The organism is Kribbella swartbergensis (assembly GCF_054784135.1).
On the sequence record NZ_BAAGPM010000027.1, the window covers coordinates 110,841 to 337,306 of the forward strand.

Sequence of the window (226,466 nt, forward strand, 5' to 3'; positions counted from 1 at the left end):
GAGCGCGATCTGCACGACGGTGTACAGCAGCGCCTCGTCGCCCTGGGTCTGCTGCTCAGCCGCGCCCGCCGGACCCGTGACCCGGCCCAGGCTGCCGAACTGGTCCGCCAGGCCCACGAAGAATCCGAACTGGCTCTGGCCGATCTCCGCGACGTCGCATGGCGCGTTTACCCCACCGCACTGGACAAACTCGGCCTCCGGGACGTCATCGCCGTCTTGGCCGAGCGGTCCAGCATCCCGGTCCGGCTGCACTACGACCTGACCGACCGCCCACCACCGCGTGTCGAGACAGCGGCGTACTTCGTGATCTCCGAAGCCCTCACCAACGCGACCAAACACTCCAACGCGACGCGCATCGACGTCACCGTGACAAGTACGACCGCGGAAGATTCCACGCCAGGCAGGGAATCCGAGCCCGCCCCGAGGGGCGCCGGCATGCTGATCACCGTCACCGACGACGGCCGGGGTGGCGCCGACCCGCACGGCCGTGGTCTCACCGGTCTGGCCGGCCGAGTCGCGGCCAACGACGGCCACCTGACCATCACCAGCCCACCAGGCGGTCCCACCACCATCCACGCGGAGTTCCCATGCGCCTGACACGACCTTCCCCCAGCGGACTACCCGCTCCGGCGGTGGCGCCATGCGGGTGATCCTGGCGGAGGACTCGACGCTCCTGCGTGAAGGGCTGGTGCGGCTGCTGGTCGAAGAAGGGCATGAGGTTCCAGCGGCCGTCGGTGACGGGGACACCCTCGTCGAAACCGTGCGCGCGGCCGCGGACCAAGGCGCATTGCCGGACGTGGTGTGCGTCGACGTACGCATGCCGCCGACGCATACCGACGAAGGACTGCGAGCCGCACTGACGATCCGCGAGAACTGGCCGTCGGTCGGCGTCCTGGTGTTGTCGCAGTACGTCGAGAAGTCGTACGCGAGTGAGCTGATCACCTCCGGGCAGGCCCGGATCGGGTACCTGCTGAAGGACCGCGTCATGCGCGTCGAGGAGTTCCTGGAGGCGCTCGACCGCGTCGGATCCGGCGGAGTCGCGCTCGATCCGGAGGTGGTACGACAACTGCTGTCCCGCACCACCCACACCGATCCACTGCAAACCCTCAGCGCCCGCGAGCGCGAAGTGCTCGCAGCGATGGCCGAGGGCCACAACAACAGTGCGATCGCGGAACGACTGTTCATCTCGTCCAGCGCCGTCGAGAAACACGCCAACGCCATCTTCGACAAACTAGGCCTGACCCACGCCCCCGGCTACAACCGGCGGATCCGAGCCGTCGTCACCTACCTCACCAACTGAGCGGACCGCCACCTATCTCACCAACTGACCCGGGGACAGTCACCTATCTCGCCAACTGACCCGCGGACAGCCGCTTCAGGCGACGCGAGGGCCGAGGAAGAGACCGCCGCTTGCGTCCAGGATCTGACCGGTGATCCAACGGGCGTTGCCCGAGGCAAGGAACGAGACGACGTCGGCTACGTCCTCGGCACGTCCGAGGCGGCCTTGGGCCGTGAGGGCGGTGATCGCCTCGGTGAGACCAGGGGTCTCGAAGACTGCGGCGTTCGCCTCCGTTCGGGTCGCACCGGGGGCGACGGCGTTGACGGTGATGCCGCGGGCGCCGAGCGACTGGGCGAGGGTGAGCGTCATCGTCTCGAGGGCGCCCTTGGTCATGGCGAAGGAGGTTTGCGTCGGGTTCGCCATCCGGGTGGCGACGGAGGAGACCGAGATGATCCGGCCACCGTCGCGCATGATCGGCAGGACCCGCTGGATCAGGAAGTACGGCGCGCGCACGTTCACCGCCACCAGACGATCGAACTGCTCCGGGGAGTCGGTCTCGATCGGTCCGGCCGGAGGCGCCGCCGCATTGTTCACCAGGATGTCCAGTGGTCGCCCGGCGAGCCCAGCCTCGAGCTGCCTGAACACTTCGTCGACGTCCCCCGGCACGCCAAGCTCGGCACCGATCAAGAACCCCCGGCCGGCTCCTCCGGGCTCCCGCGACCCGCGATCCCGACGGCCGATTCGGGCCAAAGTCTCCGTGGCGCCCTCTTTGTCCCGGTTGTAGTGGATCGCCACCTCGGCCCCGGCAGCGCCGAGCCGTTCTGCGATCGCCCGGCCGATTCCACGCGAAGCGCCCGTCACCAACGCCACGGCCCCGCTCAGATCTGTCCTCATCCCAACCCCTTGAAGTGTTAGAAACTAACAGGTTGTTAGAATCTAACACATGATTCTGCGGGAGCGGCGTCGAGCGGAGACACGCCATGCGATCCAGCGGCACGCGATCCGGTTGTTCGCCGAGCGCGGCTACGACGCGACGACGGTGAACGACGTCGCGGTCGCAGCCGGGGTGTCGGCGATGACGGTGTACCGGCACTTCGCCACGAAGGAAGATCTGGTTCTGTACGACGAGTTCGACCAGGTGGCCGCCGAGATCGTCGCCGCACAGCCGGCCGATCAGCGGCTCGTCGTACGCATCGCCCGGACGCTCGCCGCGACGTACGATCAGGCGATCGCCGACCGGGAGTTCCACCTCGCCCGTTTGCGGCTGATGATCTCGACCCCGGCACTGCGGGCCCGGCACCTCGACAGTCAGTACGCCACGCAAGAGTCGCTCGTCACGGCACTGACCGGTCGATCCGGCGACCCGGCGCTGGAGTTCCAGGCGCGGGCGGCGGCGAGCGCCTGCCTCGCGGTGGTCCACATCGCGCTACTTCGCTGGGCGGCCGAGGACGGCGAGCCCGAACTGCGCCGGCTGTTCGAGGAGGCCTTCACCGCGACGTTCGGCCACGGTTTCTGACGCGGACGTATATTCCTCATATGGCAAGTACGTTTGAGGTGCTGGCGGAGGGGCGTCGGCGGGACATCCTGGACCTGCTGCGGGGCGGCGAGCGCCCGGTCGGCGACCTGGTCGAGGAACTGTCGATGAGCCAGCCGGCCGTCTCGAAGCATCTGAAGGTACTGCGAGATGCCGGGCTGGTCGAAGTACGCCAGGACGCGCAGCGCCGCTGGTACCGCCTCCGCCCCGCCCCACTCGCCGAGATCGACGCCTGGCTCGAGCCCTACCGCGACCTCTGGCGCAACCGCCTCGACGCCCTCGAAGCCCACCTCGACACCATGGACTGACCCCCACCCACCCACTTGGGTCAGGGTGGGCCGGGGGCTGTCCTTTGGGCGGGCGATCAGGTGAGTTCGGGGACTCGGAGGTGGGCGATGACCAGTTCGAACTCGCCGACGTCGAGGACTTCGGCGCCGGCTTCCTTGGTCGTGGAGGCGCGCATCGAGGCGGCGGCCTCGCGGTTGCTGTCCATCGCCTCCCGGCTGTCGTAGGTGATGGAGGAGACCGCACGGCCGGAGGAGCGGTCGACGAGGAGGCTGGCGGAGCAGAAACCGGCCAGGTCCTCCAGCCTCGGCAGGGACGCCAGCTTGTAGACGTCGATCGCCCGGTCCATGGTCTCCGGGTCGATCTTCACCCAGGTGGCGCGGACACAGGCACCCTCACCCGAGCGGTGGTCACGGTGCAGTACTGCGATCTCCCACTCCTCGACCGTGGGGCTGCCGCCGCCCATCGACCCGGCGATCCGGTCGCGGATCGGCCGGAGCGCTTCGTCGGTGGCCCGCATCGCCTCCTCCGACTGCCAGGCGCTGGTCGCGATGCAGCGGCCCGATTCCCGGTCGGCCAGCATGGACAGGCCGATACAGCCGTCCATCTCCATGATCCTGGGCATCACCTCGTCGCGCACCTGTGCGATGCCGGCGTCGATCGACTCCGGCTTGGCGTTGATCGTGGTGGAACGCGCGTACACGATCCACCCCCTTACCCTCAGGGCAGCGCCCCGGTGGCGCCACCGGTCGCAACCCACATTGCTCCGTGCGCACCCCGCTGGCAATGCCCCGTCACCGGCACGCTCGACCCCAGCCGAGTCGGCGCCGCCCTGATCACACCCGCTCACGTTCGGTGCGGCGACTGAACCGCCACCCGACCAACGTCCAGGACACTCCCCAGAGCAGGAAGAACGGCGACCACAACAGCAGGTCCCACCACGCCAGTTCGCGAGCCAGTACGGCGTGATCGGCCGGCGGCGGGCGAAATCCGGTCAGCAGCATCGCGTCCCCGGCGAAGCCGAATCCCACCACGCCGAACGACCGGGCGATCATCAGGATCCCCAGCGTCCACCCCAACGCCATCAGCAGCCGGCGCGGAACCGCCGTACCCCAAGGTCGGACGCTGGCCAGCGCGACGATGAGGCCGATGGTCGCCGCGCAGGCCAGTGCCCAGTGGCTCGTCACGAACAGCGGGTCGCGTGCCAGCAACCGATCGCGAAGCTCGGGAGGCAGGGGATCCTTGTCGGCCAGCACGTTGGCGCCCAAGGCCTGGGCGAGCTTCATGGATCCGTAGAGCGCGGAACACGCCGCCGCCCCGTAGCCACCCGCTCGCGCCAGCTCAATCCGCGCCATGACTCGTCGTCATCACGTAGGACCGGGCCATCTCGACAGACAGGGCGATGGCGACTGCGCCGACGACCCCGTGGTACCACCGCCAGCCGATGCCGACGCCGATGAACCCGTCGATGAGCATGATTCCGCCACCGCCGAGCACGGCCAGGGTCATCACCACCAGCACAGCAACCATCAGCCTTCTCGGGAGCACCTGCCCCCATCCCGTCACGGTGGCCAGAGCGATGCACGCACCCAGCACTCCGGACGCGCTCGCGAGCCACTGGGCCGGAGCCGGGTCGAGGAAGTAGTGCTCGGTCTCCGCGGCCGAGACCGGCGGGCCGCCCGGGAACCCGAGCCGGGCCTGCAGCGCGAAGGCCGCCTTACCTGCCGCGTAGCCGAGGAACATCAACGCCAGCGCGTACGCCGGCCAGCGTCGTGTGCGGTCGGGATGAGCCACGGGCTCGACCCTAGGACCGGACTCAGGCCGCAGCCCTCCCGACAGCGAGGGAATCACCTCCCCCGCGCGAGGGAATCGCGGACCCGAGAGCCTGACCCCGGTCACGTGGCTGAGGTGCTAGGGACCCCGGCGCCCGGCGCGGGGTGCCGAGTGCTGTGAGCCGGGAGCCGGGAGCCAGGAGCCGGGGGCGGAGGGCTGGGGGCTGGGGGCTAGCGGAGTTCGGCGAGGTCGAAGAGGTTGCCTTCGGGGTCGGCGAGGGTGATCCAGTGGGTGCCGTACTCGTCGTACTCGTCCAACCGCTTTGCGCCGAGGGAGACCAGCCGGTCGACCTCGGCGGCCCAGTCGGAAGCGGCGAGGTCGAGGTGCACGCGGTTCTTGCCGTTGCGGGGCTCCGGCACCTGCAGGAACATCAGCACCGGCGCGGCGCCCTCGGTCTTGCCGACGGAGGCGAAGAACTGGTTGCCGCCAGCATCCACCTGGCGGTCGAGGACCGCCGCCCAGAAGGTGGCGAGCGCGGCAGCATCGGTGCAGTCGAAGGTGACTGCTTCAACGGAGACGGACATGGATCAACCTTTCGGTGCGGGGATGCGCTGGATCGGCCAGCAGATTTCGGTTCGCCAGGCGGCCGGGTCGTCCACGTCGCCGGGACTGACGACGTACAGCTCCCGGATCGGTCCGGGAGCGACCTCGCAGTGTTCCGCGACGTGGCTGCCGAGGGCGCCGTAGCTACGGTCGAAGTCGGTGAGCGGTCCGGTGTGGACGGCGATCGCGAAGAACCCGCCGGGGAGGTCGACCAGTTCGACCCCGTCGGCCGGCTCCTGGTCCGGCGCGACCGGCAGGAACGCGACCACCTCACCGGTGTCCTCGGTGAAGAACTCGTCGCTGTACGTCGCTCCGGAGGTGGCCGCGATGCCGCGTTGCTGGGCTATCGCACCCAGCCGGCGGAAGACGCGTTCGCACCAGGGTCCGATCTGTTCACGGTCGACCTGGTCGCGGACGCCGTACGCCCGGAACGCGGGGATGAAGCGGTAGTCGACGTCCAGCGCCGGTTGTCCGGGAGTCAGTAGCTCGCGCAACGACGTGACCACCTCGCGGGTGTGCGCGAGTTCCTGCTCCATCCGCTCGAGGTGCGCCCGCAGGGTTTCCTCCCGCCGCGCGGTGTCGGTGGTCTCGACGAGTTCGCGGACCTCGGGCAGTGGCATCCGGAGCTCCCGGAGTCGCCTGATCAGCAAGGCTGTCTCGACCTGGCCGGTCCCGTACCGCCGGTAGCCCGACGCCGGGTCGACCGAGGCCGGCGCCAGCAGGCCGATCTCGTGGTAGTGATGCAGTGTCTTCACGCTGAGATGTGTCAGGCGGGAGAACTCTCCCACCGTCACCAAAGCCGCCATGCCCCCAACCTTCCACCCTCCGGTAACCGGAGAGTCAAACAACCCGCCCCGCGACGCTCGGCGCGTCGCGGGGCGGAATGGATGGTGCCGGATCCGGTGGGTGGGACGTGGTCAGCCGCGGTAGCGGGATATGACTTTGGTGTAGTCCCAGGGTTGTTGGGGTACGCCGCTGCAGCTGTCGGCCGGGCCGCCGGTGCAGGGGCGGTCGCGGTTGACCGACCAGAAGGTGAACCGGGCCAGGTGGTGCTCGGACGCGTAGGCCAGCATCGACTCGAAGTCGGACAGGTTGACCCGCTCACCGGCGACATCGGTGAGCCCGTTCATCGACGAGATGCCGATCTTGCGGTACGCCGCGTCGTCACTCAGCCCGTACGCGTCCCGGACCCGGTTCTTCAGCCCGTCGGCCGCCTGCCGGGTCAGCGCGCCCATGTTGGTCGACCCGCCGCCGAAGTTGAACGGCATGATCACCCAGCCGTCCAGGTCCAGCCCCGACGCTGCACCGCGCCGGATCAGGTCCTGACCGTTGGCATCCGGTCCGGTCGTCGCCGTACCGAAGGTCAGGTACGTCGCGATCCCCGGGTTGTTCTGCTCGACGATCTTCAGCGCGTCGACGACCCGCTGGCGGACCGTCGCGTTGCTGAACTCGGTCGCCTCGATGTCCACGTCGAACGCCTTCAGCGACAGCGCGTTGATGACCTTCTGGTACGCCGCCGCCAGCTCACCCGCGCTGCCGCAGCTCTCACCGAGTTTGTTGCCGGACCAGCCGCCGACCGACACGACGACGTCGCCGCCGTTCGCACGGATCGTGTTGATCGCCTGCTGGTCGACGCCGCCGGTCAGCGGACGCTGACCGTCCCACATCGGATTGCAGTACCCGTTGGACAGGATGAACGCCATCGTGAACCACTTGACCCCGGTCGCGTTCATCACGGTCGCCGGGTTCGGCGGACTGCCCCACCCCTGGTAGAGGTACGGCGCCGCCGCCATCGGCGCACCGCCGGTCGGTGGCGGACCGTCGAGCGCCGGCAGGTTCCACTTCTGGTTCGCGCCACCGGTGCACGACCACAGCTGCAACGGCGTGGCGTTCGCCGAGTTGTTGCCAGTGACATCGAGGCACTTGTTCGCCTGCGGGTTCACCAGGTCGCGCGCGGACGTGTACGTCCATTGCTGAGCACCACTCCCGTTGCACGTCCACAGCTGGACCCGAGCGCCATTCGCAGTGGAACCGCCGCTGACATCCAGGCACTTGCCCAGGGCACGCAACGTTCCGTCCGAGGACCGGGTCCACTGCTGAGCCGCCGTACCGTTGCAGTCGTAGAGCTGTACGACGGTCCCGTCCGCAGTGTTGGCCCCGGCAACGTCCACGCACTTTCCGGCGAGCCCGGTGATCGTGCCGGTCGCCGCGTGAGCCGGTGTCGCGGTGACGAGCAGGCCGGCACCCAGCATCACGGCCGCGGCGACCGCCGCTGCCCAGCGCATCAGACGGTCCACTTCTGGTTGGCCGCGCCCGTGCAGGTCCAGATCTGCAGCGGGGTCGCGTTCGCGGAATTGTTGCCAGTCACATCAAGGCATTTGTTCGCCTGAGGATTCACGAGATCTCTCCCGCTCGTATAGGTCCATTGCTGAGCCCCACTGCCGTTGCACGTCCACAACTGCACGCGAGCACCGTCCGAGACAGACCCGCCGCTCACGTCCAGGCACTTGCCGAGCGCCCGGATCGTCCCGTCACCGGGCCGGGTCCACTGCTGCGCCGTCGTACCGTTGCAGTCGTAGAGCTGTACGGCGGTCCCGTCAGCACTGTTGGCACCGGCAACGTCGATGCACTTGCCGGCCAGCCCGGTGATCGCCGTACCCGCACCGCCTCCGCTCTGCGTACCGGTCCAGGTGAACGTCGCCGAGGTCTTGGTCGGCAGCGTGTAGACGAACGATTGCGAACCCCAGTTCACCCGCACCGACTGCGAGCTGCCAGTGGTGTTGAACGCGATCAGCGCCTTCGACCCGTCCGGGTTCTTCCAAGCCACGTTCTTCACCGAGTTGTTCGCCGTCGAGTCGATCCGGACGGCACCCGGCTTCACGAACTTGGTCAGGTGGCCCATCGTGTAGTACTCGATCGTCTTGTCCACCTGGCCGGCGCGGCTGCCGCCACGTTGCACCGTCACCAAGCCGGTGCAGACGTTGCAGCCGGCACCGACGTACGGCAGGTGGTTCTGGTCGAGGGCGAGACTCCACTTTACCCAGGACTTGCTCCAGTTCCGGGTGTAGTCGACGAGGTTGTTCATGTCCTCGACCTGCTGGTTCGGGATCCAGGTGCCGCCCGAGTGCTCGGTCATGTAGTGGTTCACGGCCGGGTACTGGTTGTGCACCTGGGTCTGCAGGTTCACGTCGCCGCCGTACCCGTGCCAGGCGATGCCGCCGAACAGCGGGTCGTTCCGCAGCGCGGCGTCGGCCAGCGGCACCGAGCCGAGGTCGTTGTAGTTGCCCCAGTTGTAGTCCAGGATCATCACCTTCGTGGTGATGCCGGCCGCCCGGAACGCCGGGATCAGGTGGTTCTTGGTGAACTCGAGCAGGCCGGAGCCGTTCCAGTTCATCGACGCGTAGCCGGTGTCGTCGGTCCCGCAGCAGGTCGGCTCGTTCTGCACCGACACGTAGTCGATGTGGTTGCCCTGGGCCTCGTTCTGCTGGACGTACTTGACGAAGTACTGGGCGTACATCGGGTAGTACTCCCACTTCAGCCAGCCGCGGTTGGTGAACTTGTTGTTGTCCTTCATCCAGGCCGGCGAACTCCACGGCGCACCCTTCACCTTCAGTGCCGGGTTCAGTTGCCGCGCCTGCTTGGTCAGGGGTACGACGTCGGTCAGGTCGTGGCCGATGCCGAAGTCGTTGAGGTCGCAGCACGTGTCGTCGTACGAGTAGTTGAACCGGGCCAGGTCGGAGGCACCCATCGGGTTGCGGACGAACGCCAGCCCGATCCCGTTGACCGGGTCGAACAGGTCCCGCATCACCTGGTTCCGGGTGGTGGCAGAGATCGTGTTGCTGCTGTTGAGCAGCCACGCCGCGCTGTCGGTGAACGACGCGCCACCGCCTTCGAAGGACTGGTACGTCGTGTTCTCGTTGACGGTGATCGTCTGGTTCGCCGTCCCTCCGGCCGGGCCGAAGTTGACCGGCGTCTGCTGCTGCAGGCCGCGGGTGACGTTGCGGCCGGCGGCGTCGTTCGTGGTGGTCAGCCAGATGTTGACCTGCTCACCGGCGGCCTGAGCCGGCGGGGCGGTGCCGAATCCGAGTCCGGTGGCGGCCATACAGGCAGCGGCCACCGCGACCGGCAGGAGGCGTCGTCGCCAGGGGCGGGCGCGACGAAGTTTCCCGTTCGCGGGCATGGGCGGATCTCCCTTGGGTGGAAGGGTTTCAGGAGGGGTTCCCGGTCCGGCGTCTGCCCGCGCCGCAACAGGTGGTCATCATGAGGTAACCATCGGTGAACGGCTCTGTCAACGCTGCGCCCGGACTTTTTTCACGTCTTTTATTTAGTCGCGACCTTGACGTGAAAGCGTTCTCACAGCAAGCTGCCGCACCAGACGCCTGTCTCCGACCGCCCCCGCGAGAAATGAGGCATCCATGAAGCGTTCCCGCATCACGGCGCTCGTCGCCCTCGGTGCCGCCCTGGTCGGCTCCGCACTCCTGCAGGCTCCGGCCACAGCCCGGCCAGAGGCAGCCGCCGCTCCGACGGCGGTGATCTGGGAGGACAACTTCGACGGCCCGGCCGGCCAAGCCCCCGACCCCGCCAAGTGGCGGTACGACATCGGCGGCTCCGGCTGGGGCAACAACGAGCGCCAGTACTACACCAACAGCACCCGCAACTCCGCCCTCGACGGCAACGGCAACCTGGTGATCACCGCACGGCGAGAGAGCGGCGGGCACCAGTGCCACTACGGCACCTGCGAGTACACGTCGGCCCGGTTGCTCACCGCGCAGACCTTCACCCAGACGTACGGCCGGTTCAAGGCACGCATCAAGATCCCCAGGACACAAGGGATCTGGCCCGCGTTCTGGATGCTCGGCGGCGGCAACTGGCCGAACGACGGCGAGATCGACATCATGGAGAACATCGGCCGCGAGCCGTCGACCGTGCACGGCACGATCCACGGTCCGGGCTACTCCGGTGCCGGCGGGATCGGCGCGTCGTACACGCTGCCCGGCGGTCAGCAGTTCGCCGACGCGTTCCACACCTTCCGGGTCGACTGGGAGCCGAACTCGATCAAGTGGTTCGTCGACGGCATCCAGTACCAGCAGCGCACACCGGCGGACCTCGGCGGGCGGACCTGGGTGTTCAACCACCCGTTCTTCATGATCATGAACGTCGCGGTCGGCGGCAACTGGCCGGGTTACCCCGACAGTACGACGGTCCTGCCGCAGACGATGACGGTCGACTACGTCCGGGTGTCGACCCTGGGCAGCAGTTCGGGCGGTACGCCGATCACCGGGCTGGCCGGCAAGTGTGTCGACGTCGCCGCCGCCAACACCGCGGACGGTACGCAGGTCCAGCTGTACGACTGCAACGGCACGAACGCCCAGCAGTGGACCCGTCCGGGCGACGGCACGATTCGGGCCCTGGGCAAGTGTCTCGACGTGAACGCCGGCTCGGTTGCCGACGGCGCCAAGGTGCAGCTCTGGACGTGCAACGGAACCGCCGCCCAGCAATGGGTCTACACGTCCGGCCGCGACCTGGTGAACCCGCAGGCCAACAAGTGCCTCGATGTCACCGGCAACAATTCCGCCAACGGAACACCCCTGCAGCTCTGGACCTGCACCGGCGCGGCCAACCAGAAGTGGACCGTCTAGGTCGACTGAGGATTACTGCCGCCTGACGGCAGTAATCCTCCGCTAAGGAGCTACCGCGACGGTACGACGCCGCCGTCACGGAGCAACCGCAGCACCGGCAGGGTCGCGGCGCCCAGCGCGACCGCGTCCCTGCCGAGCTCGCACAACTCGATCGACACCTGAGCGTACGGCCGGCGCAAGGCGTGTTCACCGACAAGGGCACGCAGCCGTGGCAGGTAGCGCTCCCCCAGCAACAGTCCGGCCCATCCGCCGAGCACGATCCGCTCCGGGTTGACCAGGTTGACCAGATTCGCGACCCCCGCCGCCAGATATCCCACCGTGTCGTCCAGGATCCTTGCCGCGACTTCCGACGTACCGGCAGCGTCGAGTAACTCGAGGAAGGCCGTCTCCTCGTCGGCGGCCGACACGGTCCCTCCGGCTTCGCGATACCGGTCGAGCACCGCCTCGGCACCGACGTACGCCTCGAGGCAGCCGTCGTCTCCGCACCGGCACCGGCGACCGCCGTACGCGATCGTCATATGGCCCCACTCGCCCGCACTGCTTCGGGTTCCGCGATAGCTGGAGCCACCGGCAACCAGGGCCGCTCCGACGCCGGAGCCGATCAACGCGACAACCGCGTCCGTCGCACCCCGGCCGGCGCCGAACCACATCTCCGCCTGACCCAGCATGTTCGCACCGTTGTCCACCTGGACCGGAATATCGGTGCCCTCAGCAAGCATCTGACGCAGCGGTACGGCGTCCCACCCGAGTGTCTGCGCATCGACGACGGCGTTGTCCTCGACAACACCGGCGACCGCCACACCCATCCCGAGAATCAGCTCGGACCGTACGCCGGACGAGGCGATCACGGCCGCAAGACCCTCCAGCACGTGCTTCACGACCATCGACGGCTGGGGTGTGTCGATGGGGTGGTCGACGCTCGCGAGCACAGTCATCGAGAGGTCGAACAGTTCGACCCGCACTCGCGTCTCCCCGACCTCCGCGCCGACGACGTACCGGAAGGTCGGTGAGACCCGCACCAGGATGCGCGGCCGGCCGCCCTCGGAGTCGACCGAACCGGCCTCCTCGACGACGCCTTCGGCGATCAGTTCGCCGACCAGGTTGCTGACGCTCGCGGCGCTCAGCGAGGTCCGCAGACCGAGTTCGTGCCGGCTGAGCGGTCCCTCGCGGTAGATCGTGGTCAGCAACGCCGACCGGTTGGACCGCCGCATGTCGCGCACAGTGGTCCGCCGAACGTCCATCCCGTCTACCCCTACCTGGTCCGGCCCCCAGGCAGGCCGCTCCCCCAGAGTTCATCACGGCGCACCGGCGGCCCGGAAGACGGACCTTCTTCCAGGTCATGAACTAAGCAGTGATTCGTTACCGTTCCGTGATTGACCGGCGCAGCTCGCTCGGTTTCACTCTACGAAACCGCTTCCGAAACCGGTTCCGGCCGCAGCCGGAGCCTCACCCGCCCGAGGGGAGCAGTGCAGTGTCGATCACGATCGCCGATGTCGCGGCGCGCGCCGGTGTCAGCAAGACGACCGTCTCGCGCGTCCTCAACGGCAAGGGCGAGCTCGACCTGCGCACCGCCGAGCGGGTCCGCCAGGTGATCGCCGAGCTCGGCTACGTGCCGAGCGCCCGCGCGGTCGGCCTGGCCCGGGGCCGGACGCGGATCGTCGGCATGCTGGTGCCCTCGCTGACCTGGCCCTGGATGGGCGAGGTGCTGCAGGGCGCCGTCGACGTGGTCGAGAGCGAGGGCTACGGGCTGCTGCTCTTCACGTTCAACCGGGGTGAGGAGTCGATGCACCAGTTCGCCTCCCAGGTCTCGGCCCAGTCGTTCGACGGTCTGCTGGTGATCGAGCCCGAGGGCACGCTCACCTACATCGAGCAACTGCACGCGCGCGGCCTGCCGGTGGTCCTGATCGACGACCGCGCCAAGCGCCCGCAGTTCCCGTCCGTCGCCACCACCAACCGGGCCGGCGGCGAGTCGGCCGCCCGGCATCTGCTGGAGCTCGGCCGCCACCGGCCCCTGTTGATCACCGGGGTCGAGCGATTCGGCTGCACCCACGAACGGCTGGACGGCTTCCGCGACACCTACGCCGAAGCCGGGATCGAGCTCGACCCGCAGCTCGTGTTCGAAGGCGATTTCACCCACGAGAGCGGCCGGCGCGGCGTCCAGTACGCGCTCGACCACAGGCTCGAGTTCGACGCGGTCTTCGCCCACAACGACCTGTCCGCCGGCGGCGCCATCCAGGCCGTCCGGGAGACCGGGCGGAACGTCCCGAACGACGTCTCGGTGGTCGGGTTCGACGACATCCCGTACGCCGAGCACACCGAGCCCCCGCTGACCACGGTGCACCAGCCGATGCGCCAGATGGGTCAGGCGGCGGCCCGGATGCTGATGGGGTACTTCGGCGGCACACCGTTGCCCGAGGACCCCCAGGTGCTGCCCACGACCCTGATCGTCCGCAGCTCAACCGCCCCGAAGGCCACCCCGAGGCCGGTGCCGAAACCCGCCCCCAGGCACCGGCGTCACTAAGCTCCGGCGGCGGGGCAGCTGCCCCTGTCCCGCCGCCGGTGAACCCCTCGATATCGATCCGTTAGGGCGTCCGCTCTTCCCATGAGAGCGTTCTCACGCCACGATGCAGTCGCCCGCGTGGCTCAGGCGCGGGCCCATCAGACGACACAGTCGCCACCACAGATCCACAGGAGGAACCGATGCGAGCACGACGCACGGTCGCGCTGGCCCTGACGGGCCTGCTCGCGGCAGCCACCCTGGCTGCCTGTAGTAGCGGGGACGGGAACACCACGGCGAACAGCGGGTCCGGCACCGCCGCGACGGTGCTGAACGTCGGGATGCCGAACGGCCCGCAGACCGAGAACCACAACCCGTTCCTCGGCTCCTCCTCGGGTGCCTCGCTCGGGTACCGGTGGATGATCTTCGAGCCGCTGGTGATGATCAACGGCATCAAGCCGACCGAACCCGGCAAGCCGTGGCTGGCCACCGAGTGGAAGTGGGCGGACAACTTCACCAAGCTGTCGCTGACGATCCGCGACGGCGTCAAGTTCTCCGACGGCAAGCCGATGACGGCCGAGGACGTCGCCTACTCGTTCCAGCTCCGCAAGGACCACGAAGGCCTGAACCAGGATGCGATCCCCTACGGCACGATCGCGGTGTCCGGCAACAAGGTGGACCTGACTTTCACCCGGTCCCAGTTCGTCAACCAGAACAAGATCCTGACCGTGTTCGTCGTACCGAAGCACCAGTGGTCGACGCTCAAGGACCCGACCCAGGACACGCTGAAGAACCCGATCGGCACCGGGCCGTACACGGTGAAGTCGTTCACCCCGCAGACGACCACGCTGGTGGTGCGGGACTCGTACTGGCAGGACCTGCCGAAGGTGAAGGAACTGCGCTACACGTCGTACAACGACAACAACGCGCAGACCACCGCGCTGGCCAACGGCTCGTCGGAGTGGAGCTTCGTCTTCGTCCCGAACGTGAAGGCCGTCTACCAGGACAAGGACCCCGAGCACCACAAGCTGTGGTTCCCGGCGAACCTCGGCATCCACGGGCTGTGGATCAACACCACGCGCAAGCCGTTCGACAACCCGGCGCTGCGCCGGGCGATGGACAAGGTGATCAACCGCGACGACATCTTCATGCAGGGTGAGGCCGGCTACTTCTACCCGAAGGTCGAGTCGATCACCGGTATCCCGACCCCGGCCGGTGAGTCGTTCATCGCGCCGGAGTTCAAGGACAAGAAGCACGTCGTGGACGTGGAGGGCGCCAAGAAGGAACTCGCCGACGCCGGCTTCAAGCTCGAGGGTGACGTCCTGAAGGACCCGACCGGCAAGCCGGTCACGATCACGCTGACCGACCCGGCCGGCTGGTCGGACTACATCACCGACCTGGAGATCATCAAGGACAACCTGTCCACGATCGGGATCAAGGCGACCGTCGACAAGGCCAACCAGGACGCCTGGTTCAAGGCCTTCGACGAGGGCAACTTCGACGCCGGCATGCACTGGACCAACGGCGGCGCGACGCCGTACGACATCTACCAGAACATCATGGACGGCAAGATCCTCAAGCCGATCGGCAAGGGCGGGGTGAGCGGCAACTACGGCCGGTTCAACAGCCCGGAGGCGACCAAGGCGCTGGACCAGTACGCCAACGCGACCGACGACGCGACCAGGACCGCGGCGCTGAACACGCTGCAGAGGATCATGGTCGAGCAGATGCCCGTGGTCCCCACCTCGGCCTCGAACGTCGGCGGTCTCTACAGCACCAAGAACTGGGAGGGCTGGCCGGACGAGCAGAACCAGTACGCGCCTGCTCAGCCGACCCAGCAGAACGCGCTGCAGATCGTCCTCAACCTGAAGCCCGCCGGCGCCCAGTGACCGCCGCGCCGCGGCGCCGGACTGTCCCGGTCCGGCGCCGCGGTGCCACCAACCACACCCCGGCGAGCCCAGCGAGCCAGCACCCACACCCGGCGAGCGCAGCGAGCCAGCAACCCACCCGGCGAGCCCAGCGAGCCGCACCCACACCCGGCGAGCCCAGCGAGCCAGCAACCACACCCGGCGAGCGCAGCGAGCCAGCAACCACACCCGGCGAGCGCAGCGAGCCAGCAACCACAGCCGGCGAGCGCAGCGAGCCGTGATTGGAGTCCCGTGACGGTGACCGACACCGAGGTGGTTCTCGAGGCCGAGGGCCTCACCAAGCATTTCCCGGTACGACGGGGAATCCGCGACCTGCTCACCAAGGACCGCAAGGTCGTGCACGCGGTGGACGACATCCGGCTGACGCTGCGCCGGGGCCGGGTCACCGCGCTCGTCGGTGAGTCCGGCTCGGGCAAGTCGACCGTCGCCCGGCTGCTGGCCCAGTTGTACAGCCGGACGTCGGGCGACATCCGCCTGCACGGCGAGTCCGTCACCGTGAAGGGCGGCCGCAGGTTCCGTGCCTACTGCCGCCGGGTGCAGATGATCTTCCAGGACCCGTTCGCGTCGCTGAACCCGACGCACACCGTGCGGTACCACCTGACCCGCGCGTTGAAGATCCACGGCCGAGCCGGCAACACCCCGGCCGAACTCGAGCAGAACCTCCGCGACCTGCTGCTCCGGGTGCAACTCACTCCCCCGGAGCGCTACCTGGACAAGTTCCCGCACGAACTGTCCGGCGGTCAGCGCCAGCGGGTGTCGATCGCCCGTGCGCTCGGCGCCGACCCCGAGGCGCTACTGGCGGACGAGCCGGTGTCGATGCTGGACGTCTCGATCCGGCTCGGCGTACTGAACCTGCTGCGGGACCTGAAGGAACGCCTCAACCTGGCCATCCTCTACATCACCCACGACATCGCGTCGGCTCGCTACTTCGCCGACGAGACCCTGGTGATGTACGCCGGCCGGATGGTCGAGGGCGGCGACTCCGAGACGGTCACCCAGAACCCGGCCCACCCGTACACCCGGCTGCTGATCGAGAGCGCGCCGGATCCGGACCGGCTGGACCGCGTCGGCGATCCGCGCGACACGCCGGCGGACGAAGGCCACGGCGAGCCGCCGAGCCTGATCGCCCCGCCGACCGGCTGCCGGTTCCATCCGCGCTGCGTGCACGCCATGCCCAAGTGCTCGACCGAACTACCGCCCCGCTTCGAGCTGCCCACCAACCACGGTCACTGGGCGGCCTGCTGGCTGTACGAGGAAGGAGCGGCGAAGTGAAGTTCCTGCTGCAGCGGATCGCGTTCTACCTGTTCACCGCGTGGGCCGCGCTCACCATCAACTTCTTCATCCCGCGGCTGATCCCCGGCGACCCGGTCACCTCGCTGATCAACAAGTTCCAGGGCCAGCTCAGCACCGAGGCGATCAACTCGCTCTACGTGCTGTTCGGCCTGGACAAGAACGCGGGCCTGTGGAGCCAGTACGTCGACTACTGGGGTCAGGTGTTCCGCGGCGACCTCGGCCTGTCGTTCACCTTCTTCCCCACGCCGGTCTCGGAGATCCTCGGCCAGAGCCTGCCGTGGACGATCGCGCTGGTCGGCATCACCACGTTCGCCAGCTTCATGATCGGTACGTCGCTCGGCGTGCTGGCCGGCTGGCGACGCGGCTCGTGGCTCGACGGACTGTTGCCGGTGACAACATTCCTGTCGTCCATCCCGTACTTCTGGCTCGGCCTGCTGGCGATCACCCTGCTGGCCGGCCCGGACAGCATCTTCCCGTCGTCCGGCGGGTACGAGCCGGGCCTGGTGCCGTCGTGGAACGGCGAGTTCATCGGCAGCGCGATCCAGCACAGCCTGCTGCCCGCCGTCACGATCCTGATCTCGTCGGTCAGCGGCTGGATCCTGAGCATGCGGAACATGATGGTCACGGTGGCGTCGGAGGACTACATCACCGTGGCCCACGCCAAGGGTCTGCCCGAGCGCCGGGTGATGGTCAGCTACGCCGCCCGCAACGCCCTGCTGCCGAACGTCTCCGGGTTCGCGCTGTCCCTCGGCTTCATCGTCGGCGGCACCCTGCTGGTCGAGATCGTCTTCTCCTACCCCGGGATCGGCTACAACCTGTTCCAGGCGGTCGGCGCGAAGGACTACCCGCTGATGCAGGGCGTCTTCCTGGTCATCACGCTGTCGGTCCTGGTCGCCAACCTGATGGCCGACATCGCCTACCTGCTGCTCGACCCGCGTACCCGGAAGGAGGGCTGATGTCCGCACCAGCCACCACCATCACGGCGGTCACTCCGGAGGGTCCCGAGGTCGCGGCCGCGCCGGCGAAACGCCGCCGGTTGCGGTTCGTCGCCAACCCGAAGGCGGCGACCGGCCTGATCATCCTCGGCTTCTTCTGCCTGATCGCGATCATCGGCCCGTGGATCGCGCCGTACGACCCGTCCGCCCGCAGCAGCGACCTGATCCAGCCGCCGTCCGGCAAGCACTGGTTCGGTACGACACACCTCGGCCAGGACATCTTCAGCCAGGTCCTCGTCGGCACCCGGGGCGTGATGTTCGTCGGCCTGCTGGCCGGGATCGTCGCGACCGCCCTGTCGGTGCTGATCGGTGTCAGCGCCGGCTTCCTCGGCGGCGCGGCGGACGAGAGCCTGTCGGCGCTGTCCAACGTGTTCCTGGTCATCCCGGCGCTGCCGCTGATCATCATCGTCGCCTCCACCATCCCGGGTGCGGGTGACCTGATGGTTGCCCTCGTCATCGGTTTGACGTCCTGGGCCTGGGGTGCTCGGGTGCTGCGCGCACAGACGTTGTCGTTGCGCCGCCGCGACTACGTGGAGGCCGCCCGGGCGACCGGTGAGAGCACCTGGCGGATCATCACCGCCGAGATCATGCCGAACCTGACCGCGATCATCGCCTCCGGTTTCGTCGGCACGGTGATCTTCGCGGTGATGTCCGAGATCACCCTCGCCTTCATCGGCATCTCCACGATCTCCGAGTGGAACTGGGGCACGATCCTGTTCTGGGCGCAGAGCCAGCAGGCACTGGCCCAGGGCGCCTGGTGGTGGTTCGTCCCGGCCGGCCTGGCGATCGCTCTGCTCGGTACGGCGCTGTCGCTGATCAACTTCGGGATCGACGAGTTCGTCAGCCCGCGCTTGCGCAGCAGCGGTCACACCAGGGTCAAGACCAAGGACGGTCACACGGTCCGGATGCGGGTCGGGTTCACGCCGGTTCTCGGCACCAAGGAGCTGCCCGCGACTCCCGTCGTACGCCGGAAGAAGGAGAACGCGGCATGAAGGACCCGGTGCTGGAGATCAAGAACTTCCACGTCGACTACGGGCTCGGCGACCAGGCCGTGCAGGCGGTCCGCGACGTCACGCTGACCCTGCATCGCGGCGAGGTGCTCGGATTGGCGGGCGAGAGCGGCAGCGGCAAGTCCACCCTCGCGTACGGCGTGACGCGACTGCTCCCGCCGCCCGGCGTGATCAGCGGCGGCTCGGTGATCTACCACCCGCCGAGCGGCGACCCGTACGACGTGATGGCGCTGACGGACGCCGAGTTGCGCGCGTTCCGGTGGGCCGAGACGTCGATCGTGTTCCAGGGCGCGATGAACTCACTGAACCCGGTGCACAAGGTCTCGACCCAGATGCTCGACGTGATCAAGGCGCATGAGCCGCACCTCAGTCCTCAGGCGCGCACGGCGCGGGCGCAGCAGATGCTCAAGCTGGTCGGCATCTCGGCCGACCGGATGGACGCGTACCCGCACCAGCTGTCCGGCGGTATGCGGCAGCGGGTGATGATCGGGATGGCGCTCGTCCTCGAACCGCAGATCGTCATCATGGACGAGCCGACCACCGCCCTCGACGTGGTGATGCAGCGGCAGATCCTGGCCCAGTTGGTCGAACTGCGGGAGCGGCTCGGGTTCTCGGTGCTGTTCATCACCCACGACCTGTCGCTGCTGGTCGAGTTCTCCGACCGGATCGCGATCATGTACGGCGGCCGGATCGTGGAGGAGGCGCGCTCGGCGGACCTCTACAAGGATTCGCTGCATCCGTACAGCGAGGGGCTGCTGAAGTCGTTCCCGGCGTTGCGCGGGCCGCGGCGGGAGCTGGCCGGGATTCCCGGCTCGCCGCCGGACCTGCGCGGGATGCCTTCAGGCTGTTCGTTCCATCCCCGTTGTCCGCACGCGTTCGACCGCTGCTCGACGGAGATCCCGATCCTCGGCGTGCCGGCGGCGCGTAACGATCCCAGCCGGTCCGTCGCCTGCTGGCTTCCCGGCCGCGTCCCGGTCGGCTGACCCCACTACTTCTCCCAAGGAGCTTCTCAACCGATGAGCACAACTTCTGTCTCGGGGGACGCCGAACTGATCGCGGGGCTTCCGGCCGGATTCCGGTGGGGTGTCGCAACGTCGGCGTACCAGATCGAGGGCGCGGTCGACGTGGACGGCCGGACGCCGTCGATCTGGGACACCTACTGCCGGGTGCCTGGTGCGATCGCCCACGGCGACACCGGTGACGTTGCCTGCGACCACTACCGCCGGATGCCGGCCGACGTTGCCCTGATCAAGGACCTGGGCCTGGACACGTACCGGTTCTCGGTCGCCTGGCCGCGGGTGCAGCCGGGTGGCAAGGGTCCGGTGAACCCGGCCGGGATCGCGTTCTACGACCGGCTCGTCGACGAGCTGCTTGCCCAGGGCATCGATCCTTGGGTGACGTTGTACCACTGGGACCTGCCGCAGGAGCTGGAGGACGCGGGCGGCTGGCCGGTGCGCGACACGGCGTACCGGTTCGCGGACTACTCGATGCTGGTCTTCGAGGCGCTGAGCGACCGCGTCGACACCTGGACCACGCTGAACGAGCCGTGGTGCTCGGCCATGCTCGGGTACGCGTACGGCGCGCAGGCTCCGGGCCGGCGTGAGTACCCGGCGGCGATCGCGGCGGTCCACCACCTGCTGCTCGGGCACGGTCTCGCCACGGTCCGGATGCGCGAAGCGGCACCCCGCACACTCGACATCGGGATCACCTTGAACGTGGCAACGGCGTACCCGGCTTCGGACGCCCAGCCTGACCTGGACGCGGCCCGGCGCGCCGACGGGATGGGCCGGCGCATCTACCTCGACCCGCTCGTCCATGGCCGCTACCCCGCCGACGTGGTCGCCGACCTCGAGTCCGAGGGGATCGAACTCCCGGTCCAGGAAGGCGATCTCGCCGTGATCTCGGCACCGATCGACGTCCTCGGCGTGAACTACTACTTCAGCCAGAAGTTCACCGGGTATGCCGAGGACGGCCGCACCGTCGACGACGACGGCCGGCCGATCAGCCGCACCATCCCACTGGACAAGCCCCGTACCGCGATGGACTGGGAGATCGTTCCCGAGGGCTTCACCGACCTACTGCTCAGCATCGCCCGGGACTACCCGGGCCTGCCGATGGTCATCACCGAGAACGGCTCCGCCTTCGACGACCACCCGGACCCGACCGGGTTCGTCGACGACACCGATCGGGTCGCGTACTTCACGTCCCACCTGGCCGCCGTCGCCGACGCCATCCGCCGGGGCGCCGACATCCGCGGGTACCTCGCCTGGTCCCTGATGGACAACTTCGAATGGGCCTACGGCTACGCCAAACGCTTCGGCATCGTCCGAGTCGACTACGAAACCCAGACCCGCACTCCGAAAGCCAGCGCCCTCTACCTCAAAGACCTCGCCGAACAACACCGCGCCAGGTGAGACCCCACGCGTGGTCCCGGTGATCTGAACCGGGACCACGCCAGGCGCTCAGCTCGGGGCGTCCGCGCTACTTCTGCGTTACTCGGGTTAGTGGTGCCGGGGTCAGGGTCTTGTGGGTCCGGAGGTAGCTGGCGAAGGTTTCGTGGTCGGTGTTGTTCCGGACCGGGTCGGTGTAGCTCTTGAAGGCCGGGTATCCGTCCGCACCGATCACGGTGTAAGCCAGCGCCGCGACCCGGTAGGTCTTCGCCGGGTCGAGCGCGACGCCGTCGATCTTCACGTCGGCCGGGTCGACCCGGTCACCGACGGGCCGGGCGGCGTCGTACGCATACCTGACGTTCCCGGACACCGCCAGCGGCGCGAACTTCACCGACCCGTCGGCCTGCGTCTTCCACTGCTGCTCGAGTACGGCGTCCAGCTGTGCACCCGTGAGGCTCACGGTCAGGACCGGGTTGCCGTATCCGTACGCATCCCACGACTCCCCCAGCGTCACCCGGCCGTCCGCATCGCCCGGCTTGTTGCTATTGGCAACGAGAAGATCGCCGCGCAGGGCGGTCGACCCGGTGGCCGGCTTGGCGGCGACCAGGCCGAGGTCCGCAGGTCCGTTCTGCCGGGCCGTCCACAGATGTACGTCGGCCGCCAGGTCGGCCATCGTGCTCTCGCCGGCGGCGTTCGCCGTACGGGTGAAGTCGCCCGTGATCGTCGCCACCGGCTCGGCGTACTTGCGGTTGCCGGCCGCGGTCCAGTAGTCGACGATGCGCTGGATCTCGGGGTCGGGCGCGACGTCGCGAGTGACCGCGTGGTTGGTGGACGTCGTCTTGTCGCGCAGTACCTCACCGGTTCGCCGGTCGAGCTGGAGGTTGATCTCGTTGATCAGGCGGCCGTGGTTCGCCGCCTCGACGACCGGGCGCGGGTTGCCGGCCGGGTCCGGGATGCTGCAGTTGAACGCCGCGTGCCAGTGACCGGTCACGATCGCGTCGATCTGCGGCGTCACCTTGCGAGCCAGGTCGATCGCGGGTCCGCTCGGGTTGACACAGTTGTCGTACGTCGCCGACGCGTCGGTCCCACCGTCGTGCAGGTTGAGCACGATCGCCTTCACGCCGCGCCTGGTCAACTCGGCCGCGGCCTTGTTCGCCGACTCGACCGGGTCGAGTGCCTTCAGCTCGGGCTGGAACGACGTGGACCCGAGCGGGGTGTCCGGGACGGTCAGGCCGATGAAACCGACCGGGTAGGCGCGACCGTGGTCCTGGACCCAGCGGATCGTGTACGGCGCCACGATCGTCCGGCCTTTGTCGTCGACGATGTTGGCCGACTGGAAGTCGAAGTCGGCGCCGCGGAAGCGGCGTCCGGTGGAGTCGGTGAAGCAGCTGTCGACGCCGACCGTGCCGAAGCACCTGCCGTGCGCCATGTGGTCGACCAGGAAGCTTCGCGACACGTCCAGTTCGTGGTTGCCGACGCTGGAGAACTCGACGCCGAGCGCGTTCATGACCTCGATGGTCGGTTCGTCCGCATGGACGTCCACCTCGAACGGCCAGCCGGCGAAGCTGTCGCCGTCGGCGAAGAAGATCGAGTTCTGCTTCCCGGCCCGGATGGCCTTCAGGTGCGTGGCCAGGTACGCCGCTCCGCCGACGACCTGGGGTTTGCCGTCCGGGCCGGCGATGGTGCCGCCGTCCGCGGGTGACGGCGGGCGCAGGTAGCCGTGAAAATCGGTGATCGAGACCAGTTGCACCGGTACCGCTGAGGTAACGGCCTCGGCGGCCGGGGCCAGGGCCGCGGGGGTGAGGCCGGCGGTCAGGGCCGCGGCGAGGGCGGTGGCGACAGCGCGTGGGCGGCGAGCTCTGCGCACAATTGTCTCCTTAGTTGTCCAAGTAAGCACTTTCCGACAGAATGAGAGTGCCTCACGATGAACGCGAAGTCACTAGCACACGGCGAGTCGCCGAATCCGGAAAGAATCTGACCTGCCGGTGCCGGCCCTCCACCCGCCCGACTGGAGCCTGATGAACCTTCCGGTGATCCCCGCACCCGCGACCGCGACCGCTCACGACGGGACTCTGCTCGTCGGGGATGCTCTCGGAATCGTCGTACGGTCGGCGGAGCTCGCCGATCTCGCCGCCCGCTTCGCCGCCGATGTCCAGCTCGACGCGGGCATCGCGCTCTCGGCCGGATCGGCCGGTATCACGGTCCTCATCGACGGAGACGGCCTCGACGACGTCGCACCCGCCGCAGGGCTTCGAGCCGACGGTCAGGTGACCGCCGACGAACGATACGGGCTCGAGATCAGCGGCGACGGCGTACGCGTCTGGGGCCGGACCGCGGAGGCGGTGCACCGCGGGCTCACCTCGCTCCGGCAGCTCATCTCGGCCCACGCCCAGGACGGCACCGCCGTGTTGCCGGCCGGCCGCATCATCGACGGCCCGCGGTTCGCGTGGCGCGGCCTGTCGCTCGACGTCGTCCGCACCTTCCATGGTCCGGACGTCGTACGACGGGTCATCGACATGTGCTCGCTGTACAAGCTCAACGTGCTGCACCTCCACCTCACCGACGACCAGGGGTGGCGACTCGAGGTGCCGTCGCGGCCGGCGCTCACCGAGGTCGGCGCGAGCGGCGCGATCGGCGACCGTCCGGGCGGCTACTACACCCAGGCCGAGCTGGCAGAACTCGTCGCGTACGCGGCCGAGCGGTTCGTCACGGTGGTGCCCGAGATCGACATGCCCGGCCATACCTCGGCGGTCTTCCGCGCCTACCCCGACCTGGCGCCGGCGGAGATCCGCTCGATCGATCTCGGCAACGGGGCGAGTATCCAGCTCAGCACGCTCGATCCCGATCGCGCCGAGACGTGGGCGTTCGTCGAGGACGTCCTCGACGCCGTTGTCACCCAGTTCCCGCAGAGCGCGTACGTGCACATCGGCGGCGACGAGGCGTTCGGCATGTCCGACGAAGCCCACGCCGCGTTCGTCGAACGGGCCGCCTCGCTGGTTCGGGAGCGGGGGAAGCGGGTGGTCGGCTGGCAGGAGATCGCCCGCGCCGACATCACCCCCGACGACGTCGTGCAGTACTGGATGGATGTCGCCGACACCCCGCCGGACGGGGACACGATGAGCTCGATGCTTCCGGCCGAACTGGTGCCGATCCTGGCCGAGGGCATGAAGAAGGCGAAGTACGACGTCCCGAGTGCCCTCGCCCGGGGTTCGCGGCTGCTCGTCTCGCCGACCACCTGGCTGTACTTCGATCGGCCCCACGCCGATGCGTCGTCGGATCCCGATCAGGAGGAACTGCGGCAACGCGTCGGACTGCCGTTCTACCCGCCGGCGTCGATCCGGTCCGGCGTCGAGTGCGACCCGGTCGGGAGCATCCCCGGCGTGGCGTCGGAGCAGCAACTCGCCGGTGTCGAAGCAGCGGTCTGGTGCGAGACGATCGCGAACTCCGACGAACTCGAGTTCATGCTCCTCCCCCGCCTGCCTGGAGCCGCCGAGAAGGCCTGGACCCGCGGGACCTCCACCGACTGGCCCGAATACGCCACCCGCCTGGGCCGCCAGTCCCCTGTCTGGCGCCACCGCGGTTGGACCTGGTTCCGGTCGAGAGAGATCACCTGGATGTAGCAGGGACCGTCAGCCGAGTGGCAGATCGAGTACGACGTTCGGCACGGTGGTGCTGTTCGTCGTACGGATGCTGTTGATCTCTGTCGCGGTCAGCGCCCGCTTGTAGATCCGGACCTCGTCCATCGAACCGTCGAAGTGGTGCGCACCGTCGAGCCGCTGGCCGACATACAGCTTGAACGGCCGCGCCGGACTGATCGACCCGGCCGGCGCGGCGACGCTGGCCGCCTGTGTGCCGTCGACCCAGATCGACAGCGTTCCGGCCTTGCGCTGCAGAGCGACGTGATGCCACGCGTTGTCGTTGTACGCCCTGGTGGTGGCGACCGAGGCGGTGTTGCCGTTGGTCGTGATGAGGCCGCGGATGCGGCTGCTCGCGGGTTCGGCTCGTAGCCAGAACTGCGAGAACTCGTTGATGCCGTACCCCCAGAAGATCGCCTGGCCGGCCGTACTCGCGCCGTACCTGATCCACGCCATCGCGGTGAAGTCCCCGCTGCCGAGGGCGAGCGACTCCGCGAACGGCAACTGGATCGCGTCGTCGACGCCGTCGAGGTCGCGCGCCTGCCCGAACCTGCCGGTGACCACGGTTGTGCCGCCGCGCAGGTAGCTGTCGTTGCCGAGCCCGGAGACGTCCGGCGTGGTCGGACCGAGCGGAGCATCCGGATGACCGATGTCGGTCTCGGTGAACCGCACGAAGCGGATCTGGTCCCGGGCGTCGACGGTGCCGCCTTCGTACAGCAGGCCGATCTCGCCGGTGTCCAGGATCGCCATGTCCGAGTACCCGGACCAGTCGCTGGTGATCCGGGTGCCTTCGGCAACGGATTGCCAGGTCCTGCCTTCGTCGAAGCTGGACCGGATCGTCATGTACCGGCGGCGTTCCGGATCGGCCGGCGCGGCGAACAGGATGCGGTTGTACCTGTCGCCGCGATCCACCGCCCGAAGGCGCTGCAGCGAACTCTGCACCACCGGCGTGGTCAGCCCGGCGATCGTCGCGTACGGCGCCGCGTACGTCTCACCACCGTCGTTGCTGACCGCAAACATCCGGCTGTCCCCGGCGCTGCCGGCGTTGTTGCGGGCAATGGCATAGATGCCGCCGTCAACCTTCTCGACGACGCTGATCTCCTGCGGTACGGCGCCGTCGGACCGCAGGTCGGTCGCACCCTTGTGCCACGTCACGCCGTGGTCGTCGCTGTACACCAACTGCCCGGCGGCGCGGCCGCTGCCGTTGTCGTAGTTGGTCCCGGCCACCAACCGGCCGGCGTGCGCGCCACGGGTCAACTGGATGCCGTGCACCGGGCCGGTCGCGTACCAGCCCCAGGCCGGGTCGTCGATCTGGTCACCGATGTTCCTCGCCGTACTCCAGGTCCTCCCGTCATCGTCACTGACCTGCACGTACGGCGTCCGCGGCCGGCTCGTCGTCCCGGGATCCATCGTGCTGAGCAACACGATCCGCCCGGTCTCGTAGTCGACGATCGGCGCCGGGTTCCCCCGCGTCGCGACCGCATTCGGATCACTGTCGGTTCCCGAGAGCACGATCTGGGTCGGCGACCAGGTCCGCCCGTCGTCCTCGGACCGCCGCATCACCAGATCGATCTCCTGCGAGTCCGCACACCAGGCCCGCCGAGCCTCCGCGAAGGCAAGCAAGGTCCCGGCCTTGGTCCGCACGATGGCCGGAATCCGGTAGCACCCGTATCCGGCATCTCCCTTGTTGAAGAGCACGGTCTGGGTGACCGCCGCCGTCTGGAGCTCGCCATCGGTTTCGGCGGCCGGCTGATTGGCGGCCACCGTGGGTATCAGCAGCGCGAACGAGAGCAGGAGCGGAAGACGACTGGGCATGGGCGGATGCCTCCCAACGGAAAGTGAACAACCGGGCGGAGTGTCCATCTCGTAACTTATCCACTCGCGCGCTGTCCGAAACCCAACACATGGGACGTCCTATGTCTGCATCGATCCACTAGCGTGGCCCCAAGGAGGAACCCATGGATCTGCTTGCCGAACTCCGCCGCTGCAAAGTGCTCGCCATCATCCGCACCGACGGCCCGGACCGCGCCCTGGAGTGCGTCCGCACCCTCGTCGACGCGGGTATCACCGCCCTCGAGGTCTCGCTCACCACGCCCGGCGGTGTCGACGCGATCGCCAACGCCCGCTCGGAGTACGACCCGTCCATCCTGATCGGCGCGGGCACGGTCGTCACCGCTGCGCAGGCCGACGAAGTCGCCGCCGCCGGCGCAGGATTCGCCGTCACTCCCGCGATCACCCGCGGCGCCCACCGCAGTGTCGAACTCGGCCTCCCACTCCTCTGCGGGGCACTCACCCCGACCGAAGTGGTCGCGGCCCTCGACCTCGGCGCCACCGCGGTCAAGATCTTCCCGGCCAAGGTCTACGGCCCCGGCTACCTACGCGAACTCCGCGCCCCGCTGCCCCACGCCCCACTCATCGCCGTTGGCGGCGTCGACGCCGAGACGGCCCCGGAGTACCTGGCGGCCGGCGCCCTGGCAGTCGGGGTAGCGTCTCCTCTGCTGGGCGACGCCGCCACCGGCGGCTCCCTTTCCGCCCTCACCACCCGAGCCAAAACCTTCCTGGCCGCCGTCAACAGCCCCCACCCATGACCACCGCCGCCGGCCTACCCATCCAGCGGTTCTCACGGAGTAGAGCGATGACCGATCTCCTCACCATCGGCGAGACGATGGTTTCGTTGCGGACCGCCCGCGCGATGCGGCTGGGCGGTGACGCCCACCTGTCCATCGCCGGCTCGGAGAGCAACGTCGCCATCGGCGTGTCCCGCCTCGGCCACCAGGCGGCCTGGCTAGGTGCCGTCGGCAACGACGAGCCGGGCCGGCTGATCCAGCGCACGCTGCGAGCCGAGGGTGTCGACACCACCTGGCTGAGGTTCTCGGACGAGTCGTTCACCGGGTTCATCGCGTTCGACCAGCCGTCCCACGACATCACCCGCGTCAGCTACCACCGGCGTGGATCGGCCGGCTCGACCCTGACCAGCGCGGAATGCATCACAGCCCTGACGGAGTCAGCACCACGCCTCCTCCACGTCACTGGCATCACCCCGGCCCTCTCCGACACCACCCGCGCCGCGATCCTGGACGTCGTACGTGCAGCCGCGGAGTCCGACGTACGCGTATCCCTCGACGTCAACTACCGAGCCCGCCTCTGGTCACGCTCGGAGGCGACTGCCCTGCGCGAGCTACTCCCCCACGTCCACACGGTCTTCGCCTCCGACGACGAACTCGACATCCTCACCGACGCGCCCGAACCGGTCCGCGACCTGCTCGAGAAGGGCATCACCGAAGTCGTCGTCACCGCGGGTGGCAAGGGCGCCTGGTCACACACCGCGGACGGCACCATCCACCGCCCCGCCCTCCCCGTCACTGTCGTCGACAGCATCGGCGCCGGCGACGCCTTCGTCTCCGGCTACCTCTCCGCCACCCTCGACAACCTCACGCCCGAACACCGCCTCGACCGCGCCACCACCTCCGGCGCCTTCTGTGTCACCGCCACCGGCGACTGGGAATCCCTCCCCACCCGCGACGACCTGACCCTCCAGACCCACACCCAAGGCACCGCGCTCCGCTGACCGATGGACCGCACCTAGGCGAGCAGGTCGGCGCCGGACTCCAGTTCTTCGTCGGCCTCCAGGGGAAGGACGATCTTGAAGCGGGTGTCGCCGGGCTGCGATTCGACCCGGAGGTCGCCGTGGTGTTTCTTGACCACGATGCGCCAGGAGATGTCGAGGCCCAGGCCGGTGCCTTCGCCGATCGGCTTGGTGGTGAAGAACGGCTCGAAGATGCGGCGGCGGACCTCCGGTGGGATTCCCGGTCCGGTGTCGCCGATCTCGACGACGGCGTAGGCGCCGTCCTTCTTGGTCCGGATCGTCAGCGTGCCGGATCCACCCATCGCGCTGACCGCGTTGTCGATGATGTTGGTCCACACCTGGTTGAGCTCGGCGGCGTACGCCGGGATCGGCGGCAGGTCCGGATCGAAGTCCTTCACCACCTCGAGCCCTTGCAGCTTGCCCGACATCATCACCAGCGTCGACTTCAGCAGTTCGCGCAGATCGACGATCTGGTACGGCGCCCTGTCGATCTGGGAGTACTGTTTCGCGGCGCCGACGAGGGTCGAGATCCGGGTGACGGAGTCGTCGATCTCGTTCATCAGCGACTCGGTGTCGATCGTGTACATCAGCCAGCGGACCGCGCCCTCGAGGTACTTCGGGCCGACGGCGGTCAGCACCTCCTCCATCCACGGCACGTCCAGACCGGCCGCGGCCAGCACCGGCGCGACGTCCCAGCTCGCCTGCACGTCGTGGTCGTCGAGCCAGTCGGTCAGCGAGTCCTCGGCGTCGGAGAGCTCCATCGGCGTCAGCTCTTTCGCCTTGGACTTCTCCAGCCGCTCGACTGCCGCCTCCTGCAGTTCAACGATCTGGTGCAGCTTGGTCGCGTCCAAGGTGCCGTCGGCGAGCATCGCGAGTTTGGCCCGCATTCCGGCGACGCGCTGCCGCAGCGTCGCCGCGGCCCGCACCGCCGCGGCGGCCGGGTTGTTGAGCTCATGGGTCAGCCCGGCCGACAGCGACCCGAGGGCGAGAAGTCGCTCCCGCTCCCCCATCGTCTCGTTGGTCCGGCGCATGCCCATGATGAAGCCTTCGATCAGGTGCACCGCCATCGGGAACCAGGTGTTCATCATCTGCGCCATGGTGGCGGCGCTGATCACGAAGAACTCCGACGGCTTGGTCACCCGCAGCGTCGCGGTGTAGGCCTTCCGGTCGTCGGCGCCGAAGAAGGCGTTGAAGGCGCCGGCGTACACGCCGCGCTGGCTGGTCCGGTTGATCTCCACCTCTTCGCCGTGCGACAGCTTGCAGAGCCGGAGCTCACCGGACAGCAGGATGTAGCAGCAGGTGGCCGGATCGCCCTCGCTGAAGACGACCCCGTCCTGCACCGTCTCGACGTACCCGGCCTCGGACAGCCACTGCAGTTGCTCGTCATTCAGGCTCTCGAACAGGAAGAGCGTGCGCAGCTCGTCCGGAGTCAGCCGTCGCGCCTGCTCGGTCTGGTCAGTCATCAGAGCATCTCCAGGTATCGGTGCACCAGTGTCACGGCCATCGCTCCGTCGCCGACCGCGGAGGCGACCCGCTTCACCGACTCGGCCCGTACGTCGCCGGCGGCGAACACGCCCGGCATGCTCGTCTCCAGGTGGTACGGCTCCCGATCGAGCGTCCAGCCCGGCGGCTTGCCGCGCAGGTCAGGCCCGGTGAGCACGAACCCGCGCTCGTCGCGGAGCAGATCAGCCGGTAGCCAGTCCGTCCGCGGCGCCGCGCCGATGAACACGAACATCCACTCCGTGCTCACCTCGCGGGTCTCGCCGGTCGCGTTGTTCCGCAGGGTCGCCCGTTCGAGATGGTCCGACCCCTTGCAGTCGACCACTTCGGTACAGGTGTGGACCTCGATGTTGTCGATGGCCTCGATCTGGTCGATCAGGTACGTCGACATCGTCGCTGTCAACGATGGTCCTCTGACCAGCATATGCACGCGTTTCGCGTGGTTCGAGAAATACACCGCGGCCTGGCCGGCGGAGTTGGCCCCGCCGATGATGTAGACCTCCTGGCCGGCGCAGCTCGGCCCCTCGGTCGTCGCCGACCCGTAGTAGATCCCGCGACCGCACAGGTCGACCACTCCAGGCGCATCCAGCGTCCGGTAGGAGACACCGGTTGCCAGGATCACCGAGTGTGACGAGATCTCGCTGCCGTCGGAGAACCGCAGCCGACGGGCCGAACCGAGCGTCTCCAGACCGACGACCTGACGCGCGGTCAGCAATTCGGCACCGAACCGGACCGCCTGCCGCCGGGCCCGATCGGTCAGCTGAGCGCCGGACACCCCGTCCGGGAAGCCGAGGTAGTTCTCGATCCGGCTCGACTGGCCGGCCTGGCCGCCGGTCGCCAACTGCTCGACCAGGACGGTCCGCAGTCCCTCGCTGGCGCCGTACACGGCGGCACCGAGACCCGCCGGACCTCCGCCTACCACGACCAGGTCGTAGAACTCCTGGGCCGGCGACGTGGTCAGACCGACCTTGTCGGCAAGCTCGGCCTCACTGGGCGCCACCATCACCGTGCCATCGGGGGTGATCACCACGGGGAGGCGGGTGCCGTCGACACCGGCCGCTTCGAGTAGCCGCTTGGCCTCGTCCTCGTCGACGCCGAGCCAGCGGTACGGGACCGCGTTGCGGGCGAGGAAGTCACGGGCCGCGAACGACGGCGCCGACCAGCGGTGACCGATCACCCGGGTCTCGTCGGTCGACGGCTCCGGGGTCGACTTCCACAGCTCGAGCATCGCGTCGACCACCGGGTAGAGCTTCTCCTCCGGCGGGTTCCACGGTTTCAGCAGGTAGTGGTCGAGATCGACCACGTTGATGGCCTGGATCGCCGCGTCGGTGTCGGCGTACGCCGTCAGCAGTACACGACGGGCCAGCGGGAACAGGTCCATCGCGGCCTCGAGGAACTCGATACCGGACATCTGGGGCATCCGATAGTCGGCCAGCAGCAGGGCGACCGGCTCGCCGCGCAGCTTCAGCTCGCGCAGGGCGTCCAGCGCCTGCCCCGGGATCTCGGCCCGGACGATGCGGTGCTCCTCGCCGTACCGGCGGCGCAGGTCGCGGGCGATCGACCGGGAAACGCCCGGGTCGTCGTCCACGGTGAGGATCACCGGTCGGGTCGTCGACGCTGTCATGCCTCCTTCATACCAGCGCCGGGGCGGAACCCGGGAAGGGTAATTCCCGCGGCCGGCTCTCCACGTCCGGGTCCCCAGCCCGACGTGCCGCGGTTGCGGAGGTCTCGACGCCGCATACGGTTGGGCCATGAGTGAGATCGACTGGGGCCAGGGCCGTTACGAATCGACCGCCGCGGATCTACTGCCGGCGGCCCGCGAACTCGTCGAGGCGGCGCGCATCCAGCCGGGAGAACACGTCGTCGACATCGGCGCGGGCACCGGCAACGTCGCCCTCCTCGCGGCCGACCTAGGCGCCCGCGTCACCGCGGTCGAGCCCGCCGCCCGGCTCCGCGAGGTAATCCAGGAAGTCGCCGGCGCCCGCGACCTCACCGTCATCGACGGCACCGCCGCCTCCATCCCGCTGCAGGACGGTTCGGCCGACGTAGTGCTCTCCAACTTCGCCGTCATCTTCGCCCCAGACCCGCAGGCCGCGATCGCCGAACTGGCCCGCGTGACCGCCCCGAACGGACGGATCCTGTTCACGGCCTGGCTGCCCGGCGTACTCGACGAACTGATCGGCATCCTCTTCAAAGCGGTCCGGGAGGTGACCGGCCGCGGCATCGCCGACGGCCGCGTCGACTGGCACGACCCCAACGTCCTCACCAGCCTGCTGGAGCCCCACGGCTTCCACCTGACAACCGACACCAAGGAACTGACCATCTCCACCCCCTCCCCCGAGGACTACTGGTCCACCCGAATCGCCACCCACCCCCTAGGCGTCGCCACCCTCCCCCTCCTGGACCAGTCCGGCCGCCTCCCCGCCGTACGCACCCAAATGCTCACCCAAATCACCCAAAACTGGACCACCCCCACCGGCGAAGTAGCCCTCCCAGCCCAATACCTCCTAGCCAAAGCCACCCGCTGACCACTGTGATCAGCAGGTTTTCGCAGGCAGGTCGGGGTCAGCCGACGGTAAATGTCCGGGTGGCTATGGTTCCGTAGCTGTCCTCCGAAGGGAACGCTGGCCAGACTGCTTCCACTCGCAGGCTATGGGTGCCGCTGGAAAGTCCGGACGCGGTGAACGGTGACGTGCATTGGCCGTAGTACTCACCATCGAGATAGCACTGCACGATTCCGCCTGATGGAAGCGATGACGTGTCGAACGGGATGGAAACAGAGGTCCCGAAGCTGCTCGGGGTGGGCGCGATGACAACGCTTCGGCCTTGCCAGATGAGCGCGCTGAAATGCTGACTTGTCGGCAGGTACGCGTAGTTCCACTCCACCGAGTTTCCATCTCCGAGTGCGGCGCGGGCGTCAAGCACCATAATTTGCTCACCGCCTTCGCCCTCGATCACCACAGCTACCCGGTTGCCCGAGGTGTTCCACGAGACGGCCGAGACAACTCCGGACGGAGAGGGGATGTCAGTGAGCGTTTGCGTGCCGCCATCGATCGGCAGGAAGCCGACTTGTTGCCTGTTCGACTCGGGGATGAATGCAATGAAGTCGCCGTAGGGAGACACCACTGGTCGAGTGACACCATGGGACCCTGCAAGTGTGCCGATCCGTGCTCCGTTCTCGCTCGCTTCGATCCGGATCAGAGGAGCACCCTCCAGGTTCTTGTCCTGAACGATCAGCGTGTTGCTGTCTGTATGCCAGATGGGGGTGTCGATTCCGCAGCCGACCCGCACCACTGACCCGCCGGCGATCGTCACCACGTCGACGCATCTGGTCGAATCAGGCCCGTTGGTGCTGTAGGCGATCCGCGTACCGTCCGGAGACCACGCCGGATGAGCGAGACCGGGAGCCGTCACAAGCGCGGTATCTGTCGCCGTGCCGTCGGTTCCCCGGCGGATCCAGAGGCGGTTCTGGTCACCGTCTGCCCGAACATAGGCCAGGTCCACGCCGTTCGGTGAACTCGCCAGGTCCGAGTGCGTGCTGATCAACGGTTTCTCCGACGGCACGATCTGCCGCCCGAGGGGAAGCGCTGTCGAGCCCAGAGAGGCGGGTTCACCGGGGGCGTCACCGATCAGGGCCGTGAGCTGCTCTCGACCACGGATCGGCGACACGGCGGTGCTCGCCGAACCCTCCAGGAACTCGTTGACAGCCGAAACCCGATAGGTCGCGTTCTGCAGGCCGGCCGGATATGGCTCGGTCCAGTGGGTCTGGTCGGGCGGCAGCGTGAATCGGGTGGCGATCCCGTCGATCGAACGCTGGACGACGTACCCGACTGGTTCGGCGTTGCCCCAGGAACCCGGACGCCAGCTCAGGTCGACGCCGAAGTACGTTGCATCGGCCTTGACGTCGTGGACTTGCGGCGCCGTGTAGACACTCGCGCTGAAGCGGATGTGGCGCTCTCCTCTCGAGGTCCCGTCGAGAACATCAACCACTGCTGCATACTCGGTCGCGTTGCTGGGAGTCAGATCCATGCTGATGGTGCAGGTCTGTCCAGGAGCGACAATGCCGCACCGATTGCTACCCAACTGCCAGCCGAACCCGCCGCTCAGGGGTTGCACGGAGAGTACGAGATCCTTGGTGCCTACGTTCCGAAGCGTGGCGTGGGCGGAGGGGACCTGAGTGCCCAGCATGACCTTGCCCAGATCCACGTGTGGCTTGTCCACGGTCACAGCGGCGAACGCTTGGGTGCTGTTGATCCTGATCTCACCGTAGACAGATGCTGCGCCGGTGCACGATCCGGAGTACGCCGCACTGAAGGTCGCCACCTGCAGATCCGCGGTGTACGCGACTTCCTCGATGTCCAGGGTTCCGTCAAGGCTGCATTCAGCGTCTTTCTGACGAAGAACAAAGGTGCCTGCGGTGCCGCCGATGACTACCGCACCAGGACCGGAGAAGAACTTCGGCAGCGTGATGTGAACTGTTCCTGCGGACAACGTCCGGGAACTGACAGTGGACGACTGTGCCACCGGAGCGGCGATCTCGTCTGCCAACCAGGTAGATGCACCGCCAGGGTCTGCGTCGACCGTCAGTACATCGGTGTTGCCGACGGCGGGATCGGTTCCGGGTCTGGTACCCACCGCGGTCGTGCTTGGGAGACTCTCTCCTGTCGAGTTGACTGCGATGACGCGGTATGTCGCGCTCGCACCCGGCTTCACACGCGAGTCGACCCAACTCGTCGTACTGGCGGGCAACGCCTTGGAGGCGTTGGCCCAGACACCGTTGGACCTTTGCGCCTGGACCACGTAACTCTCAACCGTCCCGCCAGCCTCGGTAGGTGCGGCCCATGCGACTCCCACGCCTCCGATAACCGGGAAGGTCTGCACGGCACTCGGCGCGGCCGGCACTCCGTCGGTCTCCTGGACCTGAGAGTTGGCAAGCGGCGCAGCCTGACTCGGCGGGGTCAGAGCAGCGGCGGGAACTGCTGCGAACACCGGCAAGGACAGGACGAGGGCAGACGTCAGCAGCATGCGGGCGCGGCGCATCGACACTCCAAAGCTGGGCGGAATCCGGCGCGCCCCGAGTGCACCGGCGAAGTCAGGGAAGTTTCTATCGTTTGAACACGCTCCGCCGCAACCCGGTTGCAGCTTGTTGCAACGACACACAAGACACCACGCGCGGCCGCTCCTGACGTGCTAAGGGATGCAGTCGAAGCACGACCAGGGTCGGCCGCGGCGTGGTTCTGACGTGCTAGGGGACGCAGGTGAAGCATGGCCAGGATCGGCCGCAGCGTGAGCAGAGGCCGTCGGGTCCAGGCGCCGGCAGCCACAGCGGGTTCACCTGCATTTCTCGTGCTGGCATCGTGGCGCTGGGCGCCGGGCTGGTGCTCACAGACGTGCTGCGAAACCAGTGGAGTTGCGTGCGGCCGTCTGCGCCGTACCTGGCCTGTAGTGCGTGGACGTCGTCCCAGGTGGAGGTGTGGGGCCAGGGGCCTCGCCAGCGGAGGGTGACGGTGCCGTCGGACCACTCGACGCCTTCGGCGAGTGTGCCTGTGCCACGTACACCGGACACGTGGGTGTGACGCACCAGCCGGAAGAGGCGGGGCTGCCGCTGCGTCGTGTTCACATCTGCAGGCTCGCCCAGTACCAGTGTTCACAACAGGTGTGGGCTGTGGGCTGTGTGAACAGCCCACAGCCCACATGCCTTTACCTACAGGGCTTCTGGGGCGGTTTTGTCGGCGAGGGCTTGTACTGTCACTTGCACGCACCACGGAGCGGGCCGGAGGGCTCGTAGCGCGAACGGGGGTGATCCTGTGGCTGAGACAGCGTTAGCGTTCGGCGCGCAGTTGAGGGAGTGCAGGCAGGCGGTCGGCTTGAGTCTGCGGCAGCTGGCTACGCGGGTCGGCTACGACCACAGTTACTTGTCGCAGGTCGAGCGGGGTCAGCGACCGGGGTCTGCCGAGCTGGCGCGACTCTGCGACCGTGAGCTCGGGACCGGCAACGAGTTGGTCAGCAGCTTCCAGAGACGCCGGTCCACGCCGGTTGGTCCGTCTGAGGGCGTGCCACCACTTGGTCCAGGGGCAGGTGAGCTGTTGGAGGATGTCTTGCCGGCGGAGGCGTTGGAGGTGGCGTGGCGCGGGGTTGTGGGGGCGTTCGGGCGGACGGATGCGAGTGCTGTGCTCGGAGACTTCCGGAGCGTTCCGCCGGGTCGGCTGCTTCCGGAGCTGATCACGGACCTGCGGGTGCTGCAGTCGCGGGCCTCGATCGACTCTGCAGTTGAGGTCGCGCAGCTGAGTGCCCTCACCGCGCAGACATTGACTGCCCTTGGGCAAGCGAGTGCAGCGCGGCGTTGGTGGCAGGCGGCTCGGGCTGCCGCGGACAGCTCGGCTGAATCGTCGGTGCGGAGTTCGGTGCGTGCACAGGAGGTGATCAGCGCCCTGGCCGAGAGGCGGCCTCCAACGCAGCTGCTGGAGACGGCCCGGGATGCAGTGGAGCTCGCGAGCGGTGGTGGGTGCGCGGCGCAGGCACACACGGCCCTGGCGATGGCGCTGGCCGAGCTCGGGCGGCACGAGGAGGCTCATCGGTCACTGCAGCAGTTGATCGGCGTCACCGACCGGTTGCCGACGGCAAGTACGTCGTACGGTCCGCCGATCGATTGGGCGCCGTACGAGAGACACAGCGCCGAGGGACGTGTGTGCGCGAGGCTTGGGTACGGCGCGGCCGGGTGCGTCCTGTTAGCTCGGGCGCTCGAGCTCTGTCCGGAGGACTGGCTCGGTGAGCGGGCCAGACTGCAGATGGCACTCGCGGAGTGTCTGGCGGTAGACGGAGAGGTCGCTGCAGCTGTTGCCCTGGCTCTGCGCGTGCTGGTCGAGCTGCCGGACGAGTGGCACACCTATTACCTGTACGACGATGCCGCTCGAGTGCTGAGCGCCGTACGCGCCAGAGAGCCTGGGATGGCGGTGACACTGCAGGAGCTGCTGAGGCGTACGCCGTACCAGGACAACCGCAGTGTGGGCAGTGGGTCGTGGTCAGGGAAGGGGCGGGGGTAACGTGCCGGGGGTGAGTAGTGAGATGACAGTGACAGACGCGTGGGACTTTGCCGTTGAGCTGCGTAGTGATCCGGCCACTGCACAGGCGCGGGAGGCTGTGCTCGCCAATCCGGCGTTCGGGCAGGCGTTCACTGACCACATGGTCGTGGCCAACTGGACGGCCGACCGCGGCTGGCACGACCAGAAGGTGACTGCATACGCACCGCTCAAGGTGAGCCCGGCCGCCGCCGTCCTGCACTACTCGCAGGAGATCTTCGAAGGGCTCAAGGCGTACCGGCACGCCGACGGCTCGGTGTGGGCGTTCCGGCCCGATCGCAACGCCGCACGGTTCACAGCGAGCGCTGCACGGCTTGCACTGCCGCAGGTGCCTGAGGACGCGTTCGTAGCGGCGCTGCGGGCGCTGGTGACGGTCGACGAGCCGTGGGTCCCTGCTGCGGACAGCGGCGAGACCAGCCTCTACTTGCGGCCGTACATGATCGCGACCGAGGCGGCGTTGAGCGTGCGGCCGGCCCGTGAGGTGCTGTTCGGCGTCATCGCCTCACCTGCCGGCCCGTACTTCGACACCGGCCCCAAGCCTGTGTCGATCTGGCTGACGACCTCGACCATCCGAGCGACGCCTGGCGGCACCGGTGCGGCCAAGTGCGGCGGCAACTACGCGGCCAGCCTCGCCGGTCTGGCCGAAGCGGTCGCCAACAACTGTGAGCAGGTGGCCTTCGTCGATGCGGTCGAGCACAAGTGGCTCGAGGAGATCGGCAGCATGAACATGTTCTTCGTGTACGCCGACGGACGCATCGTCACGCCCGAACTGTCCGGATCGATCCTCGAAGGCGTCACCCGAGCGTCGGTCATCGAGCTCGCTGCCGACCTCGGCCACAAGGTCGAGGAGCGCCGGGTCTCTGCCGACGAGTGGAAGGACGGAGTCCGCAACGGCGAGATCACCGAGGTGTTCGCGTCCGGAACGGCCGCCGTCATCACTCCGATCGGCCGGCTCGCGTGGCCCGACGGCGACCTGACGATCGGAGACCACTCGGTCGACTACGGCGTCGGGCCAGTCACCAAGTCCATCCGGTCGACCCTCCTGGATCTTCAATACGGTCGCAGCCCCGACCAGCGCGGCTGGCTGACCCGTCTGGCCTAGTTGCTGCCGGTTGTCCCCGTCGGCGGTTAGGTTGAGGGCATGGCTGAGTCCAAGGCGGGGAAGGCGAAGACTCCGGCGATCGAGCTGGACGTGGGCGGGCGCACCGTGCGGATCTCCAATCCGGACCGGGTGTACTTCCCTGCGCGCGGCGAGACCAAGCTGGATCTGGTCAAGTACTACCTGTCCGTCGGCGACGGTATCGTGCGGGCGCTGCGCGAGCGGCCGTGCATGCTGCACCGGTTCCCCGACGGCGTGTCCGGCGAGAAGGTGCACCAGAAGCGGTTGCCGCACGGGGCGCCGCCGTGGATGGAGACGGTGCGGGTGAAGTTCCCGCGCTACAACCGTACGGCGGACGAGCTGTGCGTCACCGAGGTCGCGCATGTGGCGTGGGCCGTGCAGATGTCGACGGTCGAGTTCCATCCGTGGAACTCCCGTCGGGCCGACACCGAGAAGCCGGACGAGTGGCGGATCGACCTGGATCCGATGCCGGAGTGCCCGTTCGATCGGGTACGCCGCGTGGCGCACGTCGTACACGAGGTCCTCGACGAGCTCGGGGCTGTGGGGTATCCGAAGACGTCAGGCGGTAAAGGGATCCACATCTACGTGCGGGTCAAACCGGAGTACGGGTTCTCCGACGTACGGCGGGCCGCCCTGGCGTTCGCGCGTGAGGTCGAGCGGCGGGCCCCGGACGACGTGACGACCACGTGGTGGCGGAAGGATCGCGACCCGAAGAAGCTGTTCGTCGACTACAACCAGAACGCGCGCGACCACACGATCGCCAGCGCCTACTCGGTGCGCGGGAATCCCGAAGGAACGGTGTCGACACCGATCCGGTGGGACGAGATCGACGACGTGGATCCGAAGGAGTTCACCATTCAGACGGTGCCGGCCCGTTTCGCCGAGCTCGGCGACCTGCACGAGACCATCGACGACAACGTCTACACCCTCGACACCCTCCTCGAGTGGGCCGAGCGAGACGAGCGCGAGGGCGCTGAGGAGCCACCTCCACCGGAAGAGTGAGTGCCGGGCGACCTAGGATCGACGGGTGCTGACACTGGACCCCGACACCGCGTACGACCGTGCCGTCGAGCTCGCGACTCGGGGCCGCCGGGCGCTCCTGGGCATCACCGGGGCGCCAGCGGCCGGCAAATCGACGTACGCCGAGCAACTGACCGCCAAGCTGGTCGCTGACGGGCACCGGGTCGCACTGGTGCCGATGGACGGCTACCACCTGGCGCAGTCCGTACTGGACGAGCTCGGGCTGGCCGACGTCAAGGGAGCACCGCACACGTTCGACGGGTACGGGTTCGTTGCCTTGCTCAGAAGGTTGAAGGAGACACCGGACGAGCAGATCTGGGCGCCGCGATTCGACCGCTCACTGGAGGATTCGATCGCCGCAAGCATCGGAGTCGCGCCGGACGTCACGCTGGTCGTGACCGAGGGCAACTATCTGCTCCTCGACCAGATGCCGTGGGCAATCATCCGAACGTTGCTCGACCAGTGCTGGTACGTCGAGGTGCCCGAGCAACTCCGGCACGCCCGACTCGAAGCCCGCCACCGTCACTACGGCCGCTCCCCCGAGGAAGCCCGCGAACGCACGTACGGCACCGACGAGCGCAACGCCCAACTCATCGCCGCAACCGCGCCGAAAGCCGATGCGGTCGTTCAGCTCGCCTGAGAGACGCGGTCGATGAAGGCGGCCACGCCGTCGAGATAGAGCTGGAGACCGAAGTCGAAGTCCTCGTCGCTCGTCTGGTCGAAGTCGCTGACGGTGTCGAAGACACCGGCGTCGAGGACCCGGGCCAGCGCCGGCAACTGGCCGCGGTCGACTACGCGAGCGAGGATCGCGCCGTACTGGTTGAAGACGCCCGGGTTGTCGGCGAACCCCGCGGCCAGGTCGAGTGACATCCGGATCTCACCCTGGACGTAGGTGATCAGTCCCATCACGACACCGACCTTGGCCTCCTCGGGCAGGCCGGTGTCCTTGAGCGCGCCGAGGGCCGCGTCGAACCAGGCGAGATTGTTCGGACCGGCGGGCGGGCCGGAGATCGGCAACTTCGAGTACCAGGGGTGGTTGCGGATCGCCGACAGCACCCCCTCCGCCCAGAACGTGAGCCCGGTCCGCCAGTCGACGCCATCAGGCAGCGGTTCCGGGCGTTCGAGCGCGGCGTCGGACATCAGGACGAGCAGCTCGTCCTTGCTCTTCACATGCCGGTAGAGCGCCATCGTCGAGTTGCCCAGCCGCTCGGCCACCCGCGCCATCGAGACCGCGCCCAGCCCTTCGGCGTCGGCGAGCTCGATCGCCGCCCGGGTGATGTCCTCGAGGGTCAATGACGGCTTCGGCCCGCGTCGGCTGCTGTCCCGCAACCGCCACATCACCGCCACGTCGGCCGGCAGCTCGCTCATCTCCACGCCGTCAGTCTAGGGGTTGCGCCGGGATATAGCGTACCTGCTACGCTATTTAGCGTATCCAATACGCAATAAGGAGGGGACGATGATCGTCGAGGCGACCGGCCTGCGGAAATCGTTCGGGGCGACCGAGGTGCTCGCCGGAGTCGACCTGCGGGTCGGCGAGGGATCCGTGCTCGCCTTGCTCGGCCCGAACGGCGCCGGCAAGACCACGACCGTGCGGATCCTGACCACGCTGACCCGGCCGGACGCCGGGCAGGCGACCATCGCGGGGTACGACGTACTGCGTGAGCCGGCCATGGTTCGCGGGGTGATCAGCCTGACCGGGCAGTACGCCGCGGTCGACGAGAACCAGACCGGCCGGGAGAACCTGGTCATGGTCGGACGGCTGATGCATCTCGGCCGGCCGGCCGCGCGCCGCCGTACCGGCGAACTGCTCGAGCGGTTCGGGCTGACCGACGCGATGGATCGCCGGGTGAAGACGTACTCGGGTGGCATGCGGCGGCGGCTCGACCTGGCGATGAGCCTGATCGCGCAGCCTCGGGTGATCTTCCTGGACGAGCCGACCACCGGGCTCGACCCGGCCAGCCGCTCGACGATGTGGGAGGCGATCGGTGAACTCGTCCGCGACGGCACCACGATCGTGTTGACCACGCAGTACCTCGAGGAGGCGGATCGGCTCGCCGGCCGGATCGTCCTGCTCGACAACGGACGGATCGTCGCCAGTGGCACGGCGGACGCGCTGAAGGCCCAAGTCGGCGGTGAGCGCATCGAACTCCACTTCACCGACGAGGTGGACTTGCTGAAGGCCACCGGCGTACTGCGTGGTGAGCCCGAAGGCGGTGTGGTCGCGGACCAGTTGGTACTGAGCCTGCCGTCGGACGGTACGGCGGCCCACCTGCACTACGTGCTCGACCTGCTCCGGGACAACGGGGTGCAACCCGAGCGGGTGTCGTCACACCGGCCGACGCTCGACGACGTGTTCCTGACACTGACCGCCTGAGGGAGAGTTGACCAGATGTCACATCAAGGGGTTGGCGCCGCGCTGTCCGACGCGGTGACGATGATCGACCGGTCCGTCCGGCTGATGCGGCGGAACGTGGACACGCTGTTCGTGTCGATCCTGCTGCCGATGCTGATGATGGCGCTGTTCGTCTACGTCTTCGGCGGCGCGATCGACACCGGGACGCAGTACATCAACTACGTCGTTCCGGGGATCCTGCTGCTCACCACCGGGTACGGCGCCTCGAACACGGCGATGGCGGTCGCGGACGACATGACCAGCGGGATGATCGATCGGCTGCGCTCGCTGCCGATCCGCAGCTTCGCCGTGCTGACCGGGCATGTCACCGCGAGTGTCGCGCGTAACGCGGTGTCAACGGCGATCGTGGTCCTCGCCTCGCTGGCGATGGGATTCCGGCCGTCCGCCGGCCCGGCGGACTGGCTGGCCGCGATCGGGCTGCTGTCGCTCTACGTCCTCGCACTCTCCTGGCTCGCCGCGGGTCTCGGCGTGATCGCGAAATCGGTGGAGTCGGCCAGCACGCTGAGCTTCTTCATGCTGTTCCTGCCGTACCTGAGCAGTGCGTTCGTGCCGCCCGAGACGATGCCGTCGTGGTTGCGGCCGATCAGCGAGCACCAACCGATCACGCCGGTGATCGAGACCGTGCGCGGCTTCCTGATCGGGACCCCGCTGGGGAACAACGGCTGGATCGCTCTCGCCTGGTGTTCCGGTCTGCTCCTGTTCTCGGTGACGCTGGCGACCACGTTGTACAGACGCCGGACGAGCCGCTGAGCGCAGTTTTCGCACCGTTCGGCGGAGACTGGCCGGGCGAAGGTTCGAACATGACCCCTCCCGCGAGGTACGGTTCAAGTCCCCCCCAACGTGTGGTGGTCCCACTCCCCCCGGGACCCACACGGACAAGCGCCCCGATCTCCGATCGGGGCGCTCTGTTTTGCCCTGCAGGACAGGCATTCCGGACTGTACCTCTCTCCAGGCGAGCCGGCCGAAAAATTCTTGTCGAGGTGTGTCGAATTCGCCCGCGTTGCTCCGACGTATCAGTGAGAGCGACCAAAGGAGAGGTTCAGAATGAACACCACCACCACCACCGCCACCGTCGACACCGCCACCACCACGATGATCGTCACCATGCTGGCCGAGGGGAACCCGGTCTGGTTCGTCGCCGGCATGGTCAACATGCGCAGCCACGACGTCTACATGATCGGCCGCGCCGCCGGCTATCCGGACAAGGCGAAACTGCGCCGGGCCGTCTGGGCGCAGAAGAACCGCACTCGGGTCCCGCAAGCAGCCTGACCTCCTTCAGGCCGCTCCGCGAACACACCTCAGCCGCTGTCGCCCACGTGGGCGGCAGCGGCTGACGTCTGTCTGAAGCTAGGGTTCTGAGCCGTGGACCCTGTGAGCGTGGTCGACTACCACACGGCCGGCGAGCCGTTCCGGATCGTGACGTCGGTCGAGGTTCCTGGTGGTTCGGTGCCGGAACGACGGGTGTTCGCCCAGTCTTCGGCGAGGGTCGATGCGGTCCGGCAGCTGCTGGTGAACGAGCCACGCGGACATGCGGACATGTACGGCGGTTTCGTCGTACCGGGCGATGACGACGGTGCCCACTTCGGCGTGCTGTTCTGGCACAAGGACGGGTACTCGACCGCGTGCGGGCACGGGACGATCGCGTTGGGCGCTTGGGCGGTGGAGAGCGGTTTGGTGGCCGCTTCCCCGGACGGGGTCACGGACGTGGTGATCGACGTACCCTCCGGTCGTGTCGTCGCCCGCGTGACCTGCTCGGCCGGCGAAGTGTCGAGTGTGGCGTTTCGCAACGTTCCGTCGTACGTCGTCTCGCGCTCGGTGCCCGTTGGCACTTCGCGGGGACAGGTCAGCGCCGACATCAGTTTCGGCGGCGCGTTCTACGCCTCCGTCGCGGCCGCGGCGGTCGGATTGTCGGTGACACCTGCCTGCTACGCCGACCTGATCGCGGTGGGGCGTGAGATCAAGTGGGCGCTGGACCCGCAGGCCGTGCATCCTGTCGATCCACGGCTCAACGGCTTGTACGGGACGATCTTCTACGACGACCTCGGCTCCTGGGAGCGTGGACCGCACCAGCGGAACGTCGCGATCTTCGCCGACGGTGAAGTCGACCGGTCGCCGTGCGGCTCAGGTACGTCGGCGCGCCTCGCACTGCTGTACAACGAGGGCCGGCTGGCCGACGGGCAGATCCTGCGGCACGAGTCCATCGTCGGCACCACGTTCCTCGGCCGGGTGGTCGACGTCGTCGACGAGGGCGTGATCACCGAGGTCGAGGGGTCGGCGTACCGGACCGGCACCGCCACCTTCACCCTCGACCCCCGCGACCCGCTCGGCACCGGCTTCACCCTGCGGTGACCATTAGCATCGGGCTCATGATCTTCATCACCGCGAAGTTCCGCGTCCGCGCCGAACACGCCTCGAACTGGCCGTCGATCACCGCCGAGTTCACCAAGGCCACGCGGGCCGAGCCGGGCTGTCTGTGGTTCGACTGGTCCCGTTCGGTCGACGACACCGACGAGTACGTGCTGGTCGAGGCCTTCGCCGACGACGACGCGGCGACAGCGCACGTCACCTCGGCCCACTTCAGGGCCGCTCAGCAGCAGCTTCCGCCGTACCTGGTGGAGACCCCACGGATCGTCAACTTCAAGGTCCCCCAGAACGACTGGTCCGAACTCGGCGAACTCGCGGTGAAGTAGCCAGTCACTCCGTCACGACGGGGGTGTTCTGCGCCGCCGCGATCTGCCAGGTGTCGTCGTCCTTGGCGAGGAAGTACACCGGGCTGCCGTGCTCCACCGGCAGCTCGGCCGTCGAGCCCTCGCGCCGTACGTAGGTCTGGTTGACGTTGACCACGGCGATGTCGGGCCGTACGAACAGCAGGTGGTCCGGCACGTAGGTCGCGTACGAGTCCTTCGTCGCCCCGGGCAGCACCCGGCTGGTGAACTCGGCGATGGTGTCCCGTCCGTACAGCCGCTTGCCGTGCCCGGTCACCCACAGCGCGTCCTTGCGGAACAGTGAGATGAACGCGTCCACGTCTTCCTTGCTCTGGGCATCCTGTACGGCGTCGACCAGCGCCACGATCGCGTCGACATCGGCCTGACTGGGAATCTCTCCTTCGATCTTCATGGCGAGATCCTGCGAGTTGAACCCCACTTGAGGTCAAGCGCCGTGCTCGATCCGGTACTGCGCTTCCAACTCCTCGAACCGCCCCGGGGCGGCAGGCGACATCACGACCTCTTGCCCGCCGACAACGCGCCCCACGCGCTCCACCACCTCAGCCGCCTTTTCGGCCGACGCGTAGATCCCCAACACCAAATCGTCGTCGTCACTCACAGAGAACCCCCACGGCACCTCACAGGGTCCGTCGTGCTCCGGTTCCGGACACAACACCCGAGCCACTGGCTGCTGCATCGCCAGCGCCTCGTCGGTTCCCGCAAACCCCCGGACAGTCACCTCGAACGTCATCACCCGCCCGAAGCTAGTCCGCCTCGTTGCCCGATGCATCGGGGATATCGCCGAGATCCACCCTGATCTGAGGTCAGACCGCAGGACTATGAGCCCTGCCACATGCCGTCCGGCGGACGCTCACGCGGGAACCCGCCCCTCGACAATGACGAAGGCCCGGACCACCTGGTCCGGGCCTTCCTTTGGTAGTCCTTGCTGGTTCCAGATCAACCCCGCCCATACGGTCACGCCGTCTTCCGATCGCGGTGTCGCAACGCCCCGTCCTGAGCGTCGCCGACGCATCACCCAACCACTCCGTGACGAGGTTGTTCGGCGCTACAGGTCCGGCAACCAAACCGCTGTGGAGATCTCGGAGGAGTGTGCACTCGGCAAGTCGACGGTTCTCAGGATCCTGAAAGCTTCGGGTGTGCCGATGCGCCGACAGGGCGAGAAACGCCTGTGACCTGTGTTCGGCCAACTCGCAGCTGGTCGAACGGACATACCATGTGAAATTCAAGTCAAAAAGCAACCCTTTACTCATTATACGCTAACAACATTGAAGCTAGGAGCTTTTGAAGATTTCAACAGCCGCCTCGAAATCATCCGCAAACCGGCCTTTTCGTTGGGTGAAATCAAGTTCACCCTTGGAGTCCCGGTCCGTCCAATACCGACCACGGAGTCGGCGCGCCGGCTTGCCGGTGACATCGAGCGCCGTCGATCCGTGATGCATACGACTTCGGTGCTCCACTCGTGCATCTGGACGGTTGATATACATGTAGATGAGTTCCGAGCTGTGATCGATCGTCGTCACCGAGCCGAGCGACGAACTGGATCGGGACTCGTTGGTCAGCAGCTTGGCCGACACCAACGACGCCGTCTGCCGGATCACTAGGTACACCGTCTTGGGATCTGGGCTCTTGCCTGTAGCGGGATCAACCCAGAACGAGGTGAGAAGTCCTTCCCAAGTACCTCGAAGGTTGGGTGGCACGCCGGGCAAACGCTGAACGAGCGGCCATCGCCAGATCCACGTATCCCAGAGTCCCAGGAGTGCCGTGGCGATGAACACCGCTCCCGAGAAGTACTTTAGCCAACCAAGATCGACCACCCCGGCCGACAGCCAGGCACCACCCATGGCAACCAGCACCACGATGCCGGCGACGACACGAACCAGGATGGATCGCTTCACGACGCGAAGCCGAGGTAGTTCCAGGCCGCCTTCACGAAGTCGCGACCATCGGCACGCGTCCATGGCTGCGAGGCGTGGAACAGGAACTTGATGTCATTCGGCTCCATCCACCGGTCTCCTTCCGCCGTCGGCTCGTCGCCCTGCAGTTCCTGCCAGATATGCACGAGCGAGTCGCGAACCGTCGCGGTCCAGGTTCCCTGCTTCAAGATGTGATCAGGGACGTTGTAGCCGAGGCACTCCATGAAGTACGAGGGGACCTCGCGATGGTCTCCAGAGTCGACCATCGCATTCTCGACGCGCTTCAGGATGCGGACCGTCTTCTTGTACCGCGCACCGGTGCGGTTGTTCTTAGCTCGGCCGTTCTCCAGTTGCTGCTTCGGGTAGTTGGTCAGGAACGAGCCGTCCTTCCTTGCCACCCGCGACCCCGAGCGGTAGGTTCCGTCCGAGAAGTAGTAGCGGTAGTCGAAGCAGGGGACCACGTCGGCCTCAACGCGGGCCGTACTGGAATCGATGCGGAACGCGGTGGAACCAGACGAGTCGACTTGTCCCGGGAACTTCTTGCTGAGCGCGGATTCGAGTTCGCCTCGCAGATAGTCCGGCGTCCAGACTCCTGAATATCCACCCCGCGAAGAAACTGTGCCGGGGACGGCCTGATCGTAGTAGTACAGCTCGCGGCACTGGACTGCGATATCTACATCGCTGTCGGACTTCACATTCGTGTTATTGGCGTACGAGCCCTTCGCATACACCTCGAAGTCGTACCCATTGAACGCCTCGTGGGCCTCGATGGCCTCGCGAATCATCCGCTCGGTACGGTCCTGCTTGTCTTGCTCAGTGCTACTGGACGGGCCCGTCCAGCCAGCGAGCTGATCCTCTAAACGCACTACTTCCACCCTCCGTGATCGCAGCCGCGCTACCCTTTGCGACGGCGCCCTATCGATCCTGTTTCGCGTAACTACAATGAACAAGAGGTATCTCTTACGCCCGCAGATGGGTCGGCCAGTAAACTCGGACGGTCACCAGTAGATCGCTATCACTTCGGTATTCAAGTTATATCCTCCGGCCGCCTTTGACGTCGACGTTGCAGCTAAGGCAGGCGTCGAAATCGACGTGCCACCAGCATGCAATCCGTTGCGCTCTTGAGCCACGTAGCGCATCTCTGCCGCTTGTACTGGTTCAAGCTTCTTCCCAATTTCATCGGCTAGGTAGCGGCCAACCTCCAAGAATGCCTTACGAGACTCCGGAACCGAGGTCAACTGATCAGCGTGAGCACTAGCCAACTCTCCCAGGTGCCGCCTCTGAGCGTCTGTCAACGCGTAACCGTGGTATTCGGCTACAAGATCGGCATAGTCAAGCAACGCGGCGACTCGCGGCCCAATAGAACCCTTTTGATGCTTGGAGTAGTGCTTCATGAAGTCGATGGCATTGTCACCGAATGCCTCGACGATTCCGCCGAAGTCAGGCGCCACCTCGCTCAACACTTCGGTGAGCTTCACGGGATTCCACGCGCGATCAAGCCCTTCACGACTCAGCCGGCAGAGAACGCGAAATTGACTACCGGCAAACAGAACGCGGCGGAGATCCTTCCAGAACAACCCCTTTTCGAGCACAGCGACCACTCGGAGCGGCGTGACTTCGGGACGATCTGGCTCCGGGATCGCTTCGACCACTTGACGGTTCACGACTAGGGGCACGTCGCCGTCGGCGTCAACTAGCACATAGTCGACGACAGTGCATCTGATAGGAACTAGCCCGACCAGCAACTTATCCAGAATGTCGTTGATCTCACGCATTTGGTCGTAGTTCGTCTTGTTGACCTGCGACAGCAGTTGATCCGACTCGCCTGCAAGTTCGGCCAAGATCGAGACGACGGTGCTGACGTGGAACACCGAGTCAGCTTGCAGCTCGACCTCCATTTCCATCAGGTCCCCGCGATGAAGATCCTCTATGGGCACCTGCCAAGTCAGATCTTTCGAGGAGTGCCTGACGCCTGACTTGATCATGGCGATCGCCTCGTCTGCGCTGATGGCGGTCTTCTGCTTATGGATCGGGCCGAGTGCGAGGGAGCGATCCGTAACGGCCTCGGCGTACAGCTTTCGGAAGCCCGTCTGGATAGTGGCCCGGCTGACGACTTTCGCGTCCTGCGCTTGCGTTGACTCGAAACGCGAGCCGACCTTCGACTTGACGACGGCCGCATCTGCATCCAGGTTGGAGCTGATCTCCACCTTTGACGTGTTGCTCACCGACTGCGTGAACTCGCTCGGGACCTGGCCCAGACGCGCCGAGAGAAGGCTGACTACGCTCACCTCGTCGAGGTACACAAACTCGCGGAAAGCTGCCTCGAGAGCCTGCGGCGTGGGCTCGTTCTGGCGACGCCGATTCCGCCACCAAGTCTTCAGCTTACCGAGCTTGGTCTTCACCCACGTCATGATCCGTTCCTCCCAATCGGGCGATTCGATCCTCGGTGCTGGCTCGCTTCTATGGAGGTCTTGTGTTTCAACACTCGCTCGTAACCGCCGTAGCAGTCTTCCGGCAAGATGACATCGCGTTCGTCTACCACCGCCAACAGCGCCGCCTCAGTCCAGATCGCCGCCAGGTCGGCGGCTGACCATCCATCGGTGTTTGCCGCTATCTCGGCTAGCGGCAGCTCTGCACTCACCGCCAGACTCTTCGACGAGGCACGCAGAATCTCTTGCCGATCGGATTCCGGCGGCAGCGTGAAGTCGATCTGCCAGTCGAACCGGCCCGGCCGGCGAAGCGCCACGTCCAGATCCTGCGGTCGGTTTGTCGTGGCAATTACGACGATGTTCTGCTGCTTGTCGAAGCCATCCATTTCGGTCAGCAGCTGGCCAACCAGTCGGCGAGTCGCCTCGTGTGAGTCATCTGAGCGCTGCGGTGCGAGGCTGTCGAGCTCGTCGAAGAAGATGATCGCCCGTTCTTGCTTCCGGGCATCCTCAAAGACTTTGCGGATGAGCTCCTCGCTCGCTCCAAGCCACTTGCTCACGATCTCGGGACCCTTGATTTGGTAAAACTGCGCCTGCGCCTTGTTGGCGATGATTCGCGCCAACATGGTTTTGCCCGTGCCAGATGGCCCGGTGAAGAGAACCCCTTTGACTGGCCGTGCATTGATCTTTATCAGCGCCTCGTGATACTTCAGCGGAACTTCAATCAACTCTGCGGCGCGGCCGAGTATGTCGTCCGAACCGCCGAAGTCCTCGAATGAAGGTGACTCGCTCGGCTCTGTCTTGAAGAGACTGATATCGATCTCGTCTGCAAGCGACACCTCGATCTGACGTATCGGCGTCTCGCTGAGGACCCGAACGACTCCGCGGGAGTCGGTGCCTTCGACTGTGTTGCCCGCCTTTAGTTTCAGCCCGGGCGGCAAGGGAAAGGTCCGCGGCCTGTCCCCGATGGCTATGACAGCCTCGTCCTTGAGCACGAGGCGAACGATTCCAATCCAGGGCTCTTCTGGCCAGATCTCCTCCGGCGCTTTCTCCACAGTCATCGACTGAACGCCGACTAGAACGATCTCCCCGAGCGCGAACTCATCAGTGTCGTCTACACCACAGGGAAGTACCGTGCCGTTGCGCAGCTCGACGTACACAACGTCTTCGTGTGCCGCAATGTGTTTGATTCGACCGACGAAGCCGGACTCATTATTTTCCATAGCCGTCATTCATTTTCTAGTATGCATGAGTGCGCCCGGAAGCGCCACGTGGTAGCGTCCAGCTCGCCGGTCTTGGTTGCCAAGCACGGCGGCTATCTGGAGTGCCCGCTTCTAATCAACACTTCAAGTCGAGCGGTTTGCCGTTAGTGTTGTCGACGCCGGGGAGGCAGGGGTTTTGCCGAGGTAGACCGGCGATCAACCTCGGCATAACCCGAACTACTCCTCGTTCCGGACGCCCTTGTGCTGGTGCTGACTGCCGTTGAGGATGCGTCCCGTGGCGGTGTCACGCTTGAACCAGGTCTTGCCCACCTTGAACTCGCTCCGCCCCTTGACTGCACCGATTCGGCGCCCCTTGCCAGGGTTCTTGGCCGCTGCCTTCACCTCCTGCCCGGAGGTCGCCTCGACATTTCGACGAGGCGTTCCCTCACTAGGTAGTCGAGGCAGCCCGCCAAGGTGTTAGGGCCGGCATTCCTCGCACAGACCATCGACCAGCAAGTGCGACGGGAACTGCATGAAACACGTGCCGCGACACGGCACCTCGCGAGCGGCTTGATGCTCACACTTACACCGCCCACACGTAGGGCAATACGGCTGGTTGCAGGTAGAGCACGGATAACCCCGAGTCGATACAGACACACCACAGCAGTGCACAATCAAGTCAGGGCGTGAGTCGAACTCTCGCGGCCGATCGATGTGCAGCCGCTCTGCTCCCCACACATCGGTGTCTGAGAAGACCGCGATGATCCGGGGCCCCTCCACAATCGTGTCGATGTAGTAGTCGGCCGAGCTGCCCCACGGCATTCGCCAGAAGCTCTTGCGTGTCATTGCACTCGGCCGAGTGACGCCGAATGGATGACCTGGGGGAACGTCTTGCCCCGGCCAGGGGTATACGGCTGGCCACCCGTGCTCGGGATCTGGACTGACACTCGCGACAGTCACTTTCCCTGATACTCGGTCGATCATGACCACCGCGCCAAGTCCGGGCAGGCGCTTGGCGAGGGCGATAGCACACACCGGGCGACTGGCCTGCGACGCCTCAGACAAGTCGAGCACGTGGCGCGCGCGCACCGGGCCGCCAGAAACAAGTCGGCTCACCGCAATATCACTGAGGAGCAGTTGCTGCGCAATCGCGTCGCAGACGGCTTCACGGGTGATGTCCGAGTCAGGTTGATCGCCGATCCAATCTACCGCTTCTTCAGACTCTGCTACCAACGAATGTCCAAGCTCATGAGCAAGCGTGAAATTTTCCCGCTTACTATTACCCGTCGGCGCGTAGAGAATTACGTGATCCTCGAGAAAGGATGCGCCGTCACACGACGCCCCCTTGAGTCGCGTCGTCAGGTGGAAAGCCTCGCGAACCGTAAAGCCGAGCTCGTCTTCGAGTACCTGCCGCGGAGCGCTCGCGAATCTCTCCCTAATCCCGGCGTCGAGCTTGTCGAGCGCCACGACGGCGCATTCACCTAGGTTCACGTCGATCCTCTCCCTCGATGGCGCTTACCAGCGTTTCGAGGTTAGCGAGGAGTTGTTCCTCGCTGGGATGATCGCCTCTATGTACGGCTACATTCATTCGGCTGATTAGCATCGACTCAGCCATCTCGCCAGGGACCCCTCGGAGTCGAGCCCACCGTGCCTTGAGATCTGCGAAGCGATCGGATCGCACGACAGCTGCAATGGTCTGGCTCTGAGATGTCGCTTCGTGCGTCGTAGTCAATCGTTCAATACTGGTCTTTGTCTCCTCGGCAATTGCCTTGATGAGCGCCGGAGGAACTTCACCCGAAGATCGCCCCTCCCAGTTGGCGACCTTAGCCTGGCTCACGTCCCACCCGCGGCCGGCAAGCCGCCGTGCCAACTGACTGAGACTGAGCCCCGCCTTCATTCGAGCGCTCTTCAGCGCCTTCGGGTTCAGCGCCTGGTTTGGATCCGGCACCAGGCCGAGCATCGCTGCAATTGGGTCGTCTTGAAGTGGAGGCGCGCCCTGGCCGGCCTCCCACAGAAGATCGGCCACCTCGACGAGATCTTTGATCTCGTCATCATTTGGAATCGGAGCCAGTGGCTTCCCACTCACACGCTCGTCCAGTACGCGACGCAGCATCTCGTCACGTTCATCACTCATCTTCGCCCACCTCCTCAGTGAGCTTGGCACGCAACTTCTGCAACGCCGTCGTCACAATCTGGCTCACCCGAGAGCGACTGATCCCGAACTCGGCGGCAATCTCGGACTGTGACCTACCGCGTTCGATGTGTTCCTCCAGGATCCGTCGCTCACGTGCGTCCAGGACGGCCTTGGCATCCCACACTCGCGCACCGAGCCGCTGACGATCAATTTCTTCGGCGACTTCATCGGTGAAGTCGCCGTCGCTCGGCACGTCGGACAGCTCCGACAGGTCCGGTCCCGCGTGCTGAGCTGACGCACTCTTCAGTCGATCGAGAGCCTTCCGCTTCGCGGCGGTCACCAGGAGCGCTTCCCAGTTCTTCACCTCGGCGTGAGGCGGCGACTGGATCAGCGAGGTCATGGCATCAGCGACCGCGTCTTCAGCTTGGCCCGCCAGCCCGGCTTCCCGCAGAACTCGAGCCGCGACCTTGAACATGGCATCCTTGTGCTTCTGGTAGAGGGCAGCCCAGTCCGGAGGCTGCGGACCGCCGCTCACCACGCTCGCCCCGTACTGGGGCGGAAGAGAACATCTACCAGCATCTCCACCCTGTCTCCCTCGCAACTGCTTGGCCTCGGCAGCGTTCCCCTCCACCTAGTAGTCGACGCAGCGGGGAAGGTGGTTAGCGAACGGCGCCACGGGGCTCGCAGAAGCTCGCCGGAGTAGGTCTGGTGGCCACCTGTGGCCTCGGCGCTACGAAGAGTGGCGTCTGGCAGGGGGATCCGCTCGGTAGCCCAAACGTCGAAACTGATTGCAGGCGGCTCCGCTCCTCGGCTGGTCGAGGGCAAGACGTCGACCACGACCCGAATCATGGGACGGTTGGTGAGCCGGTGCTCGTGCTGGTGGACGATGCGCTTCGTCTCATTTAGCTGCTGTACCGCCGCCTCGGTCATCGGACACCATCCTGACGACGAGGGGGAGGTCTGATGGGTGCTGATCATCGTTCCTCTCAGTGGTTTGCGCGTTGCGCAGAACCACCGACCGAGGCAGCCCAATCAGGCCAGTTCAGTTACGGCTGAGTAACTATCCCCGTACATATGTAACAGCGTGCCCGACAGCCTTTGCCTTACACGCGTGCAACTAGTAGCGTCACCAGCGTCACGACCAAATGACAGGTGAGGCCCTGATCGGATTCTGCTTCCGGCCGGGGCCTCTCCGCATTCTCCGCGGACGACTGTACCGCAGCCCGCTAGACCAAAAACGCCGAAATCACAGCCGTGTAGGCGATCAAACGCATGTTCGGATGCACTGTCGAGCTTATGATCCGAATCACGTGACGGGTGGCATCGTTGTCCTGAGCGTGAGAGCGCGCACACGCCAGTACCGACTCGGCGCTTTGCGACTGGGCCGCGAGGAGATTTGAGTGCTCGCCGATACCAAACTGTTACAAAGGGCAAGCTCCCGCCGACCCTCATGTCGTATTAACGAGAATCGACCTGCTCGGTTACGAACGGTGACTCTAGGACGGGGCCTCCCTTGCTACATCGCTCAGGGCCGCCGCGCGTTACCGATGTCACGAAGGGCATCACCAACCAACGGCTCAGTAACCAAAGCCCCCCGAAGCGAACAAGGCTTCCATCAAGTCCCGGTTCGTGGCAGCTGCAATCTTCTCTCCGATCCCGTCGACTGTGAGATCCAGCGCTCGGAGTTCGCCGGCCGTCGTCCTAATGACGGCGAGCACTCGGCGGACGCGATCGGAGTGATCCTGCGCGTAGTGTGCGAGTGAGGACCACTTCGGGGCCGCATCGGCAAGATCATGGCGATCTGACGGCCCCGCAGGATCTGCCCCGCCGTGACCGGCGTCACACCACGATCGCGCGCCCCTGAGCCGATACCTACGCGCGGAGAGACCGCGCGGCCGCCTGGGCTGGGAACGAAAAAACCCCGGTCCCTCTAAGGACCGGGGTTCTAACAATTACTTCTTGGTAGCGGGGGCAGGATTTGAACCTGCGACCTCTGGGTTATGAGCCCAGCGAGCTACCGAGCTGCTCCACCCCGCGTCGTTGTGGTTTTAGTTTAGTGGATCGGCGCTGAGCAACCAAATCGGCTCCCGGTGCGGTCCTGGGAAGGCGAAAAACGGTGTCAGCGGCGGGTGGGACGGCGTACCTTCCGGGTATGTCCCGAGATGTCATCCGCCCGTTCGAGGAGGCGGATCTGCCCGCGGCGGCCAGGCTGCTCGCCGAGCGGCACGAGAAGCACCGGAAGCGGCACCCTCTGCTGCCGGCCGAGTACGAGGACGAGCAACTCGCCCTGGTCGAGGTCACGGCGCTGTGGGAGAGCGAGAGCGCGTCCGGCGCAGTACTGGTGGAGGGCGACGAGCTGACCGGCTACGTCCTGGGTACGCCGAAGCAGTCACCGGTCTGGGGTCCCAACGTCTGGGTGGAATCCGCAGGCCAGGCCGTGCGTGAGCCGGAACACATCCGCGACCTCTATGCGGCTGCCGCTGCCAAGTGGATGGACGACGGCCGCGTCGCGCAGTACGTCATCGTGCCGGATGACGCGGAACTGGTCGATGCTTGGTTCCGGCTGGGGTTTGGCGCGCAGCACGCGCACGGACTGCGCCCGGCGCCGACCACACGACTGCCCGCGCCGTCTGGTCTGAAGGTACGGCGTGCTGCTCGCGGAGACGTCGCCGTACTGGCTGAGCTCGACCTGGTACTCCCCCGGCACCAGGGTCAGTCCCCCGTCTTCTCCGCCGGCGAGGTGCCGACGTTGGAGGAGGCGCTGGCTGACTGGGAGGAATCGATCGACGATCGGGACTTTGCGACATTCGTTGCCGAGTACGACGGTCGCGTGATCGGCTCGGCCGTCGGCTGCTCCTTGGAGAAGTCCAGCACGCACCTCGGGTTGGCTCGCCCGGATAACGCGGGTTTCCTCGGCTTTGCCGCCGTACTGCCGGCGGAACGTGGTCGGGGCGCCGGGCGTGCGCTGGGCGAGGCCGTGTTGCAGTGGTCGGCCGACACCGGCTACACGTCCGTGGTCACCGACTGGCGGGTGACCAACCTGCTGTCGTCGCGGACGTGGCCGCGGCTCGGCTTCGAGCTGACGTTCCACCGGCTGCATCGGTTGATCGGCCACTGAGCGGCTTTTCCACAGGCTCGAAATCACCGGCGGAAAAGCGCGACGATCGGTGCACCTTCTAGGACAAGAGGGCGCCGTGCAGCAGGCAGGGCGTCGAGGCCTCAGGAGGCAGCCATGTCGCGTTCTTCCCTTGGTTCCCGAGTCGTGCCGCCGGCCCGTCGTATCGTGATCGGCAGCGCGGTCGTCCTCGCGTCGATCGGCGCCTGGACGGCCGGCCCGGCCGGGGCGAGCAGTGTCGAGCCGCGTTCCGGGTACGCCGTGGCTCCCCCATCGACCGAGCAAAGGGCATGCACCTTGGACGGCTTCGTGATCGAGCACCTTCCCGGCGGCATCGGTAGGCCGACCGACTTCGAATACGAGTGGGAGGACGTCAGCTTCCACAGCCGGGTCTGGGAGACCGGCCCGGATCCCGAGGGGGCGTACAAGGTGGATCTGACAGTGAAGACCCTGCGCGGCCAGAATCTGACCGATCTCGAGGCGCTCAAGGCCTTCCTGGTCGAGTACGAGGAGAAGGATCCGGAGACCTGGCAGCTGCGGCCGGTGAAGGTCGGGCAGTACGACGGTCTGGCAGCGGAGGACGAGGTGTTCTACTTCGTCGCACCCGGACTCGCGGCGGAGGTATCGCTCGATCGCGAGCGCTTCTCCGAGCAGGACCTGCTCGACACGGCGAACGGCTTCCATCCGGAGACCACCGGCTGAGCTACTCGACCGGCGCGAGTCCTGTGCCCTGGCAACGGAGTGCCGCGGGCTGACGTGTGCCGTGGTGGGCTGTCGGTTCCGTGGTGGGCTGTCGGTTCCGTGGTGGGGCGACCGGCGCTGTGCTCGGCGACCGGTGCTGTGCTGGGCGATGGGTGCTGTGAGCAACGAAGCGGGGCGGTGACGCCGACTTTCGTCGGTGTCACCGCCCCGGGTGAGCAGCTGTCGATCAGCCTGTCGGTGAATTCGGTGGAGTGGATGGCGCCGGAGTGGATGGAGTCGTCGGCGTACCGGTGGGCGTTGGTGTCGGTGCAGGCGTCGCCCCCGCTGCAAGAGCGCGGTCGATCGCCGACTTCACCAGTCTGATCTGCTTCTGGTACTCAGCGAGGTCGCCCTTCCTCAGAGCCGCCTCAGCCGCCGCGTAGGCCGTCTGTGCCTCGGCCAGCGCCTGCCTCACCGTTTGGCTGGTGCCCGGCTGGTTCGTCGGCGGCGGCTGGTTGGGCGGCGGCTCACCGGTGTTCACCTGAGTGTCGAACACCCTGGTGAGCGCCTCCGAAAGCGTGCTGCCGTGGGCGACTCGCTCACCGAAGGAGACCAGCACGTACCGCAGCACCGGGTAACTACCAGGTCCACTGGTCCGGACCGAGTACACGGGCTGGACATAGAGCAGACCACCGCCGAGCGGGAGCGTCAGCAAGTTGCCGAACTGCGCTCTCGCCCCGCTGGTCGGCTGGTTGATCGGGAGCAGTGCCGTTCTGATCCCGTCGTCGGTCTGGAACTTGTTGAACACCTGTCCAGGACCGGGGATCTGCACGTTGCCCGGCAATCGGAGGATCCGGAACTTGCCGTAGTCCGGTGATGTCGCTTCGGCGTTGACGGCCATGAAGGCAGTCAGGTTCTCCCGCTCCGCGTTCGGCACGTACACCGAGGTGAGCGAGAACGCCGGCGCTGACTGACCGGGCATCCGCAACGAGAGGTAGAAGGGAGGCTGTTTGATTTGAGCCGACGAGTCGGCGCCGGCGGAGACCGCGGTCGGGTCGGCCGGGACACGCCACAGGTCGCTGTTCTGGTACCAGGTGGTCGAGTCGGTCACGTGGTACTTGGCCAGCAGGTCACGCTGGACCTTGAACATGTCCTCCGGGTAGCGCAGGTGGGCCATCAGCGCGGGCGAGATGTCCGAGCGCGGCTTGACCGTGTCCGGGAACGCCTTCATCCAGGTCTTCAGCACCGGGTCGCTCTCGTCCCAGGCGTACAACTCGACCGAACCGTCGTACGCGTTGACGACGGCCTTGACCGAGTTGCGGATGTAGTTGATCTCCTCGCTCGGCTGTTGCGCGATGGTCCCGCGGCCGGTGGTGGTGTCCCGGGTGCTGTCGTCCAGGGCGACCTTCTCGGCGTACGGGTAGTTCGCCGAGGTGGTGTAGCCGTCGACGATCCAGACGACCTGGTTGTCGACGATCGCCGGGTACGGGTCGCCGTCCGGGGTCAGCCACGGCGCGGCCTTCTCGACCCGCTCGCGCGGGCTGCGGTCGTAGAGGATCTTCGACTCGGGGTTCACCCGGCTGGACAGCAGGATGTTCGCGTCCCGGAACTTGGTTGCATACAGCAAGCGGTTGAAGAACGAGCCGACCGGGACGCCGCCGTTGCCCTGGTAGGTGTTCAGCGTCGGGTCGCCGCCGTTCGTTCCCTCGGGGGTGTCGAGCTCGACGGGCTGGCCGCCCTTCGGTCCGCCGACGATCGAGTAGTCCGGGGACTGCTCACCGAAGTAGATCCGCGGCTCGTAGTCACCGAGCTGACCGGTCGGCGGCAAGTCCTTCTCCGACCAGACCGGCGTACCGTCCACGCCTCGCTGGTTGCCGTTCGCGGCGACGACGCCGTAGCCATGGGTGTAGACGGTGTGGTCGTTGTTCCAGTTGCGCTGGCCGGCAGGCAACCGTTCCACCTGCACCTCGCGAACCGCGATGACGGTGTCCTTGACCTCATTGCCGATCCTGTACCGGTCGACGTCGAGGTCGGTGGGGAAGGAGTAGAAGCCGCGGACCTGCTGCAACTGCTCGAATGTCGGCCCGACCACACTCGGGTCGATCAAGCGGATGCCCGGCAGGACCTCGGCATCGGCCGCCAGATCGGTCGCGGTCGCGGTCGCCTTCGCCGGGTAGTTGATGACCTGGGTGCCTTCCAGACCGTACGCCTGGCGGGTCGCCTCGATGTTCTTGGTGATGTACGGCGCCTCACGCACCGGCTCGCTCGGCCGGACGCGCAACTGCTGCAGCGCCGCAGGCCACAAGGCACCGAGCAGGATCGCGGACAGGATCAGAACGACGGTGCCCACGCCCGGCAGCAGCCAGGTCCGGCGCACCACGTTGGCGAAGAACAGCCCGGCACACAGCACAGCAATGACCGCGAGGATCTCCTTGCTGGGCAGGACCGCGTTGTCACCTGTGTAGGAGATGCCGGTGAACAGCCGGCTGTCGGACGTCGTCAGCCCGTAGCGGTCGAGCCAGTAGCTGAACGCCTTCAGCAGGACCAGCAGGCCCAGCAGCACGGAGAACTGCACCTGCGCCGCACCGGAAGCCTTCTGCCCCTTCGCGGACGGGCGGAAGCCGCCGTAGAGATAGTGGGTGACGATCGCCGCGACCAGCGACAGCAGCACGATCGAGTAGCCGAAGCCGAGCAGGACGCGCAGCCACGGGTAGTCGAAGACGAAGAACGCGATGTCCTTGTTGAAGTGCTTGTCGGTGACTCCGAACGGGGTCCGGTTCCGCCAGGCGAGGAAGACCTTCCATTCCCCCGACGCGGCCGAGCCGCCGAACACCAGCATCAGGGTCGCGATCACCGCGATGGCGGCCTTACCGCGCTGCTGCAGCAGGTCGCCGTACCGCTCGAAGCCGGGGCTGGGCGAGGGCGCGAGGGCGACCCGGGGCCGGGTGCGGAAGGCGATGATGATGTTCGCGACCACAGCACCGGCCATCAGGAGGCCGACCACGACGAACAGCAGCACCCGGGTCCCGAGCACCGTGCTGAACACCGAGCTGAGATCGATCGAGCGGTACCACAGCCGCTGGGTCCAGACGTCGGTGAAGACGCTGAACAGGATGAGCAGGACGATCAGGGTGGCGATCGTCGGCAGCAGTGCCCGAGGCCGTCCCCCGGACGTTCGCCGGGCCCTCCGCGGGTCCTCCGGCATGTCGTAGACGCCGTCACTCATGGTCGGTTCTCCTCGTCGTCACTCATGCCGTCGACCCCAGGACCTGCGCCCGGCCGGTGGCCGACCGAAGGTTCGAATGTCAAAGACAGTACTTCGCACAGCGTGGGGACCAAGTCGGTGCCGGTGAGTACGGCGCTGTCCTCGTCATGTGAGCGCAGCCGGACGGCGCCGAACCGGTCGCCCTTCCGCAGCACCGCGGCGACCATCCGGACCTCGTGGCGGCGTGGATCGCTGCCGGCCATCCGGGCGAGTTCGGCGTCGGACTCGGCGCCTGATTCCGCCGAGGCAGGCAGTACGACGCGCTCGATCGCGAGTGCGCAGCCGGTGACGCCGTCCGGCCACTCGATCCGGCCGAGAGCGTCGGCCAGGTGCTCGTCCTCGAGTGCGCCTGGCAGCTCGCCCTGGGCCACCGGGGTCAGCGGCTGGGACGCGTCGTCGGCCCCTAGCTCGGCGGCCAGTTGCGGCTCGGCGCGGAGCAGCTCGTCGGTCGGGACCAGCGCGAACAGTTGCGCGGGCTGGTCCCAGCCCGCGCTGCTCACGTGCTTCTCGATCTCGATCACCGCGCGGCTGAGCGCGTCGGGAGGCAGGGTGCCTACGGAGTTCATACCGTCGTCTCCCTTCGGCCGGCCGGTACGTGCAAGTTGCTCATGGCGTACATGTCGGGACAGCTCCGGTTCCCTTGCCGATGGCCTCCAGGGCACTGATCGCCTCGCTCAGAGTGCTGATCTTCACCAGCTGGATGCCCTCCACGTCCGCGTGCAACGCCGCCTCGCAGTTCGGCGCGGGGACCAGGAAGATGGTGGCGCCGTCGTCCTTGGCGCCGGCGATCTTCTGCTGGATTCCGCCGATCGCGCCGACCTGACCGAGTGCGTCGATGGTTCCGGTGCCGGCAACGTGCCTTCCGGCCAGCAACGGACCCGGTGTCAGCTTGTCGTAGATGGCGAGCGCGAACGCCGTACCGGCGCTCGGGCCGCCGATGTCCTGGCCGAGGTTGACCGTCACCTTCACCGGCGAGTCGATCCCGATGGTGATGCCGACCATCGGACGGGTGGCCTCGCCCGGTGTGGCCGCGGTCTTCAGCTGCACGGTCTGCTCGGCGGTACCGCGGCGGATCAGGAAGACGACGTTCTCGCCCACCTTGTGCCTGCGGACGAGTTCGCCCACCTGCGGGACCTGCGACACCGTGACACCGTCGACAGCCAGCACGACGTCGCCCGGCTTCAGCTTGCCGTCCGCCGGGGAGCCCTTCGCCACCGTCGAGACCTTCGGGTGGTACGGCACCTTCGCCGCCTGCAGCGCGGCCGCGATCGCGCTGTCCTGCGAGCCGGTCATCTCGGCGGTGTTCTGCTCCTCGACCTCGTCCGGGGTCTGGTCCGGCGGGTAGATGATGTCGCGCGGGAACAGGTCGTGGTGCGGGTCGAGCCAGTTGCGCATCGCCTGCGGCAGGGTGAGTTCACGTTCCGGCGAGGTGACCGACACTGTGGTCAGGTCGAGCTGGCCGGAGGTCTGGAACGTCTCGTGCCCGGTGATCTCGATGACCGGCTTGCCCTTCGTCTCGCCCAGGGTGTCCTTCACCGGCCCCGGACTGAACGAGACGAACGGCACCGGGAAGGCGGTGACCAGCCCGAGCGAGACGACGAGCACGATGATCGAAGCGACCAGCGTGGCGGTACGACGTGTCACGAACCCTGCCCTGCGATCTTGGTGGAACCGAACACCCCGGCCGAACCCTGCTTTCCGGTGACGCCGAGCGTCCCTACTGCTTCCAACGCACGAGCATCCCCAACCGTCCCTGCTGCAGCGAAACCGGTCGCCCGTCCGCGGCTCGGCGAACCGGCCCTCGCGGTGGCACTCGTGTCGCCGGAGCCGGGCTGCCGGGCGGAGTTCGCCGTACCGTCGGCGCTCGCGGGACCCGAGGAGCCGCCGGACCCACCGGCCGAGCTGGGCTCGGCGCCAGACGCGGGAGCGTCCGCTGCGCCGCCGGACCTGGCAGCACTCTTCGGGGTGCGGCGGAGACCACGACGTCGTTTCGGGGTCGCCTGCGGCCCCGGCGCGGCCAGTGCCTCGTTGAAACGGCGGAAGTCCTCGACCGAGGCGAAGGCACCACCGGATCGGCGCGGACCACGGCTCCGCCCACGCCACGCGGCCCAGCACATCGCCAGGAGCGTGGCGACCAGCGGGAACGCCAGCCACGCCAAAACCTTCATCCGGCCACCTTCATGCGCCCAGCGTACGTGTCAGTGAGCGCCAACCCACTCGCTGGCACCGTCGCTGAAGTGCTGGTGTTTCCAAATCGGGACCTCGGCCTTGAGGTCGTCGATCAGCCGCCGGCAGGCGGCGAACGCGACGTCCCGATGCGAGGCGGCCACGGCGACGATCACGGCGGCGTCACCGATCTTCAGGTCCCCGGTGCGATGTACGGCGGCCAGCGCGGTCACGGCCGGGTCGTCGCAGATACGCAGCGCGACGTTCCGCAGGTGATTCAGCGCGTCCGGGTGGGCCTCGTAGCTCAGCCGGTCCACCGGCTTCGCCTGATCGTGATTGCGCACCGTACCGATGAACAGAGCAGTTCCACCGGCGGACGGGTCGGCGACAGCGGCCAGCACCTCGTCGCTGGACAGCTCAGCCTCACGAATGTCCAGCAGCCTGATCGCGTCGCTCATCGTCCCTCACTCCCGGGCAGAACCACCCCACACACCTACCAGAACCAGCCCCTCCCTGCTCAATTCTCTCTCGACCTCGTTCCCAACCCCACCTCGCCCTCCCAAAGGCCCGATTCAGGGCCATGGGCTGCGGTCAGGGGGAAGTCAGGGATCTGCCAGGGGCGAACTGGAGGGGGAATGCGTTCGCCGGGGGAGGAACCGGCGGGCGGAACCAGTACGTTGGAGTTGTACGCCCCACCCGCACAGGAAGGCCCACTCCGATGAGCGACGAACCGGACAACCCGTTCAAGGGAACTCCGTTCGAGGCCATGTTCCAGCAGTTCTCCGGAGCGGCCGGCGCGGGCGGCGTCCCGGACCTGAACGCGATTTTCGCCCAGGTCCAGCAGCTGCTGAGCGGATCCACCGACGGCAAGCCGGTGAACTGGGACCTGGCCAAGGACATCGCCCGCAAGACCGTCTCCGCGGCCGGCGACCGGTCCGTCACCCCGACGGACTCCGACCGAGTGGCCGACGCAGTCCGGCTGGCCGACCACTGGCTGGACGAGGCGACCACGCTGCCCGAGGCCTCCACGACGTCCGCGGCCTGGAGCCGCGCGGAGTGGGTCGAGAACACGCTGCCGGTCTGGCAGACGATCGTCGACCCGGTCGCCGAGCACGTCGCCGGTGCCATGGGCAACGCGCTCCCGGCCGAGGCTCAGCAGCTGGCGGGCCCGATGGCGGGCATGCTGCGGCAGCTGGGCGGCTCCATCTTCGGCGCACAGGTCGGCCAGGCCTTGGGTGAGCTGGCCGGTGAGGTCGTGGGCTCGTCCGACATCGGGCTGCCGCTCGGGCCGACCGGGCAGGCGGTGCTGCTGCCGGACAACGTCGCGAAGTTCGCCGAAGGGCTGGGGCTGACCGACGAGGATGTCCGGCTGTACCTGGCGCTGCGCGAGGTCGCTCACCAGCGGCTGTACGCCGGGGTGCCGTGGCTGCGGGCGCACGTCCTGGCCGCGGTGGGCGACTACGCCGCCGGCATCGAGGTCGACACCAGCAAGATCGAGCGGGCGATGGCCGACATCGACCCCACGAACCCGGAGGCCATGCAGGAGGCGCTCGCCGGCGGGCTGTTCGAGCCGGAGGACTCCCCGCAGCAGAAGGCGGCGCTGGTCCGGCTCGAGACCGCACTCGCCCTGGTCGAGGGCTGGGTGGACGAGGTCGTACGGCAGGCAACCAAGGACCGGATGCCGGCCGCGGTGCAGTTGGCCGAGACGGTACGGCGACGTCGGGCCGCGGGTGGTCCCGCGGAGCAGACGTTCGCAACGCTGGTCGGTCTGCAGCTCCGCCCGCGGCGTCTGCGCGACGCTGCGAACCTGTGGGCCGCCGTACGCGACGCCCGCGGAATCGAAGGCCGCGACCGCCTCTGGTCACACCCCGACCTCCTCCCCAGCGCCTCCGACCTCGACGACCCCATCGGCTTCGCCCAACACGCCGGCGAACTGTCCGACATAGACATCACCGACTTCCTCCCCAAGGAAGACGGCGACGACCCCAACCCCGACACCCCCAAGTAACGCCCCGCCGTACGGCGCCAGCACTTCAAGGTGACCGCCGTACGGCCAATCCCGGTGTCGGCAAGAGCAGCCCTACCGAGCCACGCAGGCACCCCGGACCCCTGCCCGTACGAGGTGGGACAGGTGCAGTACGGCGTCGTCGTGACCCGGGACCGGGCGCCGTTGTGACGGTGGGTCAGGTGTGGTGTCGGCGTACGGCGAACTGCACGGCAGCCCAGCCACGAGGCACGCCACGGGATGGGAGAAACTGGCGGGGTGCTTCGTCGGGATGCGGTTGGGACGTTGGAAGGGTGGGGTGCGCCGGATGAGGTGCAGGGGGAGCTGCGGTCGCATTACCTGCGACATCTGGCTGAGCGGCCGGATGGGATGTGGCGGAGTTGTCGGCCCGAGCATGTGACGTCCAGTGCGCTGGTCGTGGACGAGTCAGGCACGCAGGTGCTGTTGACGTTGCACAAGGTCGTCGGGCAATGGCTCCAACTCGGCGGACACTGCGAACCCGGTGATACGACTCTCGCGGGTGCGGCACTACGCGAGGCAACAGAGGAGTCCGGGCTGGCGGGCCTGTCGATCGACCCCAGCCCACTCCAGTTGTCACGGCACGAGCTGCTCGCCGGCGGCTGCGCGGGCGCATTCCACCTGGACGTGCAATTCCTCGTGACTGCCACAACCACAGACTTCGTAGTCAGCGAGGAGTCACACGACCTCGCCTGGTTCCCGATCGACGCCCTCCCGACCGGCGTAGACCACACAGTCCAAGCCCTAACCACAAGAGCCCGCCAACGCCTCACACCCCCACTACGCCCAGACAGCCACAGTTAGCCGGTGAACCCTGCGGTCAGCCGGTGCACCCAGCCGCTAGTCGGTCAACACTCTGCGCTTAGTCGGTGAACACTGCGGTCTGCCCGTCGTACGCCCCGCTCAGGACGTCGCGCGATGATGCAGGAAAGTGAGGACGGCGAGAACGCGTCGGTTGTCGCGGACGTCGTCGGGGATCCCAAGCTTGTGCAGGATGCTGGTCACGTGCGTCTCCACGGTCCGGTCCGAGAGGTACATCTGGCGAGCGATGCCCAGATTGGTGCGTCCTTCGGCCATCAGACCGAGGACGAGGCGCTCCCGGGAGGTGAGCTGCTTGAGCGGGTCGTCGCGATCGCCCGGGCCGAGTAGGCGGGTGACAACCAGGGGGTCGAGTGCTGATCCGCCGCGGTGGATCAGCTCCAAGAGGTCGAGGAAGTCGTCGACCTCGAGCACCCGGTCCTTCAGTTGGTAGCCGAAGTAGCCCTGACGGGCCAGCTCGACCGAGTTCGTCGTCTCGATGTGCTGCGACAGCAACATGATCGGCAGCGTCGGGAACTCCTCCCGCAGTCGACGCGCGGCGCGGGCGCCGTCGTCGGTGAGGTCAGGGGGCATGCGTACGTCGACCACGACGAGGTCCGGCTGCTGCCGGCGTACGGCATCGACCAGGGCCACCGCGTCCGCGACTCGCTCCACCACCTCGTGCCCGGACTCCTCCAGCAGCCGCACCATGCCCTCACGGAAGAGTGCGGAGTCCTCGCCGATCACGATGCGCACGGGAGCACCGCCTCCAGGCTCGTCCCCTGCCCCGGTCGGCTGTCCACGTAGAGCACGCCACCGGAGGCGGAGACCCGGTCGCGGACGGCGGAGAGGCCACCGACCTGCCCGACGACCGCTCCACCGCAGCCGTCGTCGCGCACCCGGACCAGCAAGCGGTCGCCCTCGTCGCGGACCTGGACCCACAGGCCGCTGGGGTGCCCGTGCTTCAGGGCGTTGGTGAGGGCCTCCGCGACCACGTAGTAGGCGGTGGTGCTCACCTGGTCCGGCAGCTGACGATGTACGACGATGTCCGCGTCCAGCGGCAGCGGCACGTCGCGGGCGAGCATGCTCAGCGCTGACGGCAGGCCGTCGTCGAGGCAACTCGGCCGGATCCCGTGGGCGAGGTCGCGCAGCTCTGCGCTTGACCTACTCACCTCGTCGACCCACTGGGCGATCATGGTCGCCAACTCGGCGTCACCGGTCTTCTTGAGCCGGCGCTGGGCCAGCCGCATCGACAGCCCCAGGGCGACCAGCCGCTGCTGGGCAACGTCGTGCAGGTCGCGCTCCAGTCGGCGTCGCTCCTCGTAGCCGACTTGTTGCAGCCGGGCTCGGCTCTCCCGCGCGTCCTCGAGGGCCCGGGTCGCCTCCTGCCGGAGCCGGATCATCTCGACCAGAATGGTCGCCCGGACCGCCACGTCCGCAAGCAGCGCGCGGGAGATCCCCTCCGCGACGAGGACTCCGATGGGCTCGCCGTCGACGGTGACAACTACGCCCTCCCCGACGTCGACCGGCTGTCCGTCCACATCGACGTACCCGGTCTCGCCGGGAGCGACCACCCCGACGCGCAACCCAGGCGCGTGCAGCGCGGCGCGCAACGTCGGCTCGAGCTCCTCCGGCGCTCCGGTTCCGCCGTTCACCCGGTTTTCCAGCACGGCCACGGCATCACACGCGCTACGTCTCGCCGGATAGAGCACCCGGTCGACCGTGCGCTGGACGCGGCGCCGGGCCGGCGCCAGCACCAAGGCGAGACCCGCCGTCACCGCGGCGGCCGCCCAGGAGGACTGGTTGCCGAGCAGCGCCCCGCTGAGCGCCGCCGCACCCGCATAGGCCCCCACCACACCCACCGTGAGCACCGAGTAGAGGGCGGCGCCTGCCACGGCCCGGTCCACGTCGAAGAGATCGTGCCGCAGGATCGCGATCGTGGTGGCGATCGGGACGGCGAGGTAGAGCAGCGCCAAGCCGATGCCCGCCAGGAAGTAGGTGCCCAGCAGCAGGTAGCCACCCCAGCCGAGTACGAACGTCACCGGGACCAGCGGCAGCGCGAGGACAAGCCACTTCGCCTGCTTGCGCAGTCGCTCGTCGCCGCGCCGGTAACGCGCGACGAGCGAGATGGCCGCGGCGAGCAGGAGCAGCATCAAGGCCGGGAACAAAACCACTTTCAGGCCCGTCGCGACCGGCAGCGGCAGGGTGCCGAACGGGTGCTGGAGGTCGGCGTACGGCGCGTCGTACGCCGCGGGCGTGGTCACCATGACCGCGTGGATCGCCACGGCGACCACGGGGATCGCGATCGCGACCCAACCCCAGGCCCGGGACAGTGGCCGGCCGGTGGGAAAGAGCAGGAGCAGCAGGGTCAGTGCCGTAAAGACCCAGACCCACATCACCGACAACAGCGCACCCGCGGCCGTCGGCAGGTCGGGCAACTGCTGCGGGTCGCGCAGGTGGGCGGGCCGGTAGGTGTCACTGAACCCGACCGTGGCCGCCAGCAGCGCCATCAGCGCGAGGACCCCGGCCAAGCCGTTGGCCGGCTCCCGCCAGACCACAACCAGGGCCAGCCCGGTAGTGGTGAGTGCGATCAGGCTGGTCAGGGCCACCTCGGCACTGTCGGGAGCGGCGCCCGCCACGAGCTGCACGGTGATGGCGGCGCACACCATCGCCACGGTGAGCGGAGCAAGCGCGATGGCGATGGCGCGCGGCCAGGGCATGACACAAGGGTAGGACGATCGGGCGGGGGCGTACTCCGTACTGGCACGGAAAACGTCGCGGGGTAGCCACGATCCCTGACGAGCGGTGGTCGGCGCACGCTCGGAGCATGACAAGCGTAGACCTGCCCCTGACCAACTCCGCACAGACGACCGTCCGGTTCCGTTCGGTGTTGCTGGCTGCGGCCTGTGTATTCGCGGCCGTCTCGCAGACGGCCTTCTTCGTGATGCACCGTGCCTATGAGCGCGACGAGGTGCTGCCGTACGACGTGATCCGCGGGGTGCGGACGCAGTGGTGGGTGACCCACTACTTCGTCGGTACTGCGCTGGCGTTCGGACTCGGGATGGCCGGCCTTGCGATGGCGTATCTCGTCCGGCGCGGTCGCGGCAGCGGCTGGACCACGATCGGCGCCGCCCTGTGCCTGCTCGGCGCGCCTGCCCTGGCAGCTGGCGTGGCCGCGGAAGGTGTCGTGTACTACTACGTGACCGACCAGCAGGGGCTCGCACCTGGCGCGGCCGCTAAGTTGCTGGCGTATGCTGACCCGGCGTCGGCCGACTCGGTCATCGGACTGCTGATCATCGGTCTGATCCTGAACGTGCTCGGTACCTCCGCCGCCTGCGTCGGGCTGTTGATCAGCCGGTCGGTACCGCTGTGGGTCCCTGTGGCTGTGCTCGCCGGCACCGTGGCCATGGCCGCGACCCCGTTCTCGATCACCTGGCTCGCTGCGCTGCCGCGGGCGGTCGGGATCGTGGCCGTCGGCTGGTACCTGCTACGGCCGAGCGGCGGCGAGTCAGATGTCGGTTGACGGCATTCCGATCCACGTCCTCGTCGTCCACATGGCGGTCGTGCTGACCCCACTGGCGGCTCTGGGTGCACTGGTCTGGGTCGGACGGCCCCGCTGGCGGGCGCCTATGCGCATTCCCCTGCTCGCCCTTGCGCTGGGCGCGGTCGTGGCCGTATGGCTCGCGTTCTACTCGGGGCCGGACTACCTCCGCGACACCCGTTTCGCCGACGCCTCGCCCGAACAGCTCGACCTGTTCCGGTCACACGCTCGCTACGCCCGCCTGCTCCTGTGGTCGGCGACCGGTTGCGCATTCGCGCTGTTCGTCGCCATCGAGCGCCCCAATGGCCTAGCGGGTCGGGTGCTCCGGGCTGCGGTGGCCGTGCTTGCCGTCGCTGAACTGGTGACGGTGGTGCTCACCGGCCATGCGGGTGCGAAGGCCTCCTGGGGGCCACATAGTGGGCGGTAGAGACGCCGGCCACCCAGTGGGCCCGGCGAGCCCCTCCGAAGCGCCCGCACACCGGCTGTTCGGGCGTCCCGTAAGTGGAACGCCCACCGGACATCTAGCAGCGAAGCCCCCCAGGCGTCGCTCTTCGATAACGATCCGCCTACTGGCACCACGGACATGAGACTCCGAATGCCCCGTCGCTGTTCGACGGGGACGTAGACCGTCTCAGTGACGACAAGAGGCTCGGGCTCGCTCCCGTCGTCTGGAATGAACCGAGCGTTGCCCTTGAGGTTGCCCTCTCTGTCGTAGAGGTTCCGGTGGAGGCCGCCCAGCTCGCCGGCTGGCTGCCGAAGGCGAACGCCCGCCGGATGCGGGTGCTGGGCTGCTCATCAGGCGAACGGGTCGAGGCGGACCGGGCCGCGATGCTCACCCTGCCCCCGGTCGTGCCGGTGACCGGGTGACGCAGGTCGCAGCGGCTGCCGCGGGACTACTACGTCCGGGTGGACTCCAACGACTACTCGGTGCACCCCGGCGCGGTCGGCCGGCGGATCGAGATCGTCGCCGACCTGGACCGGGTGCGGGTCTGGTGCGAGGGCGCCGTCGTGGCCGACCATCCCCGCTGCTGGGCCTACCACCAGTCGATCACCGACACCGTCCGCGCCCAGGCCGCGGCCGCGTTGCGACACGACCGATTCACCGTCATCACCCCGGCCGCCGCGACCGAGGTGGAACAGCGGCCGCTGACCGACTACGACAACGCCTTCGGGCTGAATCAGCAGGTGATGTGATGCCGACCCGAACCAAAGCCACACCGGTCAAGGACCTGACCGCCGAGATCGCCTACCTGACCCGGGCGTTGAAGGCACCTACCCTGCGCGATTCGGTCGACCGGCTGGCCGAACGAGCGCGCGCGAAGTCCTGGACGCATGAGGAGTATCTGGTCGCCTGCCTGCAACGCGAGGTCGCCGCCCGCGACGCCCACGGCGGCGAAGGCCGGATCAGATCAGCCAGGTTCCCCCGCCCGCAAAAGCCTGGAGGAGTTCGACTTCGACTACGCCCGCGGCCTGGCCCGTGACCTGATCGCGCTTCTCGGCACCCTCGACTTCGTCACCGCGAAGGAGAACATAGTGTTCCTCGGCCCGCCCGGCACCGGCAAGACCCACCTGGCCATCGGACTCGGCATCCGCGCCTGTCCGCGTGTTGCATGTCCCCGTGGCGGTTGCGATCCCCCGTCGTACTGCGGTCCGGCTAGTACTGCGGTCCCCCGTCGTACTGCGGTTCGGCTCGTACTGCAATCCCCCGTGCCAGTGCAGGTCCCCGTGGACAGCTCTGGTACTGCGTCCCCGTAGCCCAACTGCACCGCAAACCCCGTCGGTCCCCCCGTTCGCATCCTCGTGGCGGTTGGGATCGCCCGTCATACTGCAGTTTCCCGTCGACAGCTCTGGTACTGCGTTCCCGTAGCCCCACTGCACCGCGCCGCCCCGTCGATCCCCCCCGCTCGCATCCCCGTGGCGGCGCGGTCCCGTCATGCTGCAGTTCCCCGTGGACAGCTTTGGTCCTGCGTCCCCGTATTCCAGCTGCACCGCGAACCCCGTCGGTCCCTGTGTCTGCAGGCACCGTGGCGGTGCGATTCCCCGTGATCCCCGTTCGCCTGTACTTCCCGTCGCCCCGTGACTATTTGGCCTGCCGCGCCCAAGCGGGTGATCGCTGTAGCACGCGGCACGTTGGGCAAGCCTCAGTTCGACGGCGGGGCCGTGGTGTCGGGTGCCGCCCCTGAACGGCATCGACACCTTGCTGGTTGGTTAACGAGGGAGGTTGGGGGAAGGTGACGGGTCAGGGGTGGCGGAGGATGGATCTGGTGGCGTCCCAGCCTTCGAGGCCGGGGTCCAGTCGCGATAGGTCAGCGGGTGATTGCAGACGGTGCCAGCCGGGGCCGATGGCGACGGCGTGGCGGCGAGGTTTGGAGGACTCGAGTTCAGCCAGTGGGGTGTCGAACGTCGGTGCGACGGAGGTGACCCAGTCGGCGGTGGGGACGTTGACGCCGATCGCGGCCAGCGTGCCGTCCTCGGCCGGGGTGACCGCAATGTCGGCAGTGCTCAGCGCGCGGAAGAGCTTGCCGATGAGCAGACCGGGCAGGTCGGGTACGTCGTGACTGACTGCCACCACCGCGGCAGCCGGCCCGGCAAGGGCTACGGCGTCGAGGACCGGCTTCGCGGTGTCAACGGCGTACACAGGTGTGCCCGGCCAAGTGAGAGCACCCACCTCCGCCACAGCCGCGTCATCGCCACCCGCAACAGCTACGGCGACGTCGACGCGGTCCAGCCCGGCCAGCACTTCGTAGGTGTCCTCGGCCAGCGCCAGACGCCACGCCTCAGGGTCCCGGCCGGGCGGGGCCCAACTGCCGACGGCCGGCACGACCAGTACCACTACTCGTCGATCGGTCACGCTGACGCGCTCACTTCGTCGTACTGGGAGCGGGCCGCGGCGACCTCCGGCATGTGGGTCTCCGCCCAGCCCTTGATGGAGGCGATGAGCGGCAGCAGGGTCTGGCCGAGCGGAGTCAGTTCGTAGTCGACGCGGACAGGGACGGACGGAGTCACCGACCGGACCAGAAGGCCGTCGCGTTCGAGGGAACGGAGGGTCTGGGTGAGCATCTTCTGGCTGACACCTGCAATGCGGCGAGACAGATCGGAGTACCGCTGCGGGCCGTCGGCGAGCGCGCTGATGATCAGTGTCACCCACTTGTCGCTGATCCGGTCGAGCAGTTGCCGGGCCGGGCAGGACGCCAGGAAGGCGTCATACTCGCGGGCGGCTTCCTCCCGGCGTTGAGCGACGGTACGCGTCGGCATGGCTCTCCTCTCCGTGCGATACGTACTTCGAAGTGCGTACTTCCCAGCAGAGAGTAACTCTCCGACAGTGGTGTCACCAACCACACTGTGAAGGAGAGAAAACGATATGCGCGCACTTGTGGCTCGGCGGCTCGACGGGCCGGACGCTCTCGAGGTGATCGAGACCCCGATCCCCGAACCGGCGGCAGGGCAGGTTCGCATCAAGGTCGCCGCGGCCGCAGTCAACCCCGTCGACGTCGCGGTCAGCAACGGCACGGTGGTGCAGTACGGCGTGACGTCGGCACGCAACCCGTTCCGCCTGGGCTGGGACGTCGCCGGCACCATCGACGCCATCGGCCCGGACGTCGACCTGGCGCCGGGTACGCCGGTGATCGGCCTGGCGGATCTGCTCGGGCGACCCCTCAAGACGCATGCGGAGTACGTCGTACTCAATGAAGACGCGGTCACACCGGCGCCACGGAACCTCGACCTGATCCAGGCATCCACCATCGCCCTCAACGCACTGACAGCACTACAAGCGCTCAAGGCACTGCGACTCAGCCCCGGACAGAGTGTCTTGGTGACAGGCGCAGCCGGCGGCGTGGGGGGCTATACGGTCGAGCTCGCCAAGCACGCGGGCTTGACGGTGATCGCCAGCGCCGCCCCGGAGGACGCGGATCTGGTACGGCGACTTGGCGCCGACTACTTCGTGTCGCGGTCGGACGACCTGACGGCGGCCGCGCACAGGATCGCCCCAGCGGGCGCGGACGGTTTGGTGGATGCGGCAGTGCTCGGGGTCGGGGCTCAGGAGGCCGTGAGGAATCGCGGGCGGCACGCGCATGTGCAGGCAGGCCCAACGCCGCCACACCTGCGTGGAATCACCGTCGAGCAGATCTTCGTCCACGCCAACCGTGCGGAACTAGCAGAGCTCGTCCAGTTGACGGATACAGGAGCGATTTCCGCCCGGGTCGCCGATACCTATCCATTGCAGGACGCGGCGGCAGCGTACAAGCGACTGGCGAAGGGCGGAGTACGCGGAAGGCTTGTGCTGCTGCCGTGAGCGGAAACAGACAGTGGTCAGGCTTGATCAGGCCCAGGCGGAGGGCAAAGGTCACGAGTTCAGCCCAGGGCGGACCGCAGGCGCAGGGCGACCTGGATGTCCAGAGCGCGGTCTGGTGACTGCCAGCCGTCGCCGAGTAGTGCGGTGATGCGGTCCAGCCGTTGCTGGACGGTGTTGGGGTGGATGTGGAGGGCGGTGGCTGCTCTCGTCGGGCTCTGGCCGGCGGCGAAGTAGGCGCGGAGTGTGCCGATCAGGTCGGTGCCGCGTTGGGCGTCGTAGTCGAGTACGGCGCCCAGGACGTGGTGGACGTGGGCTCGTACGTCGACCTCTGCCGCGCCGATCAGTCCGGCGACACCGAGGTCGTCCGGTGTGGCGGACTCGCCGGTCCGACCTAAGCGCTGCATGGTGGTGACCAGGTGGGCCGCCTGGCGGTGAGCCTCGACTACCGCGTCACCCCACGGCGCTGGGCCGGTGACCCCGATGGTGACGCCGGTGCGCTTGGCTACCTCCGCCAACTCGCGTGCAGCAGTCCGGGCGTCGGTCATGCTCATCAAGAGCACGAGGTCACCGCCGTACGGACCAGACAGGACCAGCTTGTCCTCCAGCGGTGCTGAGAGCCGGGCGCGTACGGCGGAGTGGTCGCCACGGCAGACGGCTACGACGAAGCGGTCGTGGCGACGGTTCGGCGCGAGTAGACGCAGTCGCTCGGTCAGTGTCCTCGGGTCGGCGCTGCCACTCAGTACGTCGGACAGGAGATCCGCCTGCGCACGTTGGGACTGCTCAGCAGCTTGACGACGGAAGAGCAGCACCAGAGCGGTGACAACGGCCGCACGCTCTACGATGCGCTGGTCAGCTCCGGAGAGGTCGTCGACACCGCCGATCACCAGTGCGCCGAGCCGCTCGCCCTTTGCGGTGGCTGCAACGACCCAGCAATCCCCCACGCGCGTCAGCCGGCCCGACTCGGACTCCTGCCACGGTACGGCGGCACGGTCAGGTGAACCGGCCACGGCCAGTTCGTTGCCTAGGGCATCGACCAGGACGACCCAGACGTCCAGGAGTTCCGCCAGCGCCGCCGCGACCGCGTCCACATCACCACCGGACAGGACGATGTCGGCGAAGCGGTCGTGAGCGGCGGCCGCGTGTTCGGTCCCGGCGTGGGCCTTGGAGAGCTCGTCGAGCGCGGCCGCGGTCTCGGCGGCCGCTCGTACCTGCACGATCGTCACCGCCGCTAGAGCAGCGAGCGAGCCGAGCAGCGAGACCTCCTCGCGGCTGAAGGGCCGGCGCGTCCGGTTGGAGGCGAACAGTACGCCGACGAACGCTCCGTCGACGATGAGCGGCGTACCGAGGATCGCGACCAGGCCCTCCTCGCCGACCGCGTTGTCGATCGGAGAGGTGTGCCGAAAGCGGCGGTCGGACGGGTAGTCGGCCGTCCAGTACGGCTTGTGCGTCTCGGCGACCAGACCGCCGAGGCCGGCACCGAGCGGGAGCCTCAGCTGCTGGAAGGCAGCGGACACCGAGCCGTCGGTCGCCCGCATGTAGGTGTCGCCGCGGGCGGGGTCGTACAGGGTCAGGTAGGAGACGTCGGTGCCGATCAGAGTCCGGGCCCGGTGGACGATGGTGTCGAGTACGCCGCCGGGGTCGCGGGCCGACGCGAGTTCGCGCGCCACGTCGACGAGGGCGGACAGCTCCGCCTCACGCTTCTTGCTGGCGTCGATCCCGGCCCGGATCCGCAGGGCGAGGTCCCGGGCGACGGCGTCCTCCCCCGCCGCCCGGGCCAGCTCGCTGCCTGGCGCATCCTCGGCCAGCAGCCGCAGAAGCTCCTTCATCCTCGTGATGATGCCAGCTACACCGCGGTCAGGTCCCGCTGACGGGTCTCGGAGTACGACGTCACCGCGATGACGGAGATGGCTGCGCAGGCTGCGACGTAGATGGCGATCGCGTAGCCGGAGTCGTACGCCTTGAGCAGGGCGACCGCGATGAACGGCGCCAGACCGCCCGCGATGATCGAGGCCAGCTGGTAACCCACGGACACACCGGAGTAGCGCACCCGGGTGCCGAACAGCTCGGTGAAGAACGATGCCTGCGGTCCGTACATCGCACCGTGCAGCACCAGTCCGACCGTCACAGCCAGTGTGGCGAGGACGAAGTTCTTCGTGTCCACCAGTGCGACGAAGACGAAGGCCCACACGCCGACACCGAATGCACCGATCAGGTACACCGGCTTCCGACCGATCCGGTCGGACAGCGCACCCCACAGCGGGATGGCGCAGAAGTGCACGGCCGCACCGATCAGTACGGCGTTCAACGCGAAGGACTTGCCCAGGCCCAGCTGCTCCTTGGCGTACGTCGCGATGACGATGGTGAAGATGTAGTAGCTGACGTTCTCCGCCATCCGCGCGCCCATCGCGGTCAGCACCTCCCGCGGGTAGCGGGTGATCACCTCGAGCAGCGGGAGCTTGTCCGTCGGTTCCTGCTTGGCCCGGGCCTCCTTGAACACCGGCGACTCCTCGATCCGCAGCCGCACCCACAGGCCGACCAGCACCAGTACGGCGGACAGCAGGAACGGAATGCGCCAGCCCCATGAGTTGAAGGCGGAGTCCGACTGGAAGGCGGCCAGTCCGGCCAATACGCCGTTGGCGAGCAGCTGACCCGCGGGAGCACCAGCCTGCGGCCAGGACGCCCAGAAGCCGCGCCGTGCCGGATCACCATGCTCCGACACGATCAGGACGGCGCCACCCCACTCACCACCGAGTGCGAAGCCCTGCACGAGCCGCAGTACAGTCAGCAGGATCGGAGCCAGCGCACCGACCTGCGCGTACGTCGGCAACAGGCCGATGGCGAAGGTGGCGATGCCCATCATCAGCAGGGACAGCACCAGCAGGTTCTTGCGGCCGAGCCGGTCACCGAAGTGACCGAACACCACACCGCCGATCGGACGGGCGAAGAACCCGACCGCGAAGGTGGCGAAGCTCAGCAGGGTGCCGGTGAGCTCCTGCCCCTTGGGGAAGAACAGGTCGCCGAACACCACCGACGCGGCCACGCCGTACAGGAAGAAGTCGTACCACTCGACGGTCGTGCCGACGAGACTCGCGCCGACCACCCGGACGATCGGCGTACGGGTGTGGACCGGTTGTGTTGCTGTCATGACGGGCTCTCCTGAGCTAGTGGGCGGTCCAGCCGCCGTCGAGTACGAACGAGCTCCCCGTGATGGAGGCGGAGGCGGGGCCGCACAGCATCGCGACCAACTCCGCCACTTCGTCAGGCTCGATCAGCCGCTTCACCGCGACCGGCTCGAGCATGACCTTCTCCAGCACCTCTGACTCGGTCAGGCCGTGCGTGGCCGCCTGATCCGCGAGTTGGGCAGTGACGAGCGGCGTACGGACGTACGCCGGGTTCACACAGTTGCTGGTCACCCCGTGGGCCGCACCCTCCAGTGCGACCACCTTGCTGAGCCCCTCCAGCCCGTGCTTGGCAGCGACGTACGCCGCCTTGAAGGGGCTGGCCCGCAGTCCGTGGACCGAGCTGATGTTGATGACCCGGCCCCAGCCGGCGCCGTACATGTGCGGAAGGGTCTGACGGATCAGCCGGAACGGCGACTCGAGCATGAGCCGCAGGATGTAGCTGAACCGCTCCGGCGGGAACTGCTCGACCGGAGCAACCTGCTGGACCCCAGCGTTGTTCACCAGGATGTCCACATCTGCCGGCAGGTCCGCGAGGCGGTCAAGATCGGCCAGGTCGGCCACGACCGTCTCCACGCCCTCGAGTGACTCGAGTCCCGCGGCGTCGTAGTCGACCGCGACGACCTGTACGCCGTCGGCCGCCAGCCGCCGGGCACACGCGGCTCCGATACCGGACGCAGCTCCGGTGACAAGGGCACGACGTGGGGTAGCCATGCCGGGAACTCTAGGAATCCAGCCGTACCCCAGCTATGGGATGGCACCACACAAGTGCCGGGTCTCCAGTGTGTGGCAGGACTACCGGGCGACGATCACCGCGTAGGCGAGGAACAGGGCGACGAACAACAGCGAGACCACACCGATCACGATCAGCCAGACGTAGGACGAGATCTCCCGCCGCGGCGGGTCCTCGTCACGGTGCGGCGCGTTGACCGACTCGTCCTGCCCCTGCACGCGCGGGTCGGGCCCAGGATCCGGGGTGCTGTTCACCACCTGGCGGTACCCACCGGGCACCGCCGTAGTCACCCCCGGCGGCCCGGGAGTGGAATCTTCGACCAGTCCGTGTCCGAGGCGAGGTAGAAGCCGGGGTACGACGGCTGGTTGTACGACGTGTTCTGCCTGGCGACCTCCACCCGGTACTGCGGGTCGTGCATGAGCGTGTACATCTTGCGGTCGGTCACCTCCGTGCTGACGTAGATGCGGATGGCCGTGCTGTCGGCCGTACGCAGCAACAACTCCTCGCGCCAGTCGCCGAGCACATCCGCGACCAGGGACGGATTGCCCTTGGTCCCGTTGTTGGTCAGGGTCCCGGTGGCTGTGAGAAGCGTGCCGCGCCGCCAGTCCTTGACCGTCGGCGTGACGGCCCCGGCTCCGTCGACGATCTGCGTGGTCATGTCGGCCGCCCACCGGATGCTCTGGTTCGTCCCCGGTTGCGCCGTACCGAGCGCGTCACCGTCCGCCGAACGCAGTCGCGTCGCCCACGTCTCCAGGCCGGGCTCGCTCGGCAGGATGTCCCCGACCATGCCACGCCCGGTGTCGCGGCCGGAGTACTCGCCATAGATGACCTGACCGGTCTTCGCGTCCCTCAACGCATAGCCGTACGGCGCGAACGCGGCACCCTCGTGCACAGTGAAGATCTCGAGGCCGGGCCGCTGCGGGTCGATGTCGGTCACATGCATGGCGTCGCCGTGCCCGAGCCGAGCTATCGCACCTGGGCTGGCACTGCCCGGCGGCAGGACGTCAGTGGAGCTGTAGAGCACGCTGCCGTCGTCGTCGATGGTCGCCGAGCCGTAGACGATCTCCTGCTTGCCGTCGCCGTCCACGTCGGAGGCACTGAGCGAGTGGAAGCCCTGGGTCGTGATGGACCCGTACTCAGGGTCGGTGCCGTCACGGCCGTGCGGACTGTCGTTGAACGGGTTCGTCATCGGCGTCCATCCGCTGTCCACGAACCACCGCGTGGTGATGCGCCGGCCGTCCCAGTCGTACGCCGCCAGCGTCGTACGGGTGTAGTAGCCGCGGGCGAAGACCGCGGACGGGCGGGAACCGTCGAGGTAGGCAACACCGGCCAGGAAGCGATCGACCCGGTTACCGGGCTCGATCCGAGCCATGGCGTAGTCACCCCACCGGAGCCCGTCATCGGTCCGGCCCGGCTGGTAACGAACAGTCTGGAGTTCCCGACCGCTGTGACCCTCGAACACCGTGAGGTACTCCGGTCCGCTCAGGATGAAGCCCTCGAAGGCGCGCAACTGGTTCCGGGCGCTACGGCTCGGTGCGTAGACGTCCATGAAGTAGTCCACGAGTGCGGACGCGTCCGCACGGGACAGCGGGTACTCGTACCGCTGCTCGATGCCGAAGGCCGCCTCGAGGGTCGCCGGCCACTGGCCCGCGACCACCTCGGGTTGCCGGTCCCATCGCTGGAACAGGTCGACCAGGTGGTCGTAGTAGTCGGCCGAGCTGACCCGGTAGTCGTCCTGGTGCGAGTAACCGGCGCGCCGGTCCGCCGCGGGCATGGTGATGTAGCGCTCGGACTTCACCTGCCCGGCACGGTCGTAGGTGATCACCTTGGTGCCAGGCGCCGTCTTCAGCATCGTCTCGGAGCGGCCGTCGCCGTCGAAGTCGTACACGAGGAACTGGGTGTAGTGCGCGCCGGCCCGGATGTTCACACCGAGGTCGAGACGGTAGAGCAGCGTGCCGTCGGTCTCGTAGGTGTCGACGTACACGTTGCCGGTGTAGCCGACCTGGGACACGTCCTTGGCGTTCGACGGATTCCACAGGACGACGTACTCGTACTGCCCGTCGCCGTCCACGTCGCCGACGCTCATGTCGTTGGCCGAGTACGTGTAGGCCTCACCCTTCGGCGTCACGCCGTCGGCAGGCTTGCGAAGAGGCAGTTCCGTGTACCCGGCGGCCCAGGGCGAGACCGACGCGCTGCGGTGGACCTCACGGCCGTTGACCACCGAGACGACGCGGTAGTGCGAGTTCTGGGAGCCCGACCTGTCCAGGTAGTTGGTGCTGTCAGTGACGGTCGCGATGCGCCGGCCGTCGCGATAGACGTTGAAGTCCGCACCGATCAGCCCTTGGTCGCCCGCACCGGTGGCCTCACGACCGAGCAGCCGCCAACTGAGCAACACCCCCTCGGTCGTGGTCGTCGCGATCAGGCCGCGGTCGAGACGTTCGAGTCGTGGTCCGGCGTGGACGCTCCCCGCGGGTTCCGCGGACGCGGACGTCGTACCGGTCAGAGCTGTCACGGTGGCGAGAACAACGGCGGCGAGGCGTCGCCTGCGGGAGATGGACATGGCGGATCCCTGGCTCGGCGAAACGAAGATGGCAAGCGCTTTCCGAACAACCGTAGAACGGCGTGCGGACGCTGTCGAGGAATCTGTCCGCAACCGGCCGCGCGGGAGGACGGCGGTCCTGTCGGCTATCGAAACCGCCGCGGCTGATAGCCGGACCTTATGGTGGAAACATGGTCGACATCGAACAGCCGAAGAAGAAGGCCGCCGGTGTGCCCGCGGTGCTCTCGTCGTTCAAGTTCGGTCTCCGCGAGATGGGGCCGGTCCGGACCGGCAAGGTGTTCCTGAAGATGAACCAGGACGGCGGTTTCGACTGCCCGTCGTGCGCCTGGCCGGATCCCGACCACAAACGCAAACACGCCGCCGAGTTCTGCGAGAACGGCGCCAAGGCGGTCGCCTGGGAGGCGACCCGCAAGCGGGTGCCGCGCGACTTCTTCGCGACGCATTCGATCGACCAGCTGAACCAGATCTCGGAGTACGAGCTCGGCAAACTCGGCCGGCTCACCGAGCCGCTGCTGCTCCGGCCCGGCGCGACGCACTACGAGCCGGTCGGCTGGGACGAGGCGTTCCAGGTCGTCGCCCGGCACCTGAAGGCGCTCGACGACCCGAACGATGCCGTCTTCTACACCTCCGGCCGGACCAGCAACGAGGCCGCGTTCCTCTACCAGCTCTTCGTCCGCGCCTACGGCACGAACAACCTGCCCGACTGCTCGAACATGTGCCACGAGTCCTCCGGTACGGCGCTGTCCCGGGTGATCGGCAGCGGCAAGGGCGCGGTCACCCTGGAAATGCTGGAACAGGCCGAGTTGATCGTGGTCGTCGGCCAGAACCCGGGCACCAACGCGCCCCGGATGCTCAGCCACCTGGAGATCGCCAAGCGCAACGGCGCCGGCATCGTCTCGGTCAACCCGCTGCCCGAGCCGGGTTTGATGAACTTCAAGAACCCGCAACGCCCCAGCGGCTGGGTCGGCAAGGGTACGCCGCTGGCCGACCAGCACCTGCAGATCCGGATCGGCGGCGACCAGGCCCTGTTCCTTGCCGTCGGCCACCTTCTGCTCGAGGCCGAGGCGGCGAACCCGGGCACCGTGCTGGACAAGTCGTTCATCGAGTCGCACACCAGCGGTTTCGAGCTCTACGCGAAGCACAACGCCGAGCTCGACTGGGCCGCCGTCGAGTTGGCTACCGGGCTGCGCCGTCCGGAGATCGAGGAGTTCGCGCAGCGGTTCGTCGACTCCAAGGCGACGGTGATCTGCTGGGCGATGGGCCTGACCCAGCACCGCGAGGCGGTCGCGACGATCAGTGAGATCGCCAATGTCCTGCTGCTGCAGGGCAACATCGGCAAGCCCGGCGCCGGCCCGTGCCCGGTGCGCGGTCACTCGAACGTCCAGGGCGACCGCAGCATGGGGATCTGGGAGAAGATGCCGGACGCGTTCCTGGATCGGCTCGACCGCGAATTCGCGTTCACGTCACCGCGCGAGCACGGCGTCGACGCGGCCGCGACAGTGCGGCGGCTGCGGGACGGGACGGTCCGGGTGTTCTTCGCGATGGGCGGGAACTTCGCGTCCGCGACCCCCGACACCGCGGTCGTCCATCGCGGGCTGCGGCAGTGCGACCTGACCGTGCAGGTGTCGACCAAGCTGAATCGCTCGCACACCGTCACCGGTCGCGAGGCGCTGATCCTGCCGACCCTGGGGCGGACCGACCACGACCACACTGCGGCGGGTCCGCAGTCGGTGACGGTCGAGGACTCCCAGGGCGCGGTCCATCTGTCCACGGGGAACCTGATCCCGCCCGGGCCGGGGATGAAGTCCGAGATCGGGATCATCTGCGGGCTGGCGCAGGCCGTCGTACCCGATGTCGGCGAGATTCCGTGGGCGGACTTCGCCGAGGACTACAGCCTGATCCGGCAACGGATCGGCCGGGTGTGCGACGGGTACGAGGACTTCGAGGACCGGCTGCGGGCCAACGAGGGCGGCTTCCTGCTGGCGCACGCGGCCCGGGATCGGCGGGAGTTCAAGACCTCCGACGCGAAGGCTCAGTTCACCGCGAACGACCTGAGTTGGCTGCCGACCGAGCCGGGCCGGCTGTTGCTGCAGACCATGCGCAGCCACGACCAGTTCAACACCACGATCTACGGACTGGAGGACCGGTACCGCGGCGTGCACGGGACGCGCGAAGTGGTCTTCGTGAATCCGGACGACCTGGCCGAGCTGGGGTTGAAGGACGGCGAGTACGTCGACATCGTGAGCGAGTTCGCGGGTGTCGAGCGACGGGCCTCCGGGTTCCGGTTGGTTTCGTTCCCGACCGCACGCGGCTGTGTGGCGGCGTACTACCCGGAGACCAACGTGCTCATGTCCGCCGACGACGTGGCCAAGGGGAGCAACACGCCGGTCGCCAAGGGCCTCACGGTCAGGCTAGAGCCAGTCTCGACCTGAGCCACGGTTGCAGTGCGGCCAGTACGACGGCCACTACGGCACTGGTGAGCCACAGACCCGCGGGGCCGAACGATTCGAGCAGCCAGGTCACCGTCAGCGGCGCGATTGCCGTCGCGATGCCCCAGCTGAGGCCGAAGACCGCCAGGTAGCGGCCGCGTGCGTGATCGGGCGCGAGCCCCGAGGCCCGAGTGAGGTAGCGGGTCAGGAGGAAGAGTTCGCCGAGGCTCCACAGCACTGTGGCGATCAGGAAGACAGGCAGGCTGTGCGCGAACGCGCTGATGACGAGGCCGACGCTGAGCAGCAGATAGCCGATCGAGATGGCGCGGAAGTCGTCCAGACGCTGAAGTCTGAGCAGGCGCTGAGCGAGGATCATGGTCAGCGCGGACACGGCGAGGATGAAACCGGTGCCTGACTTCGGCAGCCCTTGCTCGAGCAGGGTGAGCGGTAGTCCGATCAGCAGTTGCATGTAGAGCGTCGCGAAGACCGTGCCGCTGGCGAGCAGGAGCAGGAGGCGGCGGTCCCGCCATACCGCGACCTTCGCCTCGCGTCGCGTTGTCTTGGTGAGCGCATCGGCCGGCAGCGCGCGGGCGACGAGGACGGCGCACGCCAGGCAGGTGACGGCGTCGGCAACGAACAGCCAGCGCAGATCCCAGTGGCTGAGGGCGGCCGCGAGGAGGCCGGCCAGTACGCCGGCGGCCGCCATCGCCGCGCTGAGCAGCCCGTACGCCGCTGGGCGGTCGGCCGGCTCGGTGACGTCGGCGATCGTTGCCTGGCTCGGCGGTTCGTAGATCTCGAAGACGAAGCCGAGGAGCAAGGTCGCGAGCACGGCCGACCACAGCTGGCTCGACGCGGCGATCCAGGTCTGCGCAACTGCGCAGCCGGACAGGCCGAGCACGATCGTGCGACGCCGGCCGAATCGGTCGGCCAGATGGCCGCCGAGCAGCCGAGACGGGATCGTGGCGACGCCGAACAGGGCCAGGATCAGCCCGGTCTGGCTCAACGACGCCCCGAACTCCACGGTCAGCACGACGCCGAGGAAGGGCAACGTGAACGCCCCGATCCGATTCACGGCGCGGGCCACCACCAGCACCCACACCACCGCCGAGACTCCACTCCACGGACGACCTGAGTTCGTCCGGACCGGCACTGCGGCGCTCATGGCGACCTCCTCTAGCGTGACTGTCTAAAGAGGTATGGTTAGTCACGCGAGGTCGACTGTACGGAGAGAGCCCGTGACTGGTCAAGTGTCTTTTGATAGTCACACGCGCAGCGTGCTGGCTGCTGCCGTGGAATATGTGAACCGGCTGACGCCCGGGTACGCCGGTGGCGCGCCCTTCGCTGCGCCGGCCGACGAGTCCCAGGCGGTCGCGGAGGCGCTGGCCGCGATCGGGCACCCGCAACCCGCCGTACGCCGGGACGACGCGAGACGGCTCGCGGAGCTGGCCGGCCGGATGCGGATCGTCTTCGAGGCGACTCAGGAGGGCGACCTCGACCGGGCCGCGACGGAGGTCAACGCACTGCTGCTCGACACCAACGCGCGTCCTCAGCTCGATCGCGGCAAGGACCGCCCGTGGAGTCTGCACTTCCACGGACCGAACGACGAACTCGTCAACGGCTGGGCCGCCGGCTGCGCGGCCGGTCTCGCCGTCGCACTCGGCAGCGACCTCGCCGGCCGGCTAGGCGTCTGCGCCGCACCGCAGTGCGACCGCGTCTTCGTCGACGTCTCCCGCAACGCCCAACGCCGCTTCTGCTCCCCCCAATGCCAAAGCCGCGTCAAAGCCGCCACCCACCGAGCCCGCCGACACGGCTGACCCAGAGACCACTGCGAGCGCCCCACTTCGATGTGGGGCGCTCGCTGTGGGTTTGAGTTGTCAGCCGACTGGGGTGAGTTCGCGGTCCTGCTCGGCCGGGGCGACGGGGGCCGCGTGCTTGGCGGGGCGGCCGCGGAGCCACTTCGGTGCCCACCAGTTCGCGTTGCCCAGCAGGGTCATGATGCTCGGCAGGACGACCGCCCGGATGATCGTCGCGTCGATCAGGATCGCGACCGCCAGGCCGACCCCCAACTGCTTCATGTCCAGCGTGCTGAGCGTCGCGAAGACCGCGAAGACACCGATCATCACGGCGGCCGCGCTGGTCACCACACCCGCGGAGCCGGTGATGCCTTCGGCAACGGCCTGCTTGGTCGGCACGCCGCGGAGCACCGCCTCGCGGATCCGGCTGACGACGAACACGTGGTAGTCCATCGACAGTCCGAACAGCACCACGAAGAGGAACAGCGGCAGCCACGAGACCACCGAGCCGTTCGAGCGGAAGTCGAGGATGCCTTCTGCCCAGGTGTTCTGGAACACCGCGGTCACCACGCCGTACGCCGCTCCCGCACTCAGCAGGTTCAGGAAGATCGCGGTGAGCGCGACCACCACGGACCGGAACGTCACCATCATCACGATCATCGTCAGCAGCAGCACGAACCCGATCACCAGCGGCAGCTTCGACTTCGTGTGGGCGGCGTAGTCGACGTCCGCGGCCACGAAGCCACCGACGGCGTACTCGACCCCCGGCACCGTGCCGACGGTCTGCGGCATCAGTTCCTTGCGCAGCTTGGTCAGCGAGTCGCGCGCCTCCTGGCTGCCACCTTCGTACGGCGTCGCCACCTCCATCACGGTGACGGTGCCGTCCTTGGAGACCCGCGGCTCCTCGAGCCCGTCCTGCGCGTACAGCTTGTCACTCTGGGTGAGCCTGTTCAGTTCGGCCAGAGCGGCCTTCACGGTCGGCTGCTGGTCGGCCGGAGCCCGTACGGCGACCTCGTGGCTGGTGCCGGTGCTCGGGAAGGCCGCGGTCAGCCGGTCGTACGCCTTCATCACCGCGGTGTCACGCGGCAGGTCCTCAGTGCCGGGGAACTTGAGGGTCATCCCCAACGCCGGCGAAGCCACGGCCAGCAGCGCGGTGACGGAAACTAGGAGCGTCGCGACCGGGTGCTTGAGCGCCGGCTTCAGCAGGGCGGGCCAGAACCGCGGGTTCTCCTTGCTCGCGGTCAGCCGCCAGATCAGCGGGATCCGCGGGCGGTCGACCCAGCGGCCGAGCTTCGCCAGTACGGCGGGCAACACGGTCAGCGAGCCGACGACGGCGACCGCGACGACCAGGATCGAGCCGACGGCGAAGGACGAGAACACCGCGTCGCGGGCCAGGAACAACCCGGCCATCGAGGTGATCACCGCCGTACCGGACACGACGACGGCGTGGCCGGAGGTGGCCGCGGCGATCTCGACCGCGTCGACGTGGCCGCGGCCCTTGGCGCGTTCCTCCCGTTCGCGGCGCAGGTAGAACAGCGAGTAGTCGACGCCGACCGCCATACCGATCAGCAGGATGACGCTGTTCACCGCGTCGACGGCGGGAACCAGCTGCGAGGCCGCGGCGGACAGGCCGATCGCGGCGGCGACCGCGGACAGCGCGAGCAGCAGCGGGACGGACGCCGCGATGAGTGCGCCGAACGCGATCAGCAGGATCGCCAGCGTCACCGGCAGGCTGAACATCTCCGCACGTTTGAAGTCCTTGCCGAGGGTCTCGTCCAGAGCCTTGCCGATGGACAGGCCGCCGACCTCCTCGATCCGGAGGTTCGGATACTGCTGCTGGACCTGGGCCGTGGTGTCGAGCAGCGGCTGTACGCGGTTGTCATCGGTGCCGTCATCGGTGCCGTCCTTCAGGGTGACCCTGACGATCAGGGCGTCCTTGTTCGGCGACGGCATCGGCTGAGCGACCTCCGCGACCCCACCGAGGGCGCGCATCCGCTCGATCACCACGCCGGCCGCCTTGGCCGCTTCGGCCTGGTCGAGCGTCCCGGACGGCGACGTGATCAGCACGCTCTCCACGTCCGGGTCGTCGAAGTTGCCGGACTTGACGATGGTGTCCGCCCGGGTCACCTCACCGATGTCCCCGTCGCCGTCGGACTCCTTGGTGCTGGTCATCGAGCCGACCGCGAAGCAGGCGATCACGACGACCACCCACATCGCGATCGCCCGCCACGGATGGGTGGCACTCCAGCGCGCCGCCCGGACCGTGATCTGTCCCCTGGACATATTCCCTACCCCTCTGCGCCCCCTCCGGCGCCCCACCCAGCGCTGCCTGGCGCGGCGCTGGCTACGGCTCAAAGCCTGGTTGCAGCGGGGTGGTCGCCACCATGCAGGAAGCCACCGAGTTCACCCTGAAGCAAACCCCACCCCTCCCCTGCGGCTTTCCTCACCCGGCCCGGGTGGATGTCGGAGGGTGAGCAGGTGGGTGTGGGGAGCGGGTGGGGTTAGAAGTCTTCGAGGTTGAGGGAGGAGGCGGCGGAGATGCCTTCCAGGTAGCCTTCGGCGCGTTCGGCCTTGGGGTAGCGGTGGACCAGGGCCCAGAAGGCGGCGTTGTGGGCCGGCTCGATCAGGTGGGCCAGTTCGTGGACGAGCACGTAGTCCACAACCCACCCCGGCATTGCCTGCAGCCGGGTGGACAGCCGGATCGACCGGTCCGCCGGAGTGCAGGACCCCCACCGTCTGTTTTGGTTCGAAACCCACCTGACCGACGCAGGTTCGGGCACTTCTGGGAGATGACGACACGCGAGTTCGTGTGCTCTGGCCAACAATTTTTCGTCCGACACGCGAGATCGGCTGCGCTGCTTCTCGAGCCGCGCCAGCATGGTCTCGACCCAGCGCGCCTCCTCGGTGGCGGACAGCCGGTCGGGCATCAGCACGACCACCCGCTCACCGTCCCGGTAGGCGCTGACGGTCCGCTTGCGCCGCTTGCTGCGACGGATGTCCACGTACGGCGGGATCGGGCGCGGTGGGGAGTCGGCCATGGCTCAAAAATGTACCCCCCGAATCCGACAACTTTCTTCCGTCCACATCCTGTGCATCGGCGTTTCCGCAGGTCAGACGCCAGATCTTGGGCCCGAGGATTCCGGTTGTTCACACCCTGTTCCCCCGCCCGTCCACAGTGGCCGGCGGCGCGTCCCACAGGTTGCCCACAGGGTTATCCACAGGCGTGGACAACCTGCTCTTGCCTGTGGCGCCGCCGCCTCCTAGCGTCATGGGCAACAGGCTCCCGGACCGCTTCCGGGGCCGCTCGGAGGGGAAGCCGAGCGGTTCCGGAGGCGGATCACCGGGAGCCTGTTCCGTCCGGCCGAACCGTTCGGCAAGGGCTTTCCTCGGGTGATCCCAGCGGCGCGCGGGCCGGGAGGTGCGCTTGAGCGTGCGCCTGGCTGCCGTAGGGTGAATCCCGACTGGGCCGAACGGCCTACGGCAGGACGGTCTGCCGTTAGCATCCACGACTGCCTGGGGTGGGAACCCCGGGCTGGTATTCAGAGCAAGGAGAGGGCCCTCATGGCAGAGACCTGGAGCGGCGAGTTCTACTGCGTCAAGTGCAAGGCCAAGCGCACCGCCGACGGCGAGGTCAAGGTCAACGACAAGGGCACGCGCATGGCCAAGGCCAAGTGCCCCGAGTGCGGTACGAACCTGAACCGGATCCTCGGCAAGGCCTGACGCACCAAGTCGTAGGGGCGGTGCCGGACCCACCACGGTCCGGCACCGCCCCTCCGTCGTTCCCACCCCGCACGACGTGCCGGTGACCCGGCCGGGGGGCGGGCTTGGGCGACCCGACAGAATGGGAGGGTGTCGGACCTCCCTCGCAAGGCGCTGAGCCGGACCGCGAAACTTGCCAGCCTGCCGCTCGGTGCCGCCGGCCGGGCGACCGTCGGGCTCGGCAAGCGGATCGGCGGTGCGCCGGCCGAGACCGTGATCGCGGAGTTCCAGCGCCGGACCGCCGACCAGTTGTTCGCCGTACTCGGTGAGCTCAAGGGCGGCGCGATGAAGTTCGGGCAGATGCTGAGCCTGATGGAGTCCGCGATGCCCGAGGAGCTCGCGGCGCCGTACCGGGCAACCCTGACCAAGCTGCAGGACTCCGCCCCGCCGATGCCGGCCTCGACCGTGCACACGATCCTGTCGCGGGAGCTGGGCAAGCGCTGGCGGGACCGGTTCGACGAGTTCGACGACCTGCCCGCGGCCGCCGCGTCGATCGGCCAGGTGCACCGCGGCACGCTGAAGGACGGCCGTGAGGTCGCGGTCAAACTGCAGTACCCGGGCGCCGCCGAGGCGCTGCGTGCGGATCTGCGCCAGCTCGGCCGGTTCGCCCGCACCTTCGGCAGCCTGGTCCCCGGGCTGGACATGAAGCCGCTGGTCGCCGAGTTGCAGGAGCGGATCGGCGAGGAGCTCGACTACGACCGTGAGGCGCAGGCACAGCAGCAGTACGCCGACGCCTTCAAGGACCATCCGGAGTTCGTCGTCCCCCGGGTCATCAAGCACTCCCCGGCCGTCATCGTCTCGGAATGGATCGAGGGCCGGCCGCTGTCGTCGATCATCACCGGCGGCACCAAGCAGGAGCGGGACGAGATCGGCCTGAAGTACGTCCGGTTCATGTTCAGCGGGCCGAAGTACGCCGGGCTGCTGCACTCCGACCCGCATCCCGGGAACTTCCGGGTGATGGCCGACGGCCGCCTCGGCGTGGTCGACTTCGGGCTGTGCGCCCGGCTGCCGGACGGCCTGCCGCCTGCGATCGGACGGCTGCTCACCATCTCGCTCAAGGGTGACGGCGTCGCGGTCCGCGACGGGCTGCGGGCCGAGGGGTTCATCAAGCCGCGGATGGACATCGACCCGGATCAGCTGATGGACTACCTGGCGCCGTTCGCGGAGCCGGCCCGGGTCGAGACGTTCCAGTTCAGCCGCGCCTGGATGCGCGCGCAGGCGAACCGGACCAGCGACTTCCGCAGCCCGAACGCCTCGCTGGCGCTGAAGCTGAACCTGCCCCCGTCGTACCTGCTCATCCACCGGGTCTGGATCGGCGGCGTCGCCGTACTCTCCCAGCTCGAGGCCGAGGCTCCGTTCAGCTCCGTCCTGGACGAGTTCCTACCGGGTTTCAGCCGCGCCTAAGGCCGGCTCAGCGCGCAGCGTGCGGACCAGCAGCACGCTGATGACGGTCAGCGCCACCGCTGTGATCGCCGCGGCCAGGTGGAAGCCGTCGGTGAACGCGTTGCGGGCTGCGTCCAGTACGTCGGCCGGCACGGCACCGCTGACGGCCTCACCGAGCGAGCTGCCGCCCTGGCCGTCCATCTGGCTCCGGTACGTCGCGGTGACCACGCTGCCCAGGATCGCGATACCGAGCGAGTACCCGAACTCGTTGCCCGTCTGAGTCAGCGCACCAGCCGCGCCGGCCTTCTCCGGCGGCACCGAGCCGATCACCAGGTTGGTGCCGAGCGTCACCAGCGGCGCCGCACCGACACACTCCACGGCGAACGCGACGACCAGTACGGCGGTAGACGTCGCCTGAGTCATCACCGCCATCCCGACGATCGTGAAGGCGATACCGCCGGGGATCAGCACGCCCGGACGGATCCGGCGGGCCAACCGCGGCGCCAACTGGAAGGCGACGGTCGACGTGACCATGCCGGGCACCAGCGCGACACCCGCGGCCAGCGGGGTCATCCCCTGCACGAGCTGGAAGTACTGCGCGACGAAGACCATGACGCCACCCGACAGCATCGAGTACGTCATCATGCTGCCCAGCGTCACCGTGAACGTCCGGCGGGTGAACAGGCGTACGTCGACCAACGGGTCGGCCAACCGCCGCTGCCGCCGTACGAAGGCCCAGCCGAGCACGCCGCCGACGATCAGCCCGCCGACGGACGTCGTACTCACACCGTGCGAGGCCAGCTGCTTGAGCCCGTGGATGGCCGGCAGGATCGCGGCCAGCGACAGCAGCACACTCGGTACGTCGATCCGGCCTGCCTTCTCGTCGCGGTACTCCGGCAGCAGGAACGGCCCGACCGCCAGCAGCACAGCCATCGCCGGTACGCCGATCAGGAACGCCGAGCCCCACCAGAAGTGGTCCAGCAGCACCCCACCGACGATCGGACCCACGACCGCACCGACGGTGAAGCAGCCCGCCCACACGCCCAGCGCGATCGCCCGCTGCCGTGCGTCCGGGAACAGCGTGGAGATCAACGACAGCGTGCACGGCGCGATCGCCGCACCCGCGATCCCGAGCACCGCCCGGGCGCCGATCAGCATGCCGGGGCTCGTGGAGTACGCCGCCACGACGGAGGCCACACCGAAGACGGCTGCCGCGACCAGCAGCAGCCGGCGTCGGCCGATCCGGTCGCCCAAGGTCCCCATGGTGATCATCAGCCCGGCCACCATGAACCCGTACACGTCCAAGATCCACAGCTGCTCGCTGCCGGTCGCGCCGAGGGCCTCGGTCACGGCCGGTACGGCCAGTAGCATCACGAACAGGTCCAGTGAGACGAGCAGCGTGGCGAGCGACAACACGGCCAGCCCGATCCACTGCCGGCGGCTGATGGTCACGGCCGCGGTCTCGGTGGGTGTCATTGATCCGGTCCTTCCGCTGGAGTACTGCCTTCACTCCTGCGTCGGACGGATCACCGCCGGATGGACATCCGGCTCAGAACTTTTTCACCAGTAGACCGAGTCCAGCTTCCCCTCGATGTTGCGGACGTTCTCCCGGGTGCAGCGGTCGCAGTACAGCAACTTCCGGCCGTTCTCCACCGAGATCAGCCAGGTCAGCGGCGGCTCCTCGGTCTCCGCCTGCCGACCGCACAACGAACAGGTAGCTCTGATCACGCCCATCAGTGTGCACCTCCCCCACACCGGTACCCCTCCGGCCCTCCGCGCTCCCAGCCTGGTCGGCCTTCGGCAGACGTCACTGGGGACATGGCCGAGGGGCGGCATCGGGTGATGCCGCCCCTCGGTGATTCAGCTGGTCAGGCTGTTCGGCCTGCCGGGCCGGTCCACCCTTCGGACCGGCCGACGGCCTGAGTTGTCTCCTGGTGGATCAGACCAGGCGGGCGAGTGCGAGGCGCGCGCGTGCGCTGGCCCTCTCCGCTCGCCGGCCGGCCCGCTCGGCCTGCTTCTGTGCCCGCTCGATCTGCTGAGCGAGACGGAAGCGCCGGTTCTGCTCCGCGTCGTTCAAGGTGGAACGACAATGAGCACGAGCGAGATCTTCGTTCAGTAAATGCATCTCAGTTCTCCTGGGTGAAATCTGGTTCGTCATGGTCTGGAGTCTCGATTCGGATCTGGATTCGTCAGGCAGCGGTCACGGTGTCGCTCTTGCGGGGACGCCCACGGGGCCGCTTGCGCGGAACCACCACACCCTGGACGAACAGCTCGCCGCCCCACACTCCCCACGGCTCGGAACGCTCGAGCGCTCCGGCCAGGCACTCGGCCTTCAGCGGGCAGGTGGTGCAGAGAGACTTGGCGTACTCGACGTCCGCCGGCGATTCGGCGAAGAAGAGTTCTGGCGCGTAGGACCGACAGGGCAGGTCCTGCGACGAGGCCACCTCGGTGAAGACATCGAGGAAGCTCACGCTCATTCCGGTCACCTCCCAGTGACTTTGGTGCTGATCTCTTGTCGTCGGTGACAGCCGCCGGTTGACGGCCGCCAAAATCAGGGACAAACAAAAGGGCCGCGGGACCCTTTTCGGGTTCCGCGGCCTTGGAGGTGCCGGGCTGACGTCGAGTCAGACCGGTGGACTCCATGCTCGAGAACCCGAACCGCCGTGCTTCACATCGCCGACAGCTCCGCCCTGGAACGGGGCAGCGCTGGAGGCCATGACCACAACGGTCGCGACACGAAGACGCGGCGAGGCACCCTGGATCTGGGCGCACGGCAGCGCGGCAGCGTCGGCGTACGGCTTCTTGACGGTGTTCGTGATCATTTCCAAGGCACCTCCTCTCGTTGTGGCGAAACGGGCGGTCAGCTCGATCGCTATGGTGGTTTGAAGTTTTCGGCCAGGCTTCGACCGCAGAAAGAACAGTACGCCGTCCCCCGCGGAGCCCGCAAACTATTTATCGCCAGTTCGCGAAGTTGGCCGGAAGTTGCCGCCGCGGCGACCGGAACTGGCTGCCACCACAGGCTTCCGGCACGCTCCGGGACGTCATCCGCACGCTCCGGGATCGTTGCCTCTGTCACCTATATGCCACGTCTGCCGTCGGCAGAATGCGGCACGTCCTCCACCATGCGCCGTGCCGGACCGTTCTGGCAACACCTTTCCAGCGGTCGCTGCCCGATCGGGCAGGTTTCCGACCGCGGTCCGGGGATACCTGCAGGGTCGGCCTGGGGAGAGGGGGGTCAGATCGTGGACGGACGACGAGCAGCCGAGGTGCCGGGTGGCGAGGCGGAGACGCCGAGACAGATTCCGGCGGCCGGCTGGTGGCAGGTGCTCAAGCGGGCCTGGCAGGAAGCGAAGGCCGATCAGGTGCCGTTGCTGGCGGCGGGTGTGGCGTTCTTCGGGTTCCTGTCGCTGTTCCCGGGGATCGTCGCCGCGGTGCTGGCGTACGGGCTGATCGCCGACCCGGCTCAGATCCGCACCCAGGCGGAGGACCTGGCCCAGGCGATGCCGGCCTCCGGGCGCGACCTGCTTCTCCAGCAGATCGACGCGCTCACCTCTGCCCCCGGCCGGAGTCTGGGCATCGGCGTCGCCATCGCGGTGGCGACCGCGCTCTGGAGCGCGTCCGGTGGGGTCGGCTATCTGATCACCGCCGTGAACCTCGCGTACGACGAGGAGGAGAGCCGCGGGTTCGTCCGCCGCAAGCTCCTGGCACTCGGGATGACGCTCGGTGCCATCGTCTTCGTGCTGGTCGCGGTCGCGCTGTTCGCCGCCGGTGCCGCAATCGGCGACGACCTCCCGGGCCCTGTCCGGGTCGCCCTGGAGGCCGCCCGGCTGGTGCTGGCCGTCGTACTGATCACCGTCGTGCTCGCCGTCGTCTACCGGGTGGCGCCGTCGAGGGACGCGCCGCGCATCCGCTGGGTGTCCATCGGCGCCGCGGTGGCGATGGTCATCTGGCTCGTCGCGTCGGTCGGGTTCTCCATCTACGTCGAGACGTTCGGCAACTATGCGAAGACCTACGGCAGCCTGGCCGCCGTGGTGATCCTGATGCTGTGGCTGTGGCTCACCGCGTACGCCGTCCTGCTCGGCGCCGAGATCAACGCCGAGTCCGAGCAGCAGACGGCCCGCGACACCACCAAGGGCGAACCACGCCCACTCGGTCAGCGCGACGCGGTCAAGGCGGACTCGGTCCCCGAGTAGGTCAGCGGGCGCAGAGCTTCAGGATGCTCGCCGCGTACTTGGTGAGCTTGGTGTGGCCGATGCCCGGGATCCGGCGGAGCGCCTGCTCGTCGGTGGGGCGGGTCTCGGCGATCGCGGTCAGGGTCGCGTCGGTGAGGATGACGAAGGCGGGCATGCGTTCGGTCTCCGCCTGCTCGGTGCGCCAGGCGACCAGAGCGTCGTACAGCTCCTGGTCGATGGACGACGGGCAGTCCTCGCAGCGGCCGAGCTTGCGGGCGCCGGCCTCGAGCAGTCCGCGGCCGCAGACCCGGCACTTCGGGATCGGGCGCCCGCCCCGCGACGAGCGCTCGGCCCGGTCCACGGGCTCCCAGGCGGTCGGTCGCGACGACGTACGGACACCCAGCGAGTCCAGGAAGCGGGTCGGCCCGCGCTGACCGCGGCCGCCCGGGGAGCGTGAGGTGGACCAGCTGATGAAGAGCTGACGCTTCGCGCGCGTCACCCCGACGTAGAACAGCCGCCGCTCCTCCTCCACCTGCGCCGGCGTCTGGGCGTAGCTGATCGGCAGCGTCCCCTCGTGCGCGCCCGCGATGAAGACACAGTCCCACTCGAGCCCCTTGGCCGCGTGCAGCGTCGCCAACGTGACGCCCTCGGCCAACGGAGCGTGCTGGATCGACGCCCGCCGGTCCAGCTCCGCCATCAGGTCGGCCAGCCGGGCCGACGGGTTCTCGGCGGCGAAGTCCGCTGTCATCGTCACGAGCGCGCTCAGCGACTCCCAGCGGTCCCGCACCGCGCCGGTCCCGGTGGGCGGCTCGGGTGTCCACCCGGCCCCGCCCAGTACACCGGTGACCACCTCGACCAGATCGCCCGACACGTCCCCGGCCTTGGCCTGACCGCGCAGCAGTACGGCGGCCTGCCGGATCTCGGCCCGCTCGAAGAACCGCTCCGCGCCCTTCAGCACGGTCGGGATCTTCCGCTCGGCCAGCGCCTGCTCGAAGTTCTCCGACTGGGCGTTGGTCCGGAACAGTACGGCGATCTCGCGCAGCGGAGTCCCCTCGTCCCGCAGGCGAGCGACCGCCCGCGCTATCGCGTCCGCCTCCGCGACCTCGTCGGAGTACTCGCGGTACACCGGAGCCGGACCCGCCTCACGCTGCGATCGCAGGGTCACCCGACCGGGCAGCCCGGCCGGGCCGGTCGCGTCGAGGATCTTGTTGGCGACCTCGACGATCTGCGGCGTCGACCGGTAGTCGCGGACCAGTTTGATCACGGTCGCGGACGGGTGCCGGGACGCGAAGCGCACCAGGTTCTCCGGCTCGGCGCCGGCCCAGGAGTAGATGGTCTGCGCCGGGTCGCCGACCACGCAGACGTCCTCACGGCCGCCGAGCCACAGGTCGAGCAGGCTCTGCTGCAGCGGGCTGACGTCCTGGTACTCGTCGACGACGAACGTGCGGTACTGCCGCCGGATCTCGGCCGCCACCCGCTCGTCCTCGGCGAGCAGCGCGACCGCGCAGAGCAGCACGTCCTCCAGGTCGATCCGGCCGCGCTCCAGCTTCACGTCCTCGTACGCCGCGAAGACCCGGGCGATCGTGGCCGGGTCGAAGGCGGCCAGCGTCCGGCCCGAGCGCGGCGCGAGCTTCGCGTAGTCGTCCGGCCGGACGTTGCTCACCTTGGCCCACTCGACCTCACCGGCCAGGTCGCGCAGCGCGGGCGTGTCCACCCGGACCCGGCAGCGTGACGCCGCCTCGGTCAGCAGCGGGAACTTGCGGTCCACGATCGGCGGCAGCTCCCCGCCGTACACCTTGGGCCAGAACCACTTCGCCTGCCGTAGTGCGGCCGAGTGGAACGTGCGCGCCTGGACGCCCTCGACGCCGAGCTGGGCGAGCCGGCCGCGCATCTCCCCCGCGGCCCGCTGGGTGAACGTCACCGCGAGCACCCGGAGCGGGTCGAACGTCCCGGTGCGGACGCCGTACGCGATCCGGTGGGTGATCGCCCGGGTCTTGCCCGTGCCCGCGCCGGCCATCACCACGACCGGCCCGCTGAGCGCCGTCGCGACCGCCCGCTGCTCAGGATCGAGCGCCTCCAGGAGGTCATCCGCTGACGCGGAACGTGTGAGATCGCTCACGGACGGGGACATACGGGAACAGCACCACCAGCGAGAAGGTTCGGATACGACGAGAGCAACCCTAGACGGGCGGCCGGACAAAACCGCGGCCCACGGAGAAGGAGAGTCTGCCGATGGCGGCGTTCACGATGTACTCGACACCTTGGTGCGGCTACTGCCACCGCCTGAAGGGGCAGCTGAAGCGGGCCGGGATCGAGTTCACCGAGGTCGACATCGAGCAGGTGCCCGAGGCCGCGAAGGTCGTCGAGAAGATCAACAACGGCAACCAGACGGTTCCGACGGTGGTCTTCCCCGACGGCACCGCGATGACGAACCCGTCGCTCGCCCAGGTCGCGGAGAAGCTCGCCGCCTGACCTCCCGGCCCGCCGCGATGCCGGCCGCCTGAGATTCCCGACAGACGGCGCCCGTCCACGGACCGGCGCCGTTTCGTGCTGCTCATAGCGCGCGAGTTATGGACTTTACGGTCATGACCGTTATACCTTCCTCGGAACAACGCCGCAGGGAGCCCGCCCATGATTCCGCGCCGTCATGTCAGCCATGTCTTCGTCCGTGCCGCCCTGGTCCTGGCCCTGCTGCTGGGCCTCCTGACCACCGGCGGCCTCACCGCCACCGCGGACCCGCCGGATCCGAAGCGACCGGTCCCCTTCCCCGCCGAGACCGGTCCGATCCGTCCCGACGCCCAGCGGATCGGCCCCGCCGCCGAGGATGTGATCCGCGATCTCGGCGCACCGATCAGTTCCCTCACCGTGATGGAGGGTGCGGTCGGCCATACGCCGGACGGTCGCGACGTCGTGTACGCCGTACCCGCCGGTGAGAACGCCCGGCTCAACATCGTCGACCTGCACACCCGCCAGTTGCTGAACGCCATCCCGCTCCAGGGCGCCGCCGGCGCGTGGGCGATCACGGTCGCGAGCGACGGCACTCTGTACGTCGGCACGTACCCCAACGCCCACCTGTACCGGTACGACCCGGGCACGGGCGCCGTGACCGACCTGGGCCAGCCGATCCCGGGTGAGTCGGTCATCTACGGCCTCACCGCGGACCAGAACGGCAACGTGTACGCGGGCACCTACCCGACCGCGCACGCCTTCAAGTACGACCCGTCGAGCGGCCAGGTGACCGACTACGGCTCGCTCGACCCGGTGCAGCAGTACGCGCGGTCCACCGTCTACGACCCGGACCACAACAAGCTGTTCGTCGGCATCTCCACACCCAACGCGCGGCTGCTCCGCATCGACGTGGCCACTGGCCAGGTCGAGGACATCACGCCGCCTGGCACGACCGCCAAGGACTTCATCGACCTCGACTACGCGGGCGGTCGGGTCTTCGCCAACGCCAGTAGCAGGCTGGTCGTGGTCGACGCGGTCACAGGTGAGCAGATCAAGTTCACCGACGCGGCCACAGGGACTCAGGTGATGGACTACCCGATCGCCGCACGTGGTGTGTCCGCAGCAGGTCCGGGCGGCGTCTACTTCACCACCAACACGCTGGCCCTCACCCGCTACGACCTGGACACCAACACGGTCGCCGCGACTCCGTACCGGCTCACACGTGGTGCGTCGATCGGATACGGCTGGGTCACCGAGAACGGGCGGCAGGTGCTGTACGGCTTGGCCGGCAACTACTCGGGTGGCACGTTCCGGTACGACCCGCAGGCGAACACGCTCGCGCAGTGGAGCTCACCGTTCCAGTACGTCCCGGTGGCACTCATGCACACGATCGCGGACCCCTCGAACGGAAAGGTCTTCGTCAACGCCTTCCTCAGCGGCTCCACCTCGGTCTACGACCCTGCGACCGGCAAGGCCACCGTCACCACCCGCCAGGGCCAGGTCGAAGACTGGGCCTGGGACAACACCGGCAAGTTGTACGTCGGCATCTACCCGTACGGCCGCCTGTCGTTGTGGGACCCGAACGCTCCGGCGTCCACGACGAATCCGAGGGAGCTCTTCAGCCTCGTCGACAGCCACCACCAGAACAGGCCGGTGTCCATCGTACCCGCGGGCAACAAAGTCTATGTAGGCACCACACCCGCGTACGGCGAGTACGGCGGAGCTCTCACGGTGTACGACGTACCGACCGGAGCCTTCACCGTCCACCGCAACCTGGTGCCCGACCAGACCATCTCCTCGCTACTACCGGTCGGCACCGGACTCTGGGCCGGTTCCAGCATCGAGGGCGGTCAAGGTACGGAGCCGATCGCGACAGAGGCGCACCTGATCAAGGTCGACCCGTCGAACGGCGCTGTGCTCGCTGACGTCGTTCCCGTGCCCGGTGCCGCCAGTATCAACGAGCTGATCATCGGACCGGACGGCAACCTGTGGGGCCTCGCGGACGGCATCGTGTTCGTGGTCAACCCGACCACAGGTGCCCTGCTGCGCCAGATCCCGGTCTTCAGCGGCCGGACCGGCGCCAACGACGGAGCACTGTCATGGCGGGACGGCTACCTGTACGGCGTCGCAGGAGGACGACTGTTCGTCGTGGACAGCCTCGGCGGGTCGACGATGCTGCGCGACCACGGTCTCAATAGGCTCACCCAGACCCCGGACGGCACGTACTACACGCTGCTGCGACCGGACGGCTGGACCAACCCGACCAACCTGGCCTCCTACACCCCACCGACCGACCCATGTCCGAAGTCCGACCTCCGGGCGACGGTGTGGACCGGAAACATCAACAGCCACGTGGTGAACCGGCACGTGGAGTACGGCTGCACACTGACCGACGTACTGCCGGACGCAGAGGCGGACTGGCCGAGTCACGCGGCCTACGTCCGCGCGGTCGACAAGAAGGTCAGTGAACTCGAGGCGGCAGGCACGATCGAACGCTGGGAGGGCCTGCTCATCCGGATCGCCGCCGCCCGCTCGGACGTCGGCCGGTGATCACCAACTGCCGGTGAGCTCGTCGCCGTACCAGCCTTCGATCAGGCGGCGGGAGATCGAGATGTTGCCGGGGAGGGCCATCGTGCCGGCTTCGACCAGCGCGCGAAGGTCCTCCCTGGTGAACCACCGGGCCTCGGCGATCTCGTCCGCGTCCACCTCGATGTCGGTACTCGCCGCCTTGGCGTAGAACCCGAGCATCAGGCTGGACGGCAACGGCCACGGCTGGCTGCCGGCGTACTCGACTTCCGGCCCCACGACCACTCCGGTCTCCTCGAGGACCTCGCGTCGTACGGCGGCCTCCAGCGACTCCCCCGGCTCGACGAAGCCGGCCAGCGTCGAGTAGCGGCCCTCGGGCCACGCCTCGTTGCGGCCGAGCAGCGCACGGTCCTGGTCGTCGGTGACGAGCACGATGATCGCCGGGTCGCTGCGCGGGAAGTGCGACAGCCCGCACGTGGGGCACTGCCGCACGTGCCCTGCCTCGATCACCTCGGTGTGGTCACCGCAGTTCGCACAGTGCGTGTGTACGCCGTGCCAGTTCGACAGGCCGATCACGTGGACCGCCATACCGGCTTCACGGTCGTTCAGTACGGGGCCGATCTCGCGGAGCCCGGCGTACGACTCGTCCGCCTCGGTGTCGACGAGTACGGCGAACACAGCCCGGCCGTCTGCCGTCTGACCGGCTCCTGACTCGCGGTCGATGCCCAGGAACACCCGTACGCCGTCCGGCGCTTCGGACGGAGCCACGAGCTGGAGTGCGGTGCGGTCGGCGGTCACCTTCAGCTTGTCGCCGGTCACGATCGCCACCTGGGTGTCCGGCTTGGCCCACGCCTTGTCCAGCCACTCCTCGTCCCTCCGGCGGTCGGCGGCGCGGTCGAGAACGGACCGGGACAGAGCTAACGAACCAGGAGCGATGGAGTAGGCCACGTGACTCAACATATCCCGGCACCGTGAGAGCATCCCCGCATGAGTATTCACATCGCCGCCGAGAAGGGGCAGATCGCACCGCGGGTGCTGTTCCCCGGCGACCCGCTGCGAGCCAAGTGGATCGCGGAGACGTACCTGTCCGACGTGTTCTGCTACACCGAGATCCGGAACATGTTCGGGTTCACCGGCACCTACAAGGGTGAGCGCGTCTCCGTCCAGGGCTCCGGCATGGGCCAGCCGTCCGCCTCCATCTACGCGCACGAGCTGTTCGCGGAGTACGACGTACAGACCCTGATCCGGGTCGGGACGTGCGGGGCGCTGACCGAGGCGGTACGGGTCCGGGACGTGATCGTGGCGATGTCCGCGAGCACCGACTCGCAGATGAACCGGCTGCGCTTCCAAGGCATCGACTACGCGCCGACCGCCGACTACCAGCTGCTCCGGGCCGCCGTGGACGCCGCCGAGGCGGCCGGGCTGAACGTGCACGTCGGCCAGGTGTTCTCGGGCGACCTCTTCTACAACGACCGCCCCGACCTGGTGTCGCAGACGGCCGCGTACGGCGTGCTCGGCATCGAGATGGAGGCCGCCGCGCTCTACACGCTGGCGGCGAAGTTCGGCCGCCGGGCGCTCGGCATCATGACGGTGTCGGACCACCTGATCACCAAGGAGGAGACGACCGCCGCGGAACGGCAGACGACGTTCTCCGAGATGATCACCATCGCCCTCGACGCGGCGATCGAGGTGCCGGTCTGAACCGCCGTTCGGGCACAGCCACCGCCCTGGCCCTGATTGCCCTCCTGACGGCCTGCTCCGGCGCCGACGAGCCGACGGCAACCGGATCGACGTCCGCCGAGACGACGTCGTCCAGCCCCTTGCCGCCGATCAATGCGACGCAGGTGGTCGCGGCACTCTCCGGGGCCGGCTACAAGTGCACGACGGACGCGGCCTACGCCATCTGTACGTCGGGAGCCGCATCGGTCTGGGTGCTCGCCGGATCGCATCCCCGCCCGCCGGTGGTGTCGCTGCACGCAGCCGGACCGGTCGAGACGGCGTCGGCCGAGATCGCCAAGATCCTGCCGCGCGCTCTGGAGCTCGCCCACATCAGCCAGGGGACGGAGATCGCCGCTTGGTTCGCCGAGCAGAAGGGCACGGCAGCTGCCCAGAAGACCTTCGGTGACTGGCAGGCCGGCTACTCAGCCGAAGTGGACACCGAGGAGCCGGGCACCCACCTGACCCTCACGGACACCCTCTGCAAGAGCAACTGCCAGGCGGAGTGAGCAGGCTGGGCCAGCCCGTCCCGCGTGCGGACGTGGCGCCGGGTGGAACCGTCGTCGAGCACCACTCGACGGCGGCCCCCGGATCTGCCACATAACCCGTCCGGGGCGGTCTCGTCAGCTTCCGGCTGAGGCGGCTGCGGCCGATACGACGATGGCTGTGGTCACCGCGGACTGCATCTCGGTGACGGCCTTCTTCACCGCGTCCGCCGCCCAGTCCGACTCGGCGATCTCCTTGGCCCGCTGCTTGAGCGCCTTCTTGTCGACCGCATCGGTGACGACCTTCGGTACGACGTTCAGCGCGCTCAGCAACGCGATCAGCGCACCAGTCCGCTCGTCCGGCGACGTACCGACCTTCAACACACTCTCCAACGTGGACCGCAGCTCCACCTCGTGCCGCGCGTCCTTGGCCGGCCAACGCGTCACCGGGAAGATGCCGAGCACCTTGCCCTCGTCAGCCTCCAGCACACCCCGCTCGGCAAGCCGGGCGAGCAACTGCTCCCGCAGCTTCTTCGAGAGCCTGCCGATCTGGTCCTTCGGTCGCTTCCCGGGCTTGCTCGCCACATACCGGAGCCGCTCGTCCAGGACGGCGTCACCGGTCGGGCTGGCGTCCAGAACCTTCAGACGACCCCGCCTGACCTCTTCACCCTCGCCGGCGACGTCCAGCTTCCCGAGCAGGGTCAGCTCGATCAGTACCGCCCCGGCAAGCGCGTAGTCCAGGCCGGGCGCTCCGGTGATCGGCTTCCCGCTCTCGTCGTCGTACAACAGCAGCAGGAGATCCTCGACAATCAGCATGCGTCCAACGTAGGCAAACGCGTGGTGACCGCACATCAACCGCGCGGACTACCCGCCGTCTCCGACTTCAGTCGTGGTGTCCATGCCGCTTCAGCAATCGAGTAAGGTAAGGCTAAGCTAACAGGCCCGCCCACCTCGAAAGCAGACCGCCATGACCAGAGCACTGCCCGAGCCGACGTACCGGCGCTTCTTCGCCGGGATCGGCACCCTCAGCCTGCGGCCGTTCGACCTGACCGATGATGTGCCCGTCTTGCACAGCTGGGTCACCCAGCCGTACGCCCGGTACTGGGGCCTGCTCAACGCCTCCGTCGAGGACGTGCGCGCGGAATACCTCCGGCTCGATGAGACCGGTCACCACCGCGCCTTCCTCGGCGAGCACGACGGCCGCCCGTCGTTCCTGATGGAGCGCTACGAACCGGCGTACGACGCCGTCGGCGCGGTGTACGACGTGGCGCCGGGCGACATCGGCATGCACGTCCTGGTCGCACCGCCGCGGGTCCGCATCGCCGGCTTCACCGGCGCGGTCTTCGCGACGATCATGGACAGCCTGTTCAGCGACCCGCTGGTCGACCGGGTGGTGGTCGAACCGGACGTCCGCAACACCAAGATCCAGGCGCTGAACGAGCGGATGGGGTTCCGCAAGCACAGCATCGTGGATCTGCCGAACAAGCGGGCCTGGCTGAGTTTCTGCACCCGTGACCAGTACGCCGAGGCGACCCGGATGAACGAGGCGGGCTGATCGATGACGACCGAACACCTCACGCCGGAGACCTGGACCGTCGTCAACCGGGCCCTGGTCCGCAAGGCGCTGTCCGAGTTCATCCACGAGCGGATCCTCGAACCCGTTGCCACCGACAACGGGTACGCGGTCGGACGCTACACCTTCACTGCCCGGCGGTATCCCCTGAACCACTGGGAGATTGATGCCTCGAGCATCTGTCGTGCCGACGACGGGCCGATCGACGCGTTGGAGTTCATCACCGAGTTCCACCAGCAGCTCGGTATCGGCGCGGCGATGCTGCCGGTGTACCTGGAGGAGATCAGCAGCACGCTCGCGAGCGCGGCGTACAAACTCTCCAAGCCCGATCTGACCGCCGCCGAGCTCGTCACCGCCGACTTCCAGACGATCGAGTCCGCGATGACCGAGGGCCACCCGTGTTTCGTCGCGAACAACGGGCGGCTCGGGTTCGGCGTCTCCGACTACCGCGCGTACGCACCGGAGACCGGCGGACCGGTCCGGCTGACCTGGATCGCCGTCCGCAAGGACCGGGCGACGATCTCGCACAGTACGACGACCACGTACGCCGACCTGCTGCAGGCGGAGCTGGGGTCGGAGGTACTCCGGCGCTTCGCCGCGCAGATCGTTGCCGTGGGCGCCAATCCCGAGGACTACGTGTACCTGCCGGTGCATCCGTGGCAGTGGGAGAACAAGACGTCGGTCACGTTCGCGGCCGACATCGCGCAGCGGCACATCATCCACGTCGGGTCGAGTGACGACGAATACCAGCCGCAGCAGTCGATCCGGACGTTCTTCAACCGGTCGAACCCGTCACGCCACTACGTGAAGACGGCCTTGTCGGTGCTGAACATGGGCTTCATGCGCGGGCTGTCCCCGACGTACATGGCGGCGACGCCGGCGATCAACGACTGGGTCCACGACCTGGTCGAGAACGACGTCGTCCTGAAGCGCTACGGCTTCACGGTCCTGCGGGAGATCGCGGCCGTCGGCTACCACAACCGGTACTACGAAGCCGCGACGGACAAGACGTCGCCGTACCGGAAGATGCTGTCGGCGTTGTGGCGGGAGAGCCCGGTGCCGACGTTGGAGCCCGGTGAGCGGCTCGCGACGATGGCGAGTCTGCTGCACGTCGACCGGCACGGCACGTCACTGGCCGCGGAGTTGATCCGGGCGTCCGGGCTGTCCCCGGCGGACTGGTTGCGGTCGTACGTCGACGCGTACCTCATCCCGTTGCTGCACTGCTTCTACGCGTACGAGCTCGCGTACATGCCGCACGGCGAGAACCTGATCCTGGTACTGCGGGACGCCGTACCGATCCGGGTGATCATGAAGGACATCGCCGAGGAGATCGCGGTGATGAGCCCCTCGACGCCGCTGCCGGAGGCGGCCGAGCGGGTGCGGGCCGCCGTACCGGACGACGAGAAGCTGCTGTGCATCTTCACCGACGTCTTCGACTGCATCTTCCGGTTCCTGTCGCCGTTGCTGGATCGGGCGGGGCTGCTCACGCCGGCGGAGTTCTGGTCCGTGGTGGGCGGCGCGGTGCGGGACTACCAGGCGTCGGCGCCGGAGTTGGCGGAGGCGTTCGCGAAGTACGACCTGTTCGCGCCGTCGTTCGCCCTGTCCTGCCTGAACCGGCTGCAGTTGAAGAACAACCAGCAGATGGTCGACCTGACAGACATCGCCGGCTCCCTCCAATACGCCGGCTCCCTGAACAACCCCCTAGCCCCGCCCACCAACCAGCACACCCCGTGACCCTGTGCCCCGGCACCCCGGCACCGGACTCGGCCTGGCCGATGGGCGGGCTTGGCTGTGGACAACTTCTGCGGGGGTTCGGCGGATTCGGTCAAGCTGGTGGGGTGATCAGCGAACAGACGGTCGACGTACCCCGGGACGGCAGGCGCTACGAGATCGTGGACGGGCGCCTCCTGGTGACGGGCGCCCCAACCACCCGCCCATCACGCAGCCGTCGTCGCCCTGATGATCCACCTCAAACAAGCCTGCCCATCGGACCTGCTCGTCTCCGTTGGCTCCCTGGACTTCCGCCCCACCCGTTCCGTCGCCCTCCGCCCCGACCTCCTCGTCTGCCCCCGCGCCGCCGCCGGCCCACACCTCCTCCAAACCCCACCCCTGCTGGCCGTCGAGGTCCTCTCCCCCTCCACCCGGACCACCGACGTCGTTCTCAAACGCCACCTCTACGAGACCCACCAAGTCCCCAACTACTGGCTCCTCGACCCCACCCACCACGAACTGACCATCCTCCACCTCACCCGCACCGGCTACACCTGCGAAGCCGTAGTCCAAGCCGAAGAAACCTTCCAAGCCACCAGCCCCTTCCCGGTCGCCCTCACGCCAGGAGCACTCACCGCATGACCGGGTATTACGGACCATCCCCGGGCAGCCCGGGGCAGATACCGGGGCAACCCGGGGCAGATCGCCGAAACGGCACAAACCACCCGCCGGACTCCACCATGCTGGTCGCGTGACCAAGAAGGAGGCACCATGGGGTACGTGGAAACCATTGAGCCGGGCACATTCACACTGGCCGACCTCGACGCGCTTCCCGATGACGGGATGCGGTACGAGCTGGTCGATGGGGTGTTGCTGGTGACCCCGGCACCGCTGCCGATCCATCAGAATGCGGTAGTCGAACTGACGGTGACGCTCAGAAACCACTGTCCGGCGGAGTTCAAGGTCTTTGTCGCGCCGCTGGACTTTCAGCCGACTCCTCGGCGTTCGCTGCAGCCGGACGTGCTCGTCTGCCGCCGAGTCGACGTCGGTCCGAAGGCGATCCACCGCCCGTTGCTGCTGGCTGTCGAAGTCCTGTCGGCGGCCACTCGTTCGAAGGACCTGATCCTCAAGCGAGGCCTCTACGAGGAAGCCGGTGTGCAGTCGTACTGGATCGTGGACCCGGAACGGGAGGAGCTGACGGTTCTGGAGTTGGTCGAGGGACGCTATGTGCAGCGTGCAGTCGTTACCGGCAAGGAGGCCTTCGACGCCGAGATCCCCTTCCCGGTACGAATCGTTCCGGCGGAGCTCGTGGATTAGCCGTTGAGCAGGGCGGTCAGTTGTTGTTTGTCGGGGAGGTTTTCGGGGTGGATGACTTCGCCGGTGCGGACGTAGTAGAAGGCGGCGGTGACGTGGTCGAGGGGGACGCCCTGGAGTTCGGACCAGGCTAGGCGGTAGATGGCCAGCTGGAGGGGGTCGGCGGATTCGGACCGGTTGGTTTTCCAGTCGATGACTTCGTAGCCGCGGGCGCCGTCGGGCCGGACGACCTGGTAGACGGCGTCGATGCGGCCGCGCACCACCCGGCCGGCGATGGCGAGGGCGAACGGCGCCTCGATCTCGTACGGCGTGGTCTCGCCGTACGGACCGTTGCGGAACGCGTCCATCAGTTCGGTCAGGTCGGTGTCGTCGACGATGTCCTCGTCCGCGGCGCCCGGCAGGTCGTCGGGGTCGAGCAGGAGTTGCTGGCCGAAGTAGCTCTCCACCCAGGCGTGGAAGCGGGTGCCGAAACGCGCCGCCCGGTTGGGTTTGCGCGGCATCGGCCGGGCCAGCTCGGACGCCAGGCCGTCCGGGTCCTTCGCCAGCCGCATCACCTGGGTCGCCGACAGCGCGGCCGGCAGCTCCACGTCGTACGCCTTCCGGCTCCGGCTTTCCCTTGCCTCGGACAACAATCGCTCGATCTCGGAGTCCCACCGGGCGACCGTCGCCTGCTCGTCCAGCAGCAGTGACTCCTCTGCCTCCTGCGACGGCCCCTCGGCCCGCGCCTGCTGCACCAGCGCGACAGCGTCCAGCCGACGCCGGTACGCCTCCATGTCGTACGGCGCCGGCCACGGCGCCTGTGTCTGCTCGGCGAGCTCCGGGTTCTCATCGGTCAGGTCCGACTGTTCGGCCCAGGCCACGACCCGATCACCCGCGTGCTTCTTCAGCATCTCCAGGTACGACGACGGGCCGCGCGGCCGCTTCTGCGTGGGACCCCACCAGTGCCCGGTCGCGACCAGGATCTCCTTCGCCCGGGTGAAGGCGACGTACCCGAGCCGCCGTTCCTCCAGCGCGTTCATGTCCTTGCACTCGTCCGCGAACGCCTTCAACCCGGCGTTGGACAGGTCGTGGAAGTCGGGCAGCGTGTCGGCGTCGCCCCGCAACGGCCACGGCAGCACTTTCGCGTTCGTCGTCCACTTGTCCCGCCCGCGATCCGACGGGAACACCTTGTTCACCAGCGTCGGCACGAACACGATCGGCCACTCCAGGCCTTTCGACCGGTGCGTGGTCAGCAGCTTCACCGAGTCGGCCTCACTCGGTACGGCGAGGTCGAGACCGGCGGCGTACTCCTCCTCGGCGGCCAGGTACGCCAGCAGGCCGTCGAGCGAACCGTCCGACTCGGTGGACACGAAGTTGCCCACGGCATCCAGGAACGCGGCCAGGTGGTCGCGGCGGCCGGAGTCGATGTGGTCCGGGGTCGCGGTCAGCTCGACGTCCAGGCCGATCGTGCTGATCACCCGGCGGACCAGATCCAGCAGCGGCTCGCCCGCGTGAGCGCGCAACTCGTGCAGCTCGGCCGACAACTCCTTGAAGCGAATCAGAGCCTCGGGCGAGTAGCCCCACGCTTCGGTACCAGGATCGTCGACCGCCTCGGCGAGTGAGATCACCTCGGTCGAGTCCATCCCGGCGACCGCGGCATCCAGCGCGGCGACCAGGTCGTCGGCGGCCGGGCGCTCCCCGGTGTCGGCCAGCGCCCGGGCACGGTTGGCCAGCAGCGCGAGGTCACGGTGGCCGATCCGGTAGCGGGGGCCGGTGAGGATCCGCAGCATCGCGGCGTTGGCGGTCAGGTCGTTGACGGCCTGCAGGGTGGCGACGACGTCGACCACCTCGGGCAGCGCAAGGAGCCCGCCGAGGCCGACGACCTCGACCGGGACCTTGCGGGCGATCAGGGCTTCGTGGACCGCGCTCAGGTCGACGTTCGTCCGCATCAGGACGCCGATGTCCTTCCACCGGCGGTTCGGCGTGCGGTGGGCGGCGACGATCGCGTCGGCGACCCACTCGATCTCCTGCGACCTCGTCTCGAACAGGCCGACGGTGATCGCGCCTTCAGGTGCGTTCTCCGGGGCTTCGAGCGGGATCACGCCGGGATGCTGCTCGTAGAGCTCGGCCGCGTGCTGGTTGGCGGCGGCGAGGATGCGGCTGCCGCAGCGACGGTTGACGCTCAGCACGTAGCGGCGGGCCGGCGTGCCGTCGGCGTTCGGGAAGTGCTCCGGGAACTCGTCCAGGTTCGCGACCGACGCGCCGCGCCAGCCGTAGATCGCCTGGCACGGGTCGCCGACCGCGGTCACCGGGTGCCCGCGGCCGTCAGGACCGGCGAACAACGCGGTCAGCATCCGGCGCTGTGAGACCGAGGTGTCCTGGTACTCGTCGAGGAGGACGACCTTGTACCGCGATCGCTCGACGACCGCGACCTCCGGGCACTCCTCGGCCAGCCGCGCGCCCAATGCCATCTGGTCCGCGAAGTCGACGACGCCGCGCTCCGCCTTGTACGCCTGGTACTCCTCGACCAGTTGCAGGATCTCACCACGCTTCAGCGCGGTCTCCGCGAGCTTGCGCACCTCGACCGTCTGCTTCCGGGCCGCCGCGACTTCCCGCCGTACCGCTTCGTCGTGTTCGCGTACGTCGTCCGGGCGCAGCAGGTGGTCGGCGAGCTCCCCGTCCAACGCGAGCAGGCTGTTCACCAGGGTCGGGACGTGGTGCGAGGCGAACCGGATCGGCCCGGCGGATCGCCGGACGACGCGACCCGCGAGCTGGAACCTGGTCGCATCGGCCAGGACCCGGGCGTCCGGCTCGAGACCGAGGCGGAGACCGTGCTCGGCGATCAGCGTGCCGGCGAACGCGTGGTACGTCGACACGACCGGCTCACCCGGCTCCTCCTGCTGCCAGTTCGGGATGTTGCTGCGCAGGTGGGCGGCGAGGATCGGATGCTGCTCCTTCGGCAGGGTCGAGCCGAGTACGCCGGCCTTCGTCAGGTCGTCGCGGATCCGTACGTCGAGCTCGTTGGCGGCCTTCTTGGTGAACGTCAGCCCGAGCACTTCCTCCGGCTTCACCTGCCCGGTGCAGATCAGCCACACCACCCGGGCCGCCATCGCCGTCGTCTTGCCCGACCCGGCCCCCGCCACGATCACTCCTGGCGCCAACGGAGCCGTGATGGCCGCCAACTGTTGATCACTGAACGGAATCCCCAGCAGATCACACAGATCGGACGTGGTCTCCAGTTTGGCAGCGGGCATCAGACGATCTCTCGGCCTTCGGGTTGGATCGGGCAGAGCGGGCGGGCGTCGCAACGGGAGCAGCCGTCGTTGCGTCTGGCGACGAACTCCTCGGAGCGGACCATCGCCTCGGCGTCCTCAACGGCCTCGTCGAGCCAGGTGCGGCCGTCGTCGTCGGTCTCCAGCGGGCCCTGGTGCTGGACCTTGGGGAAACCACCGTCGTCGTGCCGGAGCTGGACCAGCTCGGCACCGCCGGCGACCGCGTCCTCGCCGAGCTTCTTCAGCTGGCGGGAGGCGATCGCGCGCTGGTAGATCGCGAGCTGGACGTGCCGTTCGAGCGCCGGCTTGGTCGGAACCGAGCGACCCGTCTTCAGGTCGACCACCCGGATCGTGCCCTCGGAGTCCTCCTCGATCCGGTCCATCCGGCCCTTCACCCGGACGGCGGGTTTGTCGGTGTCCGGCAGCAGGACGTCGAAGTCGACCTCGGTCCCGATCAGCCGCCGGTCCGGCCGGCCTTGGTGCCATGCGACGAACCGCCGCAACGCCTGCTCGGCCTCGACCCGCTCCCGGTCCGAGATCCAGGCCGACTCGAAGTCCAGTTGCGTCCACACCTTGTCGAGCCACCCGTTCAGCTCGTCCACGTCCGGCGGCAACGTCCCGGTCGCGACCGCGTCGGCCAGGGTGTGCAACACCATGCCGAACCCGATCGCCGACGTACTGGGCGTCTCACCACCGGCCCGCCGCTGCAGGAACCACCGCAGCGGACAGTCCACGATCGTCGTCAGCGCACTCCCCGACAACGGCACCGGCAGGTCGGGATCGGCGATCGGCTTCGTGGATCGGGTCCGCTCCCGCACGCCCCACCACCGCGACGGATCCGCCGTCGGCACCAATGGCTGACCGCGATCGTCGACGGCATCGGCGAGCTGCGCCAGTCGATCGGCCGCGACCCGCTTCAACGCGGGCGACGACGCCGGATCCGCCAGCACGCAGCGAAGATCCGCGACCAGGCCGGACAGCGACAACGGTCGTCGCGGCCGCCCCGCGACCAGCTTCAAAGGAATGTCCAGCTCGGCCAGGAATCGTGACGGCTGGTCCCCGTCGGCCTCCGGCGCCTGCACCGCGGTCACGATCAACCGCTCCCGGGCCCGGGTGATCGCGACGTAGAACAGCCGCCGCTCCTCCGCGAGCAACGCGCCGGCCGACAAGGGCTCCACCAGGCCGTCCGGCCCGAGCCGGTCCGGCTCCAGCAACGAACCGCGCCGCCGCAGATCCGGCCATTGCCCTTCCTGCACACTCGCCACCACGACGAGCCGCCACTGCAGACCCTTCGACCGGTGTGCGGTCATCAGCTGCACGCCGGCCTCCCGGTACGTCCCGTCGAACCGGTTGTCCGCCGCGATGTCCAGCGACTCCAGCTCGCTCAGGAACGCCGACACACCCTTGAAGCCGACCTGCTCCTCGGCCCGGCTCGCCGCGTCGAACAAGGCACACAGCGAGTCCAGGTCACGGTTGGCGGCCCGGGCCGTCTCCCCTCCGGAGTTCGCCTGGCCGCGGAGCCGCCGCATCCACGGCGAGTCCGACCACAGCAACCACATCACCTCGTCCGGCGCCGCGCCCGCGTTCACGATGTTCCTTGCCTTCAGCAACCGTTCGCCGAGGGCCGCGAACCGCGCCTCCGCCGGTGAGGCCTGCTCGTCGAGCAGCAGCGGATTCATCAGCGCTTCCCGCAACAGCTCGTCCGACGACCGCGGCAACCGCTGACCGGCCGCGGCCTCGCGATCGCGCTGCCGCAGCACCCGGGCCAACCGGCGCAACTGTCCGGCATCCATCGCCCCCAACGGCGACAACGCCAGCGCCCGTACGACGTCCACCGTCAACGTGGACGGATCCGCGACGGCACGCAGCGCGAGCAGCATCGGACGGACGGCGGGCTCGCGGGACAACGGCAGCTCGTCACCGGCCACGTCGACCGGGATCCCCGCCGCCGCGAGCGCGCGACGCAACGGCGGGATCGAACGACTCCCGGACCGCACCAGCACTGCCATCTCCTGCCAGCCGACACCGTCCTGCACGTGTGCTCGCCGGAGCAGGTCCGCGATGTGCTCGAGCTCAGCCCCGCTGGTCGAGTACAGATTCGCCTCGACCTTGCCGGCGCCGTACACACAGCCGCTCGCGTCCGGGTTGCGGAACCGTTCGAACGTGTCGCGATCCAGCGTCCCCGGGACACCGAGCCGGCTGACGACGTTGCGGGACACGCGTTGCAGCGTCGTACCGAAGCGGCGGGTCGTGCCGAGCGCGATCTGGGCCGCTTCGGCGCCGTCCGCCGTACGGAACTCGTCGGGGAAGCGCAGCAGACCGCGGACGTCGGCGCCGCGGAAGGTGTAGATCGACTGGTCCGGGTCACCGACCACGACGAGGTCCCCGCCGTCACCGGCGATCGCCTGCAGCAACTGCGTCTGACCGGGGTCGGTGTCTTGGTACTCGTCGACGAAGACGGCTTTGAACTCGTTGCGCAGCTTGGCCTTGACCTGCGGCTGCTGGGCCAGGATCACCGCCCGGTGGATGAGCTCGGAGTAGTCCAGCACCTGCTCGTGGTCGAGGATCTGCAGGTACTCCTCGAAGAAGTCGCCGACCGCGACCCACTCGGCCCGCTCCGCGGATCGGCCGATCGCGGACAGGTCCTCCGGGTCGAGCCCGAGTTGGCGCGCCTTGCCGATCACCGCTTGCACCTCGTCGGTGAAACCGCGCGTCTTCAGCGCCGGATGCAAGCTCCTCGGCCAGTGCACCGCACCGACCTCACGGCTGCCGGCCAGCGCCTCGCTCAACCGCAAAGACTGCTCAGGACCGGACGGAAGACGCAGTGGTACGTCGAACGCGTCGGCCGGGGTGAACCGTCGCAGCAACGCATAACAGAAGGAGTGGAATGTCATGGACGGCATCACCCGCGTCGTCCGCCCGAGCCGGCCGGTGATCCGGTCGCGCAACTCGGTCGCCGCCTTGCGCCCGAACGTCAGCACCAGCACCTGGTCGGGACTCAGCCCGCGATTGCGCACCCGGTCGACAACAGCCTCGACGAGCGTCGTCGTCTTCCCGGTCCCGGGCCCGGCCAGCACCAGCAAAGGTCCGCCGGGATGATCCACCACCGCCTGCTGATCCGCATCCAGGACAGGGGCATCCGCCGTACGCCGCTCTGCCCGAACCAACCGGTACCGGGACCCCTGTCTGCTGACCACCGCCACATCCCATCAGACCCCACCGACAATCCCGATCGGCACACACCGCGCCACCGGAACTCACCGGACTGCGGACAACTTCGGGCCCGATTCGTGCATCAAACGATTCGCAGGCCGGCATCCTCAACCGCCGGCCGGCGTCGGCGGTGCGGGGGTCCGGGGCGGGGCCGTCGCACCGCCGGCGTGTTTCAGCGCGTCTCGGGATGCCAGCGAAACTTACGGAGGTCGACGCGGCCGTTGGTGACGCGTACGCCGTCCGAGCGGAGACGATGCAGTTGCTCGTCACCCACCTCGTCGGCCGGTACGCCGCTGGCCCGGATCACCCGCCACCACGGCACGCTCCCGCCGTACTCGCGCATGATCGCGCCGACCTGGCGTGGTCCGCCCTGGCCGACGAACTCGGCGATGTCGCCGTACGTCGCGACGCTGCCCGGCGGGATCGACTCCACGGCCCGCAGCACCGCTTCGACGTACTCCTCCCTGTCCACGGAGCCCAACCTAGCGGGGACCGAGGACAGTTCAGGCCAGTGGCGCCAGGGCCTTCGCGAGCGGTTCGACGATCGACGGCGGCGCGTCGAGCGGGAGGTTCATGACGACCAGGTCGACGCCGGCCTCGCCGTACGCCGCCGCCTGGGCGACCGCCGCGTCGAGAGGCTGGTCCGGCTCGATCCGGACGTTGACCGAACACGTGATCTCGTTGACGTCGCGGCCGACGTCCTCACAGTGGTTGACCAGCACCTCCTTGAGCGGCTTCCACTCCTCCGGGCTCGGCACGATGACGTTCCAGTGCTGAGCCCAGCGGGCGACCGCGCGCAGCGTGCGCTTCGGGCCCTTGCCGCCGATCGTGATCGGCGGATGCGGGGTCTGCACCGCCTTCGGCTCGCAGTACGCGTCGGTGAGCTTGACGTACTTGCCGTCGAAGTTCGCGACCTTCTCGGTGAGCAGCGCGATCATCGCCTGCACGCCCTCGTCGAACCGGTCGAACCGCTCCTTCAACGGGTACAGCTCGATGCCGTAGGCGGCGGTCTCCATCTCGTTCCAGCCCGCGCCGACACCGAGTTCGAGCCGGCCGCCGGAAATGATGTCGGTGGTCGCGGCCATGTTCGCCAGCACGGCCGGATGCCGGTAGATCATCCCGGTCACCTGGCAGCCGACCCGGATCCGCTTGGTCGCCTGGGCGAGTGCGGCCAGGGTCGTCCAGGCCTCGAGGTTGGGGCCGGCCATGTCACCGCTCAACGGGTAGAAGTGGTCCCAGTGCCAGGCGGACTCGAAGATCTCGAAGTCGTCTGCGGCGATCCACACGTCCCGCATCCGCTGCCAGGAGGTGTGCTCCGGCCTCGTCTTGATCGCGAACCGCATCCCGGCCTCCTTGTAGGTAACCGTTTCCCGAGAAGGACCCTACCCGCTCGGACCGACCCTGCACGAGGTGGTCGGTCAGCCACCGCACAGCGGAGGGGCCGGGCGGCCTTCCTGGAAGGCGGTGACGAGGGCGAAGACCTCGAAGACGACGGCCGCGGTCGCGGTGGCGAAGAGGATGAGCGCGATCGGCTGGCGGCTGTGACCGAACCAGCGGATCAGGAGGAAGAGTGCGACGGCGCCGACGGCGAGACCGGCGAAGCCCAGCACGTACGCCGCCGTCGGGAGCGGAAGCGTGCCGTCGCAACTGTCCTGCCGCCGGCGGATCAGCTCGGCCTGGGCGTTGGTGTTGATCATCGCCAGCAGCACGCCGACGATCGTCAGCCCGAACACCAGGAGCTGCCGGCGGCGACCGGCGAGCACCTCTCCCCCCACGGTCGGTCCTAGTCGAGGCCGAGCCGCGCCCGCACCTCGGGGCGCCGCAGCGGCGGCACGGTCTGCGGCGGGTTCCGGCGCTCCGGCATCTCTGCCAGCAACTGCTCGGTGATCCGGGCGACCTCGGTCGCGGCCCGCTCGATCGGCTCGCGCGTCGTCGAGCTCAGCGAGCCGACGCCGGTCACCTTGCGCACGTACTGCAACGCGGCCGCGTAGATCTCCTCAGAGGTGGCGGCCGGCTCGAGTCCCCGGAGAACGGTGATGTTTCTGCACATGTCACGACACTACGTCCCGGCGCGGACAAATCCGGCGAAACCTACGAGGTATTGACTTCCCTAATACCTTTAGGTTTTCCTCAGTGTATGAGCACCGCTGGGCTGGACCGCAGGACGCGCCGCCGGCAGGCGACGATCGAGGAGATCCTGGAGGTCGCCATCGAGCTGATGGAGACCGAGGGCGTCGCGGCGCTCAGCTTGTCCGCGGTGGCGCGGCGGCTCGGCATGCAGCCGCCGTCGCTGTACCAGTACTTCCCGTCCAAGATGGCGATCTACGACGCCCTCTTCCAGCGCGGCAACGAACTGGTGCGCGACGCCTACCGGAGCGCGTACGACGAGGCGGACACCGACGACCCGCTCGAGCTCGGCTTGATCACGGCAACCGCGTTCTGCCGGTGGTGCCTCGAGCACCAGGTCTACTCGCAACTGCTGTTCTGGCGCACGATCCCCGGATTCGAGCCAAGCCCGGAAGCGTTCGCCCCGGCGAAGGAGTCGATACAGGACCTTCGCGACCATCTGCAGCGGATGGTGGACGCCGGCCACCTCCGCCCGGACGTGGCCAGTGACGAGGGCGTCGCCCTCTACACCTCGTTGATCGCCGGGCTGCTCTCGCAACAGATCGCGAACCAGCCCGACGCGTCGTTCGAGGAAGGACGGTTCAGCAGGCTGCTGCCCGTCGTACTCGAGATGTTCTACCAGCGCTACGCACCACAGTAGGGGGAACCATGACCGCAGTACTCGCGGGGGAAATCGGCCGGTCCGGCCGGGAGCGGAGCCGGGTCCACCGGGACGCGGAGATCCGGGCGTGGCACGACCTGCTGGCGTCACTCGAGGGGGACGAGTGGCACCGGCGTACGGTCTGCGACGAGTGGGACGTCGCCGACATCGCCGGGCACCTGATCGGGCAGGCGGAGGACGTGATCAAGCCGTGGTCGTTCCCGCGCCGGTTCCGGAAGGCGAAGCGGGTCTACCCGGGTCTGCCGCGGTTCGACGCGCACATGATGGTGCAGGCCGACGAGCATCGCGGTACGCCGCCGGACGAGCTGCGGGCGCTGTTCGACAAGGTGTGGGCGAAGGCGACGCGGAAGATCTCGCGCCAGCCGGAGCTGATGCGGCGGATCACGATGCAGGTGGAGGACACGCCTCGGATGTCGCTGGGATATGTGCAGGACATCCTGCTGGCGCGGGACCTGTGGATGCACCGCGACGACGTGTGCCAGGCGCTCGGGCGCTCCTTCGACCCGGGTCCGTACGCGCAGGAGATCATCGCGCAGGTCGTGTACGACCTGGAGGCTTCGGGTCCGTTCTGGGGCGACCGACCGGGCGTCGTACTGGAGCTGACCGGACAGGGCGGCGGGACCTACCGGCTGGGGAGGGACGAGCCGGTCGGTCGCGCCGCCGTCGACGCCGTGAGCTACATGCGAACGCTGTCGGGCCGCGACGACAACCCGTCAGTCTCGGGCGACCCGCTCGCCGTCGAAGCCGTGGCCGGCTGCCGGATGCCGTTCTAGACATGCCAGAGGGCTGGAGCATCACGCTCCAGCCCTCTGTCTGCCTGGTGGATTCTCAGTACGACGGCTGGCTCGGGTCGATCTGGTCGACCCAGGCGACCACGCCGCCGCCCACGTGGACGGCGTGGGAGAAGCCCGCGCCCTTGGCGATCGCGAGGACCTCGGCGGAGCGGACACCGGACTTGCAGTGGAAGACCAACTGCTTGTCCTGCGGCAGCTTCTCCAGCGCGACACCGGTCTGGAACTCCGCCTTCGGGATCAGCACCGAGCCCGGGATCCGGTTGATCTCGTACTCGTTCGGCTCCCGGACGTCGATCAGCACGAAGTCCTTCTCGCCGTTGTCCTTCAGCTTGATCCACTCGCTCAGCTGCTTCACCGAGATGGTCGAGCCGACGGCCGCGTCGGCCGCCTCCTCGGTCAGGGCGCCGCAGAAGCTCTCGTAGTCGATCAGCTCGGTGACGGTCGGGTTCTCACCGCAGATGGCGCAGTTCGGGTCCTTGCGGACCTTCAGGGTGCGCCAGTTCAGGTCGAGCGCCTCGTAGATGTTCAGCCGGCCCAGCGACGGGTCGCCGATGCCGGTGAGCAGCTTGATCGCCTCGGTCACCTGCGCGGCGCCGACGGACGCGCACAGCACGCCGAGCACGCCACCCTCGGCGCAGGACGGGACCATGCCCGGTGGCGGCGGCTCGGGGTAGAGGCAGCGGTAGCACGGCCCGTGCTCGGCCCAGAAGACGCTGACCTGGCCGTCGAAGCGGTAGATGGAGCCCCAGACGTACGGCTTGCCGAGCAGCACGGCGGCGTCGTTCACCAGGTAGCGGGTGGCGAAGTTGTCGGTGCCGTCGACGATCAGGTCGTACTGCTCGAAGATCTGGAACACGTTGTCGTTGTCGAGGCGCTCCTCGTGCAGGACGACGTTCGTGTATGGGTTGGTCTCGAGAATCGACTCCTTGGCCGACTGCGCCTTGGACTTCCCGACGTCGGACTGGCCGTGGATGATCTGGCGCTGCAGGTTCGACTCGTCGACGGTGTCGAACTCGACGATGCCGAGGGTGCCGACACCGGCCGCGGCCAGGTAGAGCAGCGCCGGGCTGCCCAGGCCGCCGGCGCCGATCACCAGCACCTTGGCGTTCTTCAGCCGCTTCTGCCCGGCCATCCCGACTTCGGGGATGATCAGGTGCCGCGAGTACCGGCGAACCTCGTCGATGGTCAGCTCGTCGGCCGGTTCGACCAGCGGTGGCAGTGACACGTGTCGGCTCCTCGTGAACGATGACGGTCAGGCTCTCCGGTTTTCAACCATCCGGCCCTCCCCCATGTTCCCGCACTCCCCCAACCACCCCCCACTACGTCCACATCCCGGGACCCCCATCTCACTCCCAGCGCATCCACACGCCGGGCGCCGGCAGGCGCCCGGCGTGGTTGGTCAGTCGTCGTCGGTGATGGTGGCGGTGAATTTGCGGGGGAGGGTGATGGTGGCTCCGTCTGCCTTCGTGAGGGTGACGGTGAAGGTCTCGGTCGGCTCCTTCACCTTGTCGTTCACCAGGCGGACGGTGAGCTCGCCGGTGGTTTTGCCGGGTTCGACGTAGCCGTCGACCGTGCGGTCGGGCGGGTTGGATCCGTCGTCGTACGCGCCGGCGAAGTCCTTCCGGATCACCGCCGTCCCGTCGTTCAGGACGCCGAAGACACTGACGAACTTGTCGCTCGGCGCCGACAGCGTCACCGGGAACCGCAGCGTCCCCGCCTTCTCGTTCGCGGACGTGTTCCCGACCGTCAGCGTCGGCGTGGCGTCGTCGTCGATCACCAGCCCGTGCCCGAACGACCGGTCCAGCAACGCCTCCCGCGGCGCCGACAGCACCAGACTGAACGGCAGGTCGTAGCTGTCCCGGGTGTTCCCCACCACAGGCACGCTCACCTTCTGCCGCACCTGCCCCGGCTTGAACACCAACCGCCGAGTGACATCCCCGACAGCCGTCCCGAGGTCGCCGTTCGTCTCGACGTACACACTGACCGGACGGATGGTCGGCCGCGACAGCGTCACCCAGAAGTCCATCGACTTCGTCCCCGCGTCGCCCTCCTTCACCGTCACACTCGACGCGGACAGCCGCGGCAGCAACCGGGCAGGAGCCGACAGCCCCACTCCAGGCGACGAGAACGCGACATCACTCACATACGCCGACCCACGCGCCACCCGGTCCGTCCGCAACTCGACAGCCCGCACGTCACGTAGGTCGACGCCCTTCAGCAACCCCACCGGGATCCGCACGGTCCGCAACAGGTTCTTCGGCAGCCCACTGTCCTCACGCCCCGGCATCCGCACCAGCGCGTCACTGACGGCAGACACGGGTACGACGGCCGCACGGCCGCGCCCGTCCACCACGCGCACACTCAGATCAGTCTTCGGCGCACCAACCGGGTCAGGCGCCGCACGAAACGACAACGCGGCAAACCGTCGTACGTCGCGCTGCCAAGCCGGCAGGTCCAGCCGCAGTACGCCGTCAGTCCCAGTCCAGCTCAACCTGGTCACCGCAGTGGTTGGTGTACGAGCGGCGTACCAGGCAGCACCCCAGTGCGGAGCGTTGGCCCAGTCGTCCGTCGTCATGCACGTCGGTGTCTCGGCAGTCCGGCCAGACGGCTGGCTCACACCCGCACAGACCGTCGCCGACGCCCTGCCACTCACCGCACCGGCCGGCAGAGCCTTGTCGAGCGCGTTCACGTCCCGCCGCGACGGTAGAGGAGCCTGCGACACCACGCGTACGACGGCCCGCCCGGCCGAGGCGGCCCGTGCGTCTGACCCGTCGAACTGCGGCAGGAACTGCGTCTCCCGGCCGAGCTGCAACCGGAAAAAGCCCGCGATGTACGCCGTACCGACGGCCTGCTGCTCCTTCGCCGTCAACCGGCCCGCGTACTTGGCACCGCAGGGCGACTCGTTGACGTCACCGAACCAGTCGTCGTTGGACGGCGCCTCCGACTGCCCCGGCGTCCACTCGGTGTTGAAGAAGTTGTGGTTGGTGCCGAGCACCGTCACAGTCGAGCGCGGCGCGGTGTCACCGGTCACGGAGTAGCGGGTGTCGTCGTAGAACTTCTGCCCCTGCAGGTCGGAGACGTCACCGTCGCAGTACGGCAGCAGCACGCTCATTGCGACCCCAGGAACGGTCGCGCGAGCGAAGTCGGTCGGCGCGAGCGGCAGGACGGCGCGGATGCCGTACTGGCCACCCCGGTCGGCATTGAGTACAGCAGCCCGGGCGACACCTTCACCACCGCGGGAGTGACCCATCAGACCGATGTTCTGCAGGTTCACCTTGCCGACGAACGTGCGGCCGAACGGCCCACCGCCGATCGTCGCCCATTTCTTCCACAACGCCAGGTGATCCAGGATCAGCTCCGCCCGCGCCTGCGCACCCGAGTCGTAGACGTCACCGTCGTACGCGTTGACCGCGTTGGCGCTGATCGACACGACCTGATAGCCCTGACTCGCCAGCGCCTTGGCGGGGCCGTCGTACCCGCGGAAGCTCGGCACCGGCTTCGCGCCGGCCGGACACGGCCATGGCTTGTCCGACGGGGTGACGTCGTCGCCGTAGCAGTACTGGTGCCGGCCGTGCAGGAAGATCACCAACGGCCGCGGACCGATCGCACCGCGCGGCGAGTACACCTTCCCGCGCAGCTCGGACCGTTGCTTGAGGCCAGGAAGGTAGACGGCCTCGTCACCCAGGTCGTACTCCGAGGTGGTGACCTGATACCTGCCGAGCGCACCCGGATCGTCCTTCAGCAACGGTCCCTGCCGCGCCTTCAACCAGTCCGCGTCGGTCGGTCCGACCGCCTGGATCCGGCTCCGGCCGCTGCTCTTGCCGAGGTCACCCGACCAGACCAGCCGTACGTCGCGCGCCGTCAACACGGCCTGATCGGTTGTGACCAAGGTCAGCGTCCGCTGGTCCGGCGACTGCCTGGCCACCCCGATCGGTACGCCGTTCACCGCCAGCAGCGGCAGCGACGCGCGCATCGGCGCCGGCGCTTCCAGGCGCAGGGTGAGCTGATAACCCCCGGCCACCGGCCGGACGTCCCAATTATTGCCCTTAGCAACTGATGATGGCGGAAGTACCTGGGCGGCGTTCGCCTGCAACGTCCCCACACCCAGTAGTGCGACCATCCCCAGCGACAGGCTTCTGATGAGTCTGCCCGTTACCCGCACAGTGGTCCTCTCGTTCGACGAACACGGTGTTCGTCCGACTCCATGAGCGAGAGGAAAGTTGATCCGACCAGCCGCTCAACCGTGTCTCAGTCCGGCCACAGCTGCGACTCGATCAACTGATCAGTTGGCGGAAGGCACGCTCGACCAGTTCGGGGTGTTCCATCTGGGCGACGTGCCCCGACTGCGGCAGGTAGAGCAGCCGCGCGTCCCGGAACGTCCGCTGCGCCTTGGTCCGGATCCGGGCGTCGACCAACCGGTCCCTGCCGCCGTACACCAGCAGCACCGGGCACTCGACCCGCGCCGCGTCGGCCCACAGCGACCGGCGCCGCGGCGCCAGCGACGACCGCAGGATGCTCCGGGCCCCTTGCACCGTCGCCAGCATCCCCCACGGGTCCGTGTCGCGGCGGCGCAACTCCGCCTCGTACGCCGCCTTCACCTCGGGCGGAAGCGAGCGCGGATCGCCGAACAGCAGTGTCAACGACGCCTGGAACCGCCGGTCGAACGGCAGCCGCCGGGTCTGCTCCAGCACCACCTGCCCCAGCCTGGGCGTGGCGACCGCCGCGAACCACACGGCGCTCGCGGAGGCGCGCGGATGGGGCAGTGCGGGCGAGATCAGCGTGAGGGACGCGACCAGATCCGGCCGGCGTGCGGCCAGGGCGACCGACGTGGCTCCACCCATCGAGTTCCCGAACAGATGCAACGGCCGGTCGAACTCCTGCTCCATCAGCTGGATCAGTACGTCGGCCTGCTCGTTGATCCCGGTGACGCCGGACAGCGGCGTACGCCCGAACCCGGGCAGGTCGGGCGCGATCCCGCGGATCGTGTCGTTGAGCAGGAGGCCCAACGCCGTCCAGTTCAGCGACGAGCCACCGAGCCCGTGCACGAACAATGCCGGCGGCAGCTCGGTCGCCGCGCCCGGAGCCTCCCTGACCAGCAGATCGACCCCCGCGACCCGCACCCGCCGGGCGGGCCATTCCTGCGCCCCGAGCCGGACCGCGCCACCGGTTACTGCCGCGTAACTCTCCACGCAACCCATGGTAGAACGCGGTCCCGGGCGACAGGCAGTCCGAAGGTTGGCCCGTTAGAACGCCCTGCTGGTGGAGACTGGGAGGCATGGCAGCCGCGCCGAAGCAACTGACCACCGAGGTCGATGGGCAGACGTTGAAGCTCACCAACCTCGGGAAGGTGCTGTACCCGCAGACCGGCTTCACCAAGGCCGAGGTGATCGACTACTACCACCAGGTCGCCACACTGCTGCTGCCACACCTGTCCGACCGTCCGCTGACCCGCAAGCGGTGGCCCGACGGCACCGAGGCGGCGTACTTCTTCGAGAAGAACGCCCCGAGAGGTACGCCGTCCTGGGTGCGGACGGTGACGCTGCCGACCCCCGGTAGCTCGACCGGCCGGGACGAGGCCGACTTCGTGGTGGCCGACGACGTACAGACCGTGGTGTGGCTGGCCAACCTGGCCGCACTCGAGTTGCACGTGCCGCAGTGGCGGATCGGCCTGTCGAACCACGGCAAGGATCCACAGGCCGACCTGATCGTGTTCGACCTCGACCCGGGTCCGGGAGCCACCATCGTCGAGTGCTGCGACGTGGCACTCGCACTGCGCGAGCTGCTGAGCCACTTCGGGCTCGAGGGCTGGCCGAAGACGTCGGGCAACAAGGGCATGCACTTGTACGTGCCGATCGAGCCGGCGTCGTCCAAGAAGACCAGTGCGTTCGCCAAGCAGCTTGCGGAGCAGCTGGCCGAGGCCCTGCCGGAGAACGTGACCGCCAACATGACAAAAGCGCTCCGTCCCGGCAAGGTGTTCATCGACTGGAGCCAGAACAACAGCGCCAAGACCACGCTCGCGCCGTACTCGCTGCGCGGCGCCGACGAGCCGCGGGTGTCGACACCGATCGACTGGGACGAGGTAGCGTCGGCCACCTCGCCGGAGGAGCTCAGGTTCCTGCCGCACGAGGTGCTGGCCCGGATCGAGGAGTACGGCGACGTGCTGGAAGGCCTGTACGACGACCCGAAGCCGCTACCGTCGTATCCGCTGTAACCGCTGCACACTGTTCGTGACCGTCGTACCCGAGAGGAGAGTCCGTCGCATGACCAGCGAGCCCGACTACGAGGGTCCAGGCTTCGACAGCGTCCCCGACGACGCCCCCGAGGCCGACGTACTGGAGCAACGCCTGAGCCCGGCCGCGGTGGACGGCCGCCCCGACGACTCCGGTGTACCGATCGAGGCCGACCCGGCCGACGTGGACGACCAGCGCCGCGACATCGGCGACGACGGCGAGGACGACTACCGCTGACCCGAGCGGACCAGTACGCCGGAACGGCGCCCGGTACCACGATGGAACGCCGACCGGCGGGGAAGCTACTGGCCGGGATGACCGCTGGGTAGGATTCGGGGAACGACCCGGCGGTCCAACCCGACCGCCGTGCCGCACCATCGAAGGAGCCGACGTGTCGACGACACCCGAGACCGCGCCCAAGCGCGGCAGCCGCCTGCCGCGGCTGGCCCGCCGCGCGCAACTGCTCGAGGCGGCCCAGGAGGTCTTCGTCGCGAACGGCTACCACGCCGCCGCGATGGACGACATCGCCGACCGCGCCGGCGTCTCCAAGCCGGTCCTGTACCAGCACTTCCCGGGCAAGCTCGAGCTGTACCTCGCACTGCTGGACACCTCCTGCGATGCGATCATCGCCTCGGTCCGGGACGCGCTGAAGTCGACCGACGACAACAAGCAGCGGGTCACGGCCACGATGCACGCGTTCTACGACTACGTGGCGAACGCGCAGGGCGCCTTCCGGCTGGTGTTCGAGTCGGACCTGACCAACGAGCCGGCCGTGCGGGAGCGGGTCGACCGGGTCACCCACGCCTGCGCCGAAGCGGTGTCCGAGGTGATCAGCGCGGACGCCGGCCTGAACCGCGAGCAGTCGATGGTCCTGGCCGTCAGTCTGGTCGGCATGGCCCAGGTCAGCGCCCGGTACTGGCTGGCCGCCGACAATCCGACCCTGCCGCAGGAGCACGCCGCCGACTTGGTCGCCTCGCTCGCCTGGCGCGGCATCGGCGGTTTCCCGCGCACCGAGAGCTGAGTCAGCCGGGTTCTGCTCTCGGCGGACGGGTGAGAGCCGACGGCGCCCAGCGGATAGGCTCGAACCGTCACCGGCGAGAGCCGCCGGTCGGAACGTGCCCGGAGGGTTTCGTGGAGGTCAAGATCGGCGTGCAGCACGCCAATCGTGAGTTGGTGCTGGAGAGCGAGCAGAGCCCGGACGAGGTCCAGGAGGCGGTCGCGCAGGCGCTGAGCAGCGGGACGGGGCTGTTGCAGCTGACCGACGAGAAGGGCCGCCGGGTGATCGTGCCCGCCGACCGGCTCGCGTACGTCGAGATCGGTGAGGTGTCGATTCGCAAGGTCGGATTCGGCGCGATCTGACCGACGTCCTCCTGACGCCGGGTTGCAATCCGGCGAAGCCTGATCGCAATGACGTTTGCGCGTGTCCGTCACCGGTAACCGTTCCGGTGCGGCGAGACAATCGTCACGCCGCGTGGACGCGGTCGTCACAAGGAGGAGCCAGCGTCATGGAAATCATCGGTGTGATCGTGGCCGGCATCATTATCGGCCTGCTCGGCAAGTTCGTCGCCCCAGGCGACAGGGACAACATCCCGCTGTGGCTCACCGTGCTGTGTGGCATCGGTGGTGTCCTGATCGGTTACTACGTGGCCGCGGCGCTCGGCGTCGAAGCCACCAGCGGGATCGACTGGATCCGCTGGATCGTCAGCATCATCGTCGCCGCGGTGCTCGTCGTCATTGCCGCTATGGTCACCGGACGAGGCAAGGCCCGCTCGGTCTGACCTCGCCTTTCGCCCGGCCGTCACCGCTGGTGGCGGCCGGTCGGCATGTCCGGAGCGGGGCCTCTTATGGCTGCAGGCCGAGGGCGGCGGTCATGTCACGGCTGCAGGCCGAGGGCGGTCATGCGGGCGGTGTGGGCCTCGGTGAGGCGGGTGAACATGCGGCCGATCGCGGCCAGGTCCAGGCCGGGGCGGTCGACGCTGCCGGCCAGCAAAGCGGCCAGCGAGTCGCGGTCGGCGGCGATCCGCTGCGCCTGGCTCAGGGCCTCACCCACCAGGCGGCGTCCCCACAGCGCCAGCCGGCCACCGACCTTCGGGTCCTCCTCGATCGCGGCCCGGACCCGGTCGACCACGAACTCGGCCTGCCCGGAGTCGGCGAACACCTCGAGCACCAGGGCCCTGGTCTCGGCGTCCACGAACGACGCGATCTCGCGGTAGAAGTCGTTCGCCAGGCCGTCCCCGACGTACGCCTTGACCAGGCCCTCCAGCCAGTCCGAGGGCGCGGTGTGGTCGTGGAACGCGTCCAGCGGGGTGACGAACGGCTGCATCGCCTCCATCGGGTCCACCCCGAGCGCGACCAGCCGGTCCCGCAACTGCACGAAGTGCCCGAACTCGGTCGTCGCCAGCGCGGCGAGCTCCGCCTTGTCGTTCAGCGTCGGCGCCAGCTTGGCGTCCTCGGCGATCCGCTCGAACGCGGTCAGCTCGCCGTACGCGAGCACTCCCAGCAGATCCACCGCCGCGGCCCGGTAGGCGGGATCATCAAAGGCCGTCTGCTCCATGCCCGGCACCCTATCTGGACCCGGCCCCGAGTGGCGTAAAGCACACTTCTTCCGCAGCTCTTCCCGACAGGATCGGAGGAGGGCGGGAAAGCGGGATGCCCGGCACCCGGTCCGACCGGCAGCAGAGAGTGGTGCAAACCACACGAGGCGGCGTTGACAGGTCTAGCGGTTACACTGGTGAGCGATTCGCCGGTGACGCGCCCAGACGGGCAAGCTGGTGCGAGGTGCTTGCACAGTGTCCCCGCGCCTCACGACGGGGTTGAAACACCCCTGGCGCCCGGCCCACTGAGCAACTGTCCGTACAAGCATGTGAGAGGCGATCAGCCTGACCACCTTCCGAGAGCTCGGGGTACTGCCCGAGATCTGTGACGCGCTCGACCGCGTCGGCATCGTGGAGCCGTTTCCGATCCAGGAGATGACGCTCCCAGTGGCCCTGATGGGCACCGACCTGATCGGCCAGGCCCGGACCGGGACCGGCAAGACGCTCGGCTTCGGCATCCCGCTGCTGCAGCGCACCATCTCCCCCGGCGAGCCCGACTACACCGAGCTCGCCGCCCCCGGCAAGCCGCAGGCGCTGGTCGTCACCCCGACCCGCGAGCTGACCATCCAGGTCGCCAAGGACCTGGAGACCGCCTCCACCGTCCGCACCGTCCGGATCCTGACCGTGTACGGCGGGGTCGCGTACGAACCGCAGCTGGACGCGCTGAAGAAGGGCGTCGACGTCGTCGTCGGTACGCCGGGACGCCTGCTGGACCTGGCGAACCGCGGTGTCCTGGACCTCAGCCACATCAAGGTGCTGGTGCTGGACGAGGCCGACGAGATGCTCGACCTCGGCTTCCTGCCGGACGTGGAACGCATCCTGCGCAAGACCCCCGAGCTGCGCCAGACCATGTTGTTCTCGGCAACGATGCCGTCGGCGGTGATCGGGCTGGCCCGCACCCACATGCGGCACCCGCTGAACATCCGGGCGGAGTCGCACGAGGACACCGAGATGGTGCCCACGACGGCGCAGTTCGTCTACCGGGCGCACGAGCTGGACAAGCCCGAGGTGCTGGCCCGGATCCTGCAGGCCGAGGACCGCGGCCGGGTGATGATCTTCTGCAAGACCAAGCGCGAGGCGTCGCGGCTGACCGACGACCTGCAGGACCGTGGGTTCAAGGCGGCCGCGATCCACGGCGACCTGAACCAGCAGGCCCGCGAGCGGGCGCTGATGCGGTTCCGCGGCGACAAGATCGACGTACTGATCTGCACCGACGTGGCTGCCCGCGGCATCGACGTCGAAGGCGTGACGCACGTCATCAACAACACCTGCCCCGAGGACGAGAAGGCCTACATCCACCGGATCGGCCGGACCGGCCGCGCGGGTGCGAGCGGCATCGCGATCACCTTCGTCGACTGGGCGGACCTGACCCGGTGGAAGACGATCAACAAGGCGCTCGACCTGCCGTACGACGAGCCGCAGGAGATCTACTCGACGTCGCCGGAGCTGTACCACGACCTGGGCATCCCGTCCGAGGCGAAGGGCCGGATCGCCCCGGCCCGCGAACCCCGGGAGGAGCGGCCCCAGCGCCGTACCGAGGAGAGCGGTGACCGGGCGACGCGGAAGCGGAGCCGGACCCGCAAGCGGTTGCGGGCGGGCCGGCCGGTCGAGGGCGAGGAGAAGTCGGAGGCCGACGTCACCACCAAGACGCAGGTGCCGCCGACTGAGGAGTCGTCCACCGAGGCCGCCGAGGCGCCCCGCGACCGCAAACCCCGCAAGCGCACCCGCACCCGCAAGTCCGCGGGCACCACTGACGCAACCGCCGACGCGGTAGTCGACGCGGTAGTCGACGCGGTCGACGCACCTGCTGATGACGCCGGCGCCGAGGCGGCGGAGTCGGCCGAGAAGCCGGCCAAGCGCACCCGGACCCGCAAGTCCGCGGCAGCTTCTGACGCCACGGCGACCGCTGACGTGGCAGTCGACGCGCCCGCTGGTGAAGCCCTCGCCGAGGCGGACGCTGAGCAGCAAGCCGAGAAGCCGGCCAAGCGCACCCGGACCCGGAAATCCACGACAGCTTCTGAGGCAACCGCCGACGCGGTAGTCGACGCGTCTGCTGGTGACGCCGTCGCCGAGGCGGCGGAGTCGGCCGAGAAGCCGGTCAAGCGGACCCGGGCGCGGACGCGCAAGACCGCGGAGTTCAAGGCCCCGGAATCCACGTCGTCCGAGCCCGAGGCCGCCGAGCCGAAGCGCGCGGAGCCGAAGGGCGCGAAGGCGAGTGTGCCGGAGCCACGGACGAGCCCGACTCTGCCGACGTTCACAGCGCCCGAGTGACCCGGCTGTCGCCTGACTGTGGCTGAAAGGTGATCTGAGCCTGCAACAGCCTGCCCCTCGGTTGCCGTCCAAGCGGTAACCACGAGAGAGGGGCATGGGTGATGAGGCGGATCAAGGGTTCCTCAGTCTGCGCAGTCGGGGTGGCGGTAGCGACGCTGGTGCTGCTGACCGGCTGCAGCGCCGGTGACGACAACAGCACCAGCGAGGCGGGGTCGGCGGCCGCGCCGGCCGACCGGCAGGGCACGGGAGCCGGTGAGGCGTCCGACGGCAAGGGCACCGGCAGCGCACCGCAGGCGCCGGACAAGCCCGGAGCCCAGCCGACCATCACGCGGGCGATCATCAAGACGGGGTCACTGACCGTCGAGACCGGCGACGTCAACAACGCACGGCAGAAGGCGATCACGGCGGTCACCAGCCTCCGGGGACAGGTCGCCTCGGAGGACACCGGCAGCGACGACAAGGGCAAGATCACCCGGGCGAACCTGGTCCTGAAGGTCCCGACCGCGTCGTACGAGACCGCGATCCAGCGGCTGTCCGAACTCGGCACGCGTTTGCAGATCCACCAGGAGTCCAGCGACGTCACCGAGCAGGTGGTCGACGTGGAGAGCCGGATCGCCTCCCAGCGCGCCAGCCTGGAACGGATGCGCACCCTGCTCGCCAGGGCGAACACAATCGGCGAGATCGTCTCCGTGGAGAACGAACTGACCCGGCGCGAGGCCGACCTGGAGTCGTTGCTGGCCAAGCAGAAGAACCTCGCCCTGCAGACCGAACTCGCCACCCTCACGCTCACCCTGACCGCGAAGGGCGAGCCGGCGGTGCGCACCGACCCGGACCGTGGGTTCGTGGCCGGCTTGAAGGGCGGCTGGGACGCGTTCACCACCACGTTCGCCGTGCTGGCAACCGCGCTCGGCGCGGTCCTGCCGTTCCTGGTGCTGCTCGCGCTGATCGTCGTACCGCTGTGGAGGTTCCGGCACCGCCTGCGTCGTCAGCCGGCGCTTGCCCCCTCGCAGGCTCCCGACAGCGGGCGGTAGGTCAGAGCAACGCGCCGGCCAGCGCCCGGTAGGCCTTCGCACCGGGCGAGGCCGGCGCCGTGTTCAGCACGGTCTCGCCGATCGCCGGCGCCTCCGCGAACCGGATCGACTTCGGGATCGCCGGCTCGAGCACGTCCAGCGAATACGTGTCGGCGATCGTCTCCAGTACGGCGCGCGCATGCGTCGTCCGCCCGTCGTACAGGGTCGGCAGGACCCCGAGCACGGTGAGTTCCGGGTTCGTCAGTCGCTGGACGTCGTGAATCGTGTCAAGTAGTTGCCCTACGCCACGATGTGCCAACGTCTCGCACTGCAACGGAATCAGTACGTCGGACGCCGCGGACAGCCCGTTCACCGTCAGGAGTCCGAGGGTCGGCGGGCAGTCCACGATGATCCAGTCATACGACGCTCGCAGTGGACGCAACGCGGTTCGCAGCACCTGCTCCGGACCGCTTTCCCGGGCGAGTTGCACCTCCGCGGTGGCCAACTCGATCGTCGCCGGCAGCAGGTCCGGCGCGTCGTCGAACTCCACCAGGACATCACGTGCCTTCACGCCGCCGAGCAGGACGTGGTGGATCGACTTGTCCAGGTCCTCCGGGTCGATTCCGACCGAGAAGGTCAGACAAGCCTGCGGGTCCAGGTCCACCAGCAGCACGCGTTGACCGCGCTCGGCCAGGGCAGCGCCGAGCGTCGCGACCGTGGTCGTCTTGGCCACGCCGCCTTTCTGGTTGGCAACCGCCATCGTGCGAGGCACCCGGCCATTGTGCCGCATTCCGGAACGCCGGAGCGCACCGCCGTCCGCGCGCCCGGCCTTGACCTCAACACTACTTTAACTTTCAGCATGGTCGGCATGACCGGAACGACAGTGTGCCCCGATCCCCCGACCCCAGACTGCGACGACGCCACCCTCGCCGGCCTGCCCTCGGTCGACCCGGTCCCGCTGCGCGCCGGCCAGCGGGAATGGCTCGGGCTGGCCGTGCTCGCCCTGCCGACCATGCTGATCGGCCTGGACGGCACCGTGCTGCATCTCGCGGCGCCGATCCTGAGCACCGACCTGGCGCCGAGCTCCTCCCAGTTGCTGTGGATCATCGACGTGTACGGCTTCGTGGTCGCCGGCCTGCTCGTCACCATGGGCACGGTCGGCGACCGGATCGGCCGTCGGCGGTTGCTGATGATCGGCGCCGCCGGCTTCCTGGCCGCATCCGTCCTGGCCGCGTTCGCCACCAGTGCCGAGATGCTGATCGCGGCGCGTGCGCTGCTCGGCCTGGCCGGTGCGACGCTGATGCCGTCGACGTTGTCGCTGCTCAGCAACATGTTCCGCGATCCCGGTCAGCGCCAGCTGGCGATCGCGATCTGGATGACCAACTTCATGATCGGCGGGATGGCCGGTCCGCTCATCGGCGGCATCCTGCTCGACCATTTCTGGTGGGGCTCGGTGTTCCTGATCGGCGTACCGCCGTTGATCGTGCTGCTGATCGCCGGTCCGCTCCTGCTGCCCGAGTTCCGGAACGCGCACGCCGGCCGGATCGACCTGGCCAGCGTCGTGCTCTCCACCGGCGCGATCGTCACGGTCGTGTACGCGATCAAGGAGACCGCGAAGGACGGTTTCCACCTGAGCAGCCTCGGAATCGCGGTGGCCGGTGTGCTGCTGGGCTGGGTTTTCGCGCGGCGGCAGTTGAGCCTCGCGGAGCCGCTGATCGATCTGCGGCTGTTCCGCCGGCCCGCGTTCAGCGCGTCGCTCGGGGCGCAGATGTTCGGCCTGTACGTGCTCGCGGCGATGCAGTTCCTGACCGTGCAGTACTTCCAGTTGGTGCTCGGCATGGCGCCGCTCGAGGCGGGACTGTGGATGCTCCCGATGATGGTGACCGGCATCATCGGCACGCTCGCTGCTCCGTGGGTCGTCCGCCACCTGCGGGCCGGTACGGCGATGACCCTCGGCTTCGCGGTCGCCGTACCAGGACTGGCTCTGATGGCTATGGCGGGACGTCTGCCGGTGGTGATCGGGCTGGCGATCGCCAGCTTCGGCATCCAGGTGGTGTTGGCCCTCACGTACGACGTCGTGGTGAGCAGTGCACCGCCAGAGCGGGCTGGTGTGGCGTCTGGGATGGGTGAGACCGGTACCGAGCTCGGTATGGCACTCGGGATCGCCATCGCCGGCAGCCTGGTCACAGCCGTCTACCGCGCCGGTGTCCCGGTCGACGCGCCAGAGTCTGCTCGAGACACGCTGGGTGGTGCAGTGGCGGCGGCTGAGAGTTTGCCCGGTCCTGTCGCGCGGCAACTGCTGGAGCTGGCTCGTGACGCCTACACGAACGGCGTCCAGCTGGCTGTGGTTGTGAGCGCAGCCATCGTGGTTGTGCTCGGCGTGGCCACGGCCACACTGGTCCGGACCGACTGAGCAGATACCCTCTTTACTTGTGAGTACGCCGCGTTCGCTGACGTTGCCCGACGGGGTTCGCCCTGCGACCCTTGAGACCGACCGAGGGTCCTTCGCCACCCTGATGGCCGTCCCGGACATCGGTACGCCGCTGGGCACGGTGCTGCTCGTCCCGGGGTGGACCGGCAGCAAGGAGGACTTCACGCCGCTGGTCGACCACCTGTGCCGCTACGGCTGGCGCACGGTCGCGGTCGACCAGCGCGGGCAGTACGAGACGCCTGGTCCTGCCGACCCGTCGGCGTACACGCTGGCGGAGCTTGGCGCGGACGTGGTCGCCATGAGCAAGGCCCTCGGCGGCTACAGCCAGCTGGTCGGGCACTCGTTCGGCGGTCTGGTCGCGCGGGAGGCAGTGCTCATCGACCCGTCGGTGTTCTCGACGATCAGCCTGATGTGTTCGGGCCCGTCGGCGTTCACCGACGAGGTGAAGCTGCAAGGCCTGCAGATGCTGGCCTACGGGCTGGACAATCTGCCGATCGAGCAGGTGTACGACCTGAAGCTGCAGCACGACAGCAGCGCGCCGGGGTACGTCGCACCGCCCGAGGAGATCGCCGCCTTCCTCCGGAAGCGCTTCACCGGCAACGTTCCGGTCAGCCTGGCCGAGATCACCCGGCGGTTGATCGACACCCACGACAAGACCGACCAGCTGGCGAAGACCGGCGTACGGGCGCAGGTCCTGTACGGCGAGGGCGACGACGGCTGGCCGATCGAGGTCCAGCGCGCCATGGCCGAGGCCCTGGGCGTGGAACCTCAGGTGATCCCGGAAGCCTTCCACTCCCCCGCCATCGAGCAGCCGGCCGCCACCGCCCGCCTCCTGGTCGAGTTCTTCCACGCCCGCTGAGTCACCTGACTGGCTTGACGGCAGCCTCGAGCTCGAAGTTCTCCAGGCCGGATGGCGTCAGCGCAGCCTTCAGCGCGTCGTCGTACACCAGGGCGGAGATGTTCACCTTGTCGACGACGCTGCCGACGCCGTAGCCGTAGACGCCGAGATTCTTCGGCATCTTGCTGCTGACCGTCGTCACGATTCGCTCCAGGTCGGCCTTGCTCAGCCTGACCGGGTGCACGCAGAGGTTGCCGTCGTACACCTTGGCGAACGCGCTCTTGAATGCTGCCGGATCGACATGCGCCACCCCAATCGTCAGCACCACCGGTTCGCCGGGGACGCGGCCTTTCGGGTAGAGGAGGCGCGGATTCCCGGCCTGGCTCGCGCGGGCAGCGAGGAAGTCGGCGGCGGGCTGGTCGATGTCGGCCACGCCGGATCTCCAGCCGCCCGCCGGTGCCGGGCAGGGCACCTCGTCCGGCACGATCGTCTGCTCCAACGTGGTCGTCCTCGTCTGCGGCACCGCTTGTTCCTGCACCTCTATCGTCCGGTCGGTCCAGGTCCCGGTCAGCACGGCGTAGCCGGTTCGCACACCCTTGATCGTCCGGGCGTCGTCGAGCCTGGACAGGTCGAGGCCCTTCAGCCTCACGGCGTACTGCGCCTCACAGGACGGCGCGGGCTCCTTGCCCGGCGGATAGCCGATCGCGAGCTTCGGCAGCGGCGGGCAGAACACCGGCTCCTTCCCGGGTACGGCGATCACCTGACCCGCCACCCGGACTCGGTCACCGTTGCGGACGAGCAGGTAGTCGTTCGGCGCCTGATTGCCTTGAGCAACCGAATGGGATGAGTCAGCGGTCGGAACCGGTTCGTTCTGACCGCCCGGCAGGACCGTGAGCGCGGCGGCGGCGATCGCGGCGACACTGGCGGCGGCCAGGGCCGGGACCCAGGCACGCGGGCGGCGGCGGCCGCCCAGCATGCGTTCCAGATCGGGCTCGGGCGCTGACGGCTGGTCCGCGCGCCACCGGGCGCCGGCCCGCGTCAGCAGGTCGTCGACCTCGTCGGTCGGGTTCATTCGCTGACCTCCAGCAGGGTGCGCAGGCGGGCCCGCGCATCGGACAGAGTGGACTTGACGGTGCCTTCGGAGCAGCCCATCACCGCGGCCGTGTCGGCGACCGACAGGTCCGCGAAGTAGTAACAGTCCACCGCGAGGCGTTGCCGTGCCGACAGTGAGGCGAGCGCGTGGTCGACGTCCATCCGGGCGTCCAGGTCGGGCCGCGACACCGGCCCGTCGTGGTCGTCCAGCTCCCCGGCCGGCCGCAGCCTCCGGGCCGCCTTCCGCGCCTGGTCCGCGGTGATCGCCAGCAGCCAGGCCGAGGCGGTCCCGCGCGCGGCGTCGTACTGACTCCGCTTGGACCACGCCCGCGCGAGCGCCTCCTGCACGATGTCGTCCCGGTCCGCCCCCACCGCGAGCCGCGCCGCCAACCGAGCCATCGCCGGCAGGTGCGGCCGCACCCATTCCGCGAACCCGGCCCCGTCCGCAGGCGGCCCCACCACCACCACCGGCTCGTCCGTCATCGTCGGCATACCCTGTCTACCCCCGAATCCCACTTCCGGTTGGGTCCTTACCCGATTCCAACGACCCCACCCACCCCAAGTCACACCCCACACTTATCCACAGATCCCCCGAACCCACCCCACACCCCCTCCCCAACTCACTACGGTCAAAGAACCAACCGACCTGGGGAGTACACATGCCGACCGGTCTGCACGACCTACCAGAGCCTGCCGACCTCCACGCCTGGCTGAGCACCACCCAGCGTCCCCTCGACTGGGGCGACCCGATTCCGACGAAAGCCGAGGTGGCTGCCGCGTACGGACCCAGCGCAACCGTTCAAAGCCTCGCGCTGCTGTCTCGGGCGGCTGCGGAGGAGCCGCGGCTGACCGACGACCTCCTGGCCTCGATCAGATCGGGAACGACCACCCACCAACTGGAGAACCGGCTGAAGTCACCGCAGTCACTCGCGCGGAAGATCCGGAAACTCGCCGGCACAGAGTTCGACAAGGTGCCGGTGGATGACGTCGTGCGCTACACGATCGTTGCACCTGAGCCGGACGATGTGGTGCCGACGTCAGTGGACGCCTGCGACGCGCTCACGGCGCGGGGCTGGACGATGAAGGGTGCTGTCCACTCATACGCCGACGGCAGTAGGTACAAGGGTCTGCATCTGATTCTGCAGAAACACGGACAGCGAGTCGAGGTGCAGATCCACTCCAACGAGTCGATCGACGTCAAGACCCGGACAACGCCGCTCTACCTGGTCGAGCGTGACCCGCATCAGCCACGGGAGAAGCGCGCGGAGGCCCGCAATGCAGCGATCGCATTGTCGGCTCAGATGAGGCAACCGGCGGGGATCGACGACCTCACCAGCCTCGGAGGAGTACCGGTGGAGGTCAGAGTTTACGGTAGGAGAGGCGGCCTACCGGCCGGACGTGGTGACGGAACCAGCGCCTCACCCGTGCAGCAATCTGCCCCGAACCAGTCAGTGGAACACAACCGGAAGAACGGGATGGCGAGATGACGAGGCTCTTTCTGGTCAGTCAGGGCGAGCGACGGGTCTGGGTGGCGGCCTTGGTGGACGAGGACGTCTGGACGTACGTCGGGAACACGGGGAAGTTCCACCGGAACGACGGGGTCCGGGACGACTACTTCATGAACAACGAAGCGCAGTACTCCGACATCGGAATCGCCGAAGCCAAGCGTCTGATCGCCGAAGGCGTGGGCCAGGTCGACGAGCAGAAGAACCCCGACGCGGTCCGGGACTGGCGCCACGACCCGGACGCCATGCACCCAGAAATCGTCTTCGCCTCCATGGCGGCCGATCTCGCCTGACCCGACAATGAACGACGCGGTCGAGTGGTCACGAGGCGGGAACATATCGCCTTGTCCAACCGAATGACGCAGCCGGCCGGAATCAACAAGCTCAAAGGACGGGGGCGGTGCGGCCGACGTCGTACAGCAGACACATCAGCCGGTCCGGGATCGGCGGAATGGGATGGCGAAATGACGCGGTTGTACCTGGTGAAGGATGGGGAGCGGGAGCTCTGGGTGGCGGCCTTGGTTGATGAGGATGTATGGACGTTCGTCGGGAACACCGGAAAGTTTCACCGCAACGAAGGTGCCCGGCATGACTACTACTTCCTGAACGAGTTGGAGTACGTCGAGATCGGGATCGCCGAGGCGCAGCGGTTGATCCGGGCAGGCGTCGGCACGGTGGACGAGCAGGAGTTCCCTGACTCGGCCCGGCGGTGGCGGGAAGACCCCCAGCCGATGGACGCCGACGTGGTCTTCGCCTCCATGGCGGCCGATCTCGCGTGAGGCTGTATCTGGTGAAGGAAGATGAGCGGCGGGTCTGGGTGGCGGCGTTGGTGCACGAGCGGATGTATGGGTATGTCGCCAATACCGGCAGGTTCCACGACGACGATGCCTTGCGCAACGACTGCCGGTCAGCGTGTGAGGTTTGAGGTGTAGAGCTGGGTGATTACGGATTCGATTGTGGGTTCGGCGATGGAGAGGTCTACGAGGGGGTAGTTGGCGGCGATTTCGGCCAGGAGGGGGGCTGCCTTGGTGGTGGTGGGGAAGGTCAGGTGCTGGCGGGGGCCGTCGACCTTGACGACGGTGGCGCCGTTGACGGTGATCGGCGGGAGTGACGTAGCGAGGTCGACGACGAGGGTCCGTGGGGCGGATTGGCTGTCTTTGAGGCGGTCCAGGGTGCCGTCGAAGATCTGGCGGCCGTGGTCGATGATCATCACCCGGGTGCAGAGGGCTTCGATGTCGTCGAGGTCGTGGGTGGTGAGGATGACGGTGGTACGGCGTTCCGCGTTGACCTGGGCCAGGAACTCACGCAGCCGCGCCTTGCTGATCACGTCGAGGCCGATCGTCGGCTCGTCGAGGTAGACGATCTCCGGGTCGTGCAGCAGCGCGGCCGCGATGTCGCCGCGCATGCGCTGGCCGAGTGACAGCTGGCGGACCGGTACGTCGAGCAGGTCGCCGAGGTCGAGCAGTTCGACGAAGTTCGCCAGGTTCTCCGCGTGCCGTGCTCGCGGGACGTCGTACATCTTCTGCAGTACGGCGAACGAGTCCTTCAACGGCAGGTCCCACCACAGCGTCGTACGCTGGCCGAAGACCACGCCGATCCGCTTGGCCAGCTTGAGCCGGTGGCGCGACGGATCCACACCGGCGACCCGGATCGAGCCGCCGCTCGGGACGAGGATGCCGGTGAGCATCTTGATCGTGGTCGACTTGCCGGCGCCGTTCGGCCCGATGTAGCCCACCACCTCCCCCGGCTCGACGGTGAACGACAGGTCGTCCACTGCGCGGACCTCGCGGCGGGTACGGCGGAACCCGGTCCGGGAGGTGACGGTGAACGCACGGGACACGTTGGACAACTCGATGACTGGCACGGGTTCAGCTCCCTGTACTGCGGTAACGACGAAGACCGCCCCGCCAGGCCAGTGACGCCAGCGCGACCATTGCGGCGGCGACGACCGGCGACAGCAGGCCGATCCAGGACGGCAGGCCCAACGGGGCCGGTTTCCCCAGCACGAACAACACCGGGTAGTAGTTGACGAAGGCAAGCGGTACGACGAAGGTGACGGCCCGGACGATGTCCTTGCCGAAGATGGTCAGCGGGTACTGCGTCAGCGTCTGGCCGCCGTAGGTGAACGCGCTGGCCACCTCGGCCGAGTCGACCGAGACGAACTGGAACGCCGCGCCGAGCACGAAGATCGAGCCGAAGATGATCGACCCGGTGACGATCGACACACCCAGCATGATGCCCTTGGCAACGGTCCAGTCGACGTCGACGTGGCCGAGAGCAACTGCGAGGACGAGGCCGGCCTGCAGCGGCCGGCCGATCCGGCGCAGGGCGAACTCGTCGGCGGCGGTCTGGATGAAGGCGGGCACCGGTCTGATCAGGTACACGTCGAGCGAACCGGTGCGGATCCGCTGCCCGATCCGCTCGATCGAGCCGGTGACCAGGTCGGCGAGCCCGAGGGTCAGCGAGGCCGTTGCGTAGAGCAACGCCATCTCCCCGAGCGTGAATCCGCCGAACGCGTCGATGTGGCTGAACATCAGCACGATCGCGGCGAAGTCCGTCGCCGTGATCATGACCCCGGTGAACAACATCAGCACGAACGACAGCGGGTAGGCCAGAGCCGACCGGATCCACATCACGACCAGCATCCAGTACTGCGCCGGGGCCCGGCGGAGCCGCTCAACCACCTTGGATCACCACCTTCCGGGTCGCGAACATCGTGGTGAGCTGGCAGACGAGCAGCAGCACCAGGATCCAGCCGAGCTGGAAGACCAGCGCGGACCCGATGCCGCCGGGATTGCGGCCGAGCCAGATGTCGATCGGCACCTGCAGGGTCGCGGCCCACGGTGTCGCCCGGGCGAACTCGCCGATCCAGCCGGGAAACACCACGAGCGGCAGGATCGTCCCGGAGAAGAACAGCGACAGCATCAGCGCCAGAGCCTCCATGCCGCGCGAGTCGATGATCCAGAACCCGGACAAGGCGACCAGGTAGCGGATGCCGAAGCTCACCAGGATGCCGAACGTCAGCCCGGCCGCGACCCCGAGCCAGGTGATCGCGCCGGAAGGAAACTTGAGGTCGAACACCAGCGCGCCGACGAGCAGCGGCGCGCCGCCGCGGACGAGCAACTGGAACATCGCCCGCCCGAAGTCGACCGACAGCCACCACAGCAGCAGGTGCGTCGGCCGGTACAGGTCGACCGCGATCTCGCCGCTGCGGACCCGCTCACCGAGTTCGATCGTGGTGGTGGCGCCGAAGATCCCGATCGGCATCAGCAGGCCCTGTTGCAACCACACGAAGGTCAAGGCGTCAGGTACGTCGTACCCGCCGAGACCCGGCCGCTCGTGCCACAGCGTCAGATAGACACCGCACAGGATGAACCCGAACACGGTGTTGGTGAACGCGCCGGACGCGGTGGCGATCCGGTACGTCGAGAACCGGCGGAACGACCGTACGCCGATCGCCCAGTAGACGCCCACGGCAACCTCCTCTCATCGCTTCGAGGTGGTGTCCGATCAGTCCCCAGCGGCACGCAGAACTGCCCCGGATCTGCAAAGACCCGGGGGGGGTTCGGACACCACTGTGACGGGCATGGCTGTCCACACCGTTGTCAAGGAAAGGATCGGACAGTACGACGCCCGGACCCCGCCCGTCAACTGGATTTCTCCCCGGGGCCGCTCCCCGCGGAACGAAACCGGCGACCGGCCCGGGGACGCAGGGACCACGCAGCCCTGCGCCCGGAAATCAGCTGGCGTCCTCCATGGCGACCGGCGCGGTGTCGTCCAGGCCTGCCCAGGGGTCGCGGGGTGGGGCCACGCGGCGGCCTTGGGGGCAGATGCGGGCGAAGTCGCACCAGCCGCACAGCGGTGACGGCTCCGGTGGGAAGACCTCATCCGCCTCCGCCGGGGTCAGACCCTCGTGCCAGCGCGCCTCGGCCGCAGCGGCGTCGTCCACGATCGACTCGGCCCGGCGCTGGTGCCGTGCCAGCGACGCGTCGTCATGGTCCGCGGCCGCGACCGTGTTGGTCGGCAGGTGGTGCAACTCGACCCGAGTGCACGGTTTGTGCAACACCCGGCGAGCGCCCAGCACGTACAGCGCCATCGCCAGCGACGACCGCGCGTCCGTCGAGGTCAGCGGCCGGCGACCGGTCTTGTAGTCGACGATCGCCAGCTCGCTGCCGCCGCTGCCGTCGCGCGCCGGCCGCTCGTCGATCCGGTCGACCCGGCCGCGCAGCGACGCCCGTTCGGTGGTGAAGGCAACGGTGCGCTCCACCCCGCGCGGCTCGTAGTACGGATCGGAGTCCCGGAGGTAGCCCAGCACCATCTCGGTCGACCGCTCGCGCCAGTCGATCGACTGCACCTCGTCGCGGAATCCCTCGCTCCGCCAGCTGGACCGCATCTTGGCGACCACTTCGTCCGGCGTCCGGCGGGAGGCCGGCCAGCGACCGAAGAAGTCGGCGAGCACCTCGTGGACGACCGCGCCGACCGTGTTGTGGGCCCACGGCGGCCCCTTCGGCGGCCGCGGCGTCTCGAGATAGGTGTAGCGGTACCTCCGCTTGCAGTCGGCGAAGGTGAGCAGTTTGGTCGGGGTCGCGACGAACAACCGCGTCGGCATCCCGGGCAGCATGTCGTCCATCAGCCCGCCCTGATGAAATCGGTGACCGCGTCTGCTACCAACTGTACGGCGATCGCGCTCAGCAGCAGACCGGCGATCCGGGTGACCAGGAGTACGCCGTTCTCGCCCAGGATCCGCATGATCACGCCGGAGAACCGCAGCGTCAGCCACATCACCAGGTGGATCACGACGATGCCGACCGAGATCGCCACCACATCCGGCAGCGAACCCTCCGCGCGCTGGACGAAGACCATCGTGGCGACGATCGCACCCGGTCCGGCGAGCAACGGCGTACCCAACGGAACGAAGGCGATGTTCACGTTCTTCGTCTGGACCGGATCCTCGGCGGTGTCGGTCAGCAACTGCAGCGCGATCAGCAGGAGCAGCAGACCGCCCGCGCACTGCAGCGCCGGCAGCGTGATGCCGAGGTGGTGCAGGATCTGCTGGCCGAAGGCCGCGAACACCACGATCACGCCGAACGCGACCAGCACCGCCTGCCACGCGGCCTTCGCCCGGACCGCCCGGGACTGACCCGCGGTGAGCGAGATGAACACCGGCACCGTCCCCGGCGGGTCCATGATCACGAACAACGTGACGACGACCTCGCTGAGCAACCCCAGGTTGATGACGCTGTTCACGGCAGGTAGACCTCGGGCACCCGGGCGTCCGAGGCCGCGGCCGCGTTCTCCTTCGCGACCTCGAGGAGGCGCTCGAACTGCTCCGGTTCGGTGGAGTTCACGCCCAGGTCGTGATCGATCTTGCCGACGCCGTGGTGGTCGCTGGAGCCGGTGAAGATGATGCCGAGATCCCGGGCGATCGCGCGCAACGCCGTCCGCGACTCCGGCGAGTGGTCCTGGTGGTCGACCTCGATCCCGGCCAGACCGTGGTCCTCGACCAGTTGGGCGATGGTGTCCGCGGTCATCACCTTGTAGCTGGACCGGCCCCACGGGTGGGCGATGATCGGTACGCCGCCGGCGGCGCGGACCAGCTCGATCGCGCGGCCCGGCTCGATCGCGTAGTGCGACACGTGGCCGGGTTTGCCGTCGGCGAGGAACCGGTCGAAGGCCTCGCTGCGGTTGGCGACCGTGCCGTTGGCGACCAGCGCGTCGGCCACGTGCGGCCGGCCGACGGACGGCGTACCGGTCGCCTGGGCGAGCACCTCGTCGACGGTCAGCGCCACGCCGAGGCCGTTCAGCCGGGCGACGATGGACGGGATCCGGTCGGTGCGGCCGTCCCGGACGATCCGCAACTCCTCGGCCAGGGCCGGGTACGACGGATCCAGCAGGTAGCCGAGCAGGTGGACGCTGATGCCGCGCAGTTTGCAGGAGATCTCGATCCCCGGGACGAACCCGATGCCGAGTTCCTCCGCGGCGCGCCGCCCGTCGGTCCACCCGTCGGCGGTGTCGTGATCGGTGAGCGCGATCACGTCCAGGCCGGCCCGCTTGGCGTGCGCCATCAGGACGTCCACCGGGTCGGTGCCGTCCGAGCGGTTCGAATGGGTGTGCAGGTCGATACGCACGAGCGGGGCCGGATCCCTTCCATGGACAACTGTCACCGCAGATGCTATCCGCGCCCACCCCCAGAACCCGCCCGTTGTCCCCAGGCAGGTCCGACGCGTCCGCGGCCCCGCGGTGGAACGCCTATCGTGTGGTGGCATGAATGCGCACCGCGTCGACTGCGTCGGGGCTCTCGTGTACGACGAACAGCACCGGCTGCTCCTGGTCCGCCGGGCCAACGAACCGAGTCGCGGCCTGTGGTCGCTGCCGGGCGGGCGGGTGGAGCCGGGTGAGGACGATCCGGCCGCGGTGGCCCGCGAGGTGGCGGAGGAGACCGGGCTCACGGTGAAGGTCGGCGAACTGGTCGGTGAGGTCGAACGCGAGGGCCCGAACGGTCAGCTCTACGTCATCCGCGACTACGCGGCGGAGCCGGTCGGCGGCACCCTCACGCCCGGCGACGACGCCACGGACGCGAAGTTCGTCAGCCGCGACGAGTTCGAGAACCTCCCGACCGCCGCCCTGCTCGCGTCCACGCTCGCCCAGTGGAACGCCCTCCCGGGGTAGCCGATGCGCGCGATCGAGGAGAACGCCGCCGAGCTGCTGATGGCGATGGGGGCCGCCGGGGGCGGAGAGCAGCGTGACGACAGCAGCGTGAGCTGGACAATCGGCGGCTCACCGATCGACTACCACAACGCCGTCGTCGCGGCCGACCTGACCGCTGACGAGGTCGACGCCACCATCGCCGAGTCGATCGAGTTGATGAGGCGGTACGGCGTACCGGGAAGCTGGCATGTGGGGCCGTCGATGCGTCCGGCGGAGCTGGGCAAGCGATTGCTCGACGCCGGGTTCACCCATGGCGGGAGCGAGCCGGGGATGGCGGTGAAGCTCGCGGAGTTGCACCAGCCGGCCGCAGTGCCTGGCCTGGAGATCATCCGGGTGGAGACCGGGGAGCAACTCGACGTCTGGGAGGCGACGCTCGGACGAGGGTTCGGCGAGGGCGAGAAGGAGGCTCGGTGGGTCGCGGAGGTCTACCGGCGGCTCGGGTACGGCGATCCGTGGCGGCACTACCTGGGAATGCTGAACGGTGAGCCGGTCGCGACCACCACGATCTTCCTCGGCGCCGGGGTGGCCGGCGTGTACTTCGTGATGACCGTCCCGGAGGCCCGCCGCCGCGGCATCGGCGCCGCGATCACGTACGGCGCGCTGCGGCAGGCCCGCGATGTCGAGTACGGCGTACTCGGCTCGTCACCGGCCGGGAAGTCCGTGTACGCCGGTCTCGGGTTCCGGGAGTACTGCACGATCCACCTCTACGAGTTCCACCGGTGAATGGCGGGTGAGCCTCGGTCCCAGCCGAGGACTGAGACGGTGGCGGTGTCGAGAACGAAGTGACGGCCCTCGGTGACGTCGAGCTCGAGCCAACGGGCGGTGAGCGCGCGGAGAGCGTGCGAGTGACCGAACACGAGCACGTCACCGGCTACGGCGGCGATGCGGGCGTTGACGCGGTCGAGCCGGGCGGCGACCTGGGCGGGGGTTTCGCCGTTGGGTACTGGATGCGCCCAGACCGTCCAGCCCGGCACGGTCTTGCGGATCTCCGCGGTGGTGATGCCTTCGTAGTCCCCGTAGTCCCATTCGATCAGGTCGTCGTCCACCTCGGCCTCCGGGAAGCCCGCGAGTTCCGCCGTCCGCCGGGCACGCTGCCGCGGTGACGTGAGGACCAGTTCGAACCTCTCCCCTGCCAGCCGCTCCTTCAGCGCAGCGGCCACGCGTTCACCGTCCGCGGTCAGCGGAAGGTCGGTGGTCGACGTGTGCCGGCCCGACCTGCTCCACTCGGTCTCGCCGTGCCGGACCAGGAACAGCTGGTCCTTTCGTTCGTGTGTGGTCACGCGCCCATCCTCGCAAAGAGAAATCGCATTGTCGCAGATCGGGCCCGAGCTCTTGACCAATCCGCCCCGGACAAGGCAGGGTCGAAAACTGTAAGCGCTTCCACTCCGACCCCCAGGAGCAAGCCGTGCCCTCCGGACCGACCGGCCGGCCGGCGACGATCTACGACGTCGCCGCCCGCGCGAAGCTGTCGATCGCGACGGTTTCCCGTGTCCTGCAAGGGACCGGGCCGGTGTCGGAGAAGGCGCGCGCCAGGGTCGACCAGGCGGCACGGGAGCTCAACTACGTCCCGCTGCGCGCCGCCCGCAGCCTCGCGGTCCAACGGCACGAGGCGCACGGACTCGTGCTGCCGGACCTGGCCGGCCCGTTCTACGGCGACCTGCTGATGGGGTACGAGCGCTGGGCCGGTGAACACGGCCAGAGCGTCATCATCACGGTCACGCACGGGAACCCCGATCCGAACCGCACGGTCCGTGACCTGGCCGGCCGGGTCGACGGGATCGTTGTCCACGGCAACGCTTTGGACCTGCCGACGATCCAGGGGTTGCGCAAGGCCGGCGTACCGCTGGTGCTGATCGCCCATCCGCCGGTCACGGGATGCGACTCGGTCCGGACTGAGAGCGCGGCGAGTGCCGAGCAGCTCACCACCCGGCTGCTCGATCACGGGCGGACCAATCTGCTCTTCGTCGGGGATCCGGCCAGCTCGTACGACGTGTCGGAGCGGTACGCCGGGTTCGCGAAAGCCCATGAGAAGCGTGGGCTTTCGGTGCCGAAGCCCGAGTGTGTCCCGCTCACCGAGGAAGCCGGACGGGCGGTCGCCGAGAAGGTGCTGCAAGCAACAACCCGCCCGCCCCGCGCTGCGCGCGGGTCGGGCGGGGAGAAGAAGAACGCGGCAGGCGCAGGTGTGACGGACGCGGGTGGGGCGCCGGGTGGACAGGCAAGGCAAGCGGGTGCGGGTCGGGCGTCGGGTGTGCACGCGAGGCAAGCGGGTGCCGGTGGGGCGTCGGGTGTGCACGCAAGGCAAGCGGGTGTGGGTGGGGCGTCGGGTGTGCACGCAAGGCAAGCGGGTGTGGGTGGGGCGTCGGGTGTGCACGCGCGGGGAGCGGGTGCGGGCGGAGGGGTGGTTGGGTCGGCCGGCGCTGGGTGGGGGCCGGATGGGTTGGTTTGTGGGAATGACGAGTTGGCGTTGGCGGCGGTGAGTGTCTTGCGGGAGAACGGCGTCGACGTACCTGGGGACATCGTGGTGACCGGGTGGGACGACGTGATGGCGGCGCGGTACGTGTCGCCGGGGTTGACGACGGTGCGGCAGCCGATGACCGAACTGGGCCGGCTGGCGGCACAACGACTTCACGAGCGGGTGACCGGGGAACGGACCCGCGCGCGCAACGACGTACTGGCAACACAAGTCGTGCTGCGGGACAGCTGCGGCACGGGCCCGCCTGACCGGGGTGGCGGGGTGGGCGACGAATGAGGCAGCTGCAGCAGGAACCGAGTGAGGAGACACAGATGATCACCCACAGCATCCGCCGCCGGCTGGTGATCGGCAGCGCTGCGATCACCGCCACAGCTCTCGCCTTGGCGGGGTGTGGCAGGTCGGAGGACACCCCCAGCGGGGGTTCACAGGCGACCACGACGGTCAGCGAAGGGCCGGCCACCGGCAACCTGACCGTCTGGGCGATGGGCACCGAGGGCGAGCACCTGCCCAAGCTGATGGAGCAGTTCCAGCAGGCCAACCCGGGCGCGAAGGTGACCGTCACCCCGATCCCGTGGGACTCGGCGCACAGCAAGTTCACCACCGCGATCACCGCGCAGACGCTGCCGGACGCCGCGATGGTCGGCACCACCTGGATGGGCGAGTTCGCCGACCTCGGCGCGCTCGACCCGACCCCGGAGGGCTTCGACAACGACAGCTTCTACCCCGGCGCGCTCGACACGACCAAGGTCGGCGGGACGCAGTACGGCGTTCCGTGGTACGTCGAGACGCGGTTGGTGTACTACCGCAAGGATCTGGCCGCGAAGGCCGGGATCACCGAGCCGCCGAAGGACTGGGACGGTCTGAAGGCGATGGCGAAGGCGATGAAGGAGAAGGCCGGCGCGAAGTACGGGATCAACCTGCAGCCGGGTGGCAGTGGCTCATGGCAGACGGTGATGCCGTTCGCGTGGTCCGCCGGGGCGAACATCACCGACGGGGACCAGAAGCAGTTCACCTTCGACACGCCGGAGATGCAGGAGGGGCTGCAGTACTACCAGAGCTTCTTCACCGAGAAGCTGGCCGGCAGCGACCTGCCGCCGAACCAGACCGAGGCGCAGTTCGTCAACGGTCAGGTGCCGATGTTCATCTCCGGGCCGTGGATGGCCGGGTCGGTGGCGAAGGTCGGCGGGGACGCGATCAAGCCGAACATCGGTGTGTTCCAGATCCCGGAGAACAAGACCTCCACGTCGTTCGTCGGCGGGTCGAACTTCGTCGTGTTCAAGACCTCGAAGAACAAGGACAGCGCCTGGAAGCTGGTGAAGTTCCTCTCCGACCCGAAGACGCAGGCCGCCTGGTTCAAGATGTCGTCCGACCTGCCCGCGGTGAAGAGCGCGTGGGAGGACCCGAGCATCGCTTCCGATCCGCTGCTGCCGGTGTTCGGCAAGCAACTCGAGTCGGCCAAGGCGCCGCCGGCGATCGTGAACTGGGAGCAGGTCGCGACCGCGTTCGACACCGAGATCGAGAAGATGGTCAAGGCCGGCCAGTCCCCCGCCGACACCGCCAAAGCCATCCAAACCAAGGCCTCGTCGATCGGCACCGGCGGTAGCTGATGAGCTCCGAGGAGACCGCCGGGCCGCCCGGCCTGCGGCCGGGTGGCCCGGCGGAGGTGAGAGCCGGGGCGGAGACCGGGCGAGAAACCCGGTCGGCGACCGGAACCCGAACCGGGCCGGAGGCCCGCACCGGCGGGTCGGCGCACCGCCCGCCTCGCCGGAAGGCCTCGGCCGGGTCGCCGCGGCGAGCCAGCCTCGATCATCAGACCGGTACTGCGTGGGTTTTGGTGTTGCCGTTTGCGGTGTTGTTTTTGGGGTTCACGGCGGGGCCGGTGCTTGGGTCGTTGGTGACGAGTTTCACCGATATGCGGCAGCGGGACCTGCGGACGCCGTTCGCCGTGAACCCGGTCGGGTTCGAGAACTACCTGCGGGCTCTGCAGGACGAGACGTTCCGGAAGGCGGCTTTCAACACGGCGTACTTCGTGATCGTCGGCGTACCGCTGACACTGGTCGTGGCACTGGCCGCGGCGGTGCTGCTGGACCGCGGGATCAAGAGGTTCCAGAGCCTGTTCAAGGTGGCCTACTACCTGCCGGTGGTGACGTCGATCGTCGCGATCGCGGTGATCTGGCGGTTCGTGCTGTCACCGGACGCCGGGCTGCTGAACACCGTGCTCGGCTGGTTCGGCATCGACGGGCCGAACTGGCTGGCGTCGAAGACGTGGGCGATGCCGTCGCTGATCGCGATGGCGGTCTGGCGGAACTTCGGATCCGCGATGATCATCTTCCTGGCCGGCCTGCAGGGCATCCCGCAGTCCGTCGAGGAGGCCGGCCAGATCGACGGTGCCGGCCCGTGGCAACGGTTCCGGTACCTGATTCTGCCGCTGCTGCGGCCGACCGTCCTGTTCACCAGCGTGACCACGGGGATCGGCTACCTGCAGTTCTTCGAGGAGCCGTTCGTGATGACCCAGGGCGGTCCGCTGAACAGCACGCTGTCGGTGTCGATGTACACCTACCAGCAGTTCGGGTTCGGCAACTACGGCCTGGCCACGTCGATGGCCTACCTGCTGTTCGTCGTGATCGCGGTCATCACGTTCATCCAGTTCCGGGTGCTGAGGGAGAAGTGATGCGCCGTACCTGGTGGATCTACCTGATCGGAGTGGCCGGCCTGATCGCCGTCGCGGCGCCGTTCGTCTGGATGGTGCTCGGCAGCTTCAAGACCCAGGGCGAACTGCTCCGGGTCCCGCCGACCTGGTTGCCGCAGGCACCGACCACGCAGAACTACGACGACCTGTTCGGCAAGGCCAACTTCCCGCGCTACTTCCTCAACTCGACGGTCGTCGCGCTGGTGGTGACGGCCGGGAACCTGACCTTCTGCTCGATGATCGGCTACGCGCTGGCCAAGCTCCGGTTCAAGGGCCGCAACGCCTTGTTCGTGCTGGTGATGGCCACCTTGATGGTCCCCGGCATGGTCACGTTCGTGCCGTTGTTCGTCCTCGTCACCAACGCCGGGCTGGCGAACAGCTATCCCGGCCTGATCCTGCCGTTCCTGGTCTCGCCGTTCGGCGTGTTCCTGATGCGGCAGTTCTTCCTCGGGCTGCCGGACGACCTGATAGACGCCGGCCGGGTGGACGGCAGCAGCGAACTGGGCATCTTCGCCCGGATCATGCTGCCGCTGACCAAGCCGGCGCTGGCCACGCTCGGCATCCTGACCTTCCTCGGTTCCTGGAACAACTTCCTGTGGCCGCTGGTGATCGCCCAGACCGAGGACAAGTACACCCTTCCCGTCGCCCTGGCGCTGTACTCGACCGGCCAGAACGCGCAGAACTTCGGCCTGCTGATGGCCGGCGCGGTCGTGGTCGTCCTTCCGGTGCTGGTGATCTTCCTGGCCTTCCAGCGCCACGTCACCCGGGGCATCGCGATCACAGGCCTCAAATAACCCTTCTGGAGACGCAGATGACCGCCAACATCAGTCGCCGAACCCTGCTCACCACCGCCGGCTCCGTCGCACTCATCGGGTCGGCCGCCGGTACGACGTACGCCGCAAAGCCCGATCCGGGTGCGTTGCTCCAGGGCAACTGGAAGCCCAGCAAGGCCGACCGTGCACTGGTCGGACGCTGGGCGAGAGACACCTGGCGCAGCCTGGTCGCGATGACCGACGAGAGGACCGGGCTGCCCGCCGACAACATCGGCGCGTCGGTCACCAACCCGCTCCGCAGCCGCTACACCTCGCCGACCAACATCGGCGGCTACCTGTGGAGCACGGTCGTCGCCCGTCACCTCGGCATCATTTCGCCGCAGGAGTCGTACCGCAGGATCACCCAGACCCTGACCACGATGACCAAGGTCGACCACCACGAGCCGAGTGGCATGTACTTCAACTGGTACGACGAGTCGACCGGTGAGGTGCTGTACACGGACCCGGACGGGACGAAGCCGATCACGCCGTTCGTCTCGAGCGTGGACAACGGCTGGTTCGCGGCCGCGCTGATGGTGGTGCGCAACGCCGAGCCGCGCGCCCGGGCGCTCGCGGACTCCCTGCTGGGGAAGATGAACTTCGCCTTCTACTACAACCCGGCGGCCCGGCCCGGCGGCCTGATGCGCGGCGGCTTCTTCGAGACCCCGCCGCCGGACGAGGAGACCGACAAGGGCAACCACGCGGGCGTCGGTCCGGACGTGTACTACCGCAAGTTCCACTACGACACCTGCAACACCGAGGCCCGGATCGCGCCGTACATCGGCTTCGCGCTCGGACAGGTCCCGCACACGCAGTACTTCGCCACCTACCGGACGTTCCCGGACTCCTGCGACTGGTCCTGGGTGGAGCAGCGCCCGAAGGGTGTGCACCGGACGTATCTCGGCCTCGACGTCTTCGAGGGCACGTACTCGTACCGCGGCATGCGGCTCGTCCCGTCCTGGGGCGGCGACATGTTCGAGTCCCTGATGCCCGACCTGTTCATCCCCGAGGCGACGTGGGCGCCGCGGAGCTGGGGCATCAACCATCCGCTGACGGTCCGCGCGCACATCGAGCACGGCCTGGACGACGCGAAGTACGGCTACTGGGGGTTCTCGCCGGCGTCGAACCCCAGGGGCGGGTACTCCGTGTACGGCGTCGACGCGATCGGGATGGACCCGGGCGGCTACCCGTCCGACCTGGAGGCGACCAACTACGACGCCGGGTTCGAGGGCTGCCGGGAGGGCACCAACCCGAACCCGGCGTACGGCGACGGCGTGGTCACCCCGCACGCCGCGTTCCTCGCGATGCAGTACGCGCCGCGCCAGGCCATCGACAACCTGTCCCGGATCGAGAACAACCTCCGGGCGTACGGCGGTGGCGGTTTCTACGACTCGGTGGCGGTGCGGTCCGGTGTGATCGCCAGGCGCTACCTGTCCCTCGACCAGGCCATGGTGATGGGCGCCATCGGCAACGTCTTCGCCAACGACGTGATCCGGCGCAACTTCAGCACCCGGACGGTCGAGCAGCGGATCCGGCCGCTGATCGCGATGGAGCAGTTCGAGTCCGGCCTCGAGTAACGGGAGAGACGATCCATGCAGGATGACGCCAAGGCCGACTGGGCCAGGTCGGATTGGTTCGGGCGGATCGCCGTCCGCAGCGACGAGGAGCGGGAGTTCACCTTTCCCGACCTCGACCCACCGAAGGAGGTCACCGCGGTCGGTGGGGTCGGCCAGGTCACCGTCGACTGGTCGCCGGTGGACGGCGCGGTCGGGTACCTGATCCTGCGCGGGACCGGTGAGCACGGTCCGCTCGAGCCGGTCGACCACCACAGCGGTGACGTCCTGTCGCTCCCCGCGGCGCCGTACGTCGACACCACCTGCACCCCGGGGACGCCGTACCGGTACGCCGTCGCGAGCGTTCCCGAGGTGACCGTGGCCGGCCGGCCCAGTGCGGCCGTCGGCGCAGTGCCGCTAGTTTCCGACGGCACCGTCCCGGTCGTTTCGGTCACTGTGGACACGGTTGCCGAGGGCACCGAGCTGGCGAGGCCCTGGGAGCCGATGGTGGGCAGCGAGCGGCTGAGCCAGCTGCTCTGCACCGACCGCTCCGGCGGCCGGGAGATCGGTGCCGAACTCGAGCAGGCGCTGCGCCGGATGCACGACGAGATCGGCGTCCGGACCGTCCGGGCGCACGCGATCTTCCACGACGACACCCGCGTGTACACCGAGGTGGACGGCGTTCCGTCGTACGACTTCTCGGTGGTCGACGCGATCTACGACAAACTGCTCGCGATCGGGCTGCGGCCGGTGGTCGAGCTCGGGTTCATGCCCCGCGATCTGGCCAGTGACCCGTCGAAGACCGTGTTCGCGTACGGCGCGATCATCTCGCCGCCCAAGTCGTACGAGCGCTGGCACGACCTGGTCCGGGCGCTGGTGCGGCATCTGGTCGACAGGTACGGACTCGACGAGGTGCTCACCTGGGACTTCGAGGTCTGGAACGAGGCCAACCTGGAAGTCTTCTGGTCCGGCACGAAGGCGGAGTGGCTGCACCTGTACGACGCGACCGCGGCGGCCGTGAAGTCGGTGGACCCGCGCCTCGCCGTCGGCGGGCCGTCGTCGGCCGCGGCCGGATGGGTGGACGACCTGCTCGCGCACGCGGCCGTCAGCGGCGCACCGGTGGACTTCGTGTCGACGCACACCTACGGAAGCCCGCCGCTCGACGTCCGGGCCTCGCTGGATCGGCACGGGTTCAGCGAGTCGCGGATCCTGTGGACCGAGTGGGGTGTGACGCCGACGCACTTCAACCCGATCAACGACTCGGTGTTCTCCGGGGTCTTCCTGCTGCGCGGGATGCGGTCGGCAGCTGGACGGGTGGACGCGCTGGCCTACTGGGTTGCGTCGGACCACTTCGAGGAACTCGGTCGCCCACCGCGGTTCCTGCACGGCGGCTTCGGTCTCCAGACCGTCGGCGGGCTGGCGAAACCGCGGTACCACGCGATGCGCCTGCTGAGCCGGCTCGGGCCGGTGGAGTTGCCGGTGACGCTGACCGGTGACGGCGGCGGCAGCCTGGTCGAAGCGTGGGCGTCTCGGGATCGCGACCGGATCGCCGTACTGCTGTGGAATCTCACTCTGGATCAGACCAAGGCCGACGGTGCCCCGGAGCTGTCCAGGACGGTCCACGTCGAGCTGCCCGGCGTGGATCCGTCCTGGCAGGCCACCGCGACCACGCTCGGCATCGGCGTCGGGGATGTCGCCGCCGCCGCTGCCGACCTCGGGGTCGGCGACTGGCCCACCGACGACCAGCTCGCCGAGCTGGCCGAGCGCAGCAAGCTGGTCAGTACTCCGCTGGGGTGGAACGGGTCAGCCGTCGAGCTGACCTTGCCGATGCCTTCCGCCGTCCTGGTGGAGCTTCAGCCCCCTCGAGATTGACCGCTTCCTGGATCCAGCGTTCGACCCCCGCGATGTGCACCGTCGCCCAGGACCTGGCCACCTCCGGTTCGCGCCCCTCGATCGCGTCGAGGATCGCCCGGTGTTCGGCCAGCGTCCGGGCGACGGCGTCGTTCTGGGTCAGACCGCGCCAGATCCGGGCCCGGTAGGTCGGCTGGCGCAGGCTGTCGATGATCGACGCGAGCGCGCGGTTGCCGCTGCCGATCGCGAGCAGCCGGTGGAACTCCACGTCGCCGGCGAGCAGGTCCTCGACCGACGGCTCCGGGCCGAGCTCGTCGAGCAGAGCGCGCAGCGCGGCGATGTCCGCGTCCGCCATCCGCAGCGCGGCCCGGGCCGCCGCGGCCGGCTCGAGGATCCGCCGTACCTCGAAGAACTCCAGCACCGAGGCGTCCTGGTGCAGGTCGAGGACGAAGCCCATCGTCTCCATCAGCAAGGCCGGGTCGAGACTGGTCACGTAGGTGCCGTCCCCCTGGCGCACCTCGAGGACCCGGATCAGCGCGAGAGCCTTGACCGCCTCGCGCAGCGAGCTGCGCGACAGGCCCAGGCGTGCGGCCAGATCCGGCTCACGCGGCAGCCGATCGCCGGGCCGCAGCTCGCCGGTCACGATCATCTGCTTGATCCGGTCGATCGCCTCGTCGGTGACCCGCACGCACACCTCCTGGCACGACACTGGAAACATCCGATGTCCCGTACGGACACATCGGATGTCTGGGCGATCTTTGCACGCTCAGTTCTCGGTTTCGACCCTGAATTAAGGACACGAACTGTTGACTCATGTCAAGAGGACGACATATAGATCGGATGAATCACAGTTCCCCTGGACGTGGAGGTCGAAATGTTCGGAACACCAGCGCGGCCACGCCGCTGGGCCACCGCCGCCGTGGCGGCTTTGGCCCTGACAGCCGTGGCGGCCTGCGGGGGCGGCAACGACGGCAGCGGCGGCGAGTCCGGTTCGGCCGACAAGGCCGACCTGACCTGGTCGTTCTGGGTCGGCGGGACCGAGGACCAGGCCGCCTGGCAGAAGGTGGCCGACCAGGCCCACACCGATCACCCCGGGATCACGGTCAAGCTGCAGGGCACCGACTGGAACAACTACTGGTCCAAGATCGGCACCCTGCTGGCCAGCGGCAAGGCGCCGTGCATCATCGGCATGCAGAGTCTGCGGCTGGCGTCGTACGCGAACGCGATGCTCCCGCTGGACGAACTGATGCAGAAGTACGGCCTGAAGACCGAGGAGTTCGACAAGCCGATCATGGACGGCCTGAAGGCCGACGGGAAGCAGATCGCGATTCCGTACGACTCGGGCCCGATGGTGATCTTCTACAACCGCGACCTGTTCAAGGCCGCCGGCGTGCCGGAGCCGAAGCCGGGCTGGACGATGGACGAGTTCAAGGCGGCCGCGAAGAAGCTCACCGGGGGCGGCCGCACCGGCCTGGTGACGACTCCCGGTGACCTCAGCGTGGCGGCCTGGGTCCGCACGCAGACCGGCGCCGAGCCGCTCGCCGACGGCAAGCTCGCCCTCACCGACCCGAAGTTCGTCGAGGGATTCCAGGGGTACGCCGACTTCGTCCGCACCGACAAGATCGCGCCGCAGGTGCCGTCCGGAAGCTCAGACTTCGAGACCACGCAGTTCGTCTCCGGCAAGTCGGCGATGCAACTGAACGGGCCGTGGTCGCTGATCGACACCAAGGGCAAGGTCAAGTTCCAGCTCGGCATCGCGCCGATCCCGGCCGGTCCGGACGGCTCCAAGACCTACACCGCCGGTTCTGGCTTCGGCATCTCCCGCTCCTGCAAGACGCCGGACGCGGCCTTCCAGGCGATCATGTCGATGACGAGTGAGAAGCCGCTGACCACGCTGGCCGCGGCCGGCCGGGCGTACCCGGCGCGCACCGCGGCTCACGACGCCTGGTTCACCGCGGCGAAGATCGACGGCGCGAAGGAGACGCTGGACTACGCGTCGGAGAACTCGATCCCGCTGGTCACCTCGAAGAACTGGGTCCAGGTCGCCGACCTGCTCACCCGGTTCGGGACGCAGGCGCTGAACGGCGAGATCCCGCCCGAACAGGCGCTGAAGACGATCCAGGACCAGGCGGGCGCCGGCTCCTGATGGGAGGCCCCATGACCGTCAACACCACCGTCGCCCCGCCGGGCACGCCGGCCGGCGGCGATCGACGGGCGGAGCGGCGGCCCGCGCTACGACGGGACGGCCGGTACGCCGGGGTCTTCCTGGCACCGAGTCTCGGCGGGCTGGCCCTGTTCACGCTGTTCCCGACCGTGATGGCGCTCGGGATCAGCCTGTTCGACTGGCCGGTGTTCGGCGAGCGCTCGTTCCTCGGCATCGACAACTACACGCACCTGGTGAACGACCCGGTGTTCCGCCGGGTCGTACTGAACACCACGTTGTTCGTGGTGCTGTACGTGCCGCTGAACGTGATCGTCTCGCTCGGGCTCGCGGTCTGGCTGGGTCCGGCGATCAGGGGCCGGCAGGCGTTCCGGGTGCTGTTCTTCATCCCGGTGATGACACCGATGGTGGCCAACGTGATGGTCTGGCGGCTGCTGTTCCAGCCGGGCGGCCTGCTGGACAGCGGGATGCAGAGCTGGTTCGGCGTCAACGCGCCGAACTTCCTCGGCTCGTCCGACTGGGCGATGCCGGCCATCGTGGCGATGTCGATCTGGCAGGGCTTCGGCTACAACTTCCTGGTCTTCTCCGCCGCCCTGGACCAGGTGCCGCAGTCGCAGCTGGAGTCGGCGCAGATCGACGGCGCCGGGCCGCTGCAGCGGTTCCGGTACGTCACCTGGCCGATGATCACGCCGTCGATCTTCTTCGCCACCACGATGACGCTGATCACCTCGTTCCAGGTGTTCGCCCAGCCGTTCATCCTCACCCAGGGCGGTCCGGGGGTGTCCACCCAGACCATCGTCATGTACGTCTACAACCAGGGCTGGCAGTTCCTCAGCATGGGACTGGCGTCCGCGGCGGGCTGGGTGCTGTTCGTGATCATCATGGGCATCACCGCGATCCAGTTCGTCGGCCAGAAGCGGTGGGTGCACTATGACGTCTGACCGCAACAGCGTCGCCCGGAAGGTCCGCAGCGGCGTCTCCCACATCGTGCTGATCGCGGTCGCGATCGTCTTCCTCGGTCCGTTGGTGTACGCCGTTGCCACGTCGCTGAAACCGGCGGACGAGGTGTTCACGCCGACGCCGGAGCTGTTCGGGTCCGAGATCCGGTGGCAGAACTACGCCGACGCGTTCAGCTTCGCGCCGTTCGGCCGCTACTTCCTGAACAGCCTGTTCGTGGCGATCGCCGGCACGCTGGTCGTGGTGGTGGCCTCGAGCATGTCGGCGTACGCGTTCGCCCGGCTGAAGTTCAGGGGCCGTGAGCAACTGTTCGTGCTGTTCCTCGGCACGCTGATGGTGCCGCAGGAAGTGCTGATCGTGCCGATGTACTGGCTGATGCAGTCACTCGGCTGGGTGGACAGCTACTGGGCGCTGATCCTGCCGTGGGCGTTCACCGCGTTCGGCACCTTCCTGCTGCGGCAGTTCTTCCTGACCGTCCCGGTCGAGCTGGAGGAGGCGGCCCGGGTGGACGGGTGCGGCCCGTTCCGCTCGTTCCTGCGGATCATGCTGCCGCTGGCCCGGCCGGCCATCGCCGTCCTGACCGTCTTCACGTTCATCAGTTTCTGGGGCAGCTTCCTGTGGCCGCTGATCATCGTGAACAGCGTCGAGGACAAGGGCACCGTGCCGCTCGGCCTGGCCCAGTTCATCGGCCAGCAGGGCACCCAGTGGAACCTGATGATGGCGGCCTCCGTGCTGGCGATGCTGCCCACCGTCCTGCTCGTCGTCCTCCTGCAGAAACACCTTGTCCGCGGCCTGCTCGTCACCGGTCTGGGCGGCCGATAACTTTCACTCTCCCAAGGAGATCACACATGACTGACGCGCCTCCTGCGGCTTCGGTGGAGAAGTTCCGCGACTGGCGGTTCGGCCTGTTCGTCCACTGGGGCCTGTACGCCCTGCCCGCCCGGCACGAGTGGGTGAAGAACCGCGAGCGGCTGACCGACGAGGACTACCAGCCGTACTTCGACCACTTCGAGCCTGACCTCTACGACCCGCGCAAGTGGGCCCGGGCGGCCCGCGAGGCCGGCATGAAGTACGCCGTACTGACCACGAAACACCACGAAGGCTTCTGCCTGTGGGACTCCGCCGTGTCCGACTACACGGTCGCGAAGACGCCCTGGGGCAAGGACCTGGTCGGGCCGTTCGTCGAGGCCTGCCGGGCCGAGGGCCTCGGGATCGGGTTCTACCACTCGCTGATCGACTGGCACCACCCGGAGTTCCCGATCGACCTCGTCCACCCGCAGCGCGACGACGAGGAGGCGATCGCCAAGGCGGCCGGCCGCGACATCCATGTGTACGCCGACTACCTGCACGCGCAGACCCGGGAGTTGCTGACGCGGTACGGGCCGATCGACATCATGTGGTTCGACTTCTCCTACCCGGGCCGCACCTACCCCGACGGCCGCGACGGTCACGGGAAGGGGAAGGACGACTGGCGCTCCGAGGAACTGATGGCGATGGTCCGGGAGTTGCAGCCGAACATCCTGATCAACGACCGGCTGGACATCCCCGGCGACTTCGTCACGCCGGAGCAGTACCAGCCGGACGGGCCGATGATGCGGGACGGGAAGCCGGTGCTGTGGGAGGCGTGCCAGACGCTGAACGGCAGTTGGGGCTACGACCGGGACAACCTGGACTGGAAGTCGCCCGAACTGCTGGTGAAGATGCTCGTCGACTCGGTCTCCAAGGACGGCAACCTGCTGCTCAACGTCGGCCCGACCGGGCGGGGCGAGTTCGACCCGCGGGCGCTGGCCACGCTGGGCGCGATCGGCGAGTGGATGCGGCTGCACGAGCGGTCGATCCGCGGGGCGCGGGCGAGTGACTTCACCGCGCCGGACGACTGCCGGTACACGCAGAAGGGTGACCGGCTCTACCTGCACCTGTTCTCGTGGCCGATGGGTCACGTCCACCTGCCCGGACTGGCCGGCAAGGCGAAGTACGCGCAGTTGCTGAACGACGCGTCCGAGATCAAGCGCATCGTCAACGACCCGCACCAGCAGGCCCAGAACACGACCATGGGCGGGCTCGGGGCCGACGTACTGACCCTGAAACTCCCGATCCAGAAACCGGACGTCCTGGTCCCGGTGATCGAACTGTTCCTGAGCTGACGACCTAGGAAGCCGGGGTGGGGCGGCCCGGTTGCTCCCCGCCCCGCGCTTCCAGGTAGCTGTTCTTCGGCACCATCACCTTGCGGCGGAACAAGCAGACCACGGTGCCGTCCTGCTTGTAGCCCTTGGTCTCGACGTACACCACGCCGCGGTCGTCCTTGGACTTCGACTCCCACTTGTCCAGCACCACGGTCTCGCCGTAGATGGTGTCACCGTGGAACGTCGGGGCGACGTGCCGCAACGACTCGATCTCCAGGTTCGCGATCGCCTTGCCGCTCACGTCCGGCACCGACATGCCGAGCAGGATCGAGTAGACGTAGTTGCCGACCACAACGTTCTTGCCGAACTGGGTGGTCTCCACCGCGTAGTTCGCGTCCAGGTGCAGCGGGTGGTGGTTCATGGTGAGCAGGCAGAACAGGTGGTCGTCGTACTCCGTCACCGTCTTGCCCGGCCAGTGCTTGTAGACCGCGCCGACCTCGAACTCCTCGTAACTGCGCCCGAACTGCATCTGTCGTCGGCTCCTTCCGAGTTGAGCACCACCCGGGGCCCATGCTGCCGAAAGATGACGTGACTGGGCAGTAGCCCGCGCGTGGCCTAGCTCTCAACCGGGCGAGACCTTCGTCACCCGGCCGGTCAGTCGTGCGGCTGCTGGAGGGGTGTACGGGGCTGGACGGGCTGCTCGGGCAGACGTGGGCTGACCTCACCCTTGAGGGCGAGCTTGGCCAGGTGGTTGCGGGCCTCCTCGGCGTGCTTGAAGTCGCACAGTACGTCGTACGTCGTCGCGACCACGGCGGTCCGGGAGGTGAAGTCGCGCCGGCCCGCCGACTGGGCATAGCCGAGACCGCCGAACACCAGGCCGAAGAACGCACCGAGCACCACACCGGTCAGCACGGCCGCGAGCCAGTTGCCGTTGGTGAACAGGCCGAGCAGCAGGCCGACGAACAGACCGAACCAGGCACCACTGGCCAGACCCGCGGCCAGCGCGCGGCCCCAGGTGAGCCGGCCGGTGATCTTCTCCACCTGCCGGAGGTTGTTGCCGACGATGGTCGTGTGCTCGACGGGGAACTTCTGGTCCGAGAGGTAATCGACGGCGCGCTGCGCCTCCCGGTAGGTGTCATAGGTCCCGATCGTCAGGCCGGTCGGCCGGGGGTCCATCGAGGGCATGCCCTGCGTGGTCATCGTCGTTCCTCTCCACGTGCTTCCACCCCCATCATTGCCGACGGCTGGTTACGGTGCCTTGATAGCCTCGCCGGTGATGACCGGGCGACGGTGGGACATGGGCGCGACACGCCGGATGGGCCGCGTCTTCGCCCGGCGTCCGCCGGGCCTCCCGGACCCGGCCGACCTGGTCACCAGCGGCACGCTGGACGGGGCTCTGGTCGACTGGGCCTTCTACCGCGACGGTCACCGCGACGCCAAGGTCAAGTCCTACACCGAGGCGCTCAGCCGGGCGCGGCGTGGTCAGGGATTCGTCTGGATCGGCCTGTTCCAGCCATCCGAGCGGCAACTGGCCGTCATCGGTGAGGAGTTCGGCCTGCACCCGCTGGCCCTGGAGGACGCCACCGAGGCGCACCAGCGCCCCAAGCTCGAGCGGTACGACGACACGCTGTTCGCCGTACTCAAGACCGTCACGTACGTGCCCCACGGGGACCTGACCGCAACCAGCGAGGTGGTGGCGACGGGTGAGGTGATGGTGTTCTGCGGTGCCGGGTTCGTCGTCACCGTCCGGCACGGCGAGCACAGTGAGCTGACCGGGCTGCGCCAGCGGATGGAGCAGCAGCCGGAGCAGCTGGCCGCGGGGCCGGGCGCCGTCCTGCACGCGATCGCCGACCACATCGTCGACCGGTACCTGGAGGTCGCGGGCGCCGTACAGGCCGACATCGACCTGATCGAGACCGAGATGTTCACCCCGCGCGGCTGGCGGAGCATCGACCGGGTGTACCAGCTCAAGCGCGAGGTGCTTGAGCTGAAGCGGGCGGTGGCACCGCTGACCGGGCCGATGCGGGCGCTGTCGACGCTGCGGCACCCGCTGATCAGTGACGAGACCAGGAACTACTTCCGCGACGTCGACGACCACCTGCTGCGGGTGAAGGAGCAGGTGATCTCGTTCGACGAGCTGCTCAGCTCGATCCTGCAGGCCGGTCTGGCCCAGGTGCAGGTGGCCGAGAATGAGGACATGCGGCGGATCTCGTCCTGGGTCGCGATCCTCGCGGTGCCGACGATGATCGCCGGGATCTACGGGATGAACTTCGACTACTTGCCGGAACTGCGGCTGAAGTACGGGTACTTCGCCGTCCTCGGGCTGATGGCGGTCACGTGCACCGTGCTCTACCGGTTGTTCAAGCGCAACCACTGGCTCTGAACGCTGCGCTGGCAGCCTTTTGCCATGGCCGCCAGTGCTGAGCTTTTGGATGGTTCAAACGGTTGTGCGCCGTGAACCGGCTTGGTTCAATGCGGCCATCGCGTTCGGTCAGCGATCTGCCACCTTCTGCAACGACCCGCGGACGGCATCTGGGGACTGCCGTGCCGGGTGAGCACCACCAGGGAGGGCACCGCCGTGTTACGCATCCACTTCACGCCGCGGGACCTCACCCGCGTCACGGTGGCCGCCACTCCCGCACCGCTGTGGGAGGTGCTGCTCAGCCTGCACATGCTGCAACAGTCCGACGGCCGGCTGGTCTTCGAGGACTGGCGCCGGCACGTCCGGGCCAAGGTCGCCCCGGACCAGATGCGGCTGCTGCTGGAGCTGACCCCGCCGAAGGGCTACTCCCCCGACTTCCTCACCCCCGCCGAGGCCGCGCCGGACTTCGAGACCACGCTGGAGATGGCGCTGGCCACCCCGCGGCAGGTGATCCGCGACCAGCTCGCGCTGCTGAGCGAGTACCGGCCGATGTCGCCCTGGACGCGGGAGCTGGCCAATGGCGACCGAGCGTCGCTGCACAAGCTGGGCCGGGCGATCCGGACCTATCACGATGCGGCCATCGCGCCGTACTGGAAGTCGATCGGGACGCACGTGTCCGCAGACCACGCCCATCGCGGCGAGGCCCTGTCCCGGCACGGGGTGGACCGGCTGCTGTCGACGCTGCACCCGCGGGTGCGCTGGGTGGCGCCGGTGCTGGAGGTGCTGGACCTGCACGACCGGGATTACCACCTGGACGGGCGTGGCATCCAGTTGCAGCCGTCCGCGTTCTGCTGGCGGGTGCCGACGAAGCTGCGCGACCCCCAGCTGAAGCCGATCCTGGTGTACCCGATCCACCACGCTCCCGGCATCCTGCGGCAGCAGCCGGCGGACGCGCTCGCGTCGAGCGACCCGTTGAGCTCCCTGCTCGGTTCAACCCGGGCAGCTGCACTGGAGGCGGCTGTCGAGGGATGTACGACCACCGAGCTGGCGAAGCGGTGCAAGATCTCGCCCGCTGCGGCGAGCCACCAGGCGACGGTACTGCGGGAGGCCGGGCTGATCACCACACGCCGGGCCGGTGCATCCGTCCGTCACGAGATCACGCAGCTGGGCATCTGGCTGCTGTCCGGTCACGGCTCCGGCACCGAGCGCCAACCACAGACCAGCATGACCGCATAGACCCTGCCCCGCCGCGTGCTTGGGCCGACTGGCACCGCCCCGCCCGTCGACCCAGCACGCGGGTCGGTCAGAGCTTGTAGTCCTCGAGGAGCCGGCGGCCGATGATCATCCGCTGGATGTCCGCCGTACCCTCGCCGATCAGCAGCATCGGCGCCTCGCGGTAGAGCCGCTCGATCTCGTACTCCTTGGAGAACCCGTACCCGCCGTGGATCCGGAACGAGTCCTCCACGACCTGTGAGCAGTACTCGCTGGCCAGGTACTTCGCGACGCCGGCCTCGAAGTCGTTGCGGGAGCCGGCGTCCTTCTTCCGGGCTGCCTTCACCATCAGCTCGTGCGCCGCCTCCACCTTCACCGCCATGTCGGCCAGCCGGAACAGCACCGCCTGGTGTTCGGCGATCTTCTTCCCGAACGTCTCCCGCTGCTGCGCGTACGCGATCCCGAGCTCGAACGCCCGCCGGGCCACCCCGCAGCCGCGGGCGGCCACGTTCACCCGGCCGACCTCGACGCCGTCCATCATCTGGTAGAAACCCTTGCCCGGTACGCCGCCGAGGATCTGGCCGGCGTCGATCCGGTAGCCGTCGAAGACCAGCTCGGTCGTGTCGACGCCCTTGTAGCCCATCTTCTCGATCTTGCCCGGCACGCTGAGACCCTTGTCCACCTCACCGAAGCCGGGCTCCTTCTCGACCAGGAAGGTGGTCATGTTCTTGTAGACGGAGTCGGCGCCCTCGTCCGTCTTCACCAGGACCGCGACCAGGTTGGCCGAGCCGCCGTTGGTCAGCCACATCTTCTGGCCGTTGATCGTGTAGGTGTCGCCGTCCTTGGTGGCCTTGGTCTTGATCGCGGACACGTCCGAACCACAGCCCGGCTCGGACATCGAGAACGCGCCGCGCACCTCACCGGTCGCCATCCGGGGCAGGTACTTCCGCTTCTGCTCGTCGGTGCCGTGCTGCAGGAGCATGTAGGCGACGATGAAGTGGGTGTTGATGATGCCGGACACGCTCATCCAGCCGCGGGCGATCTCCTCGACACAGAGCGCGTAGGTGAGCAGCGACTCGCCCAGGCCGCCGTACTCCTCCGGGATCATCAGGCCGAACAGGCCGAGTTCCTTGAGGCCCTCGACGATCTCGGTCGGGTACTCGTCACGGTGTTCCAGCTCGGTGGCGACCGGAAGGATCTCCGACTCGACGAACGCGCGGACCGTCTTCAGGATCTCCTCCTGGACGTCGGTCAGCCCGTCGGTCTGCTGCAACCTGCTCATCGTCGGCTCCTTGTCTCGGCCTCTGCGAATCCGAAGTGGCCTTACCCGCGAGTATCCAGGTTCTCAGCATCCCGGCACGAGGGTGACACCCGCTGTGACTCCGGCCACCTGCCGGAGGTCGTGTGTCTCACTCCGGTACGACGAACAGGCTGCTACTCCTCGGAGTTCGAGCCTTCCCGGTCGCCGTCACCGTCACCCTTGCCGTCACCTTCGCCGTCGCCGCCGGCCGGCGGGAGGACCTGGGCGATCGCCGAGAACAGCGCGGCGATCTGAGGGGTCGCCTGCCAGCGCTGGTTCCGCTGGGCCTCGACCAGCCGCTTCCGCGCGTCGTAGAAGTTCTTGGCCGCCGCCTCGGTGTCGCCGCGATCCACCGCTTCCGCGGCCCGGTCCAGATCGTTCGCGGCCTCCCGGGGCGCCTTGCTCCGAGCGCCCTGCTGTGTCTGCCGAACCTGCGCGGCCAGCGTCCGCAAGGACTGGACCAGCGCGCCCTGCGGGTTCTGCTGCTGCGTCTGCTTCGGACTCGGCTTCGGTGTCGCCTTCTTCGACGGTGTCCTGGAAGGCGTCGGCGCAGGTGTGGTCTTCGGCGCGTTGGAGGCCTTGACTGCCGGCGCCGACGGCGTACCGCCGGCCTGGGCCGGCGGGTCGGTCGACACGCTCTCCCGCAACATCAGACCGCCGACAACAGCAGCCAGTACGACGGCCATCGCCACGAGCGCCTTGGCGAACGGGAAGCCCTTCCCCGGCGCCCGGTGAGTTGCAGCGGTTGCCGGCTCCTCTTCCCAGTGGCCGGCCTGGAGTACGTCGGCTTCCTTTTCGGGAAGGAACGGCAGGACCTGCGTGCTGTTCTCCACCCGCGTGGCCAGCAAGGCGGTGATCTCGGCAGCCGACGACGGCCGGTCCTCGGGGTTCTTCGCCAGGAGGCGCAGGACCAGGTTGGCCAGTGCCGGCTCGACGTCAGGGCGGTCGATCGGCCGCGGCGTCGCCTCCAGGTGCTGGCGCATCACCGCGTCCACAGTCGGTCCGGTGAAGGGCGGCGTACCGGTGAGAAGTTCGTAGAGGACACAGCCGAGTGAGTACCAGTCGCTGGCCGGGGTGGCCGCCTGGCCGCGGACCTGCTCCGGTGAGACGTACGACGCCGTACCGAGGAGCACTCCGACACCAGTGGTCTCCGTGCCTGCGCCCTTGGCGATGCCGAAGTCGGTGATCTTCAGGGTGCCGTCCTGGGCCAGCAGCAGGTTGCCCGGCTTCACGTCCCGGTGGACGATGCCGGCCGCGTGTGCGGCGTCAAGAGCCCGCGCTCCCTGGGTGGCGATGTCGGCGACCAGCTTGCCGCTCGGCAGGCCCGCACTGCGCATCAGGTGTGCCAGGTCCGGACCGGACACGAGTTCCATCACCAGGAACACGTGCTCGCCGGCGGCGCCGACGTCGTAGGTCGCGACGACGTTCGGGTGCATCAGCCGTGCGGCGGCCTGTGCTTCGGCGCGGAACCGCTCGACCGCGTCCATCGGGTCGCCCTCGAGTCGGCGGAGCAGCTTGACCGCGACCTGGCGGGCCAGCACGGTGTCCTCAGCCTGCCACACCTCACCCGCGCCGCCTCTGCCCAGCAGGGTCAGCAGCCGGTAACGCCCTGCCAGTACCTCGCCGTTCACACACCACACCTTCCGCAGCGGACCGCAACACCTTAGGCGGCGGACAGCGGCGAGAGCGAGTCCGCGGCACAAACCTCTGCGGAGAGCGATCGGGGTACTACGGTGAGCGTATGAAGCGATCGATCACCGCCCTGATCGCGGCCACTCTGGTCGCCGCGACGCTAACCACCACGACCGCCACCGCGGCACCGGCCAAGCACCCCAAGCCGGTGGCGAAGTGCGAGTTCACGCCGACGCCGGAGAACCCGGCCGCCAAACCGGTCCGGCTCCCGTCTCCGGTCGCCCGGGCGAAGGGCACCGTCGACGTGTACTTCGTGACCAACTACGGACCGTTCGTGGTCCGGATGGACCGCGCGAACGCCCCCTGCGGCGTGCACAACTTCGTGCACCTGGTGAAGAGCCGGTTCTACGACTCCACCCAGTGCTTCCGGCTGACCAACTCGGCCCGGCTCGGCGTGCTGCAGTGCGGCGACATCTACCGGCAGGAGGAGGGCGGCCCGGGCTACAAGTTCCCCGACGAGGTGACCGGCAAGGAGACCTACCCGCGCGGGACCGTTGCTTACGGCAACCAGGGACCGGGGACCAACGGCAGTGAGTTCTTCGTCGTCCACTCGCACGCGAACATCGCGCCGAAGTACACGATCCTCGGCCAGGTGATCTTCGGGATGTCGACCTTCGACCGGATCGTCGCCGCCGGGATCGCCGACCCCGACCAGGACGGCCCGCCCGCCGAACCCGTCCACATCCACAAGGTCTGGATCGGCTGAGCCTCCGGGGGAGGGTAATTCCGGGGCCTTCGGCGCTAGCTTGAGGGTGTGGGTACACGTGGCCGGCCGAGGCATCCCGACGTACTGACCCCCGCCGAGTGGCGGGTGGTCGACATGGTGCGGCACGGGATGCCGAACCGGGAGATCGCGCGGCGGCGAGGGATCAGCGTCGACGCGGTCAAGTTCCACGTCGCGAACGCGTTGCTGAAGCTCGGCCTGGACCGCCGGGCCGAGCTTCGGACCTGGCGCGGCGTACCCGCGGACAGCGCCCTGCGACGACAAGGAGCCCCGGCCATGGCAGTGCAACTCGGTGTGATCGGGCAGGTCGCCCGCCCGGTCAGCGACATCCAGACCGCGGTCGAGTTCTACGGCACGGTGCTCGGCCTGCCGCACCTCTACACGTTCGGGGATCTGGCGTTCTTCGACTGCGGCGGTATCCGGCTGTTCCTCAGCGCCACCGAGGAGTCCGCCGGCGGCGAACCGTCCACCCTGTACTTCCGCGTCGACGACATCCAGGCCGCGTACGACGAACTGCGCGAGCGGGGCGTGCAGTTCGAGAACGCGCCGCATCTGATCCACCGGCACGAGGACGGCGTGGAGGAATGGATGGCGTTCTTCCCCGACCCCGACGGCCACCTGCTGGCGATCATGGCCCAGGTGCCCCCGCCCGACGCCTGAGCCGTCGGCTCGTCCGGGCGCGCCCAGACGCGTCAGTCGGCCGGTGGGGTCCAGATGTCGGTGCGGGTCATGCCGGCGGCACGGCCCTTGGCGGAGATGACGAGCGCCATCTTGCGGGACGCTTCGTCGATCATCTCGTCGCCGAGCATCACCGCTCCGCGGGCGCCGCCGGCCGCCGAGGTGTAGTGCTCGTAGGCGTCCAGGATGTTCTCGGCGTGGTCGTAGTCCTCCTGCCGCGGCGAGTACACCTCGTTGGCGGCGGCGATCTGGTCCGGGTGCAGCACCCACTTGCCGTCGAAGCCGAGCGCGGCCGACCGGCCGGCCACCCGGCGGAACCCGTCGACGTCCTTGATCTGCAGGTACGGCCCGTCGATCGCCTGCTTCCCGTGCGCCCGCGCGGCCATCAGGATCTGCATCAGGATGTAGTGGTACGCGTCGCCCACGTCGTACCCGGGCGGCTGCTCGCCGACCACCAGCGACTTCATGTTGATCGAGGCCATGAAGTCGGCCGGGCCGAAGATGATGGTCTCCACCCGCGGCGACGCCTGGGCGATCTGGTTGACGTTGGTCAGGCCGAGCGCGTTCTCGATCTGCGCCTCGATGCCGATCCGGCCCGGCTCCAGGCCGTGCACCTTCTCCAGTTGGGTGAGCAGGAGGTCGAGTGCGACCACCTGCTCGGCGGTTTGCACCTTGGGCAGCATGATGCAGTCCAGGTTCGCGCCGGCGCCGCCGACGACCTCGATCACGTCGGCGTACGTCCACTCGGTGGTCCAGTCGTTCACCCGGACCACCCGGATCTTGGTCCCCCAGCCGCCCTCGTTCAGCGCGGCGACGATGTTCTTGCGCGCGTCCACCTTGGCGATCGGCGCGACCGAGTCCTCCAGGTCGAGGAACACCTGGTCGGCATCCAGCCCCTTCGCCTTGGCCAGGAACCGCAGGTTCGACCCCGGCGTGGCCAGGCACGACCGCCGACTGCGCGATACCTGTTCCGTCAGCTGTGCTGTCATCGGGACCTCCACCACTCGGTTACTCACCGGTCACCGGCAGCGTACGGCGAAACCCTCGCGCCGTGCCCGGTGACATCGCTCACTGTGACACCCTGGGGCGGTGAGCACCGAGCAGGTTGTGACGGAGATCGCCGCCGTGATGAAGAAGGCGGGACTCGTCTGGCTGTCCTGGGACGGCGGACGGCCGGCTCCCGCGTGGTTCGCGACCGTCGACGGGCAGTACGTCGTCCTCGCGGACGCGGGCGACGGAGCCGAGCAACCACTGCCCGGACTGGCCGCGGCAGGTACTGCGGAGGTCGTCGTACCGGCCAAACCCGCCACCAACCGGCTGGCGAGCTGGACGGCGAGGGTACGGCGGCTGGAGCCCGGAAGCGAGGAGTGGACCGCGGCGGCCCAGGTGCTGCGGACCGAACGGCTGAACGCGTCCGACCTCGACACGCAGCTCGAGCGCTGGAAGACGGAAGCCGACCTGCTCGTCCTCGAGCCCACCGGTGAGATCACCGAGAGAGCCGGGCAGTACGACGACCGGCCGCGAGCCGAGGCGCCGGTCGGGACACCGGCGACCACCCGCGGCAAGCCTCCGGTCACCCTGCACCGCCGCATCCGCCGCCGCCCGCGCCTGAGCTGAGACTGTGAGGCGGCGGGTTAGCCTTCGATCATGAACGAGCGTAGCGAGTTCATCATCAGGCACAGCGTGGCTTTCCACTCATCCGCGCCCGCAGCGAAGCGAGGACGCGGATGAGTGGATCACCGTCGCGCGTGTACGTGGCACGGCTGGCTGGTCTCCCGTTGTACGACCCGAACGGGGACCAGGTCGGCAAGGTGCGCGACGTCGTGGTGATGCTGCGGCAGGGAACCCAGCCGCCGCGGGTCCTCGGGCTGGTCGTGGAGGTGTTCACCCGGCGGCGCATCTTCCTGCCGATGACCCGGGTCACGTCGATCGACGCCGGGCACGTGATCACCACCGGCCTGGTGAACATGCGCCGGTTCGAGCAGCGGCCGACCGAGGTCCTGGTCCTCGGCGAACTGCTGGACCGCACCGTCACGATCCGCGAGACCGGCGCGACGGCCGTGGTGTTCGACATGGCCATGGAGCAGTGGCGGACGCGGGACTGGGTGCTGTCGAAGGTGGCCGTCCGCGAGGGCGCCAAGCGGTTCCGCAGGCGCGGTCAGTCGCACGTCCTCGACTGGAGTGACGTGAGCGGTTTCGCCCAGGTCGAGGAGGGGCAAGGAGCCACCCACATCCTGGCCGCGTTCGAGTCGATGAAGGCGGCCGACCTGGCCGGTGTACTCCACGACCTGACCCCCAAGCGGCGCAAGGAGATCGCGGCCGCGCTGAACGACGAGCGGCTTGCCGACGTCCTGGAGGAACTGCCCGAGGACGACCAAGTGGAGATCCTGGCCGGTCTGGACACCGAGCGGGCCGCGGACGTGCTCGAGGAGATGTCACCGGACGACGCGGCCGACCTGATCGCCGAACTGCCGACCGACACCGCCGAGCGGCTGCTGACGCTGATGGAGCCGGACGAGGCGGAGGACGTCCGGCGCCTGCTGACGTACGAGGAGCGCACGGCCGGCGGACTGATGACGTCGGAGCCGGTGATCCTGCCCGCCGACGCGACCGTGGCGGACGCGCTCGCGCATGTGCGGAACGCCGAGCTGAGTCCGGCGCTGGCCGCGATGGTGTACGTCTGCCGCCCACCGCTGGAGACCCCCACCGGCCGGTTCATCGGCGTCGGCCACATCCAGCGGCTGCTGCGCGAACCACCGTCGGAGCTGGTGTCCGCCGTACTCGACACGGATCTGGACGGGCTGCGGCCGGACGACAGTCTGCACGCCGTCAGCAGGTACCTGGCCACCTACAACCTGGTGGCCGCCCCGGTCCTCGACGACGAGGGACGGCTCTTGGGAGCAGTGACCGTCGACGACGTACTCGACCATCTGCTCCCCGAGGACTGGCGCGAATCCGAACAGCAGGAGGTGGACCGCCATGCCACGTGACGACCGCAGCAGCGACGACCGCCGCCTGCTCCGGAGTACCAACCGCCTGGACATACCGCGCGAGCTGCGCCGCACGATCGTCCTGCGGTCCTCGTACGACGCCGACGCGTTCGGACGGCTGTCGGAGCGGATCGCCCGGTTCCTCGGCACCGGGCAGTTCCTGGTCTACATGACCGGGACGATCCTGTTCTGGGTCGGCTGGAACATCTTCGCGCCGCAGCACCTGCGGTTCGACGAGTACCCGTTCATCTTCCTCACCCTCGCGCTCAGCCTGCAGGCGTCGTACGCCGCTCCGCTCATCCTGCTGGCGCAGAACCGGCAGGAGGCGCGCGACCGGGTGCAGTACGAACGCGACCGCACCGTCGACGCCCGGGCCCGGGCGGACATGGAGTTCCTGGCCCGCGAGATGGCGTCGCTGCGGATGGCCGTCGGCGAGGTCGCCACCCGCGACTTCCTGCGTTCCGAACTGCGCTCGTTGCTCGCCGACCTGGACGGGAAGAGCCGCGAGGACGACCGGGTCTGAGGTGTGGCGGATCGAGCTAGGCTCGCAGGCAGGTGAGGAAGGACGATGCGATGAAGACTCGCTTCAAGCCTGATCGCGGGCTGACCAAGAGGATGGTGGTCACCAGCTTCCTGCTCGGCCTGCTGTACGTCGGTTTCGTCGCGCTGCTGATCGCGTTGACGAAGAGCGCCGTACTGGCCGTGCTGATCGCGGGCGGGATGCTGTTCGTGCAGTACTGGTTCTCCGACCGGATCGCGCTGTACGCGATGCGCGGCCGGATCGTCAGTCCCGAGGAGGCGCCGCAGCTGCACGGCGCGATCGACCGGCTGTGCGCACTGGCCGACATGCCGAAGCCGAAGGTCGCGATCGCCGACGTCGACCTGCCGAACGCCTTCGCCACCGGCCGCAACCCGGACAAGGCGGTGGTCTGCGTGACCACCGGGATCCTGCGCCGGCTGGACGCGGACGAGCTCGAAGGTGTCCTCGCCCACGAACTGTCCCACGTCGCCCACCGGGACGTGGCCGTGATGACGATCGCGTCGTTCCTCGGCGTCCTCGCCGGGCTGATCACCCGCTTCGGTCTGTACGGCGGCCTGGGCGGTGGCGGCCGCCGCGACCAGAACACGGTGGTCATGGTCCTCACCATCGTCCTGGTGTCCGCGGCCGTGTACGCGATCTCCTTCCTGCTGACCCGGGCCTTGTCGCGGTACCGCGAGCTGGCCGCCGACCGGGCCGCCGCGATGCTGACCGGCAGACCGTCCGCGCTGGCGTCCGCCCTGACCAAGATCAGCGGCGACATCGCCCGGATCCCGTCCCGCGACCTGCGCCAGGCCGAGGCCTTCAACGCGTTCTTCTTCGCCCCGGCGTCCGCGGGAGGTTTCAGCCTCTCGTCGCTGTTCTCCACCCACCCGCCGCTCGAGCAGCGACTCGACCGGCTCGGGGTGCTCGCGCGCGAACTCGGGGAGCAGGCTTAGTCCATGGGCCTTCTCGACATCCTGCTCGGCCGGAGCAAAGCCGTCCCGCCGAACCTCGACCAGCTCTTCGCCGTCCCCTCGGCCGCGATCACCTTGGAGACCGCGGCCGGTTACCGTCCGACCGGCAGTGGCTCGGTCTGTTTCAAGGCCGCGGAGGGCGGCGGGTTCTCGGCGCTGCGGGCCGAGGTCGACAAGCTGCTCGCGCTCGACGGCGACAAGTTCACCAGCCACACGGATTCCTACGGCTTCACCTGGCTGGTGCGGCAGACCTCACCGGACGATGTCGAAGGACTCGTCACCGACCTGCACGCGGTCAACACCTCGCTCGTCGACGCCGGGTTCGGGTCGGCGCTGCTGTGCACGCTGGTCGCCTTCACCGACGGCAGCAAGTCGCTGGGGCTGGTCTACCTCTACAAGCGGGGATCCTGGTACCCGTTCGTCCCGGTCGGGCCGGACCGCCGGGACAACGCCACCGAACTCCAGGTCAAGTCGGTCATCGACACCGACCTGCGGATGGAACAGGACCTGGCCCGCTGGTTCCCCGTTTACGGCGCCCCCGGGCTGTGAACCACTGGTCGCCTTGACCTAGGTCACATGGACCGTGGTCGGCGGCATCTGGGCGAGCACGTAGCCTTGGGGTATGGCTCCTACTGCTGATCAGGTGACCACCGCGCTCAGTGGTGTGATGGATCCGGAGATCAAGAAGCCGATCACGGACCTCGGCATGGTCGACTCCGTGGTCGTCCGCGACGACGGCGTGGTCGCCGTACGGATCCTGCTGACGGTCGCCGGCTGTCCGATGAAGGACACGCTGCGCCGCGACACCACGGCCGCGATCAGCAAACTCGACGGCGTCACCGGGGTCGAGATCGACCTCGGGGTGATGTCGGCCGAGCAGCGGGCCGCCCTGCAGACCCAGTTGCGCGGCGGGGCGCCGGAGAAGGAGATCCCGTTCTCCCGCCCGGACTCGCTGACCAAGGTGTTCGCGATCGCCTCCGGCAAGGGTGGCGTCGGCAAGTCCTCGGTGACGGTCAACCTCGCGGTCGCGATGGCCCGGCAGGGGCTGTCGGTCGGCGTACTGGACGCGGACATCTACGGGCACTCGGTGCCGGCCATGTTCGGGGTCGCGGACGAGCGGCCGACCGCGGTGGACGACATGATCATGCCGGTGCCCGCGCACGGCGTGAAGGTGATCTCGATCGGCATGCTGAAGCCGAAGCGGGACCAGGTGGTCGCCTGGCGCGGCCCGATCCTGGACCGTGCGCTGGTGCAGATGCTGGCGGACGTGTACTGGGGCGACCTCGACGTCCTGCTGCTCGACCTGCCGCCCGGTACCGGTGACATCGCGATCTCGGTCGGCCAGCGGCTGACCAGCGCCGAGGTGATCGTCGTGACCACCCCGCAGGAGGCCGCCGCCGAGGTGGCCGAGCGAGCCGGGACGATGGCCCAGATGGTGCACCAGCGGGTCGCCGGCGTGGTCGAGAACATGTCGTACCTGCCGTGCCCGCACTGCGGTCCGGAGCACCGGATCGAGATCTTCGGCACCGGCGGCGGGACCCGGGTGGCGGAGACCTTGTCGGCACGGCTCGGGTACAACATCCCGTTGCTGGGCGAGATCCCGCTGGACGAGCGGCTGCGCAGCGGCGGCGACCTGGGCAACCCGCTCACCGCCGCCGACCCGGACACCCCGGCGGCCCAGGTGCTCGACCACATCGCGGCCAAGCTCGGCGGGCGCCCGCGTGGTCTGCTCGGACGGCAACTCGGCCTCTCGCCGGTCGGGCGCTGAGGACCTGTTCTGCTGTTGACTTGACGGGTGCCGATCCCTGCTGAGCATCCCGTCCTCACCGACGGCGTGGTGACGCTCCGCGCGCCGCGACCCGACGACGTCCAGGGGCAACTCGAACGTCATCGAGAGGACCCGGACCGCGGGTTCGACGAGGACGACGCGCGCCGGTGGATCGGGTCCGGGATCACCGAGGCCTGGAGGACGGGCGAGCGGCTGGCGTTCGTGATCGAGTACCAGGGCCGGTACGCCGGGACCGCCTCGCTGCAACCTGATGCCGACGGCAACGCGCGGATCCACTACGGCCTGTCGCGCTGGGCTCGCGGCGCCGGGGTGGCGAGCCGGTCGGTGCGGCTGCTGCTGGAGTTCGGGTTCGGCACGTGCGGGTTCCACGTCATCCATTGGTGGGCCCGGGTCGGCAACTGGCCGTCGCGGCGGGTGGCCTGGGCGACCGGGTTCCGCTTCGGCGAGACGATCCCGGAACTCGCGGAGGAGAGCGGCCGCCGCGTCGACGCGTGGACGGGCTGGATCGGGCCGTCGGATCCGCGGAATCCGCGCAGACCGTGGTTCGAGCACCCGGTGCTGGAGACTCCACGGCTGCGGCTGCGGCTGTGGCGCGAGGACGAGATCCCGCGCATCAGCACGGCCCGGACGAACCGGGCGACGGCCCACTTCCTGCCGTTCATCCCGCAGCCGTTCACCGCCGAGGACGCGCGCTTCTGGCTGAAGGAGCTGGCCGAGCAGGCGGCGTCCGGGCTGCGCTACAACTGGTGCGTGGCCGACGGCGAAACCGATCTCGGCCTCGGGAACGTCACCCTCTTCAACCTCCGGCAGGGCAGCGACGGCGAGATCGGCTTCTGGCTGCACCCCGACGCCCAGGGTCGAGGGGTGATGACCGAGGCGATCGAGGGCATGGCTCGCTGGTACTTCGCCGCCGAGAAGGACGGTGGACTGGGTGGCCGCCGCCTGGTCATCCGCACTGCTGCCGGTAACCACGCCGCCCGCCGTACAGCCGAGAAGCTGAACTTCCAGCTGACCGGCACCGAACGGCAGGCGTTCCCCCTGGGCGATGGCACAGTCGACGACCGAGTCACGTACGACCTGCTGTCGACAGACTTCCTCAGCTGACCTCAGGTCGACACGGGCCTTCTCCCACACAACCGACGGCAGTCGTCAGGTCGACTCGGGGTCGAAAGGTGCTCTTTGGCCCGCGGGGAGGCGTTGGGGGGTGTCGGAGAAGTCGGTGGAGACGGGCTTGTCGTCGTCGAAGTCGTCGGCGCCTTCGAGGAGGTGCTTGCGGACGAAGTTGCGCGGGTTCAGGTCCTGCAACTCGAGGTCCGCGAACTCCGGGCCGAGCTCGTTGCGCAGGTCGTTCTGCGCGTTGGTGACCATCTGGCGGACCTGGCGCAGCACCCGGCCCGCGGTCCGGGCGAACTCCGGCAGCCGATCCGGGCCGAACACGAGCACGGCGACGATCGCGATCACCACCAGCTCGAGTGGCCCGATGCCGAACATGTCCCCACCTCTCTGCACGTCGTCTGCGACGGCGACCAGCGTAGCCGCAACCTGGTGACATCGCCTGCCGGGTCAGCCGATTCCGGACATCCCCGGCCGGCCGTCGTACCTGTGGACCTCAGCCGGTCTGCCGGGCGAGGGTGACGTTGGCCTGGCGGGCCTTGCCGCCGCGCTCGTACACCAGCCGCACGCTCTCGCCGGGCTGGTGGGTGCGGATCGCCACGATCAACGCCTCGGCGCTGTCGACCATCTGGTTGTTGATCGAGGTGATCACGTCACCGACCCGCAGGCCCGCGCGCATGGCCGGCGAGGCCGGCTCCACCTTGCTGACCCGAGCGCCGCCCTCGAACTGGATGTCGACCTGGGCGCCGATCACCGGGTACGACGCGACGCCGGTGGCGATCAGTTGCTGGGCGGTCCGCCGGGCCTGGTCGATCGGGATCGCGAACCCGAGCCCGATGTTGCCGCTCTGGCCCTCGGTCGCACCGCGGACGGTGGCGATCGCGGAGTTCACGCCGATCACCCGCGCGTTCATGTCCACCAGCGGGCCGCCGGAGTTGCCCGGGTTGATCGCGGCGTCGGTCTGCAGCGCGTTCAGGTACGAGTTCGGGTCGACGCCGTCGCCGGTGGTGACCGGGCGGTTCTTGGCCGAGATGATGCCCGAGGTGACCGTTCCGGCCAGGCCGAGCGGCGAACCGATCGCGACCACGTCCTGCCCGACGATCGTCAGGTCGGACCGGCCGAACTGCACCGCCGGCGCGTCCAGGCCGGCCACCTGCACCACGGCCAGGTCGTACGCCGGGGACCGGCCGACCAGCCGTGCGGTCCAGGACTTGCCCTTGTCGTTGATGACCTGGATCGCACCGCCCTTCGCCGCCGCTGAGACCACGTGGTTGTTGGTCAGGATGTGGCCGGAGCCGTCGATGACGAAGCCGGAGCCGGTCGCGTTGGAGTTGTCGGAGCCCTCGACCTTCAGTTGCACCACACTCGGCAGCAGGGTCGCGGCGACCGCGGAGACCGAACCGCTGCGGATCTTCGGGTCCGCGCCGGTGCCGACCGGTGGACCGGGCTGCTCGGCGACCGGGCGGTTGTTGTCGATCGCGACGACACCCAGCGCCGCGCCGGCGCCGGCCAGCACGCCGATGACGAGGGCGACGGCGGCCGCGATGGCGATGATCCGGTTGCCTCGCTGGGGCGGGTCCGGTGTGTACGCGCCGGCCTGCTGGTGGTGCCAGTCGATCGGCGGAGGCGGTGTGTACGCGGGCTGGTAGGTCGGGCGCTGGGTCGGCCAGGCCTGGCCCGGGTACACCGGCCGGAAGCTGGGCTCCTGGGCCTGCTCGCCGAAGCTGCGCTGCGTGACGGAGCGGCCGCCGTTCTGCCGGTAGGTCTGGTCACCACCCGGCGTCGGCAGCGGAGTCGTCCCGGACCCCGGCGCGGGCGGCGCCAAGCCGGTCAGCGGCAGCGGATTCGACGGGGACGGGCTGGTGGGCTCGGCCGGGAGGACACGGGTGGGTTCCGCGCTGGGCGTCGGTACTGTCGGCTCGGCGTCGTCGCTGGTCACGGTGCCCGCCTCACGTCGTCGTCGTTGTCGTCGGTCGGCGTCCGCTGCCCGGGTTCCGGATGGGACTACCGGATTCGATTATCCCAGCTTCCCGGAAAGCGCACCCATCGGAGTGAGCCACGTGGCGATTTTGGCCAGCCCCGCGCCGACCCGCTGGACCGCGGTCAGCTTGACCGGTACGTCGTGCGGGAACGCCTCGACCACCCGCGCGAGCATGTCCGGCGGCAGGTCGCCGATCAGCGTGTAGACGATCCCGTTCGAGGACCAGACGACGTACGACGGCATCCCGTACCGCAGGTAGACACCCGGGGTCCCGGTGGTGCTGAACCCGGCGACCGCGGCCGGATCGAGCGCCCCGCGCTGCTCGAACAGCGAGACGTTGAACAGCCCGTCGGAGTACGAGAACTGCAGCGACCCGTTCGTGGTGTCCTGGTGGACGTCGTACAGCTTGAGCGACGCGGGCAGCTCCGGGGCGCACACCCAGCCCTGGGAACGCAGGTTGTCGACCTCGCCGAGTCCGAGCGACTCGACGCCGCTCGGCGCCATCGGCGGCAGATGGCCGAGGAACTCCGACTCCTCGATCTCCAGCTCGGTGAACACCGTGGCGCGGACCATCGTCTTGCCGTCCACGCCGAACAGCTGCCGCTGGAGCAGCAGTCCGGTCGCCTTGTCGATCCAGAACCGCGCCGCCAGGGTCCGGTCGTCCCGCAGCGCCTCGACCAGTACGGCGGTCCGCCCGATCGTGTCCGTGCAGCACTTGTAGACGAGCTGGTACGTCGCCCGCAGCAAGGTCAGCGGACCACCATCGACGGACACGCCTGTGTTCGTCGCTCGCTGCACGAAGGCCTTGGCGCCGGGTGAGGAGGAGCCGACCACACTGATCTCAGAGCCCTGTGAGGCCGCGTGGACGATGTCGAGCATCGCCGAGCTGGCGCCCTGCGGTCCCCACGCGGTGATGATCTGCGTGCCGTGGTACGAGACCGTGTTCGGAGCCGCGGCGGCACGCGCCAGCCAGCTGATCGCCAGCGGTGAGTCCTCGCGCAGGACGGTCGGCGGCGCCGCGACAGCGGGCGAGGGCAGGCCGAAGCCGATCAGTGCGGTGCTGACCAGTACGGCGAGCCGGGACAGGCTCACGGTCAGCGTCCTGTCAGAGCCACCGGCTGCAGCGTCGGGCTCAGCCCGGTGTATCCAGCCCCGTTGTAGGAGTTCAGCAGGGCCACCGGGTCGCTGAACGGCGCTCCGCTCGTCGTGCTGGCGTGGTCGGACGAGAAGCTCGCCACCGGCGGCTGCAGCGTCGGCGGCTGCTCCTGTCGGGCCGGGTCACCGACGACGAACGCCGTACCCAGCAGAGATGCGACAGCGGCGGCAGAGCCGGCGGCACCGAGCACACCCGTCCGCCGCCGCGAACGTGTGGTCCTGGCAGCACCGGGCCGGGTGGCACCCTGGCGGGCGGCCGGGAAGGCGGACCGCTGCGGGAAGAGCGAGACGGCCGGCGTCGGCACCGGGCGGACTTCCTCACGCGGCTCCGGCGAGAACGACGAGACGCCCATCAGCCGCTGCATCAGGTCGGTGGACGGCTCAGGCGACTCCAGAGCAGCCATGCGGGCCTTGAGCCGGCGCTGAGCATCCACTTCGGACCGGCAGCTGTCACAACCGACCAGATGACTCAGGACCTTGTCCCGCGAGTCGTGGTCCAGCGCGCCGTCCACGACGGCGCTGAGCTTGTCCAGCGGGTGCTGCAGGCTCACCGCTGTTCACCTCCGGCGAATCCGTCACCGAACGATCCGTCGGCGGGCGGCCCGCCGACCCGGGTCTGGCCGGACCGCGGCGCCCGGTGCTCGAGCTGCTTGCGCAGCATCGAGCGGCCCCGGTGGATCCGGCTGCGAACGGTGCCGAGTTTCACGTCCAGGACGTCGGCGATCTCGTCGTACGTCATGCCCTCGATGTCGCAGAGCACCACGGCGGCGCGGAAGTCCTCCGGCAGCGCGTCCAGCGCGTACTGAACGTCGTGGTCGAACTGGTCCGAGTCCAGCTTCTCCGCCGGGCTCTCGCCCTTGGCCGGCAACCGGTCGTGCGCGTCCTCCGGCAACCCGTCGAACCGGATCCGCTGCTTGCGCCGGGCGCCATCGAGGAACAGGTTCGTGGTGATCCGGTAGAGCCAGCCCTCGAACGTCCCCGGGGTGTAAGACGACAGCGAGCGGAAGACCCGGACGAACACCTCCTGGGTCAGGTCCTCGGCGTCGTGCTTGTTCCCGGTCAGCCGGTACGCGAGCCGGTAGACGCGCGCCGAGTGCGTGCGGACGATCTCGTCCCACGACGGCAGCGCGTCCGGCAGCGGCTGGGCCACAGGCGCCACGGAGATGTCGGCCGGCTTCACCGCAACGCCTCCCGGAGTCGGTTCGGCAATGAGCGTGAAGGCCATGGTGCCGCGGTCACCGTCCTTTGCGCACGTCGGGAACACCCGGGTTCGACCCTGAGTTGCTCGTACGACGGCTCAACGCGGTGCCCGGACCGGAAGTTCCCGGCCACGGCCCTGCACAGATCGGACGCGTCGGCGGCCATGTTTGTTGCGCTCTACCTCTCCTCGATCACCGCGATCGGATCGCCGTCCCGGACGACCTCACCCTCGGTCACCTTCAGTTCGGCGATCGTGCCGGCCACCTCGGCCAGCACCGGGATCTCCATCTTCATCGACTCCAGGATGACCAGGGTGTCCTCCGGCCCCACGGTGTCCCCGGCCCGGGCAGTGACCTTCAGCACATTCGCCACCAGCTCTGCCACCACGGTGTGACTCAAGTCGCCTCCCAGGCTCCGGACCTCTGCCTCGATCCTAGGCCTCGCGGTCAGCGCTTCGGCGGGCGCGGTAGGAGGCGACGCGGGTGCGGCTCGAGCAGGTCGGCGAGCAGAACCGGCGCGGCCGGCGTTCGGCCGGGTTCACGAAGACGCGCTCGCAGTCGGGCGCCGCGCACGACCCGATGGCGCCGAACCCGTGCCCGGCCGCGAATCCGGCGAGCCCGAGCGCGGCGGTCGCGGCCAGCCACTGACCCCACGTCGCCCCTGGCTTGGCCACGTGCAGGTGCCACGGCGATCCGTCGTGATCTGACAGGTACGGGCGTACGGCGTACTCCTCGAGCAACTCGTTGAGGACGCGCGCGGCCTCGGCCGGTTCGCTGTGGAACACCGGCCGGATCCGCTCCCGGACCGCCCGCACCTCGGCGAGGTCGTCGTCGTCCAGCGTGATCGGCTCGGACTCCCCGTGCTTCAGCAGGAACCCGCGGACGTCGTCCGGGGACGTGAGCGTCTCCGGATCGCGAGTCCGGGTGTTGACCAGGTCCACCGCGAGCCGGACCAGCCGGTCCGGCGTCTGAATCTCCACGCCTCTCCTTTCCGTAACGTATTTGATAGCGTAACGCGTAACTTACAGATTTGCGTTACAAGGAGGTCGGTGTGCCCAGCTATTACCTGGCTGCGACCCTTGCCAGGCTCGCCGACGAAATGGTCGCGTTCACACTCGTCCTGCTCGTCCTGGAGCGCACCAACAGTCCTGCGCTGGCAGGAGTCACCGGGGCCGCGTATGCGCTGCCGGCAGTCGTCACTGGACCGCTCCTCGGAGCCTGGCTCGACAGGACGCCGTACCGGCGGAGCGCTCTGGCGCTCAACCAGGCGGCGCTGGCCGTGGTCATGGTCACCCTGCTCGGGGTGGTCGGGCACAGCGCGCACTGGATGACCCCGGCGCTCGCCGCCGTGGCCGGAGCGACTCTGCCCATGGTGAGCGGCGGATTCACCAGCATGCTGCCCAGCCTGGTCCCGTCCGAGCGACTGGCGCGCGCGAACTCGTTGGAGGCTGCCAGCTTCGGTGCGGCCGCGATCACCGGTCCGGCTGCTGCTGCGACGATCGCGGCAACCATCTCGGTCGAGGCCGCGGCTGTCGTCATCGCAGTAGCGGCGACCCTCAGCATCCTGGCCATCACCCGCCTGCCCGCTCTGCCACCTACCGCGGCTGCGGCAGAGCCCTTCCTGCCATCGGTGGTGAGCGGTCTGACTCATCTGGTCCGCACGCCGCGGCTCCGGGCGTCCACGGTCACCACCACGATGGTCATGGGCGCATTCGGCCTCCTGCTGATCACACTGCCCCTGCACATGGGCTCAGTGGGCATGCCGAGGTCTGCGGCCGGCTACCTCTGGACTGCCTTGGAGATTGGCAGTGTGCTGACCGCTCTACTGCTCGGACGTCTCCAGACACGCTGGCGGCCTGAGTACGTCGTCATCGTCGCCGCAGCCGCTTCCGGCTTGGCGATGACCGCCTGGCCGCTTGCCACGACGTTCGCCGTACTCCTGCTGCTTGCTGCGCTGACAGGGTTGCTCGACGGGCCGATGCTCCCGGCTATGTTCGCCGCTCGCCAGCAGTACAGTCCTGAGCCGCTCCAGGGCCGAGTCAGCACCACAGCCGCCAGCCTCCGGGTAGGCGCCTCAGCCCTCGGCCAGTCGATCGCAGGCCAACTGATCCCCGTCATAGGCACCCACGCAGCCCTACTGGCCGTAGGCCTGACCGTCCTCACCGCCGCAGCCCTGGGACGCCTCTCCACACCCCCCACAAAGCTCCCCGCGAACGCTTGACGCCTGGCTCCACGGCTGGACCACCTCCCGGGCGGGGGCTTGGGGCGGAGCGTCATGAGCGCTGGCGAACGCAGCGCAGTACGCCGGTGCGACGACCGGCGTACTGGTGGCGACCGAGGAAGGAAGGGCGCTCTACACCGCGCTGGGCTGGACGGTCAGTTCACCGATGACCGCCGCGGTCATTCGAGGATGACGGAGCGGGTCAGGCTGCGCGGCTGGTCGGGGTTGAGGCCGAGGGCCAGGGACTTGGCGACCGCGACGCGTTGGGCGATCACAAGGGACGCCATCGGGTCGAGGCCCGCCTGGTGAACGATCGTGGCACCGGTGGCCGTGACGTCGTCGACCAGGCCGGCCGGCGGCTCGCCGAAGATCCAGACGCCGCGGCCGGGCTGAGCGATCGCGATCGGACCGTGGCGGTAGTCCATCGCGGGGTAGGCCTCGGTCCACGCCGACGCGGCCTCACGCTGCTTCAGCGCAGCCTCATGGGCCAGACCGACGGTCCAGCGCGTACCGACGTATGTGACCTGCTCCAGCTTCGCCAGCTCGTCAACGTCCACGGTGAGCGCCGTCTCCGCGTCAGCAGCCGCCTGCCGGAGGTCCTCCCCCAGTGAGGCGCGCAGCAACGCCAGAGTGGTCGTCGCGAACCGGGTCTGGACAACGGACTGCTCGTCGGCGAAGTCGAGCAGGATGGTGTGGTCGGCCAGGTCGACGATCGGCGAGCCGGCGGTCGCCGTGATCGCCACGGTCGGCAGATCGGTCGCCCGGATCAGGTCCAGCACCTCGGTCGTCGTACCGGACCGGCTGATCACCACGACGACGTCGTACGCGCGGCCGGCCGGGAACTCCGAGCCCGCGAACGCGTCCGTCTCCCCCTGGCCGCTGTCCTCGCGCAGGGCGGCGTACGCCATCGCCATGAACCACGACGTGCCGCAGCCCACCGCCGCCACCCGTTGACCGGGCTTGGGCAATGCGCCACCGTACTGCGCGAAACCGTCCGAGACCTGCCGCCACAGCTCCGGCTGAGTGGCGATCTCAGTGCTCACAAATGGCGTCTCGGTCATCTTGTCTCCGCACTTGTCGTGGTCGAAACTGCTCGAACGTGATCGAATGGTGCCAGCCAGCCGCCATCCGGCTGACCGATTGTGTGAAGGAGGAGCCCCGGGTGAAGCGTTATGAACGCCTGAACACCTTGCTCGAGTCGCTCGCCGAGAAAGGCGCCATCGACGTCGACGAACTCGCCGAGCAGCTGCACGTGTCCGCGGCGACGATCCGCCGCGACCTCGACCACCTGGGCAAGCAGCAACTCCTCACCCGGACCCGCGGCGGCGCGGTCGCCAACGCGGTGTCCTACGACCTTCCCCTGCGCTACAAGACTGCGCGTTTTGCGTCGGAAAAGCAGCGGATCGCGCAGGCCGCGGCCACATTGGTCCGACGCGGCATGGTGATCGGGATGAACGGCGGCACCACGATCTCCGAGGTGGCGCGCACCCTGGCGACGCGTCCGGAGCTGTCCGCCGAGCACGGTGAGCCGGCCTTCACGCTCGTCACCAACGCGCTCAACATCGCCAACGAGCTGATCGTCCGGCCGCACGTGAAGATGGTGCTCACCGGCGGCGTCGCCCGGCCGCAGTCGTACGAGATGATCGGGCCGCTGTCGCACCGGATCCTGGCCGACCTGTCGCTGGACATCGCCTTCATCGGCGTCGACGGGATCGACGAGACCGGCGCCACCGCCCACCACGAGGGTGAGGCGAACATCAACCAGTTGATCGTCAGCCGGGCCGCCAAGGTCGTCGTGGTCGCCGACTCCTCCAAGCTGGGCCAGCGCGCCTTCGCCCGGATCTGCGAGCTGAGCGAGATCGACACGCTCGTCACCGACGCCCAGGCCGACGAGAGCCAGCTGACCGTCTTCAAGGAAGCCGGCATCGACGTGATCCGCGCCTGACCGGGTACGACGTCCGGCTGCCTGCGATCGCATCTACGCCGCACCTCCTCTCCATGCCCCATCATCTCCGTCTGGGTCGATCATATCTGACTCAAGGTGCAGAGTTATGAGCAAGAGTGCGCAGTCCCAGCGCGGGAGACGCGGAAATCGGACCGCGTGACGCTAGGCTTCTGGTCAGGATGAGTAGCGCAGCGCCAGAACAGTGGGCAGAACACTCCGCAGATCTTCGGGAGGGCATCATCGCCACCGGCATCGACCCGACGTCCTGGGCTTACGCCGAGGACTACACCGGTGAGGACGAAGTCGTCACCGGTGCGCGGGCGAGCGCCGCGGAGAGCGGTATCGCCGCGATCGGGCCGGGCACGGCCGCCGCACTGAGCGTGCTCGCGGCCAGCGTGGGCGCGAAGGCGGTCGTCGAGATCGGCACCGGCACCGGCGTCTCCGGGCTGGCGCTGCTGCGCGGGATGCGGGCCGACGGCACCCTCACCACGGTCGACATCGACGCCGAGAACCAGCGACTGGCCCGCAAGACGTTCCTCGACGCCGGCGTCCCGTCGAACCGGTTCCGCCTGATCGCCGGCGCCGCGCTGGACGTGGTCACCCGGCTCACCGACGGCCACTACGACCTGGTGTTCTGCGACGCCGACCGGCGCGAGAACACGGCGTACCTGCACGAGGCCCTCCGCCTGCTCCGCCCCGGCGGTGTGGTCGCCTTCGCCGGCATCCTCACCGGCGGCCGCGTCGCCGACCCGGCCCACCGCGACCCCGACACCAACGCCCTCCGCGACCTGATCCGAGCCGTCCGCGACGACGACGACCTCGTCTCCGCCCTCCTCCCCACCTCCGAAGGCCTCCTCACCGCCGCCAAACGCCTCACCTGAGCGCTCCGTGTCTCCCGGTCAGTTCTGAGTTTGGTGGCCGGTTAGGCGGGTTAGTTCGGTGGTTACTTCGTGGAAGGCTTCGGTTCGGGGGTCGATGAGTTCGTAGTGGCCGGTGGCTTCTACGCGGGTGAGGTGGGCCGTGGGGTGGGCGGTGAAGTACGACTCGGTGACGCTGATCGGGACGATCGTGTCGGCGGTGCCGTGGACGAGGCGCACCGGGGCGATGGGGGCCGGGAGGTGGACGGGGTCCAGGTCGTTGCGTACGCCGCGGCCGATGAAGTCCTGTACGGCGCCGTCGTCGAGCCCCAGCCGGTCGGCCCCGAGCAGGTCGGCGACCGGCGCCAGCGCGATCACACCGCGCAACCGCACCGGGTTGAGCGTCGCGGCCGCCCACAGGGCCAGGTGACCGCCCGCTGAGTGGCCCATCAGTACGTAGCCCGCGTGGACGTCGACCAGGTCGGGCAGGCTCTCGATCGCCGTACGGACGTCTGATGTGGTGACGTCGGGGTTGCCCGGCTCCCGGCGGTACTCCAGCGACACGACCGGCCAGCCGAGGTCGGACAGCGCTTCGCAGAGCGGCCGGGCGTGCTTCCGGTCGTAGTCCGGCCGCCAGAACCCGCCGTGCACGAAGATGACCAGCGGGCGGTACTCCTTGGCGTGCCAGTGGTCCATCACCTGGTCCGGGTGGTCGCCGTACCGGAGTTCCTCGTCGGGCGCACGCGATTCGCGCGTGAGAACGGATCGGTCTTCACTCATCGGACCTCCCGAGGCTGCGCCGAATTCCGAAGAAAGTGCAGGGCGTTCGCGGACAGCAGCTTGTGCTGCTGCTCCGCGGTCAGGAAGCCGGCCTTCCGTACCACCTCCCCGACCGGCCGCTCACCCAGTGGATAGGGATAGTCACTGCCGACCAGAACGCGGTCTTCTCCCACGGTATCCACAAGAAGCCGTAATGGCGCAGATTCGAAGACCACGGTGTCGACGAAGAACCGGTCCAGGTAGTACGACGGTGGGTGCTCGGAGCAACCACGCACGACGTCACCGCGCCGGTGCCAGGCGTTCTCCACCCGCCCCAGCCAGAACGGGAAGCTCCCGCCGCCGTGGGCGAAACAGATCCGCAGGTACGGCGGAAGCGCGTCGAAGGCACCGCCGAGAATCATCGCCAGCAGGGACAGATGGGTCTCGGCCGGCATCCCGGTCAGCCACCGGGCCATCCAGCGGTCCAGCCGCGGCCCGCCCGGCATGTCCCACGGGTGGACGAGGACCGGCGTGCCGGTCTCCGCGCAGTGGTTGAGGAAGGCAACGATTCCGGCGTCGTCGAGATCCTTGTCGCCGACGTGGTTGCCGATCTCCACCCCGGCGTGCCCGGCCGCCAGGCACCGGTCCAGCTCGGCGCAGGCCGCGTCCGGATCCTGTAACGGCACCTGGCAGAACGGGACGAAACGGTTGTCCCCGGCAAGTGTCTCGAGGGTGAGGTCGTTGAAGATCCGGGCCACCTTCACGGCCTGGCCGGCGGGTCGGTCGTAGGCGAAGAACACCGGGGTCGGCGAGACCACCTGCAGGTCGACGCCGTCGGCGTCCATGTCGGCACGGCGGACGGCCGGATCCCAAGCTTGCGGTCCGATCGGGCGGAACTCCGACGAGCCGACCATGATCATCGCGGCCCGCTCGGAGTCGATCCGCAACCACGGCCAGCCGTCACCGCCGCACGCAACCGAGAGATCCGGCCAGCCCTTCGGCACCAGATGCGTATGAACATCGACAACCACCCGCCACCCTCCCTCCTGGTGCCCGGCCTGGTGGGGTCAGCCCTTGCCGCGGTGGAGGGTGCCGCACTTGGGGCAGGTGCGGGCCTCCTCGCTCTCGTAGAAGGCGTTGAAGACCGGCGGGAGGTCGGCGACGATGTCGGTCACCTGGAGCTCGACCTCGTGCACGATCTCGTGGCAGTTGTCGCAGTACCAGCGGAACTTCTCCAGCACCCCGGGTTCGCGGACCCGCTCGATCACCAGGCCGATCGAGTCCGCGTCCCGCTGCGGCGAGTGCGGCATGTTCCGCGGCAGCACCCACATCTCGCCCTCGTTGATGTCCACCCGGGCCGGGCCGTCGTCGGTCATCACGTCGACGTGCATCGTGCCCTTGATCTGGTAGAAGAACTCCTCGTACGGGTCGACGTGGAAGTCGGTGCGCTGGTTCGGTCCGCCGACCACCATCGTGATGAAGTCGTCACCGGTCGGGAACATCTGCTTGTTGCCGACCGGCGGCTTCAGCAGGTGCTTGTTCTCCTCGATCCACTGCGGAAAGTTCGTCGACTCCAGGTTGACCATCACTCGCTCCTTTGCGGGATCGCCGCTACGGCCTGAATTTCGATCAGCAGCTGGGGATGCGGCAGCTGATGAACGGCAACAGTCGTCCGGGCCGGCCCGGACTCGTCGAAGTACTCGGCGTACACCTCGTTATAGCCCCCGAAGTCGTTCATCGACACCAGGTACGTCGTGACACTGACCAGATCCTCGAGTCCGGCGCCGACCGCGGCCAGGATGTCGCGGAGGTTGTCCAGGACGGCGCGCGTCTGCTCCCGGATGTCCAGCGACACCGTTCCCAGCGAGTCCACCGAGGCGCCCGCGATGGTGTTGTCCGGCCGCCGGCTCGATGTCCCCGACACGTACGCGAACCCGTTCGCCACCTTCACATGCGGAAACCGCCCCCGCGGCACCGCCTTCCCCGGAACAACGGTCATGGGGCCTCCCGGCCTGGACTGAGGAGCGGAGGGAGCGAAGCGAGTGGAGTGACGAGGGAAGGCCGGGAGCCAAAGCCCCATGACCACGCCGGCGCCGGAGGCCCGGCCAAAAGCACGGTCATCTGAGCTCCACGCAGATGTTGGTGGGTTCGGAATAGAAGTCGAGGGAGTGGCGGCCGCCCTCGCGGCCGATTCCGGACTGTTTCATGCCGCCGAAGGGAGTGCGGAGGTCGCGGAGGAACCAGGTGTTGACCCAGACCAGGCCGACGTCCAGCGCCGCACCCGCACGATGCGCCCGGCCCACGTCGCGGGTCCAGACCGTTGCCGCCAGCCCGTATTCGGACCCGTTGGCCAGCGCGTACGCCTCCTCCTCGGTGTCGAACGGCGCGATGTGGCAGATCGGGCCGAAGATCTCCTCGGTGTTGGTCCGGGCGTCCGGCGGCAGCCCGGTCACCACGGTCGGTTGCACGTAGCAACCACCGTCCCGGGCGTCGCCGAACGACGGTACGCCGCCGCCGGTCAGGACCTCGCCACCTTCGGCTCGGGCCAGGTCGTAGTACGACAGCACCTTGTCCCGGTGCTGTTTCGAGATCAGCGGCATGTTCATCGTCGCCTCGTCGGCCGGCCACCCGAAGGTCAACTCCGCGGCCCTTGCCGCCAGCCTGGAGCAGAACTCGTCGAACACGGGACGCTGCACATACAGCCGCTCGGTGCACAGACACACCTGGCCGCCGTTGGTGAAGACCGACCGCACCGAGCCCTCGATCGCGTCGTCCAGCGCCGCGTCGGCGAAGATCAGGCCCGCATTCTTCCCGCCGAGCTCGAACGACACCGACTTCACCCGGTCCGCGGCGACCTTGGCGATCGCCGTACCGGTCGCTGACTCGCCGGTGAACGTGATCGCGTCGACTCCGGGATGCCGGGTCAGGTACTCCCCCGCCGACGACGGCCCGAACCCGTGCACCAGGTTGAACACACCCTCCGGTACGCCGGCCTCCGCCATCACCTCGGCCAGGACGGTCGCCGACGCGGGCGTCTCCTCGGACGGCTTGACCACGACCGCGTTGCCGCAGGCCAGCGCCGGCGCGACCTTCCAGGTGAGCAGCAGCAGCGGCAGGTTCCACGGCACGATGATCGCCACCACGCCGACGGGTTTGCGGACGGCGTAGTTCAGCGCCCGCCGGCCGTCCGGCAGCACGGTCGTGTACGACTCGGTCGGCACCGTGGTGGCGAAGTCCGCGAAGGCCCGGAAGTTTGCCGCACCGCGCGGGATGTCGAGGGTCCGCGCCTGGCTGATCGACTTGCCGGTGTCCCCGACCTCGGCCGCGACCAGGTCGTCGAAGCGACGCTCGAGCCCGTCCGCGACCCGCCGCAGGACGACGGCCCGCTCCTGCTCGCTCATCCGTCCCCATGGGCCGCGCAACGCGGCCCGGGCGGCCTGCACGGCCGCGTCCACGGTCTCCGCCGAGGCCTCGCACACGTCGAAGATCTGCTCACCCGTGACCGGGCTGAGTTTCGCGAACGTCGACCCGCTCTCCACGAACTCACCGTTCACGAAGTTGCGCAACAGCCCGACCGAGCTCGGTTGCCCGGTCAGGAGTTCCCGCGACCACAGACTCACCGCCGCCTCCGCAACAGCCCCAGCGCGACGACTCCGATCCCGGCGATCACCGCGCCGAGGACCTGGTGCTGGCGCCGTACCCGTCGCTGCACCTCGGCGTACGGCGTCGTGGAGAAGGACACGAGCTCGTAGCGGGAGACGTACCTGCCGGGCAGGGCGCGCTCCAGCGCGTGCTCGATCTGCTTGGTCAGCCGGAACACCGGCGAGGCGACCTTGTCCCGCATCTCGACGAAGTTGTCCAGCGCCATCTCCGCGATCGCCTCGGTGTTCTCCCGCCGCCGTGCCTCGAACAGCGGCAACGCCCGCGCCCACGAACCGCCGGTGTCGTCGAGGCAGCGATCCAGTTCGACCACGTCCTCGAAGGCGCAGTTCGCGCCCTGGCCGTAGAACGGCACGATCGCGTGCGCCGCGTCGCCGAGCAACGCCGTCCGGCCGTGCGCCTGCCACGGCAGCGTGTGCACGGTGCCGAGGACTCCGACCGGGTTGTTCAGGTAGTCGCCCACCAAGTCCGGTGCCAGCGGCAACAGATCGGGGTAGTGCTCGGCGAAGTGCCGCTCGATGTCCGCGGCCGACGTCAGCGCGTCGAAGGACCCGGACGGCCAGAACAGCGTGCAGGTGAAGGAGCGGTCCGGGTTCGGCAGCGCGATCATCATCGACGTACCGCGCGGCCAGATGTGCAGCGCGCCCGGATCCAGGGCGAACTCGCCGTTCGCGGCCGGGATCGACAGCTCCTTGTAGCCGTAGTCGAGGAAGTCGACGTCCTCGGCGACGATGCCCTCGGCAAGCAACTGCTCGCGCACCGCCGACCCGGCGCCGTCGGCACCGAGTACGACGTCGGCCTCGGCCGAGACCTTCCCCGACGGCGTCGCGAACACCATCCGCCCGGCCTGCGAGTCCAGCTCCACCAGCCGATGCTCGAAAACCGTCGTGACCCCGGGAGCAGACGCGGCGGCGGACAGCAACGCGTTGTTCAGCGTGCCCCGGCTGATCGAGTTGATCGCCCGGTCACCGGTGGCCGAGTACGCCTGGAAGTCCAGCGGACCCGAGACCGGGTGGATCATCCGCCCCTTCATCGGCAGCGCGTCCGCCATCACCTGGTCGACCAGGTCGATCCGCCGCAACGCGTCCAGGCCGCGCTCGGAGATCGCCAGGTTGATCGACCGGCCCCGTTCGACCTGTCCGGTGCGCGGATCCGGCCGCCGCTCGTACAGCGTCACCTCCAGCCCGCGCCGGGCCAGGAAGCAGGCGAGCAGGCTGCCGGTCAGCCCGGCCCCGACGATCGCGACCTTCACGCGTGCACCGCCTCGGTCAGGGCCGACGCCGCGCGCCAGCAGTCGTGGTACGTCGAGTACAGCGGCACCGGAGCCAGCCGCAGTACGTCGGGCTCCCGGGCGTCGGCGATCACGCCGTACTCGAACCGGAGCCTCTTGGCCAGCTCACCGGCTCGTAGCGAGCCACCGATCCGCAGTGACAACTGCGCGCCGCGCCGGGCCGGATCGGTCGGTGTGATCACCCTCAGCGGCCGTCCCGGTGTGACGTCGGCCAGCAGCTTCTCCAGGTACGCCGTCAGCCGCAGACTGCGCTCCCGCAGCGTCTCCATGCCGATCCGGTCGAACAGCTCCAGCGACGTCCGGACCGGGCTCATCGAGAAGATCGGCGGGTTCGAGACCTGCCAGGCGTCCGCGGACGCGGGCGGCCGGGGTTCCGGCGCCATCTCGAACCGCGTCGCCGGGTCGGTGCTCCACCAGCCCTCGAAGCGTGGCAGCTCGCTGCGGTGATGCCGCTCGTGGACGTAGGCGCCGGCCAGCGCACCCGGCCCCGCGTTGAGGTACTTGTACGAGCACCAGGCGGCGAAGTCCACACCCCAGTCGTGCAACGACAGCGGAACGTTCCCGGCCGCGTGGGCGAGATCCCAGCCGACGACCGCCCCGGCCGCGTGACCGGCCTCGGTGATCGTCGGGATGTCCATCAGTTCACCGGTCAGGTAGTTCACGCCGCCCAGCAGCACCAGGGCGACGTCGCCACCCAGTTGCTCGACGACGTCCGCCGTACGCAGGCAGTCCTCACCGGGGCGTGGCCGGAGGCGGATGATCGCGTCCTCGGCGTCGTACCCGTGGAAGCGGGCCTGGGAGCGGACCGCGTAGCTGTCGGACGGGAAGGCCGAGTCCTCGATCACGATCCGGTGCCGCGAACGGGTCGGCCGGTAGAACGACACCATCAGCAGGTGCAGGTTGACCGTCAGCGAGTTCATCACCACGGTCTCGCTCGGCAGCGCCCCGACCAGGCGAGCGGCCGGAGCGGTCAGGAACTCGTGGTACGGCAACCACGGCCTGGCCGCGTCCAGGTGCCCTTCGACACCCAGCGACGCCCAGGCGTCCAGGTCCTCGAGCAGCTCGGTCCGGGTCGCCTTGGGGCGCAGGCCGAGCGAGTTGCCGGCGAAGTACGCGACCTCGGGGTAGTCGCCGCCCTGGGCCGGCGGTACGTCGAACAGCTCCCGGTGCCCGGGATCCGCGGCATCGAGTTCCAGCGCCTCCTGTTCGAGCGCGCTCACGCCTCGGCGACCTCGCCCTTCGTGTCGACGGCCGGAATCACCTGACCCTTGCCGAGAACCGTCACGCCGCCCTTGGACACGGTGAATCCGCGTTCCCGGTCGAAGTCCGGGTCGACGCCGATCTCGACCCCGTCCGGTACGACGATGTTCTTGTCCAGGATGACGTTCTTGAGCACGGCGTTCGCGCCGATCCGGCAGTTGTCCATGATCACCGAGCGCTCGATCGTCGCACCCCGGTTGACGATCACGTTGGCACCGAGCACCGAGTGGTCCACGCAGGCGCCGGAGACGACCGAGCCCTGGCAGACGATCGACTCGCCGACGGTCGCGTTGTCGGTGAACTTCGCGCCCGGCAGCTGCGGATGCGAGGTGAAGATCGGCCAGTCCAGGTTGTAGAGGTTGAACACCGGCTGGATCGAGACCAGGTCCATGTGCGCCTCGTGGTAGGAGTCCAGCGATCCCACGTCACGCCAGTACGAGCGGTCGCGGTCCAGGGCGCCCGGGACGTCGTTCTCCTTGAAGTCGTAGACCCCGGCGGCGCCCTCGGCAACCAGCATCGGGACGATGTCGCCGCCCATGTCGTGCCGGGACGCCGGGTTGGCCGCGTCCCTGCGGAGCGCGTCGACCAGGACGTCCGCGCTGAACACGTAGTTGCCCATCGAGGCGAACGTCTCGTCGGGCGAGTCCGGCAGCCCGGGCGGGTCGGCCGGCTTCTCCAGGAAGTCCTCGATCGTGTGACCGTCCGCGCCGGTCTTGATCACGCCGAACTCGGTCGCCTCCACCCGCGGCACCCGGATCCCGGCCACGGTGACGCCGTTGCCGCGCTCGATGTGCGCCGCGACCATCTGGGAGGCGTCCATCCGGTACACGTGGTCGGCGCCGAACACCACGATGATGTCGGGCTGGAAGTCGTCGATCAGGTTCATCGACTGGTAGATCGCGTCCGCGCTGCCCTGGTACCACTGCGGGCCGAGCCGCTGCTGGGCGGGCACGCAGCTGACGAAGTTGCCCAGCAGGGTGGACATCCGCCAGGTGACGGTCACGTGCCGGTCCAGCGAGTGCGACTTGTACTGCGTCAGCACGAACAGGTTCCGATACCCGGCGTTCACCAGATTGGACAGTACGAAGTCGATCAGGCGATAACTCCCGCCGAACGGCACGGCCGGTTTGGCCCGGTCGGCCGTCAGCGGCATCAGCCGCTTTCCCTCGCCACCTGCCAGCACGATTCCGAGAACTTTGGGCGCCTTTGCCATGTCCGCACCTTAGTCCCGGAAACCCGGGGGCATAAGCGTTTGCGAGTGTCGGGACACTGGGAAGATGCCGATCCTCACCGAACCCACCCTTGCCGTGCACCGTTCGTTCCTCGCCGCCTGGGACGAGGCGGGGCCGGATCAGGAGCGGTGGATGGGTGCCCGGGCGATCGTCGGCGACGAGGAGGAGTGGACCCGGGAACAGGCGGAGGATCCAGCCGAGTTCGCCCGGATGATCGAGCTGATCAAGGCCGAGGCCGATCCGGCGAGCGAGTTGCCGGCGGACCTGGTGCACCAGACCGTGCTGTGGTTCGTCGAGGGATCCGAATGGCTCGGGCGGCTCTCGATCCGGCACCGCCTCACCCCGGCCCTGGCCGAAGTGGGCGGCCACATCGGGTACTTCGTCCGCCCCTCGGTCCGGCGCCGGGGCTACGCGACCGAGATGCTGGTCCAGTCCCTGCCGATCGCGGCCGGTCTCGGCATCGACCCGGCCCTGGTCACCTGCGACGCCGACAACGTCGCCTCCCGCAAGGTGATCGAGGCGGCCGGCGGCGAACTCGAGGACGAGCGACACGGAAAGCTCCGCTTCTGGGTACCGACACGGACGTCCTGATGTCCTAGGGTCGGGCTCATGAAGGTGGCGATCCTGACGCGTGAGTTTCCTCCGGACGTCTACGGCGGGGCGGGGGTGCACGTGGACTTCCTGGTCCGCGAACTGCGCCGTCTGCTGGACGTCGACGTGCACTGCATGGGTGAACCACGCCAGGGTGCGACCGCGCACTCCGAGGACGACCCACGTCTCCCGGAGGCGAACGCGGCGCTGCGCATCCTGTCCACCGACCTGACCATGACCGCCGCCGTGAGCGACGCGCAGCTGGTGCACTCCCACACGTGGTACGCCAACATGGCCGGACACTGGGCCAAGCTCCTGTACGGCGTACCGCACGTCGTCACCGCGCACTCCCTCGAGCCGCGCCGCCCGTGGAAGGCCGAGCAACTGGGCGGCGGCTACCGGCTGTCCAGCTGGGCGGAGCGTACGGCGTACGAGGCTGCCGACGCCGTGGTCGCGGTGAGCCGCGGCATGCGGGACGACGTACTGGACTGCTACCCGTCGATCGACGCGGCGAAGGTGCACGTGATCTCGAACGGGATCGACGCCGACTTCTACCGACCGGACCCGGCCACCCACGTGCTGGAACGGCTCGGCGTCGACCTGAACCGGCCGTACGTCACGTTCGTCGGCCGGATCACCCGGCAGAAAGGCGTCCCGCACCTGCTTCGGGCCGGCCTGCGCCTGGACCCCTCGGTCCAGCTGGTGCTGCTCGCCGGCGCGGCCGACACGGTCGAGCTGAAGGCGGAGACGGACGCGCTGATCGACGACCTGAAGGCGGCCCGCGACGGCGTGTACGTGGTCTCCGAGATGCTTCCGCGCGAGGACGTCCGGCAGGTGCTGACCCACGCGCTGGCGTTCTGCTGCCCGTCGGTCTACGAGCCGCTCGGCATCGTCAACCTGGAGGCGATGGCCTGCGAGACGGCCGTCGTCGCCAGCGCGGTCGGCGGCATCCCCGAGGTCGTCGACGACGGTGTCACCGGCACCTTGGTCCGGTACGACGAGAACGACACCGACACCTTCGAGTCGGAGCTGGCCGCGGCCGTCAACGAGCTGATCGACAACCCGGCCAAGGCCGAGGCAATGGGCAAGGCCGGCCGTGAGCGCGCCGTCACCGAGTTCGGTTGGGATGCCGTGGCGGACCGCACCGTGCAGCTCTACGACTCCCTGGTCGGCTGAGAAACGTCCTCGGTGGACGCGGTCAGACTGCCCAGCAGGGCCAGCTGATCGGCATCCCGGCTTCCGGGGGCGGCGTGAAAGACGACCAGCGTCAGGCCGTCCGTGCCGCCGATGAGCAGCTTGTCCGACCGCAGGTCGAGCTCGCCGATCACCGGGTGATTGAGCGGCTTGCGCCGGCCACGCCGGGGCCGTACGTCGTGCCGCGCCCACAGCTGCCGGAATCGCTCGCTGCGGACCGACAGTTCGCCGACCAGCTCCATCAGGCGCGGGTCGTCGACCTCCGACCCGACCTCGGCGCGGAAGGCGGCGACCCCGTCCTCGGTCAAGTCCTCCCAGTCCCGGCGGAGCTCCCGCTCGGCCGGATCGAGGAAGACCGCGCGAAGGAGGTTCGCCCCGACCCGGTAGTTCGGCGAGAGTGCCTCCGCCAGGGCGTTGACCGCGAGTACGTCGGTGTACCTGTTCTGCACGTAGGCCGGGTTGTTCGGCCATCCGTCGATCAGCTCGAGGATGCTCTCCGGCACCCGCGCGTCGCTCGTCCGCGGCTGCGGCGTGCGCGGCCGCTCCTGGGCAAGACCGACCAGGTACGCCGCCGCGTCCGCGTCCAGCCGCAGTACGCCGGCCAGCGCGTCGAGCACCTGCATCGACGGGTGCCGGTCGCGGCCTTGTTCCAGCCGCAGGTAGTAGTCGGAACTTATGCCGGCCAGCATCGCGACCTCTTCGCGCCGCAGCCCCGGCACCCGGCGCAGCCCGACACGGCGGATCCCGACGTCCTCCGGCCGGACCTGCTCCCGCCGGGCGCGAAGGAACTCACCGAGCGCGTTCGTGCTGTCCATGCCTTCCACCCTAGTCGCGCTCGTCACGCGCTGACTGGGTCCTGTCACTACCAGGAACAAGGGGGCACTCCCACCCCGCCCGAACCGGTTGGACGGTGGAGGCATGACAAACAAGACAATCACCCTCGCCGACGATCTGACCATCACCCGGATGGGGTACGGCGCCATGCAGCTGGCCGGCCCCGGTGTGTTCGGACCACCGAAGGACCGCGATCAGGCGATCGCCGTACTGCGGGAAGTCGTGGAGCTGGGCATCACTCATATCGACACCAGCGACTTCTACGGACCGACTGTCGTCAACGAGCTCATCAAGGAAGCACTCCACCCTTATCCGGCTGACCTGGTGCTGGTCACCAAGGTCGGCGCCCGCCGGGGTGACGACGTGAGCTGGATCCCCTCGCTGGAGCCGGCCGCCCTGAAGGCGCAGGTCCACGCGAACCTCGAGCACCTCGGCCTGGACGTCCTCGACGTGGTGAACCTGCGGGTCGCAGAACACAGCGACGGCCAGGACTCGATCGCGGAGCAGTTCACCGCCCTGGCCGAACTCCAGGAGGAAGGCCTGATCCGCCATCTCGGACTGAGCGCCGCCAGCCTCACCCAGATCCGCGAGGCCCAGACCATCGCCCCGGTCGTGACCGTGCAGAACCTCTACAACGTGGTCCACCGGCAGGACGACGACGTGGTCGAGTTCTGCGCCGCCGAGAACATCGCGTTCGCCTCGTTCTTCCCGCTCGGTGGCTTCACCCCGCTGCAGTCCGAGACCCTGGCGAAGGTCGCCGCCCGGCTGAACGCCACCCCGCAGCAGGTCGCGCTGGCCTGGCTCCTCCAGCGTTCGGCCACCAGCGTGGTCATCCCGGGTACGTCGTCGGTCGCGCACCTGCGCGAGAACGTCGCGGCCGCCGACCTGATCCTCCCGCCCGACGCCATCGCCGAGCTCGACGCCATCGGCGGCTGACCCGTCGTACGTCGCTCTGCGGAAGATCGCTGCCAGCAGGTGCGAGCTTTCTTCCGCAGATCCGGGCCAGGATCAGCCGATGCCGGAGGTCGGAGCCTCGGCGGCGAGCCAAGTGGTGAGCAGGCGGGCGCCGGCGCCGGTGGCGCCGGTGGAGTACTCGAAGTTGTCCGACGGCGACTCGGCGATCGACGAGAGGTCGAGGTGGGCCCACGGGATGTCGCCGGCGAAGGCCTTCAGGAACAGGGCGGCGGTGATGGAACCGGGGCCCTTCGAGCTGTTGACGGAGTCGGCGATCGGGGTGGAGATCAGGTCCTGGTACTCCTCCGGCAGCGGCATCCGCCAGAGTTCCTCGCCGGACACGCGGCCGGCGTCGGCGAGGTTGTCGGCGAGGGCGTCGTCGGTGGCGAACAGGCCGCCGTACAGCATCGACCCGAGGGAGACCTTGATCGCGCCGGTCAGGGTGGCGATGTCGACGATGACGTCGGGCTGAAGCTCCTGGACCGCGTACGCGAGGCCGTCGGCGAGGACGAGGCGACCTTCGGCGTCGGTGTTCTTCACCTCGGTGGTGCGGCCGCCGTAGTGCCGGATCACGTCGTCCGGCCGGTATGCCGACCCCGACGGCATGTTCTCGGCCGCGCAGATCAGTCCGGTCACGCGGACCCGCGCACCGAGCTCGCGCAGCGCGGACAGCGTCGCGATGACCGAACCGCCGCCGGTCATGTCGCGTTTCATCGACACCATGCCCTCGCGCGGCTTCAGCGACAGACCGCCGGTGTCGTAGGTGATGCCCTTGCCGACCAGTACGACGTACGGCGTGTCGTCGGTCGCGCCGTCCGGGACGTAGTCGAGCCGGATGAATCGCGGCGGCCGGGCCGAACCCTTGCCGACGGCGAGGATGCCGCCGAACCCTTCCGCGGCCAGCCTCTTCTCGTCCCAGACAGTCACCTCGAGACCGGACGTGGCGGCGAGTTCGGTCGCCCGCGCGGCCAGCCAGGCCGGGTCCTTCTCGTTCGACGGGGTGGTGGCGAACTGCCGCGCCAGCCAGCCGGTCCGCCCGATCACGACGCCGCGGTCCAGCACCGCCTGCCGGTCGGCGTCGGAGCCGTCGGTCAGGGTGACCCGCCCGACCACCGGCTTGCCCGGATCGACCGTCTTCAGCGTGTAGGTGAACGAACCCAGGACGATGCCCTCGGCGAACGCCCGCAGCGCCGCGTCATCGATGCCCTCGGCAACCACAGTGGTGAGCTCGTCCTTGCCGCGGCCGAATCTCGCGATCGCCGCCCCGGCGTGTCGCAGCTCCTTGGCGGTCCCGTCGCCGGCCCCGACCAGCAGGATCTCGGTCACCTCACCGGTGAGCAGCGGGTACGCCGCGGTCGCGCCGGCGGTGGGGCTGAAGCCGGTCGCCCGTTGTGCCTCCAGCAGCCGGCCGAGGTCCACCCCGAGCCGTTCGCCGGCGTCCTTCGCGGCAGCCGGCAGGCCGTCCTCGCCGACCACGATCACCCAGGTCGGCGCGCCGTGCACCGGCAGGCCGGGCTGCCAGGCCACGGCCGGAAGAGTCGGGAAGGCGAACTTGCTGCTGCGGCGAGCCACTAGGAGGACCTCACTGTGTGATCAAAAGTCGGAGAAAGCGCCCGGCCAACCGTAACGACCCCGGCCGGTGCCGCAAAAGGCACCCACCGGGGTCGTAGAGATGTGTCAGGGATCCGTCAGCCGACGACGGCCTTGAGCGCGTTGCCGAGCTCGGTCGCCTCGTCGGCGTTCAGCTCGACGACGAGCCGACCGCCTCCCTCGAGCGGAACCCGCATCACGATCCCCCGCCCCTCCTTGGTGACCTCGAGCGGACCATCGCCCGTCCGCGGCTTCATCGCCGCCATGCGCGCACCCCTTCCCAGTGTCGGTGTTGAGCGACGACACCGCACTGAGTACCGTCTCCGGCGCCGTGCGGTGATGCGCCGTCGGCGCGTATCGCAGTGTGTATCAGAACCCATTATTCCCGATCAGAGGCCAGAGCCGTGCACCATACGGCAGACTCAGGCACGTGCACGCCCGTTCAGCCCTTTTCGACCTGTACGGCGACCACCTGCGCGCACGTGGTGCGCGGGCCCCGGTCGCGGCCCTGGTCCGGCTGCTCGCGCCGCTCGGTGTCCACCCGCCCGCGGTCCGTACCGCCGTGTCGCGGATGGTCCGCCAGGGCTGGCTGGAACCGGTCCGGATCGACGGCCAGCCGGGCTACGCGCTGACGTCCCGGGCGCGTCGCCGGCTCGACGACGCGGCCGCCCGGATCTACCGCACGACGCCGGTCGGCGACGGTTCCGGCGACTGGGACCGGCACTGGCATCTGTGCATCCTCCGCGAGGTGCCGAACGCGCGCCGGCGTGAGCAGTTGGCGAGCCAACTCGCCTTTCTGGGTTGGGCTCCGCTGTCCGACGGCGCCTGGGTCGGACTGCGCAACGACGCCGAGGTGGACCAGATTCTCGGCATCGAGGGCATCGCCGCGGACCGTTTCCGCGCACCGGTCGACGAGGGGGCGGTTGCGTTCGCCCGGCGGGTCTGGAGACTGGACGACCTCGGCGCGTCGTACGACGCCTGGCTGATCGAGGCCAAGGCCCTGGTCGAGACCGCCGGCGACGACACGACCGACGAGCAGGCGTTCGCCGTACGGTCGGAACTGGTGCACGAATGGCGCAAGTTCCTGTTCCGGGATCCCGGGTTGCCGGCCGAGTTGCTGCCGGACGACTGGGCGGGCACCAGGGCGGCCGCGTTCTTCGATTTCCACGCCCAGCGCCTGAGCCCCGCGGCCGGGCGTTTCGTCGACAACTGCCTCACGCATCACTGAGTTTTCCTCACCGATTGTCAAGGAGCTGACCACGATGAGTGACTCCGTCACCTACGCGCTGACCGATGGCGTCGCCACCATCACGCTCAACCGGCCGGACGCGATGAACGCGCTCGACACGCCGACCAAGGTCCTGCTCCGCGACACCGTCCAGGCCGCCGCCGAGGACGACTCGGTCCGGGTCGTCGTCCTGACCGGCACCGGTCGGGCGTTCTGCGTCGGGCAGGACCTGAAGGAGCACATCGGGCTGCTCGAGGCGAACGACACGGCCGCCCTGTGGAGCACCGTCCCGGAGCACTTCGCGCCGATCGCGCGGGCGCTGGCCGAGATGCCGAAGCCGGTGATCGCGGCGGTGAACGGGGTCGCGGCCGGGGCGGGCGCCTCGATGGCGTTCGCCTGCGACTTCCGGGTGGTGGCGGACACGGCCGGGTTCAACCTCGCCTTCACCGGGATCGGGCTGTCGTGCGACACCGGCATCTCGTGGACGCTGCCCCGCCTGATCGGGCACGCGAAGGCGCTCGAGTTGCTGTACTTCCCGCGCACGGTGCCCGCCGACGAGGCGTTGACCCTCGGCCTGGCGACGAGCGTCGTACCGGCTGCCGAGTTCTCGGCGGCGGTCGACGAACTGGCGGCCAAACTGGCGGCCGGGCCGACGGTCGCGTACGGCGCTGTGCGGCAGTCGCTCGGGTATTCGGCGACTCACACGCTGGCCGAGGCGCTGGTGTTCGAGGCCGGGAAGATGGAACTCACCGGCGGCACCGAGGACCACCGCAACGCGGTCGCCTCCTTCGTCGCCAAACAGAAGCCGACGTTCACCGGAAGGTAACGCTCCGCCCTCCTCGGGGGCGTCCTGCCGAGCGCGAGGCCTTGTAATCGTTTACGTAACCGATTACAAACAGCCGTGTGAGGAAACTGCTGCTGCCTGCCCTGACCGCCGCCACCCTGGCCGGGAGCCTCGTCGTCCCCGGCTCCGCCGCTCAGCCCGATGCCGTTCCCGGCGTGATCACCGCTGCCACTGTGCGATCAGCCATCCTCGGCGAGGACATCAACTACAACGTCTACCTGCCGCCCGGGTACGCCGAATCCACCCAGCGCTATCCGGTGCTCTACCTCTTGCACGGGCGCGGCGACACGATGGCCGCCTGGACACAGGTCAAGAGCCGGCTCGACGACTTGATCGGATCCGGCGAGATCCCGCCGACGATCGCGGTGATGCCGGACGCGCCGTGGAGCAGCCGGGCGAGCTACTACGTCGACTCCGCGTACACCGGCGCGGACCCGGGCCGGCCGGTCGAGACGGCGTTCTTCCGCGACCTGGTCCCGCACGTCGACGCGTCGTACCGGACCATCGCGGACCGGACCGGGCGCGCGGTGGCCGGGTACTCGATGGGCGGCGCGGGCGCGTTGCGCTACGCGATGGCGCATCCGGAGGTGTTCGGCGCGTCGATCGTGCTCAGCCCGGCGGTGTACGTCCCGCTGCCGCCGGCCGAGTCCAGCGCCCGGGAGTTCGGTGCCTTCGGCAAGGGTAAGGACCCGTTCTCGGAGGCGGTCTACCTCCGGCTGAACTATCCGGCCGCGTTCAAGTCATTCGCGGCGACGGGACTGCGGTCGCACCTCTACATCGCCGTCGGCGACGACGAGTGGAAGAACCCGAAGCCCGCCGACTACACCCACGACCTCGACTTCGAGGCGCATGTCGTGTTCAACCAGGCCGTGCGGGTGCCGAACCTGACGTCGGAGTTCCGCGTCGTCGACGGCGGGCACGACTGGGACGTCTGGGGGCCGACGTTCGCCGAAGGGGCGAAGTACATCTTCCAGTACATCGGAAAGCCGCCCGCCGTACCGATGAAGGCGACGGTAACGGGTACGGCGGGTGAGGACCGGGCCGGCGGAATCGCGACTGATGCCTCGGGCAACGTTTATCAGGCCGTCGCGGTCGAGGGCTCGCTGGACGGGGCGCCGTACGCGGGTGGCAAGGATGTCGCGTTGACCAAGTACGCGCCGGACGGGACGCGGGAGTGGACGCGCTCGATCGGGACGAGTGGGACGGAACGCGCGTACGGCGTGGCGGTCGACGCTCAGGGGCGAGTTGTGGTGACCGGGTACACGAACGGGAATCTCGACGGCTCGCATGCGGGGAACACGACCGATGACGCTTTCGCGGTGCAGTACGACGGCGCCGGCAACCAACGGTGGCTGAAGCAGTTCGGCGTACCGGGGATTGCAGATCGGAGCTACGCGGTGGCTGCGGACGGCGACGCGATCTATCTCGGCGGGTACACGAAGGGCTCGTTGGGCGGCGCGAACGCGGGCGACAAGGATGTGTTTGTCGCGCGGCTCGACGGTGACGGACTGCAGGTCTGGCTTCGGCAGGTCGGGAGTGCCGGCGAGGACAAGGGCATGACGGTCGCGGTGTCCGGCGGGTCGGTGTACATCGCCGGTATGACGGGTGGTGCGCTGGGTACGCCGGCCGGCGGGGTCGACGGGTTCGTCACTCGGTACTCCGTTGACGGGGATGCGGCGTGGCTGAAGCAGTTCGGGACGTCGGAGACCGACGAGGTGTGGGGGTTGGCGGCCGATCCTGCTGGTGGCGTGCATCTGACGGGCTACACCGCTGGTTCGTTCTCCGGTGCGTTGGTGGGCGACAAGGACTTCATCGTCGCCCGCGTCGATGACGACGGGGTGCTGACGTGGCGGGATCAGTTCGGTACGACGGGGAACGACAAGGGTGCTGCGGTCGCGGCCGACGAGTCCGGGAACCTGTACGTCGCCGGGTTCACCGACGGGGCGTTGGAGACGAGTATCGGCAAGTTCGACGGCGTACTGGCGAAGTACTCCGCGGATCGCACGCGCTCGTGGGTACGGCAGTTCGGTACGGCGGAGGACGACGCCGCCGACCCGTTCGCCGAGGCCAACGTCTACGTAACCACGACGCCGACGGGCACCCAGGTGTCCGGGCTGACGAACACGGATGTGTTCCGGACGGCGTTCAGCGCGGACGGCGCGAACACTCTTCCGTAGAAGGTTTGGTGGGCTCCCCGGCCGCATTCCGGCCGGGCGAGTCACGGCCGGAATCCACCTGACAGACCGGGGAACCCGGTGAACACCTCATCATGTTCGGTGCGTCCGGCACAACTCGTTCAGCCGTTTGTCTTCCCTTATTTTTGGGACTTTCCGTCTCACCTTGCAGATGCACAAGCCACCTGCACGTGCATCCCGCGCCACCCGTGGAGACTCAGCGGGCGATGCACGTGGACAGGTGGTCGTTGACGATGCCTGTCGCCTGCATCAGCGCGTACGCGGTGGTGGGACCGACGAAGACGAAACCCTTCTTTTTCAGGGCTTTCGACAACGCAACGGACTCCGGGGTGGTCGCCGGAACGTCCGCCAGGGTCTTCGGCGCCTCGTGCTCGGCCGGCTGGAACGACCAGACGAGCTCGGTGAACTCCCCGTCGTCCAACTCGAGCAGGGCCCGCGCGTTGTTGATGGTGGCGTTGATCTTCAACCGGTTCCGGACGATGCCCGGATCCGCCATCAAACGCTCGAAGTCGTCCGCGCCGTACTTCGCGATCACCGCCGGGTCGAACTGCGCGAACGCGGCCCGGAAGTTCTCCCGCTTGCGCAGGATGGTGATCCACGACAGCCCGGACTGGAAAGCCTCCAGCGTCAGCCGCTCGAACAACCCGATGTCGTCCCGAATCTCCTTGCCCCACTCGTTGTCGTGGTACTCGACGTACTCCGGCGCCGAGGTCGCCCACCCGCAGCGCGGCTGCCCGTCCGGCCCGATCACCGCCACCGCGCCACCTCCCGCGCCAGCCGCCGCAACGACAGCCGCATCAACGCCTCGAACACCGGACGCACCACCGGCCGCGCGGCAACCCCGAGCCTCCCCAGCGGCGGGACGACATCCTCCGACCAGGTGAACGTGCTCCCGCCGGCTTCCGTACCGCGGCGTCCGGGAGTGATCGTGAACGTGCCGGTGCCACGCACCACGGTGCCGAGGTGCTTCACCGTGCACTCGCGCGGCGGATCCCAATGTGTGATGACCATGTCGTCAGTGAACCCCACGCCACCGACAGAAGTCCGCGCCGCAACCCCGCCGCCGACACCGATGCCGCCGTTTCCGGTCGCCCAAACGCGAGTAAGCAACATCCACCGCGACTGCCGCTCCCAGTCCACCACCACATCCCAGGCCGCCGCCGGATCCAGCGGAAGCGCGATCGACGCCTCCGCATGGCAACTACGCTCGGGCGTCATGAGCCGATTGGATCAGGTCGGCCGCTGATACGCACCCTGCTCCGGCGACGGATACCCACCGTCCTCCGGGGCCGGATAACCACCCTGCTCCGGCCCGTGAGACCTCTGCTCGGCCGTCGGATAGTCACCGTCGTCAGGCGCAGCGTCCCCACCCTGCTGAGGCACCCGCCCATTCGCCGGCAGCGCCTCCTCCTGCCCCGACCACTGCGCCACCCCCTGCTGCTGATCAGCCGGCGGCCAAAACTGCCAACCCCCCTGCTGACCTGCATCCTGCCGCGGCCCAGCCTCCTCCGCAGGACCCTGCTGGGCGTACGGCCCAGAGCCAGGCCGCTCCAGCGGTGCCTGCTCCGGATACGACACCCGGTCCACCGACTGCTCGCCGTACGGCGCCTGGGCCCCAGGCTGCTCGGCATACGGAGGTTGCGCCGGCGACTGCCCGGCGTACGGAGTCTGCGCCGGTGACTGCTCGGCGTACGGTGCCTGCCCCGGCGACTGCTCGGCGTACGGCGCCTGGACTGGCGACTGCCCGGCGTACGGCGCCTGGACTGGCGACTGCTCGGCGTACGGCGCCTGCCCCCGCGACCCCTCGGCGTACGGCGCCTGAACCGGAGACTGCTCGGCGTACGGAGTCTGGGCCGGCGACTGCTCGACGTACGGAGTCTGCGCCGCAGGCTGCTCGGCGTACGGCGTCTGGGGTGGTGGCTGCGGGGAGTTGTTCTGGGGGGCGGGCGGGTGCTGTTGCCACTGGGGTGCCGGCTCAGGCAGGACCCAATGCGGAGTAGGAGCGGGCTGACCGCTCTGCTCTGCCGGCTGCTGAGGCGCGAACGCCTCCGCCTGGGGGCGAGGCGGCTGAGAAGCTACGTGCTGCCCGGCCTGGGAACTCCCCGGCTGCTCAGGCTCAGTAGCAAACTCCGGCCGGACGTGAGCAGTCGACGCAGGCTCACCCGGAAACCACGGCGCGGCCTCCGCCTGCCGACCGTACGACTGCGGCTCGCCAGACTGGTGCTCGACCACAGACTGGGGTTCGCCGAACTGATGCTCGGCCGCGGACTGGCGTCCGAACTGGTGCTCGGCCGCGGACTGGCGTCCGAACTGGTGCTCGGCCGCGGACTGGGGTTCGCCGGGCTGGTGCTCGGCCGCGGACTGGGGTTCGCCGGGCTGGTGCTCGGCGTAAGACTGGGAATCGGACGACTGCTGGCGGGCTTCCGGGGGGCTGTATGGCTGGGGCTGCTGAGAGATGTACGGGTCGGCGGGAGCGGGCTGGGCCTCCGAGGAGTCGGGCCTTGACGGCTGGTCGACGGCGGGGGCTGAGTGTTTCGACGTGCTTCTTCGGGCTACAGCGGGCTGGGTCTGGGCTTCCAGCAATGCACGAGCCTCCGCCTGGAGGCGCTCGTACTCGTCCGCCGCCGTCATGGATGACTGTTTGACCGGCGCTTCCGGGCTGCCCGACTCGGCCTCGCCCTGACCCGAGGCGTCGGGAACCGAACCGCCGGAAACCGACCCGGCACCAGCCGGCGCCTCAGCACCCCACCCGGCGGCCTGCGTACCACCTGTCGGCCCAACGGCAGGCGACCCGGCGGCCGGTCCCCCGGCAGGCGAGGCCGCGGCCGGTCCCCCGGCAGGCGAGCCGGCGGTCGGTCCTCCGGCAGGCATGTCGGCGGGCGCGTGGGCGGCCGGGGAGCCCTCGGTCGGTGCTGCCGGCGCGGCGGCGGGCGGTGCTGCAGCCGGGGAGCCCGCGGTCGGTGCTGCGGGCGCGTCGCCGGTCGGTGCGGCGGGCGCGTCGGCGGTTGGTGCTGCGGCAGGCCCGTCGGCAGGCGGCTCCGCGTTCGGTGCCCCGGCCGACGCGACGTCGCCTCCCTCCACAGCAGCCTGCTCGGCGGTGTCGGTCTCGGCGGCCTCAGCCCGAGCAGCAGCCTGATCGGGCTCAACTTGAGCGGCGCCAGCCTGAGCAGCGCCAGCCTGAGCAGCGTCGGGCTGGGCGGGGTCGGGCTGGGCGGGGTCGGGCTGGGCGGCGTCGGACTGAGCGGCAGCAGCCTGGGCGGCAGCAACCTGGGTGGTGTCGGGCTGGGTGGTGTCGGCGTGGGGTTCGGAAGCGGGGACCGGGGTGGGGAATTCGCCGCCGACGAGGATGGGTTTTTGGATGCCGGTGTCGTCGAAGTCTGACGGGTCGTAGTCCGTGGTCGAGGTGAAGCCGGGGCCGTCGATGATCGGCGACACGGCGCGTTCCAGGTCGGCGATGCGCCGGTCGCGTTCCGCCACCTCCCGGGCGATCCGGTCGAGCAGCGAGTCGACCTCGTCCATCCGGTAGCCGCGCAGGCCGACGCCGAACCGGGCCGACTCGATGTCCTTGGCGGTCAGCGACTGCCGGGCCGGGACGCTGAGGTCGGGCCGGTCGTCGTACGCCGTACTCATGGCACCCCAACGACCCGAGGCCACCACCGCCACAGCCCCGATCAACAGCACCACGATCAGCCCGAAGAACCACATCACGGGACCGATCGTGCCATGCCCGTCGAGTCACCCGCACAACCGGAGCCGGATTCAGCCCTGCGCGAATCCCCGCGGCCCCGCGAAACGGTCAGCTGCCGTCGGAGCCCAGGCGGTGGGCTTCGCGCCGCTCGCGGGCCTCGGGGTTCTCCGTCTCGGCCACGTCCCGGGCGGCCGCCTCCGCTGCTTCCTCGGCCGCCGCATCGGCCAGTTCACCGGCCTTGACGATGTAGCTGATCGCCTCGCCCACGTCGTCGGTCACCACGAACATGTCCAGGTCGGCCGCGGAGATCTTCCCGTCGGCGAGCATCGTCTCGCGCAGCCAGTCGACCAGCCCGCTCCAGTACGACGTACCGAACAGGACGACCGGGAACGACGTGACCTTCCGCGTCTGCGCCAGCGTGAGCGCCTCGAACAGCTCGTCGAGCGTGCCGAACCCGCCCGGCATCACCACGAACCCCTGCGCGTACTTCACGAACATCGTCTTGCGGGTGAAGAAGTAGCGGAAGTTCATCCCGATGTCGACCCACTCGTTCAGGCCGTTCTCGAAGGGCAGCTCGATGCCGAGGCCGACCGAGACACCGCCGGCCTCGGAGGCACCCTTGTTCGCCGCCTCCATCACGCCCGGTCCACCGCCGGTGATCACCGCGTAACCGGCGCCGACGAGTTTCCGCCCGAGCTCCTCCGCGGCGGCGTACATCGGGTCGTCGGGCCGGGTCCGGGCCGAGCCGAACACGCTGATCGCGGCGCCGAGTTCGGCCAGCATGCCGAATCCCTCGATGAACTCCGACTGGATCCGCAGCACCCGCCACGGGTCGGTGTGCACCCAGTCGGACGGTCCCCGGCTGTCCAGCAGCCGCTGCTCCGAGGTCGAGTGCTGCACCTGGTTGCGCCGCATCACCACCGGCCCGCGCTGCTGGGAACCAATCGGACGGTCGGGGTGGATCGAGGGTTCTGCCATGCCCCCAGGTTAGGACCTACTCAGCGGACGGGCCTGCCGACGCGGGGCCCGCCACGAGGAGTACCTACGCCGTCAACCAGGCCCTCAGCCGCTGTTCACACAGCTCGATCTCCGCCTCCGGGACGAACTCCTCCTGCTTGTGCGCGTACAGCGGGTCACCGGGGCCGTAGTTCACCGCCGGTACGCCGAGCAGCGTGAACCGCGCCACGTCGGTCCAGCCGAACTTCGGCTGCGGCTCACCCCCGACCACCTGCAGGAACGCCGCCGCGGCCGGCCGCTCCAACCCGGGAAGCCCACCCGGCGCCGAGTCGGTGACGACCAGGTCGAACCCCTCGAACACCTCTCGCAGGTGCGCCTCGGCCTCCTGCTCCGACCGGTCCGGCGCGAACCGGTAGTTGACCTCGACCGTGCACAGATCGGGTACGACGTTGCCCGCGACCCCACCGTGGATGCCGACCGCGTTCAGCCCCTCGCGGTACTCGAGCCCGTCGATCGGGACCCGGCGGGGCTGGTACGCGGCCAGCCGGGCGAGGATCTCGCCCGCGGCGTGGATCGCGTTCGACCCCATCCAGGACCGGGCCGAGTGCGCCCGTTCGCCGCGGGTGGTGACCTCGACCCGCATGGTGCCTTGGCAGCCTGCCTCGACGACCGCGTTCGACGGCTCCATCACGACCGCGAAGACACCTTCGAGGAGTTCAGGGTTCGACCGGGTCAGCTTGAACAGGCCGTTCCGCTCGGCCTCGACCTCTTCGCAGTCGTAGAAGACATAGGTGACGTCGCGGTTCGGCTCGGTCAGGGTGGCGGCCAGGCGGAGCCCGACCGCGACACCACCCTTCATGTCACAGGCGCCGAGGCCGTGGATCAGGCCGTCCGCGCGGCGGGCCGGGAGGTTGCTGTTCAGCGGGACGGTGTCGATGTGCCCGGCCAGCACGACGCGCTCGTCCCGGCCGATGTCGGTCCGCGCGACCACGGTGTTCCCGTGCCGGAACACCTTCAGGTGCCCGTACGCCGACAGCGCCTTCTCGATCTTGTCGGCGAGCTTCTCCTCGCTGCCGCTGACCGAATGCACATTGACCAGCGCCTCGGTCAGGTCCGGGCCGGACATGGTGAGGTCGAGCTTGCCCATTCAGGAATCCTCTGCCGGTGGTAGGAACACGCAGAACTCGTTGCCCTCGGGATCGGCGCAGATGTTCCAGCCGATGTCGTCGTCCTTGGGCCGCAGCAGTTTCGCACCGGCGTCCAGCACCGGCTGCAGGGCGGGCGCGGTGACGTCCCAGTGGATCCGGTTCTTCACCGTCTTCGGCTCCGGCACCGGGACGAACACCCAGTACGGGAACGGCAGGCCGGGCACGTTCTCGAGCCAGTACCACGGCTTGCCCGGCGTACTCGCAACATCGCCGCCGACCACCCCGGACCACCAGCGCGCCTGCGCCGCCGGGTCGGCCGAGTCGACGACCAACTCCATCAGCCGGTACGCCGGGACGGTGTCGCGGACGAAACCGCAGAACTCACCGCCCTCCGGGTCCTCCAGCACGGTCCAGTGCTGCTCGTCCGTCGGCGGCTTCTGGATGGTCGCGCCCGCACGCAACAGGTCGTCGATCGAGCTGGTACGCACGTCCAGGTGAACCCGCTGCTTCACCGTGCGCGGCTCGTCGACCTTGTTGATCCAGATCGTCTTCTCCGGGAGGTCGCCGACCAGCACGTTCGGGTTGTCGGCCGGCGGGGTCAGCCCGAGCACGCGCCCCCAGAACGCGACCATCGCACTCGGGCATGTCACATCCACGCACAAGTCCTTGAACCGGGCCACGTTCATGGGGCAACCCTAATCCGCGGGACCGACAAACACTTGCTTGGTTAGGGTTGCGGCCATGCGCGACATCCGGCCCGAGATCAGGGCAGCTTCTCAACGCCTCGACGACACGCTGACGACGGTGGACGACGCGGTGGTGCGGGCGCCGTCGGGATTGCTGGGGTGGTCGCGCGGTCATGTCATCACCCACATCGCCAACTTCGCCGAGGCGATGACGCGGCAGGTCGAGGAGGCGCTCCAGGGGCGATTGGTCGAGGTGTACGACGGCGGCCGCCCGGCCCGCGACGCCGCCATCGAAGCCGGCGCCGGCCGATCCGCCGCCGAACTGAAAGCCCATCTGCGCGAGGCGACGGCCACTCTCCTCGCCGCCTGGGACCAGGTCGGCCCGGACGACTGGGAACGCCCGATTCTGCACCGCAACAGCAACCTGGCGGCCGGCATCCACGCCACCTGGCGCGAACTCACCGTCCACACCGTCGACCTGAACCTCGCCCCGACGGCAGACGACTGGTCGCCCGACTTCTGCCTGCACCTCCTCGACTTCCTCCGCCCCCGCACCCCCGAAGGCATCCACCTGATCCTGCGAGCCACCGACGGCACCACCTGGGAGACCGGGACCGGCGAGCCCCGCGTCCTCACCGGCAACCTCACCGACCTCACCGCCTGGTACGCCGGCCGCACCCCACCCGGCCCCGTCACCGGCCCAACCCCCGACCTCCTTTCCTGGCCCTAGCGACCCGCCCCGGGACAGCTGGTAATTCATCCTCGGGCCCGATGTCCGCCGGCGACCGGTGACCTAGCCTCAAAGCGTGCGCTGGACGACGAGGGTCGCGACGCGGCTGCGGCCGCCCTGGCTCGATGTCGCCATCGCCGCCGTGTTCCTGGCGATGACCGTGGCCGAGGCGGTGCTGAACCCCGACGTACGCTCGCCGCTTCAGCACGGCGTGGTCGCCGGCGGTGCGATGCTCACCCTGGCCTGGCGGCGGTCGTTCCCGCTGACCGTCGCGGCAGTCGTCCTCACGATCAACCTGCTCCTGAATCCTGAAGGCGAGTTCTCCGCGCTGCTGTCCCTGGTGCTCGTGTCGTTCACGGTCGGCGCCGAGACCGCTCCTCCGCGCAGCCACGTCGGGCTGGCGTTGGTGCTCGTCCCGTTCGTGGCCGCTTTGGTGGCCGAGGGGCTGGAGCCCAGCGACGTCGCCGCGGCCCTGGTGTTCCTGGTCGGCCCGTGGGCGGTCGGGGGACTACTTCGGCGGCGCACGATCCGCACGGACGAGGCCCTTGCTGAGGTCGACCGGCTCGCTCGCGCGCGGGAGGTCGAGGCGGCGCGAGCCGCCGAGCAGGAGCGGAGGCGCATCGCGCGCGAGCTGCACGACATCGTCTCCCACTCGCTCAGCGTGATCTCCATCCAGACCCAGGCCGTACGCCGACGGCTCGGGCTCGAGCACGCGGCCGAGGCCGCGGACCTGGCCGCCGTGGAGTCGACAGCACGCGAGGCGCTCGCGGAGATGCGCCGGTTGTTCGGCGTCCTTCGCAGTGAGGGAGAGCCGGTGTCACTCGAGCCCCAACCCGGGCTGGCCGAGCTGGGCCGTCTCGTAGACCAGGTGCGCACCTCCGGGCTCGACGTCAGTGTGGTCACGGAGGGCGACACCTACGAGCTGCCGCCCGGCGTCGACCTCGCGGCGTACCGCATCGTCCAGGAGTGCCTGACCAACGCGCTGCGCCACTCGGGCGGGCAACGGGTGGACATCCGCGTGGAGTACGCCCCCACCTCACTGCGGCTGTCTGTCGACGACGACGGCGCCGGCCCGGACGCCGGACCGAGAACCGCCGACGGGCACGGGCTGGTCGGGATCCGGGAACGCGTGACGTTGTACGGCGGCAGCGTGGACGTCACAGCGAGCCCGCTGGGCGGACTCCGGCTGGTCGCCGAGCTGCCCGTTCGGGAGGGGTCATGACGCGGCTGGTGATCGCCGACGACCAGGGCATGGTCCGCGCCGGATTCCGGTCGCTGCTCGAGGCCGAGGACGATCTGGAGGTCGTCGGCGAGGCTGCGAACGGCCAGGAGGCCCTCGACGTCGTACGCCGGACGCGGCCGGACGTGACTCTGATGGACATCCGGATGCCCGTGCTCGACGGCATCTCGGCCACTCGTGCCCTGACCGACGAGGGCAGCCCGACCCGGGTGCTCGTGCTGACGACGTTCGACCTCGACGAGTACGTCTTCGAGGCGCTGCGAGCCGGCGCCTCCGGCTTCCTGCTCAAGGACGCCCCCGCGGAGGAGCTGGCCGCGGCGATCCGAGTGGTGGCTGCCGGCGACTCCCTGCTGGCGCCGGGCGTGACCAGGCGGGTGATCGACGCGTTCGTGCACCGCGCCCCCGCGCCCTCGCGGCGCGACCCGCGGCTGGACCTGTTGACGGCCCGGGAGACAGAGGTCCTCGGGCAGCTCGCGCGGGGTCGCTCCAACACCGACATCGCAGCCCGGCTGTTCGTCTCCGAGGCGACCACGAAGACCCACGTCAGCAACGTGCTCTCCAAGCTGCAGCTGCGGGATCGGGTGCAGGCGGTGATCTTCGCCTACGAGAACGGTGTCGTCGTGCGGGGTGAGGGCGACGGCGATCGACCGCGCGGCTGATCCTGATCTCCGTCCCGTGGCCGATCCATGCTGAGGCAGGCGGCGGTGAAGGTGGGGGCAGATCCAAACCACGGGAGGACTCACGACCATGACCACCATCACCCCAGCCGACCAAGGCGCGTCCCTCGAGGCTCCTGTCAAGACGACCCGGCGCTCCGCGTTGTCGGCGCGCCGGGTGTTCCTCGTCGCCTCGCCGGTGCTGGCCGGCCTCTTCGCCGTACTCGGAGCCGCCGCCGATCCGGCCGCGGGCCAGTCCGGGCGCGAGTTGTACCAGAACTACGCGGCAAACCCCGACGTTCTGCAGTGGAAGTCGATCGGGTTCCACTGGTCCTACGCGTTCTGGATCACGCCGGCCATGCTGCTCGCGGCGTACGTCCGGGACCGCGGCTCCTGGCTGGCGAATGTCGGCGCGTTCCTCGGATTCGTGGGCGCCACCTCACTGCCTGGTCTGCTGTTCGTCGACTACTACGACTCGGCCATCGGGCAGGTCGCGGGCGTGGACACCGCCGTGGAAGTGACGCGACTGATCGAGGACACCATGTGGGGTGCCGGCGTGCTGGCGGTCCCCGGGATCGCCGGCCTGATGCTGGCGCTCCCGGTCGCGGCCGTCGCCGCCTGGCGCGGAGGCATTGTCCGCTGGTGGGCGCCGCTCGCCGTGGTCGCGGGATTCCTGGCCTTCTCGATCTCCGGAGTGATGTGGTGGGGCTGCGTCATCACCACCGCGTTCTTCGCGGTCTTCGCCTACGAGGTGGCGCGGGGAACGCGGCCCTGAGGGCGGCCGCCGGCGGGTTGTTCGACCGATGGCTGGTTGCAACAGACCGGCCATCGCATAACCCGCCGGCGACCGGCTCAACTCACCGTGAAGTCGTCCAGTTGGATCCAGGTGTCCGTGTTGGGGGCGTTGAAGCCGGCGTAGACGGTGACCTCGTGGATTCCGGCGGGGATGGTGACGGTGACCTCGTGGTGGGCGTAGCCGTTGGAGGCGCCGAAGGTCTTCGAGGCCAGGTCCTGGGTTCCGGAGCGGACGCCGAAGCGGCCCTGGCCGGCGGGCAACCCTGCGGACGCGTTGATCCAGGAGCCGAACGTGTACGTCGTACCCGGGACGACCGGCACGGTTTGGTACAGGGCGCTCCAGCCGGTGCAGGTGCAGCGGATCCAGCCGTTGTTGGCGCCGGAGTGCGCGAACCCGAGACCACGGTCGACACCGTTGGCCGCCGTACCTTCGAAGAGCCAGGCCGGCTTCCCACCGCCTGTTCCCTCGAATCCACCGTCGGCGAGTTGGGCGACGTACCGAACCGCCAACTCGGACACCGACGTGTAACTGCGGGTCCCGCCCGGCAGCCCGATCACTCGCACACCGTCGGTCTCCTGGACCGGAAAGGTGATGGTGTACGTCTTGTTCGCACCGGCCGTGGCGTCTCCCGGGTACGCCGGCGACACGGTCTGCGCGCCGACTTCCACCCACGAGCCGTCGACCTTCACCTGCACCCGCGGCCGACCGGTGAAGTACCCACCTTCACTCGACACGGCCCCGGAGGTGAACTCGACCCGGTTGACCTTCTGCTTACCGGGCCAGGTGTAGCCCCACCACGACGCGCCCTTGATCTCGTCGTCGAAGTCGGTCTCGCTGCCGGTCAGCGCACCGTCGTTCATCAACGCCAGGCTGCCCGACTGCGTCGACTTCGAGATCGCGACCGCACCGGTGGACGAGGCAGCCAGGTTGTCGTTGCCCGGCAGATTGTCCGCCGCATCCGGCACCGACGGTGTCAGCACCAGCTTGCGCAGGTTGAAGTTGTAGACCGACGTCCCGATCCCACCGCCACCGCACGGGCACACGTTCGCCTGCACGTACATGGTCCGCCCGTCCGGCTGGACGAACTTCGACGGGATCGTCACGCCGTACCCGCCGTACTTCGAGGTCGACCACGGGTACCCGCCGAAGTCCTTGCTGAGGAAGTGTTTCCACGGGCCCCACGGCGTCGGCGCCTCGTAGAACTCGAAGGTGTACTCCGTCCACGACGTGTAGACATATCGCTTCTGCTTCTCCAGGTACGTGACACCGCCCTGGCTGATCACGCTCAGGTTCGACGCGTTCGTCCCGTACGTCTGGGCGTACAGCCGCCGCTGGTCGGTCAGCACCGGCTTGCGGTCGGCGATCTGCTTCGACCAGGCCGGCCCGCGGTCGTTGCTCCCGGCATAGAACTGCCAGGCGCCGCGGTCCTGCACCTTGCCCTTGGGGACCCGCGCCATGAACACACTCTGCGGATCCGCGACGGTGTCGTCGAACGAGTCCCGCCAGTTCCCGTCCAGGCCGTAGGCGTAGACGTACCCGTCCGGCGCGAGCGCACCACCCTTGCCGAAGTCGGCGAACCAGATCGTCGTGAACACGTGGTCGGAGAACATCGGCCGGGACTTGTCCCAGGTCCAGGTCCGCCCGTGGTCGGTCGACTTCAGGATCGTCGCCGCCGGTACGTCGTTGAAGTCGAGCGCCAGGTCCTGGACCGCCAGGTACAGCGTGTCGCCGACGCACACCATGCCGGTGGGCTTGCGGTTGTACCCGCCGCCGCTCCAGATCGACCCGACCTGGTCGCCCTTCGAGATCGTCGTCCCGGTGAGGTTCCCGGGGGTGCCGTCGATCTCGTTGACCGCGATGTCGGCGAAGTCGCCGTCGAGGCTGAACCCCTTGCCGTCGCCGTTGGCGGCGTACAGCTTGTCGTTGCCGGCCCAGCAGGACGGCCACAGGTCGCCGTCGCTCTGGCTCGGCATCCCCTTCGACTCGACCTCGGCCGTGCCGATGTAGTTGCTGGGAGCAACAGGAGCGGCCGGTTGCCGCCCCGAGTCGATCGCCAGCGCCGCCGAGCCGAACACCAGCGGCAGGACAGCCAACAAGGCCCCACGCTTCATGCGCTATCCCTTCAGGGTCTGGTACCAGTACGCGACCGACGACCAGTCGTCACTGCGCTTGTTCGCGTGCCCGTGCTCGATGGTCACGCGGATGGACTCGAAGAACGTGATCGGATCCTCGATGTGGAAGCGGTACAGCGAGATCTCGCCGCTCCAGTTCGGCCCACCGGGCAGGGTGATGCCGTGGTACGGCGCCGAGTACGCCTCGCTCGGGCACCAGGCGGTGTTGAAGTAGTCCTCGGTGCCGGTGCCGTGCAGTGACGGCGGGAACGGTTCGCCGTCGATGAAGATCATGTCGTCGCCCTCGCCGTACCAGTTCCAGTCGGCCGAGTCGCGCAGGTTGCGGATGCTGACGACGCACCCGACGTAGTGCCCCCTTGCCCTCGGTGTCGAGGACGACGTAGTTGCCGGCACCGTCCAGGTTGGTGCCCTCCACCTGGTACTGCCGCAGCGTCTCGTCACCCTGGTCGACCCCGTCGGTCGGGTTCTGCCGGTTGTACGACGCGTGGAAGTACCCGAGCCCGTCCTGGACGCCGTCGAACAGTTCGTAGTCGATGTAGTAGTAGAAGAACACCGGCGCCGCGGTCAGCTCCGAGATCAGCTCGACGCGGGCCCGACCGGCGAACGGCATGTGGAACCAGCAGTTGAACCCCTTGCCGTCCTGCGGGCTCATCTGCAAGGGGGCACTGACGAAGTTCACCGTCCTGCCGTGCCCCACGCCGAAGAAGTCGCCGAGCGGCACCAGCACACTCGGCTCGGACGAGTCCTCCCAGGTGATCTTGAGGATCAGCTTGCGCAGGTAGTCGCCGTCCATCTCGTCCGGACCCCACGGACTGTCCCGCGCCACCGTGCACCAGATGTGGTTGATCGATCCCGGTCCCTCGAGATCCGCCAGTACGGCGGTCTCACCCGGCCGGATCGTCAGGCGGTCGTCGTTGCCACCGGATCGGTCCCAGCTCGACGCGCGCCGCCGCTTGGAGTTCCTCAGTCGCGGCAGATCACGCAGACTGCTGCCATAGTCGCCGTACATTCCAGCCTTTCAGCTACTTGAGGCCGGTCGTCTTCATCGCGTCGACCAGCCGTTTCTGGCCCGCGACGAACACCACGACCGTCGGGATGGCCGCGATCACCGCGGCCGCGAGGATGAGGTTCCACGCCGAGGCGTACTGACCCTGCATGCCGGACACACCGAGCTGGATGACGCGCAGGTCCGGGTTCCGGGTGATGGTCAGCGGCCAGAGGAACGCGTTCCAGTTGGCCAGGAAGAACAGCACCGACAGCGAGGCCAGCACCGGCCGGCTGAGCGGCAGGATGACGCTCCAGTACCGGCGCCAGTAGCCGCAGCCGTCCAGGTCGGCCGCCTCCTCCAGCTCGCGCGGGATGTTCAGGTAGTACTGCCGGAGCAGGAAGATCCCGAAGGCGTGGAAGATGCTCGGCACGATCAGGCCGGCGTAGCTGTCCAGCAGGCCGAGTTGCTTGGCCACCAGGAACAGCGGCACCAGGATCACCGGCAGCGAGACGAGCAGCGTCGACATGATGCCGGAGAAGATGATCCCGCGGCCGGGGAACCGCAGCCGGGCCAGCGCGTACGCCGCCATCGAGTGGAAGAACAGCGCCACCACGGTGACCACGACCGACACCACCGCACTGTTCAGCATGAACCGAGGCATCGGGATCTTCAGCAGCACGTACTGCAGGTTGTCCAGCGTCCAGGTGGTCGGCCAGCCGAACGAGAACACGTCCTCGGCCGGTTTCAGCGCGCTGATCGCGATCCACAGCAGCGGCAGGACGGCGATGATCGCCAGGACATGGGCAAGGATCGGCAGGAATCTAATCCTCATCGAACCGGCCTCCTCGGGTGAAGCCGAACATCAGGCCGGTGCAGATCACCAGGACTGCGACGACCACGGTGGTCAGGGCGGCGGCGTACCCCATGTTGTTGAAGGTGAACGCCTGCTCGTAGATGTAGAGCACGACCGTGCTGGTCGCCCGGGCCGGGCCGCCCTTGGTGAGGACGAAGACCAGGTCGAACGCCTGCAGGCCGGTGACGGCGCCGATGGTCGAGTTGACCACGACGAAGAAGCTGGTCGGGCGCAGCAACGGCCAGATCACGTACCGAAACCGTTGCCACGTGCCCGCGCCGTCGATCTGCGCGGCGTCCTCGAGTTCCTTCGGCACGTCCTTGAGCCCGGCCAGGAAGACCAGCATCTGGTAGCCCATCAGGAACCAGACGCTGATCACCACATAGGTGCCGAGGGCAAGGGCGGGCGTACCGAGGAAGGACACGTCGCCGAGGCCGAACGGCGCCAGCAGCTTGGACAGCGCGCCGCGCTTGTCGACCAGCAGGAACTGCCAGATCAGGCCGACCACGACCAGGCTGACCACGTTGGGCAGGAAGAAGGCCGAGCGGACCCAGCCGATGCCCTTGAAGTGGTTGCGGACCAGCATCGCCAGCGCGAAGCTGACCACGAACGCGAGCGGCACGAACGTGACCACGTAGATCGCGGTGACCTTGAGCGACGCCCAGAGCTGGTCGTCGCCGAACATCAGCTTGTAGTTGGCCAGACCGACGTACTGGTAGTTCCCGAAGCCGTCGACCTTGAAGAACGCGACGCCGAAGGCGAGCACCATCGGCAGCGCGACGAAGATCAGCAGGCCGATGGTGTCCGGCGCGAGGAAGGCGTACGCCGCCAGGGCCTCACGCCGTTTCCGGGTCATACCAGCCTTCGGCCGTCGAGCCGAAGCCGTCGCCTGTGGCTTGGACGGAGGGGCTGTGGTGGTGACCATCAGCTGATCGGCGCGCCCTGGTAGGTCTTCAGGAACGTGTCGATCCGGGCCGCCGCGTCGGCCGCCGCCTTGGCCGGGTCGGCGGCGTTCAGCTGGCAGGCCTGGATGGCGTCGGCGATCGGCTGGTACACCTCCGGTGGGAACCGCGGCTCCGGCTTGCCGGTCGGCGCGATCTCGCTGACGAACTGCTTCAGCACACCCTCAGCGAACGCGCCCTTCGCGTCGGCGGCCTCCTGCACCGACTTGCGCGGCGGCACGTTGGTCTTCACCACGGTGTTCCACTGCCGCTGCCGCTCGACACCGGCGGCGTCGGTCGAGCCGAGCGCCCAGGCGATGAACTTGGCCGCGGCCTCGGGGTTCTTGCCCTTGGCGTTGGCGACGAAGGCCCAGCCGCCGAGGTCGGTGGCCGGCTTGCCGCCGTCCGGAATCGGGTGCGGGATGATGCCGTACTTGAAGTTCTTCGCCTTGGCCCGCATGTCGGCGACCGCCCAGATGCCGCTCTGCTGCATCGCGACCGCGCCCGAGCCCAGGTTGGACACCACGTCACCGCCGCCGTCGCCGAGCGCCTTGCGCGGAGCCACCTTGTTCTGGATCGTGTCCTGCCAGAACTTCAGCGCCTGGACGGCGGCCGGGGAGTCGAACGCGACCTTGCCGTCCTTGATCGGGGTGCCGTCGCCCTGCCAGAGGAACGGGTACCAGGTGAAGTTCTGGTAGTAGCCGGGCAGCGTCTCGAACATCACGCCGTACCGGTCCTTGCCGGTCAGCTTCTCCGCGACCGCGAGGGTCTGGTCCCAGGTCTTCGGCAGGTCGGCCTCGGACAGGCCGGCCTTCTCGAACGCGGTCTCGCTGTAATACATCGCGAGCGGCTCGATCTCCATCGGCAGGCCGTAGACCTTGCCGTCGACGCTGCGGGCCTCGAGCAGGCCGGGCAGGTAGTCGGCCTTCGCCTCCTCCGACAGCGCCGGCCCGAGGTCCTGCAGGACGCCGCCGTTGTAGTAGCGCAGGAAGTCACCGGGGCTGATCAGGAAGATGTCCGGGCCCTGTCCCGACTGGAACGCGGTCTGCAGGGTGGTGCCGTTCAGGTAGTCCTTGCCGGGGATGTAGCGCAGCTTGACCTTGACGTCGTTGTTCTTGTTCCACTCCTCGACCAGCGAGACGAACCACTTGCTCTGCGGGCCCTGGTCGTCGGAGGGTCCGTAGAAGTTCCAGAACGACATCTCCTTGGCGTTGCCGCCGGACTCGTCACCACCACAGGCGGTCAGCAGCGGTCCGCCGACCGCAGAGGCGGCCAGTGCGCCCAGTCCGCCGCGCAGGATCGAACGCCGGCTGACCGGCGTGGCAGGGCTGTGGCGTCGTGCAGGGAAGGGTGTTGCGGCCATCAGGTGCTCCAGGGGTGTCTCGAACGGCCGACCGTGTTTAACCGTTTCGGGGCAATCGATTTCTCGCAATCTACGAGTGACGCCCTGGCCGGTCAAGGCCCGGACCGGTGTCGATGTGGTCAAATCTGCCGATTCCCTCGTGCAGGCGAGGTTTCGACCGACGTGCAGGCGTTGACACTGCCGGACCCCGCTGCCTAGTCTGCGGAAATCGATTTCTGAGATGAGAGGGCTCTGGGATGCCAGTTGTGCCGAATCGTGGCGGTGTCGAGGCACCCCGGGATCTGGTCGCGTTGGGGCTGCAGGCGGCGAGGAACGCGATCGAGACCGAGGCGGCGGCCGTGTCGGCGCTGGCGGACCGGTTGGACGGGGCGTTCCTGGACGTGCTGATCGCGGTCGCCGGCTGCGAAGGTCACCTGGTGGTGACCGGTCTCGGCAAGTCCGGGCTGGTCGGCCGCAAGATCGCCGCCACCCTGGCCAGCACCGGTACGCCGGCGACCTTCATCCATTCCGGGGACGCGCTGCACGGCGACTCCGGTGCGGTCACCAACCGCGATCTCGTCCTGGCCCTGTCCGCGTCCGGCGAGACCGCCGAGGTGTGCGCGTTCGCGCGGATGCTGCGCGAGCGCGAGATCCCGGTGATCGCGATGACCGGCAACGAGGAGTCCACGCTGGCGCGGATCGCGACGTACACGCTGGACACGATGGTGCTGCGCGAGGCGGATCCGCTGAACCTCGCCCCGACCGCGTCCACCACCGCCGCCCTCGCGATGGGCGACGCGCTGGCTTGCGCCCTCGTCGTCCTGCGGGACTTCAGCCATCACGACTTCGCCCGCTTCCACCCGTCCGGCGCCCTCGGCCGGCGGCTGCTGGGGGAAGAGGCATGAACCGATATGACGTGTGTGTACTGGGCTCGTTCATGAAGGATCTGGTGGCCACCGCGGAACGCCGGCCGCTGCCCGGTGAGACCCTGCACGGGACCGGGTTCGCCGAGTTCCTCGGCGGCAAGGGCGTCAACCAGGCGATCGCGGCCGCACGGATGGGCGCGCGGACGGCGATCGTCGGGACGATCGGCGAGGACCGGTACGGCGAGGAGTTCCTCGAACTGCTCGAGTCCGACGGCGTCGACACCTCGTGGGTCGTCCGGCACCCCGAACTCGGCACCGGGGTGGGACTCCCGCTGGTCCTGCCCGACGGCGGCAACTCGATCATCATCGTGTCCCGCGCCAACGCCGCGATCACCCCCGCCGACGTCGAGGCGGCCGCGGACGTGCTGACCGCCAGCGCCGTCCTCAGCGTGCAACTGGAACTCCCGGTCGAGGCGAGCCGAACTGCCCTCCGGCTCGCCTCGACCGCGGGTGTCACCACGATCCTCACGCCGGCTCCGGTCGGACCCGTCGACTCGTCGCTGGCGTCGTACGTCGACATCCTGGTCCCCAACGAGGTCGAGGCGGCCGCGCTGACCGGGCTGGACTGCGACGACGAATCGCAGGTGCCGGTGATCGCCCGCAAACTCGCGGACGAGTGGGACCTTCGGGGCTGTGTGGTGACACTGGGCGCGCGGGGTGCGTTCGTCGTCGACCGAACGACCCAGGCCGAGGTCTGGATCGATCCGCATCAGGTGGCGACGGTCGACACGGTCGGCGCCGGCGATGCGTTCTGCGGCTCGCTGGCCGCGTCGCTCGCCGCCGGGTCCGAGCTCGTGGACGCCGTACGACTCGCCAATGCCGCCGGTGCCCTGTCGACCACCGTGAACGGCGCCGCCGACTCCGCTCCGGACCGGGCCGCCGCCCTCGCCCTGCTGGACGGCGCGGCCTTCTCGGTGGGCCCGCCCTCGTCGTGAGATCCTTAGTGCTCCAGGAGTGGCGGAGCTTGAGCGATGCTGGCGTCCAGGTGCGTGCATCGCGTTCTTTGAGCGGCGTCCTCGATGCGGAGCATCGTGGATGTTGCTCAAAGGGCGCGAGGTGCGTGCATGGGCGTCAGCAGCGCCAAGCTACGCCACTCCTGGAGCACTCTCCCCCGGATCGGAGTTAGAGTGCGATCCAGACGATCTACTGGACTCCAGCGGGGAGCAGGCATGACGACGATCTACGACGTCGCGCGTAGATCCGGTGTGTCTCCGGCCACCGTCTCGCGCGTGCTGAGCGGCCGGCGCAACGTGGATCCGGAGTTGTCCGAGAAGGTCCGCGCCGCGGTGGCGGAACTGGGTTACCGCCCGAACGGCGTGGCCAGAAACCTCCGCAAATCCAGTACGAACCTGTGGGCCGTTGTCATCTCCGACATCGAGAACCCGTTCTTCACCTCGCTCGTCCGCGGTCTGGAGGACGTCGCCCAGACCGAGGGCTTCCACGTCGTCCTGTGCAACTCCGACGAGGACCCGGCCAAGGAGACGGCGTACGCCTCGGCGGTGCTGACCGAGCAGATGGCCGGTGTGGTGATCTCCCCGACCAGTACGGCGGAAGGCGTGCAGCAACTCGCGGACGCGAAGATCCCGATGGTGCTGATCGACCGCCGGGTCGACGGCGTCGAGGCGGACACTGTCCTGGTCGACAACGAGCACGGCGCGACCGAGGGCGTGAAGCACCTGATCGACGGCGGTTACCGGCGGATCGCGTGCATCACCGGTCCGCGCAAGGTCAGTACGGCGATGGACCGGCTGGCCGGTTACCGGGCCGCGCTGCGGGCCGGCGGGATCCGCTACGACAAGGACCTGGTCCGGCACGCCGACTTCCGCGAGGCCGGTGGGTACGCCGCGATGGAGAGCCTGCTCGAGTTGCCCGAGCCGCCGGAGGCGTTGTTCGTCACGAACAACCTGATGACGGTCGGCGCCCTGGAATGCCTGGCGAAGAAGGGCGTCCGCGCCCCGGCCGACATCGCCGTCGTCGGCTTCGACGACATCCCGTGGGCCGACCTCGTCGTCCCCAGCCTGACCACAGTGGCCCAGCCCACCTACGAACTCGGTCGCACGGCCGGCCTGCTGCTGAAGGACCGCATCGCCTCCCCCGGCCGACCGCCCTCCACCGTCACCCTCCGCACCGAACTCCACATCCGAGCCACCTCAGCCCCCAGGAAAACAAAGAAGTAAGAGCAACACCGCGCTCTGTCGGTGCTGATGGCGCGGGCGATGTTCGGTCAGTGCGGTGGGGGTGGCGGGGTGTTTCCAGCTTGGATCCAGGCCACATAGTCGCGGACGATTTCGTGGTCGGGCCGCAGGCTCAGGCAAGTTTGTAGGGGCCGACGACGAAGCCGGAGCGGACGGCGGCGGTGCGGTCGCCGAAGTGGGCCGACAGCAACGATTCGCAGCAGGCCTTGGACGGGCCGTAGAGGTCCATGCTGAAGTGGTTCTCGGATGCGCCCTCCGGCCAGGGCAGCAAGGGCGCGTCCTCCGTCATACCCCGCGTGATCCTGCTCGCGTCGACGGCGATCGACGACATGTACGTGTAGTGCCCGACGCGATCCCGGAGCAGCTCGGCACTTCGCCGTACGTCGTGGATCAGGAAACCGGACATGTCGATCACCCCGTCCCACTCCCCTGTCTCCAGCGCATCCGGCTGCGATCGGGAGCCGGTCAACCGGCGCACGGACGGGAACAGGGCCGGGTTGGTGACGCCGCGGTTGAACAGGGTGACGTCGTGGCCGTCGCGGAGAGCGGCCTCGACCACGTGGCGGCCGAGGTTCTTGGTGCCGCCGAGGACGAGCAGCTTCACGCCAACTGCTCCACGAGGCCCTCGAGCTCGGCCAGCAGCGGGTCGATCCAGTCCCGGGACTCCGGGATCGTGCGCAGACCTTCCGCGACGACGAAGTCCAGCGCGCGCAGGCAGAAGCACGCGCCGCCGGCCAGGAGCTGCCGGTCGACCAGGAAGGAGTCCGCGCCGGCCGCCTCGACGTAGTGGGCGACGATCGGTCCGCGGTCGTGGCCGAGGGCAACGGCATCGCGGACCAGGGTGTACAGGTCGCTCAGGTGCGGGGCGAGATAGGTCAGCGGCCAGTCGACCGCCGTCCATCGGGTCCCGTCGGAGACCAGGTTCTTCGGCACGAAGTCGCCGTGGACGACCGCGAGCGGCGCCTCCTGGTGCAGCAGGGTCAGCGCCTGGGTCAGCGGCGCCAGGTCGAACGAGATCCGGCCGATCCGCCCGGCCAGTTCCTTGGCGTGTTCGGGCGGGAATCCGCTCGGTCCGGGCACCGGCCGGCTGCGGATGTCGGCGAGCAGCTCGGCGGCGGCCAGGAAGCCCTCCGCCGACGGTTCCTGCTCCAGTGTGACCCGCCCCACGTCGGCGAGCACGAGCACGTTGCCGCCGTTGTGAATCAGCTTCGGCGCAGGCAACGCCAATGGAATCACGTACTTCTCGTAGACCTGAGCCTCGCCGGCCTGGGCGTCGGTGCCGCGTTTGGCGATCACGCTGTTGAGGCCGTACGACAGCCTCCACACCTCCGATGAACCCCACTGCCGCAGCAGCTCACCTTTGAGCGCCTCGACCGACGGAGCCCCCGTCGCCTGCAGAACTGGATCCGACACGCTCTCGAGCCAGACAGGAAGCATCCGAAAAGTAGACCATGCTCCGCCGCCGCTCGTCGCCGAATTAGGGTGTGGGGTATGACCCAGAACGCCACGCACGCCTGGGGCTTCGGCCTCGCCACCGTCACCGTCTCCGGGACCGTCCTCGACGTCTGGTACCCGGCGCCCGCGCTCGGCACCAAGCCGGAGGACGTCAAGGCGCCCGCCGAGCTGATCGCCGCCGAGGGCAACGACGAGTTGCGGCAGGTACGGCGTGAGGTCGTCTCGGCCGAGATCGCCCTGGACCAGGCCCCGGACGGCACCGCCGACGCGTACCTGCGGCTGCACCTGCTCTCGCACCGGCTGGTCCGCCCGCACGGCGTCAACCTGGACGGCATCTTCGCCGCCCTGCCGAACAACGCGTGGACGTCGCTCGGCCCGGTCCCGGTCGAGGAGGTCGAGCAGGTCCGGCTGCGGGCCCGCGCCGCCGGTAAGTACCTGACCGTGACGAGCGTCGACAAGTTCCCGCGGATGACGGACTACGTCGTACCGAGCGGCGTCCGGATCGCCGACGCCGACCGGGTCCGGCTCGGCGCACACCTGGCCGCCGGGACGACGGTCATGCACGAGGGATTCGTGAACTTCAACGCGGGCACCCTCGGTACGTCGATGGTCGAAGGACGGATCGTGGCCGGGGTCGTGGTCGACGACGGCAGTGACATCGGCGCCGGCGCGTCGATCATGGGCACGCTGTCCGGCGGCGGCAAGCAGGTCGTGTCGATCGGCAAGCGCTGCCTGCTCGGCGCGAACGGCGGCACCGGGATCTCGCTCGGCGACGACTGCGTGGTCGAGGCCGGTCTGTATGTGACCGCGGGGACCAAGGTCACCCTCCCGGACGGCACGGTGGTCAAGGCGCGCGAGTTGTCCGGTCAGCCGGGACTCCTGTACATCCGCAACTCGGTCACCGGCGCCGTCGAGGCCCGCCCCCGCAAGGGTGAGGGCATCACGCTCAACGAAGCCCTTCACGCCAACGCGTGACGCCTGGCAACCAACCGCGGGTCCTGCACGTCTACCGCTTCGTGACCCACAGACAGGAACCCGGACCCCGCCCCCGAACGTTGGGAGCGGTATGCCGATGAAACGGGGCGCCGTCATTGCCGTGGGCGCGTTGGGTGCGCTCGCGCTGGCAGTCGGCGCCGCGATCTCGTGGATCGGCGACACAGACCTGCCGGCGATCCTGCCACCGAAGGAGCAGTGCGAGGCCACCGTCAACGGCGCGACCGTCGTACTGGACCTGGAACAGGCCGAGTCCGCCGCGATCATCGCGGGTGTCGCCGTACGGCGCGGGCTGCCGGCGCGGGCGGCGACGATCGCGCTGGCGACGGCGTACCAGGAGTCCGGGCTGCGGAACCTGGCCCACGGGGACCGGGACTCGCTCGGTTTGTTCCAGCAGCGGCCGTCGCAGGGCTGGGGCACCCCGGCGCAGGTCCGCGATCCGCACTACGCGGCCGGGAAGTTCTACGACGCGCTGGTGAAGATCAGGAACTACCAGAGTCTCGCGGTGACGGTCGCGGCCGACCGGGTGCAGCGCAGCGCGTTCCCCAACGCGTACGCGGACCACGAGGCCGATGCGCGGATCCTCGCGTCGGCGCTGACCGGGCAGTCGAAGGCCGCGTTCAGCTGCACCGTGGACATCGAATCCGTGGACGCGCAGACGATGGGCAGGAACGGGCTGACGCCGCGAGCGGACGCCGTACGGCGGGATCTGCTGCAGACGTTCGGGAGGCTGTCGACCGGCGGGTACGCACCGGGCGGGATCCGGTCCGGGCACATGGAGGGCTCCGCGCACTACGAGGGCCGGGCGGTGGACATCTTCGTGCGTCCGGTCACGGCGGCGAACACGACCAGGGGCTGGGCGATGGCGCAGTACCTGGTGGCCCGGGCGGAGCTCCTGAACATCCGGACGATCATCTTCAGTGACAAGATCTGGACCTCCGGCCGCCGCTCGGACAGCGGATGGCGTGACTACACACCGCCGGCGCGGTCCGGGGACGCCGCCATCCTCCGCCACCTCGACCACGTCCACGTGGACGTCGTCGAGCAGTAGCTCTCCGCATCTGAAGGGTGTCTTAAGGTACGCACTCACTCTGGGTGCATGAACAACCTGGGGGCACAACACCGACCGAACATCGTGTTCAACCTGCTCGGTGCGTTGCTGATCGTCGCGGGGATCGCCGTGGCGCTCTACGGGCTGGCCGCGGCGGTCCAGCTCATGACCGGATCTGACCCGTTCGGCGGAGGCGGAGTCTCACGGCGGCTCTCGGACGCGGTGGCGGTGACGTTCTGGGGGGCGATCGTGCTCACGATCGGCCGGTACGTCTGGCGGGGAGCGCGCCGGCGGGGTGCGCGGGACCGCTTCGGCCGGCTGCTGGCCATCGTGGGATATCTGCTGCTCGGTGTCGGCCTCGACCGGGGGCTGGAGGCGGGTGTGAGGCTCGCGAGGACCGGGTCCCAGGCGGCTGCTCAGGCTGCCGTGGTGGACACCCTGGTCGCGATCGCCGTCTGGGCCGTTCCGGGGGTCGTGATCGCCTCGATTGGATTCAAGCTCTGCGACGAGAAGGCACTCCTCGAGGCCTCCGTCAAAGCCGAACTCTGACATGAGGCGGGCCACCCACGGCGCACCCGCCCCGCTCAGACGTCCACATACAGCCGCAGAGCGGCGATCTCCCAGCAGTTACTCCACGTGTTCCTGCGGGGGCAGGGCGGCGAGCAAACTCACCGCCTCTGCACCTTTCGAGAACTCACTCGTCGTGTTCCTGCGGAGGCAGGGCGGCGATCACCCCACCACCGCTGGTTTCAGGAGTTACTCGTCGTGTTCCTGCGGGGGCAGGGCGGCGATGAAGGGGTGGTCCTTGTCGATCTTGCCGAGCTTGGAGGCACCACCCGGGGAGCCGAGGTCGTTGAAGAAGTCGACGTTCGCGGTGTAGTAGTCCTTCCACTGCTCCGGGGTGTCGTCCTCGTAGTAGATCGCCTCGACCGGGCAGACCGGCTCGCATGCCCCGCAGTCGACACACTCGTCGGGGTGGATGTAGAGCATCCGGTTGCCCTCGTAGATGCAGTCGACGGGGCATTCCTCGACACAGGCGAGGTCCTTCAGGTCAACACACGGCTGCGCGATGACGTAGGTCACTGCTACTCCTCCTATGGCAGGCAAGCGCAGCGCTGGTCTTGGGGTGCTGCGATGCTGTGATGCGGTATCTAGTATCACGGTAATACTTCGCCCACTCTGCCAGGAGTCCGCATCGTGTCAGGCCTGAGCGCCCGTGATATCGGCCACCGTGTCGTCGTCAGGCACCGGATCCCCGGCGGGCTCACCGACGTGATCGGCGTACTGCAGTCCTGGAACCCGGAGGTCCTTGTCGTTCGCCACGCAGACAGCAGTCTGCACGAGATTCGTGTCAGCGATGTGACGGCCGCGAAAACGATCCCGGAGATGCCGCTGCGCCCTGTGGACGTGGAGCAGTTGTTCCTCACCACCGCACTCGGCCGGCCGGCGGTCGAGACGTCGTACGTCGGCCAGTGGTTGCTGCGGGCATCGTCCGGCTGGACCGGCCGGGCCAACTCGCTGCTGCCCGCGGGCGACCCCGGGATGCCCGTGCCCGAGGCCCTCAAGCAGGCCGAGGAGTTCTACGACGAGCGCGGACTGCCCGCGCTGGCCCTGATCCGCGTCGGCAGCCGCGAGGAGGCCGAGTTCCGGGCCTGTGGGTGGATCGACGCCCGCCCCGGCCAGTCCGACGTCCTGGTCATGCACACCACCCTCGACCACGTGAACGCTCTCCCCGCGTGCGACGTACTGATCGCGGACCACCCCGATGAGGCCTGGTACGCGGCCGCTTTCGACGGGCCGGTGCCCGAGCCCGCCCCGGCCGTGATGGAGGGCGCGCCGAAGGCCGTGTTCGCGTCGATCTCGCTGGATGGCAGGGTGGTCGCAGTGGGGCGCGGTTCCATGACCGGCCACTGGCTCGGTGTGGACGCCATCCGCGTCGACTCGTCGTACCGGCGTCGAGGCCTCGGCACGGCTCTCCTGCAGGGTCTGGCGCGCTGGGCAGGCCCGCTCGGGGGGCGTCGTACGTACCTCGAGGTCCTGGAGGAGAACACGCCCGCCGTCACCGCCTACAGCAACCTCGGCTACGCGCCGGCCTACCGGTACCGCTACCTGACCCGGCCCTAGCGTTGGGATGGCCGCTAACCTCGGGTGGCATGGCGGATCACGTAGTGGAGCGGCCCGAGTACGCAGGGGACTACGAGGGGACGGTGCACGTCGAGTACACGCCGCACCCGGACGACGGGGTGGCGGATCCGGGCGAGATCGTGTGGACCTGGGTGCCGTTCGAGGAGGACTACCGCCGGGGGAAGGACCGGCCGGTGCTCGTGGTCGGATCGGACGGACCGTGGCTGCTGGCGTTGATCCTGACCAGCAAGGACCACGACCGCGACGCCGCCGACGAGGCCCGCTGGGGCCGGGTCTGGCTGGACATCGGCAGCGGCGCCTGGGACCGCGACGGCCGTCGGAGCGAGGTCCGGCTCGACCGGGTACTGCGGATCGACCCGGCCCAGGTCCGACGTGAGGGCGCAGTGATCGGCGAGGACCTGTTCAACCAGGTCGCCGCCGAACTCCACAAACTCCAGCCCTGATCCCCGCGATCCCCTCGAGCGGTTGGGCCTGTGGGGTCAGTTCGGAGGGCGGGTGCTGGCGTTCGTGCTGGGCTTGCCGGTGCTGGACGGGGTGGTGGTAGCCGGCGGCGGGGTGGTGCCCGGCTTGGGGCCGCAGCGGATGTCGTCGGCCGCGTTGTACTTGGTCACGAACGACTCGGTCTTGACCCGGACGCCGTTCTTCGCGAAGTACCGGTAGACGGTGATGTCGAAGCCGGGCGTCGGCGCCTGCGGGCGGCAGTTCGGCTCGGTGCTGTAGACCACCTTCGGGGCGCGCGGGTTGGTCTTCGCCGACTGGCCGGCGGTGATGTCCCAGACCTTGGTGCCCCAGATCTTCACCGTGATGCTGCCCTGGCGGCCCGGCGTCGACGCCTTGAAGATCGTCTGCACCAGGATCCCGTGCCCGGAGTCGTTCAGGAACTTCATGTCCACCGACGGCCAGGCCACGGTCGCCTCCCGGCCGACCGGGTAGCGGCTGATGTAGACGCTGTGCGCCTTGTGCTCGACGTCCTTCAGCCCGGCGAAGAACGCCGCGTTGAAGGTGGTGGTGGCCGACTGCGACACCCCGCCGCCGAGGTCCAGGACGAACTTGCCGCCGCTGATGATGTTGCCCTCGGTGAACCCGTTCTCCTTGGTCCGCTCACCGACGATCTTGTTCAGGCTGAACATCTCGTTCGGCTTCAGCAGCGTGCCGTTGATCTTGCGGGCCGCGGTGCCGATGTTGACGTTGCGGTACGGCGCGTGCGGGAACTGGGTGGTGAACTGCCCCATCACTTCCTTGATCCCGAGCGCCTGTGCCGCCTCGGTGGTCAGCTTGGCCTTGGTCCGGGTCAGCGGGACCGCGACCCGCCGCTCACCGACCGGCTTGGGCAGCACCGACAGGATCGCCGGACCGACCTTCGCCCGGTCCACCACCATGCCGTCGACGGCCGGGATCACCCTCGGGCCGTTGCCGACGATCTGCACGGTGGCGTCCTTCGGCAGCGTCTCCAGCGCCTTGAACCGCTCCTGGAACAACGGCTCGAGCAGCTTCGTGTTCAGCGTCGGGGTGAAGTCGCCGTCCTTGGCGGTCAGCGTCAGCGCCGGTCCGTACTCCGCCGGCGAGAGCTCCACCGCCTTCTCCCCGACGGTCAGCCGGATCGGGCCGGACATCGCCGGTTCGGCGAACGTCGTCATCGCCTGCTCGATCGCCTCCGTGCCGGCCTTCGGCTTGGTCACGCTGACGGCGAGCTCGTCCGGGGTGCCGTCGGCCGGGTACGCGGCGAGCAGGGTGGCGGTCGCCTTCGCGTTGTCCAACTGGACTCCGTCCGCGGGGGCGTGCTGGACCGGCTTGGCGTCCTTGAAGGTGATCGTGCCCTCGGTGGCCGGCCGGTTGACCTGCTTCCCGAGCTTGGTGACTGCCGCCTGCAGTTTTGCGTCGTCCTTGGTGATCACCGGCTCGACCGGGTCACCACCGGTGAGGGCCTGCCAGATGCGTCCCGGGGCCAGGCTCCGGCCGCCGCCCGCAGCCTCTATGGTGGCGTCCACGTCGACGCTGAGCCCGGCCTCGACCGGGTCCACCTTGTACGTCGACTCGCCCGCCTTGAGCGCGATCGGCTGGGCCAGCCGGTCCTTCAGGCCGGCCTCGAGCTTCGCCTTGGCGTCCTTCTCGGACAGTCCGCCGACCGGGATGCCGAGCACCGTGGTGTCACCGGGGATCTTGTCGCCGGCGAACGCGAACGCCGCCCCGTACCCCACCACGAGCACACCGAGCCCCGCGGCGGCGATGATCCCCGCGAGCTGCTTTCTCCCCACCGGACAGAGTCCTCCTGCTCGAGCCGTGTACAGGCTGTGCCCGCGCGGGGCACAAGGGCACATCTTACGGGAAGAGGAAGGCCGTCCCGACCTTTGGGCCAGGCCCGCGCTGCCCGTCCGGCGTCAACTCTCCGGTAGCTGTCCGTAACCGCCGGCGTAGTAGATCAACGCTCCGTGATCGCTTTGTTCGCGGACACCGAGGCTCAGGATCTCCCCGACCACGATCGTGTGATCGCCCCCGTCGTACGTCGCCCAGGTCCGGCACTCCAGCCACGAAAGGGCTCCCTCGATCACCGGGCAGCCCGTCTTCGGTCCGGCCGTCGTACCGACGCCGTCGAACTGGGTGTACAGGTCCCGCCCCGACCGGGCGAACCGGTCCGCGATCGGCTCCTGGTCCCCGGCCAGCACGGACACCGCCCAGTAGCCGCAGTCCAGTACGGCGGCGTGCATCCGGACACCCTTGTCGACGCAGACCAGCACCAGCGGCGGGTCGAGTGAGACCGACGTGAACGCGTTGGCGGTCATCGCGTGGGCGACCCCGTCCTGGAGCGTGCTCATGATGGTGATCCCGGACGCGAAACGCCCCAGCGCCGCACGGAACTCCGCGGGCGTCACACTCCCACTGGGCTCCGAGGACGACACCCCAGCAGACTATGCCCGGGCGTAGGTTGATGCCTCAACTGAGGGTGTGGGACCGGTCACGTGGGCGATCGGTCAGAGTCCCGCGAACAGATCGCGCTCCAGGCCGTCCGGCCCCGGCGCGGCCGTCCCCTTGACCAACCGGTACGCCTCCGAGCCCCAGATCTCGTTGCCGTTGTTGTTCGACAGCGCGAAGAACGGGCCGTCGACGGTGATCTGGGTGGCGTGCGCCTTCATCGCGTTCATCTTCTGATCGATGTACTGCCCGGCCTCGATCACGCAGTCGATGAACCGGTCCGGCGTGACGAACGGCCCGAGCGGACCGTCCGGATCCATGCCCTCGAACGTCGTGGTGTCACCGGACTCGCGCAGCCGCCGCAGGCTGTCGCGCAGACTCGACTCGGCCATCGCGTTCCAGTAGATCTTCGGGATGTCCCACGCCGCGCCGAGATCCTCCCGGTACGACGGGATGCCGGCCAGCGCGGCCGCGTACGTCGCGACCCGGTGGGCCTGGATGTGATCGGGGTGGCCGTAGTTGCCGTACTGGTCGTACGTCACCAGCACCTGGGGGCGGACCTCACGGATCACCGGGACCAGGTCGTTCGCCGCCTCGAGCAGGTCGGCCTGCCAGAAGCTGTCCTTCCGGGTCTCCGGCGGGACGTCGGCGTTGCCTTCCTCGTTGTAGATCATCCCGGTGTCGCGGTACTTGCCGGGCGCCCCGAGGAAGCGGTAGTCGGTGACCCCGAGCTCGGCCATCGCGGCGGCGAGCTCGCCGATCCGGTGCTCGCCGAGCTGGTCGGTCTGGTCGGCGGCCAGGTGGGCGAGCTCTGGGACGAGCACCTCACCCTCCTCACCGAGCGTGCAGGTGATCAGCGTGACACCCGCGCCCTCGGCGACGTAGCGGGCCATCGTCACACCGTTGTTGATCGTCTCGTCGTCCGGGTGGGCGTGCACCAGCAACAGCCGGCGATCAGGAAGCTCACTCATGCCGAAAGCCTACGTCGGCCTTCGGACAGAAAACCGGCGTCGTGGTCAGCCGAAGCGGCGGACGAGCAGACAGCCGGCCTGGAAGCGGGACTTGGCGCCGAGGCCGGCGACCAGCGCGCTGATCTCGGCCCGGACGGTGCGCACCGAGAGCCCCAGCTCGCGGGCGATGGCGGCGTCCTTGGCCCCGGTGGACATCATCCGGCCGATCGCCACCTGCCGACTGGTCAGCTCCTTCACCGCGGCCGGCGTACGGCGGCGCGCACCCAGCTCGTAGACATCACAGACGATCTCCGGGGCGACGTCGTCCCTGCGCACCGCGAGGGCGACCTGGTAGATCGACATTCCTTGTTCCTCCCCACTAGCTCAGGGAGCGATTCTGGCGTCCGGTCTGGACCGGACGCCAGGTACAACCCATACAGTTCGCCCATACAGTTGATCGGGAGTGTGACTTCCGCCACTCACAGGTGCCGGAACAGCTCCCGGACGAACGGCCGGTCCGGCACCAACCACTCCGACGCGTCCAGCTCGTCCCGGCCGAACCACCGCAGCTCGGCGTGCTCCCGCAGTACCGGTTCCCCGGCCACGATCGAGGCCAGGTAGACGTGCAGTCGATAGTGCTCGGAGATGACGACCGGCGGGCCGAGCGAGGTCCCGACCTTGATCTCCAGGTCGAGCTCCTCGCGGATCTCGCGCACCGCCGCCTGCTCCTCGGTCTCCCCCGGCTCGACCTTGCCGCCGGGGAACTCCCATCCGCCGTCCGGCCCGGCCCGGTACGCCGCCAGCACCAGACCGTCCCGTACGGCGGCCACTCCCACGACTGTCTGCACGACCGCGACTCTTCCATATCTGCAAAGCAAAACTGTCGATGCCCTCCGGCAGGATGATCCGCATGCCGTTGCAGAACAGGGTTCTGCCCACTCAGGAGATCGTGGCCGACCCGGGCCGCGGCCTGCTGATGGGCAACCGCGGCCGGCTGCACGGCCCCGACCGCCGGCTGGGCGCCACCCGCTGGCGGTCGAAGGCGTGGATCTGCTGCGTCCTTGACTGGAAGGGAGTTCGGCGCGATCCGATGCCGCCGGGACGCTGGACCGCACTGTTCTTCTTCGACGAAGCGGTCGCCCTCGCGGCCGGCCACCGCCCCTGCCACTACTGCCGCCGCAGGGACTTCCTGCTGTACGCAGGCGCCTGGGCCGCCGGCCGCGGCGTGGACGAACGACCGCGCGCCGCGGCGATGGACGCCCAGCTCCACCACGAGCGCGTCGAGCCGAGAACCAGGCAGCAACGCACCACGATCCAGCAACTGGACGATCTTCCTGACGGAGCGATGATCCGGTACGACGGCCGCCCGGCCCTCGTCCTCGGCCATCACGTGCTGCCCTGGTCGTGGGAGGGGTACGGCGATCCGGTCCGGCCACCCGGGCTGCACGAGGTCGCCGTACTCACGCCACCGGCGAATCTCGTTGTACTGAAGGCCGGATTCACTCCTTTACTGCACCCGACCGCGCTCGGCAACTGAGGCAAGCCTTACTAGAAACACGCCGTACCGAAGGGTCTTCCGTTGCGCGCCTGGCGGGGGCAAAGTGTGCCCATACTGACAGCAACAAAACAATCACTGGAGTCGGCATGGGTGAAGGCAACAGCGGCGTTGCCGCAGTCGTCCGCGCGCTCGAGACGCTGCATGCAGCCGTCGGGAAACTCAGCCAGGAGTACGGTGACACCCTCGGCATCCGCCGGTTGGTGTCGGACGTGGCCAGGCTGAACGACGATCTGGCCGAGCTCGGCCCTCCCGACCCCCGTCACAGACCCGGACCTGTTCCGGAGGAACTCGAGGAGATTCCCGACGTGGAGTATGACGCGTCCATGTGGACAGACGCGGAGCACGAAGGCTTCGGCGCGCCCGACAGGCACGCCCCCTGATGGCTCTCGGAGTTGGCGCGCCCGGACGCGCGCAAGTCGGCGAAAAGACGTTGAGAACCGACCGCTGGTGGCTGGCACCGCTGCGGATCGGGGTGATCCTGGCCTTCTTCATCGTCTACGCGACGGTCCGGATCTTCATGAACAAGTGGTACTGGGTCGATCAGTACGAGTACCTCACCCCGCTGTACTCCCCCTGCATCAGCGAGTCCTGTGTCCCCGGCTCCAGCCACCTGGGCACCTGGTTCCCCAAGTTCCCGGTGTTCCTGCCGCTGAGCATCATCACCTTCGCGGTGCTGGCCGGGTTCCGCGGCACCTGTTACTACTACCGCAAGGCCGGCTACCGCTCGCTGTTCTTCGCGCCGGCCGCGTGCGCGGTCCCGGAGCCGCACAAGAACTACACCGGTGAGCGGAAGTT

The 226,466-nt window shown here is 68.5% G+C and carries 221 protein-coding genes, 1 tRNA gene and 4 pseudogenes (2 of these 226 cut by a window edge); 110 read left to right on the forward strand and 116 right to left on the reverse strand.

What is annotated here, in order from left to right:
* Nucleotides 1-597: the 3' end of a sensor histidine kinase gene (locus ACYVOK_RS26625; RefSeq protein ID WP_460665280.1), read on the forward strand. 627 nt of this gene lie to the left of the window's left edge; 597 of the gene's 1,224 nt are visible here — the last part of the coding sequence; its start codon lies beyond the left edge, outside the window; the stop codon is at nt 595-597.
* 43 nt (nt 598-640) lie between these two features.
* Entirely contained in the window at nt 641-1,300 is a 660-nt protein-coding gene (locus tag ACYVOK_RS26630; protein WP_460665281.1) for a response regulator transcription factor, read from the forward strand.
* A gap of 75 nt (nt 1,301-1,375) precedes the next feature.
* On the opposite strand, the gene ACYVOK_RS26635 is transcribed toward ACYVOK_RS26630, so the two are convergent.
* The gene (locus tag ACYVOK_RS26635; RefSeq protein WP_460665282.1) at nt 1,376-2,173 is read right to left on the reverse strand and encodes an SDR family oxidoreductase; all 798 of its coding nucleotides are present in this window, start codon (nt 2,171-2,173) and stop codon (nt 1,376-1,378) included.
* Nucleotides 2,174-2,222: 49 nt separating this feature from the next.
* Between ACYVOK_RS26635 and ACYVOK_RS26640 the strand changes: the two genes are divergently transcribed.
* On the forward strand, nt 2,223-2,795 hold the full coding sequence (locus ACYVOK_RS26640; protein ID WP_460665283.1) for a TetR/AcrR family transcriptional regulator: 573 nt from the start codon (nt 2,223-2,225) through the stop codon (nt 2,793-2,795).
* A 20-nt stretch (nt 2,796-2,815) separates the two neighbouring features.
* Nucleotides 2,816-3,121, forward strand: coding sequence for an ArsR/SmtB family transcription factor (locus tag ACYVOK_RS26645; RefSeq protein ID WP_460665284.1), 306 nt, complete (start codon nt 2,816-2,818; stop codon nt 3,119-3,121).
* Between the two features lie 56 nt (nt 3,122-3,177).
* On the opposite strand, the gene ACYVOK_RS26650 is transcribed toward ACYVOK_RS26645, so the two are convergent.
* The 7 genes from ACYVOK_RS26650 to ACYVOK_RS26680 form a co-directional block, all read right to left on the reverse strand.
* Nucleotides 3,178-3,801 (reverse strand): antibiotic biosynthesis monooxygenase family protein, encoded by a 624-nt coding sequence (locus tag ACYVOK_RS26650; protein ID WP_460665285.1) that lies wholly within the window; start codon nt 3,799-3,801, stop codon nt 3,178-3,180.
* A gap of 133 nt (nt 3,802-3,934) precedes the next feature.
* A complete protein-coding gene (locus ACYVOK_RS26655) occupies nt 3,935-4,453 on the reverse strand; it encodes a DUF3995 domain-containing protein (RefSeq protein WP_460665286.1) in 519 nt (172 codons plus the stop codon).
* Nucleotides 4,440-4,892 (reverse strand): hypothetical protein, encoded by a 453-nt coding sequence (locus tag ACYVOK_RS26660; RefSeq protein ID WP_460665287.1) that lies wholly within the window; start codon nt 4,890-4,892, stop codon nt 4,440-4,442. The genes ACYVOK_RS26655 and ACYVOK_RS26660 overlap by 14 nt, the downstream gene beginning before the upstream one ends.
* A 209-nt stretch (nt 4,893-5,101) precedes the next feature.
* The gene (locus ACYVOK_RS26665; protein ID WP_460665288.1) at nt 5,102-5,455 is read right to left on the reverse strand and encodes a VOC family protein; all 354 of its coding nucleotides are present in this window, start codon (nt 5,453-5,455) and stop codon (nt 5,102-5,104) included.
* A gap of 3 nt (nt 5,456-5,458) precedes the next feature.
* Complete coding sequence (locus ACYVOK_RS26670; protein ID WP_460665289.1) at nt 5,459-6,280, reverse strand: MerR family transcriptional regulator; 822 nt, start codon at nt 6,278-6,280, stop codon at nt 5,459-5,461.
* A gap of 111 nt (nt 6,281-6,391) precedes the next feature.
* Nucleotides 6,392-7,759, reverse strand: coding sequence for a ricin-type beta-trefoil lectin domain protein (locus tag ACYVOK_RS26675; RefSeq protein WP_460665290.1), 1,368 nt, complete (start codon nt 7,757-7,759; stop codon nt 6,392-6,394).
* Nucleotides 7,759-9,654, reverse strand: coding sequence for a ricin-type beta-trefoil lectin domain protein (locus ACYVOK_RS26680; RefSeq protein WP_460665291.1), 1,896 nt, complete (start codon nt 9,652-9,654; stop codon nt 7,759-7,761). Before ACYVOK_RS26680 ends, ACYVOK_RS26675 begins: the two co-directional genes overlap by 1 nt.
* 235 nt (nt 9,655-9,889) lie before the next feature.
* Here ACYVOK_RS26680 and ACYVOK_RS26685 point away from each other — a divergent pair, with 235 nt between their 5' ends.
* Nucleotides 9,890-11,113, forward strand: a complete 1,224-nt coding sequence (locus ACYVOK_RS26685) for a ricin-type beta-trefoil lectin domain protein (RefSeq protein ID WP_460665292.1) — start codon at nt 9,890-9,892, stop codon at nt 11,111-11,113.
* 50 nt (nt 11,114-11,163) lie between these two features.
* Here the strand turns inward: ACYVOK_RS26685 and ACYVOK_RS26690 are convergent, their stop codons facing one another.
* On the reverse strand, nt 11,164-12,354 hold the full coding sequence (locus ACYVOK_RS26690; protein ID WP_460665293.1) for an ROK family transcriptional regulator: 1,191 nt from the start codon (nt 12,352-12,354) through the stop codon (nt 11,164-11,166).
* A gap of 230 nt (nt 12,355-12,584) precedes the next feature.
* On the opposite strand from ACYVOK_RS26690, the gene ACYVOK_RS26695 reads away from it, so the two are divergent.
* From ACYVOK_RS26695 to ACYVOK_RS26725, 7 genes are all read left to right on the forward strand, one after another.
* Nucleotides 12,585-13,634 (forward strand): LacI family DNA-binding transcriptional regulator, encoded by a 1,050-nt coding sequence (locus ACYVOK_RS26695; RefSeq protein ID WP_460665294.1) that lies wholly within the window; start codon nt 12,585-12,587, stop codon nt 13,632-13,634.
* A gap of 179 nt (nt 13,635-13,813) precedes the next feature.
* Complete coding sequence (locus ACYVOK_RS26700) at nt 13,814-15,499, forward strand: ABC transporter substrate-binding protein (protein WP_460665295.1); 1,686 nt, start codon at nt 13,814-13,816, stop codon at nt 15,497-15,499.
* 270 nt (nt 15,500-15,769) lie between these two features.
* On the forward strand, nt 15,770-16,810 hold the full coding sequence (locus ACYVOK_RS26705; RefSeq protein ID WP_460665296.1) for an ABC transporter ATP-binding protein: 1,041 nt from the start codon (nt 15,770-15,772) through the stop codon (nt 16,808-16,810).
* Nucleotides 16,807-17,787 carry an ABC transporter permease gene (locus ACYVOK_RS26710; protein ID WP_460665297.1) on the forward strand — a complete coding sequence of 327 codons (981 nt, stop codon included), beginning with the start codon at nt 16,807-16,809 and terminating at the stop codon, nt 17,785-17,787. Before ACYVOK_RS26705 ends, ACYVOK_RS26710 begins: the two co-directional genes overlap by 4 nt.
* Nucleotides 17,787-18,818, forward strand: coding sequence for an ABC transporter permease (locus ACYVOK_RS26715; RefSeq protein ID WP_460665298.1), 1,032 nt, complete (start codon nt 17,787-17,789; stop codon nt 18,816-18,818). The genes ACYVOK_RS26710 and ACYVOK_RS26715 overlap by 1 nt, the downstream gene beginning before the upstream one ends.
* Nucleotides 18,815-19,819: an ABC transporter ATP-binding protein gene (locus ACYVOK_RS26720; protein ID WP_460665299.1), complete on the forward strand. Its 1,005-nt coding sequence runs from the start codon at nt 18,815-18,817 to the stop codon at nt 19,817-19,819. The genes ACYVOK_RS26715 and ACYVOK_RS26720 overlap by 4 nt, the downstream gene beginning before the upstream one ends.
* Nucleotides 19,820-19,852: 33 nt before the next feature.
* Nucleotides 19,853-21,250, forward strand: coding sequence for a GH1 family beta-glucosidase (locus ACYVOK_RS26725; protein ID WP_460665300.1), 1,398 nt, complete (start codon nt 19,853-19,855; stop codon nt 21,248-21,250).
* A gap of 67 nt (nt 21,251-21,317) precedes the next feature.
* On the opposite strand, the gene ACYVOK_RS26730 is transcribed toward ACYVOK_RS26725, so the two are convergent.
* Entirely contained in the window at nt 21,318-23,093 is a 1,776-nt protein-coding gene (locus ACYVOK_RS26730) for a bifunctional metallophosphatase/5'-nucleotidase (protein ID WP_460665301.1), read from the reverse strand.
* Nucleotides 23,094-23,244: 151 nt separating this feature from the next.
* Between ACYVOK_RS26730 and ACYVOK_RS26735 the strand changes: the two genes are divergently transcribed.
* Entirely contained in the window at nt 23,245-24,846 is a 1,602-nt protein-coding gene (locus tag ACYVOK_RS26735; RefSeq protein ID WP_460665302.1) for a beta-N-acetylhexosaminidase, read from the forward strand.
* Nucleotides 24,847-24,855: 9 nt separating this feature from the next.
* Here ACYVOK_RS26735 and ACYVOK_RS26740 read toward each other — a convergent pair whose 3' ends face one another.
* Nucleotides 24,856-26,676: an exo-alpha-sialidase gene (locus tag ACYVOK_RS26740; RefSeq protein WP_460665303.1), complete on the reverse strand. Its 1,821-nt coding sequence runs from the start codon at nt 26,674-26,676 to the stop codon at nt 24,856-24,858.
* Between the two features lie 143 nt (nt 26,677-26,819).
* Here ACYVOK_RS26740 and ACYVOK_RS26745 point away from each other — a divergent pair, with 143 nt between their 5' ends.
* Together ACYVOK_RS26745 and ACYVOK_RS26750 are read left to right on the forward strand one after the other, a co-directional pair.
* Nucleotides 26,820-27,449, forward strand: coding sequence for a bifunctional 4-hydroxy-2-oxoglutarate aldolase/2-dehydro-3-deoxy-phosphogluconate aldolase (locus ACYVOK_RS26745; RefSeq protein WP_460665304.1), 630 nt, complete (start codon nt 26,820-26,822; stop codon nt 27,447-27,449).
* Between the two features lie 47 nt (nt 27,450-27,496).
* Entirely contained in the window at nt 27,497-28,429 is a 933-nt protein-coding gene (locus ACYVOK_RS26750; protein ID WP_460665305.1) for a sugar kinase, read from the forward strand.
* A 14-nt stretch (nt 28,430-28,443) separates the two neighbouring features.
* Here ACYVOK_RS26750 and ACYVOK_RS26755 read toward each other — a convergent pair whose 3' ends face one another.
* Both ACYVOK_RS26755 and ACYVOK_RS26760 read right to left on the reverse strand, forming a co-directional pair.
* Complete coding sequence (locus tag ACYVOK_RS26755) at nt 28,444-29,910, reverse strand: ATP-binding protein (protein ID WP_460665306.1); 1,467 nt, start codon at nt 29,908-29,910, stop codon at nt 28,444-28,446.
* The gene (locus ACYVOK_RS26760) at nt 29,910-31,571 is read right to left on the reverse strand and encodes an FAD-dependent oxidoreductase (RefSeq protein WP_460665307.1); all 1,662 of its coding nucleotides are present in this window, start codon (nt 31,569-31,571) and stop codon (nt 29,910-29,912) included. Before ACYVOK_RS26760 ends, ACYVOK_RS26755 begins: the two co-directional genes overlap by 1 nt.
* A gap of 127 nt (nt 31,572-31,698) precedes the next feature.
* Here ACYVOK_RS26760 and ACYVOK_RS26765 point away from each other — a divergent pair, with 127 nt between their 5' ends.
* Entirely contained in the window at nt 31,699-32,475 is a 777-nt protein-coding gene (locus ACYVOK_RS26765; protein WP_460665308.1) for a class I SAM-dependent methyltransferase, read from the forward strand.
* A 37-nt stretch (nt 32,476-32,512) separates the two neighbouring features.
* Here ACYVOK_RS26765 and ACYVOK_RS26770 read toward each other — a convergent pair whose 3' ends face one another.
* Nucleotides 32,513-34,582, reverse strand: coding sequence for an Ig-like domain-containing protein (locus ACYVOK_RS26770; protein ID WP_460665309.1), 2,070 nt, complete (start codon nt 34,580-34,582; stop codon nt 32,513-32,515).
* A 43-nt stretch (nt 34,583-34,625) separates the two neighbouring features.
* Between ACYVOK_RS26770 and ACYVOK_RS26775 the strand changes: the two genes are divergently transcribed.
* From ACYVOK_RS26775 to ACYVOK_RS26800, 6 genes and pseudogenes are all read left to right on the forward strand, one after another.
* Nucleotides 34,626-34,751 (forward strand): hypothetical protein, encoded by a 126-nt coding sequence (locus tag ACYVOK_RS26775; protein ID WP_460665310.1) that lies wholly within the window; start codon nt 34,626-34,628, stop codon nt 34,749-34,751.
* 1,003 nt (nt 34,752-35,754) lie between these two features.
* Nucleotides 35,755-35,937, forward strand: a pseudogene (locus ACYVOK_RS26780) (helix-turn-helix domain-containing protein); the annotation flags it as partial.
* Nucleotides 35,938-36,351: 414 nt separating this feature from the next.
* A complete protein-coding gene (locus tag ACYVOK_RS26785; RefSeq protein WP_460665751.1) occupies nt 36,352-36,990 on the forward strand; it encodes a hypothetical protein in 639 nt (212 codons plus the stop codon).
* Nucleotides 36,991-37,012: 22 nt separating this feature from the next.
* Complete coding sequence (locus tag ACYVOK_RS26790; RefSeq protein ID WP_460665311.1) at nt 37,013-38,128, forward strand: branched-chain amino acid aminotransferase; 1,116 nt, start codon at nt 37,013-37,015, stop codon at nt 38,126-38,128.
* 39 nt (nt 38,129-38,167) lie between these two features.
* Nucleotides 38,168-39,148, forward strand: coding sequence for a non-homologous end-joining DNA ligase (gene ligD / locus ACYVOK_RS26795; protein WP_460665312.1), 981 nt, complete (start codon nt 38,168-38,170; stop codon nt 39,146-39,148).
* A gap of 25 nt (nt 39,149-39,173) precedes the next feature.
* Nucleotides 39,174-39,806, forward strand: a complete 633-nt coding sequence (locus ACYVOK_RS26800) for a nucleoside/nucleotide kinase family protein (protein WP_460665313.1) — start codon at nt 39,174-39,176, stop codon at nt 39,804-39,806.
* Here ACYVOK_RS26800 and ACYVOK_RS26805 read toward each other — a convergent pair.
* Nucleotides 39,794-40,534, reverse strand: a complete 741-nt coding sequence (locus ACYVOK_RS26805; RefSeq protein ID WP_460665742.1) for a TetR/AcrR family transcriptional regulator — start codon at nt 40,532-40,534, stop codon at nt 39,794-39,796. The genes ACYVOK_RS26800 and ACYVOK_RS26805 overlap by 13 nt on opposite strands.
* Before the next feature lie 88 nt (nt 40,535-40,622).
* Here ACYVOK_RS26805 and ACYVOK_RS26810 point away from each other — a divergent pair, with 88 nt between their 5' ends.
* The 5 genes from ACYVOK_RS26810 (at nt 40,623) to ACYVOK_RS26830 (ending at nt 44,269) form a co-directional block, all read left to right on the forward strand.
* Complete coding sequence (locus ACYVOK_RS26810; RefSeq protein ID WP_460665314.1) at nt 40,623-41,540, forward strand: ATP-binding cassette domain-containing protein; 918 nt, start codon at nt 40,623-40,625, stop codon at nt 41,538-41,540.
* Nucleotides 41,541-41,555: 15 nt separating this feature from the next.
* Entirely contained in the window at nt 41,556-42,329 is a 774-nt protein-coding gene (locus tag ACYVOK_RS26815) for an ABC transporter permease (protein WP_460665315.1), read from the forward strand.
* Nucleotides 42,330-42,623: 294 nt separating this feature from the next.
* Nucleotides 42,624-42,848, forward strand: coding sequence for a hypothetical protein (locus ACYVOK_RS26820; protein WP_460665316.1), 225 nt, complete (start codon nt 42,624-42,626; stop codon nt 42,846-42,848).
* Nucleotides 42,849-42,941: 93 nt separating this feature from the next.
* Nucleotides 42,942-43,928 carry a proline racemase family protein gene (locus ACYVOK_RS26825; RefSeq protein ID WP_460665317.1) on the forward strand — a complete coding sequence of 329 codons (987 nt, stop codon included), beginning with the start codon at nt 42,942-42,944 and terminating at the stop codon, nt 43,926-43,928.
* 17 nt (nt 43,929-43,945) lie between these two features.
* Nucleotides 43,946-44,269, forward strand: a complete 324-nt coding sequence (locus tag ACYVOK_RS26830) for a putative quinol monooxygenase (RefSeq protein ID WP_460665318.1) — start codon at nt 43,946-43,948, stop codon at nt 44,267-44,269.
* 4 nt (nt 44,270-44,273) lie between these two features.
* Here the strand turns inward: ACYVOK_RS26830 and ACYVOK_RS26835 are convergent, their stop codons facing one another.
* The 11 genes from ACYVOK_RS26835 to ACYVOK_RS26885 all read right to left on the reverse strand — a co-directional run bounded on the left by ACYVOK_RS26835 (nt 44,274) and on the right by ACYVOK_RS26885 (nt 54,017).
* Nucleotides 44,274-44,696 carry an SgcJ/EcaC family oxidoreductase gene (locus tag ACYVOK_RS26835; protein WP_460665319.1) on the reverse strand — a complete coding sequence of 141 codons (423 nt, stop codon included), beginning with the start codon at nt 44,694-44,696 and terminating at the stop codon, nt 44,274-44,276.
* 33 nt (nt 44,697-44,729) lie between these two features.
* Nucleotides 44,730-45,038 (reverse strand): hypothetical protein, encoded by a 309-nt coding sequence (locus ACYVOK_RS26840; RefSeq protein ID WP_460665320.1) that lies wholly within the window; start codon nt 45,036-45,038, stop codon nt 44,730-44,732.
* Nucleotides 45,039-45,576: 538 nt separating this feature from the next.
* A complete protein-coding gene (locus ACYVOK_RS26845) occupies nt 45,577-46,200 on the reverse strand; it encodes a Cap15 family cyclic dinucleotide receptor domain-containing protein (protein WP_460665321.1) in 624 nt (207 codons plus the stop codon).
* Nucleotides 46,197-47,084 (reverse strand): nucleotidyltransferase domain-containing protein, encoded by an 888-nt coding sequence (locus tag ACYVOK_RS26850; protein WP_460665322.1) that lies wholly within the window; start codon nt 47,082-47,084, stop codon nt 46,197-46,199. The genes ACYVOK_RS26845 and ACYVOK_RS26850 overlap by 4 nt, the downstream gene beginning before the upstream one ends.
* Nucleotides 47,085-47,216: 132 nt before the next feature.
* Nucleotides 47,217-48,620, reverse strand: coding sequence for a DUF6414 family protein (locus ACYVOK_RS26855; RefSeq protein ID WP_460665323.1), 1,404 nt, complete (start codon nt 48,618-48,620; stop codon nt 47,217-47,219).
* Between the two features lie 5 nt (nt 48,621-48,625).
* The gene (locus ACYVOK_RS26860; protein ID WP_460665324.1) at nt 48,626-49,876 is read right to left on the reverse strand and encodes an ATP-binding protein; all 1,251 of its coding nucleotides are present in this window, start codon (nt 49,874-49,876) and stop codon (nt 48,626-48,628) included.
* A 207-nt stretch (nt 49,877-50,083) separates the two neighbouring features.
* Complete coding sequence (locus ACYVOK_RS26865) at nt 50,084-50,248, reverse strand: hypothetical protein (RefSeq protein WP_460665325.1); 165 nt, start codon at nt 50,246-50,248, stop codon at nt 50,084-50,086.
* A gap of 75 nt (nt 50,249-50,323) precedes the next feature.
* Entirely contained in the window at nt 50,324-51,337 is a 1,014-nt protein-coding gene (locus ACYVOK_RS26870; RefSeq protein ID WP_460665326.1) for an ImmA/IrrE family metallo-endopeptidase, read from the reverse strand.
* Entirely contained in the window at nt 51,324-51,980 is a 657-nt protein-coding gene (locus ACYVOK_RS26875; protein ID WP_460665327.1) for a helix-turn-helix domain-containing protein, read from the reverse strand. The genes ACYVOK_RS26870 and ACYVOK_RS26875 overlap by 14 nt, the downstream gene beginning before the upstream one ends.
* A complete protein-coding gene (locus ACYVOK_RS26880) occupies nt 51,973-52,515 on the reverse strand; it encodes a sigma-70 family RNA polymerase sigma factor (protein ID WP_460665328.1) in 543 nt (180 codons plus the stop codon). Before ACYVOK_RS26880 ends, ACYVOK_RS26875 begins: the two co-directional genes overlap by 8 nt.
* Before the next feature lie 1,425 nt (nt 52,516-53,940).
* Nucleotides 53,941-54,017 (reverse strand) — tRNA-Met (locus ACYVOK_RS26885).
* Between the two features lie 115 nt (nt 54,018-54,132).
* On the opposite strand from ACYVOK_RS26885, the gene ACYVOK_RS26890 reads away from it, so the two are divergent.
* Together ACYVOK_RS26890 and ACYVOK_RS26895 are read left to right on the forward strand one after the other, a co-directional pair.
* The gene (locus ACYVOK_RS26890) at nt 54,133-55,098 is read left to right on the forward strand and encodes a GNAT family N-acetyltransferase (protein WP_460665329.1); all 966 of its coding nucleotides are present in this window, start codon (nt 54,133-54,135) and stop codon (nt 55,096-55,098) included.
* 114 nt (nt 55,099-55,212) lie between these two features.
* Nucleotides 55,213-55,797, forward strand: coding sequence for a hypothetical protein (locus ACYVOK_RS26895; RefSeq protein ID WP_460665330.1), 585 nt, complete (start codon nt 55,213-55,215; stop codon nt 55,795-55,797).
* A gap of 226 nt (nt 55,798-56,023) precedes the next feature.
* Here the strand turns inward: ACYVOK_RS26895 and ACYVOK_RS26900 are convergent, their stop codons facing one another.
* Genes ACYVOK_RS26900 through ACYVOK_RS26920 form a run of 5 tightly spaced genes read right to left on the reverse strand, consistent with a single transcriptional unit; the run spans nt 56,024 to nt 61,665 of the window.
* Nucleotides 56,024-59,002 (reverse strand): UPF0182 family membrane protein, encoded by a 2,979-nt coding sequence (locus tag ACYVOK_RS26900; protein ID WP_460665331.1) that lies wholly within the window; start codon nt 59,000-59,002, stop codon nt 56,024-56,026.
* Nucleotides 58,999-59,607, reverse strand: coding sequence for a PPA1309 family protein (locus tag ACYVOK_RS26905; protein ID WP_460665332.1), 609 nt, complete (start codon nt 59,605-59,607; stop codon nt 58,999-59,001). Before ACYVOK_RS26905 ends, ACYVOK_RS26900 begins: the two co-directional genes overlap by 4 nt.
* 40 nt (nt 59,608-59,647) lie before the next feature.
* On the reverse strand, nt 59,648-60,685 hold the full coding sequence (locus ACYVOK_RS26910) for a YlbL family protein (RefSeq protein ID WP_460665333.1): 1,038 nt from the start codon (nt 60,683-60,685) through the stop codon (nt 59,648-59,650).
* Nucleotides 60,682-61,209 (reverse strand): hypothetical protein, encoded by a 528-nt coding sequence (locus ACYVOK_RS26915; protein WP_460665334.1) that lies wholly within the window; start codon nt 61,207-61,209, stop codon nt 60,682-60,684. Before ACYVOK_RS26915 ends, ACYVOK_RS26910 begins: the two co-directional genes overlap by 4 nt.
* Before the next feature lie 30 nt (nt 61,210-61,239).
* Nucleotides 61,240-61,665, reverse strand: coding sequence for a molybdenum cofactor biosynthesis protein MoaE (locus ACYVOK_RS26920; RefSeq protein WP_460665335.1), 426 nt, complete (start codon nt 61,663-61,665; stop codon nt 61,240-61,242).
* A 260-nt stretch (nt 61,666-61,925) separates the two neighbouring features.
* Here ACYVOK_RS26920 and ACYVOK_RS26925 point away from each other — a divergent pair, with 260 nt between their 5' ends.
* Together ACYVOK_RS26925 and ACYVOK_RS26930 are read left to right on the forward strand one after the other, a co-directional pair.
* On the forward strand, nt 61,926-63,215 hold the full coding sequence (locus ACYVOK_RS26925; RefSeq protein WP_460665336.1) for a zinc-dependent metalloprotease: 1,290 nt from the start codon (nt 61,926-61,928) through the stop codon (nt 63,213-63,215).
* Nucleotides 63,216-63,581: 366 nt separating this feature from the next.
* A complete protein-coding gene (locus ACYVOK_RS26930; protein ID WP_460665743.1) occupies nt 63,582-64,034 on the forward strand; it encodes an NUDIX hydrolase in 453 nt (150 codons plus the stop codon).
* Nucleotides 64,035-64,133: 99 nt separating this feature from the next.
* On the opposite strand, the gene ACYVOK_RS26935 is transcribed toward ACYVOK_RS26930, so the two are convergent.
* Both ACYVOK_RS26935 and ACYVOK_RS26940 read right to left on the reverse strand, forming a co-directional pair.
* Nucleotides 64,134-64,784: a response regulator transcription factor gene (locus tag ACYVOK_RS26935; RefSeq protein WP_460665337.1), complete on the reverse strand. Its 651-nt coding sequence runs from the start codon at nt 64,782-64,784 to the stop codon at nt 64,134-64,136.
* Entirely contained in the window at nt 64,772-66,748 is a 1,977-nt protein-coding gene (locus ACYVOK_RS26940; RefSeq protein ID WP_460665338.1) for a sensor histidine kinase, read from the reverse strand. The genes ACYVOK_RS26935 and ACYVOK_RS26940 overlap by 13 nt, the downstream gene beginning before the upstream one ends.
* Before the next feature lie 107 nt (nt 66,749-66,855).
* On the opposite strand from ACYVOK_RS26940, the gene ACYVOK_RS26945 reads away from it, so the two are divergent.
* The 4 genes and pseudogenes from ACYVOK_RS26945 to ACYVOK_RS26960 form a co-directional block, all read left to right on the forward strand.
* The gene (locus ACYVOK_RS26945) at nt 66,856-67,551 is read left to right on the forward strand and encodes a hypothetical protein (RefSeq protein ID WP_460665339.1); all 696 of its coding nucleotides are present in this window, start codon (nt 66,856-66,858) and stop codon (nt 67,549-67,551) included.
* Entirely contained in the window at nt 67,541-67,996 is a 456-nt protein-coding gene (locus ACYVOK_RS26950; RefSeq protein ID WP_460665340.1) for a hypothetical protein, read from the forward strand. The genes ACYVOK_RS26945 and ACYVOK_RS26950 overlap by 11 nt, the downstream gene beginning before the upstream one ends.
* A gap of 308 nt (nt 67,997-68,304) precedes the next feature.
* A pseudogene (locus ACYVOK_RS26955) lies at nt 68,305-68,763 on the forward strand (Mu transposase domain-containing protein); the annotation flags it as partial.
* Nucleotides 68,763-69,168, forward strand: a pseudogene (locus ACYVOK_RS26960) (ATP-binding protein); the annotation flags it as partial. The pseudogenes ACYVOK_RS26955 and ACYVOK_RS26960, both read left to right, overlap by 1 nt.
* A 640-nt stretch (nt 69,169-69,808) precedes the next feature.
* Here the strand turns inward: ACYVOK_RS26960 and ACYVOK_RS26965 are convergent.
* Nucleotides 69,809-70,420 carry a DUF2064 domain-containing protein gene (locus tag ACYVOK_RS26965; protein WP_460665341.1) on the reverse strand — a complete coding sequence of 204 codons (612 nt, stop codon included), beginning with the start codon at nt 70,418-70,420 and terminating at the stop codon, nt 69,809-69,811.
* Nucleotides 70,417-70,824, reverse strand: a complete 408-nt coding sequence (locus ACYVOK_RS26970; protein ID WP_460665342.1) for a winged helix-turn-helix transcriptional regulator — start codon at nt 70,822-70,824, stop codon at nt 70,417-70,419. Before ACYVOK_RS26970 ends, ACYVOK_RS26965 begins: the two co-directional genes overlap by 4 nt.
* 106 nt (nt 70,825-70,930) lie before the next feature.
* Between ACYVOK_RS26970 and ACYVOK_RS26975 the strand changes: the two genes are divergently transcribed.
* The gene (locus tag ACYVOK_RS26975) at nt 70,931-71,863 is read left to right on the forward strand and encodes an NADP-dependent oxidoreductase (protein WP_460665343.1); all 933 of its coding nucleotides are present in this window, start codon (nt 70,931-70,933) and stop codon (nt 71,861-71,863) included.
* Between the two features lie 59 nt (nt 71,864-71,922).
* Here ACYVOK_RS26975 and ACYVOK_RS26980 read toward each other — a convergent pair whose 3' ends face one another.
* The 5 genes from ACYVOK_RS26980 to ACYVOK_RS27000 all read right to left on the reverse strand — a co-directional run bounded on the left by ACYVOK_RS26980 (nt 71,923) and on the right by ACYVOK_RS27000 (nt 78,335).
* Nucleotides 71,923-73,689 (reverse strand): helix-turn-helix domain-containing protein, encoded by a 1,767-nt coding sequence (locus tag ACYVOK_RS26980; protein WP_460665344.1) that lies wholly within the window; start codon nt 73,687-73,689, stop codon nt 71,923-71,925.
* A 17-nt stretch (nt 73,690-73,706) separates the two neighbouring features.
* Entirely contained in the window at nt 73,707-75,008 is a 1,302-nt protein-coding gene (locus ACYVOK_RS26985) for an MFS transporter (RefSeq protein WP_460665345.1), read from the reverse strand.
* A gap of 16 nt (nt 75,009-75,024) precedes the next feature.
* Nucleotides 75,025-75,756, reverse strand: coding sequence for a 3-hydroxybutyrate dehydrogenase (locus ACYVOK_RS26990; protein ID WP_460665346.1), 732 nt, complete (start codon nt 75,754-75,756; stop codon nt 75,025-75,027).
* Between the two features lie 81 nt (nt 75,757-75,837).
* A complete protein-coding gene (locus ACYVOK_RS26995) occupies nt 75,838-76,029 on the reverse strand; it encodes a DUF6480 family protein (RefSeq protein WP_460665347.1) in 192 nt (63 codons plus the stop codon).
* A 32-nt stretch (nt 76,030-76,061) separates the two neighbouring features.
* Nucleotides 76,062-78,335, reverse strand: coding sequence for a rhamnogalacturonan lyase (locus ACYVOK_RS27000; protein WP_460665348.1), 2,274 nt, complete (start codon nt 78,333-78,335; stop codon nt 76,062-76,064).
* A gap of 170 nt (nt 78,336-78,505) precedes the next feature.
* Here ACYVOK_RS27000 and ACYVOK_RS27005 point away from each other — a divergent pair, with 170 nt between their 5' ends.
* Nucleotides 78,506-80,767, forward strand: a complete 2,262-nt coding sequence (locus tag ACYVOK_RS27005; RefSeq protein WP_460665349.1) for an FdhF/YdeP family oxidoreductase — start codon at nt 78,506-78,508, stop codon at nt 80,765-80,767.
* On the opposite strand, the gene ACYVOK_RS27010 is transcribed toward ACYVOK_RS27005, so the two are convergent.
* Nucleotides 80,742-81,926: an MFS transporter gene (locus ACYVOK_RS27010; protein ID WP_460665350.1), complete on the reverse strand. Its 1,185-nt coding sequence runs from the start codon at nt 81,924-81,926 to the stop codon at nt 80,742-80,744. The genes ACYVOK_RS27005 and ACYVOK_RS27010 overlap by 26 nt on opposite strands.
* 136 nt (nt 81,927-82,062) lie before the next feature.
* On the opposite strand from ACYVOK_RS27010, the gene ACYVOK_RS27015 reads away from it, so the two are divergent.
* On the forward strand, nt 82,063-82,578 hold the full coding sequence (locus ACYVOK_RS27015) for a CGNR zinc finger domain-containing protein (RefSeq protein ID WP_460665351.1): 516 nt from the start codon (nt 82,063-82,065) through the stop codon (nt 82,576-82,578).
* Nucleotides 82,579-82,638: 60 nt separating this feature from the next.
* Here the strand turns inward: ACYVOK_RS27015 and ACYVOK_RS27020 are convergent, their stop codons facing one another.
* Together ACYVOK_RS27020 and ACYVOK_RS27025 are read right to left on the reverse strand one after the other, a co-directional pair.
* Nucleotides 82,639-84,840 carry an MMPL family transporter gene (locus ACYVOK_RS27020; protein ID WP_460665352.1) on the reverse strand — a complete coding sequence of 734 codons (2,202 nt, stop codon included), beginning with the start codon at nt 84,838-84,840 and terminating at the stop codon, nt 82,639-82,641.
* 218 nt (nt 84,841-85,058) lie between these two features.
* Nucleotides 85,059-85,595, reverse strand: coding sequence for a YgjP-like metallopeptidase domain-containing protein (locus ACYVOK_RS27025; protein ID WP_460665353.1), 537 nt, complete (start codon nt 85,593-85,595; stop codon nt 85,059-85,061).
* Nucleotides 85,596-86,118: 523 nt separating this feature from the next.
* On the opposite strand from ACYVOK_RS27025, the gene ACYVOK_RS27030 reads away from it, so the two are divergent.
* Entirely contained in the window at nt 86,119-86,277 is a 159-nt protein-coding gene (locus ACYVOK_RS27030; RefSeq protein ID WP_012922897.1) for a DUF5679 domain-containing protein, read from the forward strand.
* A gap of 129 nt (nt 86,278-86,406) precedes the next feature.
* Nucleotides 86,407-87,720 carry an ABC1 kinase family protein gene (locus ACYVOK_RS27035; protein ID WP_460665354.1) on the forward strand — a complete coding sequence of 438 codons (1,314 nt, stop codon included), beginning with the start codon at nt 86,407-86,409 and terminating at the stop codon, nt 87,718-87,720.
* On the opposite strand, the gene ACYVOK_RS27040 is transcribed toward ACYVOK_RS27035, so the two are convergent.
* The 5 genes from ACYVOK_RS27040 to ACYVOK_RS27060 form a co-directional block, all read right to left on the reverse strand.
* Complete coding sequence (locus ACYVOK_RS27040; RefSeq protein WP_460665355.1) at nt 87,697-89,175, reverse strand: MFS transporter; 1,479 nt, start codon at nt 89,173-89,175, stop codon at nt 87,697-87,699. The two genes, ACYVOK_RS27035 and ACYVOK_RS27040, sit on opposite strands and share 24 nt — an antisense overlap.
* Before the next feature lie 84 nt (nt 89,176-89,259).
* On the reverse strand, nt 89,260-89,427 hold the full coding sequence (locus ACYVOK_RS27045; RefSeq protein ID WP_460665356.1) for a hypothetical protein: 168 nt from the start codon (nt 89,425-89,427) through the stop codon (nt 89,260-89,262).
* Between the two features lie 211 nt (nt 89,428-89,638).
* Nucleotides 89,639-89,857: a hypothetical protein gene (locus ACYVOK_RS27050; protein ID WP_460665357.1), complete on the reverse strand. Its 219-nt coding sequence runs from the start codon at nt 89,855-89,857 to the stop codon at nt 89,639-89,641.
* Nucleotides 89,858-89,888: 31 nt separating this feature from the next.
* The gene (locus ACYVOK_RS27055; protein ID WP_132151798.1) at nt 89,889-90,176 is read right to left on the reverse strand and encodes a WhiB family transcriptional regulator; all 288 of its coding nucleotides are present in this window, start codon (nt 90,174-90,176) and stop codon (nt 89,889-89,891) included.
* 147 nt (nt 90,177-90,323) lie between these two features.
* The gene (locus ACYVOK_RS27060) at nt 90,324-90,521 is read right to left on the reverse strand and encodes a hypothetical protein (protein ID WP_460665358.1); all 198 of its coding nucleotides are present in this window, start codon (nt 90,519-90,521) and stop codon (nt 90,324-90,326) included.
* A gap of 420 nt (nt 90,522-90,941) precedes the next feature.
* Here ACYVOK_RS27060 and ACYVOK_RS27065 point away from each other — a divergent pair, with 420 nt between their 5' ends.
* Entirely contained in the window at nt 90,942-91,892 is a 951-nt protein-coding gene (locus ACYVOK_RS27065; protein ID WP_460665359.1) for a YihY/virulence factor BrkB family protein, read from the forward strand.
* Nucleotide 91,893: 1 nt separating this feature from the next.
* Here ACYVOK_RS27065 and ACYVOK_RS27070 read toward each other — a convergent pair whose 3' ends face one another.
* A complete protein-coding gene (locus tag ACYVOK_RS27070; protein ID WP_460665360.1) occupies nt 91,894-94,002 on the reverse strand; it encodes an ATP-dependent DNA helicase UvrD2 in 2,109 nt (702 codons plus the stop codon).
* A gap of 101 nt (nt 94,003-94,103) precedes the next feature.
* Between ACYVOK_RS27070 and ACYVOK_RS27075 the strand changes: the two genes are divergently transcribed.
* Both ACYVOK_RS27075 and ACYVOK_RS27080 read left to right on the forward strand, forming a co-directional pair.
* Nucleotides 94,104-94,343 (forward strand): mycoredoxin, encoded by a 240-nt coding sequence (locus tag ACYVOK_RS27075; protein WP_460665361.1) that lies wholly within the window; start codon nt 94,104-94,106, stop codon nt 94,341-94,343.
* Nucleotides 94,344-94,502: 159 nt separating this feature from the next.
* Nucleotides 94,503-96,869 carry a hypothetical protein gene (locus ACYVOK_RS27080; protein ID WP_460665362.1) on the forward strand — a complete coding sequence of 789 codons (2,367 nt, stop codon included), beginning with the start codon at nt 94,503-94,505 and terminating at the stop codon, nt 96,867-96,869.
* On the opposite strand, the gene nudC is transcribed toward ACYVOK_RS27080, so the two are convergent.
* Nucleotides 96,870-97,793 carry an NAD(+) diphosphatase gene (gene nudC / locus ACYVOK_RS27085; RefSeq protein WP_460665363.1) on the reverse strand — a complete coding sequence of 308 codons (924 nt, stop codon included), beginning with the start codon at nt 97,791-97,793 and terminating at the stop codon, nt 96,870-96,872.
* A 39-nt stretch (nt 97,794-97,832) separates the two neighbouring features.
* Here nudC and deoD point away from each other — a divergent pair, with 39 nt between their 5' ends.
* Together deoD and ACYVOK_RS27095 are read left to right on the forward strand one after the other, a co-directional pair.
* On the forward strand, nt 97,833-98,546 hold the full coding sequence (deoD, locus tag ACYVOK_RS27090) for a purine-nucleoside phosphorylase (protein WP_460665364.1): 714 nt from the start codon (nt 97,833-97,835) through the stop codon (nt 98,544-98,546).
* Nucleotides 98,547-98,665: 119 nt separating this feature from the next.
* On the forward strand, nt 98,666-99,070 hold the full coding sequence (locus tag ACYVOK_RS27095; RefSeq protein WP_460665365.1) for a hypothetical protein: 405 nt from the start codon (nt 98,666-98,668) through the stop codon (nt 99,068-99,070).
* A 114-nt stretch (nt 99,071-99,184) separates the two neighbouring features.
* Here ACYVOK_RS27095 and ACYVOK_RS27100 read toward each other — a convergent pair whose 3' ends face one another.
* Entirely contained in the window at nt 99,185-99,862 is a 678-nt protein-coding gene (locus ACYVOK_RS27100; protein WP_460665366.1) for a GOLPH3/VPS74 family protein, read from the reverse strand.
* Between the two features lie 151 nt (nt 99,863-100,013).
* On the opposite strand from ACYVOK_RS27100, the gene ACYVOK_RS27105 reads away from it, so the two are divergent.
* From ACYVOK_RS27105 to ACYVOK_RS27120, 4 genes are all read left to right on the forward strand, one after another.
* The gene (locus tag ACYVOK_RS27105) at nt 100,014-100,601 is read left to right on the forward strand and encodes a GNAT family N-acetyltransferase (protein WP_460665367.1); all 588 of its coding nucleotides are present in this window, start codon (nt 100,014-100,016) and stop codon (nt 100,599-100,601) included.
* Between the two features lie 3 nt (nt 100,602-100,604).
* Nucleotides 100,605-102,353, forward strand: a complete 1,749-nt coding sequence (locus tag ACYVOK_RS27110; protein ID WP_460665368.1) for an IucA/IucC family protein — start codon at nt 100,605-100,607, stop codon at nt 102,351-102,353.
* Nucleotides 102,354-102,578: 225 nt separating this feature from the next.
* The gene (locus tag ACYVOK_RS27115) at nt 102,579-102,971 is read left to right on the forward strand and encodes a Uma2 family endonuclease (RefSeq protein ID WP_460665369.1); all 393 of its coding nucleotides are present in this window, start codon (nt 102,579-102,581) and stop codon (nt 102,969-102,971) included.
* Nucleotides 102,972-103,100: 129 nt separating this feature from the next.
* On the forward strand, nt 103,101-103,646 hold the full coding sequence (locus ACYVOK_RS27120; RefSeq protein WP_460665370.1) for a Uma2 family endonuclease: 546 nt from the start codon (nt 103,101-103,103) through the stop codon (nt 103,644-103,646).
* On the opposite strand, the gene ACYVOK_RS27125 is transcribed toward ACYVOK_RS27120, so the two are convergent.
* The 6 genes from ACYVOK_RS27125 to ACYVOK_RS27150 form a co-directional block, all read right to left on the reverse strand.
* Nucleotides 103,643-106,876, reverse strand: a complete 3,234-nt coding sequence (locus tag ACYVOK_RS27125) for a UvrD-helicase domain-containing protein (protein WP_460665371.1) — start codon at nt 106,874-106,876, stop codon at nt 103,643-103,645. The two genes, ACYVOK_RS27120 and ACYVOK_RS27125, sit on opposite strands and share 4 nt — an antisense overlap.
* The gene (locus ACYVOK_RS27130) at nt 106,876-110,091 is read right to left on the reverse strand and encodes an ATP-dependent helicase (RefSeq protein WP_460665372.1); all 3,216 of its coding nucleotides are present in this window, start codon (nt 110,089-110,091) and stop codon (nt 106,876-106,878) included. Before ACYVOK_RS27130 ends, ACYVOK_RS27125 begins: the two co-directional genes overlap by 1 nt.
* A gap of 188 nt (nt 110,092-110,279) precedes the next feature.
* A complete protein-coding gene (locus ACYVOK_RS27135; protein ID WP_460665373.1) occupies nt 110,280-110,579 on the reverse strand; it encodes an MGMT family protein in 300 nt (99 codons plus the stop codon).
* A gap of 31 nt (nt 110,580-110,610) precedes the next feature.
* The gene (locus ACYVOK_RS27140; RefSeq protein WP_460665374.1) at nt 110,611-111,450 is read right to left on the reverse strand and encodes an LLM class F420-dependent oxidoreductase; all 840 of its coding nucleotides are present in this window, start codon (nt 111,448-111,450) and stop codon (nt 110,611-110,613) included.
* A 75-nt stretch (nt 111,451-111,525) separates the two neighbouring features.
* Nucleotides 111,526-111,882, reverse strand: a complete 357-nt coding sequence (locus ACYVOK_RS27145; protein ID WP_460665375.1) for a hypothetical protein — start codon at nt 111,880-111,882, stop codon at nt 111,526-111,528.
* An 8-nt stretch (nt 111,883-111,890) separates the two neighbouring features.
* Entirely contained in the window at nt 111,891-112,157 is a 267-nt protein-coding gene (locus tag ACYVOK_RS27150; RefSeq protein ID WP_363686190.1) for a DUF2277 domain-containing protein, read from the reverse strand.
* A gap of 87 nt (nt 112,158-112,244) precedes the next feature.
* On the opposite strand from ACYVOK_RS27150, the gene ACYVOK_RS27155 reads away from it, so the two are divergent.
* Together ACYVOK_RS27155 and ACYVOK_RS27160 are read left to right on the forward strand one after the other, a co-directional pair.
* Entirely contained in the window at nt 112,245-112,874 is a 630-nt protein-coding gene (locus ACYVOK_RS27155; RefSeq protein WP_460665376.1) for a TetR/AcrR family transcriptional regulator, read from the forward strand.
* Nucleotides 112,875-112,882: 8 nt separating this feature from the next.
* Nucleotides 112,883-113,668, forward strand: coding sequence for a maleylpyruvate isomerase family mycothiol-dependent enzyme (locus ACYVOK_RS27160; RefSeq protein ID WP_460665377.1), 786 nt, complete (start codon nt 112,883-112,885; stop codon nt 113,666-113,668).
* 55 nt (nt 113,669-113,723) lie between these two features.
* Here the strand turns inward: ACYVOK_RS27160 and moeZ are convergent, their stop codons facing one another.
* The 3 genes from moeZ to ACYVOK_RS27175 all read right to left on the reverse strand — a co-directional run bounded on the left by moeZ (nt 113,724) and on the right by ACYVOK_RS27175 (nt 118,878).
* Nucleotides 113,724-114,914, reverse strand: coding sequence for an adenylyltransferase/sulfurtransferase MoeZ (gene moeZ, locus ACYVOK_RS27165; protein WP_460665378.1), 1,191 nt, complete (start codon nt 114,912-114,914; stop codon nt 113,724-113,726).
* Nucleotides 114,915-115,088: 174 nt separating this feature from the next.
* Entirely contained in the window at nt 115,089-117,809 is a 2,721-nt protein-coding gene (locus tag ACYVOK_RS27170) for a Calx-beta domain-containing protein (protein ID WP_460665379.1), read from the reverse strand.
* Nucleotides 117,810-117,963: 154 nt separating this feature from the next.
* Nucleotides 117,964-118,878 carry an alpha/beta fold hydrolase gene (locus tag ACYVOK_RS27175; protein ID WP_460665380.1) on the reverse strand — a complete coding sequence of 305 codons (915 nt, stop codon included), beginning with the start codon at nt 118,876-118,878 and terminating at the stop codon, nt 117,964-117,966.
* An 86-nt stretch (nt 118,879-118,964) separates the two neighbouring features.
* Between ACYVOK_RS27175 and ligD (ACYVOK_RS27180) the strand changes: the two genes are divergently transcribed.
* The 5 genes from ligD (ACYVOK_RS27180) (at nt 118,965) to ACYVOK_RS27200 (ending at nt 121,697) form a co-directional block, all read left to right on the forward strand.
* Nucleotides 118,965-119,900, forward strand: a complete 936-nt coding sequence (gene ligD, locus ACYVOK_RS27180; RefSeq protein ID WP_460665381.1) for a non-homologous end-joining DNA ligase — start codon at nt 118,965-118,967, stop codon at nt 119,898-119,900.
* A gap of 49 nt (nt 119,901-119,949) precedes the next feature.
* Complete coding sequence (locus tag ACYVOK_RS27185; RefSeq protein WP_460665382.1) at nt 119,950-120,156, forward strand: hypothetical protein; 207 nt, start codon at nt 119,950-119,952, stop codon at nt 120,154-120,156.
* A 154-nt stretch (nt 120,157-120,310) separates the two neighbouring features.
* Nucleotides 120,311-120,940: a TetR/AcrR family transcriptional regulator gene (locus ACYVOK_RS27190; protein ID WP_460665383.1), complete on the forward strand. Its 630-nt coding sequence runs from the start codon at nt 120,311-120,313 to the stop codon at nt 120,938-120,940.
* A 110-nt stretch (nt 120,941-121,050) separates the two neighbouring features.
* On the forward strand, nt 121,051-121,278 hold the full coding sequence (locus ACYVOK_RS27195) for a DUF3107 domain-containing protein (protein WP_460665384.1): 228 nt from the start codon (nt 121,051-121,053) through the stop codon (nt 121,276-121,278).
* A gap of 146 nt (nt 121,279-121,424) precedes the next feature.
* Nucleotides 121,425-121,697: a GlsB/YeaQ/YmgE family stress response membrane protein gene (locus ACYVOK_RS27200; protein ID WP_460665385.1), complete on the forward strand. Its 273-nt coding sequence runs from the start codon at nt 121,425-121,427 to the stop codon at nt 121,695-121,697.
* A 95-nt stretch (nt 121,698-121,792) separates the two neighbouring features.
* Here ACYVOK_RS27200 and ACYVOK_RS27205 read toward each other — a convergent pair whose 3' ends face one another.
* The gene (locus ACYVOK_RS27205) at nt 121,793-122,473 is read right to left on the reverse strand and encodes a ferritin-like fold-containing protein (protein ID WP_460665386.1); all 681 of its coding nucleotides are present in this window, start codon (nt 122,471-122,473) and stop codon (nt 121,793-121,795) included.
* A 415-nt stretch (nt 122,474-122,888) separates the two neighbouring features.
* On the opposite strand from ACYVOK_RS27205, the gene ACYVOK_RS27210 reads away from it, so the two are divergent.
* The gene (locus ACYVOK_RS27210; protein WP_460665387.1) at nt 122,889-124,784 is read left to right on the forward strand and encodes a DEAD/DEAH box helicase; all 1,896 of its coding nucleotides are present in this window, start codon (nt 122,889-122,891) and stop codon (nt 124,782-124,784) included.
* Between the two features lie 140 nt (nt 124,785-124,924).
* The gene (locus ACYVOK_RS27215; RefSeq protein ID WP_460665388.1) at nt 124,925-125,815 is read left to right on the forward strand and encodes a DUF4349 domain-containing protein; all 891 of its coding nucleotides are present in this window, start codon (nt 124,925-124,927) and stop codon (nt 125,813-125,815) included.
* Between the two features lies 1 nt (nt 125,816).
* Here ACYVOK_RS27215 and ACYVOK_RS27220 read toward each other — a convergent pair whose 3' ends face one another.
* Nucleotides 125,817-126,566, reverse strand: a complete 750-nt coding sequence (locus ACYVOK_RS27220; protein WP_460665389.1) for a ParA family protein — start codon at nt 126,564-126,566, stop codon at nt 125,817-125,819.
* A gap of 96 nt (nt 126,567-126,662) precedes the next feature.
* Between ACYVOK_RS27220 and ACYVOK_RS27225 the strand changes: the two genes are divergently transcribed.
* On the forward strand, nt 126,663-128,207 hold the full coding sequence (locus tag ACYVOK_RS27225) for an MFS transporter (protein WP_460665390.1): 1,545 nt from the start codon (nt 126,663-126,665) through the stop codon (nt 128,205-128,207).
* Between the two features lie 19 nt (nt 128,208-128,226).
* Nucleotides 128,227-129,084 carry an alpha/beta fold hydrolase gene (locus tag ACYVOK_RS27230; RefSeq protein ID WP_460665391.1) on the forward strand — a complete coding sequence of 286 codons (858 nt, stop codon included), beginning with the start codon at nt 128,227-128,229 and terminating at the stop codon, nt 129,082-129,084.
* Nucleotide 129,085: 1 nt separating this feature from the next.
* Here the strand turns inward: ACYVOK_RS27230 and ACYVOK_RS27235 are convergent, their stop codons facing one another.
* Both ACYVOK_RS27235 and ACYVOK_RS27240 read right to left on the reverse strand, forming a co-directional pair.
* Nucleotides 129,086-130,135 (reverse strand): hypothetical protein, encoded by a 1,050-nt coding sequence (locus ACYVOK_RS27235; RefSeq protein ID WP_460665392.1) that lies wholly within the window; start codon nt 130,133-130,135, stop codon nt 129,086-129,088.
* Nucleotides 130,132-130,647 (reverse strand): RNA polymerase sigma factor, encoded by a 516-nt coding sequence (locus ACYVOK_RS27240; protein ID WP_460665393.1) that lies wholly within the window; start codon nt 130,645-130,647, stop codon nt 130,132-130,134. The genes ACYVOK_RS27235 and ACYVOK_RS27240 overlap by 4 nt, the downstream gene beginning before the upstream one ends.
* Before the next feature lie 275 nt (nt 130,648-130,922).
* On the opposite strand from ACYVOK_RS27240, the gene ACYVOK_RS27245 reads away from it, so the two are divergent.
* The 3 genes from ACYVOK_RS27245 (at nt 130,923) to ACYVOK_RS27255 (ending at nt 132,439) form a co-directional block, all read left to right on the forward strand.
* Entirely contained in the window at nt 130,923-131,642 is a 720-nt protein-coding gene (locus ACYVOK_RS27245) for a hypothetical protein (RefSeq protein ID WP_460665394.1), read from the forward strand.
* Nucleotides 131,639-131,953: a hypothetical protein gene (locus tag ACYVOK_RS27250; protein WP_460665395.1), complete on the forward strand. Its 315-nt coding sequence runs from the start codon at nt 131,639-131,641 to the stop codon at nt 131,951-131,953. The genes ACYVOK_RS27245 and ACYVOK_RS27250 overlap by 4 nt, the downstream gene beginning before the upstream one ends.
* A gap of 171 nt (nt 131,954-132,124) precedes the next feature.
* Nucleotides 132,125-132,439: a hypothetical protein gene (locus ACYVOK_RS27255; protein ID WP_460665396.1), complete on the forward strand. Its 315-nt coding sequence runs from the start codon at nt 132,125-132,127 to the stop codon at nt 132,437-132,439.
* 128 nt (nt 132,440-132,567) lie between these two features.
* Here ACYVOK_RS27255 and ACYVOK_RS27260 read toward each other — a convergent pair whose 3' ends face one another.
* From ACYVOK_RS27260 to ACYVOK_RS27285, 6 genes are all read right to left on the reverse strand, one after another.
* Nucleotides 132,568-133,524, reverse strand: coding sequence for an ABC transporter ATP-binding protein (locus ACYVOK_RS27260; protein ID WP_460665397.1), 957 nt, complete (start codon nt 133,522-133,524; stop codon nt 132,568-132,570).
* Between the two features lie 4 nt (nt 133,525-133,528).
* The gene (locus ACYVOK_RS27265) at nt 133,529-134,344 is read right to left on the reverse strand and encodes an ABC transporter permease (RefSeq protein ID WP_460665398.1); all 816 of its coding nucleotides are present in this window, start codon (nt 134,342-134,344) and stop codon (nt 133,529-133,531) included.
* Nucleotides 134,337-135,134: an ABC transporter permease gene (locus ACYVOK_RS27270; protein WP_460665399.1), complete on the reverse strand. Its 798-nt coding sequence runs from the start codon at nt 135,132-135,134 to the stop codon at nt 134,337-134,339. Before ACYVOK_RS27270 ends, ACYVOK_RS27265 begins: the two co-directional genes overlap by 8 nt.
* A 265-nt stretch (nt 135,135-135,399) precedes the next feature.
* The gene (locus tag ACYVOK_RS27275) at nt 135,400-136,290 is read right to left on the reverse strand and encodes a RecB family exonuclease (RefSeq protein WP_460665400.1); all 891 of its coding nucleotides are present in this window, start codon (nt 136,288-136,290) and stop codon (nt 135,400-135,402) included.
* The gene (locus ACYVOK_RS27280; protein ID WP_460665401.1) at nt 136,290-136,907 is read right to left on the reverse strand and encodes a MarC family protein; all 618 of its coding nucleotides are present in this window, start codon (nt 136,905-136,907) and stop codon (nt 136,290-136,292) included. The genes ACYVOK_RS27275 and ACYVOK_RS27280 overlap by 1 nt, the downstream gene beginning before the upstream one ends.
* Complete coding sequence (locus ACYVOK_RS27285) at nt 136,904-137,788, reverse strand: PHP domain-containing protein (protein WP_460665402.1); 885 nt, start codon at nt 137,786-137,788, stop codon at nt 136,904-136,906. The genes ACYVOK_RS27280 and ACYVOK_RS27285 overlap by 4 nt, the downstream gene beginning before the upstream one ends.
* A 136-nt stretch (nt 137,789-137,924) precedes the next feature.
* Between ACYVOK_RS27285 and ACYVOK_RS27290 the strand changes: the two genes are divergently transcribed.
* Both ACYVOK_RS27290 and ACYVOK_RS27295 read left to right on the forward strand, forming a co-directional pair.
* Complete coding sequence (locus ACYVOK_RS27290) at nt 137,925-138,329, forward strand: NUDIX hydrolase (RefSeq protein WP_460665403.1); 405 nt, start codon at nt 137,925-137,927, stop codon at nt 138,327-138,329.
* A 3-nt stretch (nt 138,330-138,332) separates the two neighbouring features.
* Nucleotides 138,333-139,091 carry a GNAT family N-acetyltransferase gene (locus tag ACYVOK_RS27295; RefSeq protein ID WP_460665404.1) on the forward strand — a complete coding sequence of 253 codons (759 nt, stop codon included), beginning with the start codon at nt 138,333-138,335 and terminating at the stop codon, nt 139,089-139,091.
* On the opposite strand, the gene ACYVOK_RS27300 is transcribed toward ACYVOK_RS27295, so the two are convergent.
* Entirely contained in the window at nt 139,073-139,648 is a 576-nt protein-coding gene (locus ACYVOK_RS27300; RefSeq protein WP_460665405.1) for a histidine phosphatase family protein, read from the reverse strand. The two genes, ACYVOK_RS27295 and ACYVOK_RS27300, sit on opposite strands and share 19 nt — an antisense overlap.
* 125 nt (nt 139,649-139,773) lie before the next feature.
* Here ACYVOK_RS27300 and ACYVOK_RS27305 point away from each other — a divergent pair, with 125 nt between their 5' ends.
* The 6 genes from ACYVOK_RS27305 (at nt 139,774) to ACYVOK_RS27330 (ending at nt 147,767) form a co-directional block, all read left to right on the forward strand.
* Complete coding sequence (locus ACYVOK_RS27305) at nt 139,774-141,117, forward strand: LacI family DNA-binding transcriptional regulator (protein WP_460665406.1); 1,344 nt, start codon at nt 139,774-139,776, stop codon at nt 141,115-141,117.
* A gap of 35 nt (nt 141,118-141,152) precedes the next feature.
* Nucleotides 141,153-142,448: a sugar ABC transporter substrate-binding protein gene (locus ACYVOK_RS27310; RefSeq protein ID WP_460665407.1), complete on the forward strand. Its 1,296-nt coding sequence runs from the start codon at nt 141,153-141,155 to the stop codon at nt 142,446-142,448.
* Nucleotides 142,449-142,753: 305 nt separating this feature from the next.
* Nucleotides 142,754-143,512: a carbohydrate ABC transporter permease gene (locus ACYVOK_RS27315; RefSeq protein ID WP_460665408.1), complete on the forward strand. Its 759-nt coding sequence runs from the start codon at nt 142,754-142,756 to the stop codon at nt 143,510-143,512.
* Nucleotides 143,512-144,324: a carbohydrate ABC transporter permease gene (locus ACYVOK_RS27320; protein WP_460665409.1), complete on the forward strand. Its 813-nt coding sequence runs from the start codon at nt 143,512-143,514 to the stop codon at nt 144,322-144,324. The genes ACYVOK_RS27315 and ACYVOK_RS27320 overlap by 1 nt, the downstream gene beginning before the upstream one ends.
* A 17-nt stretch (nt 144,325-144,341) precedes the next feature.
* On the forward strand, nt 144,342-145,919 hold the full coding sequence (locus tag ACYVOK_RS27325) for a glucoamylase family protein (protein WP_460665410.1): 1,578 nt from the start codon (nt 144,342-144,344) through the stop codon (nt 145,917-145,919).
* A 15-nt stretch (nt 145,920-145,934) separates the two neighbouring features.
* Nucleotides 145,935-147,767, forward strand: coding sequence for a GH39 family glycosyl hydrolase (locus tag ACYVOK_RS27330; protein ID WP_460665411.1), 1,833 nt, complete (start codon nt 145,935-145,937; stop codon nt 147,765-147,767).
* Here ACYVOK_RS27330 and ACYVOK_RS27335 read toward each other — a convergent pair.
* Nucleotides 147,673-148,434 (reverse strand): FadR/GntR family transcriptional regulator, encoded by a 762-nt coding sequence (locus ACYVOK_RS27335; RefSeq protein WP_460665412.1) that lies wholly within the window; start codon nt 148,432-148,434, stop codon nt 147,673-147,675. The two genes, ACYVOK_RS27330 and ACYVOK_RS27335, sit on opposite strands and share 95 nt — an antisense overlap.
* A gap of 186 nt (nt 148,435-148,620) precedes the next feature.
* Between ACYVOK_RS27335 and ACYVOK_RS27340 the strand changes: the two genes are divergently transcribed.
* The 4 genes from ACYVOK_RS27340 to ACYVOK_RS27355 are packed head-to-tail and all read left to right on the forward strand — an operon-like array spanning nt 148,621 to nt 153,008.
* Nucleotides 148,621-149,892: an ABC transporter substrate-binding protein gene (locus ACYVOK_RS27340; RefSeq protein ID WP_460665413.1), complete on the forward strand. Its 1,272-nt coding sequence runs from the start codon at nt 148,621-148,623 to the stop codon at nt 149,890-149,892.
* An 11-nt stretch (nt 149,893-149,903) separates the two neighbouring features.
* The gene (locus ACYVOK_RS27345; protein ID WP_460665414.1) at nt 149,904-150,848 is read left to right on the forward strand and encodes a carbohydrate ABC transporter permease; all 945 of its coding nucleotides are present in this window, start codon (nt 149,904-149,906) and stop codon (nt 150,846-150,848) included.
* Nucleotides 150,838-151,686: a carbohydrate ABC transporter permease gene (locus ACYVOK_RS27350; protein WP_460665415.1), complete on the forward strand. Its 849-nt coding sequence runs from the start codon at nt 150,838-150,840 to the stop codon at nt 151,684-151,686. Before ACYVOK_RS27345 ends, ACYVOK_RS27350 begins: the two co-directional genes overlap by 11 nt.
* Before the next feature lie 26 nt (nt 151,687-151,712).
* On the forward strand, nt 151,713-153,008 hold the full coding sequence (locus ACYVOK_RS27355; protein WP_460665416.1) for an alpha-L-fucosidase: 1,296 nt from the start codon (nt 151,713-151,715) through the stop codon (nt 153,006-153,008).
* A 4-nt stretch (nt 153,009-153,012) separates the two neighbouring features.
* Here the strand turns inward: ACYVOK_RS27355 and ACYVOK_RS27360 are convergent, their stop codons facing one another.
* Nucleotides 153,013-153,516, reverse strand: coding sequence for a MaoC family dehydratase (locus ACYVOK_RS27360; RefSeq protein ID WP_460665417.1), 504 nt, complete (start codon nt 153,514-153,516; stop codon nt 153,013-153,015).
* A 125-nt stretch (nt 153,517-153,641) separates the two neighbouring features.
* A complete protein-coding gene (locus ACYVOK_RS27365) occupies nt 153,642-154,187 on the reverse strand; it encodes a YflT domain-containing protein (protein ID WP_460665418.1) in 546 nt (181 codons plus the stop codon).
* Between the two features lie 76 nt (nt 154,188-154,263).
* On the opposite strand from ACYVOK_RS27365, the gene corA reads away from it, so the two are divergent.
* The gene (gene corA, locus ACYVOK_RS27370; protein ID WP_460665419.1) at nt 154,264-155,370 is read left to right on the forward strand and encodes a magnesium/cobalt transporter CorA; all 1,107 of its coding nucleotides are present in this window, start codon (nt 154,264-154,266) and stop codon (nt 155,368-155,370) included.
* A gap of 168 nt (nt 155,371-155,538) precedes the next feature.
* Nucleotides 155,539-156,585: an ArsR/SmtB family transcription factor gene (locus ACYVOK_RS27375; protein WP_460665420.1), complete on the forward strand. Its 1,047-nt coding sequence runs from the start codon at nt 155,539-155,541 to the stop codon at nt 156,583-156,585.
* A gap of 67 nt (nt 156,586-156,652) precedes the next feature.
* Here ACYVOK_RS27375 and ACYVOK_RS27380 read toward each other — a convergent pair whose 3' ends face one another.
* Together ACYVOK_RS27380 and ACYVOK_RS27385 are read right to left on the reverse strand one after the other, a co-directional pair.
* On the reverse strand, nt 156,653-157,843 hold the full coding sequence (locus tag ACYVOK_RS27380) for an acyl-CoA dehydrogenase family protein (RefSeq protein WP_460665421.1): 1,191 nt from the start codon (nt 157,841-157,843) through the stop codon (nt 156,653-156,655).
* Between the two features lie 152 nt (nt 157,844-157,995).
* Nucleotides 157,996-159,492 (reverse strand): serine/threonine-protein kinase, encoded by a 1,497-nt coding sequence (locus ACYVOK_RS27385; protein ID WP_460665422.1) that lies wholly within the window; start codon nt 159,490-159,492, stop codon nt 157,996-157,998.
* A 110-nt stretch (nt 159,493-159,602) separates the two neighbouring features.
* Between ACYVOK_RS27385 and ACYVOK_RS27390 the strand changes: the two genes are divergently transcribed.
* Nucleotides 159,603-160,259, forward strand: coding sequence for a peptidylprolyl isomerase (locus ACYVOK_RS27390; protein ID WP_460665423.1), 657 nt, complete (start codon nt 159,603-159,605; stop codon nt 160,257-160,259).
* Nucleotides 160,260-160,307: 48 nt separating this feature from the next.
* On the forward strand, nt 160,308-160,937 hold the full coding sequence (locus ACYVOK_RS27395) for a VOC family protein (protein WP_460665424.1): 630 nt from the start codon (nt 160,308-160,310) through the stop codon (nt 160,935-160,937).
* Nucleotides 160,938-160,969: 32 nt separating this feature from the next.
* On the opposite strand, the gene ACYVOK_RS27400 is transcribed toward ACYVOK_RS27395, so the two are convergent.
* Complete coding sequence (locus ACYVOK_RS27400; RefSeq protein ID WP_460665425.1) at nt 160,970-161,944, reverse strand: HpcH/HpaI aldolase/citrate lyase family protein; 975 nt, start codon at nt 161,942-161,944, stop codon at nt 160,970-160,972.
* Between the two features lie 100 nt (nt 161,945-162,044).
* On the opposite strand from ACYVOK_RS27400, the gene ACYVOK_RS27405 reads away from it, so the two are divergent.
* The 7 genes from ACYVOK_RS27405 (at nt 162,045) to ACYVOK_RS27435 (ending at nt 168,332) form a co-directional block, all read left to right on the forward strand.
* Entirely contained in the window at nt 162,045-162,572 is a 528-nt protein-coding gene (locus ACYVOK_RS27405; protein WP_460665426.1) for a hypothetical protein, read from the forward strand.
* A 110-nt stretch (nt 162,573-162,682) separates the two neighbouring features.
* Nucleotides 162,683-163,945 carry a magnesium transporter MgtE N-terminal domain-containing protein gene (locus ACYVOK_RS27410; RefSeq protein WP_460665427.1) on the forward strand — a complete coding sequence of 421 codons (1,263 nt, stop codon included), beginning with the start codon at nt 162,683-162,685 and terminating at the stop codon, nt 163,943-163,945.
* Nucleotides 163,935-164,468, forward strand: coding sequence for a DUF1003 domain-containing protein (locus tag ACYVOK_RS27415; protein ID WP_460665428.1), 534 nt, complete (start codon nt 163,935-163,937; stop codon nt 164,466-164,468). Before ACYVOK_RS27410 ends, ACYVOK_RS27415 begins: the two co-directional genes overlap by 11 nt.
* Before the next feature lie 50 nt (nt 164,469-164,518).
* A complete protein-coding gene (gene htpX, locus ACYVOK_RS27420) occupies nt 164,519-165,421 on the forward strand; it encodes a zinc metalloprotease HtpX (protein ID WP_460665429.1) in 903 nt (300 codons plus the stop codon).
* Nucleotides 165,422-165,424: 3 nt separating this feature from the next.
* Nucleotides 165,425-165,988 (forward strand): PspA-associated protein PspAB, encoded by a 564-nt coding sequence (pspAB, locus tag ACYVOK_RS27425; RefSeq protein WP_460665430.1) that lies wholly within the window; start codon nt 165,425-165,427, stop codon nt 165,986-165,988.
* A 73-nt stretch (nt 165,989-166,061) separates the two neighbouring features.
* The gene (locus ACYVOK_RS27430) at nt 166,062-167,207 is read left to right on the forward strand and encodes an Mrp/NBP35 family ATP-binding protein (protein WP_460665431.1); all 1,146 of its coding nucleotides are present in this window, start codon (nt 166,062-166,064) and stop codon (nt 167,205-167,207) included.
* A gap of 27 nt (nt 167,208-167,234) precedes the next feature.
* Nucleotides 167,235-168,332 carry a GNAT family N-acetyltransferase gene (locus ACYVOK_RS27435; RefSeq protein ID WP_460665432.1) on the forward strand — a complete coding sequence of 366 codons (1,098 nt, stop codon included), beginning with the start codon at nt 167,235-167,237 and terminating at the stop codon, nt 168,330-168,332.
* A gap of 45 nt (nt 168,333-168,377) precedes the next feature.
* Here ACYVOK_RS27435 and ACYVOK_RS27440 read toward each other — a convergent pair whose 3' ends face one another.
* The 7 genes from ACYVOK_RS27440 to ACYVOK_RS27470 form a co-directional block, all read right to left on the reverse strand.
* A complete protein-coding gene (locus ACYVOK_RS27440; RefSeq protein ID WP_460665433.1) occupies nt 168,378-168,719 on the reverse strand; it encodes a sec-independent translocase in 342 nt (113 codons plus the stop codon).
* 118 nt (nt 168,720-168,837) lie between these two features.
* Nucleotides 168,838-170,280, reverse strand: coding sequence for a S1C family serine protease (locus tag ACYVOK_RS27445; protein WP_460665434.1), 1,443 nt, complete (start codon nt 170,278-170,280; stop codon nt 168,838-168,840).
* A 78-nt stretch (nt 170,281-170,358) separates the two neighbouring features.
* A complete protein-coding gene (locus ACYVOK_RS27450; protein WP_460665435.1) occupies nt 170,359-171,414 on the reverse strand; it encodes a sigma-E factor regulatory protein RseB domain-containing protein in 1,056 nt (351 codons plus the stop codon).
* Between the two features lie 2 nt (nt 171,415-171,416).
* Entirely contained in the window at nt 171,417-172,028 is a 612-nt protein-coding gene (locus ACYVOK_RS27455; protein WP_460665436.1) for an anti-sigma factor family protein, read from the reverse strand.
* Nucleotides 172,025-172,702 carry an RNA polymerase sigma factor SigE gene (gene sigE / locus ACYVOK_RS27460; protein WP_460665437.1) on the reverse strand — a complete coding sequence of 226 codons (678 nt, stop codon included), beginning with the start codon at nt 172,700-172,702 and terminating at the stop codon, nt 172,025-172,027. The genes ACYVOK_RS27455 and sigE overlap by 4 nt, the downstream gene beginning before the upstream one ends.
* 152 nt (nt 172,703-172,854) lie before the next feature.
* On the reverse strand, nt 172,855-173,076 hold the full coding sequence (locus ACYVOK_RS27465; RefSeq protein ID WP_460665438.1) for a biotin/lipoyl-binding carrier protein: 222 nt from the start codon (nt 173,074-173,076) through the stop codon (nt 172,855-172,857).
* Nucleotides 173,077-173,110: 34 nt separating this feature from the next.
* A complete protein-coding gene (locus tag ACYVOK_RS27470; RefSeq protein WP_460665439.1) occupies nt 173,111-173,656 on the reverse strand; it encodes a CGNR zinc finger domain-containing protein in 546 nt (181 codons plus the stop codon).
* Nucleotides 173,657-173,727: 71 nt separating this feature from the next.
* On the opposite strand from ACYVOK_RS27470, the gene ACYVOK_RS27475 reads away from it, so the two are divergent.
* Nucleotides 173,728-174,897, forward strand: coding sequence for an MFS transporter (locus tag ACYVOK_RS27475; RefSeq protein ID WP_460665440.1), 1,170 nt, complete (start codon nt 173,728-173,730; stop codon nt 174,895-174,897).
* A 179-nt stretch (nt 174,898-175,076) separates the two neighbouring features.
* Here ACYVOK_RS27475 and ACYVOK_RS27480 read toward each other — a convergent pair whose 3' ends face one another.
* Complete coding sequence (locus tag ACYVOK_RS27480) at nt 175,077-175,958, reverse strand: SIS domain-containing protein (RefSeq protein WP_460665441.1); 882 nt, start codon at nt 175,956-175,958, stop codon at nt 175,077-175,079.
* Nucleotides 175,959-176,059: 101 nt separating this feature from the next.
* Here ACYVOK_RS27480 and ACYVOK_RS27485 point away from each other — a divergent pair, with 101 nt between their 5' ends.
* Together ACYVOK_RS27485 and ACYVOK_RS27490 are read left to right on the forward strand one after the other, a co-directional pair.
* A complete protein-coding gene (locus ACYVOK_RS27485; protein WP_132410249.1) occupies nt 176,060-176,842 on the forward strand; it encodes a DeoR/GlpR family DNA-binding transcription regulator in 783 nt (260 codons plus the stop codon).
* Between the two features lie 179 nt (nt 176,843-177,021).
* On the forward strand, nt 177,022-177,723 hold the full coding sequence (locus tag ACYVOK_RS27490) for an O-methyltransferase (RefSeq protein ID WP_460665442.1): 702 nt from the start codon (nt 177,022-177,024) through the stop codon (nt 177,721-177,723).
* Nucleotides 177,724-177,741: 18 nt separating this feature from the next.
* Here ACYVOK_RS27490 and ACYVOK_RS27495 read toward each other — a convergent pair whose 3' ends face one another.
* From ACYVOK_RS27495 to glgC, 8 genes are all read right to left on the reverse strand, one after another.
* On the reverse strand, nt 177,742-178,479 hold the full coding sequence (locus ACYVOK_RS27495) for an alpha/beta hydrolase family protein (RefSeq protein WP_460665443.1): 738 nt from the start codon (nt 178,477-178,479) through the stop codon (nt 177,742-177,744).
* Complete coding sequence (locus ACYVOK_RS27500; protein WP_460665444.1) at nt 178,476-179,489, reverse strand: amidohydrolase family protein; 1,014 nt, start codon at nt 179,487-179,489, stop codon at nt 178,476-178,478. The genes ACYVOK_RS27495 and ACYVOK_RS27500 overlap by 4 nt, the downstream gene beginning before the upstream one ends.
* Nucleotides 179,490-179,525: 36 nt before the next feature.
* Nucleotides 179,526-180,044, reverse strand: a complete 519-nt coding sequence (locus ACYVOK_RS27505) for a 3-hydroxyanthranilate 3,4-dioxygenase (protein WP_460665445.1) — start codon at nt 180,042-180,044, stop codon at nt 179,526-179,528.
* The gene (locus tag ACYVOK_RS27510; protein WP_460665446.1) at nt 180,044-180,457 is read right to left on the reverse strand and encodes a RidA family protein; all 414 of its coding nucleotides are present in this window, start codon (nt 180,455-180,457) and stop codon (nt 180,044-180,046) included. Before ACYVOK_RS27510 ends, ACYVOK_RS27505 begins: the two co-directional genes overlap by 1 nt.
* Nucleotides 180,458-180,575: 118 nt before the next feature.
* Nucleotides 180,576-182,078 carry a 2-hydroxymuconic semialdehyde dehydrogenase gene (locus ACYVOK_RS27515; protein WP_460665447.1) on the reverse strand — a complete coding sequence of 501 codons (1,503 nt, stop codon included), beginning with the start codon at nt 182,076-182,078 and terminating at the stop codon, nt 180,576-180,578.
* Nucleotides 182,075-183,370, reverse strand: a complete 1,296-nt coding sequence (locus ACYVOK_RS27520; protein WP_460665448.1) for an FAD-dependent oxidoreductase — start codon at nt 183,368-183,370, stop codon at nt 182,075-182,077. The genes ACYVOK_RS27515 and ACYVOK_RS27520 overlap by 4 nt, the downstream gene beginning before the upstream one ends.
* Nucleotides 183,367-184,629 (reverse strand): kynureninase, encoded by a 1,263-nt coding sequence (kynU, locus tag ACYVOK_RS27525; protein ID WP_460665449.1) that lies wholly within the window; start codon nt 184,627-184,629, stop codon nt 183,367-183,369. The genes ACYVOK_RS27520 and kynU overlap by 4 nt, the downstream gene beginning before the upstream one ends.
* A complete protein-coding gene (gene glgC / locus ACYVOK_RS27530; RefSeq protein ID WP_460665450.1) occupies nt 184,626-185,882 on the reverse strand; it encodes a glucose-1-phosphate adenylyltransferase in 1,257 nt (418 codons plus the stop codon). The genes kynU and glgC overlap by 4 nt, the downstream gene beginning before the upstream one ends.
* A gap of 64 nt (nt 185,883-185,946) precedes the next feature.
* Here glgC and ACYVOK_RS27535 point away from each other — a divergent pair, with 64 nt between their 5' ends.
* Together ACYVOK_RS27535 and glgA are read left to right on the forward strand one after the other, a co-directional pair.
* Nucleotides 185,947-186,492 carry a GNAT family N-acetyltransferase gene (locus tag ACYVOK_RS27535; protein ID WP_460665451.1) on the forward strand — a complete coding sequence of 182 codons (546 nt, stop codon included), beginning with the start codon at nt 185,947-185,949 and terminating at the stop codon, nt 186,490-186,492.
* Nucleotides 186,493-186,510: 18 nt separating this feature from the next.
* Entirely contained in the window at nt 186,511-187,668 is a 1,158-nt protein-coding gene (glgA, locus tag ACYVOK_RS27540) for a glycogen synthase (protein WP_460665452.1), read from the forward strand.
* On the opposite strand, the gene ACYVOK_RS27545 is transcribed toward glgA, so the two are convergent.
* Nucleotides 187,647-188,501, reverse strand: coding sequence for a helix-turn-helix domain-containing protein (locus ACYVOK_RS27545; RefSeq protein ID WP_460665453.1), 855 nt, complete (start codon nt 188,499-188,501; stop codon nt 187,647-187,649). The two genes, glgA and ACYVOK_RS27545, sit on opposite strands and share 22 nt — an antisense overlap.
* Nucleotides 188,502-188,604: 103 nt before the next feature.
* Here ACYVOK_RS27545 and ACYVOK_RS27550 point away from each other — a divergent pair, with 103 nt between their 5' ends.
* Entirely contained in the window at nt 188,605-189,456 is an 852-nt protein-coding gene (locus ACYVOK_RS27550) for an oxidoreductase (RefSeq protein WP_460665454.1), read from the forward strand.
* A 72-nt stretch (nt 189,457-189,528) separates the two neighbouring features.
* On the opposite strand, the gene ACYVOK_RS27555 is transcribed toward ACYVOK_RS27550, so the two are convergent.
* Both ACYVOK_RS27555 and ACYVOK_RS27560 read right to left on the reverse strand, forming a co-directional pair.
* Nucleotides 189,529-191,046: a leucyl aminopeptidase family protein gene (locus ACYVOK_RS27555; RefSeq protein ID WP_460665455.1), complete on the reverse strand. Its 1,518-nt coding sequence runs from the start codon at nt 191,044-191,046 to the stop codon at nt 189,529-189,531.
* 116 nt (nt 191,047-191,162) lie between these two features.
* Complete coding sequence (locus ACYVOK_RS27560; protein ID WP_012923066.1) at nt 191,163-191,330, reverse strand: DUF3117 domain-containing protein; 168 nt, start codon at nt 191,328-191,330, stop codon at nt 191,163-191,165.
* Between the two features lie 164 nt (nt 191,331-191,494).
* On the opposite strand from ACYVOK_RS27560, the gene ACYVOK_RS27565 reads away from it, so the two are divergent.
* The 3 genes from ACYVOK_RS27565 to ACYVOK_RS27575 all read left to right on the forward strand — a co-directional run bounded on the left by ACYVOK_RS27565 (nt 191,495) and on the right by ACYVOK_RS27575 (nt 195,313).
* Entirely contained in the window at nt 191,495-192,292 is a 798-nt protein-coding gene (locus ACYVOK_RS27565; protein WP_460665456.1) for a PaaX family transcriptional regulator, read from the forward strand.
* 34 nt (nt 192,293-192,326) lie between these two features.
* A complete protein-coding gene (locus tag ACYVOK_RS27570; protein ID WP_460665457.1) occupies nt 192,327-193,118 on the forward strand; it encodes an enoyl-CoA hydratase/isomerase family protein in 792 nt (263 codons plus the stop codon).
* Nucleotides 193,119-193,195: 77 nt separating this feature from the next.
* On the forward strand, nt 193,196-195,313 hold the full coding sequence (locus ACYVOK_RS27575; protein ID WP_460665458.1) for an alpha/beta hydrolase-fold protein: 2,118 nt from the start codon (nt 193,196-193,198) through the stop codon (nt 195,311-195,313).
* A gap of 214 nt (nt 195,314-195,527) precedes the next feature.
* Here the strand turns inward: ACYVOK_RS27575 and ACYVOK_RS27580 are convergent, their stop codons facing one another.
* The 6 genes from ACYVOK_RS27580 to ACYVOK_RS27605 form a co-directional block, all read right to left on the reverse strand.
* Nucleotides 195,528-196,088, reverse strand: a complete 561-nt coding sequence (locus tag ACYVOK_RS27580) for a DNA-3-methyladenine glycosylase I (RefSeq protein WP_460665459.1) — start codon at nt 196,086-196,088, stop codon at nt 195,528-195,530.
* Nucleotides 196,079-196,549, reverse strand: a complete 471-nt coding sequence (locus ACYVOK_RS27585; RefSeq protein WP_460665460.1) for an SRPBCC family protein — start codon at nt 196,547-196,549, stop codon at nt 196,079-196,081. Before ACYVOK_RS27585 ends, ACYVOK_RS27580 begins: the two co-directional genes overlap by 10 nt.
* 12 nt (nt 196,550-196,561) lie before the next feature.
* Complete coding sequence (locus ACYVOK_RS27590) at nt 196,562-199,036, reverse strand: DivIVA domain-containing protein (protein ID WP_460665744.1); 2,475 nt, start codon at nt 199,034-199,036, stop codon at nt 196,562-196,564.
* A gap of 91 nt (nt 199,037-199,127) precedes the next feature.
* Nucleotides 199,128-199,997 (reverse strand): LOG family protein, encoded by an 870-nt coding sequence (locus tag ACYVOK_RS27595; protein WP_460665461.1) that lies wholly within the window; start codon nt 199,995-199,997, stop codon nt 199,128-199,130.
* A 64-nt stretch (nt 199,998-200,061) separates the two neighbouring features.
* Nucleotides 200,062-201,123, reverse strand: a complete 1,062-nt coding sequence (gene dapE / locus ACYVOK_RS27600; protein ID WP_460665462.1) for a succinyl-diaminopimelate desuccinylase — start codon at nt 201,121-201,123, stop codon at nt 200,062-200,064.
* Complete coding sequence (locus ACYVOK_RS27605) at nt 201,124-201,810, reverse strand: VOC family protein (RefSeq protein ID WP_460665463.1); 687 nt, start codon at nt 201,808-201,810, stop codon at nt 201,124-201,126.
* 55 nt (nt 201,811-201,865) lie between these two features.
* Here ACYVOK_RS27605 and ACYVOK_RS27610 point away from each other — a divergent pair, with 55 nt between their 5' ends.
* The 4 genes from ACYVOK_RS27610 to ACYVOK_RS27625 all read left to right on the forward strand — a co-directional run bounded on the left by ACYVOK_RS27610 (nt 201,866) and on the right by ACYVOK_RS27625 (nt 205,211).
* A complete protein-coding gene (locus ACYVOK_RS27610; RefSeq protein ID WP_460665464.1) occupies nt 201,866-202,540 on the forward strand; it encodes a maleylpyruvate isomerase family mycothiol-dependent enzyme in 675 nt (224 codons plus the stop codon).
* Between the two features lie 76 nt (nt 202,541-202,616).
* Complete coding sequence (locus ACYVOK_RS27615; protein ID WP_460665465.1) at nt 202,617-203,762, forward strand: sensor histidine kinase; 1,146 nt, start codon at nt 202,617-202,619, stop codon at nt 203,760-203,762.
* Complete coding sequence (locus ACYVOK_RS27620; RefSeq protein WP_460665466.1) at nt 203,759-204,439, forward strand: response regulator; 681 nt, start codon at nt 203,759-203,761, stop codon at nt 204,437-204,439. The genes ACYVOK_RS27615 and ACYVOK_RS27620 overlap by 4 nt, the downstream gene beginning before the upstream one ends.
* 88 nt (nt 204,440-204,527) lie before the next feature.
* Nucleotides 204,528-205,211 carry a hypothetical protein gene (locus ACYVOK_RS27625; RefSeq protein ID WP_460665467.1) on the forward strand — a complete coding sequence of 228 codons (684 nt, stop codon included), beginning with the start codon at nt 204,528-204,530 and terminating at the stop codon, nt 205,209-205,211.
* A 77-nt stretch (nt 205,212-205,288) separates the two neighbouring features.
* Here the strand turns inward: ACYVOK_RS27625 and ACYVOK_RS27630 are convergent, their stop codons facing one another.
* From ACYVOK_RS27630 to ACYVOK_RS27655, 6 genes and pseudogenes are all read right to left on the reverse strand, one after another.
* The gene (locus ACYVOK_RS27630) at nt 205,289-207,343 is read right to left on the reverse strand and encodes a DUF4185 domain-containing protein (RefSeq protein WP_460665468.1); all 2,055 of its coding nucleotides are present in this window, start codon (nt 207,341-207,343) and stop codon (nt 205,289-205,291) included.
* 3 nt (nt 207,344-207,346) lie between these two features.
* A complete protein-coding gene (locus tag ACYVOK_RS27635; protein ID WP_460665745.1) occupies nt 207,347-207,805 on the reverse strand; it encodes a glycoside hydrolase family 172 protein in 459 nt (152 codons plus the stop codon).
* Nucleotides 207,771-208,373: pseudogene (locus ACYVOK_RS27640) on the reverse strand (DUF2961 domain-containing protein); the annotation flags it as partial. The gene ACYVOK_RS27635 and the pseudogene ACYVOK_RS27640, both read right to left, overlap by 35 nt.
* Before the next feature lie 13 nt (nt 208,374-208,386).
* Nucleotides 208,387-209,184: a carbohydrate ABC transporter permease gene (locus ACYVOK_RS27645; protein ID WP_460665469.1), complete on the reverse strand. Its 798-nt coding sequence runs from the start codon at nt 209,182-209,184 to the stop codon at nt 208,387-208,389.
* Nucleotides 209,174-210,061: a carbohydrate ABC transporter permease gene (locus ACYVOK_RS27650; RefSeq protein WP_460665470.1), complete on the reverse strand. Its 888-nt coding sequence runs from the start codon at nt 210,059-210,061 to the stop codon at nt 209,174-209,176. Before ACYVOK_RS27650 ends, ACYVOK_RS27645 begins: the two co-directional genes overlap by 11 nt.
* 68 nt (nt 210,062-210,129) lie before the next feature.
* On the reverse strand, nt 210,130-211,509 hold the full coding sequence (locus tag ACYVOK_RS27655) for an ABC transporter substrate-binding protein (protein WP_460665471.1): 1,380 nt from the start codon (nt 211,507-211,509) through the stop codon (nt 210,130-210,132).
* 245 nt (nt 211,510-211,754) lie between these two features.
* On the opposite strand from ACYVOK_RS27655, the gene ACYVOK_RS27660 reads away from it, so the two are divergent.
* The 3 genes from ACYVOK_RS27660 (at nt 211,755) to ACYVOK_RS27670 (ending at nt 214,591) form a co-directional block, all read left to right on the forward strand.
* Nucleotides 211,755-212,393, forward strand: coding sequence for a KpsF/GutQ family sugar-phosphate isomerase (locus ACYVOK_RS27660; protein ID WP_460665472.1), 639 nt, complete (start codon nt 211,755-211,757; stop codon nt 212,391-212,393).
* The gene (locus ACYVOK_RS27665) at nt 212,390-213,349 is read left to right on the forward strand and encodes a ribokinase (RefSeq protein WP_460665473.1); all 960 of its coding nucleotides are present in this window, start codon (nt 212,390-212,392) and stop codon (nt 213,347-213,349) included. The genes ACYVOK_RS27660 and ACYVOK_RS27665 overlap by 4 nt, the downstream gene beginning before the upstream one ends.
* A gap of 234 nt (nt 213,350-213,583) precedes the next feature.
* A complete protein-coding gene (locus tag ACYVOK_RS27670; RefSeq protein WP_460665474.1) occupies nt 213,584-214,591 on the forward strand; it encodes a LacI family DNA-binding transcriptional regulator in 1,008 nt (335 codons plus the stop codon).
* A gap of 130 nt (nt 214,592-214,721) precedes the next feature.
* Here ACYVOK_RS27670 and ACYVOK_RS27675 read toward each other — a convergent pair whose 3' ends face one another.
* Both ACYVOK_RS27675 and ACYVOK_RS27680 read right to left on the reverse strand, forming a co-directional pair.
* A complete protein-coding gene (locus tag ACYVOK_RS27675) occupies nt 214,722-215,213 on the reverse strand; it encodes a Rossmann-fold NAD(P)-binding domain-containing protein (RefSeq protein WP_460665475.1) in 492 nt (163 codons plus the stop codon).
* Nucleotides 215,210-216,046, reverse strand: a complete 837-nt coding sequence (locus ACYVOK_RS27680) for a phosphotransferase (RefSeq protein WP_460665476.1) — start codon at nt 216,044-216,046, stop codon at nt 215,210-215,212. The genes ACYVOK_RS27675 and ACYVOK_RS27680 overlap by 4 nt, the downstream gene beginning before the upstream one ends.
* A 54-nt stretch (nt 216,047-216,100) precedes the next feature.
* Here ACYVOK_RS27680 and dapD point away from each other — a divergent pair, with 54 nt between their 5' ends.
* The 3 genes from dapD to ACYVOK_RS27695 all read left to right on the forward strand — a co-directional run bounded on the left by dapD (nt 216,101) and on the right by ACYVOK_RS27695 (nt 218,657).
* Entirely contained in the window at nt 216,101-217,039 is a 939-nt protein-coding gene (dapD, locus tag ACYVOK_RS27685) for a 2,3,4,5-tetrahydropyridine-2,6-dicarboxylate N-succinyltransferase (RefSeq protein ID WP_460665477.1), read from the forward strand.
* A gap of 91 nt (nt 217,040-217,130) precedes the next feature.
* Nucleotides 217,131-218,108, forward strand: a complete 978-nt coding sequence (locus tag ACYVOK_RS27690) for a hypothetical protein (RefSeq protein WP_460665478.1) — start codon at nt 217,131-217,133, stop codon at nt 218,106-218,108.
* 48 nt (nt 218,109-218,156) lie between these two features.
* Nucleotides 218,157-218,657 (forward strand): hypothetical protein, encoded by a 501-nt coding sequence (locus ACYVOK_RS27695; protein WP_460665479.1) that lies wholly within the window; start codon nt 218,157-218,159, stop codon nt 218,655-218,657.
* Nucleotides 218,658-218,864: 207 nt separating this feature from the next.
* On the opposite strand, the gene fdxA is transcribed toward ACYVOK_RS27695, so the two are convergent.
* Nucleotides 218,865-219,191, reverse strand: a complete 327-nt coding sequence (fdxA, locus tag ACYVOK_RS27700) for a ferredoxin (RefSeq protein ID WP_012923087.1) — start codon at nt 219,189-219,191, stop codon at nt 218,865-218,867.
* A 114-nt stretch (nt 219,192-219,305) separates the two neighbouring features.
* Here fdxA and ACYVOK_RS27705 point away from each other — a divergent pair, with 114 nt between their 5' ends.
* Both ACYVOK_RS27705 and ACYVOK_RS27710 read left to right on the forward strand, forming a co-directional pair.
* Entirely contained in the window at nt 219,306-220,232 is a 927-nt protein-coding gene (locus ACYVOK_RS27705) for a GNAT family N-acetyltransferase (protein ID WP_460665480.1), read from the forward strand.
* Between the two features lie 29 nt (nt 220,233-220,261).
* Nucleotides 220,262-220,696 (forward strand): type II toxin-antitoxin system PemK/MazF family toxin, encoded by a 435-nt coding sequence (locus ACYVOK_RS27710; protein WP_460665481.1) that lies wholly within the window; start codon nt 220,262-220,264, stop codon nt 220,694-220,696.
* A 36-nt stretch (nt 220,697-220,732) separates the two neighbouring features.
* On the opposite strand, the gene ACYVOK_RS27715 is transcribed toward ACYVOK_RS27710, so the two are convergent.
* The 5 genes from ACYVOK_RS27715 to ACYVOK_RS27735 form a co-directional block, all read right to left on the reverse strand.
* Nucleotides 220,733-222,508 (reverse strand): VanW family protein, encoded by a 1,776-nt coding sequence (locus tag ACYVOK_RS27715; protein WP_460665482.1) that lies wholly within the window; start codon nt 222,506-222,508, stop codon nt 220,733-220,735.
* A 123-nt stretch (nt 222,509-222,631) separates the two neighbouring features.
* A complete protein-coding gene (locus tag ACYVOK_RS27720; RefSeq protein WP_460665483.1) occupies nt 222,632-223,150 on the reverse strand; it encodes a flavin reductase family protein in 519 nt (172 codons plus the stop codon).
* A 72-nt stretch (nt 223,151-223,222) separates the two neighbouring features.
* Nucleotides 223,223-224,134: an N-acetyl-1-D-myo-inositol-2-amino-2-deoxy-alpha-D-glucopyranoside deacetylase gene (gene mshB / locus ACYVOK_RS27725; protein ID WP_460665484.1), complete on the reverse strand. Its 912-nt coding sequence runs from the start codon at nt 224,132-224,134 to the stop codon at nt 223,223-223,225.
* Nucleotides 224,135-224,179: 45 nt separating this feature from the next.
* On the reverse strand, nt 224,180-224,476 hold the full coding sequence (locus tag ACYVOK_RS27730; RefSeq protein ID WP_460665485.1) for a LuxR C-terminal-related transcriptional regulator: 297 nt from the start codon (nt 224,474-224,476) through the stop codon (nt 224,180-224,182).
* Nucleotides 224,477-224,592: 116 nt separating this feature from the next.
* Nucleotides 224,593-224,961 (reverse strand): (deoxy)nucleoside triphosphate pyrophosphohydrolase, encoded by a 369-nt coding sequence (locus ACYVOK_RS27735; RefSeq protein WP_460665486.1) that lies wholly within the window; start codon nt 224,959-224,961, stop codon nt 224,593-224,595.
* Between the two features lie 62 nt (nt 224,962-225,023).
* Here ACYVOK_RS27735 and ACYVOK_RS27740 point away from each other — a divergent pair, with 62 nt between their 5' ends.
* The 3 genes from ACYVOK_RS27740 to ACYVOK_RS27750 all read left to right on the forward strand — a co-directional run.
* On the forward strand, nt 225,024-225,650 hold the full coding sequence (locus ACYVOK_RS27740; RefSeq protein ID WP_460665487.1) for a hypothetical protein: 627 nt from the start codon (nt 225,024-225,026) through the stop codon (nt 225,648-225,650).
* 107 nt (nt 225,651-225,757) lie between these two features.
* A complete protein-coding gene (locus ACYVOK_RS27745; RefSeq protein WP_460665488.1) occupies nt 225,758-226,051 on the forward strand; it encodes a hypothetical protein in 294 nt (97 codons plus the stop codon).
* Nucleotides 226,052-226,101: 50 nt separating this feature from the next.
* Nucleotides 226,102-226,466, forward strand: partial view of a hypothetical protein gene (locus ACYVOK_RS27750; protein ID WP_460665489.1) — the 5' end (the start) only. It continues 385 nt past the right edge of the window; the window shows 365 of its 750 coding nt (coding positions 1-365); the start codon lies at nt 226,102-226,104; its stop codon lies beyond the right edge, outside the window.

Coding starts and splice junctions, on each gene's coding strand:
- ACYVOK_RS27690 (WP_460665478.1), top strand. CDS start 217,131: ATGCCGATGAAACGGGGCGCCGTCATTGCCGTGGGCGCGTTGGGTGCG.
- ACYVOK_RS27505 (WP_460665445.1), bottom strand. CDS start 180,044: ATGGTCAACCTGGAGTCGACGAACTTTCCGCAGTGGATCGAGGAGAAC.
- ACYVOK_RS26735 (WP_460665302.1), top strand. CDS start 23,245: ATGAACCTTCCGGTGATCCCCGCACCCGCGACCGCGACCGCTCACGAC.
- ACYVOK_RS27055 (WP_132151798.1), bottom strand. CDS start 90,176: ATGAGCGTGAGCTTCCTCGATGTCTTCACCGAGGTGGCCTCGTCGCAG.
- ACYVOK_RS27205 (WP_460665386.1), bottom strand. CDS start 122,473: ATGGAGCAGACGGCCTTTGATGATCCCGCCTACCGGGCCGCGGCGGTG.
- ACYVOK_RS26915 (WP_460665334.1), bottom strand. CDS start 61,209: ATGAAGGTTTTGGCGTGGCTGGCGTTCCCGCTGGTCGCCACGCTCCTG.
- corA (WP_460665419.1), top strand. CDS start 154,264: ATGACCGGGCGACGGTGGGACATGGGCGCGACACGCCGGATGGGCCGC.
- ACYVOK_RS27275 (WP_460665400.1), bottom strand. CDS start 136,290: ATGGACGACATGCTGCCCGGGATGCCGACGCGGTTGTTCGTCGCGACC.
- ACYVOK_RS27650 (WP_460665470.1), bottom strand. CDS start 210,061: ATGACCCGGAAACGGCGTGAGGCCCTGGCGGCGTACGCCTTCCTCGCG.
- ACYVOK_RS27365 (WP_460665418.1), bottom strand. CDS start 154,187: ATGACCACGCAGGGCATGCCCTCGATGGACCCCCGGCCGACCGGCCTG.
- ACYVOK_RS27645 (WP_460665469.1), bottom strand. CDS start 209,184: ATGAGGATTAGATTCCTGCCGATCCTTGCCCATGTCCTGGCGATCATC.
- ACYVOK_RS26895 (WP_460665330.1), top strand. CDS start 55,213: ATGTCGCGTTCTTCCCTTGGTTCCCGAGTCGTGCCGCCGGCCCGTCGT.
- ACYVOK_RS27120 (WP_460665370.1), top strand. CDS start 103,101: ATGGGGTACGTGGAAACCATTGAGCCGGGCACATTCACACTGGCCGAC.
- ACYVOK_RS26875 (WP_460665327.1), bottom strand. CDS start 51,980: ATGAGTGATGAACGTGACGAGATGCTGCGTCGCGTACTGGACGAGCGT.
- ACYVOK_RS26940 (WP_460665338.1), bottom strand. CDS start 66,748: ATGCCCTGGCCGCGCGCCATCGCCATCGCGCTTGCTCCGCTCACCGTG.
- ACYVOK_RS27100 (WP_460665366.1), bottom strand. CDS start 99,862: ATGCTGATTGTCGAGGATCTCCTGCTGCTGTTGTACGACGACGAGAGC.
- ACYVOK_RS27380 (WP_460665421.1), bottom strand. CDS start 157,843: ATGAGCAGGTTGCAGCAGACCGACGGGCTGACCGACGTCCAGGAGGAG.
- ACYVOK_RS27490 (WP_460665442.1), top strand. CDS start 177,022: ATGAGTAGCGCAGCGCCAGAACAGTGGGCAGAACACTCCGCAGATCTT.
- ACYVOK_RS27440 (WP_460665433.1), bottom strand. CDS start 168,719: ATGTTCGGCATCGGGCCACTCGAGCTGGTGGTGATCGCGATCGTCGCC.
- ACYVOK_RS26950 (WP_460665340.1), top strand. CDS start 67,541: ATGTCGGTTGACGGCATTCCGATCCACGTCCTCGTCGTCCACATGGCG.
- ACYVOK_RS27550 (WP_460665454.1), top strand. CDS start 188,605: ATGACAAACAAGACAATCACCCTCGCCGACGATCTGACCATCACCCGG.
- ACYVOK_RS27030 (WP_012922897.1), top strand. CDS start 86,119: ATGGCAGAGACCTGGAGCGGCGAGTTCTACTGCGTCAAGTGCAAGGCC.
- ACYVOK_RS26675 (WP_460665290.1), bottom strand. CDS start 7,759: ATGCGCTGGGCAGCGGCGGTCGCCGCGGCCGTGATGCTGGGTGCCGGC.
- ACYVOK_RS26630 (WP_460665281.1), top strand. CDS start 641: ATGCGGGTGATCCTGGCGGAGGACTCGACGCTCCTGCGTGAAGGGCTG.
- ACYVOK_RS27670 (WP_460665474.1), top strand. CDS start 213,584: ATGACGACGATCTACGACGTCGCGCGTAGATCCGGTGTGTCTCCGGCC.
- deoD (WP_460665364.1), top strand. CDS start 97,833: ATGAGTATTCACATCGCCGCCGAGAAGGGGCAGATCGCACCGCGGGTG.
- ACYVOK_RS27310 (WP_460665407.1), top strand. CDS start 141,153: ATGATCACCCACAGCATCCGCCGCCGGCTGGTGATCGGCAGCGCTGCG.
- ACYVOK_RS27495 (WP_460665443.1), bottom strand. CDS start 178,479: ATGAGTGAAGACCGATCCGTTCTCACGCGCGAATCGCGTGCGCCCGAC.
- ACYVOK_RS26830 (WP_460665318.1), top strand. CDS start 43,946: ATGATCTTCATCACCGCGAAGTTCCGCGTCCGCGCCGAACACGCCTCG.
- ACYVOK_RS27250 (WP_460665395.1), top strand. CDS start 131,639: ATGACGAGGCTCTTTCTGGTCAGTCAGGGCGAGCGACGGGTCTGGGTG.
- ACYVOK_RS27040 (WP_460665355.1), bottom strand. CDS start 89,175: ATGACACCCACCGAGACCGCGGCCGTGACCATCAGCCGCCGGCAGTGG.
- ACYVOK_RS27000 (WP_460665348.1), bottom strand. CDS start 78,335: ATGTCCATCTCCCGCAGGCGACGCCTCGCCGCCGTTGTTCTCGCCACC.
- ACYVOK_RS27510 (WP_460665446.1), bottom strand. CDS start 180,457: ATGACCGTTGTTCCGGGGAAGGCGGTGCCGCGGGGGCGGTTTCCGCAT.
- ACYVOK_RS27200 (WP_460665385.1), top strand. CDS start 121,425: ATGGAAATCATCGGTGTGATCGTGGCCGGCATCATTATCGGCCTGCTC.
- ACYVOK_RS27160 (WP_460665377.1), top strand. CDS start 112,883: ATGACCGCAGTACTCGCGGGGGAAATCGGCCGGTCCGGCCGGGAGCGG.
- dapE (WP_460665462.1), bottom strand. CDS start 201,123: ATGGGCAAGCTCGACCTCACCATGTCCGGCCCGGACCTGACCGAGGCG.
- ACYVOK_RS27390 (WP_460665423.1), top strand. CDS start 159,603: ATGAAGCGATCGATCACCGCCCTGATCGCGGCCACTCTGGTCGCCGCG.
- ACYVOK_RS26655 (WP_460665286.1), bottom strand. CDS start 4,453: ATGGCGCGGATTGAGCTGGCGCGAGCGGGTGGCTACGGGGCGGCGGCG.
- ACYVOK_RS27110 (WP_460665368.1), top strand. CDS start 100,605: ATGACGACCGAACACCTCACGCCGGAGACCTGGACCGTCGTCAACCGG.
- ACYVOK_RS26760 (WP_460665307.1), bottom strand. CDS start 31,571: ATGACAGCGTCGACGACCCGACCGGTGATCCTCACCGTGGACGACGAC.
- ACYVOK_RS27070 (WP_460665360.1), bottom strand. CDS start 94,002: ATGTCCCCGTCCGTGAGCGATCTCACACGTTCCGCGTCAGCGGATGAC.
- ACYVOK_RS27590 (WP_460665744.1), bottom strand. CDS start 199,036: ATGTGGTTCTTCGGGCTGATCGTGGTGCTGTTGATCGGGGCTGTGGCG.
- ACYVOK_RS26835 (WP_460665319.1), bottom strand. CDS start 44,696: ATGAAGATCGAAGGAGAGATTCCCAGTCAGGCCGATGTCGACGCGATC.
- ACYVOK_RS26750 (WP_460665305.1), top strand. CDS start 27,497: ATGACCGATCTCCTCACCATCGGCGAGACGATGGTTTCGTTGCGGACC.
- ACYVOK_RS27325 (WP_460665410.1), top strand. CDS start 144,342: ATGACCGCCAACATCAGTCGCCGAACCCTGCTCACCACCGCCGGCTCC.
- ACYVOK_RS27115 (WP_460665369.1), top strand. CDS start 102,579: ATGATCCACCTCAAACAAGCCTGCCCATCGGACCTGCTCGTCTCCGTT.
- ACYVOK_RS26805 (WP_460665742.1), bottom strand. CDS start 40,534: ATGAGCGAGCTGCCGGCCGACGTGGCGGTGATGTGGCGGTTGCGGGAC.
- ACYVOK_RS27655 (WP_460665471.1), bottom strand. CDS start 211,509: ATGGCCGCAACACCCTTCCCTGCACGACGCCACAGCCCTGCCACGCCG.
- ACYVOK_RS27105 (WP_460665367.1), top strand. CDS start 100,014: ATGACCAGAGCACTGCCCGAGCCGACGTACCGGCGCTTCTTCGCCGGG.
- ACYVOK_RS27140 (WP_460665374.1), bottom strand. CDS start 111,450: ATGCGGTTCGCGATCAAGACGAGGCCGGAGCACACCTCCTGGCAGCGG.
- ACYVOK_RS27185 (WP_460665382.1), top strand. CDS start 119,950: ATGACCAGCGAGCCCGACTACGAGGGTCCAGGCTTCGACAGCGTCCCC.
- ACYVOK_RS27605 (WP_460665463.1), bottom strand. CDS start 201,810: ATGAACGTGGCCCGGTTCAAGGACTTGTGCGTGGATGTGACATGCCCG.
- ACYVOK_RS27740 (WP_460665487.1), top strand. CDS start 225,024: ATGCCGTTGCAGAACAGGGTTCTGCCCACTCAGGAGATCGTGGCCGAC.
- ACYVOK_RS26990 (WP_460665346.1), bottom strand. CDS start 75,756: ATGGCTACCCCACGTCGTGCCCTTGTCACCGGAGCTGCGTCCGGTATC.
- ACYVOK_RS26890 (WP_460665329.1), top strand. CDS start 54,133: ATGTCCCGAGATGTCATCCGCCCGTTCGAGGAGGCGGATCTGCCCGCG.
- ACYVOK_RS26815 (WP_460665315.1), top strand. CDS start 41,556: ATGTCACATCAAGGGGTTGGCGCCGCGCTGTCCGACGCGGTGACGATG.
- ACYVOK_RS27125 (WP_460665371.1), bottom strand. CDS start 106,876: ATGCCCGCTGCCAAACTGGAGACCACGTCCGATCTGTGTGATCTGCTG.
- ACYVOK_RS27355 (WP_460665416.1), top strand. CDS start 151,713: ATGACTGACGCGCCTCCTGCGGCTTCGGTGGAGAAGTTCCGCGACTGG.
- ACYVOK_RS26820 (WP_460665316.1), top strand. CDS start 42,624: ATGAACACCACCACCACCACCGCCACCGTCGACACCGCCACCACCACG.
- ACYVOK_RS27020 (WP_460665352.1), bottom strand. CDS start 84,840: ATGTCCAGGGGACAGATCACGGTCCGGGCGGCGCGCTGGAGTGCCACC.
- ACYVOK_RS26985 (WP_460665345.1), bottom strand. CDS start 75,008: ATGACAGCAACACAACCGGTCCACACCCGTACGCCGATCGTCCGGGTG.
- ACYVOK_RS27025 (WP_460665353.1), bottom strand. CDS start 85,595: ATGGCCGACTCCCCACCGCGCCCGATCCCGCCGTACGTGGACATCCGT.
- glgA (WP_460665452.1), top strand. CDS start 186,511: ATGAAGGTGGCGATCCTGACGCGTGAGTTTCCTCCGGACGTCTACGGC.
- glgC (WP_460665450.1), bottom strand. CDS start 185,882: ATGGCAAAGGCGCCCAAAGTTCTCGGAATCGTGCTGGCAGGTGGCGAG.
- ACYVOK_RS27625 (WP_460665467.1), top strand. CDS start 204,528: ATGACCACCATCACCCCAGCCGACCAAGGCGCGTCCCTCGAGGCTCCT.
- ACYVOK_RS26685 (WP_460665292.1), top strand. CDS start 9,890: ATGAAGCGTTCCCGCATCACGGCGCTCGTCGCCCTCGGTGCCGCCCTG.
- ACYVOK_RS27415 (WP_460665428.1), top strand. CDS start 163,935: ATGCCACGTGACGACCGCAGCAGCGACGACCGCCGCCTGCTCCGGAGT.
- ACYVOK_RS27695 (WP_460665479.1), top strand. CDS start 218,157: ATGAACAACCTGGGGGCACAACACCGACCGAACATCGTGTTCAACCTG.
- ACYVOK_RS26740 (WP_460665303.1), bottom strand. CDS start 26,676: ATGCCCAGTCGTCTTCCGCTCCTGCTCTCGTTCGCGCTGCTGATACCC.
- ACYVOK_RS26905 (WP_460665332.1), bottom strand. CDS start 59,607: ATGAACTCCGTAGGCACCCTGCCTCCCGACGCGCTCAGCCGCGCGGTG.
- ACYVOK_RS26640 (WP_460665283.1), top strand. CDS start 2,223: ATGATTCTGCGGGAGCGGCGTCGAGCGGAGACACGCCATGCGATCCAG.
- ACYVOK_RS26930 (WP_460665743.1), top strand. CDS start 63,582: ATGTGGCGGAGTTGTCGGCCCGAGCATGTGACGTCCAGTGCGCTGGTC.
- ACYVOK_RS26745 (WP_460665304.1), top strand. CDS start 26,820: ATGGATCTGCTTGCCGAACTCCGCCGCTGCAAAGTGCTCGCCATCATC.
- ACYVOK_RS27665 (WP_460665473.1), top strand. CDS start 212,390: ATGAACCGATATGACGTGTGTGTACTGGGCTCGTTCATGAAGGATCTG.
- ACYVOK_RS26665 (WP_460665288.1), bottom strand. CDS start 5,455: ATGTCCGTCTCCGTTGAAGCAGTCACCTTCGACTGCACCGATGCTGCC.
- ACYVOK_RS27225 (WP_460665390.1), top strand. CDS start 126,663: ATGACCGGAACGACAGTGTGCCCCGATCCCCCGACCCCAGACTGCGAC.
- ACYVOK_RS27630 (WP_460665468.1), bottom strand. CDS start 207,343: ATGAAGCGTGGGGCCTTGTTGGCTGTCCTGCCGCTGGTGTTCGGCTCG.
- ACYVOK_RS27210 (WP_460665387.1), top strand. CDS start 122,889: ATGACGCTCCCAGTGGCCCTGATGGGCACCGACCTGATCGGCCAGGCC.
- ACYVOK_RS26725 (WP_460665300.1), top strand. CDS start 19,853: ATGAGCACAACTTCTGTCTCGGGGGACGCCGAACTGATCGCGGGGCTT.
- ACYVOK_RS27360 (WP_460665417.1), bottom strand. CDS start 153,516: ATGCAGTTCGGGCGCAGTTACGAGGAGTTCGAGGTCGGCGCGGTCTAC.
- ACYVOK_RS27075 (WP_460665361.1), top strand. CDS start 94,104: ATGGCGGCGTTCACGATGTACTCGACACCTTGGTGCGGCTACTGCCAC.
- ACYVOK_RS27330 (WP_460665411.1), top strand. CDS start 145,935: ATGCAGGATGACGCCAAGGCCGACTGGGCCAGGTCGGATTGGTTCGGG.
- ACYVOK_RS27315 (WP_460665408.1), top strand. CDS start 142,754: ATGCGGCAGCGGGACCTGCGGACGCCGTTCGCCGTGAACCCGGTCGGG.
- ACYVOK_RS27340 (WP_460665413.1), top strand. CDS start 148,621: ATGTTCGGAACACCAGCGCGGCCACGCCGCTGGGCCACCGCCGCCGTG.
- htpX (WP_460665429.1), top strand. CDS start 164,519: ATGAAGACTCGCTTCAAGCCTGATCGCGGGCTGACCAAGAGGATGGTG.
- ACYVOK_RS27080 (WP_460665362.1), top strand. CDS start 94,503: ATGATTCCGCGCCGTCATGTCAGCCATGTCTTCGTCCGTGCCGCCCTG.
- ACYVOK_RS27745 (WP_460665488.1), top strand. CDS start 225,758: ATGGGTGAAGGCAACAGCGGCGTTGCCGCAGTCGTCCGCGCGCTCGAG.
- ligD (WP_460665381.1), top strand. CDS start 118,965: ATGGCAGCCGCGCCGAAGCAACTGACCACCGAGGTCGATGGGCAGACG.
- ACYVOK_RS26645 (WP_460665284.1), top strand. CDS start 2,816: ATGGCAAGTACGTTTGAGGTGCTGGCGGAGGGGCGTCGGCGGGACATC.
- ACYVOK_RS27430 (WP_460665431.1), top strand. CDS start 166,062: ATGGCTCCTACTGCTGATCAGGTGACCACCGCGCTCAGTGGTGTGATG.
- mshB (WP_460665484.1), bottom strand. CDS start 224,134: ATGAGTGAGCTTCCTGATCGCCGGCTGTTGCTGGTGCACGCCCACCCG.
- ACYVOK_RS26690 (WP_460665293.1), bottom strand. CDS start 12,354: ATGGACGTTCGGCGGACCACTGTGCGCGACATGCGGCGGTCCAACCGG.
- ACYVOK_RS27545 (WP_460665453.1), bottom strand. CDS start 188,501: ATGGACAGCACGAACGCGCTCGGTGAGTTCCTTCGCGCCCGGCGGGAG.
- ACYVOK_RS26810 (WP_460665314.1), top strand. CDS start 40,623: ATGATCGTCGAGGCGACCGGCCTGCGGAAATCGTTCGGGGCGACCGAG.
- ACYVOK_RS27150 (WP_363686190.1), bottom strand. CDS start 112,157: ATGTGCAGAAACATCACCGTTCTCCGGGGACTCGAGCCGGCCGCCACC.
- ACYVOK_RS27585 (WP_460665460.1), bottom strand. CDS start 196,549: ATGACGCCCGAGCGTAGTTGCCATGCGGAGGCGTCGATCGCGCTTCCG.
- ACYVOK_RS27480 (WP_460665441.1), bottom strand. CDS start 175,958: ATGACCGAGACGCCATTTGTGAGCACTGAGATCGCCACTCAGCCGGAG.
- ACYVOK_RS26670 (WP_460665289.1), bottom strand. CDS start 6,280: ATGGCGGCTTTGGTGACGGTGGGAGAGTTCTCCCGCCTGACACATCTC.
- ACYVOK_RS27320 (WP_460665409.1), top strand. CDS start 143,512: ATGCGCCGTACCTGGTGGATCTACCTGATCGGAGTGGCCGGCCTGATC.
- ACYVOK_RS27610 (WP_460665464.1), top strand. CDS start 201,866: ATGCGCGACATCCGGCCCGAGATCAGGGCAGCTTCTCAACGCCTCGAC.
- ACYVOK_RS27255 (WP_460665396.1), top strand. CDS start 132,125: ATGACGCGGTTGTACCTGGTGAAGGATGGGGAGCGGGAGCTCTGGGTG.
- ACYVOK_RS27235 (WP_460665392.1), bottom strand. CDS start 130,135: ATGAACCCGACCGACGAGGTCGACGACCTGCTGACGCGGGCCGGCGCC.
- ACYVOK_RS26790 (WP_460665311.1), top strand. CDS start 37,013: ATGACAGTGACAGACGCGTGGGACTTTGCCGTTGAGCTGCGTAGTGAT.
- ACYVOK_RS27290 (WP_460665403.1), top strand. CDS start 137,925: ATGAATGCGCACCGCGTCGACTGCGTCGGGGCTCTCGTGTACGACGAA.
- ACYVOK_RS27570 (WP_460665457.1), top strand. CDS start 192,327: ATGAGTGACTCCGTCACCTACGCGCTGACCGATGGCGTCGCCACCATC.
- ACYVOK_RS26970 (WP_460665342.1), bottom strand. CDS start 70,824: ATGCCGACGCGTACCGTCGCTCAACGCCGGGAGGAAGCCGCCCGCGAG.
- ACYVOK_RS26720 (WP_460665299.1), top strand. CDS start 18,815: ATGAAGGACCCGGTGCTGGAGATCAAGAACTTCCACGTCGACTACGGG.
- ACYVOK_RS26680 (WP_460665291.1), bottom strand. CDS start 9,654: ATGCCCGCGAACGGGAAACTTCGTCGCGCCCGCCCCTGGCGACGACGC.
- ACYVOK_RS27410 (WP_460665427.1), top strand. CDS start 162,683: ATGAGTGGATCACCGTCGCGCGTGTACGTGGCACGGCTGGCTGGTCTC.
- ACYVOK_RS26900 (WP_460665331.1), bottom strand. CDS start 59,002: ATGAGTGACGGCGTCTACGACATGCCGGAGGACCCGCGGAGGGCCCGG.
- ACYVOK_RS27240 (WP_460665393.1), bottom strand. CDS start 130,647: ATGCCGACGATGACGGACGAGCCGGTGGTGGTGGTGGGGCCGCCTGCG.
- ACYVOK_RS27170 (WP_460665379.1), bottom strand. CDS start 117,809: ATGGTCGCACTACTGGGTGTGGGGACGTTGCAGGCGAACGCCGCCCAG.
- ligD (WP_460665312.1), top strand. CDS start 38,168: ATGGCTGAGTCCAAGGCGGGGAAGGCGAAGACTCCGGCGATCGAGCTG.
- ACYVOK_RS26635 (WP_460665282.1), bottom strand. CDS start 2,173: ATGAGGACAGATCTGAGCGGGGCCGTGGCGTTGGTGACGGGCGCTTCG.
- ACYVOK_RS27400 (WP_460665425.1), bottom strand. CDS start 161,944: ATGACAGCACAGCTGACGGAACAGGTATCGCGCAGTCGGCGGTCGTGC.
- ACYVOK_RS26755 (WP_460665306.1), bottom strand. CDS start 29,910: ATGACTGACCAGACCGAGCAGGCGCGACGGCTGACTCCGGACGAGCTG.
- ACYVOK_RS27295 (WP_460665404.1), top strand. CDS start 138,333: ATGCGCGCGATCGAGGAGAACGCCGCCGAGCTGCTGATGGCGATGGGG.
- ACYVOK_RS27620 (WP_460665466.1), top strand. CDS start 203,759: ATGACGCGGCTGGTGATCGCCGACGACCAGGGCATGGTCCGCGCCGGA.
- ACYVOK_RS27050 (WP_460665357.1), bottom strand. CDS start 89,857: ATGACGAACCAGATTTCACCCAGGAGAACTGAGATGCATTTACTGAAC.
- ACYVOK_RS27680 (WP_460665476.1), bottom strand. CDS start 216,046: ATGCTTCCTGTCTGGCTCGAGAGCGTGTCGGATCCAGTTCTGCAGGCG.
- ACYVOK_RS26765 (WP_460665308.1), top strand. CDS start 31,699: ATGAGTGAGATCGACTGGGGCCAGGGCCGTTACGAATCGACCGCCGCG.
- ACYVOK_RS27005 (WP_460665349.1), top strand. CDS start 78,506: ATGGTCGACATCGAACAGCCGAAGAAGAAGGCCGCCGGTGTGCCCGCG.
- ACYVOK_RS26980 (WP_460665344.1), bottom strand. CDS start 73,689: ATGAAGGAGCTTCTGCGGCTGCTGGCCGAGGATGCGCCAGGCAGCGAG.
- ACYVOK_RS27535 (WP_460665451.1), top strand. CDS start 185,947: ATGCCGATCCTCACCGAACCCACCCTTGCCGTGCACCGTTCGTTCCTC.
- ACYVOK_RS27060 (WP_460665358.1), bottom strand. CDS start 90,521: ATGATCACGAACACCGTCAAGAAGCCGTACGCCGACGCTGCCGCGCTG.
- ACYVOK_RS27350 (WP_460665415.1), top strand. CDS start 150,838: ATGACGTCTGACCGCAACAGCGTCGCCCGGAAGGTCCGCAGCGGCGTC.
- ACYVOK_RS27010 (WP_460665350.1), bottom strand. CDS start 81,926: ATGAGCGCCGCAGTGCCGGTCCGGACGAACTCAGGTCGTCCGTGGAGT.
- ACYVOK_RS26945 (WP_460665339.1), top strand. CDS start 66,856: ATGACAAGCGTAGACCTGCCCCTGACCAACTCCGCACAGACGACCGTC.
- sigE (WP_460665437.1), bottom strand. CDS start 172,702: ATGGCCTTCACGCTCATTGCCGAACCGACTCCGGGAGGCGTTGCGGTG.
- ACYVOK_RS26975 (WP_460665343.1), top strand. CDS start 70,931: ATGCGCGCACTTGTGGCTCGGCGGCTCGACGGGCCGGACGCTCTCGAG.
- ACYVOK_RS26920 (WP_460665335.1), bottom strand. CDS start 61,665: ATGAGCGACGCGATCAGGCTGCTGGACATTCGTGAGGCTGAGCTGTCC.
- ACYVOK_RS27155 (WP_460665376.1), top strand. CDS start 112,245: ATGAGCACCGCTGGGCTGGACCGCAGGACGCGCCGCCGGCAGGCGACG.
- dapD (WP_460665477.1), top strand. CDS start 216,101: ATGACCCAGAACGCCACGCACGCCTGGGGCTTCGGCCTCGCCACCGTC.
- ACYVOK_RS26775 (WP_460665310.1), top strand. CDS start 34,626: ATGACGCGGTATGTCGCGCTCGCACCCGGCTTCACACGCGAGTCGACC.
- ACYVOK_RS27560 (WP_012923066.1), bottom strand. CDS start 191,330: ATGGCGGCGATGAAGCCGCGGACGGGCGATGGTCCGCTCGAGGTCACC.
- ACYVOK_RS27710 (WP_460665481.1), top strand. CDS start 220,262: ATGGCGGATCACGTAGTGGAGCGGCCCGAGTACGCAGGGGACTACGAG.
- pspAB (WP_460665430.1), top strand. CDS start 165,425: ATGGGCCTTCTCGACATCCTGCTCGGCCGGAGCAAAGCCGTCCCGCCG.
- ACYVOK_RS27595 (WP_460665461.1), bottom strand. CDS start 199,997: ATGGCAGAACCCTCGATCCACCCCGACCGTCCGATTGGTTCCCAGCAG.
- ACYVOK_RS26925 (WP_460665336.1), top strand. CDS start 61,926: ATGAGCGACGAACCGGACAACCCGTTCAAGGGAACTCCGTTCGAGGCC.
- ACYVOK_RS26715 (WP_460665298.1), top strand. CDS start 17,787: ATGTCCGCACCAGCCACCACCATCACGGCGGTCACTCCGGAGGGTCCC.
- ACYVOK_RS27345 (WP_460665414.1), top strand. CDS start 149,904: ATGACCGTCAACACCACCGTCGCCCCGCCGGGCACGCCGGCCGGCGGC.
- ACYVOK_RS27730 (WP_460665485.1), bottom strand. CDS start 224,476: ATGTCGATCTACCAGGTCGCCCTCGCGGTGCGCAGGGACGACGTCGCC.
- ACYVOK_RS26860 (WP_460665324.1), bottom strand. CDS start 49,876: ATGACGGCTATGGAAAATAATGAGTCCGGCTTCGTCGGTCGAATCAAA.
- ACYVOK_RS26700 (WP_460665295.1), top strand. CDS start 13,814: ATGCGAGCACGACGCACGGTCGCGCTGGCCCTGACGGGCCTGCTCGCG.